Here is a 230686-nt window from a genome sequence, read left to right as displayed (position 1 = left end):
GGGATTGGGGTTCTGCAAATACAGAAGCTGCTCCTGCTTCATTGCTCGTGCACAAAACCAGCAGCATTAGTCCAAGCAGCCTGGCCATCCTCTTTTTCCATAAATAGCTTCTATTTGCGTTCATACTTCCACACTCCTCATTCGCTATCAACGCATCATCACTCATTCCCTTTCATTGTTTGTGAACTTGCGGCAAAATATGCTGCATGCTGGAAATTCAATTGCCGTTATTCTGCAACCTTTGTCACATATCGCCAAAATCGCCAATTCCATAGTAAAATAGCTAGGAAGGACGTTCACTATTCATTCATGGGGAGGCGATTCATTATGCTCGCTTTAAATAGCACGATTTGGTCGGAACTGGAAGGACCGTATGGCATCGCCGATTCCGTACCGGACATGCTGCAGCAGCTAGCGCAAAAATATGATTCAGAGGTCAAAGATGAGCTTTACTGGGAACAGCTTTATCATCAGAATACGATTTACGCTTGTACCTACGCGGCGGTGCCTTATTTGGCGGAAATCGCCTTGCACTCGAACGACCCGGAAGTGAAGCTGGATATTTACATCACCTGCGGCTTATTTGAAGCAAACAATACTTGCGAGGTAACGTCGGAAATGCCCGCAGTATTTGAGGAATTAGTCCCTGATATTGATGCAAAGGCACGGGCTGATATTTATCTTTCTTATTACGATGCCATTGGAAAGTTTCGTGAAATGTCCGACCAGATCGCCGACTACGCCCAGCCTAATAAAGATGATTCCGAGAAACGTTATATAGCAATCGCCGATGCTGCTTTTTACGGCGAACGAGCGGCTGCGAGCATGCTGCAAACCCACAGCATCGGTGATGAATATGTCGCAGCATGTCCTGCTTGCGAGCATGAAACCTTCATTTGGCCGGATGAAAGCGAGGAGAAGCTTGTCGCGTACAAGGCAGATCCCGTTTTTAACGATAAGGATACGCCTGGTACCATTACCCCTGCTGATCCTGCAAGCTCAGCGGAAGTCAGTCTTCGTTATGTGCATAGCCGGGCTGAGCGTTTGGGGGACGAGCAGCTTTCGGCACAGCTGCCTTATTTGGCTGGACACACGAATTGCCCTGCATGCGGCGAGAAATTTCCAATTTGGCAGCAGCTGCTGGCACTCTATCTATGAGGAGCCGAGAACGGAGATGGAAGTGGCTGCCGCCCCTTTATAGGATAATGATGACGCAGATGACTAATCTGATAATTTCAACTTCTTAAGCCAGCTTGACTTCCACCATGACAACATGCTAAATTATAAATGTAAATTTTGCATGTGCGGTCGTGGCGGAATTGGCAGACGCGCTAGATTCAGGTTCTAGTGGTGTAACAGCCGTGGAGGTTCGAGTCCTCTCGACCGCATTAATTTTTCAACTAACAGGTTCGTTGAATTGCTCACAAAGCGATTTAACGAACCTTTTTATAATGAAACAGCACACTCTCCACGATGCTTTCCATTATACAAATAAAAAGGTACTGTTCCCGTAATTTCGGGAAACAGCACCTTTTTTCATTTTTTAGTAACCTTCCTCTAACAAGCGAAGTTACTTGTGCTGTTCCTTGAAATAATAAGGTTATGCGCGATCGCGGCCGCGGTTTCTCATGCCCGCAAGTCCAAGTAAGCCAAGCAGACCAAGCCATCCCCAATCGAAACCATCGTCGTCTGCGGCATTGGCTCGATAATTGTTTGTGCTAACTGTATTCCCGTTGTCGATGCGATTCATGTCCGTACCCATCGTGCGGTTTGTTGCGTTAATTCCTTTATTGACTTCGTGACGCATTTCATCGCCTGGCGTATTGTCCATCCTTGTCATATTGTCTGCAAAAGCAGGAACAGTGAGGAACATCATTAAGCATACTGCAAGGCTTAAAATCGCTAACCACTTCTTCATCTTCGTACCCCTCTTCAAGTTAGAATACAAGCTCGCTTATTTTCTAACAAGAACGCACCGATTATTCACAAAAGGGCAAGAAACAATAATATAACATTTATGCTACGACTAAAAAGCTTTATAAATCGAAAATACCGCTCATTGTCTGGTAAGGTCGTGAGCTTTACTCCGTCTAACAAACAAATGAAATTCAAGATGACCGTATCTTTATAGAAAGCCAGGCTATGCGCTCTGGCTTGGTTTTTCACCTATGCTTAATAGCTTAAAAGCCTCTTTAGGAATTCCCAATTCCTGAGTCTTGTTCTTTTTAATCACCATGGCCTGTTGTAAACTAGTGGCTTGAAATTCAATCGTGGTCCCAGACGGATCCTCAAATGCATAGTAACTTTTTTTATTCGACATTAATTTAGCGCCTCCCCTATTTTATAGATAGATTTTGCTCCTGACATCATCTTTTTAGCATTTAACCGTTAGCTAAAAATATGATGTCCATACATCCTGTTCATATACACAAATTAGGAATTGCTATAGGTACTAAGTTGATTATTCTGTAGAAGAACCAAAATCAGTAATCGTCAACTTGACCTCAAAGGTTACGGGGACCTGACTAAATACTTCATCCCAATTATCTTTAACACTTTTCCATTTATTAGGATATTTTATAGAGAGCACTTTCCCAAATCCAGCTACCTCCACTTTGTATTTCGACTGCATTTTCCGCATGACATGATCAATCATTGTTGTTAATCTTTTTTCAAAAACCTTCTCTGCTCCCTCTAAATATTCTAGCTTGGAAGGGTTTTCTTGCGTATCCCAATTTTCAATTAATCTCCCGGTTGATTCAATCGCAACGTGAAAGGAAATCGCATCACCTTGTAATTTGGCATTCGTTTTACTGTGCATGGATTTAATCTCATAGGTAATGCCTTTATTTCTCCAATCATAACTTTTGATTACGCCTCCTTGACCTGTCCCTTGAATCCAGGATAGGCTTTCCACATTTTCTTGATTCAAATCGCCAATCCACTTGCTAGTAGCCCCCTTAACAATTCCAGCACCTGAAAATTCTATTTCCCCTTTTGAAGAGACGATATTTTGCAGCAAAAAGCTTTGTTTGGAACGAAGCAATCCATCGATCCGAGTTAGATTGACCTCTTTCATGACCTTATTGGTTCTGAAGCTATTATTGATCATCGAGTTTATCCGAAAAGCAGGAACCTCTTCTGGTTGACTACTGATAAAGGTATCGTAAGCCCTCCCCTTGCTAAAAAACACCCGACAGCTTGGACGTATATCATTATCACGCAGCACAAAGTCCATTAATTGGTCCATCTGATGCTGCCCGGCCAATTTTGTAGAAACTACAATGACTTTAAGATGATGCCCAATGACTGGGCGCTCCCTTCTAGTTGAGTATTGGCGCATAATTTCAAATACAGAATCCCCTGTCAGGCGCAAATTTGAATACTTCAACAATTGCTTCTCGCTCGACTTTTCTTGCCGTTCGAACGATTTTATCGGAACAATTTGTATCGTAGCTGTCAATAGATTTTTTTTATAGTACGTTGCGCCTTCTCTTTCCAGATTGCGTTCAAGCTCAGGCCGTTCACCTACATCTAGTGCCAGACCTGCATAAACACTTAAATCCTCAATTTCTTTACTGCTCCAGCAGCCTTGCGTTAAGAAAAGGGAGAATAAGAGAAGTAAGGCAAGCAAATTTTTAAATTTATACATGATGATTCAACACCTTCTTTCTAAAGAGCAATATGACAGTAAGCAGGACCGGCACGAGAAAAAATAAAAAGATCCCCATTTTGCCTATCGTATCCCCTAGCTTAAAAATATCATTTATTCGCTCAGGAAGCATCGTAGTGATAAAGATAACGGGGATTAATCCAAAGATCACCGGGTGAATCTTTAGATGAAAAACCTGTGAAATTCCTAAAGAAGCATTGAAGTAAAAACTGGTGAAATTGCAAAACAACTGCATCATCCAAATGACCAAAAACGGAAACTCAAAACGCTCAAATATTAATCCCGTAATTTCAAAGCTTCGCAGAAGGTCGATGGTAGGCCAGGTACTATTCATCACCGAATCCATCGACATTCCTCCTATAACGACGATTACAGTCATCAGATATAGCACAAAAGGAACGCCTATTCCTGCAAATGTCGCTTTGACTGCCCGCTCTGGATGCTGCATATGTGCAACGAGAGTCATGATCACTTCACATCCTGTAAATATAAGCACAGTTGATTTCAGTCCCTTAAATACGGGGAGAATACCTTCACCCAAAACAGGACGTAAATTGTTGATATCAAACAATCGAATACTCAGGAAATACGAAAGCACCAGTATTAGAATACTGATCGGGAAAATAAGTTGAAAAACCCGTGCGATAGAATTAATTCCTCCAAAGCAAATATAGGTGCCCACCCAAATAAAGGGAATGACAATAGCCCAAATAGGGGTTCCTTCCAGCAAATAGTACATCGTGATCTCTGCAAATATCCTTACCTCGAAACCGGCAATAATGATGTAATAACCAATCAAGCAAACACCTAAAATTCCGCCAGGTATCGTGCCTACAATTCGTTTAGAATATTGATACACCGTATGATTAGGAAATTGCTGGCTTAATTTCACCATGACCATCGTTACCAAAATAACAATAAAACCGCCTAATAGCACAGAAAGCCAGACATCCGGTGTTTTTGCAGCTTCGATTACACCTCGGGGCAAGGTCAAGATACCAGCCCCCAGCACTGAATCCGTAATAAAGATCGATGTTTGTGTTGTGGTGATTTTATCGTCGTTGCGAATAAACACGTTTGCCCCTCCTCTCTAAGCCATCACTATCTTCGCTTTTTGTCTTGCGTCTTCATCATGTCTGGTCGTTTATTCATAAAGGGTAGTGGGGCTCGCAGAAATAAATCCTTCCAGTCATTAAGGCGAAACGGTGAGATCGGGGTCACATAAGGAACTCCAAAGCTTTTCAGCTTGCTTAAATGACCGCAAATGAACAAAATGAACAAAATGGTGCCAAACATCCCTAGAACTGCCGCGCACAACATGCCTGCAAAACGTAAAATGCGCAAGGTAATGCCTGCGCTATATACAGGTATCGAGAAAGAAGATATAGCCGTCACAGCCACTACGATTACCAAAAACGGACTGACAATTCCTGCCTGGACCGCGGCCTCGCCAATAATTAAACCGCCCACAATGCCCATTGCCGGTCCAATAGGCTTGGGCAATCGAATGCCCGCCTCACGTAATATTTCAATTGATATTTCCAGGATCAACACTTCTATTAATGAAGGAAAAGGGACACCCTGCCTGGTTTCAATGATCGTTACTGCAAGCTCTGTCGGGATTAAGCCCGGATGAAAGGATATGAATGAAATATATAAAGCTGGCGCCAAAAGTGCCAAGAACGCGGCGAAAAATCTTAGCATACGCAATAGAGTCCCTGGCAGCCAGCGATCATAATAATCCTCAGGCGATTGCAGCAGCATGCTGAACGTTACTGGAACAATTAGAGCAAAAGGAGTGCCATCCAATAGAATGGCTATTCTTCCTTCCAATAATCCGGTAATGACCCGATCCGGACGCTCTGTATTATGAGCTTGCTGAAACGGGCTTAGGTAATCATCCTCAATGAGTTGTTCAACATAACCAGATTCAGCGATGAAATCCATATTGATTTTTCCAACTCGATCTCTTACCTCCTGAAGCAGATCCGGATTAACAATTTCCTTCATGTAAGCAATAACCAGTTTCCTTTTAATTCGAGTTCCTACCTCGTACATATTTATTTCCAGATCTTCACTGTAGCCTTGTCTGCGCAGCATCGATGTATTCTCACTTAGCACCTCGGTAAATCCGATACGAGGACCGCGAAGCAAAGCTTCAGAGCTTGGTTCATTGATTGCCCTGGTCTTCATGCCTGACGAGCCAATAAGCAGGGCGTGAGGCATGCCTTCTATAAGCAAGGCCGTAAAACCTATCAGGATGGATTGATTTAAACCATGAAGCTCTGCAGCTTCATAGGTCTCGCAAATAGGCAGTACTTTATTTTGAAAATAAGAGGAGAATTCCAATGGATTTAATAAAAGGCTTCTGTCAGCCCTATCCTGCTTAACATCTTCCATCAAAATTTTCATTACATACTTACTGATCATTTCTTCATTCTGCATCCCATCTACATAAATGAGCGTAGCCCGAGCATGAAGTTCTGCTACCTGAAATTCACGAAAATGGATATCGCTATTGCTGCTAATGGCTTGTTTGATTGCATGCAAATTTTCTTCATAATCGTCAGATAGATTCGATTGATCTGCAGGCTGCTCGCCCTTTCTTGCTTTTTGGGCAGGAGCATTTTTTTTCTCAACCAATGACCGAAAATATTTATTCAGATAATAAAGCACAAGAGCAATAATCAGGCTTAGAATAGCCTGTGCACAAACTTTCCAATCAGGGAGGTGCGTTATTATAACAGACCACACGCTAGTCCATCCTTTCTTCAATAAAGCTCAATTTTAACTTGTCCCAATATTTTCTTTTCATGCACCCTTTTTCAGAAAATCAAAAAGCCCGATTTAGATCGCAGTTGACGATCTTAATCGGGCTAGCGTTCATTTTTTTGCAAATTCAGACTAATGGTTGATATCACATTTGTTTAAGATGAACGAGATTTGATTTTCAAGTCGGTTGATCGATTCCTGTGTTTCTTTGTCTTCTGCTTGCTGTTCACGAAGCGATTCGAGCTCCTGCTTGAGTTGATGCAGATCATCTCCCGCATTTGCACAATCATAATTACTCTCGAGGCTATTGAGCATGTTTTATCCCCCAATCCATTGGTAAGTGTACTTGAGTATTATGAGGAATTTCCATTCATTTATTCATTCCCCTCAGATTACACTAATCATTGACTGCAATAAATTATTGCGTTTTGAAAAATTCTCTTGCCTTAGCTGCATATTTAATTTGTTGCTCAGACAAGTCTTCCTCGTAGTAGACCGCCTCAACCGGACAAGCCGCTTCGCAAGCGCCACAGTCAATACATATATCAGGATTTATGAAATAAATTTCAATTATCAGTTCAGTCACACTTTTTACGGTTTCCTTTGTAGGTTGCTGTTCTGAAGCTCGCGCCGCAGCCGCAGGAGGCTTTCGCATTAGGGTTGTAGATCGTAAATCCGCCAGTCATGCCTTGATTTTGGTAGTCAATTTTGATCCCTTCTAAAAATTCGATGCTCCGTTTATCCCATACGATATTGAAGGTTTCAGTCGGCAATACCTCATCTTCTTCCGTCAACAGGTCGTCTAGTTTAATATTGTAAGATAATCCGCTGCATCCGCCGTCTTCAATACCTACTCGAAGAAACAGATCAGCAATATTTTTGTCCAAGATCATTTGATGGATAGCCGATTTGGCCTTTTCACTGATTTCTATCATCTCAGTCACTCCTCACTAAGTATCGTGATAACGAAGCTTGAATGGTTTGCGCTCGTTCATAGATCAACATACCCGGGAGGTTAGGCGGGGGATCCCCGCCTTCCAACAATAAAGCCCGAGCAGCTGCGATATATTTCTTGGCCATTTTAATTTCAGCCATTCCACCAATTGAAGTGGCGGCTTCATCTGATTGCTTGCTGATGTTTTTTTCCATTTGCCCGATTTTTCTTTCAAAATCTCTTATAGCTCGCATATTCTTTTTCAGTCGCTTTTTTAGTTTGCGATCAGCACCCGCTATTGGTGTAGAGATATAGCGGTAATGGCAGTACTGGTAAGGTAAACCAGGAAACAAGCCTTCAAAGGCCAAGCGTATACTATACTGGCCATCAAACACGATACCTACAATAGGAAATCCTAGTTTAATGACTGGCAAAATGAGAGCTTGAAGTTCCACAACCGTTCCGCTTTCCATATTTTTTGCAGCAATTACCGTGCCGCTAAATACTTCATATATGATGTAGAGCGTTTCGTTCCCCTTTTTTTGCTGCACAGCATGCATCGACAAAACAATGCCGCCATTGAGCTCAATCGTCACATGAAGAGCTGCAGTGAGTTCCCTTACCGCCATATGTGGCGTAAAGCACAACTCTCCTGCAAGGCTTAGCACATCCCCACCATAGGATGACTGTTTCATACCGAGCATTTCGGCTTCCGCTGATTTGTAGAAGATGCCTTTGTGTGAGCAAATCATATTTTTGCATGTGTAGGCTATACTCCATACTTCAACGACACCGTTTAACGTCGTAATTTCTTTGTGCCAAACCGTATGGGCACGCTGTAATTTCTTCTCACAATGCGGGCAAAAAGTAAATTCGGATCGAAAATATATTTTGCGATTTTCCTCTTGTCGATTTTTCGAAAGCAAGGCGAACACTCCTCAAAAGCTCTACCCCCATTGCTCAGCAGTTTAATCCTGCTAAAAGAAAACTAAATTCCCGGGTCAATATTATGGTTTTTCCGGAAAAAGTTTGTCGGATCTTATTGCTTCTTGATGGCGAGCAGCCTCTGGTAATTAGCTGCATAGGCATCTTTCGTTATTTGCTCATCGGCTCGAACGGTATTCAAATAAGACGACTTGCGAAGCGAATAGGGCAATAACGCCTCATAAACGGCTTCTATCCAATCGGTACACTTCTCCGCTTCCTCCATGGGAAAGTCGACATCCAAACAGAGCAGGAACGATGCATCACGAACAGCAAATGCGGTAGCATCGGAAGGTATGCGATTCATCCGGCCGTGACAGCTCCAGAATTGTACCAGTAAAGACGATCTTGGAGGGTTTTCCAGTTTGCTGAGCAGCGTATCAATGATTTCATCGTTCAATTCTTTAACAAAAAGTGACGTTCCATAAACGGGAACATTTTTCGGAGCTGCTAGGTCAAACCTACTCTGTAATTCAGTATACCTTTCTTCTTTCGTCGTACCCTTGCTCTCCTAGTAAAATGAGATTTCCATCAATGTTAGCTTCTAAGATGTTAAACATTGTACATCTCTCCTACCGTTTATTTGTTTTTCAGGCCTAAAGTTTGCAGACTTGCTCTATTTGCTTTTGGTTGCTGGTGTAATCCGCGTGCTGGCCAATAAACTCATGACGATTAACAAGAGATGAAAACCCATTGTTACCGTTAATGCAGCTTGCATCGACATCCCGGCAGCTTGACACACGACAAGGATGGAACCGCCTATCCCGATAACGACGCCTGGTGTAAAAGAATCTGCAAATTGTAGATTTGCCGAGGTTTTTCCAACCCCTTCTTCACCTGTTTGGGAAAAGGCTACAACGCCGCTAATCGGATGCGCCAAGCCAATTCCGATTCCCGCTATGATTTGTCCAATCACCGCTACGGTAACTGTTACAACTGGCACCCAAAATACGAAGGCAATCCCAATTGCAAGCAGCAGCACACCTAGAATAATTCTTGTATGACGTCCACGCCCCTGGTCTGCCGAGTCCCAACGTCCCTGCAGATAAGCAATGACACACCAACTCAGTGCTGCGCTCGCTACAATTAATCCAGCTTGAGAAGGCGTAATACCCTTCACATTTATTAGAGCCAATACCAAGAAATTCTGTGTACTGGCATATGCAGCGAAGAACAGCCCACGTGATGCTAGAATAGCCGGCATTCCTCTTCTCATAGCAAGAGTTCCCTTAGGGAGCAGTTTGCGCAGCGGATATACCATTAGCACTAAGCCGATAATCGTTAAAACAAACCCTGTAATGGTCGGCAGCATGCTAAGACCCACTAAGAGAATCCCCGTACCGATCGTTAATAGCAACGCCATCCATGTAGCTGCAGCCCCGTTGTCCCCTTGTGTTCCCTGTGTTTTCAGCTTCCTAAAAGCAGGCAGACTAAGCAGTGCTGAAACAATCAGAATCGGTAATATTCCCCAGAAAACAAACCGCCAAGACCACTGGTCTGCGATAAGGCCGGCGACGTATGGACCGAGCATAGATGGAAGAACATAGGCAGTACCGAATGCTCCAAGTATTTTCGCACGCAATTCATCGGGGTAACTTAAAGATATTGCCGTGTAAACACAAGTCATCATTGCACCGGCACCTAGGCCCTGCATGGCTCGCGCCAAAATCATCATATACATATCGCTTGCTGTCGCGGCAGCGATCAGCCCGACGATAAACAAAATAAGGGCGTAAGTGAACGGTGCTGCCGGCCCTTTTCTATCAATGATACGACCAACGACCAAGGTGCCAATAATCTGCGCAAGCAGATACGTACTGAATATCCAGCCAAAAAGGTCAATGCCGTTTAAGTCGCCAGCGATGGAAGGAGCAATCGTCGTTACCGAGAGTCCTTCGAATCCAACCGCCATCACAGACAGGATAATACCTATAGTCAATGCAAAATAACGCGGGCTGAAAATACTTTGATGATTAGACATTAAAATGAACCTCCAAATAAAATAGTTATGTATACACCGTATCCGGATACTTAGTAAACATTTTTCTTTACAAAGTATACGGTACAGTTCACCTTTGACTTTGTCAACATTTATATTTAAAATGTAAGGAGCGATGTAGATCCAGTTGCTTAATAAGGAGGGCATCATGAGCCGAAATCAAACCAATAAAGATTCCTCAACCAGAACCCGAAGAGCGATCATTGATCTGCTAAAGCAGCAGGGCGGGATGGACGTGATGGCGCTAGCCTCCGAATTTTCGCTCTCTGGAATGGCGATTCGCCAGCACTTAAATGCCCTGAAAGAAGAAGGATTTGTTACTCATGAAGAACAAGCCCGCCCCATGGGCCGGCCGACCAAGCTATGGAGATTAACTCCCGAAGCTAATAAATTTTTTCCAAGCGGTTATTCGGAGTTGTCCGTCAGTTTGATCCATTCGATGAGAGAAGCCTTCGGAAACGAGGGGTTAGACAAGCTGCTTGCTGTCCGGGATAAGAAGATGCAAGTGCAATATCTTCAGCACATTGGTGACGCATCGAGCATACGGGGAAAACTAGAGAAACTGGCCGAGATTCGAACAAATGAAGGTTACATGGCTGAGATTCAGGATCAAGACGATGGAAGCTACCTGTTCATTGAGAAGCATTGTCCGATTTGTGAGGCTGCTGTTGTCTGTACCGGGTTATGTAAAAATGAGCTGCATTTATTTCGAGTTATTCTTGGGGAGCAGACGCTTATCGAACGGGTGGAGCATATTTTGGTGGGAGGCAGAAACTGTGTCTACAGGGTGAGGGAAGGCGTATAAGCCTAGTTCTGCCTATTGCCCTTTAGATCCCTTAAAAAATAAGACCCTTAAAGAGGGCCGCTTCACTCACCAAGCGGCCGTTCTTAAGGGTCTTTATTTCATATTCAAGCTATTTTTTTGAACGTTTCTTGGAAGCTGCTTTAGACTGCTTCGTGCGTCTCGCACTCGAAACCATAACATTTTTCTCCGTTTGCGTGAAATGCTGCTTATAAACTGGACAACAATGATGCTGCTTCACTGTTTCAATATTTTGAACGACATTCACGAGCTGTGGGTGATAGTAGTTCTCGTATTGTACAATGGGAGGATCATAGATCGTCTGCGTTGGACAATCGGGACAAAAGTTCATGTCATTCATACCGCCTACATTACCCATATTGCCTATAGTACCCATATTATAGTAATTATTTCTGTTCAAAATAATTATCCCCTTCCGGTTTTGGAATACACGTTATTGTATTCACAGGAAGGAAATGCGGCCTGTACGTTTGACATGGAAGGCAATGGCCCTCACTGTTTCCGCGGCTTGGAGGGCGGGATCACAGCCCAAAACTTGATTTGTTACGGCGCTCATAAGAAAAAACAATCATTGACACGCCTAAAATCGCGCAAAGCATATACATAACGGAATAAGAGAAAATATCCGCTACTGGCCCCATAATGACCCCACCGAGCGAAACGCCCAAATCCGCCGTAGCAATAAATAAGCCAATGAATACATTGCGATTCAATTGCGGCAAAACAAAAGTTAAATACGTCGTTAATGTTGGATAGAGCAGTGCTTGAGCGATCCCCATCAAGCCTGCGCCAGCATAGAAAAAGACGGCTCCGCCCATTGCAGAAAAGCTGACACATAACGCTGCTGCAGCTAGCATCAGCATAATGACCATGACAAAAGCAGAATGCCATTTGCCATCCGAAGGAATTTTCTTTCGTAATGCAAAGCGGGCCACTACTACGGCTCCCGCCTGCAGCATGAGATAAATCGCCGCATTTCCTCCTTCGATTTGTGCAGCATATAGCGGTATGAAGGTGGTCACCGCCCCAAATACAAGGGAAGCAATCAGCATCAGCACACTGCATTTGAACAAATGCGGGTTTTTGAATAACTGGCCAAACGACTCGGACATCGTACTGCCCTGCCCTTTCTGACCTGTATCAGCCTCGGCCGCTTGTTTGTCCATTTTGGCGCTGTAGCCTACAATCCCTGTAAGGATAGCAATCGCGATCATAGCCACTGTGAAATGGTTCATATTTCCTGCTTGCCAAATGCCTAAAGCCAATAAGGGACCGATTATACCCGGCATAGAAGCACATAAGGAATACATGGAAATCCCCTGTGAACGGTCCTTTTCTGGCAGTGCATCAATAATGCCCAATTGCAAAGCCATGGAGAAAAAGGCTGTACATACACCTTGCAGCATACGGGCGACGAAATACCCCGCGAGTCCCGTAAACGTGTATAGAATTAAAGCAAAGCCATTTATAATAAGAATCGTGCGCAGCACACGGATGGGGCCGTACTTTTGAATCATTTTGCCCGCCCATGGCCGAAAAAACATCGTTGTAAATAAATACGACCCCATAATGATACCGATCGTTGTATTGGTGGCGCCAAGCGATTCACCCTTTAAAGGAATAATGACATTTAGTATGGAGTTCGCGCTGAAATACAACAGGGTCAACATATATAAACGCATAAAAGGCCATGATAGAGCTCCTCTCACCTCTCCTGCTCCTCCCTCTATTCTCCTTGTGACCGTTTCCGAGACTGACTGACCTTGCTGGTATCGTTACGTAATGATCATCTGCAGCAATTTCCTTGCATACGCAGACTGGACGTCTTTTAAATGCTCGATTTTGACCATTTCTTCAATTTCGCCGTTTTTAATAATCAATACTCTATCGCAAATATAAGCGGCAGCCAGAATATCATGGGTGATGAAAATATAGGCCATATTGTAAATTTCCCTCAAGCTTTTTAACAATTCCAGCACCTGCATTTGCACGGAACCATCCAAAGAGCTGATTGCTTCGTCTAATAAAATACATTTTGGCTCTGTTGCAACCGCCCTTGCTATGCACACTCGTTGAGCCTCCCCGCCCGATAACTCATGCGGATATTTTTTTCGATAGGATGGACTGAGGCCCACCTGATGCAAGAGCAGATCAATCTTGCCTTGAGCCTCCTGATGATCTCTGCTTTGCTGCTTCAAAGGCTCCATCAGCGCCTGCTCTACTGTATAAAAGGGATTAATGGAGGAGGAATAGTCCTGAAATACAGCGCTAATCTGCCCCTGTCTTGCTTTTCGATCCTCTACTTTGTTGCCCTCAAATAAAATACTTCCGCTATCGGGCTTTTCAAGCCCCAATAATAATCGCCCCAATGTCGATTTGCCGCTCCCGCTTTCCCCGATTATGCCCAAGCATTCGCCCTGCCCGCATTCGAAGCTCATGTTTGTCAGCACCTGCTGTGTTTCTCTAGAAAACAAGCCGCCTTTTATGTAGGATTTATAAACACGGTCAACGCTGAGCAAGGCTAACGCCTCCCATCATTAATCGCTTGAAATGATCATTCAGCGCTTGCTTCGAGGATACTAAATATCGGGTATATTCGTGCGCAGATTCCGAGAAAATAGCCTGCTTCGTCCCTCGATCCACGATTTCCCCTTCTTTCATGACCAGAACGTCATCCGCTATTTTTCGAACGATGCCCAAATCATGAGAAATAAAAATCATCGAGCAGCCCATGTTCTCCCGCAATTGCATAAATTGTTCAACGACCTCATATTGCGAGATGGTATCTAGTGCCGTCGTCGGCTCATCAGCGATAACAATAGCTGGTTCTAGCACCAGAGTGAGCGCAATCATTATCCGCTGCAGCATGCCGCCAGACAGCTGGTGCGGATACATATTCATAACCGCGACCGGGTCTTTCAGCATTACGCTTTCCATAGAGCGTTTCATATTAGCCGTTATTTCTTCGCGGCCCCAACCGAAATGACAGGCCAGCGTTTCCCTTAAATGAACGCCGACCACGCAAGAAGGATCAAAGGCGCGCATGCCATTTTGCAAAATCACGCCTAGCTGCTTTCCTCGTTTTTTCCTCATTTCTTTTTCCGGAAGCTCGCTTAGATTGACTCCGTTAAACAAAATGTCCCCCGATTGGCGGATACCAGGCTTGTTTAATCTCATGATGGCTCTGCATGTCAGCGACTTCCCGCTTCCGCTTTCTCCGACTATGGCCAGGCAGCTGCCCTGTTTGACGTGAAAGGAACTACCAGGCACAATGACTTGACCCGTCTGACTGTCCCAAATTTTTAAATTCGTCACTTCCAAAATAGCCATAAAATCAAGCCACCTCCTTCCCTTGAAGCCTCGCAGCGGCAGCGGCTCCCTGTCCTTGCAGCTTATATTTGGAGGCCAATAATTTAGGATCTAAAGCAACCTGGAGCGCATCTGACAAAAAGTTAATCGCCGATACGACAACAATAATGGTTAAACCGGGCGCGAGCATAAACTCCGGCTTTGAGAACATAACTTCTCTTGCCTCATTCAACATCATGCCCCATTCCGCGTTCGGGGCTTGAATGCCTAAACCGAGAAACGAAAATCCTGATAATTGCAAAATCATGGAACCAAAGGAGCTGCTTGCTATAACCGCAATGTCCGGAAGCGCTACAGGAACCATATGCTTCGCTATAATTTTGATATCGCTAATACCGAGCACCTTGGAAAACTTCACATAGTCGGATTCCGCATATTGCATCACAGACGTTCTAATGATTCGAGCAAACCAAGCCCATTTCATCAATACGAAAGCGATCAAAATATTTTCAAGACCTACTCCCAAAATGCCGATCACAGCCAGTGTCATGACATATCCCGGGAAAGAGAGCATGACATCGCAAATTCTCATCACAATCGTATCGGTTATCCCTCTAAAGTAGCCCGCTATAAAGCCAAGAATCGCCCCAATCCCTACAGATACGGCAAGTGCAGCAAGCACCCAAAGGACGCTGGGACGGATTCCAAAAATTAATCTCGATAAAATGCAGCGGCCCAGATGGTCGTTTCCTAACAAATACTCCCACGAGGAAGCAGCATATCGCAGCTCCATATGCACTTCTTCGGGATCATGGGGCGCAAATAAAGGGGCGAATACTCCAGCAACAATGGTAACGACAAGAGTAGCTAAAGATGCAGCGGCCAGCTTATCACTCCATAGAAATTGTAATCTCTTCATTTAGTGGCCCTTCCTTAATTTAGGGTTCATCGCCGCATTCATAATGTCAGAAACGGTGTTGAACAGAACAAAAGCGATTGCGAGTACAAGGACATACGCCTGAATGATTGGAAAGTCCCTGCTAAGAATGGATTTAACACTCAGCGTTCCTAAACCCGGCCAGGCAAATATATTTTCCACGACGACCGTACTGCCTAAAATAATCGGGATCGCCATGCAAAATACAGAAATAGCCACCTGCAATGAATTTCTTAATATATGCAGCGTTATTTTCTGCTCTGGCAAGCCGCTCGCCCTGCCATACAGCACGTAGTCTTCATTCATATTGCTTAACATGGAGCTTCTAATCATTCGAAAATAAATGCCGGTATAGCTGATCGTGATGACAATGACCGGCAAAATATAGCTTTCGTACGAGTCCATCCCACTAGTCGGCAGCAAATCCAATTGCACGGAAAAATACCAAACCATAAGCGCCGCGAGCCAATAAGGCGGCATAGAGGTCAGAAAAAAGGAGACGCCTCTAATCGACTTGTCCGTCATTTTCCCTTCTCTACGTGCACTAATTACTCCTAAGCCAATGGACAGCGCAATAATGGCAGCCGCTGAAACCAACGTCAGCTTTAACGTATTTAGAAAAGCGGGAGCAAGCAAGGACCATACGGTTTTGCCAGTCACATAAGAGTTCCCGAAATCGAGCTGCAGGCATGATACGAGCCAGTGCAGATAACGAATGAGAAAGGGCCGATCCATCCCAAGCGCTGCCTTCGTTTCTGCTATTAATTCATCTGTAATGGTCGGCACGCCCTGCGCATGTAATATAACCTCGGCCGGATCTAAAGGAGAAAGATGGTTCAAGCCAAACGTTAAAAAGGATATGATCACAAGCAACGGAATCGAAAGGAGTGACCGTTTGATAATATAGCTGATCATAGCAAGCTCCTTGTTTTGATTATCTATTCAAAATACATTTGCTCAAAGGGCAGTTCAAATTGCGTTTGCTTAAATGAGATACCCTGCAGGTCTGTTGGAGCAACAATCGTAACGCTGCCATTGGTAAGAGGAATAAAGACCGCCTCATCATGGACAATGGTTAAAATGTCTGCATACAACGATTTCCGTTTTTCCTCATCCATCGTGATCATCACTTCATCGATTTTTTTGTACAATTCATCCGCTTTGGAAATGCCGCTTGTTGTGTGATAATAAGCAGACTCGGAAGTAAACGCAGAGATTGTGCTCTGTGGATCATAGGCGAGCCCCCATGTTTGATTGAACAGCAAATCATAGTCTCCCGTTGCTCTTCTATTGGCAATGGAAGAAGATTCTTCGCCGAAAAGCTCCAGCTGGACTCCTACCATTTTCAAGGTGCTTTGAATGAATTCGGCCTCGGTTTTTTGAGAAGAGGAGCTGACATCATAATAAAGCTTCATCGCGAGTGGCTTGCCGTCCTTCGTTCTGACCTCGCTGCCAGCGCCCAGCTTCCAACCTGCTTTCTCCAACAGCTGCTTCGCTGTATCCAAGTCAAAGCCACGCTGCTTTAGCTCGACATTGGCATAATTGACGTTGGGGGAAAATAACGTATTGGCTGCTGTTTCCGTGCCGCTAAAAATTTGCTTGCTGATCGTTTCTCTGTCAATCGAATACCAAATCGCTTCACGAACAGCCGTTTCATGGGCGGGACTATCCGATTTACTGCTATTGGCAACGATCATCTTCGTATTCATCGCTTTACTTCTAATAAGCTGAAAGTCGCCCGAATCCATCAACTGATTCATCGCATCAACATCAATGCTGTCGGAGCCGCGATCATCGGTAAATATAAAGTTGACCTCTCCCTTTTGCAGCGCCAAAAATGTCGTCTCCCCTGCCGGAAGCACTTTCGCGGTAATTTTATTCAGCTTTGGCGCGCCGCCCCAATAGTTTTCATTCGCTTCGAAGGTGGCATACTGATCGGTTTTCTGTTCCATTAGCTTATACGGCCCCGTGCCATTATGGCCACTAACACCATCTTTGGTTTCCCCATTAACGAAGTCCTTAGGAGAGATAAATACATAAGGCCTAGTCATCGATAATTCAAGCAAAGCCGGGTAATAGGGCTCTGACAGCACCAATTCAAACGTATGCTCATCAAGTACGTTAACACTCACAATTTTCGTTGAAAGCTTGATCCAGGCATGCTTGCCAGCGTTGCTTTGCACCGCTTCTATATTCTTCTTAACAGCCTCGGCGTTAAAGGGCTCGCCATCGTGGAACTTCACATCTTTTCTCAAATGAAAGGTGTAAACTTTGCCATCCTCAGATACGTCCCAGGATTCGGCAAGCAACGGCTTAATGCCCTCCTCCGTATTTTCAACTAATGATTCATACACCATCCCTTGCGCTGGCAATGAGCCTGGATACAGATGGGGGTTCATATCATTAATATCTTTTGCTGTGGCATACACCAGTTCCTTGCCTGCATCGGCTGCTCCTGTTTTCGCAGCATTTCCGCCACTGCAGCCTGCCAATAAAACAATTGAAACGATCAAAGCAGATAATAAAACAGCTATTTTTCTTGTCATGTCATATCCTCCTGTATAAGTGCGCACTACAGATCATCTTCAAATCCTCTTCAAAGCTTTGTACAACAAAGGCATCCGATATTTTCTCGCCCTTAAGTGCCTGTGCAGCTTCCGTGATTTTATTCTCGTAGGCCGTTATGAATGTATCAATGGTCGGGCAGCTTGAGCCTACAAATCTCGCAATGCCCTGGATGATTTTTATCCGATAATAATCCTCCTTGGGCATGCGTGGAATATCCCAATATTGCTCTTGGTTGATAAAGATTTGACGAATGGGGACGGCGGAGAAATCGAAATATTTCCCCTCTTGATCAGGCTCCGAGAATGGGTCGATCAACAGCGACGTGTAGCGTATGTACAATAAGTACTCTTGATGAATGGTCTCCAACTCATTAAAATGATCGATATCATGACGCGATAAGCTCTCTAATCTTACCGGATAATTGTCATCGGTCATGAACTTCAGCAGATTTACGCCCTGCAAATTCAGCTTTTCAATGACATTCGTCATCTCTTTCCACCCGGCCAGCATATCGCGAATTAAATATTGCGTTATAGGTCCTTCGGGAAACATTTTATAGACATATTTCTTAACAGCTGAATATTCAAATATGGCATTCAGTGAAAATGGATTCATAAACAACGGCGGATGGACATAGAGAGAAATATTTCTCGTTTCCGCCTCGATCGGACTGCCCATAACCTCCAGCATAATGCCCAATCGTTCAAATAAGGCACAGAGCCGCTCGACATTTGGCGACGTTTCGTTCGAGGAGCCAATAAACACCTTTTTCTTAACCGCTGTCGTCAAAACTTGGGTTGAAGGCTCGCCGTTCATCCACCGTGTATCGCCGAGATAGGTAGAAAAACTAATAATGTCCACATTTGGCTGTATACCGTTCATATAATGGCGTACTAGACTGTTTGAACCGAAGGTGGGAGAAATTAATAGAATGCACCTTGCTTGCTTGAGCAGTTGATCACTAAGCTGCTTCAAAACCTCCATATACGCATCGGTAGTGACAGACAAAATCAGCGTATCCCATTGCCTTGTTATGGCCCCATATCCCTGAAAAACATGATCGATTATACAATTGCCTTCCATCGGCCGATGCTTTTTATTTTGAACGTTGACCTCCACTTGATTCTGGCTTTGCTCAAGCGCCGTGAAAAAACGTTCGGAACGAACCGATTCTCTCCCCACAATGCCGATGCAGCTGTTCCAATTATTTTTCAGCAGGACAGCAAGTTGAATGGACGCTGGCCCCGTGCCTACGATTAAGACTCGTTTGAAATGACTCATATAAGCCTCCTTAATATTCACGCTTGTACAAAGCAATATCAAACACTTGCTTAGGACGCAATATCGTATCCACCAGCCTCCATTTTTCTTCATTCACCGCTTGCATGGGGTAATTGAATAAGGATTTCAGCTGATCGCCATATCTCATCGCCACGACCACTTGCTCATTCGTTAAGGCATGCAATTGCTCAAGCAGCTCATATTTATTGGAAACCGTTGAGCTGAAAATAATATGGGTCACATCCTTGATGATATCAAGCTGCTCCACAAACGCCTTCTCCAAGCGAATGTTTAATCCGCTTCCTAAACGATGTACCACCCTTCGTCCTAGCTCGATGGCCTCCTCATCAATATCAATGCCAACAACTTGGGCGCCCGTGCGCTTGGCGATAAATAAGGGCGTCATAGGAAACGAGCCTGAGCCAACCAACAATACGATGGAATCCGCAGTGACTTGAAAGCTTCCAAATTCTTGTTCAATACAGGACTCTATATTTTTAAAATAATCGGTTTTGTCCGTTTCCCCAGCAAGCAGCTTCAAGGCGCGATATTTTTCCATAATAGCGACGCATAACGAAGACATCTTCCTTAGGTTGTCGAGAAGCTGAGGAAGCTCGCTTCCGGCTTGCTGCGCCATGGTTTCCCACGATGCGTTGTTACTCTCATCTAGGATGAAAGCTGAATAGTCATCGATGACCCGCTCCAGCTCCGAGCTATTATGAGATGTGCCGTCATATCGCTTTACTAAATCGGTAAACCGATCTCGAAACAAGGTCAAGCTTTGTTCAAATGTTGTTAATTGATTCATTCGCTTCTCCCCCATACCCATTATTCGTTATACAGAAATAAATGCTTTGCCTTGTGCCACGATTCCAACAGACCCCTCAATCATCAAGCTTGTTACCTCATCCTTATAGCAATCAGCCGTTACTTGAATCGTGCCACCGGGCTGCTTAACCTGCGCAGCAATAGCGCCTTTATTTTTCCATGACAGGTATGCGCCAAGTGAAGCCGTGCCTGATCCGCAGCCTCTTTCCCAAATCATGCTGTCTAAGGGAGGCACATAAATGAGCGGCGCCATTTCATTAGACTCGGGCTTAAACAATAATATGCCGATCAAGCTCGATCCAAACGTGATGCCCAGCAGCTTGGCTAATGATTGTGCTCTTTCCTTCTCGGCACTATTGAATTGCTCTACTTCAATGACAATATGAAAAAAATCATCGTACCTTACAATGACAAGGTTTAAATCATTACCTTCATATACAACGGTCTGCTGCTCGATTTTTCGAGGCATTGGCATCGCTACTTGGCAAAAATACTCTTCCTTGCTTTTTTTCACTTGGCAGGTGACCAATTGATCGGTTCCCGAAGCTTCTAACACGATTTCCATTAAATCGTTCTGTTCGATCCCTTTCTCAGAAGCGATAAAAGCAGCCAGCGCCATACAAGCATTGCCGCAAAACTCACCTCCCGCCATTTGCAAATAGGCAGCCGCTTCGTGTTTTATCGGCTGTTCGATGAAGCCTACTTGTTCAGCATAAACACTGTCATAAGACATCATTTTTGAAGCAATGTGCTTGTACTCGGAAGCGGAATGATTGGTTTTCACAAGAATGGTCATATTTTGCGTGGGGTTTAACTTTACAAAATCGATTTCCCGTTTCATCACAACTACCCTCTAATTCAATTTTTTGATCCCGCGTTCCTTTTGCTTTGCCGCTATTTAATAGTAATGATTACTATTAATATTCGAGATCATCATAACCATAATTTGGAGCACTGTCAATGATGAAAATAGGCAGCTTGTGCTCGGACTAGCAGGCTTCCAAAAGAAACGATCAAAAAAACCCGCCAAAAGCCTTGATTTCACAAGGCCTTTGGCGGGCTTTTAAATTCTCAATGCTTCCTAGCCTTGCGGCACTATGACCTCTTTCCGCGTCCGATTGACCATGTAAATGCCAAGAGATACGAACAGCAGCGCCACGAGATTTTTAAACTCCATAATCTGTTCACCGAGAAACCATGCAGACAGCAATGTCCCGAACACGGGAATCAGAAAGTTGTAAACAGACACCTGTCCGACTTTGTTATACTTCAGCAGCAGATTCCATAGACAGAAAGCAGCCGAGGACAGCAGCGCCAAATAAATAAGATTGCCCGCCGAGTCCGGTGTAAAATGAGTTACACGGCCCCCAAGTACGAGTCCCAGCAAGGTTAGGGCCAGCCCGCCAATTAACAGGCTAAAGCCCGTGACCAGCAAAACATCAATGGTGGCGGTCAGCTTTTTGGCATAAATGGCAGTGATGGAGAAGATGAGGGCCGCCAGGATGACGAATCCCTCCCCTTTAAAGGCAAAGGAGAACTCCAGCAAATCTGTATGGAAATTCACAATGATAACACCGATAAACCCAAGCAGGCAGCCGAAAATTTTATTTTTGCCCAGCTTGTCATTTTTATAGAGATAATGCGCCAATATGACGCTGAAAAAGGTCGTCGTAGCATTCATAATGGAGCCTTTGACGCCTGTCGTATTGCCTACGCCCACATAAAAAAATAGATATTGGAGACCTGTCTGCATGAGGCCTAGAACAAGCAAACTTGTCATCTGTTTTTTGGATAAAGCCAGCACCTTCTTGCCCGTTGCCCGGAATAGCAATAGCAGCACCAGCCCTGCAAGCACAAAGCGATAGCCGGCAAATACATATTTTGAAGCAATGTCCTCTGGCATAATGTCAAAGGCGAGATAGCCCAGTTTAATAGACGGATAAGCACTCCCCCATAATAAGCAGCACAACGTTGCGATTAGCGCTACAAATTTCGGATCACTATACCGGCTTCGATTGTTTTGTTCCTTTTGTTCCACTTGTTCCATTTGTTCCTTCACAGTAAACCTTCTCCTCATCCTTCATATCCCAAGCGGCTGCTCCCGCAATCCTCCTTCAACGACCATATCATAATTCGACACTGCTTGTAACGAAAAAAACGAATAAGCCCGGAAAACCCCCTTGTAAAATCAAGGTTGTTTTCCGGGCTGTTCGCCGAATCGTTCTCCTTATTCCTAAAACAAAAGCAATTGTTTATTGGACTTCAAGCATGTCCTCTTATTTGGATGGCCAGTTTCCATACCATGCATAGCCTGTTCTTCTTTCTTGTTCGATGTCACTGAGCTTGTACTTCACAACACCATCACGCCCCACAAAGATCGGTTTGTTGGTGTTAATCTCGTAGAAACGTGCCCAGATTGGCGTTTTCACACTGGAATCGCTGATTACAACGACATCATTGCTCGTTTTCTCCACGCGGATTCCCGTAATCTGCACCGCCTTGAACCAGTCTTCAGCGCCTTTAATTGCTGCCGCGATTTTCGCAGTGGACGTTCTCGTCTTCAGAAACTTCACAATGTTTACGCTCTCTTGGGCAGTGAGGGACGGCACTTCATAAATTCTCGCCGCGGCCGGCTTCAATGTGCTGGAATCATGCTGCTGGCCCCATGCTGTCAATTTGCCGCTAACTGTAACCTGCGTGTTCAAAATGCAGTCTACCCCTTTATCCACCGCTTGCTTGCTTTTGCCAGCCAGAGTGCTGTCGATAAAGGAGAAATCGCCTTTTTTGCTTGCGACCTCATCTAGTAAAATCAACACATTAATCATCGCATTATCATTGTAGGTAATATGTTTATGATAGCCGGAGCTTTGATACACTTGCGGAAATCCGCCATTAGCATATTGCATATTGATCAGGAATTGAATGCCCTTGATTGCCGCTGCGGAATATTTGCTGTCCTTCGTTTTCTGATATTCGCTAGCGAGCCTTCGAATTTCCGAATAAGTTGCCTTATTGTCGATTGTAGACTTGGACCACTCGCCACTAGTTTCAGAGTAGTCCTTTCTCCAGCCTCCATCCGCTTGCTGGTTTTTCAAAACATTTGATAGGCTTGCTGTGGTACCCGAAGCATCTGCCGCCATAACCGTTGTAAGCGGTTGCAAGATTACGGCTGGAGCTGAGAGAAGCAAGGTAAAAGCTAAAGCTACGGATACTGTACTTTTTTTCATCGAACAAATTCCCCTTTCAAATTTTCAAATAGTTGTAAAATATGATGTATATTTACCTCTTCATTTTAATCAGTGTCCGGTTGTTTGTCAATAATGCCCTTGTAAAAAATTGTATCTTTATGTAGAAAGTTGTCTACCCCTGTCGTTTTTCTAAGTCGGTAAGCTGCGCAATTTAAAAGCAACACAAGCTGAACTGCGACAGTGAGCATAGCCGAGTCACTGCTCACTGTCACGGTTTTCTGAAATATGGAGCCCTCCATGCGGAGCGCTAAGAAAGGTTACAGTAAGTGAACATTTCCTTAGTCGATCTACTCTTTTGATGCAATGCCTTGAACTCTCACGTTTACAGTGTGGATGGACAATCCTGTAAGCGTTTCAATGGCTTCTCTTACATTTTGCTGCAAATCGCTGCATACATCCTGCATTTTGACACCGTAATGAACAATGATTTTCAAGTCGATTTCCAGCCTTGCTTCTACAATTTTGAGCTCAATGCCGTTTTGCAGGCTTTTCCCACTTACCTTTTTGGTGATGCCTTCTACCACACCTGTCGCCATGGCGGCGATACCGCTGGTGGCGCTTGCCGCTCTGCCAACTATTTTAGATATGGCATCATGGGATATATTAATTTTTCCTAGCACATTTTGAATGAACATTCCGTTCTCTCCTTTCTATATAAGCAAGCTTTTCAATATCCTGCCCTTCACGGCCTTGGATTGATAGGATTAAAAATAATATGATATAAAAATATATCACTTAATAACATTTTAAATCATTACAATTGAGATTTCAACTAATCTAGGTCGCATAGCTTAACTATACCGTCAAAGCCTACAAAAATTGGCTTGTTGCTGCTTGGATGTTCTCGTTTTCAAAAAATTCATGTAGAATAATGTCTATTGATGGCATCATAAGGCATTCGCTGATTAGAGGCTGTTTATCACTTGCACATTAAACCTTTAGCGCTTCCTCTATGCTTTCCTCCAGCATTTTTGTGGCAATGGTCAAAAAATCCGCCTGACTAATTTTAAGTTGTCCGAAGCGCAAGCTATACCCCCAGTTGCTCGTTCCACTAGTAAACGTCAAGTCCTCCAGCAGACCCGAGATCTTTACATTGTGGCAGGGCAGGAAGCAAACGTCCCTCCGAAAAGGAATGAATGTTTCCGACATTTGGTGCGAATACACCTGATTATCGATTAGCTGCCCTATTGCGGTAAACGCCTGCAGCGCTTCTCCTCCGTTCATCTCCGTACGCGGCGAATAATAAATGAGCCAATCTCCAGCGCGCATCCGCTTCAGCGCAGCTTCCTTGCCGTGGCAAAGCTGGGCGAAGCCCCCTTCCACACCAATTCGCACATGGGCCTCCGATACGACGCCAATCCAATAACGGCGCTGCTCCAGCGGACCGCACGCTCCTACGACTAAACCATCCTCCTCCATCGTTAACGCAAGCTGTGCTAGTCGCTCGCGGCGTCCACTTTCGGTCATTTCTTCGAGCTTCCTCATTATCGCCCTCGTATCGTATGCATCATTTCTTATCATACATGCTCTCTCTCCTTTGCACTTTGTAAAACTAACTATACAAAAACACTACTGACAACTTAATGTCAGTAGTGTTGATCGTCTTTTCAAACCCATCCCATTTCCGAAAAAGCTGCTGTCTTTCAAATATTCTGAAGCATTTCAGCTCTAAAACCCTGGAGCCTGAACATGTACGCTTGGAGCTCATTCGAAGAATCAATCAATTACAGGATATGTACAGCTAAAATTGAAATCTCGCATGACCGCCGTCTGCTATGCCTTCAATGCGCTCCAGCGCAAGCAGCCTGCGCTTCATCGCAAGTCCTCCGCGAAAGCCTGTCAGCTTGCGGTCAGCCCCGACAATTCGGTGGCAGGGCAGCAAAATCGGAATCGGGTTCGCGCCATTCGCAGCACCGACAGCCCGTACTGCCTGAGGCCTTCCGATGGCTGCTGCAATATCGCCATAGGTTCGCGTCTCGCCGTAAGGTACTTGACCAAGCGCCGTCCAAACTTGCTGCTGAAAGGTCGTCCCGATTAAATCGAGCGGTATTTCCGCAAACGAGCTGCGTTCCCCGGCAAAATAACGCTCCAGCCCATCCACAATGCCGATTCGTCTAATCGCCTCCGCATCTTCCCGCGACTCCTTGCCGGGCGCTGCTTTGTTCATCCAAACGCGCCAGCTTTCCAAATCCTCATGCGGAAATATAATTCGGCAGAGCCCAAGCTCTGTTGCAAGCAATATCCACCTTCGGCCCTCAAGCTCGAGTGCCATCCACATCATATCCGTTCTCACTAGCACGCTTCCTTTCCTATCCCTGTTATGAAAAAGAAACCCACAGCCTACACGCTTCTACTCCAAGCGTCCAGTCTATGGGCATCCGTCTATGCTAAGTGTACCTGCATTTTTTGAGCAAGCTCAAATATCGTTTGATTTCTTAGATGCTCCTCCATCTTCTCCTCGGCCGACACCATCACCTGTTGAATTAAACAAGCGGCATTATGATCCAGCGAGCAGTCAAACAAGGAGGCCGTGCCTTCAATGGCATGAATAATATCCAAAAACGATATTTGTTCCCAATTGCGTTTTAGCTTATATCCACCGTTAGCGCCTGAAGCAGATTCAATCATGCCTGCCTTAACCAGCTTGGTCAAGATTTTGGACAAATAGGTAGGCGATACCTGCTGCCGCTCCGCCAGTTGTTGAACACCCACTGGCTTATCCGGGCTGGTTGCCACAAGAAAGAGCATCGTATGAAGAGCATAGTTAGTAGCTTTTGAATATTTCATGCGGGTCATTCCCCTCAATACAAGACTTCATTTATCTATATTAGCTGTTGTCAGCCTGGCTAGTCAAGCTTGCCCAGTGGCTGACATTCCAGGTTTAACAGGAAAAAATAGCCGTGAATTTCACGCCCTGCTCGGTATTTTGAACCTGATACTCGCTTTCATGAAGCTCCAAAATCCTTTTCACAATAGAGAGCCCTAGTCCCGTGCCTCCCGTTCGCCGATTGCGTGAGCTTTCAACGCGGTAAAAACGCTGCCATATTTTCTCCAGCTTTTCCTCAGGAATCGTATCGCCAACATTTTCAATGGAGAAAAACAGCCTGCTCCCTCTCCCCTCGATCTGAATGGTAATGGCGCTGTTATCCTGTGCATGCTGAATCGCATTGCTTATAAAATTCGAGAGCACATGCTTCATCCATCTCATATCGGCATACATCGGAAGCTCGTTGCTCGTCATAACGGTAGCTTCAAGCTGCTTGTCTTGCAGCATATGGACATAGTTTCCCGTCACTTCCTCAAGCAGCTCGCTAAGCAAAAATGTGCTTTTTCGCAGCTTGAACGTATCGGATTGCAGTGTAGCCAAATTGAGCATATCCTCCACGAGCATTTCCATGTTCTGTGCTTCCTCTACAATCACTTTTAAATAATGATCCTTTTTTCCAGCACCTACGCCATCCTGCAGCCCTTCGCTGAAGCTTTTCACAATACTAAGCGGCGTTTTCAGCTCATGGGAGGCATTTGCGAAAAACTCCTGCTGAACCTGCTCCATCCTGTGCTTCTCCTCAATATCTTGTACAAGCTGCTGATTGGCCTTCTTTAGATCTCCTAAAGCGGTGTCCAAGCTGCGCGAAAGCGTATGCAGGCTGCTTGATAAGCTTCCCAGCTCATCGTTTTGCCGAATCGGCTCATGCACGCTAAAGTCGAGCTGTACCATCCTTTTGGCCGCATTATTCATCGAAATGAGCGGACGGGTAACCATTTTTGAAAAAAAGAACGATAAAATGACGATGAGGATAAATCCCCCTACGCCCAAATAGACATAAAACCACCGCAAAGCTTCATTCGTTTCGCCTATTTCCTGCAGCGAGGTGACCGAAAACAGCAAATCCACTTCTCCCGATTGCTGCTCTACGGGATAAATCATAACCGAATTGCGGACACCGGACCATGTTTGCGTCCACTTTTCCTCCACAACTTCCCTGCTTTCGAGCTTTTCCCTTCGCTCCTCACTGAGTGGAAACCAATCGCTGATGGCATCCAGCATAATGCCTTGCCGCGTCGTATACGTCCTTGAAACGGGTTGAATCAATTCGGTGACGACGCCGGTAACCTGTTTATACTCGCCCCCCAGCGCTTCATTGGAAGGGGAGCCTACACTCGGGTGGTCCGTTTTGTGGATGCGGAGCGGGTAAAGCACCTGATTCATCGATTCTATCCCCGACTCCATCTCCCCCTCCACCGTTACAACATTCCCCGTCTGAATGCCAGCTGCCCGAAATTCCGCCTCGAAGTTATTTAAGAACAAGGACAAGGGAATGACATACACATTTTGATCGTCCGCCTTCAATGTAATGTGATAAGGATCATCCATTCTCACTTTTCCATCCAATGTTAAAATGGCGAGCTGGATTTTATTTTGCAGCATAAAACGGGCAGCCTCATTCGACGTTTTGCTGGAGCTCCAGCCAGTCTGGGCATAGTTTTGGGCAAATTTCGCCAGCTGCTTTTCGTTGCGGCTTATTTTCTGATTTTCATAAAATTGGTCAAACAGCAGCAGCTGACAGAGGATAACCATGCCGTAAAAACAAAGAAAGAAGACAACAGTCATAATAAATAGTTTAAAAGTGACTCCGCGCCTCTTCATGACTCCTCCTCAAATTTGTATCCCGTGCCAATAACGGTGCGAATATGCCGAGCCTCAAAGCCCAGCTTGCTGCGAAGCTTCTTAATATGAGAATCAACGACACGGGAATCCCCTTCAAAATCCATTCCCCAAATTTGGTTCAAAATGACGTCCCTGCGCAAAACAATGCCATTATTTCGAACTAAAAATAACAGCAAATCGTATTCTTTGGGCGCAAGCACCACCTCGGCGCCGTTTACATCCAAGCGGTGCGCCGTCAAATTAAGCAGCGCAGCGCCAAACTTTAAACTATTCGGCTGCAGCACGACGCTGCCCTCCACCCGTTTCATTAAGGCGGATGCCCGTGCCAGCAGCACCTTAGGACTGAAGGGCTTCGTCACATAATCGTCGGCTCCTAATTCGAACCCCATAATTTTATCTTCATCGCTGGATTTAGCCGTCAATAAAATAATCGGAACAGCCAGGCGGCTCCGCACCTGCCGGCACACCTCGAAACCATCCAATTGCGGCATCATAATATCCAGAATGATCAGGTCGGGCTGCACGGTTTCGAGCCAAAGCAGCGCTTCCTTGCCATTTTCCGCCTCAAATACGCGCCAGTCGCTCATCTTGAAATAATCGGCTATCACTTCCCGAATCAAGCTTTCATCTTCCACTAGCAATAACGTCTTATTCATCATTTGAGTTCCTCTTCTATCCATATTGAATTTCACTTTAACAATCAGCTATGGCTTTTATGTGCCCATGCCACTCTGAGCAGGTCGTTCATATCTATTATACCCATTCTATTTTCAGGAGGTAGGGCTTGCAGCATAGCTGTATAGCAAAAAGAACGAAGCACAGCTGATCTTCCAAGAGGAAGAAACACCCTGCTCCGTTCTTATCAATCATATTTACCTGACCGTTAGTCAACCGGCCTTCTCATGAGTCGCTTTAGCCTTTCTTGGCCAGATCGTGTAGCTGAAGCTGATCACAAAATCAATGCCAAGCACCACTGTCCACCATTCAATAACCTGCTTTAAGCCCACAGTCTGGGCCCTCTCATTAACCAATACAATCATCCCATACAGTACTGCACATCCAATGGCCCAAGCGACAAGATGGCGAAACCAGCCTAGCCGCTCATTGCGGGCATGCTCTTCACCTATTTTCGCTTTCTTCTGTGGTGCCGGGCCTCCGGCAAAGCGATGGGCGAACCGCACATCTGCCCAGCGGATCATGGAATGGCCATATGCGATCGAACTGCCGATATATATGGCAGCAAGCCCGTGAATAAAGCTCGCCTCTGCTCCGCCACGAAGGTGAATAACTGTAGCGGCAAGCAGCACCAAATCGATAACAGGCGTGCAGAACAGCAGAAAGGCTCCCAGTTTAGGGGAACGCAGCATATAGCGACTGACTAGACCTGCCAGCACAAACACCCAGAACGCTATTTCACAGCCAATAATAAACACGGCCATTTGAATTCCCGCCTTTTTTAGTACAAATGTATTATTTAAAACTAGTGTCATTATAGCTCAATTGTATTAAAAAAACAACTGCGCTATAATACACTCATGCCTAAAATTGTCGATCACAACAAACGAAAAGAACAAATCGCCGAAGCCGTGTGGCGCATTATTGTCAGGGAAGGGCTGGACAGCGTCTCCGTACGCCGTGTCGCTGATGAGATGTCCATGTCGCTTGGCTCCATTAGACATTATTTTAATTCGCAGGATGAACTGCTGAGCTTTTCCATGCAGCTTGTTTCGCAGCGGGTAAATGAGCGTATACAAGCGCTGCCCTTTACCGGAATAGTCCGTCAGGATATGGAATTGGTCATTTGGCAGCTAATGCCTCTGGAGGAAGTAAGCATGCAAGAAGCGCAGATTTGGCTCGCCTTTGCAGGAAGGGCGTCCGTAAGCGAAGCGATACGAGCGATAAGCCTCAGCACCTATGAGGAAATATACAGCGGCTTAAGAAGATCGTTCGAGAGTCTTATCCAACAAGGAGTAACGATAGCAAATTTAGATGCCGAATACGAAACAGCAAGGCTTCACGCTTTGGTGGATGGTCTTGTCGTCCATGGCGTTACCTATCCAGAGCGATTCAGCAAGGAGCTGGTGAAAAGCATCGTTTCTCGGCATCTCGATACCTTGGTTATTCGCTGATTCGATTTACGTAATGGCTACCATAGGCATCGTGTGCTATGGGGCTAATGTTTCCCGCTTTATATTATATTTTTTCCATTTCCTTATTTTCGCACGGAATGATTTAAATGGAGCGGCCGAATTAATATGAATCCACCGGACCATTGGCCAGTTTTCCTTGCTGCCTGTCCAATGGCGGGTGCCTTGTATAAACAGCTCGTCCTCGGTTAATGCGTCAATCCATTCCAGCCAGCGCTGCTCCTCCTTCCGAAATAAGTCTCTAAGCTCAGTCAGCGAAAGGGCAGCGTACCGCTCGTAAAAGGACTGGTATAAGCTACCAAGCTGGTTCCATTTATGATTTGGAGTCGGCATCATGACCTGACGCCCTGCTTTCTCATCCATATCCCAGCCCATCACAATACCAAGCCAGCCTAGCTGGTAAGCGATTATTTCAGCAGGCGTTTTATCCACGTCCGGTATTCTATCATCCTTTTGATCATTGCTGATTTCATCAAACTCCTTGTCCAGCAGTAAATAATTGGAGTGGATGACTTCCAGCAATTCCTTTTTGGACGTATATTCATAGCTCGCCATAATATCACTCCTCTTTTTCATTTCAGTTATATCACATCTGTGTACAATTTTACATTATATTTCTAATCACTAGCGTTGCATTAAATCGTAGTGCTCTTCATGTCTAGACGGATCTGAAGCTAACATCACTTTGAACCATTGTTTTTTATTAGGTTATATGGTCAATCGTTCTATCGTTTAGCTGTTAACTATTTGGCGCGGCGACGAACATTTAATATTTGTTATAAATTACATATTTTTGTTATATGATATCGTTTTATTTGGGAATATAATCTAGTTGACCCGTTACTGATATCAACTTTCCACTTCTAAGTACCTTGCGCAGTAGCGGGTACTCATTGTACAGCAAAGGAGGTATGCCAAGCTCTCTTGTTCACGAAGATAAATAGAGACTTAGCGGATAGTTAGAGGGCAGCCAGATTGAACCTGAAGGAGGTAATCATAAATGAAAGCAAGACTTAATAATTTGGGCAAAAAAGGAATCATTCTCTTTACATTAATCATAAGCATGCTCATCGCCACGGTAGCTTATGCCGCATCATCGTCAACACCTTATGCCCAACTGTTCTGGGGTAATAATAAGTACTATGTGTTTAACAACACTTGGGGCAGTGGAACCGCCGGCTCGGGTTGGTGGGAGAGTATCTATTATAATAACAACTCTGACATGGGTTGGTCTTGGGACTGGAAAAATTCGAATCCCAATGATGTAAAGGCGTATCCTAGTATTATAACAGGCTGGCAATTCTCCAATAATATGACTTCCGGAAGCGGCTTGCCAACGCGAATTTGGGATGACAAAAATATTAATACCTCGGTTAATTATTCGCTAAGCGCCAATGGTAATTATAATGCGGCTTATGATGTATGGTTTCACTCTACTAATGCGCTTACAGGTACATCTACCCCTTCCGATGAGCTGATGGTCTGGCTGAATTCAACCAATGCGTGGCCGCTCGGTTCTTATGTGGAAACGGCTACGGTAGGAGGTACAACTTGGAAGCTGTATAGAGGCACACATCCATCTGGCTGGAATGTGTACTCCTTCGTCCGTACAAGCAACACATCAAGCAGCAGCCTTAACCTGAAGGACTTCATCAACCATGTCGTTTATTACAAAAACTGGATGAGCAATTCCAGATATGTTACAAGCGTTCAATTCGGAACTGAAATTTTTACTGGAAACGGGAGAATGCACATTCAAAACTATTCTGTAACGGTACAATAGCAGCTAGCGCGAGAAAGACACCCTGCCGGGTGTCTTTCTTACATTTGGCTCGCTTGTAAAGTTTTAAAATTCATACCCTTTGACCTTCGCATAGACACAAGCATTTGCAAGCTCGCCTGTCTGTTCGCGGGCAGACTTTCGCAAAACACCCTCCAACGTAAAGCCCGCTCGCTCCGCTACTCGCGCACTGGCGCGGTTCATCTCATTACAGTGAATTTCGATTCGGCTAGCCTTTAGCTCCTGAATCGCAAAGTCGGTAATTCCATTTACAGCCTCCGTCATCAAACCTTGGCCGAAGCGCGACGTTCTAAGCCAATAGCCGATTTCAAACCTCCGCACATCCCAGTCAAACCGGTGCAATCCGCTGCTGCCGACGAATTCACCCGAATGCTTATCGAACAAATGCAGCGGCAAATCGGTTCGCTCCAAAAAATTCAACCGGGCCTTCCGCACATAAGCTTCCGATTGCTCTACGGTAGGCGTCGTTTGTGCAAATGGCATCCACGGCTTTAACTGCTCCAAGCTTTCGACGATCGCCTCATTGCAAAAAATACCGTCCCCCCACTGCGGAGCCCGAATGAGCAAACGCTCTGTTTCAAATGATTCATTGAAAGAAATTAGAATTGGATTTTCGCTCATTTCATAGAGCACCTCCTGAAGGATAAATAGCCTCTCGGCATTTGCCGATGCTTGTGGAATAAGGTTTTACCCCAGTCAACAAATCGACTTCCCTCCTACTTTGTGGGGGGATTTTTGTTTTTGTTTTTTCTTAAATTGGAAATTATATTTTAAAATATGGTCGTATATAGCTCGAAACACTTGACTTTTTCAAAACACCACCATAATTTCGACGAAAGGGGCTCCATTTCCCTTATCTCTTCGCATTGAGGTGTTGGTTTTGAAACCTGTTATTATTCCGCATGTTTTGTATCAAGATTTCATTCTTCAACAGTTTCGTTCGTACTACGGTGCTAACTTTGTGATGGTAAACAAAGATTGGCCGCTTATTACTTAGTTTTGGGTTACGGATTTTTCACCCCTTACAACCATGCTTCAAGATCTTTATTCGAATCAAGGTCCCGTACCTCGCGATCCGGCTTCTATGCTTCGTTCCTATCTCATTTTTCTTATGACTAATCCGGAGAAAGGAATTACGGAATGGATCAATGTGATGAAGCGCACACCTATTTATGCAATTTTAAGTGGTTTTAACTTACATGATATTCCGGGTGTGGGAACCTTCTATGACTTCATTAAGCGTCTTTGGATAGCAAGTAGCATTCACTTGAAACCAAAGAAGCAAAAAAAACGAAAAGCAAAACCCAAGAAAGGGAAGACAGGAGAAAAAGCGCCTACCACTTCGCCTGGCAAGGTGAAACGTTTAGTTAAATGGACGATGCGTCATGCGTCTCATAAGATTGAATTACCAGCCGATCGACTCTTTCAATTCTTTCAATTCTTCCATTCACAAATCCTAAGCGTCTCGGCAAATCTAGGTTTACTTGGCGATCTCTCCGCACTGAGTACTGCGGGTGATGGTACACCGATTGTCACGGCTGCCTATACGCGAAATAAGTCAACTTGTACCTGTCATGCCCAAGGATTAACGGATTGCAATCATCCTCGTATTTACTCCCAGCCTGATTGCAACTCAGGCTGGGACAGCTCAAGAGAGATGTATTACAATGGTCATCATCTCTACATGATTTCAGCAGCTGATAGTAAGTACGACTTGCCTTTGTATCCGAAACTGCAGCCCGCTTCTAGGCATGATGCTGTCAGTCTCGTAATAAGTATGATTGAATTTAATCAACGTTTCAAGCTTGGGATTGTAGATAAAATGCTACTAGATGCTGCTCATGATGCGGAAGCCATTTATCTCCTACTCGATCACCAAAACATTGAACCCTTTATTGATCTCAACAACCGTAGTAAAAAGAATACAGCCACAAAAAGCGATATTCAGATTTCTCCAAAAGGTGTTCCCATTTGTCCGAATGGTAATCTCATGAAACCAAACGGATTTGATCAATCTCAGAATCGGCAAAAGTGGAGATGCTCCAAATCTTGTGGTTGTTCCAAAGCCAAATACGGTCGCACTTTCCACACGCACAGTGCAGATAATCTTCGCTTGTTTCCAAAAACCGTTCGCGGCTCTGATAAATGGAATCTCATTTACAAACGTCGCACTTCCATCGAACGTTCTAACAAGCGGGAAAAGGTGGACTATAAGCTTGAATCCGGTCGTCATCGTTCTTCCATGATGTGGTACATGCGCGTTTATGGAATAATGATTTGCCAACACATGGACGCTTGGTACCTCGATCAAAAGGAAGTATGGAAAGATCTGAAGCAACTCATTTTACCTTCAGCAGCTTAATTTAAAATTTTTTTATTAAGTGCTTCTAAAATTGGATAAGTCTTCCCATTTATTAAAATGAATTTCATCTACCATTTTTTCCATTTCAATTTTGTTGGTTTTCAGTGTTTATCCACTTCAATCCCTTTCGAATGCCGAGTGTTATAATCTATTCGCTATACTATTTACATTTTCACTCCAATTTATTAACAATTTAATTATATTCATGCTTTATCATGGGAATAATAGGGTTATATATAATCTAAGGAGAATAGTACACTATGAAATTCGAGCTAGGTCGATGCTTACTTAATGAACGATTGATTGAAGCAGGCATGAACATAGATGAACTTGCACAGCTCTTATTTTATAAGCCCGAGCGCATTACAGACTTTATTGATAAGAAGCGAATCATGCCTCTTAAAATCGCAATATCTATCGCCGACACAATTGGATGTAATGTGAACGCTCTGTATGAATTAATTTCAATTGAGCTAAGTTGAAGCTTAAATATATATGTCTGTTTCAACAATCAAAAAGGATATAGAGTCTTTTCTTAACTAAGAAAAGTTCTATATCCTTTAATATTTGTTCCGTGTATATTTAAAATTACATGTTCATGGAACCATCATCGTAACTAAACTGCCAAGTAATCCCGAATTTATCTGTTAAGCCACCGTATAATTTGGACCAAAAGGTTTCTTGAAGCTCCATGACTACAGTGCCGCCTACTTTAAGTTTATCGAATGCAGCTTTAATTCCATCCATGTCAGCATTAACTAAGGAAAGGCTTATATTATTTCCGGCAATAAATGGCGAACCTGGATAAACATCAGAGAACATTACATTGCTTCCATCAATATTAAGTCTTGAGAGCATAACTAAATTTTTGGCTTCTTCAGGAAGCGGATAGTCTGGATGAGGGGGGGTTTCTCCAAAGGTCATAAAATGGGTTTTTTCTATCCCAAAAACCTCTGCGTAAAACTCAACGGCTTCACGAGTATTCCCATTAAAAATAAGATTAACATCAACTGACATTCGTTTCACTCCTTAGATTTTTAATTAGATTATTTAAAAATAATGCCAATTAATATTGTATCAATTAAAATAAAATAATCAATACAAGCCCAAGCATCGGCGAATGCCGAGAGGCTATATAATGAAATAGATTTTTATTAGGGCGTGTCATTTATTTTTCTAGTCTATTCGCCACGACCTTCCCCTCTATTCCTTGAAGAGCCTATTAATCTATAAAACAATCAATTGTCTCGTTACAAATAATAGATTTGCTTCATATAGTATCTTATAAAGTCGAAAGGGGAAATGCACATGTCTAACATTGAAAACTCACACCGTACTGGCGGTAACCGCACTGGGGGTAACCGTACTGGCGGCAACCGCACTGGTGGCAACCGTACTGGCGGCAACCGTACTGGTGGCAACCGCACTGGCGGCAACCGCACTGGCGGCAACCGTACTGGCGGCAACCGCACTGGCGGCAACCGCACTGGCGGCAACCGCACTGGCGGCAACCGCACTGGCGGCATGCGTTAATAGCCGAACACTTTTGCTCCTTTGAGCAAAAGAAACACAAACAAGAGCTGAGCCTCCATGGGCCCAGCTCTTGTTTGTTTAAAATTTACTCGCGATGCTCTGTGTCACTTGCGACAGCCGTATGGATGCAAGCTTGTCTTCCATCGCCTGCTTCGCTTCAGCAAAAACCTCTTCCAGCGACGACTGGATGTTCCGTCCAGTTGGACAATCCGGATTCGGCTTATCATGAATCGCGAACAGCTCCTCTTGCGTCTGCGATTGTACAGCCCGGTAAATATCGAGCAGCGATATTTCGTCCAGCGGGCGGGTAATGCTCGCTCCAGCCACTCCCGGGCTCGTCTGCACAAGACCCGCTTTCGCCAGCATACCGATGATGCGGCGTATGACAACCGGATTTGTATTCACGCTGCCAGCAATATTGTCGGATGTTAAACGCTCATCCTTATCCAAATCCAGCAGACTCATGATGTGTATCGCTACTGCAAACCGATTGCTAGTCACTATAACCACCCTGCTTTCTATTCGACAAATGCAACCTGTCCGTTCGAAAGTGAAGCAATTCTTGCCAGCGACTCCACTCTATATCCCATCTCTATCAAGCGTTCTCTGCCCGGCTGGAAGGACTTCTCAATGACGATGCCGATTCCCGCAACTTTGGCTCCAGCTTGCTCAACGATACGTGCCATGCCAAGTGCGGCCTCTCCATTGGCCAGGAAATCATCGATGACAAGAAACACATCGTCCGCCTGTACAAACTTGCGGGCTACGCTAACCTCGCTCTCCTCCTGCTTCGTGAAGGAATATACCTTATGCGTATATAAATCATCTTTAAGCGTCAACGACTTGCGTTTCCGGGCAAAAATCAGCGGAACGTCCAGCTTCATTGCCGCCATGACGGCAGGAGCAATTCCTGATGATTCAATCGTTAAAACCTTCGTCACACCCGCTTCAGCAAACAAAGCTGCAAGATACTCGCCAATGGCAAACATCAATTTCGGATCAATCTGGTGATTCAGAAACGAATCTACTTTAAGCACCTGCTCCCCTAGCACGATGCCCTCATCTCTAATCTTCTGCTTCAAAAGCTCCATCTGTCATACTTCCCCTTCCAAAATGCTGCCGCGCTCCGAAGATGCCGGCTCATACAAATACGTTCTGCTCAGCTTGACGACCCGCCTGTTAGCTCTGCGAATGACGACGGAAGCATCATCCCAAGCTACGACGATGCCAATGACGTCATTCATCTCCAGCCCATCGCGCACAACGCGCACTTTCTCACCGCTTATGCGGAACTGATCCAGCAATTCCTCACTAACCATGCACGAACGCTCCTCCCCTTAAGCCGCACTCCCATATATGGTGAAAAAAAACCCCAATAAACTGTAGAACCGTTTATTGAGGCTGATATATGCTATTGATCTGCGTATGCCTTAGCCAACATGTTCCTTGGAATCATTTGTCTCATACCACTCATCGAGCACGCGCGAGGACATGACACGCTTGCCAATGTACTCGGCTTGACGCTCGCTAAACGGCTCACGCCATTCCAGATCCAGCTCTTCAAACAGCTTCACGATCGTAAGCAGCTCTGACCATGCTACATATCTTTTGTACCAGAAAAATTGCGGATGCTCAATCATATAAGGGTACAAATCATCAAATTCCGTATGTTTGCAATCTAATGCACGCTCAAAATGATTTTTCGCATCGGATAATTTGACATCCATGAATTCTGCTGACCAATTTCCCATTATTTCTGCCTCCCCTCGATCACTTACGTTTTATTATAAGCCAATTTCACTTGCGGGGAAAGAGCAATTGTTCTGGAACATCTTACTCAAATGTAATTTGACCGCCTTCAAGCGATGAGATGCTAACGAGCGATTCTACACGAACCCCTTGCTCCCGAAGCGTGCGCGCGCCTGCCTGAAACGATTTTTCAACGACAACACCCATGCCAACAAGCTTTGCGCCAGAGCGCTCAATAATTTTGAGAAGTCCTCGAGCAGCATCGCCATTGGCAATAATATCATCAATAAACAGCACCTTGTCGTCGCTTGTCAAATATTGTTTGGATACCATTATATCGGTAACCATTCCTTTCGTAAAGGAAGGGACTCGCTCACAATAAGCGTCATTATCAGCAATTAAAGTCTTTTTGCGTCTTGCAAAAACAAGCGGTACACCAAGCACATAAGCAGCTGCAAAAGCAGACGGGATGCCTGAAGACTCTATAGTGATGACCTTCGTAATTTGCTCTCCAGCGAAGCGGTTTGCAAATTCATGGCCCATTTCCATCGTTAATGCAGGATCGACCTGGTGGTTGATAATAGAATCCAGCCTAAGCACATCCGTTGACAGTACCGAAGCCTGTTCCAAAATTCGTTGTTTTAAAATATCCATCGTATGTCCTTCCCCCCACCAAAAATTCCTTTTGGATAACTTACCATAGGTATAGCCAGCAGCGCAATAAGAAACGCATAACTTGTCCTCTCGTTTCCGCCCATAGGAATTAATGGGTCGTTTGACCAATTTTTTTCGGTCTTAACAGAAACTTTTTCCCAGTAGCATCCGTTTTACCTTATAGTAGAATAAAAGCATCATCCATTGATGACAAGCGAGGAGCGCTGCAAAGTGACGAACATGAAGAAATCACCTTATCGACTTGCAAAATATGCGGCAGTTGTAGCCATTGCCATTGCAACAGCTGGCTGCCAAAGCATGGCTCGGCCGAGCGAAGCGGCTCAAAGCGCAAGTACTCCCTTAACGGCTGAGCAGCTGCTCAATCAATCGGGCAGCCCGCAAAAAACATATTTAGAAAACACTCTGGAGCAAAAGCAAAGCCCTCTGCAAAATCAGGCGGTAGAAGATCATGTAGATGCCAGTACCGAAGTGAATGCAGCAAACGGCTTATCGAGCAATAAATCTTCGCCAGCCAAGACAACGGAAGAAGGAAAATGGAATGCGGCCAAGCCGGCTTTGCTCGGCCTTGCGATCGGCGATTCCAAAGCGGCCATGACGAAGCTTTTCGGTGCCGCCCTCGATTCCTACACGCTGGAGGAGGAAAATCAGGTTAAAATTGAAGTCCACGAATATGACGGCTTCGCTATTGGCCTAAGTGACAAAAACACGATTCAATACATTGAAGTGTATGATAAAAAAGTAAAAACCGGACTGAGCGGCATTAAAATTGGCGACCATTCCAAAGCAGCCGTTAAGGCGCTTGGCAAACCGACGTCGCAGAGCGACTTTATTATCGCCTATGAGGGAACTAAGACACTGCTCAAGCTGGATCTTGATCCCGAATTAAGCGAAATCGTATCTATTAAGCTGCTCGCCCGCAGCTAATTTTAGTAATCTCCGGTCAGCCACAGCACTAGTAAAGCAATGAGCAAAATCGGAAACGTAAACAGCAATCCATATTTCGTATACTCCCGCCAGGACACCTTTACCCCTCCCTGACTCACTAGCTGCAGCCACAGCAGCGTAGCAAGCGAGCCGATGGGCGTTAGCTTCGCCCCAATCGCCGTTCCAAGCAGGCTGGCGTAAGGTAAATAATCAGGCCCGTTCACCTGGGTGATCGCAAGCGATGATATGAGAACCGCTGGCAGATTATTAATAGCCGCCGCCAGCAGGGCAAACAGCAGTCCTGACCCAAATATGCCGGCCATTGGCGAGCCGCTGGAAACCGCCGAAATAAAGTCCGGAAACCACGCTACAGCCCCATGCACATGCAAACTGTACACAACCAAATTCATCGCCAGCGCAAATACGATGATGAGCCACGGTGCGCGCAGTACCGTCTGTTTGGCATTCACCTGTTTATAAACAGCCGAAGCGGCCCATTGGATGCCAGCACAGCCAAGCGCAATAGCGCAGGCGGGAACGCCGAAGTGCTCCGACATCAAATAGCCGACCATCATCATGACGATAATGACCCAAGAAAGCCGGAACAGCGTGATATTGCCCAGCGCGGTCGCAGGCTGCGGAAATACCTTTGGCATCTCGCCCCTGCTCTCCTCATTTTTGATCATCCGCCCGAAAAAAGCCAGCGATACGGCAATGGTCGCGCCAATGGCCGCAATTCCCGGCAGCAGCATTTTCGAGGCGTAGAGATCAAAAGGAATATGAAAAAAATCAGCCGTCAAAATATTCGTCAAGTTGCTCATCATCAGGGGAGCGCTGGCCGTATCCGCCATCAACCCGATTCCAAGCAAATAGGCGAGCCTTCCCTTGCGGGACAGCTTGAGCAGCGCTGTTACTTCGAGCACAATCGGCACCATTATCAAGATCGTTCCATCGTTGTTGAAGAAAATCGTAATCACCGCAGCAAGCAGCGACAGCATCGTAAACAGCAGCAGCGGCCGATGGAAAAACCGATGCACAATATGCAGCGCCGCCCAGCGGAAAAAGCCATTTTGATCCAGCAGAGACGTAAAGATCATAATGCCAATCAAAGAAAACGTTGCATTCCACACAAATCCCCAGATGTATACGACATCCTCCAGCTTTAACAGCTGTAAAACAAATAAAATAATGGCTCCGGCAAGCGCAATAAAAGCCTCATTCATGCCTTTTGGCTTCACCAGTATAAGTGTCAATGTGATAATAAATACGATAATGGAAATAATCATAGTCATCGCCTGTGTGCCAACCTGCCTTCGCTCAGATGAACTTGCAGTCATGCCCGTCCCGTTTTGGACATACCTTCTATAAAGCATGTGCAGAAGAGTTCGGAAACGGGGGAAGGGCAAATCATGATAATGAAACGAACAGGTAAGGTGCTGCAAATAGCATCTACCTATATGGGTACTGTTGTTGGAGCCGGGTTTGCGACAGGGCAGGAAATTTTACAATTTTTCACCCGTTTCGGCTATTGGGGAACGTTTACGATCGCTTTAGCAACCGTCCTCTTCATCTGGCTTGGCACCAAAATGATGCTGATTGCCAGCGATATTCGCGCCAAATCGTATGAAGATCTGAATAAGGCGCTCTTTGGCGAACAATATGGCCGTTGGATCAGCCACTTTATGTTCGTTATTTTGCTCGGTGTCACCGCCGTTATGCTTGCGGGAGCCGGAACAATTTTTTATGAAAACTGGAATATTTCCTATCAAACCGGCCTGCTCATTACGATTGTCGGCTGTTATTTCCTGCTGCGCAAAGGGATGAAATCGATATTAATGGTCAATGCGATCGTCGTTCCCGTCATGCTGCTGTTTACCGTCCTCATTATTATCGATACATTCAACACGCCAGGCGCCGGGCGCTTTATCTCGCTTGCCAGCGATCATTCCATATGGGCAGCTTGGGCAGCGCCTTTCCTGTATGCTGCCTTCAACCTGTCCATGTCGCAGGCGGTGCTTGTCCCGCTCGGAGCCGAAATACGAGACCGTAAAGTGATCATCATCGGCTCTTGGCTCGGCGGTCTCGGCATTGGCTTCATGCTGCTTGCCGGCCATATTGCCCTGTCCGTACATATGCCTGGCATACAACAATATGCCATTCCAATGGGTGGCATCGCCAAGCAGCTCGGGCAAGGCGTGCAATTTATTTATGTATTCTTGATTTTCGCCGAAATTTTCACCACCCTGATCGCCGACATTTACGGCCTTACCCTCCAGCTGCAGGAGCGGCTAAAATGGTCGCGTTCGATCATCACAACGATTATTCTGCTGTTCTGCTATATGGCAAGCCAGATCGGATTTGGGCCGCTTCTATCTACTCTTTACCCGATATTCGGGCTGATCAGTCTCGGCTGGCTTTATTTAATTATCCGCAAGCGAATGGGCCGGAGCGAGGCTTAAGACAGCTTCTGCCCTTCGCCTTCTGTTCCAGCCCCATTCGATAGTGCAGCGTTAGATCATTCCGCTTGACGCAGCGTATTGACGTATACTTTTTTCAACTGCGCAATAACCCGTGTCAGCGAATAAACCTGCTTTGCTTTATCCCAGCCTGAACGCGCCAAATTGTAACGATACGAGGAATCCGTGACCAGCTTCTCCAGCGCCTCAGCAAGTGCAATCGGGTCCTCTGGCGGTACAAGCAGCCCATTGACCCCATCGTCAATTTGCTCCGAAATGCCCCCTACATTCGTTCCGACAAGGGCAAGCCAGCAGAGCGCTGCCTCGGCAAATACGGAACCGAACGCCTCCGCCCGCGAAGGCAGCACGAAAATATCAAAAAACGGCATAAATTCCTCGGGATGCAGCATATAACCGTAAAAAATAATATCGTCATATAAATCCAGCTCGACCGCGAGCTGCTCCAGCTCCGGACGGATTGGCCCATCTCCGATAATATGCAGCACGAATGGATGTCCTCTGCGCTTCAGCTCCGCACAGCCATGAAGAAGAATGTCAATGCCTTTAGCCGGCACAAGGCGGCATACGGTAATGAGCTGGGGAACTTCATTCTCATGGGCAATCGGCTTAAAGCGCTTCTCATCAAATCCGTTTGGAATAACCTTAATTGCCGCTGCATCTTTTATATAAGGAGAAATATAGGTGCGGAATGATTCCGACACCGTCAGCAGTTTATCAACACGAGCTTCCAGCTCGCCATAAATAGCGGTCAAAAATTGATGCACCTTGCTATTTTCTTCAATTTTGCCATTCAAAATCAGCTCGCGCTCGTAGCTGGAGTGAATCGTCATCATGACGGGCGTGTCTGGATACAGCTGCTTCATAACCAGCGCCGCAATCGGATGATGCGCGTGAATAATATCATAGCTCTTCTTCAGCCTAAGCTTCGTCCACCAGACGTAATCGCGGTACGTTTGAATATATTTATCGACAAGCGGATCTCCCTCAAAAGCATGGTAATCGAATGTTTCGAATACCACTTCCTCCTGCCCTTTTCCTCTTACTCGCTTCGGAATTGAGAATAGCTCCATCTCCCATCCCATCTGCTGAAAGCGATCCTGAATATAGGGAATCATGGAAGAAACGCCACCCGGCTGCTCCGGCGGGAAAAATAAAGCCTGTAAGATGTTCATAACTTAAATCTCCTCCAAATTTGCACTCAAAGCCTCTATTACCCGTATTCGGTTGAATACAACGGATTACACATTTTGGGCAATTATGCCGATACTACTTATATTGGCGTTGTTCATCTGCCATCAAACATGATATAGTAGAACATATGTTTCTGTAAAGAAGACGAATGTTGACAAGCGCAATTGTTTTTTATTTTTTATATTTTGAGCATATGGTGGTCTTACAATGACAATCCTTTCTTGGTTAGCAGGGCCGAGCGGTCAACTGCTCGCATCTTCATGCGTTATTCTCATCCTTATTCTTATGTTATTCATGTCTGTGCGCCTTAGCGCCAGCTACAAGAACAATCGAACTTATGGACTGCTCAATGCAACGCTGCCCTTCTTTATGATTCAACAGGCGCTGCTGGCTATGCTTGCTTATGCTGGCACCGCTATTCCGCCGTGGATTCATCTGCTAGCGACAACCTTGCAAATCGTTTCTTTTATCATTATAAACCTTGTTTTCATGAAATTATATACTCATCGGGGAACCCGCTTGAAAGTAACGCCTTTTGTCGTGATGCTCGTGCTGACTTTTGTAATCGCCGGGCTGCATATTACGTATATGTCCTTCGCTGGTACAGAAACTGGTGCAGGCAGGGCAGGCAACTTTATTGGGCTTGATTTTTATGCCTTGATCGTCACCTTTCTGATTTTGCTCGATACGAAGGGTATCGATATGAACACGAAATATTTTGCCAGCCTCGTCACCTATTTCGTCTACGAGCTCGCTCATTTGGCGGATGCCTACGCATTTCACGGCACGATGCCAGGAATGCAGATTTTCACCTACTTGCTGTCGGTCGTCTATTTTGTCCAGCTGTTTCTGCTATTGTTTGATTGGGTGATTGAGCGCCTTATTGCAACCTATCAATCGTCCATTACCGATGGTTTGACGGGGCTGTATAATCGCCGTACTTTCAATATGAAGGCAGCCCAGCTAATGAAGCGCGGCAAAGGCGTGGCCGTTATTTTCTGCGACATTGACAACTTCAAGCAGCTTAATGATACGCAGGGCCATCATAAGGCCGATATGGTGCTGAAGCAGGTTTCGGAAATTTTGAAAGAGGAATCGGTGGAAATTGGAACGGCCGGAAGATATGGCGGTGAAGAGCTGCTCGCCTGCATTACTCTTGACAAAGTGAAGCCGGAGCGGGTCGCTGAATCGATCCGCAAGCGCGTAGAGCTGGAGACGATTGTCACGATCAGCGTCGGCGTATGCATCGCGAAGAAGCACGCAGAAATTCAGGAGCTGGTGAAAGCTGCCGATGAAGCGATGTATACGTCCAAAAAAAGCGGCAAAAACCGCGTAACGATCGCCCCTACCTCTGCGGCCATGAAGCAATCGCTTTAGCAGCTAGCCTGCTGATCATAACGGCAATAACGGCAATTAATAACGGCGCAGTATCGAAAAGTTACTTTTTGATACTGCGTCTTTTTATGTGCAAAAATGCAAACTGTACAATCCATAAAAAATCATTACAATTGAGCCTATGTGATATATTTACGAAATAAGCAATGAAAAGGGTGTTACTTGATGACAGAAAGCAAACTGGATCCCAAGGTTGATGCATTTTTAAGCAAAGCTAAAAAGTGGAAGGAAGAATACGAGAAGCTGCGAACGATCGTTCTTGACTGTGAGCTTACCGAGGATTATAAGTGGATGCATCCTTGTTACACGCTTGATCATAAAAACATCGTTTTAATACATGGTTTTAAAGAATATTGTGCGCTTCTGTTTCACAAAGGAGCCTTGCTGCAGGATACCCACGGCATACTCATTCAACAGACGGAAAATGTACAGGCGGCTCGCCAAATTCGGTTCACCAATGCTCAACAAATCATTGAAATGGAAACCATTTTAAAAGCCTATATTTATGAAGCTATTGAAGTTGAAAAATCCGGTCTGGACGTGGCGTTTAAAAAGCATACAGAATACACCATTCCTGAAGAACTTCAAAATAAACTCGATGATATCCCTGCTTTGAAGACGGCTTTTGAAGCATTGACGCCCGGACGGCAAAGAGCGTACCTTTTTTATTTTTCTGAGCCCAAGCAATCCAAAACACGGCAGTCACGGGTTGAAAAATATATGCAGCACATTCTGAACGGAAAAGGATTAAAAGATTAAAGAATGGACAACCTTTACGAAATCATTGGTTATCTAGCACAGCACTATGCGGTGCTAGATAACCAATAAAAATGGATAATGGTTAGGATTGAATAGCAGCCTCTCCTCCGGGATACAGCGTCGAGCTGTACAGTCGTTTAGGCTGTGCAAGCGCTCCGCCTTGTCTCGGTGCCGGCTCAAGCTCCTTCGGCTTGCTTGCATAGATCGTCGCCAGCTCATCGTTATAAATAATAACCTGCTCCGTCCCGCTTCCTAGCAAATCCGCGTGCACCGCGTAGCCTTCCATAGGAAACTCTGCAACGACAGCTCCATAACCGTCATATAGGGCAGGGAATACACCGCCCCCACGGCGGTAGCCAAGAATATAGTCCGGCGCTTGCTCGCTCCAGCCGCTCACTGTCTCAATGATCGTCAGCCAGCCAGCCGTACTGCGATCCTCCTTCCACAGCTCTTGTCCTTTGGCATCAAGCAAGAACAGCGCGTCTTTCCCTTTAAGCCCCTTGCCGTCATCCTCGCGCACAAGCCGGTCGAGGCCGGCCACTTGCAGACCTGGCGAATCGCTGCGAAAACGCCCCAGTGCGATATGCTGCGATTCAATGGAGCCTTCATAACGCCATAGCTCCTCGCCACTGCGGCTATACATAACCGTAACGCTGCCGCCAATGACGAGCTCCGGCTCACCGTCGCCATTCACATCGCCGACCCAGATGCAGTCGGCATGATCGTCCAGATCCGCGCAGCTCCAGCGAAGCTTGCCCGCAGCATCCAGCAAATCATAGCCTGCCATTACCTCATCCTTGCCGTCACCGTCCAAATCGTACACCCATGGATAATGCCCCGGGTTGCCCTCATGCGTCCACAACAGCTCAAAATGCCGATTAAGCGCCCACAGCTTATGATAGCGGTCTTTCAAAATAATGTCGGATGCGTGCTCGCCGCCTGATAAGTTCGCAATGATGATGCAGTCATGGGCATGTGGATCAGGCAGTTCATAGCTTTCCTTAACCGTCCCAGTCGCGCCATCGAGCAGCAAAAATCGGTCCTGCATAATGCATAGCACCTCCAGCCTGCCATCCCCATCCAAATCATAAATTTGCGCGGGATAATCCGAGCCTTGTTTGCCTGCCTCTGGATCTGGTTTGCCATGCTGCCAGAGCAGCTTGCCCTGCAAATCATAGGCGGTCAGGCACTGCACCTGATGGGGAATATAGCGAACATCCTGCCGATTATCCGGCTGCACGAGCAGCAGCTCCATACGGCCATCCCCATCCAAATCGCCGATCAGCATTTTGCACCGCGGCCCTGCCTCTGAAATGTCGATGCTTCCAAGCGCATATACCGATTCCGTTTCTGACACCATCGTTATTCCTCCTTGCTTCCTATAAGGGATACGCGGCTGCCGCCTGCAACCTCGAGCTTTACACCGTCGACGCTAAGCCAGATGCTTTGCGCACTCGGATTTTCCACAAACGTTAAACCAGCTGAAAATTGCAGACGCTCATACGCTTTTATATAATCGACAATCTCCTTATTCGTTGCATACCAAATATCTTCCCGGCCCCCGATATATTCGCAAAACTGCTCCATCAGCTCCCAATTGCCTTGGTCATCAAACTCGTAGCTGTGACCCCATACGTACATGAGATACAAATATTGCGTTTTGTGCAGTTCCGCAAACGTCTGCGCATGTTCCATCAGATGATCATTATGGTGGCAGGTCGCCTTCCATTCATGCCAATCATCTGGCAGGCCAAAGTCTCCTGTCGTCTGTACAACCCGCGCATATTCAATGCCGAGTGAGGGCAGCATCGTCTTAATCGCTGGACTGAACGAACCATTCGGATAAGACATCCCTCTAACGGCATACCCGAACAAATGCTCCAGCCGTTTGCGATCCTCCATCACCTCATGCACAATCTGCTCAGCCGGGCACCGGGCAATCGTCGGATGGGTTAACGTATGAGCGGAAACCTCATGGCCGTCGTAAAGCTTCACCGCCTCCTGCTCCGTCAGCCTGCGCCCCGTGCCGAACAGCCCGCCATTAATATGGAAAGTGCCTTTAATACCATGCTGGTTAAAAATATTTACGAGGCGCTTATCAGCGTTCACGCCATCGTCATAGCTCATTGTCAATGCTTTATGCTTGCCCTGTGGAAAACAAAGCAGGATAGACGTCATCGTTATTCCTCCCCATATACTTTTAAATTGGCGTATTCCGCAACGAGCGGCGCCATTTGCCGAAATCCGATTTTGCCAGCCCCGAGCAGCGGGCCATAAGCTTCGCCGTCATCCTTCCATTCCAGAATAGGCAGCTCATTAATGGAAAAATAAATGCTGCCACCCCGCTTCACAAGCAGCATGCGATAGCTTTCAGCGCAGTCAGCCGTCCCCGGCAGCGGATCGGCACCTTGCGCCACGAGATGAAAACCGTAGCTTTTGCGCAAATTGCAAGTATGGAACTGCCGTTCCTCCGGCCAGCGTCTGCGAAAATAAGCCAAGTGCAGCGCATTTATATCGCCGTGATGATATTGCTCATAGGGGCCGTTTCGCGCAGCAAGCGCACAATCGAACAAATCCTCCCCGCTGCCCCCCTCCGCCGCAAAAAACAATATCGCCAGACCCGGCTCCGCTATCGGGCGAAAATCCCAAGCGATGGCCACATCAGCTGGAAAATGATGCGGGCACCACAATACAAAGTTTGCCTGCTGGCCTTCTGCCTCATCCCGGGCACTGGCTAGACGCAGCCGCTGCTGCGGAAAGGAAAGGAGCGCATCCCCCTCCGCGCGGAAACCGCTCATATCCTCCGCGGTGCGCAGCGGATTGTCATATATCAGCTTCCAGCTCGCTGGAATCATCGCCTGCTCAGCTCCTTCTCCATAGCAGGCAGCGCCTCTGGAATCAGCTCTAGGCTAATGATCGTATTCAGCGACCACTGGGCCGCCTCATTCGTATTAATCCAGTCGATTTCCATCATGCTGCGGATGTTTTGGACAAGAACGGCCTCTCCCAGCAAATCCGTGCGGGCAAAAGCATTGCCCAGCAGCGTCTGCCAGGCAAACGCCGCGGTTGCGGCATCTTGGCGGCGGAAAGCGCCATAGGCGGTAATGGCAATGCTAAGAACCGGATGCTCAAAGCGGCTGTCGCTTATTTCTCCGCCTGTCAGCTCATCCTTTTGCTCCTGCGTCCAGTTGTAATAAACGCCTAACTCGCCCATCATATCTTCCCATTCCGGGTCCTTCAGCATCATCGCCAGCTCAAACCACACCTGTGGCGCACCCATGCATATGGCCAAATGGCGGCCATAGTTGTCTTCGCCAAACGGCGTAAGCACATTAGTCGCTGGGTCATAGCCATACGTCGGCCCGGAGATGAGCCGGTATTTCGCCTGCTTGATGCTGTTAATGCCGGTTACTATTTTATCCCGGTATACCGTATCCTCGAAGCGCTCCCAGCGCGTCATCCAGTTTGAGCTGAACGCGGCCCAATCCGGCCCGACGCGAATATGAGTCCTATGCTCGTCCTTCGGAAAATAAGCGCGCATCGGGTCCAGCACCACCGTGCTGTAATCGGCGTCCTTCACCTCATCAAGCATATCGCCAATGCGCTCATCGGCGGTCAAATAATAGTAATAGCGGTGCAGCCCCGCCATCGCAATGCGCGCCTCCTTGCAGCCGCAGCCCCAATGGACCACGTTATGCCGCGAGCCAAGCCCGGCATATTCGCCAAAATGGTATACATCCACCTCGCTCGTATGCCGCGTCATCGCCTCAGCCAAACGAAAAACATCCTCGCGCCCGCTGCGCATGAACATGAGCCACAGCCACATATTCGGCACCAGCTCTGAATTTTGCCATGCACAGCCGCCAAGATCGTAGTTCCACACGTGACGGACCGGATCATAGCTGTGCATAAAATCGCCAAAATCCCAAAAGCCGTACCAACGGCGCTGCTCCACTTCAGCCTGATAAAAAGCAACAATGCCGTCCAGCCGCTCCTCCAGTTGTGCCTTTGCAGCGGTGCTGCGATCCGGCAGGCTCCAAATGCCGAAGGCGCGTGCCTCGTGCAAATACTCCGGCTCGCACACAAGCTGGGCAGGCGACTGATTTTCGGCCAGCCTATGCGCCAGTCCCTCTTCATCCGGCGTAGCCGCCGTGCACCAAAGCGTCAGCTCATTCGTATTGGCAATGCCGTATGGCGTAGCCCGAAGCTCCTCTGAGCCCTCATAAGCCGACTCCACGTACGTTTGTGTGTCATAATGCCGCAAATCCATCGCCGGCGCATCAGGCGACCAGAACCATACATTCAGCTCGGCCGATGACGCAGCCGTATGGCGAAGCTCCAGCGAGGCAGGATGCTTTTTCCAAAAATTCCGCATACCTGCAGCTAGGCCGCCGCCCTCGCTTCCGATGTAGGCAAGCCCTTCCGCACGGCTTCCCTCTCCCGCTTTCAACCAGCAGCACTCTGCCTTCGTGCGCTTCATCACCACATAGTGATCCGCTGAATGCTGCACCAGCTTGAAATCATCCCAGACCGCCGAATTTTCCAGCAGTCCTAGAAAATAAGCATCCTCTTCCGCATCAAAAGCAACGGCTTCCCCCGCCGCCTGCCGTTCAAACAGCTCGCGGTACTTCCCTTTCGTCCGCCGCGTATGCAGCGACTTCGGCGATTCCCGCAAAAAACCGCCATCATTGCCCGCCAGCCGGACATGCCGATTGTAAAGCGGACCACGCATCGGTACAGCGAGCGACAGTCCCAGCCCCTTTATGTAATCCGCATGTGGATTGCCGTCATAAAAAAACGTATGAACGAGGCGAATCGCGTCCAGCCCTGCATACAAATAAAAGCGCAGCGTGAACGGTATCCATTCACGGCTTGGGCTGACCCTGACTACGTTTTGCTGATTGGGCTTATTCGGGTCAGCACTTTGGCTCAAATTGTAGCTCGCGCGATGCTTGCCCGTCAGTTTAATAACCGACCTGACCGGTCCGTCCTGCTCGACAACCGCCGTATGAACAAAGCCGTGAAACGGCTCCTCCTGCAGCGTCAAAGCGCCATGCAGCTGATTGCGGCTTTCCTTCAAGCACACCAAATCGCCACCGCTGCACAGCTCCTGCTCCCCGCGCTTAATGCTGCGAATTACGCCCCTGCCGCTTCGCGGAAACGTACAAACGATAACTCCTGTATCTACGATGATCGACTCATCGGTTGTCACTACTTTTAGGATCGGCTGCTCGCCTTCCGCTGCCGCATCAAGCTCTTGCACCGATGCCGCTGCCTGCTTTGCCAATTCCAGCTGAAAGCTGCCAGAATCGCTGGAGCCAACCGCCGCATGGGCGGACCATTTGATGCTGCCATCCGGCCAAAAAGCGGTAGGCCAGCTTTGCACCCGCAGCGCAGAAGCGCTTGCCACATTTTCCATACCTGCAGCCTCGCTATACAGAACAAGCGAATCGCCGCGAAGCAGTTCGCCTTCCTTCCAAGGAACACCCCATGTTAAACCGACAGGCGCAGCCGCCTGTTTACCGAGCCATTTTAGCTTGACACTCATTGCCAGCACCTCTTTCCTCTAAGCTGCTTTCTATACTAGAAGGATGGTCGTTTGCGGGCAATGATACTTTTTTGCTCCGTGAGCATTATGCAATTTATGCCACTTAGCTGCCCCAATCAAATATCGACAGCGGCCCTTTTCAAAGCTTGCACTTTCTTGCAAAGGCTTGAACTTTATTGCTATAGCAACAGGCAGAGGCTAATGCCAGTTCCAGCATTGAGGCCTCTATCTAGGCTGCCTCCTACCTCTACCTGGCTACCTCTGCCCAGCTACTCCGCCTGACTCAGCTCGCGGTAGCGGCTTGGCGTCATGCCCTCCAGCTTTTTGAAAATACGGTTGAAATAGCTGTGCTGATAGCCGACCTGCTCGGCAACGTCATTGATTTTCAGCACCGATTCGCGCAGCAGCTCCTTCGCTTTATCCATCCGCAGCCCGGTTAAATAGTCGATAAAATTTTTCCCGGTCACCTGCTTAAACGACTTGCTTAGGAAAAAAGGATTCATGCCGATATGCTCCGCACAGCTGTCTAGAGAAATATCGCTCATATAATGCTGCTGCAAATACAGCATCGCATGCTCGATCTGCCGCTTCACCCCAGCATTCGTCCGCTCGCCCAGTTCCTTAAGAAACGGAGCGGCAATCATGCCGCGGAACCAATCCAGCAGCAGCTCCGGCTCGCGGATTTGCGACAGCTGCTCATAACGGTTTGCTCCCTTGAACAAGCGGTTCGGGGAGATGCCCGACACCATAATGGCATGCTGGACGGAACCGAGCAAATGCAGCATGCCCTGCTGCACATCCATTTCCTTCGCCTCTTCGCTGGACAATGCCTGCAGAAACTGCTCGAGCAGCTCATATGCCTCAGCTTCACGCCCCGTACGGAGCGCCTGTATAAACTCCCGCTCCAGCGTAAATGGATAGGCAGGCTCCGACGCTGCGCTGCCCTGCTCCTCCAGCTGCTCCATATCAATAATTTGATTTTCCTGATCGTAGCGCCGGAAGCTGACCGCATGCTTCGTCTCCTCGAACAGATGCGGAATCTCTGTTATGCTCGCTGTATCCGGGCTGATCGCGATCGTCGCCCGCATATTAAGAATTTGGTTGAACGCCTGCATCGCTGCTTCACTGAATGCATGCAGCTCCTCGCGATATGAGCGCCCTTCCGGCACAATAATAAGCAAGCCAGCTGCTAAATTATGAAAGTTGATCGTGTTGCTCTGCTCAAAATATTTTGCCGCCAGCTCCTCCATCATATTGACCGCCGCAAACGTCGCCAGCCCCTCATCGCCATATTTGAATTTGCCCTCCAAATTAGCAATTCCAGTCAGCTTCATATAAAGCACCATATAATGCGTGCCAGGCTCCACCCGCCATTTGTAACGCTCCATTCGGCGAAGCAGCTCCCCTTCGGAGTAATCCGCCAAATAGCCTTGCAGCAGCTGGTGCAGAAAGCTCTCCTTCACATGAGGCAGCTGCTCCGAAAGCTTCGCATGCAGCTCCTCGCTTTCCCGGTGCAAATGCTGCCACTGCCGCTCGATCCACGTAAATTCGCATTCCGGCTTGCCTGCTGGCGCGCTTCGCTCCCGCAGCACCGTCATCAAGCGATTGACCGGGGAATATATGCTGCGCGAGGCAAGCCACGCCAGAATGGCAGCAAGCAGCAAGGCGCCAAGGCTGGCCGCAACAATGCTTTTCGATACGACGATCACCGGCTCGGTAATGCCCGTAATCGGCGAAGCAGATACATAAGTCCAGTTGTCTGCAATCCGGGACAGCTTGCCATAGGAAACTGCATACGTCATGCCGCTCTCGCTGAACCGGAACAAAAAGGAGCCTTTATGCGAAACTTCAGCTGCAACCGCCTCATTTAAAGCGCTTACAAATTCAGAATCTCTGTCATTCCCGCTCGTTGACGCATACAGCTCTCCGTTATCCTGCATCAAATACGTTTCTCCGCCTTCACCTGGCGTCATCGTCCGCAGCATTTCGCTTACCTTGTCATTATCAAGTCTAATAAGCAGTGCTCCGAACGGATGCAGACTGCCTCCAGGAACGTAATGCACAAGTGTCAGCTCCTTATAGGACGGACGGTCCGTGTCAAAGGCAACCTGTGTCCAATAAGCTACTTTATCCGATTGAAGCAGGCCTTCATAGGCAGCCGCCTGTCCATCTCCTTGCAGCACGCCATATTCCGGCCCGAACAGCACATGCTGCTCCCCGCCAAGATACAGCCCGACCTGCTTGTTCATCGTATTGGAGCCCTGCATGACCAGCAGCGTCTTCGTAATGTCACGCGCCTTCTCGAACTGCTGCACATAGTCCCGATTGCCAAGCGTGTAATCGAACTTGGAATCGAATGCCCAATGCGACAGCATCAGCTCCAAATTCGTCAACTGCTCGTCAATGCTTTGCGCCCGCTGCTCAATTTGCTCATTATGCTGCTCCAGCAAGCGGTCCTCCAGTATGCCCCCAGCCAAAAAATAAACGAGCGCCCCGGTAATCAGTCCCGGAATGCTGCAAACGACGAGCAGCAAAATAAGATTTTTGCGATAAAATCTTCCTTTCGGACCCGCTGTCAGCCCCGCCCCCGGCATAAGCCTGGCTTTCATTCTTCTGATCATGAGCTCACCCACTAGCTGAAAATTAGGAGATTCCAACGAATCCCCTTTGTAAACGCATTCGCTAAGCAGGCTGAATTTCCTGCCAATCACGCTTCATTTTATTTAGCATATATACTGGAACCGACCCGAACAGGAAAAGACAGAAGACCGCTGCTATCCGCGGTTCCTCTGCCTATCGCCCTGCCCCAATCGGCCATCAGCCAGCTATTTACTTCCTGCAAACAGCTCGTTCATTTCCTTGCTCAGATCATCGCCGCCACTCGTTTTCCACAGCTGAATCGCGTCTTTAAAACCAGCCTCGTCGATTTGGCCGACGATAAACTTAATCCGGGCATCATTCATAATATTGTCCAGTTGGGCGCCCTTAAGCGTATAAACGTCAGAGATAAAAGGCTCTGCCGGGTTCATCACGATAAGCTGCTCATTTTCCTTCTGTACCTCCAACTGCTTAATACGCAGCGGTGTCTGCTTCACCTTCGTCGACTTGTCCTCTGGTATAAAGCTGAGCATCTGATTCAATCCCTCGACCTCGGATTCGAGCAGCGCTGGATCCTTGCTTGGCACAAGTGCGCCATCCACTATCGTATGATGCGTGTTCTCAATGCCGTAGCCTAGCAGCGTCTGCATTTCCGGCTCGCTCAATTGATCCATAAACTTGAGGATTTGCTTCAGCTCCTCCTCGTTTTTAATGGACGATTTCGGGAAAGCCAGCAAGCCAGCAAAGCCTGAAGTTGGCAAGGTCCGTACCTGTCCATCCGTTCCTTTCACTCCGCCAAACACATCCATATAATGCACATCCGGCTGGTCTTTGCCCGCTGCCGCAAGCGCAGCATGAATTTTATCATCAGCCCGCGCCGCGCCGTCCACGACGTCCACAATGACGCCAGCCTGATTATTAACAAGCGGATCATTCCATTTTGCTGAATCCATAATGGCAAAATCCTGATTAATCAGCTTTTCATCGTACAGCTTTTTCATGAATTTAAGCGCTTCCAAATATTCAGGCGTTTCATAATCAACAATGAGCTTGCCGTCCCGCTCGCCCCATTTGTTCGGTGACCCAAACCACAGCTTGATCGTATCGAAGCCGCTCGCCCACTGGCCCGTCCACTTGACCATGACCATGCCGTACGTATCATCCTTGCCGTTTTTATCCGGATCCTTCTCCTTGAACGCCTTCAGCATGTTGTAAAAATCATCAATCGTTTGCGGCGTTTGGAGGCCAACAGCATCGAGCCAATCCTTGCGGTAAAATACCCCATTGCGACCAAGCGGACGGCCGCGGTACAGCCCGTAGTTTTTGCCGTCAACAGAGGAGTTGTTTAAAATGACCGGGTTCGCCTGGCTCAAATTTTTATAATCCTTCAAATAAGGCCCGATTTCCCAAAACGCGCCGGATTTCGCGGCATTAACGAAGCTCGGGGACTTCACATCCGGCACATACATAATATCCGGCAGCTTGCCCGAGGCGAGCGTAATATTAAATTTATCCGTATAAGAAGCGTTCGGCACCCACTCAAAATGAATGTCGGTATTCGTCCGTTTCTCGATCTCTGCTGCTACCGGACTATCATCCTTCGGGAAATTCGTCTTAAAAATCGGCAGCATGATATTGAGCTGCAGCGCCTTTTCTGCCGCTGGGCTTCCCCCTGCTGTACCGGCTGGTGCAGCAGACGCACCTCCTGCGCTACCTTCCACATTTTCCCCCTGCTGCGAGCAGCCTGCAATTACCGCTCCCGCCATTGTCCCAACGAGCAGCATAGGCAGCAAACGCTTTCTCTTTCCTTCTTTCTTTCTCATCGCTGACGCCTCCCTTAATCATTTATCATATATGGTAAAATACCAAACCGCCAGCTGCTTGCTCGCTAAATCGGCTTGTTTGTGTTGCCTCATGGATACGGCCCTAAGCCGTGTATTCGCGATTAGCCCTTAATTGAGCCAATGAGCACGCCCTTGGCAAAATGCTTTTGCAAAAACGGATAGACGAGCAGAATCGGCACAGTGCCGACGACGATTACCGCCATCTTGATCGATTGGTCGGGCGGCTTGACGAAGGACGGGTCCATCGCATTGATGTCGCCTGCCGCTGCCTGAGACAGCAGGACAATTTGGCGCAGCAGCACTTGAAGCGGCCATTTTTGCGGATCATTAATATACAGCAGCGCCGTGAAAAAATCATTCCAGTGGCCCACTGCATAAAACAGGGCAAAGGTTGCAAGGACCGGCTTTGACAACGGCAAAACGATGCGCCACAGCAGACCCAGCTCCGTACAGCCGTCAATGCGCGCTGCTTCCTCCAGCCCCGGCGGCAGCTCCTGGAAAAAGTTTTTAATAATGATTAGGTTGAAGGCGCTAATCGCTCCCGGTATAATGAGCGCCCAGTAGGAATCGAGCATCCCTAGCTCGCGAATGACCAAATACGTCGGAATCATGCCGCCGCTGAACAGCATCGAGAAAATGACGAGATTCAGCACGACATTGCGGCCCATCAAATTGCGTCTTGCCAGTGGATAAGCCATCGTAACCGTGAAAAACAAGTTGACCAGCGTCCCGAATGAAGCGATAAACAGGGAAACGCCAATGCTTTTCATAATCGTATTCGTTGAAAAAATAAATTCATATGCCGCCAGCGAAAACGTCCTCGGTATGAGAAACACCGTACGCTGGGTCAGCTCCGCATCGGTTGCGAACGAGCCCGATATGACGAAAATAAATGGCAGCACCGCCGCCAGTGCACAGACGCTGAGCACGATATAATTCGCGGTATCAAACACTCGGCTGGATACCGTATTGTAATGCTTAGCCATTTTTCAAGGCCCCCTTCTTCCTTTTCATTGCGCCTCTCCTGTTTCACCATGCTTCTAGCTAGTACAGCCCCGACTGTCCGAAGCGCTTCGCCAAATAGTTCGCCCCGACGACAAGCACGACGCCGATGAGCGATTTGAACAGACCAACTGCGGTACTGTAGCTGAATGCGCCTTGAGTGATTCCCATCATGTACACATACGTATCAAACACTTCTGCCGCCTGCCTATTGAGCGGGTTCAGCATGAGATAAATTTGTTCGAAGCCATTTTCGAGAATGTTGCCCATTCGTAAAATAAGCAAAATCACTATCGTACTGCGCACTGCCGGCAGCGTAATATGCCAAATTTGCTTCCAGCGATTTGCGCCATCCATCGTAGCGGCCTCGTATTGCTCCATATCTACGCCTGCAAGCGCTGCGAGAAAAATGATCGTCCCCCAGCCGCATTCCTTCCAAATGGTTTGCATAATGATTAACGGCTTGAACCATTCGGGCGTGGCGAGAAATTCGATTTTGCGCCCGGTATACTGCTCCAGCATTTCGTTGACCGGGCCTCCGGCCGTCGTCAGAAACACATACGTCATACTCGCCACAATGACCATGGAGATGAAATGCGGTACATAAATCATCGTCTGCACGGTGCGTTTGAAAAGCGCGAAGCGTACTTCATTCATCAATATCGCCAGCACGATCGGTGCCGGGAAGAAAAACACTAAATTGTATAAGGAAAGCAGCAGCGTATTGCGCAGCAGCATGAAAAACTCGGGATTGGCAAAAAACAGTTGAAAATGCTCCAGTCCCACCCACTCGCTTTTCAAAAATCCGGTAAACGGTTGGAAATTTTTGAATGCCAGCAGCACGCCCCACATGGGCACATATTTAAATACGATAAAATAAAGCAAGCCTGGCAGCAGCAATATGTACAGCCATTTGTCTTTCCTCAGGCGCCCCAGCACGCTTGGACGATAGTCCCGGGACGGCTGCTTGCTAGCTTCCGGCATAGCCGCCATTTGTTTCATCCTCGCTCACCTCCAGCTTTCGTTCGTTTACTTTTAAGCTACCGCGTTTGCCCCACATGTCTCACTTGGCCTAAATCGCTTGCGGTGTAGCTTTAGTATGCGGGCAGCTCGCATTTTCCCGCAATTAGACATTCTTGAACCGCGCTGCTGCGGGGTTTTTGGCCGTTCCACCAAGAAAGTGCAAAGCGGTGCAAAAGGTTTCAAGCCCCAAAAATGGCCCTGTTAAAAAGTCCGATTGCCAGCCCAGCACAGCGCCTATTAAAGTACAAAGTAAAGCTTAACGGAAAGGCGTGAGTTTAGGGTGAAGGGACCACTCGAAGGGAAGCTGTATCATGGGGCGGCACTGTATCCTGAGCTTTGGGATGCTGACGTGCTTGCGGAGGATATTGCGTTAATGAAGCAAGCCGGCATTAATGTCGTGCGAATGGGCGAATTTATTTGGTCGAGGCTGGAGCCAGAGGAAAATCGAATTGACATCCGTTTTTTGGCTGAAATCATCCAGACGCTGCACGAAAATGAAATCGAGACGATCCTGTGCACACCGACGGCGACACCACCAATTTGGCTGTCGCATGGGCATCCGGAGCGGCTGTTCGTCAATGAGAAGGGCGAGACGCTGGGACATGGGTCGCGGCAGCATGCGTGCACGAACAACCCCTATTATCGCGGGCGATCAGCAATCATTATAGAACGGCTCGCTCAAGAGCTTGGTGGACTGCCGGGGTTGATTGGCTGGCAGCTCGATAATGAATTCAAGGCGCATGTAGCGGAATGCATGTGCGCAGCATGCTTGGAGCAGTGGCATAATTGGCTGGAGCAGCGGTATGAAACAATCGAGCAGTTAAATGAAGCTTGGGGCACTCATATATGGAGTGAATATTATAATCGCTTTGATCAAATTCCACAGCCGGGCGCAACGCCGTTTCTGCATCATGCCTCGCTGCAAACGATGTATCGGCTGTTCTCGATGGAGAAGCTTGCGGAATTTGCCGAGGAGCAGATCGCTGTCATCCGGCGCTACTCGGCGCTCCCGATTACTCACAACAGCAGCATCGCCTTCCATGTGGACATTGAGCGGCTGTTCCAGCAGCTTGATTTTGGCTCCTATGATACATATGCGTCCAGCATCAATTGGCCTGCCTACTTGATCAACTGCGACTTATGGCGCAACGTCAAGCGTGGCAAGCCGTTCTGGGTGATGGAGACGAGCGCCAGCTACAGCGGCTCGCTGGAAAGCTATGCAACCCCTCACCCGGCCGGTTATGTGAAGGTTGAAGCAGTCGCTGCTTATGCACTGGGCGCGGGAGGCTTCTGCTATTGGCCGTGGCGGCAGCAGCGGGCCGGCAGCGAGCAGCCGCATGGCTCGGTGGTAAGCGCTTGGGGCAAAAAGACGATTGGCTATGCCCATGTCATGCAGGTGGAGCAGGCGCGGCGAGAGCTGGAGGAAATCCTGTTAACAACCTCGCCCATGCAGGCTGAGCTAGCGATGACCTATTCTGATCGCGCCAAAGCCTATTTGCGCACCGAGCCGCTGCGCAAGCTGAACTATCGCGGGCTCGTGACCGATTTTTATGCCCGGCTGGTCGCACTCGGCATTCATCGCGATTTAATTACAGAGGGCAGCGGGCTCGGCGGGTACAAGCTGCTGCTGACGCCATTCGTGCCCTACTTGTCGCCGGACTACCTTGACCGTGCCCTCGCCTTCGTTCGGGATGGCGGCATCTGGATCGTCGGTCCGCTTACGGGTGGTAGGACTGAGCATCATACATGGCATACCGATGCTGCTTTAGGGAAGCTGGAGGAACGGGCTGGCGTAGAGACGACGTTCGTTTATCCAATGGATGGAACGGATGCGTACGGACAAGCCTTCGGCCTTCAGGCCCCGCTTGGTATGTGGAGCTCGGTGTTTGAGCCGCTAGACGGCAACGGCCTAGCTGGCGCATCCGCTGCTGACAGCGACCACCAAGCAACCGCAATCGGCTGCGTGCATAGCGGACTAACGCCCGGTGCCGCTTTTATTACCGAACGCCGCATCAGTCAGGGCAAGCTTGTGATGCTCGGGTCCATGCCGCAAGGCGATGATGGGGATGCGCTGCTGCGGCGCATGCTGCTGCATTATGCCGATGAAGCGGGTGTCACGCTGCGGTTTGAAGCAACTGAGGGTACCATTGTCGCGCCTAGGCAGGGGGATGGTTATGTCATCTGGGTCATTATTAATATGGATGGTGCCGGCGGTCATGTGACGCTGCCGCAAGATGGCGTTGACGCCCTGTCTGGAGCTGCTGTTCCTGCTGGTTCACTTCCTGTTGGACAGTATGAGTACAGGGTCGTTCGTTTTACAAAATAATTGATATATTCACAAAAAAACAGCAGCGGAGCAGGACATAAACTAGTGTCCTACTCCGCTGCTGCACTTATGCTTCAATGTATCGTACCAAAAAAACAGGTTCGTGCATAGTCTTGGCGGACACAGCATTCGCTATATCAACCGAATCAAGGATTATGGCAGCGCCGCGGACTCAGGAGACGCTAATGTGCTGCCAAACGGTGTTTTGACGGAATAATGAGAGGGATAACGGCTTGCCTGTCCGCGTACAGCCTCAAATCACCTCAAAAATCAGAATAGCGGAACCTCAGTCCTCTGAAATCTGTCGTTTGATTTATCCATTTATAATGGAGAGCAGCTCAGACAATCGTTGAATTTCAAAAGCCGGTTTAACCGCCGTCGTATTGCTCTTCCGGTGCGGATTAAACCAGCATGTATCAATGCCGCTGTTAATGCCGCCCTGCATATCGGAGGTCAAGGAATCGCCGATGATGATGATTTTGGACGGGTCAGTTACTCCCAGCTTCGCGAACGCATAGTCAAAAATGCCCTTATGCGGCTTCTGGTATCCCGTCTCCTCCGACACAATAATATGCTCAAAAAATTCATTCAGCCCCGCTTTGCCAATACGCGACAGCTGCACCTCGCGAATGCCGTTCGTAATAACCGCCATACGGCAATGCCCCTGCAGGCTGCTGCACAGCTCTACAGCGCCTTCGATCAGAAAGCTGCCCTCGCCTAAATAGTTTAAATAGCAGGTGCTAAATTCGTCTGCCGCGATGTGAGGGTTATTTTCAGCAAACAGCCGTCTAAACCGCTCCTCTCTAAGCTCCGCCAGCGTCACCTTTCCCTGCTCATAATCGTGCCAAAGCTGCTGGTTAATGCTGCGATAACGCGCCACGTAATCGCTGCCTGCAAGCGATATGGCATAATCCCGGCAGGAGCTTGTGAAGGCATGAGCCTCCGCCTGTCCATAATCGAGCAGCGTATCATCGATATCAAACAAAATAATGTCGTATTTCATATTCGCTTTGCTTATTTCCACTTGCATAAACACTCCTTCAGCCTATTTGCGAGAGCCTCCGCGCGGTGCGGAAACATTTTTCTCCAGCGCATACAGCTCGTCTTCCATCGCTTGCATTCGTTCGACCACTGTCGTTCTCGCATCCTGAATCGCCTGATTATAGACATGCGGGCCGAGCAGCGCAACCATATGGTCAATCAGCTGCTCCGCTGCAATGGTACCGATTTCCTCCGAGCGCTCCAGCTCAAAATAGTGCTGTACCTGCTCAATCAGCTGCTGCTTCTGCTCTCTTTGCCATTTTAGCTTCATCATCGGTTAAATCTCCTCCAGTTCACCGCGCATCATTAGAACGGCTTGTCCGCTCAATTGAACGCGATCCCATGTATTTTTCACCTTTACAAAACCGCCGCGAGCCGACGCCTGATAGCCTACCAGTTCGTCCCTTCGCAGCCGCTTCGCCCAGTAGGGCGCCAGCGCGCAATGGGCCGAGCCTGTCACCGGGTCCTCTTGCACGCCCCCTTTCGGATAAAAAGCCCGCGACACAAAGTCATAGGCTGCCTGGCCTTCGGCGCGAGCCGTCACAATGACACCCCGCCCACCTAGCAAGCTCAGCTGCGAGAAATCTGGCTTTAGCCCGCGCACCGTCTGCTCACTGTCCACTTCAACAACATAATCCATACGGTTGCGTCCCGTATAACGCGGAATGAGCCCAAGCCCCTCAATGAGCGCCTCGGGCGCTTTCGCCGGAGCTGGCGGCTCCGAAGGGAAGTCCATCGTTATCTCCGCCTCATCTTCCCCTAGCTCTACAGTCAGCACGCCGCTTTTCGTCCAAAAGGCTGCCGCCTGACTGAGCCCCAGCCGCTCCGTCTTCCACAATACGAAAGCAGCCGCGAGCGTAGCATGTCCACATAAATCCACCTCCTGCGTAGGCGTAAACCATCGCAGCTCATAACCGCCCTCGCGTGGTGCGACAAAAGCGGTCTCGGGCAAATTCATCTCCGCCGCTACTTTTTGCATCCATCCTTCATCACTCAGTGCCTCCAGCAGACATACCGCTGCCGGATTACCTCCAAACGCCTTGCTTGTAAACGCATCTACTATGTAAATAGGCACCATGCTGGCCTCAGTCCCCTTCCTGCTCATGTTTATCAACAAATAAAAAGGAGGCGTCCCGCTCAGGACTCCTCTCCTATTATAACGCTTCTAATTTGTCTGGCACAGCTGGTTCTAATCGGCAAGCGGAATAAGAAGCTCAACCGCTTCCTCCTCCAAATGCTGCTCCTGAATATAAAAAACTTCAAGCGCGACAGCGCTCTGATGCTTCTCAAGCTCCTGCTCGTTCATCCAGGCAAATAGCTGCTCGTAGGCTTCTCCAATTCGTTTGTTCGTCGATGCAACCATCGCATAACGATGGGTTGGGATGGTGAACTGCACCATGCCAACCGGCACTTCCTCTGACGGCGGCATTTCGTAGCAGGCCCAATAAGTGGCAAATACTTCGTTGCCAAAATACGGGCTGTACAGCAGCGGTGCCTTCGACGTGGTATTCAGCTCATGCTTGCGGGCTAGAAACTCGCTTTGCAGGCGAATCGCCTCATCCGGAAAAGTAGAATACGGACCGCAATAACTAATCCCTACTAAATGAAGCGTTGGCTTCGTAATAATTGAGCAGTTGTCCACGCGAATTCCCCCTTTTCATCGGTCAGAACAGTTGCGTTAGGATGAGCTTTCACCCGCCAATAGTGTAACATGATTGCCCCCTGAGCGGTAGCCCTTTATCCCGAAGCGGCAGCAAGGAATAAAAGCAAACTAGTTGCAGCTGCTTTTTCATTTTCGTTTAAGCAAGCTGGGATATGATAGGCTCGCATCCCATCTTCTATAAAAGGCGAGTGAACCGCATGGGCTCCGACGATTTGTTTTCCTCATTCCCTTTTCTGCATACGAAAAGATTAACACTACGCCAAATGGCTGTGCAGGACGCCGCAGACCTGCATGCTTTTTATTCGGATATGAAGGTGACTCGGCATTTGGACTGGCTTGGCCCAGACTCCATTGAAGCTTGCAAAATGCTGATTGAGTCTTGGAATGAGGCCTACGCGGAGCGCAGACTCATTCCATGGGGCATTACGCTGCAAGGCAGCGCACCTATTATGGGAACGGTTATGCTGATGCCGACAAGAGGCGAATTTGAGGTAGAGCCCCGTTATCCGCTTACGATCGGTTATGACCTTAAGCCGGATTATTGGAACAAAGGCATGATGTCCGAAGCGCTGCAGGCTGTGATGGATTTTAATGACAAGCATATTCATGCCCGCCGCATTCAAGCCGAGGTCCACCCTGAAAATATCGCTTCGCTCCATGTGCTCAAAAAGCTCGGCTTTCAGCAGGAAGGCGTGCTGCGGCAATATTTAATGCATGAAGCCACCAAAAATTTTCTTGATGTTATCATGCTCGCTCTATTATTTAGTTAGGAGATAATCAAATTATTCACAAAAAAAAGAAGCACTCGGCTAACCTAGCCGAATGCTTCTTTGTGTATAAGCAAGGTGGTGATATTAACCTCGCAAGGCTCTCTCCACCAAATTCATTCTATACTAAAAGTTAAAAACAAAATCATCATCGTTCAATTGCTCGACGTGAATCGTCCGTACGTAGCCATTGCCTTTTTTGGAGAAGAAATCATGCTGCTTTGTGTGTGTGCTGATGCCATTGAATACGATTGGATTGACCGGCTCATCGGGGAACACACCGTCAAAGCCAAGATTCATCAGCGCTTTATTCGCATTATAACGCACATACGTTTTTACTTCTTCCTCTAGGCCAAGCGGCGAATACAGCGAATCGGTATAAAGAACCTCATTCTCGTACAGGTCGTTAAGCAGTTGATCCAGCTCAGCCTTAAGCGAAGTCTGCTCCTCCGGCGTGAAGGTGTTAAACAGCTCCTGTGCCAGCACGCCAACGTACAAGCCGTGGATGCTCTCGTCACGCAAAATAAGGTCGATAATTTCGCCGCTGCTCGTCATTTTGCCTTGACCTGCCAAATAAAGCGGGTAGAAGAAGCCGCTGTAGAACAAGTAGCTTTCCAAAAATACGGAAGCTGCCATTGCTTTATACAGATCCTGCTTTGTGCTAATGCCTTCATACCATGAGGAAATAAGCTCCGCTTTTCGTTGCAGCTGCTCGTTTTTCTCTACCCATTGGAAAATCTCGTCGATCTCCTCTGTAGACGCGAGCGTCGTGAAAATGCTGCTGTACGATTTGGCATGAATTTGCTCCATCATCGACATAAAGGACAACACCGCTTTGCGCTGCAAGCCATCTACATGCTCCAAAATCTTTGGCATGCCAATACCGCCCTGAATCGTATCCAGCAGCGTCAATCCGCCAAGCACGTTTTTATATAAGCTGCGCTCGGCGTCGCTCATTTCCATCCAGTCCATTTTATCGTCGGATAGAGGGATTTCTTCGTCCGTCCAGAATTGCATGACGTTCTGCTGCCAGAACGTCAGCGTAAAATCATCATCCGGGCGGTTCCAGTTAACTGCCTTCATTATATATTAGGCTCCTTTGTAAAAGGCTGCGTGACGGCACCTAAAGCGGCCGCCCCACAACCTCATCTTTTTGCGCAAATCTATAATCTTGTTGTTAAACCGCGCAGCTTGTGCACTCTTCTACGGATAGACGTTTCGTTCTTGTGTAATAGAGCGACTTCAGTCCTTTGTGGGCTGCGTAAATGTAGAAGCGGGCAAGCTCCCGAGTCGTCACGTTGCTGTTTACGTGCAGAACCGTGGAGATACCTTGATCCACATGCTGCTGAATTTCTGCAATCAGGTCAATGAGCTTGAACTGATCGATATTGTAAGCCGATTTGTAGTAGAAGAAGTTGTCCTGCGACAAAAACGGCATTGGATAATAGGTTGTCGAGTTCGCATATGTCCGCGTCTCGATATGCTCAACGATCGGCATAACGCTCGATGTCGCATTTTGAATGTACGAGATGCTTTGCGTTGGCGCGATAGCCAGACGATAAGCGTGGTACAGGCCGTGCTGCTGTACTTTCGCCTTAAGCGCAGTCCAGTCCTCAGGGGATGGAATTTCCATGCCTTCGAACAAAGCTTTCACCGCAGCGCTGACCGGACGGTAATCCGTCTCTTCATAACGTGCAAAGTATGTGCCCTTCGCATATTCGGAACGGTCAAAATCCTTGAACGTTTCGCCGCGCTCTTTGGCAATTTCCATGCTTTGTTCTAGCGAATAATAGTTCATCATCATGAAGAACGTGCTAGCGAACTCCTTCGCCTCATCGCTTTCGTAAGCGATGTGGTTTTTCGCCAGATAGCCGTTCAGGTTCATCGCGCCAAGGCCGACGGAGTGAAGCTCCTCGTTCGCTTTGCGCACGCCTGGGGCGTTGTCGATATTTGAAAGATCGCTGACTGTTGTAAGCGCCTCGATACCAACATGAACCGATTCCTTGATTTTCTTAAGCTCCATGACGTTTACGATGTTCAGCGATGCCAGGTTGCAGCTAATATCGCGCTGAATCAGGTCATCCGTACCGTAGTCATTAATAACCGACGTCTCTTGCAGCTGGAAAATTTCCGTGCAAAGGTTCGACATCTTAACGCCGCCTACATCTTTAAGCGCATGAACGCGGTTCGCATTCGATTTATTCATAATGTAAGGATAGCCGGATTCCAGCTGGATCGAAGCGATTTTCGTCATCATGTCGCGTGCATTCATGACCACTTTCTTTTTCACCAAATCGTTCGCAAGCAGCTCCTCGTACATTTCATCCATATCCATATCGTCCAAATATTTGCCGTAGGCTTTATTGACGGAATGTGGTCCGAAGACGTACAACGGCTTGTTTTGCGCAGCCAGCTCATAAAATTTGTTCGGTATAATGAGGCCGATCGACAGCGTTTTGATCCGCGTTTTCTCATCGGCATTAATTTTTTTGCAATCGAGGAACTCAATAACGTCCCAGCCAAAAATATTATAATAACCTGCGCCAGAACCTTTGCGCTGTCCCATTTGATCGGCATAGGAGAATGCATCCTCCATCAGCTTAAGCACAGGCATAATGCCCTTCGCCGCACCCTCGACGCCTTTGATCGGCTCGCCGCGTCCGCGCAGCTTCGAGAGGTTGACCGCTACGCCGCCGCCGATTTTCGACAGCTGCATGCACGTGCCAATTACATAGTTGATGGAATTAAGCGAATCGTCCATTTCCAGCAGGAAGCAGGATACCATCTCGCCGCGGCGGCTTTTGCCCGCATTAAGGAAGGTTGGAGTTGCCGGCTGCAGCCGCTGCTCAATCATCGCCTCCGCGATGCGCAGTGCTCTTGCTGCGTCGCCTTCACCCAAATGCAGCGCAACAATCGCAACGCGATCCGGATATTGCTCCAAATATTGCAGCTTGTCATTCGTTTTCATGGCATAGTCTTTGTAAAACTTGGAAATGGCCATATACGACTGAAACTGGAAGCTGCTGTTTGCCGTTAAATCAAATACAGCCTCAACTTGCTCATATGTATAATGGTCAAAAACGTTGTCGTAGTAGTCATTGCCGATCAAGTAGTCAAGCTTCTCCTGGAGCGAGGCGAACTTCACGCTCTTCTGCTCAACTTCCTCCATAAATGCTGCTACTGCCTCTTTATCCTTGTCCAACTGGTAAAAGCCGTCAGCTCCGCGCTGCATCAGCTCATTATTCAACTCAATATGCTTCAATGGTTCGCACCCTTTCAACAAAGTTTTCCGTATCGTATTTCGTTCCGGACAACTCAAATTTAGAAATAACAGGGACATTGTATAGCTCGGCAATCGTATCTGCGCTTTTGGCAAAGCCCGTTCCCCAATTGCGGTTGCCGCTGGCGGATACGCCGCGAAGATGTTTGCTGTTGCGCTTCAGAAACGACATGACCCGTTCTGGCACCTGTCCAAAGCCTGTCGTATACGTGATGAGAACGAATGGCTCCTGAATCGCTTCCTGCTCTTCAATCGGAATAACGCGCATATTCAATTTGTTAATAAATCGTTTGACGTTGCCCGTCTTGGAATCATAGACAACCAGCATATATTTCTCTCTCCCCTACCGGATATCAGCAATAGAAAAGCGCTTCTGACCTTGAAAAAGCGTCAGTTGCGCTAGTAGACTTAAAGTGTCGTTTTCCGTGCTTCACAACAAGATGTAGTTGCTGAATTTGATTCTACATCAATATATAGGTGGAGTCAAATGAAAAAATACGCCTATCTATGAGTCCCGGTTTTAGGCCACTCGACTATTTTAACAGATACGGATATGATGTGGTAGAGTCATTTTTAATTGATACGGAGGTTAATATGAACAAAATTTTATCGCCTGAACAGCTCCGAGAGGCGCTGCATAAGCTATTTAAGGATGCCGGATATACGAATCCCGAGCTGCTTGAAAACATCGAATTATTAGCGGCAGAGAACGATCGCTTGAAGCAGGAAGTTAAAAAATGGCGGCTCGCTGCTGCACGTGGGGCAGCTGCAGGCACTTCCATGAACAGCCGCTTGAAGGACGCGCTTCGAGAATGATTTTGAACCAAGTAATTCAAAAAGCATACAACCTTCACATTGCATCGCAGGGTAATCCTGCTAAAATGATACAGGCACACATGGACTCAAGGTGAAACGGCTATCGCCGTCCTTTGGCCGCGCAGCACGTTTCAATCCGAGAAATATAAGCCTAATGATAAGTGCAAAACTTATAAATGCTTATATTTCAAGTGTAAGGGAGAATTAGGCCATATGGATAGAGGTTGGATTACGGTCATTATCGGCCCGATGTTCTCGGAAAAATCCGGCGAGCTCATAAGGCGCTGTCATAAATTGCTGCAATATGGCCGCAAAAAAGTCAGAGCGTATAAGCCTGCGGAGGATAATCGGTTCGGCAGCGAGGAAATTGTTAGCCGCATGGGCTACCGCCTGCCTGCCTTCAACATTCCGAAGGAGCTTACGCCCGAGATGGCGGAGCGCATTTTGCAGGATACCAAGCATGCCGACGTCGTCGCTTTCGACGAGGTGCAGTTTTTCTCCAAAAGCATCATCCCTCTTATAGAGGAGCTTGCCTATAACGGCAAACAAGTCATTGTAGACGGCCTTAATATGGACTACCGCGGCAAAGCCTTTGGCTATATTGGCGGGCTGCTCGCCATTGCCGACGAAATTGTGAAGCTGACTTCCTTCTGCGCCGTATGCGGCGACGCGAACGCGGCGTTCACGCAGCGCGTCATTAACGGCCAGCCAGCGACGCTGGGGCCAGTCATTTTAATCGGCGATACGGAGAGCTACGAGCCCCGCTGCCGCCGTCATTTCGTCCCTCCGCATAAAGCGGTGGAGGAAGCAGAGGAAGAGCATACAGACGCTGCTGCGCACCTCTGATTGCAGAGCAACATACTGTAGCGAAATTGCGACAGCAACCTCTCAAGCAACTTTAATATGAGCACAATAAAAGGCTTGCGCCGCCGCTCTGCTCCTGATGAGCATACGGCTGCGCAAGCCTTTTGGCGTTCTAGCAGAACGCCGTATTAAGATTTTACCGCCGCAAAAAACAGTCGCTCCGAGCGCTCGTCTTGGGGCTGCAGCTTGAAATCGGCAAAACGCTCGACCTTGCTGAACCCTGCCGCCTGCAATTGCTCCGAAATCCAGTCCGCCTCATAAGCCCGCTGCACATGCATTTCTTCAAAGCGGCGAAACCGCTCTCCGCTTTCATGCGCAAAGATTGTCAAATGATGCTCAATTTCGCAGCGCTCCTCGTCCAGCTCGCATGTCCAAATATAGGCCGCATTGTCCTCGTCCAGCACGAAGGGCTGCTCCTCCGCATAGCGAATGAGCTGTGCCTTCGGATGCACATCGAATAGAAATACACCGCCAAGGCGAAGCGCCGCGTATGCCGCCTCGAAAGCGGCAATCACATCCGCTTCCTCCGTCAAGTAATTGACGCAGTCGCAGAAGGAAATAACCGCGTCCACAGGCGTGCCCAGATCAAATTCCCTCATATCCTGCTGCACCCAGATGGCTGAGCCTGTACGTGCGCCATGGGCGGCAGAAAGCGCCTCATCCCATTTGCTGCGCGCCACGCTCAGCATATCCTCAGACAAATCAATGCCGTAAACCTGCATACCGGTCATAGCAAGCGGTATCGCGATAGAGCCTGTCCCACAGCCAAGATCGGCAATAACAGAAGGCTTGCCATAACGCTCCCAGCATTGCTCTGTGAACCAAAGCCATTCCTCATAAGGCATGTCGCTCATTAGCTCATCGTATACCGCAGCGAACTCGCCATATGACTCCACCTAGATAGCCCTCCTTAATCCTCAGATGAGCCTTCGGAAGCAGAGGCTTCGCTAGTGTTCGACTTAACAGCATCGCCTGCTGCTTCGCTGTCTCCAGCCGCTTCCACTAGATAGGTCCAACTGCCCTTCTGGGTAATCAGACGCTCGCGCATCAGCTTGCCAATCGCACGTTTAAATGCCGATTTGCTGATGCCGAATTTTTGCTTAATGATGCCCGCTTCCGTCTCATCGGAATAAGGCATGCCGCCGCCCGGACGCTCCTTCAAAAAGGCAAGCAGACGGTCGGCATCCTCTAGACGGCCCACTTCCTTCTGCTGGCCCATCGACAGATTCACCCGTCCATCCTCGCGGATAAAGGTAATGCGCGCCGATACCCGCTCGCCAAGACGAAGCGCGCGCACGCGATCCGGTGCCGGAATAAGACCATATGCGCCAAAGCCGACAACTCCGCCGTCAATCAGGACGAAAGAGCCCATTTGCAGGGACTTTGTTACCCAGCCATGGATCCACTGGTTGCGCCAGGAATCTGGTGCCGCAAATACGAGCGGCCCAAGCTCATCCTCGCCTGCAAGCCGGGCGATAAGTCTGCCGCTTTTGTCATGGCCCAGCACAATGTGAACCTCATCACCCGGCAGCGGACGATAATCGACATTTTCCGGCAGCTCCGAAAGCGGCAGCAGCAGCTGGCGGCCAAGCCCGATTTCGAGAAAACAGCCCAGCCGCGGATGCACATCCGCTACCTTTAGGCGAGCCAGCTCGCCGAGCTTCACCAGCGGACGCTTCATCGTTGCAGCCAGTCGATCCTCGGTATCAAAAAATATAAAGACTTCAACCTCATTGTTAACTTTGGGCTTGCTTCCGACCAGCTCCGTATAATGCATCAGCACCTCGGATTCGCCATCGGTCAAAAAATAGCCGTAGGGCGACACTTCGCGTGCCACCCTTAACGTTATTGTTGTACCGGCAATCAAGCTCATGCGAATTCCACAACTTTGGCGTCAGACCAAAGCTTTTCAATATTATAATAGTCACGCTCGTCGCGGTGGAATACGTGAACAACCACATCGCCAAGGTCAACCAGCACCCAGCGGGCCGAATCCATGCCTTCAATCCCGCGAACACGAACGCCGCGCTGCTCCGCCGATTTACGAATTTCCGTCACAATCGCCTGTACCTGTGTATCCGAATTACCCGAGCAGATTACGAAATAATCCGCTACCAGGGAAATTTCCTGCAAATTCAAAGCTACAATACGCATAGCCTTCTTATCTTCCGCTGCAGCAACCGTTGCTTGCAGAAGCTCCTCCGAATGTACCGTCATAACTCAGCCTCCTGTTTTTAACTCTTCTATTAAACCATTACGTGCTTCTATTGTCAGTGGAAAAATGGCCTTGCCTTTTTTGAGCAGCAGCAGAATCGTCGAATCAAATCCCGCCAGCAGCGCCTGCTCCAAGCTATCCTTGCTCAGCCTGCGGATGTCGTCGACACCGGGAAAATCGCGCCCAGGCTCCATATAATCCGCCAGACAAACAACCTTGTCCAGACGCGTCATCGCAAGGCGGCCCGAAGTATGGAAGCGAATGGCATTGAGCACCAGCGCATCTGTCACGCCATATTCATGCTCCGCCACCCAGGCGCCCACTTCGGCATGCCATAAATTTTTATCCTGTGCCAGCAATTCGGGAGCCAGCTGCTGATCGCGCAGCACCTTCTCCATGCGGTCGACTGGCCAATATTTCGCCACATCATGCAAAATTGCCGCCAGTTCAGCCTGCTCCGGGTTTTCACCGAACCTTACCGCTAGCGCAGCCGCCGTTGCCATCACGCCTTCGGTATGCTTCCAGCGTTTCTCGGGCATTTGCGCCTTCACCGACTCAATCATTTGATCGCGCTCCATAAAGGCCCCTCCTCGTAATGAAATGAAACACAGCCTCCGGTACGAGATAGCGGAAGCTGCCGCCAGCTTGAATCGCTTCGCGAATCGCCGTAGATGAAATGCCGATTGGCGGCATATCCACAAACGTCAGCCGCTGCTGCAAGGAATCCGGCAGCGCGCGGCCTATCGCCTCCGTGCCTTCCCGGTTAAGCCCGATGAAAGCAACTCGCTCTGCCAGTTCCTCAATCCGGTGCCACCCGGGTAAATCATTGACCCGGTCGGCTCCAATTATATAAGAGAAGGAATCCTGCGGATGCAAATGCCTCAGTTCCAGAACCGTATCGATGGAATAGCTGAGCCCGCCTCTTGCAAGCTCAATATCCAGTGCACGAAAATGGGGATTGCCGCTTATCGCTTCCTGCACCATCTGCAGCCGCAGCTCGCTGTGCTCGCCAGGCTCATGGCTTTTGAGCGGAGGCAAAAACGAGGGAATAAACCACACCTCATCCAGCCCGCAGCTTGTACGCGCTGTTTCTGCGGCAATGAGATGTCCGAGATGAATGGGATCGAACGTTCCGCCCATAATGCCGATTTTACGCATAGCCGCAGTCCTCCTTGTCTGTAAACTTCGCGCTTAGTCATTGCGGTGAAATAAATTCCGCTGCATACTTTGCCAGCAAAAGCGAGAACTCATTTCCTCGCGAGCCCTTAGCGTCCCGCTTTGACAGCTGGCAACTCGATTTTGCGGTTTTTCTCTTCCGATGCGCGTTTGTATAGCACAATCGTTTTGCCGATAACCTGTACCAGCTCGGCTTTAGCCGCTGCCGCTACTTCAACTCCGATTTCCTTCGGATCGTCCATGCAGTTGTTCAGCACGGATAGCTTGATCAGCTCGCGAAGTTCAATCGACTCATTAATATGACGAATAAGATGGTCATTCGTTCCACCTTTGCCGACCTGAAAAATCGGCTGTAAATGATGCGCCATCGCGCGCAAATAACGTTTTTGTTTCCCTGTAAGCATCGCTCTATGTTCCTTCTTTCAAATAGTAATAAGAAAAAGTTGCTAGCCCTGGAGGGCAGCGAGTACCGTTTCGCGCATCGCTTGAACAGGTGCAGGCTGCCCTGTCCAATATTCGAAAGCATATGCGCCTTGATAAATAAACATGCCCAGACCGCCATGGGTCCGGCAGCCATGAAGCGCAGCATCCTGCAAAAACTTCGTCTGCAGTGGATTGTATATTAAATCGCTGGCGACGCAGCCCTCTTTCAGCCACGAAGCATCAAGCGGACTTTCGCCCACATTCGGATACATGCCTAAAGATGTCGTATTGATCACGACGTCCGCGTCCGCGCATACCTTGCGCAGCTCGTCATTCGTGACCGCCGCGATATCAGCGCGGCGCTGCATCGCTGCAGCCAGTTCCTCAGCCTTGCCGAGCGAGCGGTTCGCGATTGTAATGCGCTCCGGCTGCTCGCCTGACAGCGCATAAACAATGCCGCGCGCAGCTCCGCCAGCGCCGATCACAACAATCTTTTTCCCAGCAAGCTCCGGCTCCGCCTCTTCCTTAAGGGAACGAACGTAGCCAATGCCGTCCGTGTTGTAGCCAATCAGGCGTCCGTTATCGTTGACAATGGTGTTCATCGCCCCTACCGCTCGCGCGCTTTCGTCGATTTCATCCATTTCCTTCATCATATCCAATTTATGAGGAATCGTCACATTCACTCCCCGAATACCCATCGCCCGAACGCCGCTAACGAAAGCGGACAGCTTGTCTGCCGTAATGTGGAAAGCCAAATAAACACCGTTAATGCCCGTTTCCTGAAAAGCGCGATTCAGCATAATAGGCGACTTGGAATGATGAATGGGGTCACCAATTACTCCGTAAAGCACCGTATGGCTGTCAATGCGCTGCATTGCTGTATGGATTTCTCCCGCACTCATTTCCGCCAATATCCCCTCTCAGCTGCCCATGAAGTGTAAGCATGATGACGAGCTTAACCCATCATAGCCGTTAAATCAATGAATCCCTTAGCAGCACCTTGATGCCTTTCGGGGCATATAAATCGAGCAAGGCGCCTGCATCGCCGTTCACCTGAATCCAGCCTAGGCCAGAGATGAATACATCCTTCCTTGCTCCCCGCGGCACGCGCAGCGAGTGGCGCGTCCATGCTGGCATCTCGGCAAGCTCTTCGCGAGAAGGTCCGCCGAGCAGTTCGCCCTGATGATCCTCATAAAGCGCATCCGCGCGCTCCATCTTCGTCCGGTGCACATTCAGCGCATTGGAAATGTACAGCGTAAACGATTGGCGTTCACCCTCTACAAAATCAAAACGGACCAAGCTGCCGATAAACAGCGTCTGCTGGTCATTAAGCTGGTACACAAGCGGCTTGATTGGCTTGTCCGGCAGCAGCGACTGCAGAAATCCACGCGGCACAATTTCCGTCATCCGCGTCGGATAGACGATGCCGGGCGTATCGATGATGAACCTGTCATCATCCAGCGGAATGTGTACAGCATCAAGCGTCGTTCCCGGATAGCGGGATGTCGTCAGCTCGCGCTCCAAATCGCTGTAATCTTTAATCAAGCGATTAATCAGCGTAGATTTGCCAACATTGGTTGCGCCGACCACATACACATCGCGCCCTTTACGATGACGATCAAGCGCCTCAATAACATGCTCGAAACCAATGTTGCGCTTGGCGCTGCACAGCACGATATCCAGCGTACGCAGCCCCTCGCTCTTCGCCTGCTGCTGCACCCAGTTGCGGAGACGGTTCAGGTTCATTGATTTTGGCAGCAAATCGACTTTGTTGACGACCAGCAGCACGGGATTGTTGCCTACAAAGCGCTGCAAGCCCGAAATCAAACTGCCCTCAAAATCATACAAATCGACAATATGCACAACGAGGCTGTCCGTTGTTGCTACGCTGCTGAGCAGCTTCAGAAACTCATTTTGGTCCACCGTCACCGACGATGCTTCATTATAATTGCGAATACGGAAACAACGCTGGCATATGGCCGGCTCCCTTACTACTGCCTGCTCTGGCACAAAGCCAGGAAGCTCTGCATTTTCCGTTTGCAGTTTTACGCCACAGCCCGCACAAGACTGTGCGGCCAGACTAAGCTGCTCTTCCTTCACTTCTTCTCCCCCTCATTCCATAACCCATTTTTGCCAAGGCTCGATTTGGCGATACGCTCAATTCGGCGGTTGACCCGGGTCATGATTCCTTCATCAGCAGGAGCAATTGGCGCTACAAGAATCGTATATAATCCCATTCGATTGCCGCCCAGCACATCCGTCAGCATCTGATCGCCAATGACTACCGTCTCTTCCGCTTTCAGCTCCAATACCTTTAGCCCTTTGCGAAACGACGTGTTAGCCGGCTTGCGCGCAGCATGAATAAACGGAATGTTCAAAGGCATTGCAAATTTGGACACTCTGGTTACATTATTATTCGATACGATAACGACTTTAAAGCCGCGCTCACGGACATCGTCCAGCCATTTGACCAGTTCGGGCGTTGCAAGCGGCACCCGCGCTCCCACAAGCGTATTATCCAGATCCGTAATAATGCCGCGAATTCCATTCTTATGCAGCTCATCTAATTGAATATCATAAACCGTATCCACACGCATATGTGGCAACAGTTTCTTGAACATAAGCGTTAAACCCCTTTGCTATTCTCCTGCTATCTTACGAAACTATAACATAAAAAACGATTTTGTTGCAAAAAAATACCGCTGTCCATTGCTTGGGCAGCGGCAGGCTGAATTTTTCCTTCTATATATAGTCGGATAAAAGCTATTCATTATAATAGCGAAATGACATGCTTTACTTTGTTCACAAACTGCTCCGCCTCTTCTGGCGTTGCCGCTGTGCCACTGTATTTGGCTCGTTCAAAATCATTCAGCAGCTGAGTGAGCTCGCTGCGAATATCTGTACGATGCTGCGCAAAGCGCTGCACGGCTTCCCGCAGCGTCTCATGCTCGGAGCGCTTTAGCCCCTTCCTCCGACAAACGCGGAGCAGGCGCTCCGTTTCCCATACGATGCGGTCATTCGCCGTATAGGAGCGGAACCGGAAGCGCAGCCACGCTGCCTTCAGCGCTTGACGGCGTACAATTAAGCTAACCGCCAGCAATAATACAAGCAGGGAAATACCTGCAATATAAAAACCTTTGTACGAAACATCTGTTTTTTCGGCAGTTGCCGCCTTGTCCGCCTCATCCGTGTCCTCTTCTACTTCTGGTGTAGGCGCTGCCGCATCTTCTCCGGCAATTGTATAAGGAAAAGCAAATCCTGCCGTCGGCTCAAAGGAAACCCAGCCATAACCTGCAAAATAGATTTCCACCCAAGAATGGGCATCGGAATTGCGAACCGTATACGTGCCTTCTCCTTGTAAAAACGTATCGATATCGAAGCGCTCCGCTGCATCAGCACCGAGGACAGGCAAGGCCCCTGGCGCAAATCCCTTCACCCAGCGCGTAGGCAGGTCGACGGAACGGGCCAGCACCGCCATAGCCGTAGAAAAATAATCGCAGTAGCCTTCCTTGATTTCAAACAGAAACTGGGCGACAAAATCGTCAGAATCACCCGTCAGCTTGCCCAGATCAGGCTCATTCGTATAGGCAAAATTCAAACGCAAATACGATTCCAGCATTTTTGCCCGATCATAGTCATTAGTCGCATTTTTAGTCAATTCCTCGGCAAGCTGCATGAGCTCGTCAGGCAATTGATCTGGAAGCTGTGTATAATGTTCCTGTTCACTAGAGCTATCTAAGCGCGCATCGGTACTGCGGAGCTTCACTTCATCCAGCACGGGAACAGTGGAAACGACAGAGTAGCTTTCCGGATATGGCTGCCTTCCCCTTCCCTGCAATGGAAAACGCAGCTCCTGATCGTCAGGAGCCCAGGTGAGCCGGTAGGACAAATTCGCTTCCGGATCATTGATCCAGTGAATTCGGTTAATCGGGGCGGCCGCAAATAAAACGGGATACTGGTCTTTACGTATCATCGTCACCGTCTGCTCCACTTCAATCGTATCTGCCAGCTTGCGGTCATACGGCAGGGAAAGCTCCTGCTCCTTTTTCAGCTGATTGACGTTGTTAGGCTCCGCTCCCTCATCCAGCTCCAGCCAGCCGCTGCCGGTATAAAACGATTTTGTTTCCCCTCTCCAATAGCTCCGATGGGAGCTTGCAACCGTCATGACTGGCGAATAATCGAAGTTAAAGCCGCCGCCAAGCTGGTCATCATCACGCCCGTAGCCGGAGCTTGTATCCAGCGTTACCCCTCCCGGATCCGAGCCTTTTTCGCCTAAAAAAACATTAACCTTCTCGCCCTTCGATTCTTTCCATATCGTATACGGGTCCCGCAGTACGGGCGAAATCGATGGCATAATCAGGCCTGCGGCCATCAGCAGCGCAAGCACCGCCGCGATAGGCATAAATAATTGCAAAGGATAATGCAGCAGCTCCTTCCAGCTTCCTGGATGGTGACGCTGAAAATGATGCAAATGCCCCGCTGCCAGCCATATGAGCCCCAGCAATACGACCCAAGCCACATTGTCCCAAAGCCAAATTGGGGTAAACGAATCGGCTACGGTCAAAACGAGCAAATTCGCCCCAATAAATCCGAATATGCGAATACGTGACGTCGTCCAGACACTGAACAGCCCATACATCGCAAGCATAACCAAGCTAAACCAAATATAGGGGTGGAATTGGAGCAGCAGGCTCCAAAGAATAGCGGCGATTTTCCGCACGCCTTCCTCTGAGCCGGAAAAGCTGGGAGATGCGCCTACCACTATCCATGTTGATACGACGATGAGTAACAGTTGGAGCGGCATCCGCAGCCTGCGCCTCATCGCAGGAAGCAAGACGTCAACTGCACCCGCAAGCAGCAGCGTCATATAAATACAGGTAAACGTAGATTTCCACCAATAGTTTTCAAAAACCGCAATCGAATTGATCAACGAAAAAATAATAATGATCCGCGATATTCGCCCATACCACTCGAATGCGGCATATTCTTTCAATCTATTCATTCCGCTTCTCATGCTCCGCCGCCTCCTTCAAGCACAGCCGGCAGCTCAGGCAGCTGCGTAAGTGTGAATACCGGCCAGCCTCGGGCGCGCAGCAGCTTCTGCCAGTCTTGGTTCATCGCTGCAGCTAGGCCGCCCACGTCCGCAATATGGAGCAGGCAAGGCTTTAGCCCTTTGCGTGCGAGCCATTCCAAGCTCGTGCTCGCCTCCTTGCCCGGTGCTGCGGAAATCACAAGCGCGATGGATCCCGAATCAAGCAGCGACTCCGACGCAAGCAGCGTCTGAAATAATGGCTGCTCCGCATCTGCATTCACCGCCGTTAAATGCTGCATAATCGCGCCCCGTTGGTCGGCACCCGACTTAGGCGGGAAGATGGCCCGCTGCGATCCGGCAGACAGCAGTCCCATAGCCGTGTCGCCTCGCCCGCCGCTTTCAATGAGCGAAGCGGCCGCTGATACCACGAGCTCAAAGCGCTCTGCCCGCGCTCCGCTGTACGCCTTGGCCTCGCGGTCGATAATAATGAGCGTTCGTGGCAGCGACTCCCGCTCAAACTCCTTGGACTTCCAATGTCCCGTGCGCGCCGTCGCATGCCAGTGAATCCGCGACAAGCGGTCGCCAGGCACATATTCGCGTACGCCATTGATTTGCGTCGTCTCCTTTGCCGAGCGTGAAGCGATAGCGTGGGAGTAAGGTCCGCGTGCGCCAAGCTGCAGACCTCGCTGCTGGCGCAGGGGGACGATTTGGGGCATGACGCTGAACACCGATTCCTCCATAAAGCTGCCCGAATGCTCAAACAGCCCGAATACGTCATGGGAGGAGCATGCGGTAGCTCCGAAGCGGTATTCACCGCGCTGCAGCGGAGGTGTCGTATACAGCACTTCGCCGGAGCGCTTCAAATTCGGCACGAAGGAGGATTCGAATTGCAGCGCTTGTCCATTGTTGCGCAGCAATTGATCACGGACCAGCACAAACGGTATCGGATAATAACCGGGCACCTTCACCGAAAGCTTGACCGTAAGACAGCTTCCGGCCGCCAGCGCGTAATCGCCATGGCCGCCATCCGATTTGCGCAAGCTTCGGGTGCCGCTTACTTGGCTTATGCCGCTAAAGCGCCCTAGCATCAAATAAAGCAGCAGCCCATTCATAATAACGAACAACATCACGGCCGTTTTGCCGCCTTGAAATAATAAATATAGCAGCGCTCCTCCATACAGGAACGCGCTTATGAGCAGTCGTCTGCGTTGCAGGCTGAGCGTCAGCATTTCCATATCAGCGCTCCAATCTCACCGGCACTCTTACCTGTTCCATGATTTGATCTACCAGCTCGCTCGCTTTGTGGCCGTTCATTCTAGCCTCCGTATGCAAGGAAAGCCGGTGAGACAGCACATGCGAAGCAAGCTTCTTCACATCATCAGGAGTAACAAAGCTGCGCTGATCCAAATAAGCAGCTGCTTTGGCTGCCCTGGCAAAGGAAAGCGCAGCACGCGGGCTAGCGCCAAGCTGAATGCCAGGATGCTCTCGCGTAGCTCTGACAATGCTGACCAAATATTTTGCCACGGCCTCATCCATATGGACCGCCTGCACCTGCTGCTGAATGCGGATCATATCGTCCACATCGGCAATTTGGGCAATCTGGCTTTCCGGAAGCAGCCGCACCTCGCTGCCCATAATCATCTTCTGCTCGTCTTCCTCGCTAGGATAGCCGAGCGAAAGCTTCATCATAAAACGGTCAAGCTGCGCTTCGGGCAGCAAATAAGTACCTTCAAACTCAATCGGATTTTGCGTGGCAAGCAGCATAAACGGATGCGGCAGGGCGTAGGTGTCGCCATCTACTGTCACATGGCCCTCCTCCATCGCCTCCAGCAGCGCGGATTGGGTTTTGGTCGTCGCCCGATTGATCTCGTCAGCCAGCAGCAAATTGGTCATGACTGGACCTGGCCTGAACAAAAACTCCTCCTGCTTCGGATGATAAATCGATACGCCGGTTATATCGGTGGGCAGCAAATCCGGATTGCACTGAATGCGCCTGAACTGGCCGCCGATTGAACGGGCCAGCGCCTTTACGAGCTGCGTCTTCCCCGTGCCGGGAACGTCCTCTAGCAGCACATGCCCGCCGCCGATCACGGCAATCATCAGCCTTTCGATTTGCTCTTGTTTTCCCAAAATACTATAATTTAGATTAGTAAGAATAGATGCGCATAATTGCATGTCAACCTGACGCGTTTCCATATGAATAACCTCCCGCAGCATATCAAGATGGATAAAGGCATATAGTTCCATTTTACAGCAGTCCAGCAAGTAAGTACAAATGCATCAATTTCCAAAAAAAACTGGAGGATCCCACAGGACCCTCCAGTTTTCCAATCTATTACCCCTTTGGCCGAATAACCAATGCCGCCAGGAACGAGAAGATAATCGCAGCCGAGATGCCCGAGCTCGTCACTTTAAATATGCCGGAAATAACGCCAATCCAGCCTTGGTCATGCAGCTCGGTCAAAGCCCCGTGCACCAGCGCATTGCCGAAGCTCGTAATCGGGACCGTCGCTCCTGCTCCGGCGAAGGCAACGAGCGGCTCGTATAAGCCGATGCCATCCACCACCGCCCCAATAACGACCAGTATTGCCATCGTATGCGCCGGGGTTAGCTTGAATACATCGAACATAATTTGCCCTAGGACGCAAATAGCGCCGCCAACTAGAAATGCCCATAAAAAAATCATCGCCTTACCCTTCCTTTCCGCAAATAGCGACAGCATGCGCAATGCCGGGAATGCTCTCGCCCTGCTGGAATGAAAGCGGCGACAGCAGCGCTCCCGTTGCAACGACCAATATGCGCTTCAGCTCGCCCCTTGCGAGCCGCTTTAGCAAATGGCCGTAGGTAACAACTGCCGAGCAGCCGCAACCGCTGCCGCCCGCCTGCACCTTCTGGCGGTTCACATCGTACACCATTAGGCCGCAATCGCCAAATACCGTGTCATTCATCGGCACGCCATTTTGCAGCAGCAGCTCATTGGCGAGCGGATGCCCTACACCAGCAAGGTCGCCTGTTACGATTAGGTCATAATCGCTCGGGGAACGGCCCGTATCATTAAAATGCGCTTGAATCGTATCGACGGCCGCTGGCGCCATCGCAGCGCCCATATTAAAGGGATCGGTGATGCCAAGATCGACGATTTTGCCGATCGTGGCACATTCGATGGTCGGACCGTCCCCCGAAGCGGCAACGAGTCCGGCTCCAGCGCCAGTGACGGTATACTGTGCCGTCGGCGGCTTCTGCGAGCCATATTCCGTCGGGTACCTGAACTGCTTCTCCGCTGTGCAGTTATGGCTGCATGTGCCCGCCAGCACGTAATCGGCAGAGCCGGAGTTGACGAGCATAGCGGCAATCGATAGCGATTCCATTGAGGTCGAGCAGGCGCCGAAGACGCCAAGATAAGGAATGCCCAGCGACCGTGCTGCAAAGCTGCTGCTTATAATTTGGTTCATTAAATCGCCGCCGACAAAAAACTGCACCATTTCCTTGTCTATTCGGGCATTCTGGAGCGCAAAGTCCGCAGCCTGCTCCAGCAGCAGCCGCTCGGCCTTCTCCCAGCTTTTCTGCTGCATATCCAGCTCGGGATGCACAAGGTCAAAATCCTCAGCCAGCGGGCCATCGCCTTCGTCTGGCCCTACTACCGTTGCCGCGCCGATAATGACAGGGCGCTTCTCGAACCACCAGGTCTGTTTGCCACGCAGCATATTATTGCCCTCCTGTGCCGAGAATGAGATGGACGATGCCGACGAAGAAGGCAGCTACGACGCCGAACACGATAACGGAGCCCGCCAGCTTGAACATATTCGCGCCAACGCCAAGGACCAGCCCTTCAGCACGATGCTCCAGCGCCGCCGAGCACATCGAATTGGCGAAGCCTGTGACGGGCACAGCTGTGCCCGCTCCTGCCCACTGGGCGATTTTATCGTACACGCCAATGCTCGTCAAAATAACCGAAATGATAATGAGCACAGCAACCGTTGGATTGCTCGCATCCTCCGCTTTCATATGGAGCAAATGCATGAACAGCTCCTGAATCACTTGTCCCACCACACAAATTCCGCCGCCAATAATAAAGGCTTTCAGACAGTTCGTTCCTATGGAGCGGGAAGGCTCCCGCGTTTTGGCAAAATTCTGGTATTCCTTTGATGACATCGCCATCTTTTTATATTTTCCTTTATCTGAGCTGCTTGCTGTCATAACTTGCCCCCCTTTCCGTTATGCCCTGCTGCACAAAGCTAAACCCGAGATGCGCGGACGCATCAGTTCAGGTTCATTATTTGCCATGGGAGGGGCTATTATGTATGCTGCATATCATTTTCCTTTAAAAAAAGAGCATTCGCCCGCTTTAGCCGCAGCTAAAACAGTCGAATGCTCCTTCTTATTTCTATCCTCCGAACTAGCACGGACATCCAGCTTAAAATAATAGTGAAATCAACAGCAGAACGAGCAGCACATACAGCGCCAGCACGAGCAAAATCAGCTCCAGCTGCTTGCGACTGCTTAATACATTTGCTTTCTTCATAGGCGGCCCTCCCTATAGCTATGCTTCTATACGTTCAGCATATGCGGGCAGGGGCAAATGCGGAGCTTGTCCGCTGCTGTTGTATTGGCTGCTGCCTAGCTTTCCAAAATCGCTACGCCCTTCGCCCCGATTGCAAGCGATCCGTTTACAGCTTCCCCGCTCAGCAGCTCTTTCGTGAACGTGCTAGGCAGCTCCGAAAGCTGCACCGCTTCGGCATTATGATTCAAAATGAAAGTAAAGGTGCTGCCGTTAATGGCCCGCTGCGACACTTCAACGCCGTCTGGAGTCACAAGCAGCGATTCAATGCCAGCGGCCTCGCATAAATGGGCCATGAAGCCTTGCAGGAACGTTTTGTCTGGGCTCGTTGCCATGTACCAGGCTTTGCCCTCGCCGAACGAATTAACCGTTACCGCAGGCATGCCTTTATAAAACTCGGAGCCATATTCAGCAACCACCTCAGCCCCTTCCGTATGAATCAAATCGCATAAAATACTGCCGGAGTATATCCCGCTATCAAGCGCTCCAAGCGGTTTATTTAGTACAATGTCATTATGCTGGCCCGGCAGCAGAGCATCGATTTCCTCCGCCCAAATGCCCAGCACCTTGCGCAGCTTGCCCGGATATCCGCCAAGCGTCACAATGTCATTTTCATTGACGATGCCGCTGAAAAACGTCGTGACGAAAGTGCCGCCGCGCGCAACGAAAGCTTCAACCTTTTCCGCAAAGCCCGGCTTCACCATATACATTACGGGAGCGATGACCAGATCGTAACGATCGAGCTGCTCCTCCACGCTGATCATATCCGTCTGAACATTCATTTGGAATAAGGCGTCATAATACTTATGCACCTCATCGAGATATTTAAGCGCAACAGTCGGGCCGCTTGACAGCTCAACCGCCCAACGATTTTCCCAATCGTAGACGATCGCTGCCTTGGAATTCACGCGCGAATCGAGAATGCGGCCAGACAGCTGCTGCAGCTGAGCGCCCAGCTCGGCGCATTCGCGGAATACGCGGGTATTCTCATGGCCGACATGCTCAATGAAAGCGCCATGGTATTTCTCACAAGCACCGACCGAGCGGCGCAGCTGGAAGAACAGCACCGTATCCGCACCGCGTGCCACCGCCTGATAGCTCCACAGCTTCATAACGCCTGGACGCTTAAGCGAGTTGTACGGCTGCCAGTTTTGCTGGCTCGGCGTCTGCTCCATCAGCATGAACGGCTGGCCGCTTTTGAGACCGCGCATGAGATCATGCGTCATCGCCGTCAAGCTGAACGGCGTATCCATCGACGGATAGTTGTCCCATGAGACGACGTCCATATATTTTGCCCATTCGAAATAGTCCAGCTCGGAATACGTACCCATTAAATTCGTCGTCACTTGCAGGTTAGGCGAATGCTGCTTAATCGCTTCATATTCCAGCTTGTAGCAAGCAAGCATGCTTGCCGACTGAAAACGGCGGTAATCAATGGAGATGCCCTGGAAGTTCGTGCGGTTATGTCCCCACTCCTCGCTAAGGGAGTTAGGAGCAACGATTTCGTCCCAATCGTAAAAAGTATGACCCCAAAACGCCGTATTCCACACCTTGTTCAGCTTCTCCAGCGTGCCATAACGCTGCTCCAGCCAAACGCGGAATGACGCCTCGCAGTTGTCACAGTAGCAATAGCCGCCGTATTCATTTGATACATGCCATACGAGTACAGTAGGGTGATCTTTATAGCGCTCGGCAATCGTGCCAGCCAGACGCTCGGACAGCTTGCGGTAAGTCGGACTGTTTGGACAGGAATTGTGGCGTCCGCCGAATTTGCGCTTGCGTCCGTCGTAATCGACACGCAGCACATCGGGGTGCTTTTTCGCCAGCCATGCCGGATGAGCACCTGTACTCGTCGCCAGACAGACATAAATACCGTCCTTGTACAGTCGATCAATGATGCGGTCCAGCCATTCGAGATCATAAGTATTCTCATCTGGCTGAATACGCGCCCACGAAAATACATTGACGGTCGCCACATCAATGCCCGCCAGCTTAAACATGCGAATATCCTCTTCCATAACAGATTCATCCCACTGCTCCGGATTATAGTCGCCACCGTACCAAATTTTTGGCAATTTTTCATTAATCAATGTAAAACAGCTCCTCTTCCATTTTGACTAGTCTTTTATTGACATAGCATGCCTGCTTACAGAAATGAAGGAGAGAACTCATTTAAGAGTCCTCCCCTCCACAGAAATCCCTTACTTTTGCGCCCAGAAATCAACGCGGTCTTTAACCATTTGCGTGAACTGTTCGTTCAGCTTGCTGGCACCTGCTTTGTCGAGATCTGCTATGAAGTCATCCCATACTTTGTCGAAGTTTTCCGGCTTCGCCAAAATCGCTTCTGGAACACGCTTCTTCATAATATCTTGTGTTTTTTGGAAAATAACATCAGCTTCCGAGCCTGTTTCAAAATTCAGGTTCCACGCTGCGCCGTAAGGACGCTCAGGGAACGCATCGTCGGCAGGCCAGAATTCTTTGTACATTTCCACTTTATATGCAGCAAGAGTCTTTTTGTCCGCTTCCGAATATTCTGCTTTAAACTGCTCAGGGAATTTCGTTGTGTAGTAGTTGCCTGTGGAATCCTTAACGCCATCGCCATAACGAGCCGATATCAAGTAATTTTCAATACCTGTCGTTTTCTTGAATTTATTTCCATCGTTTGTTTTGAGATCTTGAATTTCTGTTTTGAATACGCGTTTGCCATCCACAACCTCATAATGCTTGCCTTCAATTCCCCAGTTAACGAGAATTTGGCCTTCTTCAGAGGCAAGGTAATCCAGGAACTTGATTAGACGAACAGGATCTTTAGCCGATTTTGTAATCGCAATACCATGTCCTGCCATGTAGCCTGTGCCTTGGTAAGAATGATCTTGATAGCTTTCATCCAGTGTTACAGGGAAGCGCGCATAAGTCGCACCGAATTTGCCCTCTGCTTTCAGCGAGTTTTCCGCTTGTGCATAGTCCCACTTCTGGTCGATAATGCCGATTACGCGGCCCGTTGCAATTTTAGCTTTGTACTGGTCATATTTTTGAACGAAGCTTTCTTTATCCAGAAGACCGATATCGTTCATATGGTTCAGCCAGCGGAAGTATTCTCTTTCTTCCTCACGTTGGTAGTGCAGCTTCGTCTCGAATGTTTTCTCGTCAATAGCGAATTCGCCATTATCCGGCAATCCCGTTGCGTAGAATGCAGGGTTTGTAACGGAAATTAAAATTTGCCATTCGCCGCCGTTAAGCGACAAGCCGATTCTTTTTTGTCCATCCTCCGTTGTCGGGTTTTGCTCCATGTACGATTTAATGGCATTTTCATAATCCTTAACGGTTTTAATTTCAGGGTAGCCCAGCGCCTCAAGTGCCTGATGCTGAATTTCGAAGCCGCCTTCGGCATCAAAATAAGTTTGGCCTACACCAGAAGACGGTAGCTCATAAATAGCTGGATCATCTTTGCTATAACGAAGACGGTTCAAATATTCGCCGTATACTTTTTTAATATTAGGGGCGTGCTGTTCAATCAGATCCGTCAGGTCGAGAAGCGCGCCAGCGTCAACCAAGCTTTTTACGCTGCCCTTCGCCATAACCATGTCCGGATACTCTCCACTTGCTGCCATCAAAGCGAACATGTCGGTATCCGATCCGCCAACCGGGAACTCCTGCTGCAGCGTAATGCCTGTTTTTTCTTTCAGGAATTTACCGATGTCGCTTTCCATGTTATCCCAATCTGGGTTAAGGTCGCCAGCTACCAGTCTTACTGTAATTGGCTCTGTGGAATCCCCTTCCCCTGCATTGCCCGTATTGCCTGTACCTGCTTCATTATTGCTGCCAGAGCCGCATGCTGTGAAAGTCAAAGCCGTTGCAAGCAGCAAGACCATTAGAGCGGTTTTCTTTTTCTTCATCTTTGGTTGCCTCCCTTTTAATCGGTATTAAATATGAAGCGATAAGCTTGTATATAACAGGAAACCTGCTATTACCATATGGAAGTCCTAAGGCTCGCCCACTAGCTCTTGACGGAGCCGAGCGTCATCCCTTTGACAAAATATTTTTGCAGGAAAGGATAGACGACTAAAATAGGCAGCGTAACGACCATCGTAATGGCCATCCGGATCGACTCCGGCGATACTGCCGCAAGGTTCTGCTGCACACCGGCATCCCGATAATTGGCGCCCGACTGCGTCGATTGCAGCACCTTCATCAACTCGTATTGCAGTGTTGTAAACTGTGCGGCCTGCTGGTTGTACAAATACGTATCGAACCAGGAATTCCAGTGCTGCACTGCAATGAATAGCGCGATTGTCGCCAGAACAGGCTGGCACAGCGGCAAAATAACCCGCCAGAATATCGTAAAGTCATTGGCGCCATCGATTTTCGCCGACTCTTGCAGGGCGTATGGCAGCCCGTCAATGTAGGAGCGAACGACGAAAATATTCCAAACGCTCAGAATAAGCGGAATAATGTATACCCAAAAGCTGCTCATCAAACCAAGATTTTTAATCAGCATGTAGATGGGAATCATGCCGCCGGAGAAATACATCGTCATCGCGAAAAGCGGTGAAAACAGCTTGCGCGCCTGAAATTCGCGGCGGCTAAGCACAAACGCCATCATCGAAGCCGATAGCACGCCTACGACCGTACCGATAATGGTACGCAGCACCGAGTTTTGGAAACCGGTCAGCAAGGTTTTATACTGAAAAATCGTAATATAGTTTTGCAAGGTAAATTCTCTAGGCAGCACCGTAATGCCGCCCTTTACCGTGTCCATCGATTCATTGAATGAGATAGCAAGTACGTTCAAAAATGGATATATTGTTATTAGTCCAGCAAGACCCATCACAATGTAAATGATGACGTCTGTAATAATCTCTGATCTAGCTCTAATGGTTCCCTGCATGATTGCTTCCTCCTAAATAACCGATTCTTTCGTAATGCGTTTGTAGATGGCGTTAGCGCTAAACACGAGTATAATGCTGACGACGGAGTTGAATAAGCCGATCGCCGTACCGTAAGAGAAGCGGCTCATTTGAATGCCATACTTCAGCGCATATAAATCGAGTACCTCGGAATAATCGACAACGAGCGGGTTGCCGAGAAGGAATTGCTTTTCAAAGCCAATGCTGATCAAATGCCCGATGGACAAAATAAACAATACCATAAAGGTGGTACGAATACCGGGTAGTGTAATATTCCACATTTTACGGAATCTTCCTGCTCCGTCAACGGTCGCTGCTTCGTATTGCTCGGGATCAATGCCCGCCATAGCCGCCAGGAATATGATCGAGTTCCAGCCGGTTTCCTTCCACATATCGGACATCGTTACAATGCCCCAGAACCAGCTGCCTTTTGCCATAAATTGAATCGGCTCGTCTATAATATTCAGCCACATGAGCAGGTCGTTGACACCTCCGCTATCTGTGGACAACATTTTGCTAACAAGGCCAGCGACGACAACCCAGGATACAAAGTGGGGCAAATACGAAATCGTCTGGATGGAGCGTTTGAAAAATTGGCCTCTGATCTCATTGAGCATTAGGGCGAAAATAACAGGTACGGTAAAGGAGACGATTAGTCCCATAATACTCATGCCCAGCGTATTGCGCAGGACGAGATAAAAGCGTTCATCTCCAAACAACATAATGAAGTTGTCGAGGCCGACCCATTTTTGCGCAAAAAATCCTTTGGCCGGTTTATAGTTTTGGAAAGCCATCAGCCAGCCCCAAAGCGGTACATAGCTGAATACGAAAACCCAGATGACGAACGGAACGGACATAAAATACAAGTATTTCTGCTGCTTCATCCGGTCCCAGAAACGATTGGCTTTGCTTTTGTTCACATTAAGCGGGTGTTCTACGTTTGGTAACGATTTCATCTCTGCTCCTCCTAAAAACTTCACTTTCACACTACATATCCGTGAATTTCTCTCTTTATTATGTTCTCATCATAACCGATAGCGTTTTCGGCTCGGCACCCGACAAATTCCACCTAAAATCATATAAAAATACGTACAGGCTGCTTTTTATGTGATTTTGATATGATTTTTCTGCAAAAAAGGAGGGATTCCGGCTGGATCATTAGCTAAAAATGACGGATTTCGTAAAAAAATGCCCTCCGCTTGAAAGCAAGCAGAGGACATTTTTGGAAAATAAAATATGTAATTGGAAGTTTATTCATCTGCTTCGTTAGGACTCTACAATGGCAATCGCACGCACCGGCGCGCCATCGGCATTCCGAAATTTGAGCGGCAACGCACAAAAAGTAAATACCCCTTCGCCTATTTGATCCAAATGAATTAAATTTTCGACGATAACCATTTGCGATTGGGAGAAGATTTTGTTATGGATCGTTAAATTTGCATCCGAAATCGGGTCAACGCCAATGACGTCGAGGCCAACGCCTTTTTTACCGCTGTTGATTAAATAGTCGGCTACTTCCTCCGTCATATAGGGATAATCGCCAAAATACGCATCCGTTCCCCAATGCTTGGACCAGCCCGTATCAAAAAGCAGAAAGTCCACCGAATCGGCCAGCGGACGAGCCTGTTCAATATAACGCATCGTAATTTGCTCACCAGCCTGTAAATCGCTGCATGAGAGGACAAGCGCTGTCCCGACGAATTGCTGGGCAGGAATATGCTCCAGCGTCGTTCCATCCGCGAATATATGGGCAGGCGCATCCATATGTGTGCCGGTATGAGACGCAAGCGTCAGCAGCGTTTCTCTAAACCCGTCCTTCTCATACGTGCTCAGCGTTTCAAGCGTTGGCTGCGGCGTGCCGGGATAAACGGGCGTTTGTTCAAAAATGGTATGCGTCAAATCGATGATTTTCAATCCGTTTTCCCCCTTCACTTGACGTCTAGGACTCCTGCCGCTCGGCATCTGATTTTACCATGCCTTTGAACGAGGAAGGCGACAGCCCTTTATATTTTTTAAATTTAGCGTGAAAATAATCGACGTTCGCATAGCCGACCAGCTCGGATACTTGATGGACCTTGAGCCCCTGCTGCAGCAGCTCCACCGCATGGCGCAGCCGCACCTGATCGAGATAGGTATTGAAATGCTCGCCGGTGAAATTTTTAAACATTTTGCCCAGGTAGCCGCTATTGTAATTAAACAGCTCTGCCAGCGTTTCCAGCTTTAAATTTTCCGCATAATGGCGCTCAATAAAACCGGTAATTTGCTTAATGACCGATACATTGCTGGAATTTCCAAGACGGAACGCAAGCTGCGATAGGCGGTCCTCCAGCAGCATCATCATCTCGTCATAGTTCGTCTGCTTGTATAAATCCGTTACAATTCGCAGCTCGTCCTGAATGGCCAGCTGCACATGAACCGCCGTCAGCTTGTTCAGCACAATCGTCAGCATTTGCGCAAAGCTGGTTTTAATGCGCTGCTCGGAAAGCCGGCTCGTGCTCGCCAGCTCCCCTGCTTCCTGCAGCATCAGCCGCACGCCATCCTGGCTGCCGATGTCGAGCATATAATACAGCTTCTGGGCCAGCTCCTGCAGCCGTAATTGGAGCTGCTCCTCATCCGCCTCTGCGTGCACAGCCTGCTCCTCGCCACTAACAAGATGAAGCTCGCCGCTTGACAGCCGGAAGCTGTGCTTGATGGCCGCAAGCACGGCTTCATAGCTGCTCGGCAGCTGTACAAGCGCAGGCACTGCCTCGCCCACGACAGCGATATAACGCTGCTCCTGTGCCGCTTGCTGAACCCACTGCCGCAGCAGCTCGCCCGTGCCTTTCTGCACGACGTAATCTTTCAGCAGCACAGCGGTATACGCGCCTGAGCTAAATGTCCAGCCTGCCCGATTGCTCTGTACGACACTTGTCAATCTGCGCCTCGCCGCAATGCTTGCCGCCGACGTATGCTCCTCCGTTCTTGACCACTCGATGAGCAGCAGCTGGTAGCTCTTCGCCGAATCGCCCGTAAGCTGCTTCAGCTCCTTCCATATTTCCGGATAACTGGCCGCATCTCCCGATACAGCAAGCTGCAGGAGCTCCTCCCGGCGCAGCGTCTCCCGGTGGCCGAGACTTGCCGCCTCCTCAGAACGCTTATCGAGTACTCCCGCGATGCGTACAACGTTCTCATGCAGCTCTTCATCATCAACCGGCTTCAAAATATAAGCATCAATGCCGAACTGTATGGCCCGCTGCGCATAGCTGAAATCAGCATGCCCGCTCAAAACGAGAAAATGGCAGGAGCTGTCGATTTTGCGAATTTCCTCAATCACCTGCAGACCATCCATCCTCGGCATGCGTATATCCATTAAAATTAAATCGGGGGATAGCTGGCCGTGCTTAATAAGCGCCTCTGGGCCGCTAGCTGCTTCTCCTACCCATACAAATCCAAGGCTTTCCCAATCAATAATCGAGCGCAGCCCTGCGCGAATCATCGGCTCATCATCAACGATAAGCAGCTTATGCATCCTCTTGCCCTCCTTGCGCTTGCGGGATTTCAAACGAGATGGTCGTTCCGCCGTCTTCCCCGCCGCTCTTAATCTGCAAGCCGGAAGCTTGTCCATAGAGCAGCACCAGCCGCTGATGAACATTGCGCAGGCCAATGCGATATTCCTGCTCCTCGTCCATATCCCCCAGCGCCAGCATAATTTCATCCATTCGAGCTTCCTCAATACCAATGCCGTTGTCCGATACTTGCACATACAGCACCCGATCCTGAAGCAGCGTCGTCACGGTCACACAGCCACCCTCATCGATGTTTTCCAAGCCGTGAATGACCGCATTTTCGATCAACGGCTGAATGATCAGGGGCGGGATTTCCAATGACTGCGCACCCGGGTCCAGCTCCAAATTAAAGGTGAGGCGGTCATTGCCATAGCGGAACTTCTGTATTTCCAAATAGCAGCGAACAATTTCCAGCTCATCCTTCAGTCGTATTTTACCAGCGCCAATTTCCAAATTGCGGCGAATAAGCTTGCCCAGCATGTGCACAATCGAAGAAATTTCCGTCTCGCCGTTTACGTGGGCTTTCATGCGAATCGACTCCAGCGCATTAAATAAAAAATGGGGATTAATTTGGCTGGCCATCATTTTCAGCTTAATATCCTTCTGCCGCAGCTCCAGCTGATCCTGCTGCCGCTGCGACTCGGAAACCTCGTCCATCAGCCCCCTGATGCTGACCACCATATTATTGAACTGCCGCGAGAGCAGCCCAATCTCATCATTGCCGTCTACCGTAGACACCGTCGTCAAGTCGCCCATTGCTACTTTGTTAAGATTTTTGTGCAGCAGCAGCATACGGGAAGAAAGCAATCCCGAGAAAAAATAAATAAGCACAAACGCAATGGCCAGACTAATAGCCATAATCGTCAGCCCCAAAATACTAATGTGATTTGCTTCGCTGACGATGCTATCGATCGAGAAGACGGATACGATGCGCAAACCATTGCGGCTTGATTGTGGTGTGAGCTCCTCCATGACAAGCCGAGAACGCTTGCCTTCATAAAAAATTTCAAATGTGCCCGCCCCTTTCCCAGACAATTGGCTGGAGAAATCGAGCTTGGACAAATTCAGCCCCACCTGCTTTGGATTGCTGGCCGCCACAATATAGCCGGAATCATCAAAGATCATCGTATCGAAAGGCTCCTGGCTAAGCAGCGCATTCAGCTTCCCTTGATTAATGCCAATGACCAGCACGCCGCTTGAGCGAAAGGTAGGAAAAGGTATTTTTCGAACGAGGCTGAGATAATTGTTATTTTTCTTCGTCTCATCCTTCATGTACATCCAGTGGATGCCGTCTTCCCCCATCGCACTTTGGTACCAGGATGCCTCTTCAGTGGCTTTGCTTGTTTTGATGAATTCCCAGTTATCGAGAATCGTTTGGTTTGTCGTATAGAAGCGAATATTGTTGATTTCCGAATACAGCTGCATATAATCTTTAAACGCCCGAAACTCCCACAATGCGCTTACAGCCTCAAACGTAGATTCATAATTGGTGTTCACCGTGCTGCGTAGAGAGGTATCAAACAGCATCTTATCCGAAATCGTAATAGGCATGCGAATGATGTCATCCGTCTGCTTCTTGATCTTCTCAACGTTGTTCAGCGTCTGCTGCGTCGCCTGACTCAGCACATTTTGGCGAAAGGCCGCCGTTAATATAATACCGACTAGCAGCACCGGAATGCAGACAACGAGCAAAAATGAAATCATCAGCTTATGCTTAATGCGAACATCGTTCATTTTCCTGACGATTAAGGGTTGTTTCTTCACTTTAGCAAATGCCCCTTCTTCAGTTACTTCATATATTTCCAGCGTAAAACCGCGATGTACATGTAAGAAAGCGTTCTCGAAAGCCCCGCCTCTATTATAAAATGCAGCATCCCAGATGTACACCCTGCCCGCCGCTACTGGCAAGGTGAAACGGCTTCCGCCGCCCTCTAGCGGCGCGGCGCGTTTCATTCCGAGAAATATAGAGAAAGGATGGCGAAATCATATCCTTTTCTATATTTAAAAAAGACCGCAAGTTCATAAAGAGCCTGCGGCCTAACGATCCTTGATATGCTTTTAGGAAAAAATAAAGCGGCGGAATAATCATCGTAGTTTTCCGCGCGCGTCAGCTGCGTCAGCGTTCTTGGCGGAATGCTCTCGCCTTCGATGGACAGCTCTGCTGTCAAGCAGATATTTTTTCCTCCAGCGTCAGCCGCGATACGAGATCGCGCACACGCTCCTCTATGTCCAGCTTCCCGCCTAAAAATGGATACTGCTGTTCTGTCATGGTTTTCCACTTCTCCCTTATGCTAAATCTTCTATATATAGGCGTATGATTTAAGCTTACAACGCTACCTTAGGCACAACGGTGTATACAGCGCCAGCTGATGTTTCAAACGACTCGCCCTGCTTTGCTGCAACTGTGCCTTCGCCTTCCGTCCGCACCGCCAGCTCCAGATCGCCGCTGCGCACCATGCATGGCGAGCCTGAGAGCGACTCGATGCGGGCCGACGCAAGACGTCCATTTTTCCATTCCATATCGATAATGAAGCCGCCGCGTGCCCGCAGCCCTTGTACGGAGCCGTTCGGCCATGCTTTTGGCAGAGCTGGCAGCAGTGAAAGCTCCTGCGTATGGCTTTGGAGCAGCAGCTCAGCGATGCCCGCTGTCCCACCGAAATTCCCATCAATTTGGAACGGCGGATGATCGTCGAACAAATTCGGATGCGTCGAGCGGGAAAGCAGCGTCTCAATAAAATGATGCGCCTGCTCCGGCTCGCCCAGCCTTGCATACAAGTTAATGAGCCATGCGCAGCTCCAGCCCGTATGGCCGCCGCCGCTTGCAATCCGCTGTCTCAGCGATTCCCGTCCAGCCTCCAGCAATTCTGGCTCCTTCTCCGCATTAATCAGAAAACCCGGATACAGGCTAATTAAATGCGATACATGGCGATGTCCCGGCTCATGATCCTCAAATTCCTCAACCCATTCCATCAGCCTGCCATCTGAGCCAATCTGGAATGGCGGCAGCTTCTCCAGCGCTTCCTGCCACTCGCTGCGCAGCGCTTCATCCTCGCCTAGCAACTCAGCTGCATGCAGGCAAAGCGTGAATAGCTCTTTAATAAGCGAAATATCCATAGTCGTTGCCAAAGATACGCTGCTTGTTCCGCCGCTGCCATCAGGCAGCTTGTACATATTTTCCGGCGAAGTTGCCGGAACCGTTACAAGCACGCCATCCTCCGTCTCCTGCAGCCAGTCCAGACAGAACAGCGCAGCTTGCTTCATGACCGGATACGCACGTTCGCGCAAGTAGGCCAGATCTGGATTAAACGCATAATGCTCCCAGAGATGCAGGCAAAGCCAAATGCCGCCGAATGGCCAGAAGGCCCAGCTTGGATGCCCGCCCGAAGGAGTTGAAGCCCGCCATAGATCCACATTATGATGGGCGACCCAGCCGCGCGCATTATAATGAATAGATGCTGTACGGCTACCGGTCTGGCTAAGCTCGCCAATCATATCAATCAGCGGCTCATGGCATTCGCCCAGCCCACAAATTTCCGCATGCCAATAGTTCATTTGCGTATTGATGTTCGTCGTATAGTTGCTGTTCCATGGCGGCTGTACCCGGTCATTCCATATGCCCTGCAAGTTGGCTGGCTGCGTGCCGGGCCTTGAGCTCTGCATAAGCAAATACCGTCCATATTGAAAATATAGAGCCTCCAGCTGCGGATCAGCCTCTCCCCGCTTATAGCCTGCAAGCCGCTCATCTGTTGGAAGCAGCGCATTCGGGCTAGTACCGAGATCGATAGCTACCCGGCGGAAAAGCCGCTGATGCTCGGCAATATGCTGGCTGCGCAGCTCCTCATAGCCAAGCTCCGCTGCAATCGCAAGCGGCTGCTTGTTTTTAAGCGCCAATGCTGCGGAATCGTTAACCGGCATTACCTGATAGCCGGCAAAATTGGACGCGGCCGCCAGCAGCAGCGTAATCGTGCCATGCCCGCTTACAACAAGCGAACTGCTGGTACCATCTGCTCCATTGACGATATTGGCCGAGCCTGCACCGAGCACCTGCAGCCTTGCCTCGAAGGAAACACCGCGGCCCTGCTCATAAAGCACCGACCTCGGATGGTCCTGATGATAGTTGTCGGCAATATGAGATGGGCATGTCCCGCTCAGTACAAGCGCACCGCCGCTGCCTTCCGCCAGCTGCACCGGATGCGGCGACTCCAGCCCTGCCGCAAGGGAAATCTCTCCTCCGTCCAGCGCTTCATAGCGAATGCACAGGACTTGGTGAACAGCGCTTACGAATATTTCATGGCGATAGGATCGGCCTTCTACTGAATAGGCAGACGAAGCAATTCCTGTACCCAGGTCAAGCTCCCGGCGATAAGCAGACGTTTCGCTTCCGCTCCCTAGCTGGCGATGCTCCATATAAAGATCGCCCAGCGGCTGATAAGCCTCCGTGTTCATGCCTAGCATTTTATCCTGCACAAGCGTCTCGGCCTCGCCGTATTGCCCGGCGAAAATAAGCTCGCGCGATTTTTTCAAATACCGCAATGCTTCATAATTGTTCGTATCGCGTGGAAATCCAGACCATAACGTATCCTCGTTAAGCTGCACTCTCTCCTTGCGCGCATCTCCAAATACCATGCCGCCCAATCGGCCATTGCCGATCGGAAGCGCTTCCTCCCAACGGCTCGCTGGCTGCTTGTACCATAGCTTCCATGGCTGAATATTTTGCTGTTGCTGCGTTGTCACTGCGATGGTCACTCCCTTAAGTTTATGGTTCGTCGCTGTTGCAGCGCCGTGGCTCAAATCCGTCGCCAAGCTTATATATTCATCATAAGCCAGACCTCTTCCTTTGCAGTACCCTCAATATTAAGGACAAAGTCATATATAAATTAGTACCTTTTCCGTCAAAAAACGCTTAAAAACGACAGCAAACACGCCTGTTTCCCAGCGTTTGCTGCCTGCTGGGACACTGACGTGCCTGCTTGTCGCCCTCCATTAGCGGCTTATTTGAACACTTGAGACAACGCCGTCACATAATGCGGCACCGCCTTAATCTCATGAAACGCTGCGATTTCCACGCCTTCAAAGCGCTCCACGAACGCCTGATTCACAAACGTATGCGTTGTACCTTTTCGTATGGGAGTAATGGCGAGCTGCAGCTCATTATCCAGCAGTTCATTTTGGAAGCCCTTCAGCCCAATGGGCCATGCTTGGCCATAATGGATATGGTCCGTCAGCAGCTCATTATTCAAATACGCAGCGGCTACATCGCCATCGTATTCAATATGAAGAAACAAATCAGCTACTTGGTCTGGCCAAGCCGCATCGATTTGCACAGCCGCATGACGATTTGACGTCTTGTTGATGAGAAGCTGCGGTTCATAAGCTGCTACCTTCACCGTATAAAGCTGGAGCAAGCCTTCGGTTGCTGGAGAAAGACTGCCTTGGCTTGATTTAATATCCGCTGCGGCTGCCGGATACATGGCAACTTGCCATTCCGCCTTGCCAGGCGAGGTGCAAATAAGCTGCTCGCCGGATACATAGAGATGGCTGTCGCTGATTAGCAGGCGTTCCTCTCCCCACAAGCGGAGGCAATATGTGCCCAGCGCCTCTTCTCTAGAAAGGATAAGGATACGGACGACATTTCCGTCTTTAAGCCTTACTTCAGTTAAATGCTGTTTGCCTGCTGCCGGATGTACAATATAAACTCCGCTTTGCTGCTCCACTATACCGCCACCATCGCTCGTTACACCCGCGACCATTTCCTCGGAAATAACAAGCTCTGGGATCAGGCCCTCATGCGCATAAAAAACAAGCAGCAGGTTCTCTGTATTCGTAAGCTTCGTCAGTGGCTGAACGGTAGCGGAAACGATATGAATGCCTGCTGCTTCCAAGTGGAACGGCAGCACCGCGCTAATTCCTTGCTTTAATCGCAAGCTGCCCGTATGAGGAAATCTCGCCTGCCCTTTGGACGATTCCAACGTCACACTTACATCTTCCCGATCAGGCATGTCCACATGATCCTGAAAATTGTTCAGAAATAAGAAGCCTGAGCCATCCTTTTGCCGCAGGCAATAACGCAGTGTCTCCGTATTTTCAGGCTGCAGCTCCGCCTGTCCTTCCGGCAGTACCGTTCCCATTGGCGCCAAGCTTGCCCCGTAAGCTTCCATGAATAGGCTGAGCGTACGAATACGGTCATATGATTCGCCAATGCGTCCAAACTCGCCCAGCGGAGACTGGTAATCATACGTTATTTTCGGCAAGCCGTATTCATTGAGAAAACCATTTTCTCCGCGCGGATTTGAGCCTCCATGATACATGTAATAGCCGAGCAGATTGCTGCCGCTAGCCAGCTTCACAAGCGTCATCGCTTCCACACTGTCCGGGCTCACATGCGGCCGAGCCGTGTAGCTGACCTGCATACCTCCTGCCATCTCGCAATAGGCCACCGGATATTGTGCAGAAGGATAATTGACCTGCTCCATTGGCGATCCATGCAGATCGCGGAAAATATATTCGCCGCTCGGCGGCTGATTTGGAATCCATGGCGTATACGCATAGCCTGCAAGCATCGGGAGCGTGTCCGTCTCAGGCACCGCTGCTCCTCCCCATGCAGTAGCTGTAAAGAACAGCGGGCGAATGCCCGATTGTGCCGCAATCGCTTTGAGCTTGTCCAAATGCGCATTGCCGCCCGTGCCTGAAGACATGAATACGCCGTTTTTATAGCCCCATGAGTCCAGCGGAGCGCCGCAGTGCATAAATTCATTTTCGAGCTGAATCGCAATAACGGGGCCGCCGTCTTGAAACAGCGAGCCTTTCATCTGCCTTGCTATTTCGCGGTACAGACGTGCTGCGTATTTCAAATACAGCTCATCATTCGAGCGAATGATGAGCGGCTTTTCGAACACCCAATCCGGAATGCCGCCATTACGCACCTCGCCGTGGCAGAAAGGGCCGATTCGAAGCACGAGCGGCAGCTCAAGCTTCGCGCAAAGATCAATAAAATGGCGGAGATTGCGGTTGCCATTCCAATTAAAGCGCCCTTCCTTTTCCTCATGGTAATTCCAAAATATATAGGTTGCGATTATGTGCACACCGCCCGCCTTCATCTTGAGCAGCTCTTCCTCCCAATACAAATAAGAGAATCTGGAAAAATGAAACTCGCCGACAATCGGAATAAACGGCTCACCATTGCGCGTCATGTAAAAATTCGTAAAACCGAAGCTTTCCCCTTTCGGATTGCTTCCATTATTGCTCGACAATATGCCCGTCGTAATTTCCTTATTGTACTCATTCAGTTTTATAGCAAAATGATGCTTACTCATTACGCAGTTACCTCCTTTATCTTCCTCCACTGTACCGTGCCTGCGCCCGCCTTTCCATTGACAATTGTCTGTTCCTAATGGAGCATATTCTGATTTTGCGCGAATGCAGCGCTTGCGGCTGGAAACCCCCTCCGCTTACAATATAACCATAAGGAACGAGGAGGCTTGCTTCACCATGCTCAACAAAAAAACACAAGGCTTCGAGACGGAGAAGCTGATTGTTTTGCCCCCCTACCAGCTGGAGGAGATGACCAGCCATCCGATTATTCGCCAAGCCTATGTAACGGATATCGGCTATTTTCACCGGGCCAAGCATCATTATCGAGAGCGGCCTAAAGGCTGCGATTCTTATATTTTCATCTATTGCACGAATGGAGAGGGCTGGATTAAGCTCGGCAGCGGGGAGACGATTCAAGTAACGGAAAAAACCGTCTCCATCATTCCCGCCTTCACCCCTCATAGCTACGGAGCCAACACGGCGAACCCATGGAGCATCTACTGGTTTCACTTTCGCGGCGAGGAGCTGGTGCAGCTGCTGGAAAGCCTTAGCCTTGAGGCAGCGCTGCTTCACGTGTCGCTGCCGGAGGCAGAGAAAATCGTCGAGCTATTTAACCAATGCTACGAGCTGCTGTCGGCCAAATCCTATTCGGTTATTCATCAGCTGCATATTTCGCAAACGGTTCGTTATTTGCTGAGCTTCATTTCGCTCATTCCACGGCGCAAGCAGGATGAGAAAATGCTCGCCTATATTGAACAGGCTATACAATATATGAAGGAACAGCTGGAGGGCCATTTAACCTTAGAGGATTTGGTTACGCGAACACGCATTTCCAAGCAGCATCTTAATCATCTATTTAAGCAATCTACCGGCTATGCTCCAATTGACTATTATTTGCGGATGAAGATGCAGCGGGCCGGCCAGCTATTTGACCTTACCGACCAAAGCGTGAAGGCGGTCAGCCTGTCGCTCGGCTTTAAGGACCCGTATTATTTTTCCCGGCTGTTTAAGAAGATTATCGGCGTGTCCCCTACGGATTACCGCAGGCAGCTGAAAGGCTAGATCCCTCTAGTCCATTGACCATAACCGATATATTCACCAACTTTCGTTTGATAGATTAAGAGACTAGCACATCTCCGTGCCATTTTAATAGAATGTATAATCCGAAGCAGAAGGGGGATTGCATTTATGGAGCTTATCCGGGAGCTATTGCGTGCACATGCCGCTGCTTTGCTCTCCGCAAGCATCCAATCGGGTAACAATGAGGTAATATCGGGAATCAGGGCAAAACCGTTAGGCTGAATGGGAGACACCAGCGGGAAAAGCGCCTTGCCCTGTGTTATGCAGGCAAGGCGCTTTTGGTTTGGCTATTTGCTAACGCTTCACTCCTTGAAAAATTCCTTCCAGAGTGAAATTCCGTTCAAATTCCTATTTTTTCAAGCTTTTCAAAAACACCATCAACCCATACTTGGTCATCCCATAGTTTTGGATCATAAAGCTTTCTATCAGCGGGATGTCCTGTTGCAATCGTATCTACACCATCTTTGTTTCCAAAATACAAATCAACGATTTTTAATGCCTTTTTTTCAGCTTGAACCAACACTTGAAGATTCATTCCAGACCCTTGGTTTGAAAATGGTAAACTTACGTAGTAGAGATTTTCATCACGTTTCTTGAACTCTGCTTCCTTGAATTCATTTTCCAAGCCGAAATCACACGATTTACTCCCTTTAATAGTTTACTTTGCTCTAACTCTAACATCTTATTTGTATATTCAAGAAGATTCTCGTTAGATATGTAGTTTCTAAATGATACTGTTTCTTGTTCTGCAATGGCACCGGTATATAACAGATTCCCATTCAAATTGTCTCAGTATTTATCAATCTTGTACCAGAATATCGGTAGTGGAAACCATCCTGCGGGCGCAGTAACTGCCATATAACGACTGTGCTGTGTAAGCAGAAGCGCCTGAGCCTGCTGCTTAGTAAGGACAACTGCATCTTGCTTAGCAGAACGCTCGACAGTCACGCCGCTCGCATCCACTCGCGCAGTAATCGGTTGACCGTCCATGACTGCGGAGAACTCCCCCTGGACAATCCCTGTGGTCTTGAACTTAAGAGTCAGATAAGCCTTCAATACATTGGCAAAATCCAGAATATGATACATGTCGGATGTCTCGATAACATAGTCTTCAGCAAGGCTGCCCAGAGTCGAATTCAGATAAATGTCATATTCTGGCGTAAAAATAGAAATCCGCTCTGCTCTGCTATATTGCATATAAGCCTTGATAGTCCGCGAAATATCGTCCTTATTTTCCATCGCGAATTCAGATATTTCATCGCCTGCTTCGTTTACGATCAAGTACCCGATCAACTTACCATTATCCAGGACGCCCAGCGCATTTTGATGAAGAGTGTTGAAAATAAGTGGCAATTGCTGTACGTTCCGTTCAACATAAGCAAGCCGCGAGGTGTTCATGCTATGCGCAAAGGCTTCTGCTCCTTCAATCTCGAATAACGGGCAGAAGGATATTCCTGTGTCGTTCACCTGTCCTAAGGCATGGCGCACATTGGCCTCTCCCACGAAATACTTGAACTTTACACCGCCAAGAGTGAAGCCAAAATACTCATATCGTTGTCGTTGGCCATATAATACGACCATATCATACGTATCGCGCAGTTTTTCAAGCCACATGTTCATGAGCACCTTCATATGCCCCTCGCCACGCGCACGAGGATGGACCGATACGGTACCCAAATAGCAGGTTCGCAGCGTATAGTCGCATACCGTCATAGGCTCTGGAAAAACGGCCACCTGTGCGCGCAGCCTGCCTTTCTCATCCGCAGCAACCATATGCATCGCTGAAGAATCTACGCTTTTTTCATACGCTTTGGGCATCAGAGTTTCAAAATCTAAGCTAAAAGCATAGTTGGCTAAATCTATGTATTCATCACGCTCATTCGGAGCTGCCATTCTGTATTCAACCATTTTCTCCTACCCTTTCAGTCTAAAAATTGAACTACCTTCCTACAACTATAATTCTAGAAGCATATTCATTATCCTGCCGGGCAGCTCGGGCAGCTATAGTAGAGATCGACAAGGAACTGGCGACATCGAGAGCCCCCTTCACACCTTGCGAAAACTCATTTTATTGGGTACAATTACCATAAAAAATTTGTAGGAGGAAATCAAATGCATCCAAAAATAGTCCCCCGTTAAGCCCGAGGTCCTCCATCCATGTGTTAGTGAATATTCACCCAAATAAATCAAAGGGAGAGACACGCTAATGCACATGAATGGACCTGTAAATATTTCTCGAAACGAAAGACTTGAAACCTGCCACGAAATTGCTTCGAGATTACACGAGGTGTACGGAGAAAAAATCGTTGCCATTGGAGTATACGGTTCTGTTTCCAGAGGCACAGACGGCCCTTTCTCAGACATTGAGATGTTTTGCGTACTAAGTGAATCAAGCGAACCCGTAGATTTTAGCTATGAATGGTCGGCGGGGCCTTGGAAAGCAGAAGTCGGCATTTGTAGGGAGGACGTTCTCCTTAAAACCGCCTCTACTGTTGAAGGAAGTTGGCCATTGACGCATGGGCCATTCTTTTCTCAACTTAGCTTATATGATCCCAAAGGATTTTTCCCAAGATTGAAGGAAGCTGCCAAATCACCAGCAAGGGAAGATTTCCGGTGTTCAATCAACGAAGTCCTTGTAGGGGAAATGTACGAATTTGTTGGGAAACTTAGAAACGTCAGTATAACTGGCTCCTACACCTACTTGCCATACTTGGCAGTGGAGTTTGCCCAATACGGAGCTATGTTAGTCGGGTTACACAACCAAAAACTCTTCTCGACTGGCTCAATGGTTCTACTAGAGGCATTAGAACTGCCTTGTCGTCCAGAAGGATTTGACAATGTTGTGCGAATGGTTATGTCTGGTGAGTTATCAGAACCTCCAAAGATCATTTCAGCTTGTGAAAATTTCTGGAATGGCCTTGTGAAGTGGGCAGCGGAACATGACTACGTAATAAGTACAAAACGTATCCCATTTTGACCGGCAAATGCAACACTTACAATTTTCGCAGGCTGTTCAACTGAACAATAAAAAAAGACGCCAGACCGCCGCTGGCGAACCAGGCGTCTGACGTAAGCTAGATTGAATTGAATTGAATTGAATTAATGCAGTCCCTCAAGCCCCAATTCCTGCTTGCTCTTCTGCTCTTCTGCTCCAGCCTGTACTTTCACTCTGCGCAGGAACAAGCCGAGGAAAATGCCGACGATGGCAATGACTAGCATAATACCGAACGTATAGCCGAAGGCTTCCGGCGCTACAGCAAGCGTCGCTTTCTGTACTTCTGCAGGCGTAGTAAGCGGCAGCTGTTGATCTACAATAAGCGTCTTAACTCGTGACGAGAGCACCGTAACTAAAGTAGCAACCGCGAAGGAGCTAACAACTTGCTGCAAAGCACTTGTCAGCGATGTTACCCGGCTGACGAGGTCACGCGGCGCTTTTTGCAACAAATGCGAGTTGAGCGGCATCATCATAAGGCCCGAGCCCATGCCCGCCATAATGAGCGGAAGCAGCAAGTCGCTGCCCTCAGTCGTCAAATCAACCTGCGTATATTGAAATATCGCGCCGGATACGAGGCTGAGGCCGATAACGACAAGCCATCTTACCCCGATTTTATCAAATAAATAGCCGCCAATCGGCATCATAAATGCGGAAGCAAGCGCCTGTGGGAACAACGTAAGCCCCGTATCAAAGGCGCCGTAGCCGCGTGCCTGCTGTAAAAATTGCGGTAGCAGGAAAATCGCGCCGAAAAGTGAAAATTGCAGCAGCCACTGCACAAAAATGCTGAACGAGAAGTCGACCGAGCGGAACACGCGAAGCTCCAGCAGTGGCGTTTTTGACCGCAGCTCTACGATAATAAACGCGATGAGCGCGATACCGCCGATAACAAGCCCGCCAATCGTCTTATCGGACGACCAGCTTTCCGCGCCTTGCGTAACCCCATAAGATAAGGAAGCAAAAGCAAGCGGCCCTAAAATCATGCCCGGAATATCAATGCCGGTTACCTGCTTGCGCTCCGTCTTCGGCAGCTTCCAAAGGCCGAATATAAGGCTGAAAATGCCGACCGGAATGTTAATCAGAAATATCCAGTGCCAGGAATGATATTCCACGAGCCAGCCGGCCAAAATCGGACCAACCGCAGGCGCGAGCAAAATCGGCACGCCCATCATCCCCATAACTTGCCCCACCTTATTCGGCGGGCTTAGCCGAAATACATAAGCCATAGCAACCGGCATAACGAAGCCGCCGCCGAGGCCTTGAATAATCCGAAATACAATGAGCCACTCGGCGCTGCTAGGCAATGCGCATAGCAAGGATGCCAAGGTGAAGGCTACAACCGAGCCCAAAAATATATTTTTGGCCCCAAAACGATCCGAAAGCCAGCCCGAGAGCGGAATGACCGCCGCCGTCGCCAGCATGTAGCCCGTTACCGTCCACTGAATCGTTGGCAAATCGGTATTAAAATCAATGACGAGCCTGGACAACGCGACATTCATCGCTGTTGAATCCAAAATAACCATAAATATGCCTGAAATAATGGCGATCATCGGTACGATGATGCTTGCCAAGCGGAATTCAGGCTCTGCGCCGCCCTTCGATGCTGTTTGCGACATTTATTCTCCCCCTCTAGCCTATCAACACAAGATGACTTACATACTTATTTCCCAATGGACATCTGTCCCCTCACATATAATAAGGGCATTTTACCTTATTGTCAAATATTTTAGTTGTTAAGTATTTGTAGGTTAAGCATTTCGGTTACTTGACCTTATAAACCGTTTATAAACAGTTGCCCAGCCGTTTCCAAGCAGCACAAAAACCGCCATCCCGGCAGCACTTGCACCCGGATGGCGGTTTCCATTTTATATCCAAATGGCTTTATTTCTACTCGGTTACAGTTCCGTAGATCAAGACAGGAGCTTCGACTTTATCGCCGATACGGATATTGTCATATATTTTCGCGAGCACATCGTCCACATTTTCACGATTGGCATGAATGGTTACGAGCGATTCGCCGGCTTTGACGGTGTCGCCGACTTTTTTATTCAGCATCAGGCCTACTGCCAGATCGATTTCCGAGTCCTTCGTCGCGCGTCCTGCGCCCAGCAGCATCGCTGCTGTACCGATTTCGTCCGCAACAATCTCTGCTACGACACCATCCTGCTTCGCTGGAACTTCGATCAGATAAGCCGCTTGCGGCAGCTTCTCCGGATGGTCAACAACCGAAGGGTCGCCGCCCTGATTGGCAATAAACACTTTGAATTTCTCCAGCGCCTTGCCATTGCGAATAACTTCCTTCAGCATTTCCTCCGCCTCTTCCAGCGAGCTTGCTTTGTTCGCCAAATAGACCATTTGACGCCCTAACGCCAGACAAAGCTCCTCCAAATCTTTTGGACCTTTGCCTTGCAGCGTATCAATCGCTTCCTTTACTTCCAAAGCGTTGCCGATTGCAAAGCCCAGCGGCTGGCTCATGTCGGAAATGACCGCCATCGTTTTGCGTCCAACGTTGTTGCCGATGCTCACCATTGCGTGCGCAAGCTCCTTCGCATCGTCTACCGTTTTCATGAAGGCGCCTGCGCCTGTTTTCACGTCAAGCACGATAGCGTCGGAGCCGGCAGCGATTTTTTTGCTCATGATCGAGCTTGCGATTAGCGGAATGGAGTTGACGGTAGCTGTAACATCGCGCAGCGCATACAGCTTCTTATCAGCTGGCGTCAGGTTGCCGGATTGGCCGACGACCGCGATTTTATCCTTGTTCACGAGACGAACGAATTCTTCCTTCTCCAGTTCAACGTGAAAGCCAGCAATCGCTTCAAGCTTATCTGTCGTTCCGCCGGTGTGGCCGAGGCCGCGTCCCGACATTTTCGCAACTGGAATATCCAGCGCTGCAACGAGTGGGGCTAGAACGAGCGTCGTCGTATCGCCAACACCGCCAGTGGAGTGTTTGTCTACCTTCACGCCTTCAATGGCCGACAGATCGATCGTATCGCCGGAATTAACCATTGCCATTGTTAAATCAGCGCGCTCCTGCTCCGTCATATCCTTGAAGAAAATCGCCATTGCCATTGCGCTGGCCTGATAATCAGGAATTTCGCCTTTCGTATATCCTTGAATAAAAAAGTTAATTTCTTCAGCGCTCAGCACTGCACCATCGCGTTTTTTCTCAATTAGGTCTACCATTCTCATGCTGCATTCTCCTCACGATTTAAAATAATAGCTATAAGCCAGGCTACCTTGCCTATTACAGGGAAGTTACCGTTTCCAGCGCCACTTCCATCATGTCATTAAATGTGCTTTGTCTTTCAGCAGAAGTCGTTTCCTCGCCCGTCAGCAGGTGGTCGCTTACGGTCAAAATCGTCAGTGCATTGACGCCATATTTTGCAGCGAGCGTATAAAGCGCCGTCGTTTCCATCTCAACGCCAAGCACATTGTGCTCCATCAGCTTCTCGACAATGGACTTATCATCCCGATAGAAGCTGTCCGAGCAGAAAATATTGCCGACATGCAGCTTGAGGCCTTTGGCTACGCCGCGCTCGTAAGCCGCCTTTAGCAGCTCAAAGCTGGCAATTGGCGAGAAGTCATAGCCGCCGAATACGTGGCGATTCATGCTGGAATCTGTACAAGCCGCTTGCGCCAAAATAACCTCACGCACGTTTACGCTTTTTTGCATGGCGCCGCATGTGCCGACACGAACGAGATTTTTCACCCCATATTCACGAATGAGCTCATTGACATAAATGCTGATGGAAGGTACGCCCATGCCTGTTCCTTGCACGGAAATACGCTTGCCTTGGTACGTTCCTGTAAAGCCCAGCATACCGCGCACTTCGTTGTAGCATGTTACATTTTCCAAATACGTATCCGCAATATATTTCGCTCTTAGCGGGTCGCCTGGCAATAAAATCGTTTCGGCGATGTCGCCCTGCTGTGCATTAATATGAACGCTCATTGAAATATCTCCTCTGCTTCGTTAATTAGTTACTTAGTTGCTTCGTCTAAATGAAAATCCCTGCAATCGTCGCCGACAGCACGCTGACGAGCGTTGCGCCATAAAGCAGCTTCATGCCGAAGCGCGCAACAACATTGCCCTGCTTCTCATGCAAGCCTTTTACCGCGCCTGCAATGATGCCGATGGAGGAGAAATTCGCAAAAGAAACGAGAAACACCGATACGACGCCGACTCCTTTGGCCGAAAGATCAGGATATTTGCTAATTTCGAGCATCGCTACAAATTCATTCGATACCATTTTCGTGGCCATAATGCTTCCCGCATCAACGGCATCTTTCCACGGTACTCCCATAATAAAAGCGAAAGGAGCGAAAATAAATCCAAGGATTTGCTGAAAAGAAATACCGAGAATGCCAAGAAACAAACCATTGACCATGCCAATGAGGGCAATAAAACCGATCAGCATCGCGGCGACGATAATCGCAACCTTGAAGCCGTCCATAATATATTCACCCAGCATTTCGAAGAAGGTCTGCTTCTCCCCCTCCTCCTGTACTTGCAGCACGTCTTCGCCTTCCTCTACCGTATACGGATTAAGAATCGAAGCGATAATAAAGCCGCCGAACAGGTTGAGTACGAGCGCGGTCACGACATATTTCGGGTCCAAAATTTGCATATACGAGCCGACGATCGACATCGATACGGTGGACATCGCCGAGGCGCACAGCGTATACAGGCGATGCTTCGGCAGCAGGCCAATTTGCTTTTTGACCGAAATGAATACTTCCGATTGGCCTAAAATAGCTGAAGCAACCGCATTATAAGACTCCAGCTTGCCCATGCCATTCACTTTGCTTAACACAAATCCGATGCCCTTTACGATAAAAGGAAGGATTTTTAAGTATTGCAAAATGCCAATTAGCGCGGATATGAAGACGATGGGCAGCAGTACCGACAGGAAGAAGGAAAATTGTCCTTCATTTAAAATACCGCCAAATACAAAGTTGATTCCTTCCTGCGCGTAGGAAAGCAGCTGTTCAAATACGCCGGAAAAACCTTTAATCAAGGTCGCGCCCGCAATCGTATTTAATAGGACAAAGGCAAGAACCACCTGCAAAATGATCATGATGGCAATCGGCTTGAAACGAATATTTTTCTTATTGTTGCTGACGATATAGGACAATCCTAGCACAACCAGCAGGCCTAATAAAGCTACGATGTATTTCATAGTTGCCGCCTCCTATTTTTTCATGATTATGGAAGTTGACTGGCTGAATAGAGCGCTTACAAAGCTATGTTGATGCCTCCGCTCTTGTATTTACCGTGAAAAGCGGGCCGCCCCTTCGGAAAGGAGCAGCACCGTGTTCTATGGTTACTTCATTAATAAGCGGCGCTGGATTGCTCGCCCTGCATTATTTTTACACCAGAGCTTGCGCCAATGCGAGTTGCGCCTGCTTCGATCATTTTTTTCATATCCTCAAGTCCGCGTACGCCGCCCGATGCTTTCACTCCGAGCTTGCCTTGGACTGCTTTGTGCATGAGCGCTACATCTTCAGCTGTCGCTCCACCAGTGGAGAAGCCTGTCGAGGTTTTTACGAAATCAGCCCCGGCTTTCGCTGAACGCTCGCATGCACGAACCTTTTCTTCATCGGTGAGCAGGCTTGTCTCAATAATGACCTTCACAATCGCTTTGCCTGCAGCCGCATCAACAACTGCTTTAATGTCCTGCTCCACATAGTCATCGTTGCCATCTTTCAAGGCGCCAATATTGATGACCATATCAATTTCATCTGCACCATTTGCAATCGCGTTGCTCGTTTCAAAAACTTTAACGGCGCTCGTCGATGCCCCTAATGGAAAGCCGATAACCGTGCAAACTTTGGACTTGCTTCCGGCTAGCTGCTCAGCCGCAAAAGCGACCCAAGTCGGATTTACACAAACCGAAGCAAATTCATATTGTTTCGCTTCCTCCGTCAGCTTAGCGATCTCTGCTTTTGTCGCGTCGGCACGCAGCAGCGTATGATCAATCATTCCAGACAAATTTAACATGACCTGTTCCCCTTCCCCATATACGAATTCCTCAAATACAAACTTAGTTTAGCATGAATTTGATCATATGTAAATATACATATGGACTTATGTTCATTAATGAAGACAAGAAACACCGAATCCCACCTTTTCACCAACTATTTTAATATTTTACCCATTTACGCTGTCTATCACTCATCAAATAATGAACAAATGTAAAATTTAATTTTTAACAAAAAGAAAAACGTCTCCGCTCACACGGTTCCTGCAGCAGGAACCGTGTGAGCGGAGACGCGTTACGCTGCTCCTAATACTGTTTTTGTCAAACTACGTACGACAGTGCGTCCTTGTGGGCTTGTTAATCTTTGAATTAAATTCAAAGGGGCCCCTCGCTTCTGCGCTGATCGTTTAATTCATAATTCCTGCGATCATCGATTTCTGTCTCATGAATTTTTTCTTGCCAACCAGGCGTGATCCTTATCATTGTGGATCCTCCACAATCTCTTCGTCCCTGCCATGACGTTCAAATAATAAACCTCATAGCCCGGAGGGGCGTATACCGAGTGGTAGCCCCTTGGCACCAATACAGCAATATTGCCTGCGTGAATTAAAGGTTATTCAGATTGAACTGACCAACCGCGTATTGTCTGGCTAATGGTTCTTGCAGCGTCGCTTTCATCGATACCAGAGCCATGGGATTCACTCCTTCCCTCTCCAGTCGAGACTCCCGCTTACCAGCGGGCCGTTACCATTTTCTTGCGCGTATAGAATTCCACTCCGTCAGTACCATTGGCGTGCAGATCGCCATAAAACGATTTCTTCCAACCCGAGAACGGGAAGAACGCCATCGGCGCGGGTACGCCTAGATTAATGCCGAGCATTCCGGCATCAATGTTTTCGCGGAATTTCCGAACGTTGCTGCCGTCTTGGGTGAATAGACAAGCGCCGTTAGCAAAAACGGACCGATTGGAGAGTTCGATCGCTTCCTCCAATGTGTTAACTCGAGCAATCGATAGAACCGGAGCGAAGATTTCGTCTTTCCATATTTTCATTTCGCTCGTCACGTTATCGAAGATCGTCGGTCCGACAAAGTAACCGTCGCCGTTGACTACCGTATCGGTGCGGCCGTCGCGGAGCAATGAGGCCCCTTCGTTCTCGCCCGCTTCGATATAATCCAGCGCGCGATCCTTATGGGGACCGCGAATTACGGGACCCAGGAATACGTCTTTATCCATCCCGTTGCCAATCGTCAGTTTGTTGGCCTCATCAACCAGCCTCTCGATGAGCGGATCCGCAACCTCGCCAACGGCTACTACGACCGCGCAGGCCATGCATCGCTCGCCCGCCGATCCGAATGCAGCGTTTATGATTTGCTGCACCGTACCGTCCAAATCGGCGTCCGGCATGACGATACTGTGGTTTTTGGCGCCAGCGAGCGCCTGAACTCTTTTACCGTGAGCGGTCCCGGTTTTGTACACGTATTCCGCAACCGGTTGGGAGCCGACGAACGATATCGCTTTAACATCTGGATGCTCGAGGAGCCCGTTCACGACGTCGTTCGCTCCATGAACCACGTTAAGAACCCCGTCCGGCAAACCTGCTTCTTTGAATAGCTCAGCCAAGCGGTTTGCAAGCAACGGCGTGCGTTCGGATGGCTTGAGCACGAAGGTATTTCCGCAAGCGATGGCCAGCGGAAACATCCAGCAAGGAACCATCATCGGGAAGTTAAACGGCGTAATGCCTCCTATAACGCCGATTGGATAGCGAAACATGCCCGATTCAACGTTCGTGGCGATGTCGGAGAGCTGCTTCCCCATCATTAACGAAGGCGCTCCGGCCGCGAACTCCACGCACTCAATGCCGCGTTGGACTTCTCCGTAAGCTTCCGAGTAATTTTTGCCATTTTCCATGGTGATGATCCGGGCCAGCTCTTCCCAATTGTTGACTAGCAGCTGCTGGTACTTGAACAGGACTCGCGCTCTGCGCGGAACAGCCGTTCGACTCCATAAGGCAAAAGCTTCTTTGGAGTTCAGCACGGCTGCGTCAACATCCTCCCTAGAAGACAGGGGAACTTGGGCGATCGTTTCGCCGGTAGCCGGATTGAATACCGCATTGGTCATGCCCGAAGCGGAAGCAACCCATCGACCGCCGATGAAATTTGTGATCGCTACATGCGCGTTGGTTTGGGTCATATTGGGTATTCTCCTCTCAATTTAAGCTTCCTCAGATTCTCGCATAAATTCTTCTACTTGTATAAACGTCGGCATGGCATCCGAACAGCTGTGGCTGGATATGACGATGGAAGCGCACGCGCTGCCGAATTCCATACTGTGGCGGATGCTCCATCCCTTCATGAGTCCGAAAATAAAACCTGCGGCGTAAGAGTCGCCCGCTCCGAAAGTTTTGATGACCTTCGCGGGGAAAATCGAACCCCTGTGTGAGCTTCCGTCTCTGGCGTAAGCTATCGAGCCGTCCTTGCCGTGCTTGATGACGACGATTTCCGCATAGTGGTCGAACCATTGCGCGGCCGTCACTTCGTCGCTTCGTTCGGCCTTGCCGTCGAACTGCTCCAACATGTCGAACTCCTCGCGGGTTCCAATAATAATGTCGCTCTTCTCCGCAGCGGCGTGATAATAAATCGCCGTTTCCTGCGGGTTATGCCAAGTATAAGGTCGGTAGTCGATGTCGAATACGACCTTCGTGCCATGCTTGCGCGCATACCGGAGAGCCAGCAGCACCGCTTCCCGCGAAGGACTCTTCGCGAGAGCCGTTCCGGATACAAGAAGCACCTTGCTTGCGGCGATCAACGATTCGTCCACTTCGGCTGGCTCAAGCAACAGATCGGCTACGTTATCCCGGTACATAAGGATGCTGCAGTCCTCTGGACTTTTAATCTCCGTAAAAGCCAGGCCGGTCACGGCCCCGGTCCGATCCGTTATGATGTTTGACGTTCCGATGCCATTGTCGCGTAAATATTGGAGGATATAACGTCCCATTTGATCGTCGGCCACTTTACCGATAAAGGCCGACTTCATGTCCAAGCGGGACATGGCTATAGCGATATTGGCGGGGGAACCACCGACATATTTAGTGAAAGTCATCGTCTCTTCCATCGGACGATTGATTTCGTTCGCATTCAAATCGATGCATAGACGGCCGATCGCCACGAAATCGAGCGATTTGCCGGATGCGAATGTTACGGGCATCATCGAGATCCCTTCTTTCTTGTCCGTTAGTAAGGCCGTGCCGCTTGAATCCGCTTCTGCATCTCGGCATGCGCCTTTAATACCTTGTCATCCTTAGACACTTCCGGCACACCAACATTCCACCAAGAATCGTAGCCCCCAGTGTTCGTGCCTGGCAGTACCTTAATCTCGACTAGGACAGGCCCTTGCTCGGCTTTCGCCTGACTGAGCGCCTGTTCCAATTCCTCCGCATTGCGTGCGGTATAGGAAGCGGCACCCAAGCTGCGAGCATGGGCTGCGAAATCGATCGGCATATAATTGCCGTTCAAACGTTCCGTTTCCTTGGAACGGAAACGGAACTCGTTGCCAAAGCCGTCACTTCCGTGTCCGCGCTGGAGGTTATGAATGCATTGGAAGCCGTGGTTGTCGAACAACAGAACAGTAAACTTAACGCCTTCCTGAATGGCGGTCACGAGCTCCGAATGAAGCATTAGGTAGCTTCCGTCGCCTAAGACCGCGTAGACTTCACGCTCCGGCTCCGCGAGCGCTACGCCGAAAGCACCGCTGACCTCGTATCCCATACAGGAGAAGCCGTATTCCATATGATAAGTTTTCGATTCGGTCGTTCTCCACACCCGGTGCAGGTCGCCCGGTAAACTTCCTGCGGCCGCGACGATGACGTCTTTCGAACCGATGAACCCGTTGACGACGCCAAGAGCACGCGTCTGCGTGAAGCCTTTGGAGCTCTCCAGCGAATAAAGACGGTCGACCTCTCCGTCCCACTCAGCTTTGAGCCCCTTCACGTAACCTTCCTCGTATCCAGAACGATAACCGCTTTGCGACAGTTGCTCATGAAGGGCTAAGATCGATACCCTAGCATCCGCGGTCACAAACTCCGCTTGCATTTTGATCGAGTCGAACGCGCTTACGTTTAAGTTCAGGAAAGCGACGTTCGGGGAGCGGAAAGCGGATTTGGAAGCCGTCGTAAAATCGGAATAACGCGTGCCAACGCCGATAATCAAGTCGGCTTCCGCCGCAATCCGGTTCGCTGCCAAGGTGCCGGTAGTGCCAACCCCTCCAAGGCTGAGAGAGTGGTTCCAAGGAACCGCGCTTTTGCCTGCTTGCGTCTCTGCTATCGGAATGCCGAAAGCTTCAGCGAATGCCAGCAGTTCCTTTTCTGCTCCGGAATAATGAACACCGCCACCTGCGATAATGAGCGGTTTCTTCTTGCTTGCGATCAGTTCAACGGCTCGCTCAATAGCCTGAGGCGCAGCCGGACGGCGATCCAGTCTATGAACTCTCTTGTCGAAGAAGTCCATCGGATAATCATAAGCCTCCGCTTGAACATCTTGCGGCAGAGCCAACGTTACGGCGCCGGTATCCGCGGGATCGGTCAACACACGAATCGCCTGAAGCAGCGAGGACATCAACTTCTCCGGACGGACAATGCGGTCCCAGAACTTGCTAACCGACTTAAATGGGTCGTTCGCTGATATCGAATAGTCGCTGGGTACTTCTAATTGCTGTAAAACGGGATCTGGTTGACGGGAGGCGAAGTTGTCGCCCGGCAGAAGCAGAACCGGGATACGGTTTACCGTAGCGGTTGCAGCGCCGGTGATCATGTTCAGAGCACCGGGACCGATTGACGTCGTGCAAGCGAATATTTGCAGACGGTTCTTCTGCTTGGCATACGCCGTCGCGGCATGAACCATCCCTTGCTCGTTTTTGCCTTGCAGAAAAATCAGCTTGCCGGATTCCCGTTCGAGCGCTTCGCCAATTCCGATCACGTTGCCATGTCCAAATATACCCATGACTCCCCGGACGAATTTGGTTTCTTCTCCATCTACGGAAATGTACTGTTGATCCAGAAATTTAAGCAATGCCTGTGCCATTGTCAATCGAATGGTTTTCATTAGCAAAACCTCGGTTTATTATAAATTTGGATGATTCCCTATAATGGTGAATAAAGCGGAAGCCCGCAATTCCGTAGGGAACGTACGGGCTTCCGACTCGAATCTCATTTCCTTGCTCGAAAAATCAGACTTGGAGATGAACGATAAAGGTTTTGATTTCATAAGGCTTCAGCTCGAACTCAGCAACCGAAGACAAAGCCGCACCGAACGGCTTTTCCATGAGATCGCATTCCTGCAAGGAAACGATGCGGAAATCACTGTCCAACCGGACCATCGACCGAACGCCTGCGAATTCATGGATGCGCAGCACGAGATGATCCCCATCTTCCCCTTTTTTTACCGCATCCACCATTACGTTAGAGGCGGACAAGCGGAACAGCGAGAACGCGTCCCTAACGGGGGCTCCTTCATAAGCCGTCAATGAATTGTTGAGCGACCAAGCTTCCTGCACGGTACCGCCTGCATACCAATCTCCTACATGCGGGAAGAGAGCATACACGAACTCGTGTTCTCCAATATCGGCATCCGGGTCCGGGCTGATGGCCGATTTCAACAAGGACAGGCGGAGGACGTTATCCTTGATGTCATAGCCGTATTTGCAATCGTTCAGCAAGCTCACGCCGTAGCCGCGTTCGGACAAGTCGGCCCATTGGTGCCCGACCGTCTCGAAGCGTGCCCAATCCCAGCTCGTATTCCAATGCGTCGGACGCTTGACGTTCCCGAACTGAATATCGTAAGTGGCTTCCGTTGAACGGATGTCTACCGGGAAGGCGACTTTGAGAAGCTGCTGATGCTCCTGCCAATCGATATGCGTGCGGAAATCGATCCGTCTGCTGCTGGCGTAGACCATCATTTTCTGCGTGATCACGGACTTCGCGAAACGCCATTTGAACTCTACGACGGCCGCTAATGGTCCAGCATCAACAAGCTCCGCGGAAACCAATTCGGAAATTTCTCGCATTTTCTCTTGGTAGAAAATATCGATATCCCAAGCTTCGAAGTTAAGCGGCTTATCCTCGAACACCTGCAACACGTTGCCAAGGGAATGTTGTGCGAGTACGTGCCGACGATTGTCCAGATCGTAAATCCGGGATAGTTGTCCGGCTTCGTTCCACTCGATTTCATAATGAGGCGTCTTCAGCACGCGTCCTTCCTTTTGGAAAGGAATATCTGCTGAGGCAACGGACAATTGCGTCGATTCAGCCTTATAGTGTATGGCCGCGAATCCTAACGAAGGCACCTTGGACGCGGCCACAATCCAACGGCCATCGGAGTATTGGGATAATATGTCATTCCCCTCCACATCCGTCCAGACGCTTCCTGCAGGAACGTTGTCTACCTTGATGACAAGCAAATCGTTACGTTCCCAGGGAGAGCTATTGAGCACGGTAAACGTTCCTTCTGTTTTCCGGTCCCCTACGACGGCTGCCGCTTGGTACCAAACGTCCGTTGCGATGGACATCGCTTCGGCATACTCCTCGCGGCTGTCTTCATAAACTTCCTTAATCGAGGAACCTGGAATAATATCGTGGAACTGATTGCGTAGGATAATCGTCCAGCCCTGATTCAGCTTCTCTTGGCGGTACTCGCTCCAATTCCCTTTCAGAACGCCGGCCAATGCGCTTACCCATTCCGTCTCACGATAAAGAAGCTCCAGCTTCCGATTCATCCGTTTATTGTGAGCTTGGCTCGTGTAAGTTCCCCGATGGTACTCAAGGTACAACTCGCCGTCCCAGGTGTGAACGTAGCGATCCGTCTCCTTGAATGTTTGTTGCAGCCGCCCGAAGTATTCATCCGCGCGTCCCGTCTTCACGTTCGGCAGGCCTGGCATCTTATCCAGCCGCCGACGCATTTCGAGCATTTCTCGATTCACGCCTCCGCCGCCATCTCCGTAGCCATAGGAAAGGAGCAGTTCTTGGTTCACTTCTTTTTCCTGATAGCCATCCCAAGCCCCTTTAACCGTCTTGGCCGTGACCAATCCGTTGTACGTATAGAAGAAGGAGTTAGCTTCCTCCCAATCATCCGGCGTCGTGATGAAATGCGTGAGCACTTCCGATCCGTCGATTCCCCGCCATTTGAACGTATCGTGCGGCATTCTGTTGAATTGGTTCCAGCTGATTTTGGTAGTCATGAACGTATCGAAGCCGGATTTCCGCAAAATTTGCGGTAATGCCCAACTGTATCCGAATACGTCGGGAAGCCATAAATACGTGCTTTCCACGTCGAATTCCTCGCGGATGAATCGGGTTCCGAACAGAAATTGCCTGACCAATGATTCTCCAGAAGTCAGGTTGCAATCGGCTTCGAGCCACATACCTCCGCCAATTTCCCAACGCCCTTCACGCACGCGCTCGCGGATTTGCTCGTAAATCTCTGGGTAATCCTGCTTGATGTAGGCGTACAACTGTGGCTGCGTCTGCAAGAACACGTAATCCGGGAACCTTTCCATCAAGCGAAGAACGGTTGAGAACGAACGGGCGCATTTCTCGCGCGTATGCTTCAGTCTCCACAACCAAGCCACGTCGATATGGGTATGACCGATGGTTGTAACCGTAACGGGGTGATGCTTCTCGAAACGGTTCAGTTCCGCCAGTAATTGCTCGCGAGCTTCGTAAACGGATTCGCGATAGGTATCGGAACCCGGTTCGGACCAATCCACTACAAGAAAAGCACGGTCAAGCGCTTTAACGAGACCCACTCGATCGGGATGCGCGGGGCCAAGCGCTTGAATCGTTTCCAGCACAGCTCGGCCCGTATAGTAGAAATCGTCGATTTTTTCGTCCAACCAGCACAGCTCGGCCCGGCTCACCGTGTGCTTCATTTCGCGCGGCTTGCCTCCGCCATCCAGACCCGACCATAAGCGGATGTCCATTCTGCCAACCGCCCCGACAGCTTCATCCGGCAGGAATACTTCTTGATGGTTGGAATCGACGCCTTGGTATGGAGCGCCGTTCCAGTAAAGCAGCGACTCGAAGCCGTCGTTGTTTCCCCCGCCTGTCTCTCCGAAGTCGAAGCGTCCGAGAACGGTTTTTCCTAACCAATCCCTGGGAATCTCGACGTTACTAGATAACCAAATATAACGGTCGCGTCCCTTCCAAGTCTCGCCGGTTTTTAATTCAAACTCAGGTGATTGGGCAGGCGGCCGGGCTCCCGTTGCACCGGCCTCGTCTTCAACGGCAGAAAAGCTCTCCAAAGGCATAACGTCGCGATAACGGGTTTCGCTTAATTCGAAAAGCCTCGCTTCCAGCTTCTTTTCTGTGAACAACATGTTTATCCTCACCTTTTTCCCGGGATATTAAATCAAAGGACTTTCTCAAGCTTCAAGAGATGCTCCAAACTGGTAGCCAAGCTATCCATCGGATTGCCCGGACAATAGTCCTGCTCCACCGCAAACCATTCAACGCCGCTTTCCAGTCCCCATTTCAAAATCGGCGCAAAGTCAATGAGGCCACTTCCAATCTCGGAGAAATATTGCCGGCCGTCTGAGGTCATGTCTTTCAAATGAAGGATCGGCATACGGAAAGCATAATTCCGGATAAATGATAACGGATCATGGCCGGCCTTCAGAACCCAATAGGTATCGATTTCAGCATATATGGAAGTATCCTCCAATAAATATTCCAGTGCGAATTTCCCGTCGATCGTCGTGTGAAATTCAAAGTCATGATTATGGTAACCGACCCGATATCCCGTGCCGTCGACTTTGGCGGCAACAGCCAGTAAGTCTTTCTTTACGCTCGCGTACCCTTCGGGCGTTTGAAGACCGTCCGGCAGCGAGTGGCAGATGAAATCTTTCGTATCGAACAGGAGGGCTTCCTCCAGCACGGCATTCAGATCATGCTTCATCCGCTCCAAGCCGACATGCATGCCGGCGGTCTTCAAGCCTGCTTCCTTCATCACCGCAGCAATATCCCGGGCGGGGTATCCATGTAGACCATCGATTTGAACGGCCGCCCATCCCATTTTGCGTAAATCTTTAAGAACACCCTCGAAATCCTTCTTCACTTCGTTTCTTAAGGTGAATAGCTGGGCTGCAAGTTTATGTCTGATCATAATGCTATATCCCCCTTTTTCAGATCTAGCCATTCGACTTCCTGAGGGCTCAGCTCAAGATTCATTGATTCGATCGAGGATTGGAACTCATCCGGATTGCGCGGACCGATAATCGCACAAGTTGGAAATGGCTGGTAAAGAACGTACGATAGAGCAATCTGGATCGGAGTAACGCCCTTTTCTTCCGCCAGCTTCACGGCACGGCGGTACCGCTCCCAGTTATTGTCGCTGTAGTATACCCTGACCATTTCCTCGTCCGTCCGCTTATCCGGCGCGAAGTTCCCAGAGAAGAATCCACCCGCTTGTGCGGACCAAGCGAGCAACGGCAGTTGAGTCTTGGCGTGCCATTCGCACGTTTCCTCGTCCGCCGAGATGGCACCCTCCCACCTGGCTTCGAGAGGCTTGGCCAGGCTCAGATTCGGGCTGCTGAAGGAAAAGCCTGTCAAGTTGCGGTAAGCAGCGTATTCATTCGCTTCTTGAATTCTCTTGTAGGACCAGTTCGAGGCTCCAATTGCGCGTATTCTCTTCGCTTGAATATGCTCGTTCAACTCTTCGATAATCGGGCCGACCGCAACGGTCGGATCATCGCGGTGAAGCGCGTATAGATCGACATATTCAGTGCCTAGCCTCTCCAGGCTTTCCGTCAAGTCCTTCCGAATTGCCTGGGGATTCACGCGAGGTCCTGGGCTCCCGTCATCGTGATGAGCGCCTTTCGTTAAGATGACCATCCGTTCCCGAAGTCCCTTCTCAGCCAGCCATTGGCCGAGAACGAGCTCCCTACCTCGATATTGATGAGCGGTATCGAAGGCGTTGCCTCCAGCTTGGATATACGCATCCAGCATGATCTGTTGCGGTTCCTCCAGCTTCCTTAAATCCCCCGTCCCCATGAACAATCGGGAAATCTTCTTTTCGACGCCTTGGATTTGGATATATTTCACTCGTTAATTCCTCCTCGGAAGTTCCTCTATTCATCTTCTTTAAAAACGGGCATCAAGCATAGCTCATATTGGAATTCCTTTTCGTTCAGACGGTAAGGCTCGGCCAATTCCGGTCCGCAGGAATTCGATCCTACACCGCTCATCTTGTAATCGAGGTGTACTATCGTTTCCTTTCTCTTCTTCTTCGCGAGCTCCCAATCGTGCTTAGCTTCCGTCAGGTCCTCCGGTGAGAAATGGGATACGTTGAACGAGAAGCCATCTGGTGCGGAGAAGCGAAGGCCCATGCCCTGCGCGTTGGACACGACTGCCCATTCCGTACCATATCTGGAGCCGTTCTCTTGCGGCATGATGTAATTCTCGAACATCCCGTCAACCGTCGTAAGGAATTGGCCTCTCCTAACGCTTTGGCGTTTGTCTATATAACTCTCATGCGGTCCGAAGCCCGAATATTCCACCTCTTCCATTCCCGAAGGCATCGTCAAGCGAAGGCCGAACCGCGGAAGGTAAGGGTATGGCTGGCCTTCTTGAACCTTTACGTTCAAGTGAAGGCTCAGCTCCCCGGAAACGTTAACCTTCCAGCGCGCTTCACCTGCAAGGATCGATGCACGGCTGTCTGCCCCTAATGAAAACCGGCTTCTTAGCTCGATACCCCCGTCCTCGATTTTAATCCAATCGCAGTCGTACGTTTTCATGGCGGCACGGTCATAGCCTTCCGCGAGCCACTTCCCTTTCGCGTGCATGTCGTTATCCGTCGGCGCCCTCCAGATCGCAAACTCCGAAGACACGTCCAGCATGTTCACTCCGTTCCTCGAAATTTGACGTAAGGTTCCGAGCTCCATGTCGAACACATGGCGGAAATCAAAGCCTTCGACGGTCAGCCAGCGTCCCGTCTCCTCCGTTTGCAATGCGGGAGATGGCTTAACAGAGATGTGTCGAACGTCATCGTCGAACGCCAAACTCGGCTCATTGCAGCTCCATTCCATCTGCTCGAATGAAATCTCATGGCCGGCTTCGGCCCACCGAGTTTCCTCCTTCAGCACGATGGAGAAAGTAAGGACATAGCGTCCGTAGAACTTTTCAGGCAAAGTAAACGGCAGTGTCATAAGACGAGTGTTTTGCGGCATTATTCCGTCTACATCTAGCTGTCCCTGTTGCATCAGCCGACTGTCCAGCTCTACCTTCCAGATAACGCTCAAATGGGAAAGGTCGATAAAATCATAGAGGTTAGTCACCTTAATCTGACCAGCTTCTATATCGTGTCCCTCGATCCGAATAGGCGCGAGCACCTTCTTCAACTCTAGAAGGCCCGTATGCGGCTTGCGGTCCGGGGTAACTAGCCCGTCTATGCAGAAATTTCCATCGTTAGGCTTATCTCCGAAATCGCCTCCGTAAGCAAAGAAAGGCGTGCCGTCCTTCGTCTCCGTCGCAATACCATGGTCGTTCCATTCCCATACGCAGCCACCGATAAGCTTCGGATAACGGTATATGACGTCCCAATAGTCCTTCAAATCCCCAGGACCGTTGCCCATGGCATGACTGTATTCACATAAGAAAAGGGGCTTGATGTTGTTCTCGTCCTTGGCGTAGGCTTCAATTTCTTGAACCGATGCATACATCCGGCTTTCCAAGTCTAGGCACTCCACTCTCGGACTGCCTTTGTAGTGTGGAGCAGCGCCTTCGTAATGAACAGGAACGGATGGGTCTCGTTCTCTGATCCATTCAGCCATCGCGATGTGATTCGCTTCATATCCCGCCTCGTTACCCAATGACCACATGACGACGCACGGATGGTTCTTGTCCCTCTCTACCATTCGGGCCGCTCGATCGATGAAGGCCGCCTTCCAGTTGGGATCGCGGGATAGAGTGTGCGACGATCCTTCTATGTGGTCGTTTCCGATGCCGTGACATTCCAAATCGGCTTCATCCACAACGTAAAACCCGTACTCGTTGCATAAATCCATGAACCGTGTATCGTTCGGATAATGAGAGGTACGGATTGTATTCACGTTATGTTTTTTCATCAAAACAAGATCTTTGATCATATGGGTTACCGGAATCGTCTGTCCGAGCTCCGGATGGAAATCGTGCCTGTTGACGCCCTTGAGCTTAACGGCCTGTCCATTGATCCAGAACACGCCACCTTCGACAGTCACTTGCCTGAACCCGACTGGAAAGCGCAGTACCTCGGCGCCGCCGCGAACGTAAAGCTCATAGAGATAAGGCGCCTCGGCGCTCCACATATTCGGATAGTCCAACTCGAACCGAAGAGTCCCTTTACCTTCGACTACGGCTTTGGCCGAAGCTACGACTTTCCCAGCGGCATCCTTTAGGTCGGCGCATGCATTCAAGTGCCCATTCGTCTCGATTTCCGTCGTCAGAACGGCTTTCCGAAAACCATCTTCGAACTTTTGCTTATTGAACACGTCCCTTATGTGAACGCGATCGCGCGCAAGCATGTACACATCACGGAAAATACCTGAATAACGCCAGGAATCCTGATCTTCCAAATACGAGCCATCACACCATTTCAATACAATAACGGCAACCCTATTTTTCCCAGGCTTAAGAAAGGAAGAAACGTTAAATTCTGCTGGCATTCGGCTGCCTTGGCTGTAACCTGCAAATTGTCCGTTCAACCACAAGTAAAAACAGGAATTGACCCCTTCGAAGACAATGTACTTATCTTTGCCCTCCCAACAATCCGCAACATTGAAATCCCGAACGTAAAGCCCAGCCGGATTGTCATTGGGTACGAATGGGGGGTCGTTAGGAAAAGGATAATCGATGTTCGTATATTGAAGCTGATCATATCCGTTCACTTGCCAGCAGGACGGAACGATCAAGTCGTCCCATCCGCTTGTATCAGCCGTTTCCTTGTAGAATGGCTCATCCACGTTTAAGACGCTGCTATAGTATCGGAACTTCCAAGTCCCGTTTAAAGTTTGATAGAACGGGGATTTCCCTCGCTTTCCTGACTTCGCCGAAACGTCTCCCGCGTAGGGAATATAGGAAGCCCGCGGAGCCTCTCTGTTCACTTGAAGAACGGTTAAGTTCTCCCAATAACGATTCAAACGTATCATCGATTGTCCTCCATCCATAAAAAATCATTCCCTATTAAAAAAACTATTCTCATCAAACATTTAATGCGTTAGCATAGGGATTGATATGAATATAAACGATTTGGCGGTGAATTAAGCCCTCGATTCTTCATCCTTACTTCTCGCTTTTCCCGTCTGTCATGACTGGATGGATTGTTTGATATTTTGATGATCGCGAATAAATTGTTCGAGTTGATCGAAAGTCGGCGTATTCGTGCTCCCGCCAAATCCGCTGACAGAAAGTGCCCCACAGGCATTACCGTATCTCATGCTCGTTTCGACATCTTTGCCAGACAAGAATCCAAATAAATATCCCGCATTAAAAGAGTCTCCCGCTCCCGTCGTATCGACTGCTTCAACCACATAACCCGGAAGGCGTTTGATGATTCCGTTCTTAACGGAAATGGCCCCTTCTTTTCCCAACTTGACTACGACATGGCTGCAATATGCGCTCATATATCTCAGACTATCTCCTAGGTTTTCCATGCCTGTATAATGAAAACACTCAGTCTCATTCATCAAGAAAACGTCGAAATACTTCATTAATTCGAATACTCCTCCATCCCATTCGCCGGAATCATCCCAGCCCACATCGCAGGACAAAGTAACTCCATTGTCCTTAAGCGACTTTACCAACGTTATATATTGTTCATGATTTCGTTTCCCTTTATAACCAGTCAAGTGTACATGACTGCCTTGGACAATTTGCTCGATATCCAAGTTATCGAACCGAAGTTCTATATTGGATCCCCAATAAGTGATGAAGGATCGATCCGATCCGGGATTAAAGGCAATCGAGATGCCCGTATTATGCTCTTTGCTTGTTTGTACCATTCTGGTATCGATACCATATTCGGCAAAACGTTCCCTAATATATCGGCCATGGGTATCATTGCCCAATACGCCGTTAAATGCGACTCGAATTCCTAGTTTTGCAAGAGAGACCGCGAATAATGCAGCTCCCCCGCCTACGTGCATTGCAATATTATCGACTAAAATCTCCTGGCCGGGTTGAGGAACTTGATTGCACCCCGGCACGACTAAATCGATATTGGCATCGCCAATCACAACAGCATCGAACATTCTCAATTTATTCTCCCTCTTCCAGTCCCTATTATGTTTAATCCTCTCTGTTGACGTACTTCTTGCTGCTGTCGCGGACGACTAACATGTGCTTAAGAATAACGTCATCTATACGCTTCGCCTTGTTGCCTGATATTAAATCTAGAAGCGTGTCTACAGTTACTTTCCCCATCTCTAAGATAGGTTGCTCCATGGATGACAATCGCGGACGCACCTGCTCTGTTAATTGGCTACCGTCGAACCCGATAACGGATATATCATCAGGAACGGTTAACCCATAATCATTAATGCAGTTCATGGCTCCGACAGCCATATCGTCGCTTACCGCGAATATCGCCGTCGGGCGGGATCGGCAAGCTAAAATTTCCTTCATCATCTCGTATCCACTACGCGTTTTGTAATCGCCAAACCGAATGTGACCTTCTATTTGTTCGATTCCGAAGTCTGACAAGGCGTGAATATAACCGAAGTAGCGGTTCTGGCCCGATGTCACGTCGTTCATGTCGCCACCGATGAAACCGATGCGCGAATGCCCGAGATCGATTAAATGTCTCGTTGCATCGTATGCAGCCGAGTAATCGTCGATGATTACTGAAATGAAGGGTTGATCTGTTGGCTTTACGCTAGAGAAGATAATGGGTATCCCCAACTTGTCTAACAATTTGCGAATTTCTTCGTTTATTTTCTCATGCATAATAATAATGCCATCCACGCGCATTTCTTTGAACACTTGCAAATATTTAAGCTCTTTATCCGTATCTTCGATGATGTTGCAAACCAAAAGATTATAATCGTTTAGGCTCGCGGTTTTCTCGATCGTGCTAAGGATCGTGGAATAGAAGCTTGAAGTAACATCGGGGACAATCACTCCGATGAGATTCGTTTTCTTCCGTACGAGACTTCTTGCTATATGACTTGGCGAGTAACCAAGATCGTCTATCGCCTTTTGAACCCTGGCTTTCAGATCGTCCTTTACGTACTTTTCTCCGTTTAGTACCCTCGAGACCGTCGTAACGGAAACACCCGCGTACTTGGCGACATCCTTAATTTTCGGCGCCATCATCGTCACCCTGCTTTCGTAATTGCTGAAACGGTTGTTTTAAAAATCATTCCTAGCTTTTGACCGCCCCTTCCATGATCCCCTCGATAAATTGACGGCTTACAATAAGGAAGAAAGCGATTACCGGGATGGTGGCCAAAAGCGTTCCGGTCATTACCATCGAGTAGTCCCCGGTATGAACTGATTTTAATTGCTGCAACGTTAACATTAAAGTAAATTTTGATGTATCTGTCAACACAATTAACGGCCATAAATAATCTTCCCAAACCCCCATAAAGGTCGAGATGGCAAGGAATGCAAGCGCCGGCCGTAGAATCGGCAAAGCAATTCGCCAGTATAGCCCAAACTTGGTACACCCATCTATGCGGCCAGCTTCGAGCAAATCGTCATGAATGGCTAATGCGTATTGTCTAATCCAGAAAATCCCGAACGCGCTTGCCATGCCCGGAACGATCAAAGCTTTATAGCTTCCGAGCCATCCGATCTCTTTAATGATGATGAACTGCGGAACGAGCAGCATTTGAGCCGGAATCATCATCGTTGCCATCATCAGAAAGAAGAGCACCTTGGATCCCGGGAATTTGAATTTAGAGAAAGTAAATCCAGTCAATGAATTGAAAAACAATTGGAGCAGGCTGCTTACAATCGCAATAAAAAGGGTGTTGAAAAGCGCGCGATAAAAATTAATGTTATCCATGACGTGACGGTAATTCATCAAGAAATAGTCACCGAACACCAATTTCGGAGGAAATGCAAAAATCGCACTTGTTTCATTTGTTGACATAACCACGAGCCAATAAAAGGGGAATATCGAAAATATAACACCGATTAACAAAAAAGTATGCACGAATATTTTTTTTACTGTCACCTTTAACGCTCCTTTCCATCAATCATCAGACTTATTGAAAAGCTTCCAGTTCAACACGGATATAAGTCCAATTATGACAAACAAAACCCACGAGACGGCAGCCGCATATCCATAGTTCTGATAAACGAAACCTTCTCGGAACATGTAAAGTACGATCGTTTCCGATCCCGGATACGGAGATTGATTTCCCGCGAGCACCTGAGGTTCGGTAAAAATCTGGAATCCCCCGATCGTCGACATCATAACCGTAAACAATATGATCGAGCGAAGCATCGGAAGAGTTATCTTCGTGAAGGTCTGTACCATCGTCGCCCCATCGAGATTCGCCGCTTCATACAAATCCTTAGGAATTCTTTGCAATCCGGAGAGATAGATGATGGCATTATAGCCCAAATATCTCCAGGAAATCATTAGTGCGATGACAACCCGAACTCCTGTGCTGGAATTAAACCATGCCACTTTATCCAGCCCTAGCTTTTCCAGGAAGAAGTTGATCAGCCCGTACTCGTTCCCGAACATGGACTGAAATATAATGACAACCGCGACCATGGCAGTAATATTCGGAAGAAAAAAAGCGATTCTGAAAAACCCTTTGAATTTTACGATCGACAGATTAATCACGTATGCGATAATCAAGGCGCATGCAAGCATGGGACCGTTAGCCAACACCCAAATTGCTACGTTGTTGATCAAAGCTTGCCAGAAATTCGGATCCTGAAGCATATAAGTAAAATTATTAAAGCCTACCGATGTCATATTCCCGATCCCGTCCCATTTATGAAAGGAGAGATAGATCGAGAAGAAAATAGGAAACACCGAAAAGATCAGGAACAAGATATAAAATGGAGAAATAAACAGATAAAGCATTCTGCTCTTGTATATTTCCTTTAAAAGGCCTCCCATATTAGTCCTCCGATAATCCGATGCGGCAGGGGGCAAGGTACGCTTGCCCCCTGCCGCATCCTCTATTATATTACCTTATTGCGTAATTACCAATTAGCGCGAAAGCTGACGTTTAATTTGTTCTTGAGCTTCATTCCATGCTTGTTCCGGATCTATTTTCTGTGTGTCTACCGTGCCGAGCGCTTTCGTAATTTCGCTGAGTACCATGTCATCTCTCGTATCAGTATGCGCCACTTTAACATCCTTTGCGGCATCGGCGAACACAGTGCTCAGATCTTGATTCCCGAAGAAAGCATTTTCATTCACCATTTCCGGCTTTGTGTAAATTTCCGGAGTCGATGGATAGTTACCAAATTCCTTATAGCCTACTATTAAATTTTCGGGGCTTACGAGGAATTTGATGACTTCATATGCTTCTTTCGGGTATTTCGTTGATTTCAAGATACCCATGAACGAGCCGCCTTGATTGCCCACGCCACCCGGCGGATACGCGATATTCCACTTTCCTTTCGTATCCGGTGCTGCCGCGATTACGTCACCGACAGCCCATGATGCCCCCGAGAAGGAAGATATTTTACCGTTGTTCATTGCTGCGTTTTTCTCGGAATCGCTTGAGAAAGGGAACGTCAATCCATCTTGATAGGCTTTAACCGACGAATCCCAAGCGCTCTTGATATGCGCCTGATCTCCAATGTATTTTCCGTCCTGATCGAAGAATGCTTGGCTGCTTTGTCCGAAAAAGCTTCTGAAGATATCCACGATAGTCCCCGATTGCGATCCCGTCTTGTCTTTAACTTTCTTGAGAACATCAAAGTAATCATCCCACGTTTTCACTTGATTCTTGAATTCTTCAGGCGTACTTGCCACGCCGGCTTCCTTAAACAAATCGCTACGATAGTAAAGCACGACTGGAGCAACGTCGATAGGCAAGGCGATTAAATATTTGTCATCAGGAGTTGCGCCCATTTTCCATTTCCAATCCAAGTATTGAGGCTGGATGTTACGTGCTCCTTGATCGTATAAATTTATGAATTTGTCGTTATAGCTTAACATCGAGGAAATCCAACTATCCATTGTGACAATATCAGGACCGTTATCGCCGCCCGTAATTGTTGTTTTTAGTTTCGTTAAGAAGTCACCTCCGGATGGAAGCTTTTCCGCTTGAAGATCGATATTCGGAAACTTCGCCTTTGCAGCCTCAATCGTTGAATCCGAGATCGCCCCGTTCCAGTACCACATCTTTAATTTAACTTTCCCGTTTGCAGCATTGTCATTTCCATTGCCACTAGAGCCAGATTCGCTTGATTTTTGACTGCATGCTGTGACGGAAAGGATGACTAAAATGGCTAGCAAAGCAATTGTCAAGGACTTAATTCTCATGATTTTGTTCCCCCCGATAATGAATGTTTAGAGTACAGTTGTTTGCCAAACTCGCTACATTAATGCAGGCCCTTTTTCATTAAGTCATTCGCTTGAAGAATTCGCTTCTTACTATTGAGGTTAACCACCACCTTTACAGATGTTTATAAGCAGATCACTTGTCATTTTCTCGAGTGAAATCAATAATATGGAATCGATACCATATTTACAGACACATTTAGTTGTTTTCTCCGAGTTCGTAAAATCCGAAACACCATTTCCGATTGATGGATGCGGACTCACCCTCGAATTTCCAACCCTGTTCATTATGGAATCGATACCAGAAAATTGATTTTGATACCGCTTTCAATTGGATATGTGAAAAGTATAGTCTCAAAACATTCTTTTTACAATAGCCATTTATAATTTATTTGTATTACCAGAATTTAATCCAGTTCTATTTATCCGCAGATGGATATGGTTGTTTCAAGTCGTGGAAAAAGCAAAGCTTGCTAAGCCACATTCGCTGAGTGTAATACAAGGTTCTACCACGCGATCAAAATGAAGGATCGTATTCCTCTTGGCAGCGAGGGACGAATGAAAATGCGAACGGACTGCTAGACTTTCCCAAAGGCTATGATTTCGCAGCTACAACGAATAAAATAAGCCACCTTCTTACACGAAAAGTGTATAATGGTGGCTTATTCAAAAGGTATACACAGCTTTTATGCTTTTGCAAACAAAATCCTTGACTTGCAGCTATTTAGTATGTGATTTACCTTTAGCATGATGCCCGTTTGCTTGCTTGTATCCTGGATTGTTTCCTATTTGTGCTGCTGCTCGCTAAATCTAGCAGCATGAAAAGCTTTCACCTGCTGCCGAACTTCCTCAGCCGTATCGAGGTCAAGCACGTCGCTTAGCAGCTGCGCGCTATCCTGCGCATTTAGTCTGGACAGTGTAAACTTTTGCTTCGCGACAGAACCTGCATCCATGCTCCATTCATCGAGCTCCATGCCGAGCAGCAGCGGTGCTGCAAGCGGATCGCCCGCCATTTTCCCGCACATGCCGACCCATTTGCCTTCCTTGTGCGCCGCTTGGATGAGGCTGTGAATCGAACGGATAACCGCTGGATGGAAATAATCATATAAGTGCGCGACCTTCTCGTTCATGCGGTCAACAGCGAGTGTATACTGCACTAGATCGTTTGTGCCAATGCTGAAAAAGTCAACCTCTTTGGCGAAACGGTCCGCCAGTTGAATAACAGACGGAACCTCGGCCATAATGCCGATTTCCAGTTTTTCATCAAAGGTGATCCCCTGCTCCTTCAGCTCGTCCATGACTTCAAGCGTCAGCTGCTTGGCAGCGCGGAACTCCTGCATCGAGGAGATCATCGGAAACATAATTTTAACGGTACCGAAGGCACTGGCACGAACAATCGCCCGCAGTTGGGTGCGGAACAGCTCCCGCTCATTCAGGCAAAGGCGTATTGCACGATTTCCGAGAAATGGATTGTCCTCATGCGGCAAATCCCAATAGGACAGCTCCTTGTCCCCACCTATATCCAGCGTACGGATGACGATCGGCTTGCCTTGCCACGCTTCGGCTAGCTGCTTATACACAGCAAATTGCTTTTCTTCATCCGGAAAGCGGTCCGCATTCATGAACAGAAATTCCGTTCGGAACAAGCCGACCCCATGTGCCTCGTCCACAAGCCCTTCGCGCATTTCCTCCGGCATGCCGACGTTTACCGCGAGCTCAATCAGCTTGCCATCCTCCGTCTTTGCCGGCAGCAGCCTGTATTTCTCAAGCTTCCCGGCCGCCGATTGCTCCTCCTGCTGCCTTGCTTCATAATCCGAACGGGTAGCAGCATCGGCATTTAACACAATAACGCCGTCCGTACCGTCCAGAATTAGCTCATCACCGTGGCTCAGCTGCTCAAAAGCAGCGCCAATGCCAACAACCGCAGGAATGCCCAGCGAACGGGACAAAATTGCAGTATGCGTCGTTTCTCCGCCAACCCGTGTCACAAAGCCGAGCACAATGCTGCGGTCAAGCTGTACGGTAACGGAAGGCGTTAAATCTTCCGCTACTAATATAACGGGCTCTGTAATACTTGCCAGATCTGGATAAAATACTTGCTGCAAATGACTCATGAGCCGATCTGCAACATCCTTCACATCATGAATGCGTTCCTTTACGTATGCATTGTTCATCTTCTCAAACAACGCGGAAAGCTGGGCCATCACGGTTTGGACAGCTTGTTCAGCGGACGCCTGCTTGCGCTTAATTTGACCGCGAATATCGCCGTAAAAGGCGGGATCATCCAGAAAGCTCAGCTGCCCCTCGATAATTGCCGTTTTATCCTTCCCCAGCTTCGCCTCGGTTTTGGCGATGATCGCATTCAGCTCTGCTGCCGACTGGCGCTTCGCCTGCTCCAGACGTTCAAGCTCCGCCTCTACCTGCTCCGGCTCAATCCGCTGGGGATAAGCCGCCTCTACAGCAGGAGCGCCATAGATGAAGGCTTTCCCGAAGCGGATACCTTCCGAAACGCCAATTCCTTTAATGTGCTGCTCGCTCATTGCTCTCCGAAACCTTGCTCGAATAGTTCAGCAAGCTTGGCGACAGCCTGCTCCTCGTCTTCGCCATCCGCCGACAGCTTAACTTCAGCGCCTTTTTCCAATCCGAGCGCAATGATGCCGAGCACGCTTTTCGCATTAGCCTCTCCACCGCCAGCCACCTCTACGTAAATATCGGCTGCGAATTGTCCTGCTGCATTAGCCAGCACTTGGGCCGGACGCAAATGCAGCCCTTCTTCATTTATAATCGTCAATACACGTGTTTGCATCGCACGGTCTCCTCCTTTAGTCTCGCTGTGCTTACAGGGCGCTTTCCAATGTTTCCAAAATATCCGCGGCGCTTTGGCCATCCAGCAGCTCTTGGCGGAAGCTTTCGTGTATCAGCTTGCGCGATACCGAGGCCAAAATCCGCAAATGCTCCTTGCCCGCATCCGATTCCGGAATCGCCAGCAAAATAATCGAAGTGACCGGCTTGCCGTCAAGGGAACCCCACTCAATCGGCTGCGCTAGACGGGCAAATGCCAGACCAGGCTTGATGACACCAGAAGATTTGCCATGTGGAATCGCTACGCCAAAGCCAATGCCTGTTGAGGCATGCTGCTCACGCGCTTCAACCGAAGCTAGAAAAGCAGCCTCATCGTTCAAATAACCAGCCGATTGCAGACGCTCCGCAAGCTCTTTAATAACAGCCTGACGATCACCAGCAGTCGAATCAAGAATAATGGTTTCTATGTTTAATAAGGTTTGGGATGACATTGTAATAACCTCCATGTGATGGGATTTAAGCCGCTGCCGGCTTATTTTTCTTGAGCAAGGATACCGTTACAGCTGTTACAACTGAACCAATGACAATCGCTGCGGCATAAGCGCCGAGATGGGTCACTGCATTAGGAATGGCGAGTACGAATGCCCCTCCATGCGGCGCTTGAAGCGTCGCGCCAAATACCATGGACAGCGCTCCTGCTACAGCTGAGCCGAGGACTGTGCCTGGAATGACACGAAGCGGATCAGCAGCCGCGAATGGAATCGCTCCTTCGGTAATGAAGGCCAGCCCCATGACTCCCGCCACCTTTCCTGCATCGCGCTCTTCTTTGGAAAATTTGTTTTTGCGAATGACGGTAGCTAGCCAGAGGCCGAGCGGCGGAGTCATTCCCGCTGCCATAACCGCTGCCATCGGGCCATAGACGTGGCTTGCGAGCAAGCCTACAGCGAATGTATACGCTGCCTTATTAAGCGGACCGCCCATATCGAACGCCATCATTGCCCCAAGCAGCAAGCCGAGCAAAATCGCATTCGTTGAATTCAGCCCCGTCAGCCATGTGGTCAAAATATCCATCAGCGTCTTCACTGGCGTTCCGACAACATAAACCATCATCAGCCCGACGATGAGCGTTGACAGTACGGGAATAATCAAGATCGGCTTTATGCCTTCCAGTGATTTCGGCAGCTTGATCGCATGCCGCAACCATTTTGCCACATAGCCGGCAAGAAAGCCTGAAATAATACCGCCAAGGAAGCCGGCTCCCAGCTGGCTTGCCAGCATGCCGCCTACAAGCCCGGGCGCTAGACCAATCCGGTCTGCGATAGAGAAAGCAATAAAGCCGGACAAAATCGGAATCATTAAGGCGAATGCCGCCCCGCCACCAATGCTCATCAATGCAGCCGGAAGCGTACCTTCCTCTTGAAATGCTGTTATGCCAAAGATAAACGAAATGGCAATAATGATACCGCCTGCCACCACGAGCGGCAGCATGTTGGATACGCCTGTCATCAAGTGCTTGTAGGCACCGGTTCGAACGGAGCTGCTCTCTTTTTTCGTCTGCTCCTGCACGGGTGCAGCCGCCCCAGCCTGAGCCGCTTCTTTCGCAAGCGCCTGCTCGATCAGCCCTGCTGGATTACGGATGCCTTCGGCAACGCCAACCTTAATGATCGGCTTGCCTGCAAATCGCGATTCCAATACGTCGGTGTCCGCTGCCAAAATAATCGCATGCGCCTCGGCAATTTCCTCCGGTGTGAGCTCATCCTCTACCCCAAGCGCGCCGCGCTTCTCCACCTTCAGTGGAACGCCTTTCTCCTCTGCCATTTTAAGCAATGATTCCGCGGCCATATACGTATGGGCAATGCCAGTGGGGCAAGAAGTTACCGCCAGCAATTTCTTCATGTCAATTCCTCCCTTATGATGTCGCTATTCGCTTCGATATAATCACAATGCTTGAATATAAATATCTCCTGCCCGGCTGCGAATTTCCTCGAACTCGCATACTTGGGTGCCTGCTTTGGAAGCCGTTATCGTTCCTGCGGCCGTACTCCACCTCGCTACATCCTCAAGGCTGCTATTTTGCAAAAGCGCCTGCGCAAGCACGGCTACCATCGAATCGCCAGCGCCAACTGTGCTCAGCGCCTCAATAGGGAACGGCTTGGCCATATAGGCTTCTTCACCGCTCATGACGATGGCCCCATCTGCGCCCATCGAAATGATAACGAGCGTAATCCCCTGAGCAAGCAGCTGTTTTCCAGCCCGTACGATTTCTTCTTTCGTGTCCAGCTTGCGCTGTACAAGCTGCTCCAGTTCATACTGATTAGGCTTGACAGCAAATGGAATCGCTTTAATCCCGGTGACCAACGCCTCGCCATCCGCATCCAGAATCGTTCGTACGCCCAGCTTGCGCGCTTTTATAATAAAATGATGATACAGCTCAGGTGGTGCTCCCTTCGGCAAGCTGCCCCCAAGTACAAGGACAGACGCTTTCGGCAGCAGCTCATCAAGCAATTGGTTAAGCTCAGAAAGCTGGCTCTCACTTACCGTAAAGCCTGGCTCATTGACCTCGGTCGTCGTTCGCTGCTTCTGGTCCACAAGCTTCATATTCGTCCGCGTCTCGCCTGGCACTTCAACGAAAGCAGTATGAATGCCCGAACGGTCCAGCTCCCCTATAATTCGTTTGCCTATGCCGCCAGCGATGAATCCAGCGGCGGTGACGCTCGCTCCGAAGGTGTGAACGATTCGCGCCACATTGATGCCCTTACCGCCAGGGTCAAGACGGATGTCCTCTGCACGGTTGAGCCCTCCTACCTTCAGCTCCTGAAGCATAATCGTCTTGTCCATGGAAGGATTCAAGGTAAGTGTAATAACTTGCTGCTTGGACATGCTGTTATGCCTCCTTTCCTTCCGAGGTGCGATACACCTCTACGCCTCGCTCTTCCAGCTTCCGGGCAAAATCCTCCGGCATCTCCGAATCGGTAATGCATATATCAATATCGCTCCAATCAGCAAAGCGCGAGAAGCTGACCTGATTGACCTTGCTGCTGTCGCTGAGTAAAATAATGCGGTCAGCGCGCTTGATCATTTTGCGCTTGATGTCTCCCTCGACCACGTTCGGCGTGCTTAGCCCTTCCTCCAAGTCCATGCCGTTCGTCGCTATAAATGCCTTATCAACCTTAATGAAATCGAGGCTGCGCTCAGTTATCGGCCCCACCAATGACAATACGCCAGGCCGGTAAGCCCCGCCCAGTACAATGACATCGATGCCTGGCGGCAGCTCCAAATCCTGCGGCAGCATAAGCGAATTGGTAACAACCGTCAGCTTCGTAAACGCTGTCAATTGCTGCATCAAATAAAAAGTGGTCGTGCCTGAGTCAAGCAAAATCGTATCTCCATTGCTAATCCATTGAACCGCTTTCGCTGCAATCGCTTTCTTTTGCTGCGTTGATGTAATCTCCTTCTCGGAAAAGCTAGGTTCAAAGTTAACGCTGCGAATGGAGATCGCTCCGCCATGCGTGCGCTTAAGCAGTCCGGCTTCCTCCATCTCCCGCAAATCCCGGCGAATCGTCGACTCCGATACTTGAAATTTTTCACATAGAGCCTGCAAGTCAACACGTTTCTGTTCTTCCACTAAAGCTAAAATTAAATTTTTGCGTTCCTCGCCAAAAATGTTCCTCACCGCCTATTTGATCGTTTATGATATCACCCAGTCAATCAAATGAATGTTTATGAACGTTTTGTTTATAAATCGATTATATTCAGTCAATAGTGCGATGTCAAATGGTTTCTTTATCTATTATTTTCACAAACGGTCACATTCAGTCATTTCGTGAACGCTTTCAAAGAATATGTGCTGCTTATACCCATGACGATTCGCACATTGCTATTTAGAAGCTTAAGCCTATAAAATAAGATAAGACAAGCGTAAACGGCTTTGCCGTTCTCTGGCGGCAAAGCTTCGTTTCGCGACAAAATATAGAGGGAGGATGGGAAAATCATATCCTTTCCTATATTTCAAAAAAAAATCAATTATTGCGAGGTGTTTCCTTATGCAGCCAACACTAGAAACAGAACGATTGATTTTGAGAGCGTTTAACTTAGACGACGCAAGCAGAGTTCAGAAACTGGCCGGCAATATTGAAGTAGCAAGCACAACCTTGTCTATTCCTTACCCCTATCCTGATGGGGCAGCCGAGGATTGGATTAGCAACAATACAATTAGAGCAAGCAATGGAGAGGGATTCCCTTTCGCAGTGACCCGCAAAAAAGACGATGCCTTAATTGGCTGTATGAGCTTGAATTTGAGCAAGCCGGATCAACGAGGCGAGCTCTCCTACTGGTCGGGCAAGCCTTATTGGGGGCATGGCTATGCGACAGAAGCGGCGAAGCGTGTTATTCAATTCGGCTTTGAGCAGTTGGAGTTGAATAAAATAATGGCAGCAGCCATGGCTAAAAACCCTTCTTCCTCCAATGTCATGAAAAAGATTGGCATGAAATATGAAGGCGAATTCAAGCAGCATATTTTCAAATGGGGAGAATTTGAGGACTTGATCTTTTTCGGATTGACGAGAGCGGATTATGAGCAGTTAAATAAATAATCTATCAGGCAATGAAAGAAGAGGAAGGCAGCCGCCCTCCTCTTCTTTTGCATGTGAGCCTATTATTTGTGACGACTTTTAAAATTTCAATCTCTTCTTCAAGCTTCGCAATCATGTTCCGATGGGTATCGAGCCTATCAACGATTGTTGTTGTTACTACCTCAGTAATGCGGGCTGTCTGCTCAAAGGTTGCTTCAAGCTTTAATTCCATACGTTCCAATTTCTCATTCAGCTCTCTGAAACCTTCACGCTGACTTTCAGCAAGCATCCGGTGACTTTCAGAAAGTGCTTGATGACTACTAGGGCGTGTACGCAAACTGTACAATCTGTAGAAATTTAGTAAAATAAGGGATATGAGAAGAAGATACGAGTTAACGGATGAAGAATGGAATATCCTTGACGCCCTGTTGCCCCCGGCCCGAAAAAAACAAGGAGGACGCCCACCCAAAGATCGTCGCCAGATGCTGAACGCGGTGCTATGGGTGGCTCGAACGGGAGCGCCATGGCGAGATTTGCCCAGTCACTATGGGCCATGGTCCTCCGCCTACAGCTTTTTCTGGCGTCTACAAAAAGCAAATATTTGGGATGAAATTCTGAAGCATGTCGCTATCGAACCAGATTGGGAGCAAGTCATGGTCGATGCTACCATCGTCCGCGTCCATCAACATGGAGCGGGCGCAAAAGGGGGCAGGATCGGCAAGCCATCGGACGTTCGCGCGGAGGACTAACCACCAAAATTCATGCCATGGTGGACGCGCTGGGCTATCCGCTGCGATTCGAATTGACACCCGGACAAGAACACGATTCGATCACGGGCTACCGCCTTCTTCAGGAGCTAGACTTCTGCCCAGGTGAAGTGTTGGCGGACCGCGCCTACGACACCAATGCTATTATGGAGCTTTTGCAAGTTCGTGGAATTACTCCGGTGATCCCAAGCAAACGCAATCGGAAAGTAAAGCGTCCGTTAGATGCTGACATGTACAAAGAACGGCATCTCATCGAATGCTTTTTCAACAAAATTAAAAACTACCGTCGTTTGGCTACTCGCTATGAGAAAACAGCGAATATGTTCAAGGCTTTTTTGACGCTGCTTTCCATTCGTTTATGGCTCAAATAGGTTTGCGTACACGCCCTAGCAAGCGCTTGTTGCCCTTCAGCCAGCGCTTGTTGGCTTTCAGTCAGTACTTGCTGCCCTTCTTCCAATGTTCCGACCCGTTCATTGATGATTTTAACGACAGAAAGCAATTCCTTCAATGTTGATTCAATAATATTTTTATCCATTCAAGTGGACTGAAAAATAAAGTGTTAGACTCGGTTAATTATAGTAACGTAAATAGCGGATAGTTAGTTCATTATATGAGCTAATTTCCTCTATTTTTTGTTTAATAGAAATATTAACTCTGGCTTTAAATCTTAGTATAAATTATTCAATATATTGAGGATAAATGCTTTCGTTGGGAGTGTTGTTGTGAGAGTACAAGAAGTAATTATTAATGATAATAAAAAGAGATATTTGCTATTGGATGCGGTAGGTGTTCCAGTTGTTCCTGTGATGAAGTATTTGAAATACCTCGATCAGACAGGTAAAAGCAACAACACACTGAAGACTTATTGCTATGCACTAAAACAGTATTTCACTTATCTTGAAGAGCGGAATTCACTTAAACGTAAGGTGAAAAAGCTCGAAGATGAAAATAAAAAGTTGTGAGAACAACTTAAGTTTTCTTATACAGAGGTCTATAAAAGGATTATTTGAGAGAATGTCTGTTACCCTATTCAACTACCATGAAAATTCATCCTTTGTGTTGCAGGGCTGATTATCTCGCTGCACGAATGGCTAACGGACAGGCAGGCTAGCTCCAATATGTGGTATATTTGATTTAATGACATTCTTTAAGCGGAGGTGCTTATGAATCCTGCTTTTTACACTTATACCCAATCACTGGCTGGTCGGGACGTGACCATCATCGGCGCTGGCGTCAGCAACTCACCGCTGATCCGCATGCTGTGCTCAGCAGGGGCGCACGTCACCGTTCGCGACCGCAATCCGAACCTGCCCCGGGAGGAGTGGGACGATCTAGGCGTCGGGTTGCGCCTAGGGGAGAATTACCTGGATCGCGTTGGGGGCGATATTGTGTTCCGTACTCCGGGCATGCGCCCAGACCATCCGGCGCTGGACTCGGCCCGCGCTGGCGGCAGCCGTGTGACCAGTGAGATGGAGGAGTTCTTTGCGCTGTGTCCTTGTCCCATTTTCGGTGTGACCGGTTCGGACGGTAAGACCACCACCACGTCGTTAATTGCAGACATGCTGGCAAACGGGGGGCGTAAGGTGCATCTGGGCGGTAACATTGGTACGCCACTGCTGACGCGCGTGGGCGAAATGTCGCCGCTGGACGCGTGCGCGGTCGAGCTATCCAGCTTCCAACTGATGGACATGACGCGCTCTGCCCATGTGGCAGTCATTACCAACCTATCGCCTAATCACCTCGACTGGCACCGCGACATGGATGAATATACCGCCGCCAAGCGCCGCCTGCTGGATTTTCAGAGTGCTGACGACCTTGCCATCCTTAATAGCGACAACCCGGCGACCGCCACACTGCGCGGGCGGGGGCGGACCAAGTATTTCGGCGAGCACATGGTCCGCGATGGAGTGATCGACGGTCTGGTACCTATCAGTGACATTCGTTTGCCGGGGTGGTATAACGTGGAAAACGTTATGGCTGCCATGACCGCCGTGAGGGGTTTCGTGCCGGACGAGGCAATCCTGGAGACGGTACGCACCTTTGTCGGCGTGGAGCACCGAAACCAGTGGGTGGCAACAGTGGGCGGCGTACATTACTACAACAATTCAATCGGCTCTAGCCCCGCCCGTACCGTCGCCACGCTGCAAGCGCACATGGGCCGAGTTCTGCTGATCGCCGGCGGGAGAGATAAGAAGGTACCGTTTGACGAGATGGCCAGGTTACTGCCTGATCATGTCAAGGTGTTGCTGTTGATCGGCGAAGCTGCCAGTCAAATCGAGGCTGCAGCGCTCAGAGTGCCGAGTTGCCCGCCTATTTTCCGTTGCGAAGGCCTGGTCGAGGCCGTGGCGCAGGCGCACAAGCTGGCCGTACCGGGCGACACAGTGCTGCTGAGCCCTGCCTGCACTGCGTTTGACCAATACCGCAACTTTGAAGAGCGCGGGCACCACTTTGTAGAGCTGGTCGGGACGCTGCGTCGGTCGGAGGGAAAGGATTGAATAAGACAAGGGCATTTTCCGGGAAACCTTGATTGCCCGCATGTGTGTCTAACGGGGAAGACCGATAGTTAAACATTAAACGTAAAGGGGTTCACATATTAGTCATGTACAATATGTAGAACTCTTTATTTTATCTGATTTTCTTATATTTAGCTCTTGATAAACTCGGAAAATAAAGTGTTAGACTGTCGCGTCCTCATTGAAGCTAACTGGTAGATTAGTTCAAAAAAAAACTGTACATTACATGTACCATTTTAAGCCGTTCATGCTTTCCTGACAAGCTTTTGGAGCTGCTCCTTAACGTTATCCGTACTTAATCCTCCGTGATAACAAATAACCGATTTAATGTCGAAGTCTAAATATTTTTCTAGGGAACGGAAAGCTTTATTCATATCCAGCGTGGAATGCGGATGGGGCCCCCCCAAGATGCCTTCCACACTGAACATGGCATCACCAACAACAAGGGTTTTGCTTTGTTTCAAATAAAGACTAATACGTCCAGGCGTATGCCCAGGTGTAAAGATAATTTGAATTCCCCCGCAATACGGAAGCTCTTGTCTGTCAGTCAACGTTCTGTCAACTTTGGCCTTAGGAGAATTCTCCAACAAGTAGGCCACCACTTTAAACGTTCTTCTTCCGGAAGGGATTCTAATTGCCAAGCCATACTATCGAGATTCACTTTCATAAGAGGCAATTTTCCTTCAATATATGGTTTATCCATCTCATGAGCGTATACTTTAATATTTCCATCAGCTGCCTGCAGAATTTCAGGAAGACTGCCGATATGGTCAATATCTTGATGAGTCAAAATGATTGCTTTCAACTTGTCCATGGAGACTCCACACTCGTTCATGGCTGCACGTATTTGCTCCAATTGCCCGGGCGAGCCGGTATCGATTAAAATAGCCGTTTCATCATCCCAAATCAGGGTAGGATTCAATTCTTGACGACTGCCGAATACTTCAACCTGCAATTCCAGCATTTCTACTCCATTCGAAATTTTCATCATTTCTTCTCTCCTATTATATGAATTTGTACATGACTTGTACCGGTGGCCAGTTGTTAAACCAAGGCCTAGCTTCTTTCAGTTGGATTTCGCCCTAAACACTCTTCTTATTTGTCTCCGTTTTATATTTTTTATCTCTTTCAACATATAAACGAATCGGAGCTATTTAAAGATACGGGGAGCATTTTTCAATTTTTCCGAAGTTTGGATCAGCTTTATAATTTGTAGCAATAGGGAAATTTGGATAGTGTTTATTTACGTTCATTCTTTAAGCTAACTGGGAACGTTAGTTTAATAAAACAGCGGTAGTCTAAGAATATATTTTCTTCTGACAGATGCCGCAATAAAAGAAGAGGAGGGCAGCCGCCCTCCTCTTTTCCCCACTCTCGTTATACAGCCATTCAAGTGCAATTTGCTCTTTACTTCGACGTTTATACCCGGCTGATTAGAAACTCAAAAGCCAGCTCCTGATCCGCTTGGATCAAATATTCATCATGGACAGGCGCGCCCCAGCTGTCGTCACCGCCGACACCCATTTGTCTGCCTGCTACCGTTACAACCGTATAATGCACGTTCGGAAGCTCATGGTGATGCTGCGCGCTCTCCAGCTCAAATGCGGTATAAGGCGCAATATTGCATTCCACAGGCTGAGTCGCTGGTGCCAAAATGCGAAGGCCTCGTCCGAGATCATTCGTAATGCTTACGCGGCGGACGCCAGTACGATTGCCCGATTCTTGTGGTACAACATAACCGGATACATTATCTGCGGCAACGTTTTGGAACTCGCCAAGACGCGCCCCGAATGCACGGTCAATGTAGTTTTCATCTGGACCCATCGCATACCAGTCCAGCCTATGATAGTCCGCAGGCACCTTGAACGAAAGTGCGAAAATCGGCAGCTTCGGCAAATTCGCCGCTCCCTCATAACGCGATTTCACCTGCACGCTTCCGTCACCCAGCACGGTATAGGCCACTGTCACCAATACATCAGCGCTTATGCTAAGACGATATTGGAACGTTACCGTTGCTGTTCCCGCCTCTTCTGTCAAAACAACGCTCATACATTTGCGTGTCAAGCTCGCAGCAAACCACATGCCGGAATCAAAGCCAAGGGAAAATCCTTTGTCATTATCCGTCGTTGCCCGCCAGAACAGCGGAGCCGGAGGCAGTGCAATCATCTCTTTACCCGCATAATTGACCGAAGTCAACGTGCCGGCTTGCTTGGAGAACATGATGCTGAAATCGCGGCCATGCACACCAATGTTGACATCGCCTTCTACGACGCGCAGTTCTCCTGCTGGAAGAATCACTGTTTCCTTTTGCTCCACCAAAAATACGAATTGTCCGAATGACAGCTCATATCCTGCATCCGCCCAAAGCGTGCTTGCTTTCAGCTGCAAGGACGCGTGAACAACATACTCACCCGCTTGCTCTGCTGCCGGAAGCGCAACTGGAATGTAGGCTTCGCTTTGTGCAGCAACCTGAACCTCGCTTACGCTGCGGAAAACTTCCGCGCCTTCCAGATGAAGCTTAACAACCAGTTCATAAGCATCTGTTCCTTCGAACAGATTTTCATTGACGATTTTCACGCCTTCTTGGTCAGGAAGCAGCTTAATGTTCTGATAAAGGAACTTCACTTCCTGCATTTTCGGCGATACTTTGCGATCGGCATAGACGATGCCGTTCGTGCAGAAATTATAATCTGTCGCACGGTCGTCGAAATCGCCGCCATAAGCGAGGAACTCCTTGCCGAAGCGGTCTTTTTTCACAATAACCTGATCGATGTAATCCCAAATAAATCCGCCTTGGTACAACGCATATTTTTGCTCAAGCTCTGTATATTTGTGCATGCCGCCCACCGAGTTGCCCATTGCATGCATATACTCGCAGCTAATGTACGGCTTTTGCGGATTATCATTCAAATATAGCTCAATATCGGCAGGTTTCGCATACATGCGGCTCTCCATGTCGCTCGTAGCATCATAGTCGCGATTATGGAATACACCTTCATAATGAACGAGGCGGCTAGGGTCAGCGCTGCGGAAATAGTTCGATACGTTCAGCAGCACCTCGCCTGCGTATGCTTCATTGCCGACCGACCAGATTAAGATGGACGGGTGGTTTTTGTCGCGCTCAACCATTGAAATCGCCCGATCCATTACGATAGCCTCCCACTCCGGCTTATTAGCAGGAACGTTCCACGACGGCTCTACCGCGCCCATTTTTTGCCACGAGCCATGTGTTTCCAAATTCATCTCGTCAATGACATACAGTCCATATATATCACACAGCTCATACCATAACGATTGGTTCGGGTAATGGGAGGTGCGAACAGCATTTAGATTGTTTTGCTTCATCGTCTTAACATCCCACAGCATATCGTCTGCCGTAATGGCCCGTCCTCTGCGAGGGTTAAATTCATGACGGTTAACGCCTTTGAAAACAATGCGTTTGCCGTTGATATGCATCACTTTGTCGATCATTTCGAATTTGCGGAAGCCTACGAGCTGCGGAACCACTTCAATGAGTTCGCCTGCAGCATTATAAACCTCTACATACAGTTTATATAAATATGGATTTTCCGCATTCCACAGCGATACTGCTCCTGCATCAAGCGAAGCCGTCCACGTCCCCGCTTCAGCTGCTGCTGCAGCTCCAGATACAACGGTATGACCAGCTGCATCCTTCAGCACTAGCTTCATGCTTGCGCCTTCGAGCGTACCGCTCAGCTTCAAATCTACCAGCAGCGTACCTTGCTCATAAGCCGCATCAAGCTCTGTATTCACAAACAAATCACGAACATGGATAGCCGGAACGGTATACAAATAGACGTCGCGGAAAATGCCGGAAAAACGCCAAAAATCCTGATCCTCGAGCCAGCTTCCTGTGCTGCGCTGATAAACTTCAACTGCCAGCCTATTTTCACCCTCCTGCAAATAAGGAGTCAAATCAAATTCGGCCGGTGTAAAGCTGTCCTCGCTGTAGCCGACGAACTGTCCATTCAGCCAAACATAGAAAGCTGATTCTACGCCTTGAAAGGAAATATATACCGGCTTGCCCAGCATGTTCTGCGGAACGGAAAAATGCTTCACATAGCTTCCAACTGGGTTGTCATTTTCCGGAATTGCCGGCGGACGAAGCTCATGATGTCCATCCCATGGGTACATCGTATTCACATATTGCGGCTTGCCGAAGCCTTGAAGCTGAATATGGCCTGGCACCTCAATCGCTTCCCAAGTGTCGCTATTAAAGCTTTGCTCGTAAAAAGAGGCCGGACGATCCGCAGGTCTCACGGCATAGTTGAACTTCCAACTGCCATTCAGACTGTGGCGCAGAGGCATGCTGCCATTGCCTTCCGCCTCTGCTGCTGTTTCATAATAACGGTGATCCGAATGGGCAGGCAGGCGGTTAACAGCAAATACACTTACATCAGTTAGCCAGTCGAGGCTCGGTTTTGCAGTAGTCATAAAATAATTCCTCCATAACGTAGATGATAAGTCAGGCGGCTGCATGCTCGGCATGCAGCCGCCTATCCCTTGCTTTTAAGTTGATTATTTGACCGAACCGGTCATACCTGCTACAAAATGTCTTTGCATTAGGAAGAATACAAGCGCCGTTGGAATCGTTGAAATAACGATTGCCATCATGATCATCCCGTAATCCGGCGTGTAGCTGGAGCCGAGGTTGGAGATCAACATTGGAATGGTACGCTTGTCCGGCGATTGCAGCACGATAAGCGGCCACAAGTAGTTGTTCCAGCTGGACATAAACGTAATAATTCCCGCTGCCGCATACGTCGTTTTCATCGTAGGCACATAAATGCGGAAGAACAAGGCCAGCTCGTTCAAGCCGTCAATACGACCTGCTTCGAGCAGCTCTTTCGGAAACATTTTTGTGTTTTGACGGAAAAAGAAGATGAGAAACGCTGTCGTCATCGTTGGCAGCACGACGCCCGAAAGCGTATCAAGGCCTAGAAATGGAACGCTGCTCGAAATTCCTGCGAACATTTGATACAGCGGAACCATAATCGCCGCGAAAGGAATCATCATGGACAGCAGTAAAATCGTGAAGACGATGTCCTTTGCCTTGCTTTTATAAATTTCAAAGCCGTAACCTGCAAGCGAGGCAATCAGCATCGCCAGCAGTGTCGTCGAAATGGAAATTTTAGCCGAGTTCATAAGCGCCGGCACAATATCGACCGTGCTGAACAAATTATTAATATTGTCAAGCAGCTTGCTGCCTGGCAGCAGTCTGCCTTGCGTTACATCCGAGGAGCTGTTCGTCGCGCTGACGATCATCCACAGAAACGGGAAAATGGAAATGAACGCTGCGACGCTGAGAAAAATATAAACCGATACCCGTTTTAGCTTATCCATTTTTATCACCTGCCGCTTTAAACTGAACAAATGCCAAAATAATAATCATAATTACGATAGAATAAGACACCGTTGCTGCATATCCGAAATCTGCGGAATATTTGAAGGACAGATTGTAAATGTACTGGGAGATGGACATAGATGCATTGCCCGGTCCGCCCTTCGTAATGTTCACAACCTCGTCGAACAGCTGCAGTGTACCGATTGTCGATGTAATGGATGTAAATAAAATAATAGGTTTGAGCAAAGGCATTGTAATGCCGAAAAATTGTCTAGTCGAGGATGCGCCGTCGATCTTGGCAGCCTCATAAATTGAATGGTCAATATTTTGCAAAGCTGATAAGTAGAAAATCATGTTATAGCCTGTCCAACGCCACGTAATGGCAATAATAACCGTAATTTTGGCCCAAAATGGATCTGTGATCCATTGAATAGGCGTGCCAATCAGATGCAGCTTGAGCAGCAATTGGTTCACAAGGCCGTCGCCTGCAAATAAGTATTTGAAAATAACCGAATAGGCAACAAGAGATGTAACCGCCGGCAGGAAAATCGCTGTACGGAAAAAGCCCTTAAACTTCAGCTTGCTGTCATTCAGCAGCACAGAAATAAACATCGCCAGCACGATCATAACCGGCACTTGAATGATGAGATAAATAAATGTATTTTTTACTGCGACACGGAACGTCTGATCACTGAATAGACGAATGTAATTGTCAAAGCCTACATAGTGGAGGTTCATCCCTTTGCCGGATTTGAACGATAGAAGAAGCGCTTGAACCATTGGGTAGAAATAAAATGCCGCTATTAGTACGACAGCAATGATGACGAACAGCCATCCTGTAAAGCTTGCTCGATTACGAATTTTTATGCCAGGCTGCGCTGCTTTCACGATAGCCTAACCCCTTTCTTCACGGAAATAAAATCTCGGGGCAATCCGCCGCTCCCGCCAGTAACAGTGCGAACGATACTGACGGGGCTTTGATTGCCCAAGATTTTATTCATCTGCCGTATGGTCGAATTTATTTAACTTGTGTTTCAGCTTGAGCTTGAGCATCCGCCAATACTTTGTCGATTGCTTTGCCGCCCATGAAGTTTTGCATTTCTACAACAAGAATGTCCTCGATAGCATACGTATGCATACCGTAGTTAACTCTTGGAATTTCAGCAGTCCATTTTGCGAAATCAGCTACAGCTGTTTGTCCGCCGAAGAACTCATCAGCTGCTTTATAAGCTACGCCATCAGCTGCTGCTTTCAGCGTGCCAATTGCACCAATTTCTGTTGCAAGCTTTTGGTACAGGTCAACATCAGAACCAAAAGTTTCTTTCAAAAATTCTGCTGCTGCTTCTTTGCCATCAACGTTCATTACATACCACGAGCTGCCACCAAGGTTCGAAGCGTTAACGGAATCAGCGTTGTTCGTCAGTTTAGGGAATGGAACAATAGCCCATTTTCCAGATTGCGATGCTTCTGCTTTCACGGAAGCTGTAATCCAGTTTCCTGTTGGAACGCTTGCTACTTCGCCACTGTTAAAGCCGGCTACAAACTGGCTCCAGTCGGAATGAACTTTTACAATGTCCGCTTCCATCATCTTTTTGTAAGTTTCGAAAGCTTCTTTCAATGCTACGTTGCCAGCAATATCAGGTGTTACACCATCATCCTTCAGGTACCATGAGCCAGCGGACTGAATCATCATCCGGATAATACCCAGGTCATTAGGATCTAGAGAAAGCAATTGCTTGCCTGTTTTTTCTTTAACAGCTTTACCAATTTCAATGACTTGATCCCAGTTCAGATTCTGCAAATCAGCTACTTTGTAGCCAGCTTGCTCCAAATAGTCGGTTCTTACATAAAGTCCCGCTACGCCAGAATCGAAAGGTACGCCGTATTGTTTGCCATCAAGGCTTGTCGGTCCGATTTTGTAATCAGCAAAGTCAGCCGGTTTGATGTAATCCGAAAGGTCGAAAAATGCATCCGGGTAAGCTTGCAAGAAGCTTTGCGCACGGTAATCTTCGATCAAAATAATCGTTGGAAGACCTTTTGTTGTGCCCGAGTTAAGACCTGCATTCAGCTTTTGGATAATGTCAGCTTGTGCATTTTCAACAATGTTAAGTTTTACGCCGGAATCAGGATGCTTAGCAGCATAAGCCGCACCCGCACGCTCCATAGCGCCGATGTTAAACGTTTTGTCCCATGCCCAAACCGTAAGTTCTTTTGCAGTGTTTCCTGCAGCATTTCCGCTGCCTGTGTTTGTAGCATCGTCTGTTTTAGCTGAACATGCTGTGAGCAGCACGAAGCTGGCCAAAAGGATGGCAAGCATTTTTTTCACGAAACCCAACCCCTTTATAATTGTCTGCGTAACTGAAAGCGTTTGCCGGCTAACATCATTTATTATAACAATCTGTTTATTGTGTTCGATAGCAATATCTTTATAGGGATTTGTCATTCTTTTATTTCATAAACAGTAGTTATTTTTTGCCAATAGTAATTAATTTGCTTATTGGTAATATATTTAGACGGCAGTTGGAAATATCAAGGGTACTCTTCTAAGAACTGGATATATCTCGTCAATGAGGCTCATTGCCTATTACCAATTTCCTATTTTTTATGGTTGATCACCGTCCTTCGTCATGAAAAAGATGTATTTGAATTTTGTGCTTGTTGGGCTGCTATTATACTGTCTTCAATAATTTAAGGCTGCCAACTAAAAAAACAGCAGCTCATTTAGGATTTATCCTGCGAGCCGCTGCTTTAAAAATCGTTACTCAAATAACAAAGGAAGCTTGATTTTCACACGTGTTCCTTGACCTGGATCACTGACAATCGTCACTCCATAGCCTTCACCATAAAGCAGGGTCAAACGGTCATGCACGTTGCGTATGCCAATGCCCGAGAAGAAATGGCTTGCCGAATGCACCCCGCGTTCACCGTTTTCCCGGGTTGCTCCGTCAACCTCGGCGCCAGCTTCACCGTTACTCAGCCCGCTAATGCCGACCCCATTGTCTACGACTTCACAGATGAGCGAATCGCCCTCACGGGAGATAAGTACATAAATATATCCCTCCCTGCGCTCATGGAAAGCGTGGAAAAAAGCATTTTCCATAAACGGCTGGATAACCAGCTTCGGCAAATGGGCCCCCATGCAATCCTTGTCCGCAAAGTAGTTGACCCGAATCTGCTCCCCATACCGCACATGGTTAATAAATACGTAATTTTTAAGGTTGACGAGCTCCTGTGAGACCGGAATCGTCTCGCTTATATTGCTCACCGTATTTTGCAGCAGGGAAATCAGTGCGTTTATCGTTTCCGCAGCCTTATCCTTATTGCCCTGCTGGACCAAAATTTTAATCGATGCCAGCGTATTATATAAAAAATGGGGATTAATCTGCATCTGCAGCGCAGACAGCTCGGCGTTACGCTGGTCCTTCTGCGTCTGAATGAGCCGCTTAATATAATCGTTCAGCTCATCCAGCATGTAGTTGTAGGCATTGCCGAGCTGCTTGATTTCGTAGCTTCCCGTTACCGAAGTGTAATTATTGAAATCATTTTTCGTCACCCGTGAAATTTGCCGCGCCAGCAGCGTTAGCGATCTCGTCAGCCGCCTTGAAATCACAAAGACGATAATGAGAGCCAGCAGCACGATTGCCAGAGAGATAAGGACGACCAATTTGAAATCAACCATTTGGCTCATGACCTGCTGCTTATCAATTAAGTTCACCAAATAAAAATCATAGGTCGGCAAATATTTGGACAATACGAGGCTGCTCTTCCCCATTGCCGTTGTATCCATAACGTCCAGCTGCTGCTCTTCAATTTGCTTGGCATAGGTCAAAAGCTCTGGCACCGTCGTCCCTACAAGCTGGTCACGATTGCTGGAAACGATCATGCCTGCTTGATTCAAGATAACGACATCATTTCCACCGCTCGTGAAGCTCGTGTAAAATTTGCGAAAATCCTTTTCTCTTATTGCAATATAAAGCTGGCCATAAGGCTGGCCACTCGTTCGCTCCAGCAGTGTTTTCATGGCGACAACAACAGCATTCGAGTTGTTATCAGGCGTCATGCTATCCTGATCCAGCTCGTACAAAATACGCCGTGGCTCCTGCAGCGCCTGCTCCGTTAGCTTACTGCTGCGAAGCTTCTCGATTGATCGCGGCCAATAGGTGCTGTCGGATGAATGGCTGCGCCCGTTAATTCCCGTTATCGTCATATTCACCGGATAAGCGGAGACGCCCGATTGAATTCGCTTGATTTGTGTGTTGGCTTCATAATATCTTTTCAACGTCGGGACAGATCGTTCATCGGGGTCTGTAAGAAACGATTTGAGCGTTCCGCTTTGCTGAACATTATTGGTCGCTGTCACAATGGAATAGCTGAATGACTCGAAATTCGTCTGCACCTGATTAATGATTTTTCCATTCGTAATACTGAACGTATTCATGAATAGACGCTCCGACATTTGCATCATCACAAGCGTAGTCAGCAGAGAAACCGAAATGATGCTGACTAAGGTGACGGTAAACATTTTAATAAACAAGCCGTGATATTTAAATTTTTCCAAAAATGCCTTCATGCACTAGTCCCTTTTCTGATTGACATGTTGTTTGCGATAATGGCTAGGTGACAAGCCCGTTATCTTTTTGAACACTTTTGTAAAATAACTATGATCCGAGTACCCCACCATGCCGCTTATTTCTGAAATGGATGCCGTATCGGCTAGCAGCAGCTCTGCCGCCTTCTCCACCCGAATTTTGTTCAAATATTCACTAAAGCCTTCATTATTATGCGCACTGAAATACGTAGACAAATAAGAAGGGTTAAAATGAAAATGCTTCGCCAGCTCCGTCAGACTTAGCGGCTCAGCAAAATGCTCGCCAATATAAGCAAGCAGCATTGCCATATTCGGATTGCCTGCTCCCTGCTTGCGGGTTGACAGTACAGTCTCCGCTTCGCTCACGAATGCCTCCATTAACACGATGGCTTCGCTTATATGCGAGGCGTCGCCAATTTCCTTGAAATAGCGGTATTTCGCCTCTTCCAAATGCGCGGCATCCACCTCCAGGCGGCCCACTACAATCGTCATATTAAAAATAACATTGCTAAGGAATGATTTAAACTCAAATACATCCTTCTTATAAAAATGCGGGGCACCCTGCACATAAGCAAGCAGGTCGCTAAAAGCGCTCTCAAACTGCTGCTTGCTCAGCTGCTCGGAAAACCGCGGCAAATCAAACTTATCCTCTACAGGCGGCATATATGGCAGCTCCCCTGCAATAAGCACACGATCCGGGTCAGCCAGAAAAAAGCGGTAGTCGCTCATTTTCAGAAAGCTGAGCTTGAAATGGTCCCCCACCTCGGTATAATGGCTGAACGGCTCGCCCAGTGTCCATCGCGCTTCAAGCATTTGCTCGCCCGTCCACTCATCCAGTCTTCGTACGGCAGCGGCAAGCTGCGGGCTTTCCTGCTTGTTCAAATTAATGAGCAGCACGAAGCGCCCAGCTTCCGCCCTAAGCGAATAATGGACCGACTCTTCTAGCGAAACGACGAGCTCCGACTGTATCCTTTTTTTCAGAAGCTCAGCTACGGCTAGCATGGCCTTTTTATCTCCAGAAGGCTTGCATTCTGCACCAAGCATCCAGAAGCTGTCATAAGGGAACGCTTCTGCCCCCACCGCCTCCTCAAGCTCTACGCCGAAGCCATCCATCAGCATATCCAGCACTACCTGTACCGTTGTGTCTTTATCAGTTGGTGCATGCTCCAGCTTCAGTGAAGGAATCCGCTGCGCAGTGCGCTTTAATACTTCAAGCAGATGGGTCGCCTCCAGCTTAGGCTTCAATATATAATCGGCAACGCCGCTTTGAAATGTCGATCTCACATAATCAAATTCTCCAAAGCTGCTAAGCACAATCACTTCAATTTCCGGGAATCTCGCCTTTACAATTCTTGTCAGCTCCGCGCCATCCATGACAGGCATGACGATATCGGTTATTACGATATGCGGCTCCAGCTGCTGAATTTTCTCCAGCGCCTCCGTGCCGCTCGCCGCCTCGCCGACGATTTGAAAGCCTTCCTTTTCCCAATTCAATAAGTGCTTAATGCCTTGTCTGACTAATATTTCATCATCTACAATGAGCACACGACAATAAGGCGCCATTACGATCCCTCCTGTTTCATCCAGCTATTCCATTGAAGTGTTTGGGGGTTATTCATAATAGGTACGAATTCTTATATCTTGATTGTAATTGCCAAACCCCTTGCCGTACAAGGTTAATCCTCCCCTGCCCGGAACACTTTCCTCGGCGCTGATGCGAAGCGTCAGAAACGGGGTCTCCCAATCCAAATCATGAATCGTCAGCTCGGATATTTGCAAGCCATCAATGAAGGTGCCATTCGCATTGAGACGCAGCACCTTCAATAAGCCATATTGATTCACATCGCCCTGCCACCAATCCGGTGACAGCCGTCCACGCACACGTCCAAAGTCACCCGGACTCGTCCATTCGCCCAAATACAGGCCATTGATAAAAAAGCGAATATCCGACGGCCAATTTTCATTAATTTGTGGCGCTTCGGAGCCAATCTCCAGTGAAATTTCCAATTCCTGCACCCGTTGATCAACAAATAGATGATTGGGCACCTTATATTCGACATATCCTCTGGCAAACCATAAAATGCCGGCATTCATTCGCTCCGGGTCCAAAAAATATTTAGGATTATCATATTGTCCGATTAGCTTCTCCGCTGTTGCAATGCCGCAGGTTGGAAAGGCAGCTACATCGGTATAATGGCCGACCGGCAGCATCGTTTCCATATTTTTTCGCTTCTGGTCATTTGGCCTCGACAGCCTGATTTGCAAATATTCGGCCGAAAGTGAGCAGTATTTATACGTTCCGCCACCTACGCGCTTCATTTTGCTCGTCACAATACCCGCCTGCTGAAGCTTGCTCACATGGGTGCTGACAATCGCGCTGCTCAAATAAAGCTCCGCTGCCAGCTCCTTAATATGCCGTTCACGCTCATCCAGCAAATCAATAATTTGCAGGCGAACCTCGCTCGCCAGCGCTTCATATACACGAAGCGATTCTGCATTCGTCGTTAAGTACATTCTGTCACATCCTATTTGCAGGGTTAGTAATTTAGCTAATTCTTCATTATTACGACCCTTATTCATTGCTTGTATTTATTCATTATGTTAAAAATATAAGTAGTTAGCAAGTATATGAATTCAGTTTTTGGCTAATTCATCATTTTTTATAAGCAAGGCGAAAAAGGCAAGCGGAGTGAAAAGGTTGAGCTGGAGAAGCGTCAACGGTCGTAAACTAACCTTTTCACGCAGTGCAGATCTTTTTTCACTACACTTTTAAACAGGAGGTTTTACCATTATGTCATTGAAATCAACGATGCTCATTGATAAACATTTTAAAATTGCTGAGGTTGACCCGCGTCTATATGGATCATTCATCGAGCATCTAGGACGCGCCGTATACGGCGGCATTTATGAGCCGGGCCACCCGACGGCTGATGAGAACGGCTTCCGCCGCGATGCGCTCGAAGCGATTAAAGCGCTCAACGTTCCTATTATACGCTATCCTGGCGGAAATTTCGTCTCGGGCTACAATTGGGAGGACGGCGTTGGCCCGAAAGAAGAGCGCAAGCGTCTGCTTGAGCTGGCTTGGTGGACAACTGAAACAAATGAGGTTGGCACAAACGAATTTGCCGACTGGGCGAAGCTCGTTGGCTCCGAAGTCATGATGGCGGTCAATCTTGGCACGCGCGGCGTAGATGCAGCACGTAACCTCGTTGAATATTGCAATCATCCATCCGGCTCCTATTATAGCGATCTGCGCATTTCACACGGCTACAAAGAGCCGCATAAGTTCAAAACATGGTGCCTGGGCAATGAAATGGACGGCCCTTGGCAAATCGGCGCCAAAACAGCAGTTGAATACGGCAGACTGGCGAATGAAACGGCTAAAGTGATGCGCTGGGTCGATCCATCCATCGAGCTCGTTGCTTGCGGCAGCTCATCGAGCGGCATGAGCACCTTTGCCGATTGGGAAGCGACTGTACTGGATTTGACGTATGATCAGGTCGACTATCTATCGCTGCATACGTATTACAACAATAACGAAAACAACTCGGAAAACTTCCTCGCGAAATCGCTCGATATGGATCAATTCATCTACAGCGTAACGGCGATTGCGGATTACATGAAAGCGAAGAAGCGCAGCAAGAAGAAGCTCATGCTGTCGCTGGATGAGTGGAATGTTTGGAACTCCATTGGCACAAGCCGCGCCGAGGAACGTTGGCATATTGCGCCGCCAGAATTTGAGGATGTATATACGCTTGAGGATGCGCTTGCTGTCGGCTGCTTCGTCATTACACTGCTTAAGCACGCAGACCGGGTGAAAATCGCTTGCTTGGCCCAGCTCATTAACGTTATCGCTCCGATTATGACGGAAAATGGCGGTCCGCTGTGGCTGCAAACGACGTATTTCCCTTACAAGCACGCTTCCCTGTATGGACGGGGCACTGTGCTTCAACCGATTACTTCATCGCCAAAATACGATTCGAAGGACTTCACTGATGTGCCTTATCTGGAAGCGATTAGCGTTCATAATGAGGAGCAAGGTGAAATTACGATTTTCGCCGTCAACCGTCATTTGAAGGAATCGCTGGACCTTGATGTTGATGTTCGCAGCTTCGGCACTGTCAGCCTCATCGAGCATGTTGTTCTGGAGCATGACGATATTAAAGCTTGTAATACGAAAGCTCGTCCTAATCAAGTGCTGCCGCATAACAATGGCACAGCCAAAGTCGATGGCGGCCAAGTTAGCGCCGTACTAGGCAAAGCTTCGTGGAATATGATCCGCTTGAAAGTCGCTTCCAACTAAGCGCTTCAAGCCGGCTTAACTGAAACACCCTCCGAAATTCGCCTGTTTGGGAATTTCGGAGGGTGTTTTATTGCAGCTTGTAATGTGCGGCGCTTGCGCTCAAAGCTGTCTTGGTTCAATTGGATTGGATAGCATGACAGCTGCTGTTGTACGTGAAAAAGCGGGGAGCGGGCTGCTATAGCAGCTGCTTCTAGTTTATATGATTCCGAGCGAGGATGGCTGAGCAGCGAATTTGCTAAGCAAGGAATGCTTCATGACAGCTCGTTTTGTCTGCTGTTTTTGTTCAGGCTGTGGCTGCTTGAAAAATTGCTCATCCTGAAATAATTGCTTGAGAGCCTGCATGACTGCCTGCGCTGCCTGCGCTTCATTCTCCAGCACATAATAGGCGACCTGATAACCATAGACTTCAAATTGTTTGAGTACAGCGGCCTTGTGCTGCAGCTCCTTCTGCCTTGTCAAAGCTCTGTTCATGGTGTCAAGTCACCTTTCTGCCCCTGGCGAATATTCCTTATCTATAGCGAAATCGCTCACTAAAAGCCGATTATGAGGGTGCATCTTATAAATGCTTATATTGTTAAACAGCGGTATGTATGCTTGCTATATATGACTAACTTAACTATACAAGAGGAGGCTTAACCGCAATAGTACCATGTTTTTATAGTACCTTCGGAAAAGCAAAATTGGAGCGACTGAATGAAGCAGCATTGCTATTTTTAGCGAAAGCGGGCTATAATGTTGAGAAAAAGAATTCCATTATATGCTTTAGTGGACAGAGGATACTTTCATGATTGAAATTCGAACTTCCCAGCTCAGCAATGGCGAGCTGAACCGCGGCGTATTCGCCACCCAGGACATCGCCGAGGGCGCGCTTATTCACGAAGCACCGGTCCTTCCTTACGAGAACGAGGAGCATGTCCATCTTGAGAAAACGATTTTTGCCGACTACGCTTTTGAATATGGAGCAAACCATTCCGCTCTTTTGCTGGGCTACGGCATGCTGTTTAATCACTCGTATACGCCGAACACGTTCTATGAGCTTAATTTTGACAATTTAACGGTAGACTTTTTTGCCTTTACCGATATTAAGGCAGGCGAAGAACTGCTGATTAACTATAACGGCGAAGTCGATTGCGAAGACCCTCTTTGGTTTAATGAGGAACAAGGCGCGAATAAAGCAGATTAGCATAGCCAGGTGTGGAAGTATGAAAGCCCGGAAGATAGGCACTAGGAAATTAGTGCTCGTCCTTCGGGCTTTTTATGCATGGGCTGCTGCTTACGCTCCATGAGCAAGAGAATAATCGTAGGCTTATCTCCAAAAGGTCGGGTACTTTTTAGCCTTGTCCAAATTGTTTATTATGAGGGCCATTCCCACAATGACGATAGTGCCAAATCCGATCGCAAGCAAGACCTAGCCCCCGCTAATGTTCATTTATATCCTATGCAGCTGGAGAAAAGCAGCGAATTGCTTTTACAAGAGTTGGCCGTTAATCAATCGATTCGCTGAAAATATAGAGCGATTGGAAGAAAAAAAGAAGCAGCCCTTCAGCCGAGCAATCGGCCGATAGGCTGCTTCTTTTCTATGCTCCCCACTTCTACTATTTGCGACGCCGCATGAATACCACCCTCCTGCACGAGCCGGTAAGCCCGCGCGACCTCCTGCTCCGTCGGGCTCGGAATGCCCTCCAGCGGATATTCGCGGCCAAGCTGCTGCCACTTGTAAACTCCCATTCGGTGATAGGGCAAAATCTCGAATTTCTCAACCGATTGAAGCGCGCTGATATAAGCGCCTAGCGCGCGCAAATCGTCGCTGCCATCGGTCACCTGCGGAATGAGTACATGCCGAATCCACACTGGCTGCTTCCACGAGCTCAAAGCGGCTGCGAAACGCAATATCCGCTCGTTCGGACGACTAGTTAGCAGCTCATGCTTAGCGGAATCGATCATTTTCAAATCCAGAAGCACCAGATCAGTAACCGCCATAAGCGGCTCCGCATGATTCGGTTCACAAAACCCTGACGAATCAAGTGTCGTATGCAGCCCCCAGCGCTGCTTGCACGCTTTGAACAGCTCGGTTACGAATGGCGCCTGCAGCGTCGGCTCTCCTCCCGTAACCGTAATGCCGCCGCCAGAGCGGCGGTAATACGGCACATAGGGCTCTATTTCCCGCAAAATATCGTCGACCGTCACCTGTTTTCCTGCTCCAGTATCCCACGTATCCGGGTTGTGGCAAAACTGGCATTGCAAAGCGCAGCCCTGCATAAAAAGCACGAAACGAATGCCCGGTCCATCGACGGTTCCAAACGTATCAAAGGAATGGATTCTGCCTAACATGCTTAGGGCCTCCTTTCTATACCGCGCCGTGGAACGTGCGGTTAATGACATCGAGCTGCTGCTCGCGGGTCAATTTAATAAAATTAACGGCATAGCCTGATACACGAATCGTCAGCTGCGGGTAGTTTTCCGGATGCTCCATCGCATCCAGCAGCTGCTCCCGTTCAAATACGTTAACGTTTAAATGATGGCCGGAGCTATCCGCATAACCGTCAAGCAGCGAAACGAGATTGTTAATGCGCGTCAGCGGCTCCTTGCCGAGCGCCTTCGGAATAATCGAGAACGTATTGGAAATGCCGTCGAGACAATCCTCGTACGGAATTTTAGCAACGGATGCGAGCGAGGCAAGCGCACCCTTGCGGTCTCTGCCATGCATCGGATTAGCGCCGGGCGCAAAAGGTTCCCCTGCTTTTCTGCCATCCGGCGTGCTGCCCGTTTTTTTGCCATACACGACGTTCGATGTGATCGTCAGCACCGACATTGTTGGCAAAGCGCCGCGGTAGGTGCGATGCTTGCGCAGCTTATTCATAAACGTTTCCGTGAGCTGCACAGCGATCCAGTCTACCCGCTCGTCATTGTTGCCGTACATCGGATATTCGCCCTGAATGTCAAAATCGACAACGATGCCGTTTTCATTGCGAAGCGGAATAACAACCGCATGCTTGATTGCACTCAAGCTGTCCGCCACAACGGACAAGCCCGCAATGCCGCATGCCATCGTACGCAAAATCTCGCGGTCATGCAGCGCCATCTCCAGCCGCTCATATGCATATTTATCATGCATGTAATGGATGATGTTCAGCGTGTTCATGTATAGGCCAGCGAGCCATTCCAGCATAGCGTCATATTTGCCCATCACCTCTTGATAATCGAGGCGCAAATCGCTCGTGATCGGGGCAAATGCCGGCCCAACCTGCATACCGGATACCTCATCTACTCCACCATTGATGGCATAGAGCAGCGCTTTTGCCAGGTTCGCCCTAGCTCCGAAAAATTGCATCTGCTTGCCGATCCGCATCGCGGAGACGCAGCAGGCAATGCCGTAATCATCGCCGAACTGCGGGCGCATAATGTCATCATTTTCATATTGAATCGAGCTCGTTTCAATCGACACCTTGGCGCAATATTTTTTGAAGTCTTCCGGCAGGCTCGCTGACCACAGTACGGTCAAATTCGGCTCCGGTGCCGGACCTAAATTGTATAAAGTATGAAGAATACGGAAGGAGCTGCGCGTCACCCGCGTCTGGCCATTGACCGCCATGCCGCCAATCGACTCTGTCACCCAGGTCGGATCACCGCTGAACAGCTCATTATAGTCCGGTGTCCGCAAAAACTTCACGATCCGCAGCTTCATGACAAAATGATCCATCAGCTCCTGTGCCTGCTCCTCCGTCAGCCTTCCTTCCAGCCGATCGCGCTCGATATAAATATCGAGAAAGCTGGAAACGCGCCCAAGGCTCATCGCCGCGCCGTTCTGCTCCTTAATCGCCCCAAGATAAGCAAAATACAGCCATTGGAACGCTTCCTTCGCCGTAGCTGCCGGCCTAGATATGTTGCAGCCGTAGGCAAGGCTCATCTGCTTAAGCTCTTGCAGCGAACGGATTTGCTCGGATATTTCCTCTCGGTCGCGAATTGTCTCCTCCGTCATCGTGCCTGTTTCCAGCAGCAGCAGCTCCTGCTTTTTACCCACGATGAGACGATCGACCCCATACAAGGCTACCCGGCGGTAATCGCCAATAATTCGGCCGCGTCCATAAGCATCTGGCAGCCCCGTAATGATTCCTGCTTTGCGCGCTGCCCGCATTTCTGAGGTGTAGGCATCAAACACGCCTTGGTTATGGGTTTTGCGAACCTCGGTAAACATTTTGATCATTTCGGCGGGCAGCTCGAAGCCGTAAGCCTCGCAGGCATCAACGACCATTTTGATGCCGCCGAATGGCTGAATGGAGCGCTTCAATGGCGCGTCGGTTTGCAGCCCGACAATCTGCTCCTTCTTCTGGTCAATGTAACCGGGAGCGTGGGCGGTAATGCTCGAAACTGTATTTAGATCAATATCCAGTACACCTCCGTTTGCCCGCTCCTGCTTGACGAGGTGCTGGATTTTTTGCCAAAGCTCGACCGTTGCCTCAGTGGCTCCTGCCAAAAAGGCCTCATTGCCTGTATAAGGCTGCAGATTATGATCCAGAAAATCCTTTACATCAATGCGCTCCTGCCATTTTCCTGCTGCAAAGCCCCGCCAAGCGCCCGCAGATTCTGCCACTTTAATGCGATCGGTATGATTGACAGCCATCTTTTCCGCCTCCTATATCCTATATAGCTACAGTATAAAACTAGATCCCTTTTTATAATGTGAAAATTATCACAATCTATAAAATAAATAATGATTTTCCAGCCGGATATGCTCCAGCAGCTTTGCTTCCAGCTGCCTCAGCCTGCTGTACGTATAAGCGAAAGCTTCACACGCATCATCTGGCAGCATATAATGCGCCGAAGCCAGCCTAATATGCAGCAGCATATTGCCGATCCGCCTATGGTCGCCTTCAAGCTTCTCGACCATTTGCTTCGCCTGCCTAAATGCACTAGCAGAATTGCGCCGCTCATATTTCAGAATAAGCGGGAAAAAGCATTCTTCCTCGTCAATCAAATGCTGCTCCAGCAAAGCCTTTAAAGCATGGAAGCGCTGCTGCAGCTCAATCAGCTGGCGGTGCTGGCTGCCATGAACGCTCGTAATGAGCGCCGTCAATTCATGCAGCAACGGCAGCTCGGCTCTGAGAAACAGATGATAGCCAAACATGAGCTGCCGCACCATTCCGGCAATTGACTGCTCGCTCCAATCTGCCGCTTTCAGCTTCTCCGGCTGAATGCCGATGTCCTGCCGCTCCTTCTGCTCCAAAAGTGCATGCAGCAGGTGGTTGCCACTGCAGCACGCACACTCTCCGAAACCCTTCTTGCCTTGATCACCTTCTCTGTTAAGCGTCGCCGTATTCAATAGATAAACCTCCTTTGTTCATTTAAGATACTTGCCTCTATTATTCCAGTCCGAGCTGCCTTGCTTGCTCTAGCGTCAGTCCCATCTGTACGTTCTTGCCCTCCACCTTCAGTGGATAGGTTTGCACCAAGCCGGAATCAGGCGCCTGCACCTGCCCGCTATCCAGCGCAATCTTCCAATCATATAACGGGTCCAGCACAAAATGTCCCGATACCATGCCTTCCGCCAGCGGCCCTCCCCTGCGATGGGGACTGCGATTGTCCAGCGCATACAAGGTGCCGTCGGTTGTAAGAAACACAGCAATCTCCTTTTGTTTCAAGCGAATAACCCGCCCCATTCGTTCGCGAAAATCCTCGAGTGTGCCGATTTTAATATAGGTCAAATCTTGATTTACCTGGGTGGTCATTTGGACTCTCCTCGCCTTCTATCCTTTAAATTTTAGTAACTGCTCAGCCTACCCTGCATGCGCTTGCCTATTTCATTTGAATCGCATCAAACAGATAGCTGCTTTCCCGCTGCTCCTCAAGCGCTGTGCTCCAAGGCTCCTTCAGTTCGGCTAGCGCGGCTAAAATATCCTGATACAGCTCGCGGCGGCGATCCATATTGTCAACAACCTCCGCTTTAATCGCCTCTATGCCAACGCGCTCCACCCACTCCGAAGTGCGCTCCAAGTAATTCGCCGTCAAACGATAATATTGGGTAAAAGCACCCACCATCTGCACAAGCTCTTCATCCGTTTTTACTTTGCACAGCAGCTCGGCGATGCGCGGCTTGATTCCACCATTGCCGCCAACGAACATTTCCCAGCCGCCGTCATTGCCGACGATGCCAATATCCTTCGTACACGACTCGGCGCAGTTGCGCGGACAGCCATTCACGGCCATTTTGAACTTGGCGGGCATATCGATCCGCTCAAATGTTTTTTCCAGCCGAATGCCCATGCCGATCGAATCCTGTGTACCGAAGCGGCAAAATTGCTGGCCGACGCAGGTTTTCACTGTACGCAGCGCCTTCGCATAGGCATAGCCCGAGGGCATATCCAGCTCTTCCCATACGAGCGGCAAATCTTCTTTCGCAACCCCGATTAAATCAAGCCGCTGGCCTCCGGTCACTTTGACCATTTTTACATCATATTTCACGGCAACATCGGCAATTTTCTTCAAATCCTGCGGCGTCGTCACGCCGCCATACATCCGCGGCACAACCGTGTAGGTGCCATCCTTCTGAATGTTGGCGTTCATCCGTTCATTAACGAAGCGCGAATCCTTCTCGTCCTCATGCTCCTGCGGCCACAGCATGCCCAAGTAATAATTGACCGCTGGGCGACATTTCGAGCAGCCCTCCGGATTGTGCCACTCCAGTACATGCATAACCTCTTTCACAGTCGTCAGATGCTTCTCTTTAATCGTAGCTACGATTTCATCGCGGCTGAGGCTCGTGCAGCCGCAAATGCCCGTCTTCGTCTTCTGGCCGGCATATTCGTCTCCCAACACATATTGCAGCAAATGGCTAACCGTCGGCACACAGCCTCCGCACGAACGCCCAGCCCCTGTGCACGCCTTTACCTCATCGACCGAAGTAAGCGAATTGTCCTTGATCGCCTTTACGATGCTCCCCTTCGATACGCCATTGCAGCCGCATACGATTTCATCGTCGGCCATTTGCGCTACGCGGTCAGCAGCCGACAACGCGGTGCCAGCTGCTCCCATCAGCTCTGCATAAATAGCCTCCGTCATGGCAGCCCCTTCGCGTACCCATTGCTGAATCCGGCTCGAATCGCTGACATCGCCGTAAAGCACACCGCCAACAATTGTATTTTCCTTAAGCAGCAGCTTCTTGTACTGCTGTTTCCAGTCATCCTGCTTGCGAATGACCGTCAGCTCTGGCTGATCCAAGAAGACGCCCGTCGAAAATACATCTACGCCCGAAATTTTCAGCTTCGTCGACACTTGCGTTCCCTCGTAAGGCTTCGTCTGCACGCCGCATAGCTGCTTCGCCAGCACGGCCCCCTGCTCAAACAGCGGGGCTACCAAGCCGTAGCAAACGCCGCGGTGCTCGGCGCATTCGCCAACTGCGTACACGCCTTCCGCCGACGTTTGCATGTAATCATCGACGACGATGCCCCGCTTCACTTCAAGACCGCTCGCGCTGGCCAAAGCCGTATTAGGCCGTATGCCCGCTGCCATAACGATAAAATCCGATTCCAGCTTCGTTCCGTCGCTGAAGGTCAGCCCCTCAACACGCTCACCGCCATAAATTTCCGCCGTCTGCTTTTCCATGAGGAAATGCAGCCCCTGCCGCTCCAGCTCCGCCTTCAACATCGCCGAAGCGCTCGTGTCAAGCTGACGCTCCATTAAATCCGCCATTAAATGAATGACCGTCACATTCATGCCCAAATTGAGCAAGCCCTTGGCAGCTTCCAGACCGAGCAGCCCGCCGCCTATAACAGCTGCATTGCGATATTGCTTCGCTGTCTCCAGCATGACGCTGCAATCCGCAATGTCGCGGAAGCCTACGACACCCTGCTTCTGATGCCCGGGAACGGGCAGTATAATGGGATTCGAGCCCGTAGCAATAATTAGACGGTCATAGGCTGCGGTCAACCCATTGTCCGCAAACACGATTTTTTGCTGCGTATCAATAGCCGTTATCGTCGTTCCCGTATGCAGCGTAATATGATGCTCCTCGTACCAAGCCCAACTGTTCAAAATAATATCATCTATCGTCTTACTGCCTTCCAATACATAAGAAAGCATAATCCGGTTATAGTTTGGATGCGGCTCGCTGCCGAATACCGTGATGTCATATTGCTCCGGTGACAGCTTGAGGATATGCTCCAGCGTGTTTACTCCCGCCATCCCATTGCCAATCAGCACAAGCTTTTGCCGTATTGCTCCCATTGTAAACGCCTCCCTGTAAAGCTTTCATTGTTCTTACCATCAGTATAAACAACAACGAGCGGGAGTTATGTGATATTTTTCACAAAACCAAAAATTATAATAAAAATAACCCCTCCCGCCATATTTCTTTAGCGAAAGGGCCGCGCGAATATCGCAAGCTGTCCAACATATTTTAAGCAGCACTCCCTAGGATGTGTATGCAATCGTGAGCCCTTGCTGCTGCTTGCTTATTGCCAATTCAATGCCAATTCCTCTGACCATTCAAGACCGAAGGAACCACAGCATGCGATTGTTGCTGAAAACACAGTTGCAGAGAGCAATGTGGCTGACAATACGTAGTTTTGGAGACTATTTCCTTTTTTCACGGACTGAGGTTCCGCTATTCTGGCTTTCAATCCCATTTCAGGACTTAAGCGGACAGGAGATCCGCTATTGCCCTCATAATCCTCTGAAAATGACGATGGGCAGCGCATTAGCGATTCCTGAGTCCGCAGCCGGTGCCAAAACCAGTGATTCGGTTGAATTAGCGGCTGCTGTGTCCTCCAAGTTGTGCCCACGAAGTCCGTCTTTGTGTCTTTGTGTCTTTGTGCAGGGAGCCCCCCCTCCCCCCCGAAACTAGCACCATGCAGCTGCCTTTTGCATATAGGACCTAGTAAAACAAAAAAAGAGGACGCCTGATTAATCAGAAGTCATCTTTTAATGGATCTACATGCATATACATATCAAGCTCTGTTATGGCAGCGGAATCGCGACTAGGCAACCAATTCGATAGGCTGTTTTGGCTTCTGCCTTTTTCTTCTTTGCCGGTCGGAGCGTGCGATAGCCTAGCTGCTCGGCGGTTTCCCAAATTTTTTACGGGTCTCGTCGCTAATGGAGCGGTTGGCATCATTGTATTATATTTGACCAACAATGATTTGCAGCAAATATAATTTTATAGTCCAGCCCCAGGGAAGCTTGCTTTTTCCTGGCGTTTTTTGCGTCTTTTTAACCGTTTGCCTGCTTAAGCTCTGCCGTTACTCATCTGCTCCAATATTAACAGCTGTACCCTGTACACGCGGCTGCCCATCGATATCCAGCGTACCGATAAGGGCGGTATCCGTGTCGCCAGCATCCATAGCTGGGGACGTCGCTTGCAGATGGAAGTCGTTCAATAAGACATTTGCGAACTTAGGATCTGCAAATACGGAATGTGAATCGCTGCCGGAATTTGCTTTGTATGCCGCGTAGCCGTTATACTCAACATTTTTCCAAACCCAGTAGGCATCCGAGCTTCCGCCTGGCGTGAAATACATATTGTAATCGACGATATTGCCGACATTTTGCGTATATTCGTTATAGATGAGGACGCCTGTCGAGCTGGCCACCATAATATTGTTTTTGATCACATTATTTTTCGTGTCAAATTGAACGTACAGCTGGCCTGCGCCGTCACCGATTGTATCGTTTTTGTACAGCGTATTGTTGATGATTTTGCTGTCTGTTGTAGAGCCGCGCTGCTTATCATAGCCGCCCATTGCAATGCCCGTTAGACGGTTATTGTAAATAATATTGCTGCGAACTGTAATATTGCTCGTAGATTTCCCTTTATGCTCGGAAGCTATTTCAATGCCAATATCATTGTTGTAGCTGTAGTTATGCTCGATGATGCTGTCCTTGCCGCCATCGACATAAATGCCGCCAGCTGCATGGCTGTTGTTGGGAAGCTTCTTGCCATAAGAAGGGTTGTTATTGGATGTAATATTGTACACATGGTTCCCCTTCACTAGACCGTTGCGTACCTGATCATAGGCTGTATTCGGGGCGGTCCCCTCAAAGCCGATCAGGTCGATGCCAATATTGTCATTGTCATGGATCAGATTATTCGTTACTTCGAATGTATCGACATTGCCATTGAGCACAAGCGATTCGCTGGAACCAAGCACCAAATTGTACAGCTCATTGCCGTCAATCGTCAGATTGTTAAGCGAGGCTGGCGACTTCGTGCCATATACGGCAATGCCATGAGCGTCGCGGCCTTGCAAGCCGCTGCCTGTCGGTGTCACCGTATTTTTAATCGCATGAACTTTATTGTCCAGCAGGCTGATATAGCTTCCAGCTCCGCTTACATAGATGCCTATCGGCACCTTATTTTTCGAAGTGCTTGTAAAGTTGCGGATTTCCAAGCCCTTAATGGTCACATGGCTGACATCGGTCAAGCTAACGAGGCCTTCCGCACCACTCGCCGTCAGTCCCGTGCCGTCAATAACAGCCACCTCTTCTCCGTAATTCGTGAAGATAATAGGCCCTGCCGCAGCTGAGCCAGAACGGGTTACGTTCAGCTTCTGCTTGTACACGCCACCCCGAACGTAAACTGTGCTTCCAGCTGGTACCGTATCAGCTGCATGCTGCAGCGTTTTCCATGGCGCGGTTATCGTACCGGCATTGGAATCATTGCCCGTCGTTGCGACATAATAATCAGCCCCCTCTGCCGAAACATCCGGTACCGAAACACCGATAACAAGCAAGGTGAATATCGCCATGCCGAGCATGGCGGTTACGTATTTATTCATTTTCATAACGAACGATCATCTCCTTGAGGAATGTTCTACTTTCATAGCAGCAGCCATTATACTATAGACCTCTGCTTATTTTCTCAGATATCTACCTTCATGACTTCCTTCTCTATTATATCGGTATTCTATCTTCTGTAAATGATAGGGGCGAACATCATTGATTAGAGCAAACTGCTGCCACAAGGCCGTTCCTTTACAGACGAAACTAAGCGAACTCAGTCCGATGAAATTCAGGACCAAGGCCGCTTAACTGAGCTTACTTTAGTTTATCATTTCAGTTTTCAACAGAAGTCTAAGAATGACGGTCGCTGCTTCCGCCCGTGTTACAGCTTGCTTCGGCTGGAATTTTCCACCTGGCGTTCCTATAAGCAAGCCCTCCTGAACAGCCTTGCTGACATCTTGCTTCGCCCAATCTGCAACCTCATCAGCATCCATGAAATTAGCCGTTTTCACCTCTGCCTCTTCAGACAGCTGTTTGCCTGCAAGAGCCTTTGCTTTGTTTAAAATGCTTGCCATTTCTTGACGCGTTATCGTATCGTTCGGCCGGAAATTACCGTCCTTTCCTCCCTGCACCAATCCCAGCTCAACGGCTACACCGATAGAGTCTGCATACCATGCATCGGAGGAAATATCTTTGAACGACACTGTTCCTGATTCTGAGGAGTAACCTAATGCACGAACAATCATGGTCGCAAATTCAGCGCGAGATGTGGTTTTGTTCGGAGCAAACTCCGATTCTCCTACTCCGGTAAGAATCCATTTGGAGGTGAAACCATGGAAACGACTCAATCCTACATTGAAACCTTAATGTTAAAACGGCTGTCGAGGGTGCTCGACAGCCGTTTTTTTTGATTACAGGGATCTAAATAACGCAATATCTCTAAAGCTTTTCAAACAAGATTCACACTCTCGCAAGGAGAGCGACCACTACCAGTTGGGAAGCTCAAACCCATCTATATGTTTCAATCCACGCTCTCGCACGGAGAGCGACAGCATATCTCGTGAAGCCTTGCGCAGCAAGGGGAAAATGGAACATTTCCGCGAACCTCTTCATTCAACTGCATATCCTAGCACTCATGAAAATGAAAATCCGAGTTTTCCCTTATCTGGCGCAATGTGCGAAACTCCCCGGGTTTTCATGGGAGCTTAACGTTCGCGCGACACTTCTCTTTTATCCTAGCATCCAAACCTGCCACTTACAATCATTTCCTGTAAAATCCAGTCATACCCTCAAGGCTCAAACCCCGCCTGACTTATAAACAGCTGCTCCTCCGCAAATACCTCACGGAACTGCCGATAAACCGTCTCGTAAGCCGAAGGCTCATACCATTCCTCAGCTTCCTGCTGCGCATACAGTGTCTCAAGACCAAGTCGCCTCGTTCGTTTACCTCCGCTTCCATCACCCATAAAATAATCGTCTATGCACACCCGATTCACGAGCGTGGCAAGCTTGCCCGCAAATGCCTCGCTGCTCGGCAGCAATGGCGCAACCGCCGCCTGAGTCGGCACGCCAGCTTCTTTCAGTAATCGCAAAGCTTTCAATCGAGCTTGAATGGGCGGAGCCATCGGTGAAAAATGCTTCCGGATCGCCTCCAAATCCGTCTCTACCGTCATACTGACGCGCACCCGGCTTCCCAGGCGCAGCAGCAAGTCGATGTCGCGAGTAACGAGCGGGCTTCTCGTCTGAACAAGCAAAAACTCCGGCGGCTCCTCCACCATCGCCTCCAGCAAGGAGCGCGTCACCTGCTCCTTATATTCGGCTGGCTGATACGGGTCCGTGCTGGAGGACATAAAAATCGTAACGGGCCCCTTCGCCTTCGCTTTTCGCAGCTCTTTCTTAAGCAGCTCGGCGGCGCCAAGCTTAACATCAACCCAGCTTCCCCACTCCTGTCCACGGAAGATGGACACCGGCATGCCCCGCACATAGCAATAGGAGCAAGCGAAAGCGCAGCCCGTATAAGGATTGAGCGAATGGCTGTAGCCCGACAAAAAGCCGGTCCCTTTATTGAGCAGAGTCTTCGGATGCTTGTATAAAAGCTCGTTTTTCATCGTGCCCCCTCCGGCATTCTAAATAATAGGCATGCGCTGTATGCCATCTACTATACTTACTCTGCTTCATTTAGCTTTGCCTGATTAGCTCTTCACGACTTTCCGCTTCATGCTGCGGATAATCGCTTTCGTATCCGGATCGATGCGGTACGATTCGGTTATTTTCTGCAACGCTTTGTTATAAGTGAAAGTGTCAAGCGCATTATTTTTCAAATAGGCCATCGTCGGCTCTGGTTGCTTAATGTAGCAGATGGATACTGCCCATGCCACCGCCATTTTCACATAATAGGCTGGATGGTCAATCTGATCGAGCCGCTGAAGCACCCGCTCTATATATTCATCATTTACATAAAAATTAAGCAGCATAACCGCGGCAAAACGCAAATCATACTCCTGCTCCGAAGCAAAATACGGCTGGATAAAATCCCATATTTCCTGCGAATGTTTTTTGGTCACCTTCAGCCCCGCACAGAAGCTGTCGCAGACGGACCAATTATCGATTTTCGGCACAAAATCGGCGATATAGCGTTGAAGCTCCTGCATATCCGTCTTCACGAGGCCAATGACCATGCCTTGCAGCATGACTTCCTCGAAAAATTCATCGTCTGCCTCCGCCAAATAAGCGCGCCAGTCGCCCTTTACAATTTCTGCTGCAAGCTTACGCAGCTCCGGCAGCCGAACACCCATTACATTGCTGATATTCGGTATCAGCGACGCAGCAAACTTTTGATAATCCGCCTCCGCCCGCAAAAGCAGCTCTTCCCGTATCGTTTGTGCCATTTCTATCCCCCGCTATTCCATTCATTTCGTCTTATCCTTACTATACCTCAAGCCATCAAGACTGTAAGCCTCAGAGAATGAAAGAGCAAGATAACGAAATCTATCACCGCCTATTTCAACTCCTATAGCTTTCAATTTCATTACCTAGATAGGCTATCGTTTGGTAAAATAGAGCTGTACGCACGATCAGCTATTGCCTTATCATTCTATCCTTCAAAGGAGCGATTCCATTGATGAATCACGATTCATGCGTATTTTGCAGGCCAGAACTGGAGGCGCGGCAGCGAGCTATATTAAGCAATGAAAGCTGCATCTTTTACCAAATGCCTCAGGACATTTTGATTGGTTCTGGTTTAATTGTTCCGCGGCAGCACCGCGAAAATGTTTTTGAGCTGTCGGAGCAGGAGTGGGCCGATACGTATCAGCTTGTACATAAGGTGAAGGCGCATTTGGATGAGCTGCATCAGCCAGATGGCTATAATTTGCAGTGGAATACGCAAGGCGCAGCAGGACAGCATCTGTTTCACTCTCATTTGCATATCATACCGAGATTTGCCGACGAGCCGCTGGCAGGCAAGGATTTGCGCAGCTTTCTGGGTAAAGAGGATAATCGCAGGCCCAGCTTGGCGGCCAATGACTTCCAGCACGAAATTCCTCATAAATAGTTAAAAAATATAGCCCGACAGCTTCCTTACGCTGTTGGGCTATATTTACGCCGACCCTGTTTAACTCGGCAACGGTTCATTCCGGGTCTTTGGCGGACAGAGATTCCGCTATTTTCTTCAAACAACGCTTGATGGTGAGGTTCGCGGACTCAGAAGCAGCTATTGGCTGCGAATGCCCCATTTTCAAGCCGAAATTTCATGAATAAGGGCTCTCCTGTCCGCTCAAACGCTGAAATCAACAAAAAGCTTAAAATAGCGGATCGTCAGTCCGCAAGCTAACCGTCTCGGACTAACCCAACTGCAGCAGCTGCGATTCTCTAACAAAACTGCATTGCTGCTTCAGCTGAGCTGCTCTGCTGGGCTACACTAACCCAGCTTAACCATGCAGCTCTAACCCAGCTTCACCAAGCTGTAGCTTTTTTTACCTTTGCGAATAATGATGAACCGTCCGCCAATTGCATGCTCCGCTGTAACGGTAAATTCAAGCTCCGTCACCTTCTCGCCGTTCATGGAGATGGCGCCCTTCGTAATATCCTCGCGCGCTTGGCGCTTGGAAGGCTCAATGCCGAGATCGACGAGCCAGTCGACGATGTTTTTCGGCTCCCCGTCCGCTGTGAAGGTCGGCATTTCTTTAAAGCCCTGCTCGATTTCGTCCGCTGTCAGCGAGCGAATGTCGCCGCTGAACAACGCTGCTGTAATGCGCTTCGCCTGCTCCAGCAGCTCTTCGCTGTGCACGAATCTCGTCATTTCCTCTGCCAGCGCCTTCTGTGCTTCTCGTTTATGAGGCTCGGTTTGCACCTTCTCCTCAAGCGCTTCAATTTCCGCTTTGCTCAGGAACGTGAAGAATTTCAAGTATTTCACGACATCGCGGTCATCGGTATTCGCCCAGAACTGGTAAAACTCGAATGGCGTCGTTTTGTTCGGATCAAGCCAGATCGCGCCGCCCGCCGTTTTGCCGAATTTCGTGCCGTCGGCTTTCAGCATGAGCGGAATCGTCAGGCCGAACGCTTTCGCCTCTGAGCCTTCTTTTTTCCGAATCAGGTCAAGGCCGCTCGTAATATTGCCCCATTGATCGGAGCCACCGATTTGCAGCTGCACATCCTCGTTCTGGAACAGGTGTAGGTAGTCAAGCGACTGCAAAATTTGGTACGAAAACTCGGTGAACGAAATGCCGCTATCGAGTCTGCTAGAGACGATGTCTTTCGCCAGCATCGTATTGATGCTGAAGTTTTTACCGAAGTCGCGCAAAAACTCAATGACATTGATTTTGTGCGTCCAGTCGTAGTTATTGACCATGCGCACCTGGTTGTCGCCGTCGGTCATAAAAAGCTTTTTCAGCTGTGCACTTAACGCATCAACATTTGCCTGCACCTGCTCCAGCGTTTGCAGCGAGCGCTCAGTCTGGCGTCCGCTTGGATCACCAATCGTTCCGGTCGCTCCGCCAATCAGAATAACGGGGCGATGGCCCGCGAGTTGAAAACGTTTCAGCATCATAAACGGAATCAAGTGGCCGATATGCATGCTGTCGCCAGTCGGGTCAACGCCGCAGTACAGCGACACTGCCTTCGTATTCGTCAGCTCGCGAAGTCCCTCCGCATCCGTCTGCTGGTTAATGGCATCGCGCCATCCGAGTTCATCCATAATATTCAAAGCAAACAACCCCTTTTCCATTCGATAATAGTGGTCATGTTTTACGTTAATGAGCGCAATAACGCACTGAGCAAGGCTTTTTCAAAATATAAGAATTTATAAGTTTTTCACGTATAAATAAGCTTATATTTCTCCGACAAAGCTCTTCGCACGTCCCAGAAGGACGACGAAGTCGTTTTTGCTTGAAATATAAAAATTTATAAGTTTTGCACTTATAAATAGGCTTATATTCCACCCTCGAAACGGAAGCCTTGCCGCCAAAGGACGGCTATAGCCGTTTACGCTTGGGCAACAAAAAATCGCCCCTCGTCTACTGGAGACATAGGGACGATTGAATAACCGTGGTACCACCCAACTTGCACAAACAGCTTGAAAAATGCTGTTCATACCGCTTTTGACGAAATATCGTTCGCCCTGCCGCTTGGCATTACCCAAGATACTCCAGAGTGTAATTCGCAGCCCTTGTATGTGTCAGGTCTCATCAACCCCTGACTTTCTGCAACAGGGACAAAGCTGCTACTGCGCTCTATCAACGTATAACATGTATTAGATTATAGACAGTATAGCGGAACGTGAAAATCATTGCAAGCCTAAACGTCAGGCAAAAACGTATGGTGAAAAAGAAGCTGCGCTGCATGAAAAGATTGGCTTTCGATCGCCATTACCCTTGAAATTCTTTGAATCAGCCGCAATAGGTGAAATTTCAAGGGTTGCCTATTCCTTTACCGCCCCTATCGTCAGCCCTTGAACGAAGTAGCGCTGGAAAAAAGGATACGCCAGCACGATCGGTCCCGTCGCCAGCACGACCATTGCCATTCGCGATGTATCCTGCGGCATGTTCTGCAATATGCCGGTGCTAAGCGCCGCATTGGTCGAATTTTGCATAATGAACTGCATGCTCGTTTCAATTCGCATCAGCATCGATTGCAGCGGCACCAGATTGGGCGAATCAATATACAAGAGTGCATTAAACCAGTCATTCCAATAGCCGAGCGTATTGAATAAGCCAATCGTAGCAAGACCGGGAAGCGACAGCGGCAGCACGAGCCGAATAAACGTTTGCAGCTCGCTTGCCCCGTCTATTTTCCCCGATTCAATAATGGCGGTAGGCACCATCGTAATGAAAAACGTTCGCATAATGAGGATATAAAACGCATTGACGAGCATCGGCATAATGAGCGCCCATATCGTATCCTTCATATGCAGCAGCTGTGTAACGACGATAAAGGTCGGCACCATACCGCCGTTGAACAACATCGTAAAAATCGCAAAAAAGCTGAATAAGCGACGATATTTAAAGCTTCTCTGGGAAATAGCGTACGCATAAAGCGTAATGATGACAAGGCTCAATAGCGTACCGACGACCGTTACAAAAATCGTAACGCCATACGAGCGCAGCAGCGCCTCGCCTGTCCGGAATATATATTGGTACGCCTCCAGGCTCCATTCCTTCGGAATAATGCGGTAGCCGTTCGAGGCGAGCGATTTTTCATTTGTAAATGAAATGATGACGACGAACACAAAAGGAAAGACGCAAGCAATTGCAATAACACCTGTCAGCAGGCTCAGGAGAAAGTTGGCAGCAGGTGAGATTTGATCGAAACGCTTTGGTTTTTTTACGGGCACCTATAGCTCCTCCTTCGTTTAAAACAAGGCATTATCCTTATTTTTTCTTCTGACGATGTAGTTGGACAGCATAACAAGCAGAAATCCGATGAAGGACTGATAAAGCCCGGCAGCCGTACTCATGCCGATTTCGCCGTTTACTTTCAAGCCTCGGAACACATACGTATCAATGACGTTGGTCATCGAATACAGCAGCCCTGAATCCCTTGGCACCTGATAAAAGAGTCCAAAATCCGCGTAAAAGATTTTTCCGACAGCGAGCAGCGTCATAATCGATATGACCGGAGCGAGCAGCGGAATCGTAATATTCGTAATTTGCTTCCATTTGCCTGCACCGTCAATCATCGCAGCCTCATAAAGCGAGCGGTCAATTCCCATAATAGCCGCCAAATACACGACGCTGCTGTAGCCAACGCCTTTCCACAGGTTGACCAATACGAGAATAAACGGCCATTTGGAGGGCTCCGAATACCAATTAATTCGCTCCATGCCCATCCATTCGAGCGTTTTATTCATCAGCCCTTTATCAAAGCTGAGGAAGCTGAATACAAAATAGCCGACAATGACCCACGATAGAAAATAAGGCATAAACATTGCGGTTTGAAAAAGCTTGCTCAGCCGCCTATTCGTAAGTTCGACTAAAATAATCGCCATCGCAACGGCCAAGATAAGCCCTAAAATAATAAAGGCTGCATTATAAAGCACCGTATTGCGCGTAATGATATAAGCATCCGAGGTGCTGAACAAAAACTTAAAGTTGTCTAGACCCACCCACTTGCTATTCATGATGCTGGCAAAAAAGCCATCCTTGCTGTATCTGTACTGTTTAAAGGAAATAATCGTTCCCGCCATTGGCAGGTAGGAAAAAAGCAAAAACCAGAGGGCGCCTGGCAGCACCATCAAGAGCATCGCTCGATTGCGCAGGATGTCCCGTGAAAATATTTTCAGCTTGTCGAACATGTCGTTCATCTCCTTACACCGCCAACTTATCAATGCTCGTTATCGTTATAAAAAAAGAGAGGCAAATCCGAAAATTCGCCTCTCCCTATTCACGGATTATTTAGGATTCGCCGCTTTCCACGCATCAAGCTGGGTCTGTGCTTCCGCAATAACTTTATCCAGCCCTGCTGCTTTAAACTTCTCAATCGCCTTTGGCAAATATTCATTTGGATCAACCGTACCCGTCATTAGCGCCGACCAGAACTCGCCTTTGACGTTCTGAATCGATGCCAGCTCGGTCGTGACGCTCGTTGAGTCAAAGTTGAAGCCCAGCGTTGGAGCTACTTTGCCCGCTTCATTGAACACTTTGTATTCATCCCATTTGTTCTCAGGATCACCCGTATTGAGATACGTCAACGTCACATTGCCAAGCGAGAAGGTCGGCATATCATAATTTTTAGACTCATCCAAGTTCTCCATCGCATTGTCAGCCGTTTTCTTGTAATGGACGTTTTCGATGCCGGAATCGATCATATTGCGCAATACCGGATCGGTGTTCAGCAGGTTCAGAAATTCCATCGCTTTTTCTGGATGCTCCGAATTAGCCGAAATCGCCTGCATCGAGCCCATGACGGACCAGTTGAAAATCATTGATTCGCTCGCAGGCGTTGATACGACCGGATAACCATAGCTTGCACTCCACAGATTATCGGCGAAAGGCGTCGTCGCTGCGCGGTCAAGGAACCATTTGCCGGATTTTTGCGTATCGTCCAGCCCATTGGTCGTTGCCGCCTCTGGCGAAACGTAGCCCTTCTTGTAGTAGCTGTGCATCGTATCAAGCGCTGCCTTAAGCTCCGGCGTCTCCAGCACGTTTACGACTTTGTAGTCGCCTTTATCCAAGCTTACGACCATTGGCAGGTTGGAGATCAAATAATCGTACGGCAGCACGGGCATATAATCCTTCGTTATAGCGAATGGCGTAATATCCGGCTCGCTGTCTTTAATCGTTTTCAGCAGCGGCTCTATGCTTTCCAGCGTATAGATGCCATCCATGCTCAAATTGTATTTATCCAGCAGGGTTTTGTTAAAGCGCCATACTTCAAGCGCCGGAAGCTCTTTTTTCGCCGGAATGCCGTAGTTGTGACCATCTACCTTGGAGCCTTCAAGAAAGGCCGGATCAAGCGTCTCCACAATTCCTTTGCCCTGCTCCTTCAATAAATCATCGATTTCATAAAAGGCTCCTTTACGGGCATTTTGCACGTAATCGAATGCCCATGAAGAAGTAAACATGATGTCCATAGGCGTTCCTGATGAGGTAGCGATTTGCATTTTTTGCGTATAATCGCCCCAATCAATTTGGGTCATTTTGATCGTTACGCCAATTTTCTCGGCTGTATATTTGCTGACTTCCTCCATAACGCGGTTTACATCCTTTTGCGGGGTTCCGATTGTGTACCAGCTCAGCTCCACCGTTTCATCTTTAACTGTATTGCCACCGCTGCTGCCGCTCTCCGCCGTTGCACTCGTTTCTTTTGCCCCGCCGTTTGAGCTGCATGCCCCTAGCAGCATCGAGAATGAAAGCAGCACCGCGAGCAGCATCATCCAGCTTTTGTTTTGTCTCATCAATCGTTACCTCCCTTTGTTTGCATCCCCTTGACTATCGCTTAACGCTTACTTGTAGATTACCGGATGTAAGCACTTTCAAATAGAGAAGAAACTAAACAATCGCTGTTCAAAATAAACATATACAAGGCCTCTCTTTATGTATTTAAGTCATCGGGTTCGCCGCTTGCTGCAAATATCATGCTTTTATAATCGGCTGGCGTTACGCCAACATATTTTTTAAACTGTTTATGAAAATAGCCGCTGTCCCAATAGCCGACGTTTCGGGAAATTTCATGGACCTTCAGCGCGGTTGTTCGGAGCAGCAGCTTGGACTGCTCGATTCGGTGTTTGTTGACGTATTCCGTAAAGCTTTCCCCCGTTTCCTGCTGGAACAGCTTGCCTAAATAAACCGGATGAATATGGTATTTGTGCGCCAGCTGCTTAAGGGACAGATCGGTGGCAAAAAATTTCTCCACGTCATTCAGCACCAGCTTAACCGTGGGATTGGTCTTCTCTTTAATAAGCATCGTGGACATGCCACGGATCGTACCGGTCATAATGGCAAGCAGCTCCTCCCATTCGGACGCTTTCGCCGCCTTGTTAAAGGAAGCATTCATATGCTCCGCAATAATGGCATTAACCGTATTGGCTCCTCCCATCTCCTGATGCAGCCAGAGCAGCGTTTGCATCACCAACATGCGAAGCCTGCTAGGCGTCGCTGCGCTAGACGCTTGAATCGCCTGGAAGTCGTCTGTCAGCTCAGCGACAAGCGCCTCCGTATCCGCAGCGGAAACCTTCTTCCTGTAGCTGGCCCAGTTTAATGCTGCATCAGGGAGCTGCTCATCCCTTCTTGCCGCATAATCCTCATACAAAGCAATTTCTTCCTTATGCAGCAGCAAAAAATACTCCTGAGCCCGCAGCGCATGCTCATAGCTGAGCGCCTCCTGCGCTCCTCTAGCCTGCGGGGAGCCGATCGAAATCCGATAAGGACGCGCCTCCTCCCTCTGCCTTAGCTGCACGGCAAATTGCATAGCTTTGGCCGCGCAATCCGCTTCCTCCTCCGCCATAAACACAAGCACGGCATCGCCCTCCACATTTTGCAGAAACAGCCTGTCTCCGCTGGCATTTGCCGTTTGCCGCAGCTCTTGCAGGAGTCCATCCTCCCGCTCGCTGCCTCCTCTAAGCAGCATCGTGGAAATATAACGGCCGCTGAAAGAAATGTCCAGCATCGCTGCCCGCTCCTGCAATTGAACGGCATCGATCGCAGCGGTCAGCCAGCGATAAAGAATCGTGTCTTTCAAAATATCTACTTTCTCAGCTTCGAGCACGCTGCTTCTTCTCGTTTCATCCAGCTTCTTGACCGTATGGGCAAGCGTCGAGGTCAGCTCAGCGAAATTAAGCGGCTTCAGCAAATAGTTTTCAATGCCGAGCTGCATGCCTTCTTTTAAATATTCAAAATCATTGAACCCGCTCAAAATAATGACCTTCAGCTCCGGCCTGATTGCTCGCGCAGCCCGAATCAGCTCCAGCCCATTCATAATAGGCATGGAAATATCGGTAATGAGCAAATCAGCAGGAACCTGCTGCAGCAATTCGAGTGCCTTGCGGCCATTTTCCGCTTTTCCCGTCAGCTCCAGACCGTGGGCTGCCCAGTCTACTGCATCATATAGGCCCTCTAATATAAACGGCTCATCATCTACCAGAAATACGCGGTACATTTTCCATCTCTCCTTTCCTTAAAGCCGGGAAGCTGAAGGTAACCCTCGTCCCTTTTCCTTGGATGCTCTCGATGTCGAACCTTCCGTCTTTGCCATAAATCAATTCAAGCCTTTCTTTCACACTCCGCAGTCCAAGCGAATCATCCGGCTCCTGAACCGCATACCTGCCAAGAGAGCGTTTAATCTGCTCCAGCCGTTCCTTGCTAATGCCTGCTCCGTTATCCTCCGCTACGATCGTCACCCTTTCGTTTTCCAACGTGGCGCTCACTTTAATGAGGTTGTCCTCCTCCTCCGAGCGCAGGCCATGGACAATATAATTTTCCACAATCGGCTGCAGCGACATTTTGATCATCATGCGCTCCTTCAGCTCAGGATCACAACCAATGACGTAGGCAAAACGATCCTTGTAGCGAATGCGAAACAGCTCCAAATAAAGACGGCAATTTTCCAGCTCCTCCTCCATCGTCACGACGGTCTGCTGCTGGACAAAGCTCTTGAACAGCACCGCCAAGCTATAGATCATCTCGCTGACATCGGCGGCGCCATGGGAAAGGGCCCTCATCCGAATGACCTCAAGCGTATTGTAGAGAAAATGAGGATTAATCCTCGCCTGCAGCGCTGCAAACTCCGTATGCTTTTGCTTCAGCTCAGCCACATACACCCGGTCGATATGGCGCGAAAGCTCATCGAGCATTTTGTTGAAGCCTTGCGAGAGCTGCCCGATCTCATCCTCCTTCTCGTCGACAATTCGAATGGTCAAATCGCCAGTCTCTACCCGCCGCATCGAGCGGATAATCCGGTTCGTCCGGCGTGAAAAATTAAAGACGACAAAGGACGGAATGGAAATCGTAATCAAAATAAAAGCAAGGCTCGCTGCAATGACCGCATTTTTCATGGGCTCGTAGATCGCTTCCACTTCCCGCTTCGGCATAATGCCAAATACAGTGTAGCCGAGGCTGCTGGACGGGAGCATCGAAATATAGGATTCCTCCTCCAAAAAGGCAAGGCTGTCCACCGATTTTATTTTGTCCACATAGGGATAGAGCTTGCCGTAATAACGGTCCGAGGAGTCAAAAATGACCTGTCCATCTCCTGACAAAATCAAAATATAGCCCTGCCTGTCATGACCCTCACTCGCCAGCGCCGTTTTCAGTGCATCCGATTGAAAAAAGACGAGCAGCTGTCCGACATTGCTCAGCGTGCCTACCTCATTGATATGTACTCTGACGGAAAAAAGCTTGTTTTCCCATTGGCCAATCGTCCTGCGAACCCATGGATTTGGCGTAGCTACGATGCTGCTTTCCAGCGCCATCGCATCCGGAACATAGGATTTTGACGCCTGAGTCTGATACAGCTTCGTCAAATTGCTTTGCCCGAACATATAAAGAAACTGCTTCTCGGAGCTGAACAGCAGCATATTCGCAATATCTGCATCATTTTCAAGCATTTTTTTGAAAAAATCCAAATCATCGACACCGCTGCCTAAGTTATTGTAATAGCTGTCCATTTTGAAATTCATATATTCGGAAAAAGAATGCTTCAGCAAATAGGATAAGGAATAGGAAAAGGACGGGTCACGGTAAATGTCCTGCACCTGCTGCTGGACGACGTGAGCCTTGCCAGCAAGCTGCTGATGGACGCGCTCCATGGACATTTTCTGCTTCTCCAGCTCATTGTCAGCCACCGACTGGGACATATAATCGACTGTAAAATAAGCGAGAATCGCCGTAGCGCACACAATAATGACAGCAAAAACAAGCATAATTTTGACAAATAAATTATTTTTAATCGCATCTATATACAGCTTCTTCATCCCTTCCCCCTTGTCGCTTACTTCTTCATCGACATTAACAGGAAAAGGAAGACAGGGTGTCGCCCTGTCCTCCCGCTTTCACTAGTATAAGATGAAAAGATTGACAAATGAATCTATTTTTAGCTGCGAACATAAAGTGGCTGCGATTGATTGCCGGCGTAATCCTCCATTACAATATAAACGGTGGCAGCGGTCGATGTGAAGCTCAGGCTCGCCTTCGTCGTTCTGCCGCGAATGATTTTCGCAAAGCTGCCCGCGCTGCCGGAAATATACGTGACCGGGAACGATTTGGCTACACCATTTTCATAGACGTACATATAGCGCCAGTCCCGCGTATTTGGCATCGGCAGATTCAGCGTATTGCCGCTCCATGACCATTGCTCGCCATAAGGCTCCGCTATTTTGTCAATAAAATGGCCGCTTTTGCTCACGGAGCTTCCTCCCGCCGTCGTAACCGTTACGAGAAAATCATCGCCGTTAATCGGCATATTGCTGAAGGTCACGCTAGTTGCGCCTGCCACCGCCGTCTGCTGTTCGAGGATAGGCTGCGCCGTCGTAATCCAGTTCAGCGAACGCACGCTTACCGTCGTATTCCCCGCTGCACTCGGCGGATTCACCCAGCTTACTGACAGCTGCCCGTTCTGCTGAGAGTCTACGTTAATGCTAGATACCGACTCACTCAGATTAAAAGGCAGCGTAGCTGCAAAGCCCTCCAATCCGTCCGCACCAATTGGAACGACCTTCAGCGTGCCTGCTGTAGACGGAAGAGCCTTGATATAAAACACATCATCATATTTGCCGCCTACATAGACATCATTGATATAAATATCGTATTGCTTAACCTTCGAATAGTCGGTATCCATATTCCACTTGATATTCATTTCGCCCGTATCCACAAAGGCTTCCGAAATGGCAAGGCCAGTAGGCGCTGCGGGCTTAATCGCCGAGCCGTCGAAAATGCGAATTTGCCCCACATTGAGCTGGTAACCCGCAATCGCGCTTGACCCTGGAGCAACGACAAGTCCGAAAGCGGCAAGCGATTTGCCCGCATAGGCGCCCATCTCAAGCTGCTGCGTAACCCAGCCATTCGTCTTATTGCCGGCATTTGGAATGGCGACCTTGACGACCTGACTCGGATTATCTTTAAAAATAAGGCCGATATAAGCAGCCGATGCATCATTAGCCGATGGCTTATTATACGTGATCGACAGCTTGGAGCTTGCGTTTACGCTCAAATCGGTTTTGAACAGGCGCAGGAAATTTTCGGCGTTTAGATTGCCGTTCAGCACAAGCGAGCTGCCGCCATTATAGCCGCCAAGCTGGGCATATTGATAACGCTGCGTAGCCGTAATATCATATTTTGAGCCGTAGTCATAGTCCACCGTCAGACGATTGCCCGACGTATCCTGCCACCACTGCCAGGTAACTGGCACATCCTGCAGGCTCATATTGGACCACTCGCTGTTATTCGAGACAGCACCGTCCTTGTAATAGGAAAGGCCATGGCCCGTATTGAAATTCGTGTAAAAGTTCGTGCTGCCGATAACGGAGCGCTCCGCAATGACCGAGGCGATTCCCGGCCAATAGCGGTTGTCGGCATAGACGTCGGCTGCCGTGTTCGCAGCGGACACCGTCGTATTTTTCGGATTCAGATTGGGGCCTGACCACCAGAGCTGATCACGCACATTCGTCATCCATTGGTAGTTGTTTTCCGACCTGCGGCTTACCGGCCAGCTTTGCCCCATATCTTCATCCAAACCCGCATGGACAAAATCCGCACCAAGCGTAGCTAGACTTAGACGAGGCAGACCGCTGCTCAGCTTGCTCGAAAGAGCCGTCCCTTGTACAGACGCAAAACGGTCTCTTCCTGCCTCCAAACCGGCAAAGCCGATATCAAAAATCGTATAGGCTGTACCATTTGCGGCATTGTAGCTGGTCAAATAAGAGTTCGCGCTGTTAATTTGCGTATTGCCAACCCCGTAGTCAAAGAAAAAGGAATTTGTGACCGTTTGGTGATTCACTTTGTCATGCAGCATCGAAATATTGTTATTATTGAACGTTCGGGCAAACGTATTTGCCCCTGTCGCGGTATTAAGCGAGTCATACCATTGCACATAAAGGCCGCCGCTTTGCAGCACCTTCAGAAAGGCGATATACGCTGGAATGTCCGCTGTCGCAACGTTGGGCGACAATTCCTCCTGGTTCATAAAATAGCCGTCGTAGCCAAAATAATCGGCCATTTCAATCATTTTTTGGGCGACTGGAAAATTTCCGCTGCTGTCTTTGACAAGCATTTGCTTGTAGGTTTGCTGGCCGCGGTCATTGTTGGAGAAAAAAACGCCAGCGAGGGAGAGGACGCCGTTTTTGTGCGCGGCATCGGTATACGTTGGATTAGGAATGTTCAGCATGCCGAATTCAAACCATTTTTGCTGCCAGTTGGATTGGGCCAAATCATCATAATATTCGGGCGGCGTGTAAGCGCTTGCAGTTCCGTGCCAATAAGAATAATAATCGATGTATTGCCAGAAGTTGAAATGATACTGGGCAAACTTGTTGGTATAGGGCGCATTTTCGATAAAAGCATTGCCATAATCGCCTGCGACGTTCATCATCTTTACATTGGCATTCAGCGTGGGCTTTGCCTGTGTGCTGGCAAACGGCAAAATCCGGTTTTGCAGCGGCACCTTCGACCGCAGCTTCTCCGCATCCGGGTCTGTTGCCGGGCTCCAATTCGCAATTTGGCCACTCGTGTAGCCGTGGACGCTTGGCTGATTGCTGCCGTGTGCGCTTTCCCCCTTGAATGGCCATGTGTCGCCGGCATATGCAGCAAGCGGCATCATGGTGATGAGCATAGAAGCGGTTAAAGCAACGGCTGTCCATTTACGGAAAGCTGCTTTTTTTCCTCCTGTTACTGGCATCGTTTCATCTCTCCTCGCACGATTCGATTTACAATGTAACCATAACCGATGAAAGCTCTTTCCATAAGCAGATAAATTAAATATTAGCTGTTCAAAATAAAGAAAGCCCATTTTTCACAAGGTGAAACGGTGGACTAAAACCAAAAAAATGACCCCTGACCGATTCGTGTGTAGAAATTGATTGGTATTGATTGGTGGAAGCGCATAGTACCTTCCCTAACACAACAAAAAGGGCTCGATCAGGGATACCCCCGATCCAACCCTTTTGTTACCTGCTTACGGCTCAATCCCCCATACAAGCTGACCATTCATATAGCTGGTAACCTGTTCATTGTTTACGAACTGACTGCTGGATGCCTTGAATGAGTAATCGCCCACTTGGTTGTAATTGGACCAGTCGGCTTTGGAGAAGCGTGCTTGAATTTCTGCGCTCTGGCCGGGATTCAGCGTTCCAGCCGAAGTCGTGAAGCCAATTTCCAAAGCATAATCGGCACCCTCAACCGAAGTCGCCAGTTTGACGAATTTGCCGGTTACATTCGCATTTCCGATACTGGCCCAGTCGATCCAGAAACTCTGATCACTCTCCCCGTCAATCGTATAATAATACCGGAGCAGCACATCACTGAGCTGAATGGCTGCATCACCGGTGTTAATGACTTTGAATTTGGGTGAAATTCCGCTGGTGGAGGCACTCGTATTGCCGTTAAAGGCTTGGACCGTCAGGTCTCCCGTGGGTGCGGGAACATCGCTGTCCACAACATTAAGCGTTAATACAGCTTTATTTCCTCCGCTGAAATGAAAGGTTATGACATTCTGGCCCAGCGGCAGCGTGGAAAGATAAGCTTTGCTCAGAACGACACCAGCGCTTGATGCCGTATAATCCTGGCCCGATAGAAGTGTAGCATTTCCATTTGAGATACTTACAAGCTGGTGTCCGTTTAAGGTAAGGGCTACGATAATATCCTTCGCTAGAGCTGCCGCTTTATCAAATGCCGCGCTCACGGGTGCAATGGACGCGCTCGGTGTTGTATCAACAATTTTGACTTTTAATACGGGATCTTGTCCTTGATTAAAATCAAAAACAATCGAATGCTCGCCAATCGGCAGTGTCGCCAGGAATGCTTTTTTCAGCAGCAGCGTATTTCCGCTCAAGGTATAATCCTGAGTCGCTGACAAGACATTGGCGCCTGCCCGGAGAGCGATTAACGTATTGCCCTTTGAATTCACGGTTATAGCTGGGTCGGTTTGATTGGGTGCATACTTGTCAAAGTCGACGGTTGCAGGTGTGATAGACGCGTTTGGAGTGGGATTTTCAACCTTTAAATTGGGCAGCTCATCGAGCGTAATGACATAGTTGCTTTGGTACAGTGTTGTTAAGGTGGCTGGGTAATTGAAGGCAGAACTCATGAGATGTTCACCATACCAAGGGCAGAAGTAGAGCCATCCCGCTTTCTCCTCTGTCAGATTCATTACGCTTGGGACGGTGTCGTTCTCCGTCATGGCCACCATTTTCGTACCGCCCGTCAAATCAACAAGCTGATAAAAAATAGAGGTAATCGCATCTTCATTTGGGACACCGGACAAGCCGTCATAGCGGTTGTAAATGGTATTGTATTTATCGTATCCGATAATATCCACCTGATCGCCGCCGGGATACCATGCGGGAGAAGTGCTATACACATAACTGTTATAGGTCCAGATCAAGTTGTGCAGGTCGTATGTCTCTGTAAGCTCGGTATAGATCAGATCCCATAGCTGCTTATACACCTCTGCGCCTGCAGAAGCCCACCAGAACCATGCACCTTCCCCATTCAATCCGCCGTTGCCCTCCGCCTCATGGAAAGGTCTGAAGATCACCGGCACATCGTTATTTTGCAGAATCTCCAGTTGCTCTGCCAAATCCTCAATGGCCATCATCACGTATTGATATTCTTTCGTGCCGGGAATGACGGCACTCGCTGTATTGAAATTGGTTTCCGTCGGTTTGTAGGTGGCTTCTTTCCAATCCACAAACTCTCCGAGCTGATAGGCCGTGAAATTTCGAGGGACCGTGATATGCCAACTGCTTGTTGCGATCCCGCCCCGGTTGTTCACCCAATCGATCATCCGGGCGGTTGTCCCATCCTCCCAGCCGTAAAGCGGGTTATAGTTCAGAAAGTCGAACCCGCGAATGGCCGGATACTTTCCGGTTAAATTGTGAATCCAATCAAACTCCAGCTCGGAATTGCCATCATTTCCGCCTCCGTATATCTCCTGCTGGCCGGAGAGCATATGATTGCCGTAAACCTCCGTTAAATAATTCATCAGAAGTTGAGTTTCTGGTGTGGCCCCAGAGTCGGCGAGGACAGGCTCCACATTCAAAGGATCAAGAGCGGCATAATCCACAGTGAAGGTATCAAAATAAGCGAAGCCCCAACCAGCCTTCAACTGGATGGTGTTGCTTCCTTGATTCAGCTTGTGATAGCCAAAATCGAAATCCGACCAGTTGGTCGTATAGGGCAGCCTATACGAGCCCTTCGTAACACCGTTAACGGTTAAAGATTGCAGCCTGCCGTCAGGACTGAGCTCCTGCATATAGCGGGTGGAGATCGTATACATTCCGGTTTCAGGGACAGTCACTGTAAAGGTAATGGTGCCGGAATTCTGCATCCAGACAAATCCACTTCCGGAGTATCCGGGTTTCTGTTGTCCGTAAATTTGGGTCGTCACTTGAAGATCGGAGGTGAGCTGAGCGTTTTCGCTTTCAATTGTGAAAAGTGCGTTGTCTGCATGAACGGGCGGTGCTGTCATTAATCCAAGCAGCAGAGCAAATGCCAGCATAATTGCGCTTGCCTTCTTGAGTGAATTTTTCATCCTTGTCTTTCCTCCCATGTTAAGAATGGTAAATACAAGTTTAATATATCAACTCTTGGATGCGCTTTCATAGCAAACATAGCACAAACCCCATATTATGTAAATCCATCTTCATTGAAAATTTCTGCTCTTTGATGAGAAACCTTTCCATAAGCAGATAGATTAAACATTAGCTGTTCAAAATGAATAAACAGCCCCTTTTCACAAAAAAAGATGGACCGTCTAGCGTCCTTCGACGCCTTGACTGCATCCATCCCCTGTTAATCTTGATTGGAGCCGGTTAACGTTTGTTGCGGTGGAAACCTATGACGAGCAGCACAGCGGCAGAAAAAAAACGGATGGGCAGGGAGCATCTGCTGCTCTCTCTGCCCATCCGTTTGCAGCAATATCCAGTTGCAGCCACGCTCGGCACGGTCATTCCTTCTAAACGCTCGACGCTTCCACTGGTTTCGGCTTGCCTTCCTTGAGCACTTTGGCGATAAGACAGCCAATCAGCAAAGACCAGACTGGGGATGAAATGCCAAAAAAAGATACATTGGCAATGGCAATAATGAAAGCAAACAAGGTCGAAAACCGGTACATCGTTTCGGAAAATACAGCTTGCAGATTGCCAATCAGCACCCCAGCCAGCGAAAAGCCTGACAGCAGCACAATAAACGCTGATGGCAGCCTATTAATCAGCACGAGCATCGCTCCGGCGAACAGGCCGAAAACAATGACAAGCACACTGCATACGATCCCCGCCCAAATACGGCTTTTTCTTTCCCCAGCTTCGTCGCTGCTGCATAAGGCAGTCATCATCCCCCCGACGTTGACGGCATGTCCACCAAAGAAGCCAACGAGCAGCGTACCGAGACCCGAGAAGATAACCGTCTTATTAACAGGCGGATTATAGCCGTTTTTCTTTAAGGCAGCCAGCGATACTGCAATATCGTTGCTCAAAATCAATATTGCAATCGGAATGGATATCGAAATGAAGCTGCCCGTCGTAAAGGACGGACTAATCCAGTGCGGCATACTAAATTCAGCTGCCTCAGCCGCAGGAAAGTCATGCCAAATGAGCAAACCGATGACGCCAAATGCCAGCATGCCGAGCAAAGGCGGAATCGCTTTATTCAGCTTAGGAACGATAAGGAAGCCCAGAAAAGATAGGATTCCGATAATTGGAAGCTCTTTAATAGCCGGAATAATCGCCACAACATAATGCAGCACAATTCCCGCCAGCATCGCATCCAGCATCGGCTTTGGTATAAGTCCTAGAAGCTTGCCGAATAAGCCAGTGGCGCCAAGCACGGCAATAAGCGCACCCGCCATAATAAAGCTGCCCGCCAGCTCCTTTATCGGATAATGCAGCGCCGATGCGCTGAGAAAAGCGACAGCCGTTAGCGAATGGGCGCCAGCAAACGGTATTTTGTAGCGGAGAATGAGCCACAAATTCAGCGCCCCGCCAATCACATAAACCGCGAACAGCCAAGATAAGGCCTCCGCCCGGCTCAGCCCAAGCGCATCCGCTGCTTGTATAATCAGCACCGCGCCGCCTGTACAGGCCATAATCGCTGTCGCGAGCCCGCTTGATATATTTTTTGTGTTCAGCATGACTGTTTTATAAAGCTCCTTCCATCTCATGACGCATTCGCAAGCTGTAAAATAGCAGCCTAAAGCTAGGCCTAATCAGAGCCAGCTTCAAACCCCTTCTTATTCTAGTATTTCTTCTACGATTGTACAACCTTCAGCCCTGCTCTTATCCTGCGGGCCATGAGCCATTGAAAAAAGACCTAAGCTGGCGGGTAAAAGAAAAGATTACCTGCCCGGCTTAGGTCTTGACTGTGGTAATACCGCTTATTCCATTTGATTAAGCAAAATAAATTGGCCATCCGCTTCTTCCAAGCGAAAAATAACCGGCCGCTCCTGCGGGTGCTTATTAGGCGCATGAATCGTCAGGCATAGCTGGCCTTCAAACGTTCTGAACAGCATGCCATGTCCTCCGTCCTTCGCGAACAATGGCTCGGCATCCTGAATCCAAGGCCCCGCGATCTGCCCGGAAGCTGAGCGGGCAATGCCTATCGTATAACCTTCCTGACCAGACGTCGACCACATCATGACCAGCTCGCCATTTTCCATCCGATGCAGGAAAGGGCCGTCTGTGACATAATTTTGCTGATTATCGCCGCCGCCAACCGACCATACAGCATCCGAGGCTTTGAACAATAAAGTCGGCTCCCCGACCGCTTCCTTAAAATCACGTGTAATCCGAACCGCATACATTTCGCCATCCTGCACCTGCACCCACTCCTTGCAGAACACCATCCATGGCTCGCCATCGTTGTCGACGAACAGCGTGCCATCCAGGCATTCCCAATCCTGCGGAGTCAGCGACCTGCTCCACAGCTCGAACGGCCCTTGCGGCTGGTCTGCCGCCAGAACGCCCGTCACCCTCGGAATGCCGTCCGCTTTGAAGCTGGCGAACATATAGAAGCGGCCTTCCCACTCGTACACCTCCGGTGCCCAGTAATGATGATCCGACCAGAAATCGGGCTCAGGACGGAAGCAGGCAATAGGGCCGTTCCACTCAGCGAGATCCTCGCTCTCATAAACGTCAAAGCCAATCGCTTTGCCGCTCCATACATTTTGCCCGATGGAGCCGTACAAATAATATTTTTTGCGGCCTTGGTCCACTAGTATATACGGATCGCGAAAATGAATATCTCCCAGCTGTTTTTTGCTCACAATAAACGCCCCTCTGCACTAATTTAATCGTATCCACGAATGAATTAATAAAATTATTAATTAAAGAGCATATGAATTAACCTTCCCTCATCATATAATTTGAAGGGCCTGATCGCAATCTTTTTTTGAAGGAGGCTATGGTGTACTAAACGTGACCCAGCATGCAACAATTTCTGCGTATATTCGTCTGAAATGAAAATGCAGGAAAATAATTAATCGTTCATTTCACCAAGAGGAGTGCCAACATGAAAGCAAAACATATAACCGTTCAAGGCTGTATTTTATTCGGCCTCTTAATAGCAGGATGTACTTAAAACTGGCTCCTGAACAAATTTATTTTTATGACCGTGATGGACTGCCTATTGCTTCATTGAAAGCCGCGGCTGGCGATCATACAGCGATAGAAGTCATTCATAAAGTGAAAAAGCAGGTTGAAGCAGTCCCAGAAGCAGCACCGGGCAAGCAGTCAGCCGAAAGGGCGGAGGTGCGCATTTCCGAGGATGGGCGGACCCTTATTTATGAGCAAGGTTGAAAATAAGGCGCAATAAGCGGGCATTCTGCGGCAGCAGGACAGCCCCTCTATTCTTATAGAAAGCAAAAGACTGACGATGGCATGATGTCCATCGTCAGCCTATCGTTACTCACACCAACAAAATGCAGGTTTATACCGAAATTATTGGGCTGATTTAGATCCTTAGCTATGCACCGAGGGTGCTTCATCCAGCGCCTCCTGCTGCAAATCATTGCTGGCCTTTCCATCAATAAGCCCAATCAGCTTCTCAAGCGCTGAAATTTCCAAAGCTTTAATCGTTTCCACACTTTGCTTCATTTTGCCAATGAGGAGCAGATCCTCGCTAATTTCTAATTTGAAATATAGATTGCGCAATACAAGCGTCTTCTCGATTAATAGTGAAAATTCATCCGCTAAAGCAGCCGAAGGCTCTATGCTTCCCGTCTTAATCAAACAGTCATAAAGTAAGCGTATACATTTCTTATGCTCATACAAAATATGAAAAGGCAGGCTCGAGTGTACGGTGCTCTGTTGCTGGATTCGATCAAGAAACTGCTGCAAATCCGCATAAATAGCCATGCCGAATGCAGCCTGCTCCCTGGGCTTCGTAAATAACGGCATTCGCTCATATGAATTTCCAGCGTACAAATAGTCCTTCAGCAGCTTGCTCGCTAGCGATACATTAAATTCATAATGCTCGACTTGATTTAATTCAATGAGAACGATTTTGGAGCGATTCAGCGCCTGTCCACAAATCGCTTGCTTCGCAGCATGAACAAGCGCCGGAATAGAGATTGTGACAGCCCTGTACTGCGCATTGAAAAAATCCATCAACGTAAATTCATTTTTCTCCAAATCATAGCCCGTAATGAGCAATTGGCTTCTTCTATTAACCTTCCCATAAAAATTCGAATAAGGCACATAAAAGTAATCACAATTTATATAAACATATTGATTTTTGTCGATGCAGCTTATAATAAACTTATCTAATTCCATCCATTGATTAATTAGACTCAATTCTATTTCTTGGGTATAGACCCATGGGTTATTGTTGTGCCTCCACATGAGGGGCTCTCCTAAATAAAAGCTCAGCCAATGAATGTCCTTATCAAAGGGTTTATCCGTATACAGCTGTATAAAATGGTTCAATATCCAGTCAAGAGACTTCTCATCATTACTCATCACAGCCAAGAAATGAGAATATCTTTTGTACCCCACAACTATTGGTATCGTTACAGGCAGCATCTTTTTTGTCAAACGATCCTTCCTTTCTCATTATAATTGAGTGCCTGTCACAATTATTTCCTGAGAAACTCTAGATGAAACTGACGCATGAGATGATAAAATTGCAGCAGAACACCTTCTTGCATACTTATTTGTAATAATTATCCTATAATTGTAACGTATTAATTAACAGGGTGCAATCCTTTTTGAGCGATTAAACCGGATAGACTAAGAAATTGAAATTTCTACCGAGTAAAACAAAAATCCGTCAGGGGGACTCTAACAATGCGTACAAAAGAGGGTTACCCATTAGAGATACGACGTTTATATCATCTGGAACTACAGGAAATACGAGCGCTTATGCTTGAGGTAATTTCGCGGCTGCCGTTTCAGGATCTTTTTGCAATGAATGATGAAGATTACTTCCTCGAGCTTATTGATGGAATGGGTGAGATATACGGTGCTTTTAATAACGGGAAATTAGTTGCTTATTCCGTTTTGGCATTTCCCGGTGTAAGTGAGATTAACCTAGGAACTGAGTTTGGAGTGCCGGAAAAAGAATTGCCCTTTGTTGCAGTATTGGATTCAACTGTAGTCCATGAATCCGTTCGCGGGCTTGGTCTGCAAAGATTCTTTCATGAGCTGAGAGAAAAGCGTGCTAAGGAAAAAGAATGTCTGTACCTATATTCAACTGTTCATCCTCAGAACCATACAAGTATTAAAAATCTAGAAGCTGCGGGTTTTACTCTTCAGTTTACGCGACCAATGTACGGAGGCAAGAATAGACATTGCTACTCGAAACGACTAATTGGGCTAAAGAAGGACGATAGTTGAGTCAACAGGGGCACTCAACAAAGAGCGCCCCTTTCCATTACAATTTTATGCAATTACCTGCTGCCCGGCTGCTTTAATAAGCAAGTCCCGACTCTTCCTGAAATTTAAAATGAGAATTAGTCACATAACCTCTCGGCAAAGCAGGTATATTCGTAAAGGTCGATTGCAGAGCGATGTGCTGCTTCGTCTCGCCGCTTTTTACGATGCCGTGTAAAATCTCCAGTGCATGATAGCCCAGCTCCTTGCTTGCACGGTTTGCTCTGCCCTTGCGCATGGACCATGCCATCTCCGCGACGCCAAGTCCTCTGCTCTCCCCCGTGAAGCTATGGGATTGCCGCATCACCATCAGCTCCGTGTTCCCCTTTAATATAACCTTAACTTCCCCTCCAAAAAGGTTAGGATCTGACATATACATAATGCCATCCGTGCCGTACAGCACAAGCGTGGGCTTCTCTGGGACAATCAGTATCGAATTGGAGTCAAACAGCAGGCTGCCGACCGCCCCGCTCTCAAATTGCAGCGTGCCAGCCATCAGATTTCCACATGCTCCGCGAAGAGGGAAACATCCCTGCTTAAGGCGCAGTGAGCGGATGTTATCGTTCCGATCATCCCGCTTTCGACCACATATCTGGCGGTCTGAATGCTGGCTCTGAGGAATGTATCCGGGGCGATCCGAAGAGCGACGGCAAGCATTTTCGAGATCGGGCGCGCAGCTTTAACAATAAAGGCTTGCTGAACGAATATCGCAAGCCCAAACAAGCCTTCCGCGAGGTGCGGCGCATTTACCAATCTTGGAACGAACCTGCGGATCTGCATTCGCAACCTAACGATAATGTTCAAAGTCCTCCTGTAAAAAATAATTAATGAGAACACCCATCTTCTCGCTGACGCTGTTTAAGCCATTATACTGCCGCTTTGTGACAGCAGCCTAAACGTACTGCTTGCAGAGCTGAAAGCTCAAGTAATCGCTGCTCATACAAAAGCTAATCCAAACGAGAGTTACTAGTTTTAGATCTCATAAAATATGTACCGTGTGCACTTTGCTCATGAGGGTCTGCGAACAGTAAACGCCGAAGAATATCCTTGCTTGGCAGGGATTTCTTCGGCCTTTTTTGCAAAGCGGACTAATCAGCACGTTAGGTAAAAACCTTACCATTGCCCGTCTGTAAGCAACACGCAACGTTGTCAATCCGACGCGGCAAAATTGTCCACACGCTCCAAAAACAAAGTGGAGTTGATGACTAGTTTAGCGTCAGGCCAAGTTCGTGCGGCAACCCGCCAGCCCTGCATGTTCAGCTGCGATTCATCAATCGCTTCATACATAATTTGCCTCATGCCCTCAGCCGTCCGAACAGCTACAAGAGGACTCTGGGATGTACGACTTATTTGTCCAAGCACTGCCAGCTTATTTTGAACGAGGCTAGCCACAAAAATCCGGTTGTAAGGGCTGTAATCGAACTCTGCTCCGTTTTTCATAATGACACTCACTTTAGTCCTTAATCCCATTTTTTCGAGGACAGAGCAGGATGCCTCACAGGCCGCCGGGTCGATATCAAGGCAGATGACCTCCACGTTAGAAAATAAATGAAGAATAATTGGAGTTAGCGGTATCGGCCCACTGCCAACAAACACAACCGGCGAATTTTCCATCCGATCGTCTTGTCGAATAAACTGGCGAAACGTGGAAAGCTCCTCGCTAACCAAGGCTATGTATATCGTCCAGTAGGGCAAACGAGTGACGATATCCAAAGCGGAATCCTCCGCTCTAACAATATGCTTAGAATCAGCCAGCTCTGCTAAAAATTCAGCTTGTGACAACTTATCCTGCAGCATTCGCTGGTTCAATACCATATATTCATGGCTTAGAACGGCCTTGACTTCCTCAGGCGAATAGTAGGCACGTAATTGCTGTGAAAGGCGTCCAATCCTATTCGTCACCCGTCGATTAGCTGGAGAAAGATCATCTTCTTTTTGAAGAAATTCATTTATTTCACGGATAAAATCGATAAAGCCATCTACCTTTTGAATGCTCAGTGTGCTGCCTGTATGACTAGTGGTAGCGGTTGAAAAATCCTCCATTTGCCCAATTCCTCCTTCAATCTACATCCGCGTTCTCTCTACGAATATATTCGAATAGTCAAGAATGTAGACGAATGTTAGGACGGGGTTTGCCTAGGGAAGCTATGCCGCCCTACCCGCTTCCGAAAATGGATGCGGGGGGCGATTTGTTTCCAGCCACCATGATAAAGCTCAATTAGAGCCATCATCTCATTTCTCGACACATCCCATTATTGTGCTTATACGCTCTCCTGCTCAGCAAGCAGTCGTTTTTTATCCACCTTCCCATTTAAATTAAGCGGAAATTCCTGCATCTCCACGAACTGCTTAGGGATGATCGAGGGCGGCAGCAGCTGAAGTAAAAAACTTCGCAGTTCCGTTACCGATACCGTGACCGTTATCGAACCCGTCTGCTCCAGGCGATAATAAACAATCAGCTTACCTCCTTCAGCGTCCGGTAAAAAAATGACAACGGCAGCTTGAATCGCTGGATGAGCCTCAACCGCTTTACGAATCGTTTCAGGATGAACAAGTATGCCATTTATTTTCAATTGATCGTCGACTCTGCCCACATACTCGACAAGCCCCTCCGGCAGCCATTTTCCAAAGTCGCCAGTGCGGTATAGCAAAGCTCCTGGTTCGAATGGATTCGGAACAAACCTTTGCTTCGACAGCTCCTCGCGTTGCAGATACCCCATAGCCAAGCCTTCTCCGGCGATGCAGATTTCCCCAATCACACCAATCGGGCATGGCTGCATGTATGAATTAACGATGTAAAGGCTTGTATTTCCAATCGGTTTGCCAATCGTTACTGGCAAGCCTTCTTTCAGCTCGGCGGTTACGGACACAACCGTCGCCTCCGTCGGACCGTAGTGATTAAAAACCCGATATCCCTTGTGCAGAAGCCGTTCCTTCAACCCTTGCTCAAGGGCTTCTCCTCCAGAAATCACAATATGCACGCTAGCAAGCCGCTCTCCTTCCGACAGCAGACGATTCAGCAGCGTAGGGACGAGATGAATGACCTGTACCTGATGCTTGTCAATGAATTGCCGAAATGCACGCTGATGCATCAACAGCTCGGTTTGAATCATGACGACGCTGCCACCCCCTAGCAAGGTGCAAAAGATCGACTCTACCGATGCGTCAAACGTCAAATTGGCGGATAGAAGCACACGAAGTGGCTCCTCGGTTCCGTATTGAGCGTTAAACCAAGCTGCATAATTGATGACGCTCCGATGCCGAATCATAACTCCCTTAGGGGCTCCCGTCGTTCCCGATGTATAGATGACATACGCCAGCAGTTCTGAATCGTTCGACATGAGAGCGCTCATCTCAAACTCAGACTGCTCCGAGTAAGACGAGGCCTCATAGGGATTAAGCGTCTGAAGTCCCGGCATTCGCATGCGGGAGACTGCGATTTGAGCTCCGCAGTCCTCCAAAATGATGCGGTTATGCGCCTCCGGGGAGCGGTGATCAATGGGGATGTATGCGGCGCCTGCTTTCAAAATCGCCAATAAACCGATCAGCATTTCCGGCGTGCGGTCAGCCGTAATGGCAACCATTTGTCCCTTTCCTACCCCTCTCTTGCGCAGCGAGGCAGCCAGTCTGCTGGATTCTCTCTCCAGCTCCCCGTAGGACAAATTGCCAGAGTTCGAAACGATCGCTATACGTCCCGAATGCGACGCCGCGCGCTCTGAGAATAGTCCGTGTATCGTCTTCTCCCGTGGAAACGCAAGTGTTGTCTGGTTGAAGTCCCTTACGAGCTGAGTATATTCATCGGCTAGCAGCATGGGCACATCCCTAAGCAGCTGATTCCGCTTGTGAAGCAGCGCCTCCTCCAAGCTGGCCAGATGGGATTTGAAGCGTTCTATAGAAATATTTTTGTGCAAATGCCCATTCCATCTAACATCGTCATACACGATTTGCTCAAGCTCATCCCGCCATTCCGAGGAACATCGCTGCGGAGAAGCTCCGATAACCTCGTTCATTGAAGGAATGCCAAGCATTGTCTGAAACCGCTGCAGCCAGCTTTCAATGGTTTCCTCCACTGAGCAGCCTAGATTCAAATTAGTCCATTTGCCGCAGCTGGGAGCCTCGCCAGTTCGCTTGCAGCTCCACACTGGCGGATTACCTTGCTCATTCATGTGCAGCTGAAGCTGCCCGGGCTCATGGTATTTCGTCAGCAAGAGCCCCCAAGCCAGCCGTAAACTCGTTAATCGTACACGATCATACCTAGTAGTAAGCGTCATCGACATTTGCCCCTCCCTTATAGAAGGTTTTATCAGCTTAATCTTCTTCGTTGCTGAGCTTCCGAATGCAGCAGTTCAAGAAAACGAGCGGCTGCATTCGGAAGCAGCGCCTCACTTTCCAGATGGTGCTCAAGCCGCTTCTGGACTCGGTCCCACATCGGCTGCTCCGGCTGAAGCAGCACCCTCGTGGCGAGATTAACCGTAGCTCTCCAGCTGTCCACATACTGAATAATGCTTCTTCGCAGCTCCGACACGGCCTCTCCTTCTCCTGAAGGTAGCGGCGCAGCGTCTATCATTCGGATGAAGCCATACAGCCGATGATAAAAATGGCGCGTTCCCATCAGGATCAGACATTTGCGCAGCATCGTCTCCTCCGAGACCAGCAATCTCCGTGCAAAGTCGCTTAAGTAAAAGGAATCCGCCTTGAGCATGCGGGACACATAGCCAATTGCGCAAGCGTCCGTCACCTGAAGCATGCCTGGAAAAAACCTCTGATACGGCAAGCTGAGCGCATCATGGGCCGTCTTTAGTCCTCTCCGATCCATCACCCCGCAAAACGCGGGATGATCGTCGAAGATCAAGTAACTCCCGTCTTGCAGCAGCTCACGCACAATAATGAAGTGCCCTGCATGCTCTTTACCGTAAAACACCTTGGCATGCGGCATGTAGAACAGATCGCAAGGGAGCAGTACCAAATGCCCGCTTCGCAGTGCTTCATCGATCCAGTCGTTTTCATAACTCCGCTCAATGCCATAGTGTGTAAGAAGCTGTTCCTCCGTAGCCAGCACCCGGCTCAAATCCACCTCCTCGCCCTCCTCGTCCCATACCGGCTTGAACGCCCAGCGGTCTATCATTGCCGCATAAGGATGAATGCCTGGGAAGAGGGTAAGCAGCTTGTCGATCGAGCAATCAACCCACTCAAGATTCATGGCTGCAGCTTTCCGTAAATGGCTTCGACCATATCCTGCAAGGTGGCAAAATTTTCGAAAAGCAGCTCCTCGTCTTCAAAGACGATATTGAAGTTCGTTTCGAACGCTACAACAAGACTCATTGAAGCAAATGAGTCCATACCATAGCTTGCCAGCTCATCATCTGGCGCGACATCCTTCTCCAATTGAAGCTGCTCCTTGATCAGCGACAGCACATAACCCGCGATATGTTCCTTGGTCCATTCCGTACGATTCATGATGGAGCTCCTTTCCAGGCTTAGAATGTGATTAGCTTGTTCATGCCAAATCCTCAGGTTTCCTGCCGAACAGCGTTCCTCCTATAATATCTTTCCTGTAACGGCTCAAGATCCATCTCTCCGTGACACCAGCGGGCCGCTCCCCCCAAGACCGGAAATACAACATATAAAGCTGGATATGACGAAACATCATCCAATCGGGAATATGGCGCTGCAGCTCTGCTGAGACGGTCCGGCAAACCGAATATCCTTCCAAAAAACAGTGCAGGAATTTCTCAGGAGACCAACTGCTCTCACTTGCCCGGCTATGTTCCGCCAAACCGTAATACAATGCGACCGCAATGTCGCTCGCATAATGATGATGAGTCAATCCGTCAAAATCGAACATGACAATGCCTTCCCCGGTCCAATGAAAATTGCGAGGATGCATATCGTTGTGAATTAAACCAAATTCCCCCGTATGCTCAGGAATTCGCCTTACTTTGGTCATCCAGGTGTCAACCGCAGACCGAAGCTCCGGAAACGAGCTGCGGGCACATACGTCTAACGTTGGCAGCAGCTCCGATTCCTCCCAGCTGGGACGAATCCATTCGGGCAGCTTCGGCGCATACCGCTCGGAAAGGCTATGCAGCCGTCCCATGGCGGTCCCCCATACTTTGTAAAGTTTGGGCCCATAGTGGGCGGGGCCGACTCGCTCGCCCTCCGCCCACTCGAAAGCATACGCCCAGTATCCCGCGCTGCCTCCACTTCCTTCGCCGTCCACCATGCCCTCCATATCATCCATGCTACTGACGATATTTTCCACGTATTGACCGCTCCTTGAAGCGATGGGCCTAGCAACGGATACGCCATTAGAAGAGACAAATTGAACAAAATCGATTTCTCCCAGCAGCTGTTCCCGGGTCCGACGACTCTTCCGGGTTAGTTTTAGAATAAATTTGCGCCCTTCCATTTCCCATGCGTACACTTCACTCTCAAAGCTCTCCAGCGGAACGAATGCTACTCGTTCTAGAGCGAAGCGTCCGATGGCTTCTTGAACGATTCCATTGTCGTCTTGTACATGCAGGTTAGCTTTCATCGGCTGGCGGTTCCTTGTTCCTCGTCCACCGCGCTTAGCAGCGCAACCAGCAATTTGTCGTGCTCATCAAGCAGCAGAGTGAATCGGTCCTGCACAAGGCCGATCTTACCGCGCTGGACGGATAGTCCGACCTTGTACAACTGCATCAGCGCTTTGCGCCATTGCTCCCGCAATCCTTCCACGTGGTTTAGAAGCTCTTGACCCTCTTGCGGCCACCGCCCTTTATAGCGCCCTATATATACAGCGAGGTATTCAAGCTGATGAAGCATTCCCCCGACCCGGAAGCAATAATACACATTCCGGCACACAGCAGAGAAAGCCGGAGCGTCTAACGCAAGCAGCTTATTGTAATCCCTTACATACATACGGTAGGCAAGACTGCCTTGGTACCTTTGGTCAGGCAGCTCTAAGCCTTGATTAAATGTGCGGATGTTTTGGAGAACCGTATTAAATCGTCCAATTCCTGTGGACGGCTTCTGCTCCGCATCTGCCTTGAACCAAGCGTAGCCCCATAATCCCCTTCGCAGCGCATCAACCGTTAGCACTCCTTTATAGGTAGTGACGTGCCCCGCCTGATCGAGAAAAGAGCTGTCACCGATCAGAACCGAATCGTCGCCATCGTCCCAGCCAAGCAGAAGCACAAGGTGATTTCGTTCTTCTCCGTCTCTAAATACTTCATGATAGTCGAGCGATGTCGTACGTATAAACACCAGCGGCATGCGGCCTTGAAGCACAGCCTCCCGCAGTCGCAGCAGCGCGGCACCCGGATCAAGCTCCACCTCGAATGAGGCATGCAGCTGGAGTCCGTAAGTTCCGGCGAATCGTTCTACAATGTCCTCCTGAGACGCAAGCCAAACCCTGTTCAGATCTCCGTAGTACTCCAAATTCAGTCCGTTCGTCTCGAAATATATATCCGCTTCATCGCTCTCCGCTGCCGCCTCCGGCCGCTCTTGCTCAAGGATGTGGTACAAACCGGAGAACAAGCAGTGCAGGCCTGCACGTATGGCAAAAGGTTTCTTAGGCATAATGTCCATTTCCAAGGGATGAGGCCTCCTTTACCGCCGACGAAAATCCTTCGGATTCCTTATTTCCTCTTACATAGGGGAGAATATACTCGCCGATGCGCAGCTGTTCATCGGGCCCCGCGAGCCCACTCAGAATAAAATAGTCTACGCCTAGCTGCTGGAACTTCCGGATCGACTGCCGTACCTCCTCGTACGAGCCGACGATGGAAAAGCCGTTTGATGTATTCAGCTGCACGAGTCCTGCCCATAAGTGCTCGGATACTTTTGCCATCGGGTCTGCATAATGCGCCTTGTAGCTCTGAATACCAGCAGCATCGCAATTATTGCGGAACAGCCGGTTCGTGCGCTTCTCTAGAGCGCTAGCTTCGCCAAGAAAACGCTCCGCTGCGGCCCAAGCCGCTTCAGTCGTCTCTCTGGCGATAATATCGATCATAATGCCGCACTTGGCACGATCCAGACTTGTCTTCGGGATATATCCACGAAACGTTTCAAGCCGCTGGCTGACAACCGGGTAATCATGCCCATACGTTAAATAATGGTGCCCGCCAGCAGCCGCGATTTGCATCGCCTCGGGAGAGCTGCCGGATATAAACACGCTGCTATAGGAAGACGGCTTCGGATACAACTCTCCTTGATTCACCTCGAACCAGGAACCTCTAAAGTGAACGCTCCCGCCTTCTTGCAGGCGGTGAAACACTTCTACAAATTCCTTCGTCCGCTCGTAGCGCTGCTCGTGGCCAACCGCTTTCGTCATGCGCCCCATCTCAATGGCTGAGCTGCCAGTTACTACATTTATATCCGCTCGGCCGTTAGTCAGCAGGTTTAATGTGCTTAGCGCTTTCGCCGCTGCCGTTGGCAGAATATAGCTCGTATTTTGCGCGATCAGAAATCGCAGCTTCTCGGTTCGCTCGGCCAAATATGAGGCAGCAAGCCACGGGTCCATGTAATCGTTCGCATTGATCAACAGCACGGAATGAAAGCCGTCCCCTTCGGCGGCTATAGTCTGCTCCATGATCTGCTGAAGATCGCCCTGCGGAAGCATCCAGCAAAACGTCATTTCGCTCACTCCTTCGATGGCTGCATCTCTATATATTTCGAGATCAGCTCCCCGATTTTCCGCATCGTGGAGACATTTTCCGTCAATAAATCTTCATCATCGATCATCAGGCCAAAATATTGTTCCAGCTCAACTACAAGCTCCACCACAAGAACGGAGCTTAAATACTGCTCCGTTAAATCTGCGTCCTCACCAAGCCCCACAAGCAGCTCCGGCTCTAGATTCAGCAGCTTCGCCAATATATTCACGATGCTTTCCTTATTCTCCAGCATGAACAATCACCCCGCTTTGCGCTTCCGTGTACCTGCCGTCGATGACGAGCTTGCCCGAGAGCAAATGCCTTTTCTCTGCAAATTCCTCCCAGCTGGTAATCAGCGCGATAACTTCGCTCCCCGAAGCCAGCTCCTCCATCGTTTGTGCATATGAAATAGGCATTCCGTAAGCTAGATCGAACGCTTTCATCGCTAGCGGGTCATAGGCAGCAATGCTCAGATAGCCCATCCCGAGCAAATGACGAATGATTTCAAAGGAAACGGCGCCGCGTACATCGTCGCTGCCCGGCTTAAATGAAAGCCCAAGAATGCCAATCTTACGGCTCTTCTGGTCTCCGGCAGCAGCGGCAATCCGCTCCGCCATTCGCAGCTGCGCCTTTTGGTTCACGAGGGCCGCAGCCTGCAGCAGGCCGGCAGGCTCGCCAATGACAGAAGCGTGATGAATCATAGACGCGATGTCCTTAGGCAAGCAATATCCGCCGAAACCGCAGCCTGGATATACGTAATCCGTCATCTTGGCTGGCGTGCCGTGCCAGCGCTTGTCCTCGTGAAGCAAGCGAAACGCCTGAGGAATCTCAATGTCGCCAGTCTGCTCCGCAATCAGTGCCATCTCATTCGCGAAGCTGATTAGCGTGGCGAGCAGCGAATTGGACATATATTTAACAAATTCGGCAGTTGTGGCCGATACGCGGCGGACGGGAGCATCAAAGCCCAAGGCATACAGCTCGGCAAGCATCCGTCCTCCGACAGGCTCAGCCTCCCCAATGACGATTCGGTCCGGCTCCATCACATCGCGCCACGCCGAGCCTTCCCTTAGAAACTCCGGGTTTGTTGCGAGGCCGACATGCTCTCCAAGACGTAATCCCAGCTGCTTGAGCAGAGGAGCAATTACGCGCGAAGTCGTACCCGGCGGTACGGTGGACTTTATGATCAGCACGCGGAACCGGCCATCGCGCAACACCTCGCCGCTCTCCTTCAACCCATCCAGCAGGGCGTTCAGATCTGCGCTGCCATCGGCAAGAGCGGGAGTGCCTACGCAGTAAAAGATATATTCCGCATTACGCAAGGCTTCTTCGAGCGTATCGCAAACCACGAATCGGCTGCCCAGATAGCGCCCAAGCTGCTCTTGCAGCTCTGGCTCGTGAAACGGTATCCTTCCGGTTTGGTACAGCTCCCTTTTTTCCGGATCGCAATCGTATGCAAATAGGGTACAGCCGAGACGATGGGCAAGTCCAAGCCCAGTCGTCAGACCGACGAAGCCTAGTCCGATTACCGCGATCATACGGAGATCAACTCCTTCTGCAGAAACGTTAAATAACGTCTGACTCCTTCGGACACTTCAATCTCGGGCCGGTAACCGAGCACACCTCGGGCTTTTGAAAGGTCCGGACAGCGCCTAGACGGGTTATGCAGCAAATAATCCTTTTCTGGGGATGCAGTGTAGTGGATGTCGCCCGTGTAGCCTTGCAGCTCAGCGGCAGCCTCACGATATATGCCAGCCAACTGTTCAACGGACAGCTCTCCGCCGTCCATTCCGATATTAAAAAAGTCGAATTCGTCATGCAGAAGGACGCGGAGGTAGCCGTCAATCGCGTCGGCAATGTAGCAAAACGTCCGAGTCGGCTTGCCGTCCGAGTGAATGACAATCGGTTCATTCCGGATCACGGCTAGCGCGAAGTCAGCGGGCAGCCTTCGATCCGTGAGCGACATGCCGGGACCGAAATTGTTGAACGGCCGCACAACACGGACTGGCATGCCGAATGTCTGATGATAGACGTAGCACAGCGTCTCGCCCATTCGTTTCGACTCATCGTAGCATGCGCGCGGGCCGATGCTCGCCACATGTCCCCAGTACGACTCAGGGGTCGGTATGTAAGCCGGGTCCGGATCGCCGTATATTTCGCTGCTGGAAAAGAACAGAAGCCCCTTCAGCGGGCGATGCTTATAGAAGTCGAGCAGCCGCTGCAGCCCCATGACATTCGCTTCGATCGTTTCGACTGGAAACTGCCGATAAAACGTGGGCGAGGCGATGGAAGCCATATGAAAGACGTAATCAGCAGACACGGCGCCCTGCACAAGCTCAAGGCTGTCTCTGGCAATATCGAACGTGTGCGCCTCAATATCCTGATGTTCCTGGGTTAGGCGGGAAAGCCACTCCGGGATGCTGGAACGGAAGGTATCGAGCAGCAGCAGCTTGCCATAGGCATAGCCCTGCCGCTTCAGATGAACGAACAAGTGAGTCAGATAAAACCCGATAAAGCCGCCGCAGCCGGTAATCAAAATGTTCATCCCGACGAAGCAGGCGGGGTTGGCCATTTTTTCTTGGATATACGCCATATCTTCCTGTACGATCGAATTATTCATCACATCCATAGGTATTTCAGCACCTCCCTTAATCCTCGCGCCAGCGCTTCCAGGGGGCTTCCCCGGAAGCCCAAAGGCTTTCAAGATACTGCTTATCGCGCATCGTATCCATGCAGTCCCAGAACCCATCGTGTCTGTAAGCCATCAGTTGTCCCTCCTCAGCCAGCCGAGGAAGGACATCGCTCTCAAGCACATCCGTATCGTGAGCGATATAATCAAGCACGCCTGGCTCAAAGACAAAAAAACCGCCGTTAATCCAGCCTCCGGTATCAGCCTTTTCCTTGAAGCAGACGACCTGATCGCCCATTAGGTCCACCGTGCCGAAGCGGGCACGAGGCTTGACGAGCGTGACCGTCGCCAATTTGCCATGGGATTTGTGATAATCGAGCAAGCTCTTGACGTCGATGTCCCCCACTCCATCCCCATAGGTCGTCATGAATGTACCGCCGCAGAGCTGATCCCGAAGCCTGTGCAGTCGCCCGCCCGTCATGGTGCTCAATCCCGTATCGAGCAGATGCACCGTCCAATCCGGCTGCCTGTGCCTGACAATATCGACGGTCGCTTGGCTCATCTGGATGCAGAAATCGTTTTGCAAGTACATATAATTGAGAAAATATTGCTTGATCATTTCCTTCTTGTAGCCTAGAGCGATAATAAACTCATTAAAGCCGCAAGCATCGTAAATATTCATAATATGGCATAAAATCGGCATGCCTCCGATCTCTACCATCGGCTTCGGCCGCAGCATCGTTTCTTCACCCAGACGGGTACCGAAGCCGCCGGACAATAAGACAACCTTTGTTTTCCCCATCCCCGACGCTCCTCTGTTAAGAACTTCTATTTTCAATCGTCATGTGCTTGGCGTCCCGGTCTATGGTGCTTTTCAATCATGCGCAGCTTGTAAATGGGCATCCCCCGCTGGACTGGACTAGACTAGGCTCCGAATCGCCCCGCCTAGCTGCTTGCGCTGGAATAATTGCGGATGGCCACATTCCACAGCTTCCGCGAGAGAAATAAGAATAGCAGCGGGGCGATCAGGAACCAGACCATATGCGCCCAGCTCAGTCGGTCGAGCACGAACAGCGGCGGAAAATTAGTAATAACAAGCACCGGGAACAAAAATGTGCCTACATGCCTAACCGAGCGGCCGTATATATGCATTGGCACATGGTTCATATCCCATATCGCGGTAGACATTTGATTGACCGCCGCCGTCTGCACCGTCCAGAACGAGATCAAGGATGGCATCAGGAAAATCGCATATTTGAGCACGATGCCAAGGAAGATGAACAGCATGAACACCAATACCCGCGAAGGTGTGACCGGAATGCCCATGCGAGCCCAGGCAATAATAATCATCCCTGCTCCGGCCACTATGTTTGTAAACGAGAAGCCGAAGTCCACATTGCGCAGCGTCACAATAAACTGCAACGAAACCGGCTTAGTGATGAGCAAATCAAGCGTTCCGTTTCGAACGTGATTGCTCAAATTCATGAAGTTCGAATAAAAGAAAAGACAATAAAAGCCCGTCATCATCGTAAAGGACCCGACAAACATCATCATCATATCTGGCGTATAGCCGTTAATGACGACCCCGACGCGGAACGCAACCATTACATAAAGCAGCTTGATGAATAAATAAGCGATTTCAATCGTGTTAGCGAACAAAAAATTGATCCGGTATTCCATCTGGGCGATGAAGCAGTTTTTGACGATAACCTTGTAGATCAACGCATATCTTTTTAATGTCTTTAACAAGGCGGCTACCCTCCCACCGCAATATATTTCGTGAGACCCTGCCTCCACAGCAAGGTCGAGAGTGCGGCGAACACTCCGATCCAGATCAGCTGCATCATTGCCCCAGTAGCAATTTCCGGGCCGGTCAGCATGCCGCTGAGCAGACGGATAGGGAAATAAATCACGTAATTGAATGGAAGCGCCAATAGAATAGCCTTGGTAACCGGGCCGTAAATATCCAGCGGAAACAACCCTCCGCCAGCAATATTGGCAAGCAGCACAAACGTCCGAAATGCGCCATTCGCTTCCGTGAACCAGAAGGCGACAGCACTTAAGCTGTAATAGATGAAGAAGTTCAGCATTAAAGCGCTGGGCACAACGCATAGAAACAGCAAAATATAGGGCAGGTTGACCGGAAAATCGAGCCACGCGTCCAGCAGCAGCATGACAATCACTGAAAGGGCGAGCACAACGAGCATTTGCACGCTTTTTTCCCCAAGAAAGCAGAAAATCCGGTATGATAAATACCCGATCGGCTTGACAAGGTACTTATTCAATCCGCCGTCCTTTATGTCCCGGGCAATTTCGTATTGAAACGTGGTGCCGATCAGCTTAGACATCAAGACGGCCAGAATGGAATAGGCGATCATCTGGTTATACGAAAATCCGAATACCATTTGTTGGCCCGAGCTGGTAAACACCGCCCTCCAGTAGAAGTACTGAATTAAAATTGGAAATACTGCGCCAAACAGGTTCAGAAAGAAGTTCGTCCGGTATTCCAGCGAATTTTGCACGCCGAGTGAGAAGGTTTTCAAGTACATGCTATGCAGTCTCATGCTTCTCACCGCCACTTTGGTACAGCAGGGCGATGCCCTCCTCAATCGGAATATCCTCGATGGTGAAATCGATTACGGGCAGGTGATCAAGCACCCAGCGCGACATTTTTTTAATTTCCGACTGCTCGAACACGAACTTCACATGCGTATCCTTGAATTCCTTGACCTCCCCGACTTGATTCAGCACCCATTCTTCAACGGGCTCGGAAAGCACAAGCTTCATAATTTTTTTATGCCCGAGCCTTTCATTGACCTCACTCAGCCCTCCGTCAAATACGATCCTTCCGTGGTTGATGATAATAGACCGATCGCACAGCTCCTCAATATCGTTCATGTAATGGCTGGTCAGGACGATTGTCGTTTTTTTGTCGCGATTGTAATATTTGAAAAACTCCCTTATTTTGCGCTGCGAAATAATATCGAGACCGATGGTCGGCTCATCAAGAAGGAGAATTCTCGGCTTATGAATGAGAGCGGCAATCAGCTCCATCTTCATCCGTTCACCTAGCGACAATCTGCGTACCTGCACCTTAAGCAGCTCCTTCACGTCCAGCAGCTCGGTCAGCTCTCCCAGCGTACGCGCATACTCTGCATCGTCCACCTCGTAGATGCATTTGTTCAGGTATAGCGACTCATTCGCAGGCAAGTCCCACCACAGCTGATTTTTCTGTCCCATGACGATGGAAAATTGCCGTTTAAATTCGTTTTTCCGCTCCCATGGCGTGTAGCCGAACACCTTGGCGCTGCCGCTCGTCGGATGCAAAATGCCCGACAGCATCTTGAGCGTCGTCGTCTTGCCGGCACCATTCGGCCCGAGGAATCCGACGACCTCGCCCTCCTCGATGCTGAAGGAAATATCCGAAACCGCATGTTTGGTTTGCTGCTCGCGGCGGAACAAATTTTGGATCGAACTTTTAAGTCCCAGCTCTTTCTTATGGTAAGTGAAGGATTTGGATAAGCCGTCAACCTCAATGATCATGCCTGTTATCTCCTTTACTTCATACCTTCCTCGACATAGCGCTTGCGGTACACAGCGGCCGCAAGAATCCGCTCCTGGAGCCTAACTCGCTCCAGCGATTCACGAAGAAGCTCGCGACTTCCTTTGCCAGTCTCCGTCCAGACGCTGTCGCGGAAATACGCCAGCTGATTTTCGTAATAATGCATCGGCTCAAAGCTTTTGCTGCCAAGCGGGCGGCCGGTTCCCGGCTCCTCGATCTTGATCGTGATTTTATATCTGCCAACGTTGGCGCGAAAATAATCGTTTACTACAAGGACAGCATGCTCCAGCCTCAATACATGCCGCGTACGGTAAGGGCGTTCGAAGGAAGCCGACAGTTCCGCAACGAACCCGCTGGCATAGGCGAGCGAGGCGTCGAACGTCCAGTCGCAGCCCCTCGGACCGTCGAACGCTGATTCCGCCTTCAGCTTCGAGGGGTTGGTTGCCTCAATGCCCGGCAGCTGCTGCAGCATTTGCAGCCAGTAACAGCCAAGGTCGGCGAAGACGCCTCCTCCTCTGTCTGGATCGCAGCGGTAGCTCGTCATTGGCAAATCACGCATCGATATATGCAGCTCCGTCCGCATCTGCAGCAGCTTGCCATAACGCTGGCCTTGAATGAGCTCCCGCAAGTCGCTCTGCCACGGGTGATGCTGGATCATCAGCCCTTCCAGCACAACCACTGGCTCGCCTGCAAGCCGCTCCGCAAGCTGCGCACACTCCACCGCATTCATCGCAATCGGCTTTTCCACCAGCACATGCTTGCCCGCCCGGGCGGCGCGCAGCACCCATTCGGCATGAAGGTCATTGCTCAGCGCGATATACACGGCGTCCACATCCGGGCTTGCCAATACATCCTCAAGCCGCTCAAATACGTGCGGTACACCGAATTCCGCAGCCAGCGCCTCCGCCCGCGATCTTGTACGGTTAGCAATGCCCACCACGCTAATGCCTTCGACGAACGGAAGCGGCTGGAATATTGCCCTGCGAACGATGGACGCACAGCCGATGATGCCTAGAGCTAAAGTTCTCATGACAGCATCAGCTCCTATATGTGCTTTAGCGCCGAGACGCCATGCAGATACAGCACATTGCACTTGGAGCATGCCGGGGTCAAGCCGTTATTGATGGTCTCCCGTAGGCGATCGTATTCCACGGAATTCCATATTTCCTCGAGGCTTTTTTCCTTTAGATTGCCTACCGTGAATTCGGAGAAAAATTTACAGGCCGAAATGTTTCCCGTCGGCGTTACGTCAATGCGCGTAGCCAGCGCCAAACAATCGGTCGCACAGCGACTGGTCATGACCTCGCCTGTGACGAAACGCTCGATTTCGTCAAATTCGAGCCCCGGCTGGTAACGCAGACGGGTGTCCCAGACACGTTCGTTCATTTTGCGAAGCTGCTCCAGCAGGGAGGGAAGATGCTGCGGCTCAATCCGATACTTGAAGGCGTGCCAGCTGCTCTTCTCTCCCTCATCAATATGGCGCAGCCAGTCGAAGTGCTCGCGAAAATAATCGTCCATCGCAAGCGACGTATCCTGAGCGATGTACCAGGGGAACGTCAGCAGCACGAGATCAATTCCCCGCTGCTCGAAGCTCTCCATCAGATCGTATAAATAATAGATGTTTGCGTTATTGATGACGCAATGGACCGAAATCCGTCCATGAAACCGCCCCTCTGATCGAAGCGCCAGCAGCTGGTCGATGCCCTTCATCACCTTGCTGTAAGAACCTTTTCCCCGGATGAGATCGTGGTCCTTCTCGAACCCTTCCACGGCGATAAGCAGCTCAAGCTGCTCAGAAATACGCAGCATTTGCTCCATATATTGATCGAAAAGCAATCCGTTGGAGCAAATCGTGACCTCACGAGGGTCCTCCTCCAGCATCGTCAAAATCTCGCCGAATCGCCGGTGGAACATCGGCTCGCCGCCCCACAAATACAAGCGTGATTTCGCCTGCTTCGTATCCTCGAACAACCGTTTCACAATGGCTACGTCGATATCCAAATTTTGTTCAGCCACCTCCATCTGATGATGGTAGCCATCCTCGTTCCATTGGTAGCAATGCTTGCAGCGCAAATTGCAGCGGTTAGTCAGCTTAATGGCGACCACCTCGGGAAGCTCCGTCTTGTACTTCGGGTTTTCCCGCTTCTGCCTCATTGGGATCGCTGCGTTTCGGATCGTTCGCTTCAGAATCTCAAACGACTTCTCATCCATTCGGATATTTGTTTTAGGCTGCACGCTTACTTCCCTCCCCTTAAGCTCAGCATAAATTCCTAAGTGACGCGAGGCTCTGCCGCCTCTGGCTTTGGCAAGGCCGCTCAGCGCGGCTTCTCGTTATAATACAAGCAGCAGCCCGGGCAAATGGAAAATAGCTGCTTGCGCAAATAGTCCCTGTACTGCTTGTATTTCGTGCCGTTCCAAATCTCCTTTAAGCTGAGCTCATTGACGTTCCCGAGTGATAGATCGTAGAAATTGTGGCAGGAGGTTACCTCGCCTCTAGCACTCACCTCCGTGCTGATCCATGGAAAAACGCAGCGCTTCTTCATATTGGTAACCTTGGACCATTCCGCATTAAAATAATGGCGGATATTTTCCTCGCTGATTACCTTCGGATACGCATTAAAGTACATGCCGTGCTCCGCACAGTGGCGCTCAATCCGCTTCAACTGCCGGCACAGCTCCGCTGCATCGACTTCCGCGAACTGCGCAGGATCAGCGATGAAGCCTCTCGCAATCGGCGCGGCGGCAATATCGAAATGCTCCCGCAGCACGCCTGCGTAGTGATCGTAACGCTCTCGGGTGACATACTGCTGCAGCTCGACGCTAATACAATCCAGCATTGCAAGGTCTAAGCTTTCAAAGTAGAACCGCTCCAAATGCCTGTAATTCGTCGGCGTGACGGTTGTACTGATACCAATTTTCGGGTATTCACTACCCATTGCTTCCCGAAGCTCATAAAGCTTGCGGATGCCTTTCATGGCCTTGCGAAAGACGCCAGCTCCTCGCTGCGCGTCATTGATCTCCTCGGGACCGTCGAGTGACACCCAGATTCGTTCCGGAGGAAAGGCCATAATCATCTCCGCATGCCGCTCCAGCAAGGTACCGTTAGTGGGAAAATGCGCTTTGCTCCCCGTGGTGTGAATGAGCTCCAATACCTCGTCGATCCATGGGTAAAGCAGCGGCTCGCCACCGTAAAGCTCATAATAGGGGCGTGTCTCCTTGCATTCCTCAATAATCCGTTTCACCACACCAATATCGAGCTTCTTTAGCTCTGGCTTCTCCTTGTAAGAGCCGTTATCTCCCCACTCGAAGCACATTTTGCAGCGTAAATTGCACGATTCGATCAGCTGCAGAAAAATCCACTTGGGACTGTGCAGGTCTAATGCTTGCGCCACGATAGGCGCGGACTCCGTTTTAATCGCCATCATCTCGCCCTCCTCCCTAAGGATACCGTCCTTTACCTCAACCCATTCGTTCCAAATAGTCGTCCGTATACGATCTCGTAGCTGCTCGTTTCGCGAGCAGCCGTTCATGAATCGTCTCTAGCGCCTCCTCTGCAAACCCCGCGCGCTCCCATTCCTCATAGGTAATTCCAAGTCCGTGCTCCAGCCATACTTCCAAGTTTCTCTTCTCATGCTCGCCGAACGGCTCAAGCATAATGACCGGTGTGGCCGAGGCCAGCGAATCCATCAGCGTCCCCGCCCCGGGCTTGCTAATGATGCCCTTAGCCTGACGAATGACATCATAGAGACCATGATGGGATGGCAGATTGGAAAATGACGGTGCAGTATCCGGCCTAATCTCGCCGAACCTTGGAAATTCATGCTCCCCGGACTCCCCTTTAATCCATGCCATCCACCCGGGATCGTTCATGTAATAACGATTGCCCGGCTTCTGCCGCTCGGCCTCCGCTGGCTCATAAGCAACGACATCGAGGTCAAGACCCAGCTGCGCAAGCTCCGGTATTTTTCCTTGATACGTCCCCATCCCCCAGCCTCCGCCATGAATCACATACCGAGGCGCTCTGTCTGCGAAAGGCAGCGGTTCTCCGTCGCCGACAAGAATCTGAAGATGAATAGACAACGTTGACGACGCATACAGCCAAACCTCTCGGTAACGAGCAGGGTAATCGGGCCTATATCTTTTGAGGCTTTTCCAAGAGGGCGATAAATCCGAATCCACATAAAGCAGATCGACCTCCAGCTCGGCGGCATCGGCACCGAGCTTCTCTCTGTATAGTTCCAGGACGTACACCCAATGCCCAGACAAGGAAATAAACCTCCTTCTTCCCTCCGCCGCCCAGCTGTTTAGCAGGTCAAAGATTTGTTCCGGATCGAAGCTGTCCCGAATATCCTTGGGCAGCTTCGTGGCGATTTTCGCAAGCGCAAAATGATCATGATAAGCCTTCCTGCTGTCTACGATTTTTGCTTGCTTTTCCTTTTGCATGAACCCTTCGAATACGAGCACCTCGGTCGGTATGCCGCGCTGTCTTAATTGATAGCTCACGATTAAACCAGGGTTATAGAAGCCGAGCCCGAAGCCTGAGCAAAGAATTGTGGTGAAGCGATTGTCCCGATTAGCCCCATTGCCCATCTTATTTTCCTCCTCCTTCCCTTTAGGCGCTTAATTGGTTACGGCAATACCGCTTGTCTTCAGGAGGATGCGCATGCGGGCAAGCAGCTCGCTGCAGCGTTCTATCCGCCCCGCTGCAGCGGACAAATAAAGCCTTCCCTTGCGCTTTAATCCGTCCGCCTGATTGATCGTGAACGTACCCGCACTAAGCGGTAGAATTCCCTCTCCCCGATCAGGCCGGAAGAGCAGCCCTTCGCGCTCCATAGACGCAAGCAAATCTGCGTACTCCACGATTCCATTGCAGATGACGGACAAATAGGTAAGGTTCCCCTGAAGCGAAAATTCGGCCAAATAATCGTCCAGCCGTTTTTTAATCAGACTCATCGACTTGCGTGCGTTAATTTCAACGATCGGCACGAGACCGCCGTCCGCCAGCAGCATCGAATCTACACAGACGTGGCCGTAGTAACCGCTTTCATAAAGCAGATCGGCCGTTTTCTGCATGAGCTTAAAATAGTCTTCACGCTCCAGCTTTTCTATGAGCTCCTCGCTTGCACTGAACGTGCCCTGATAGGCAAATTCGGCGTTCATAACCTGCTGTACGGAAATCAGCTCATAGCCGCCGTCCGCATCAATATGGAATTGGCATGAAAAATCGATTTCCTTGTCCAGAAGTGGCTCGAGCAGAAATAAAGCTGACTTAGCCTTCTGCTCCTGGGCCGCAACATACCCGGCTATACGCTCCAGCGTCGCCAAGCTTTGGATCAGCAAATTCCCTTTTCCGGATACGCCAAACGTATCCTTAATAAGCACGGGACCGGCACCCAGCATCGCTTCGGCGGTGCGCCTCAGCTCCATATGATTCCTCACAATCCTCGTTGGCGGGCCATAGCCCAGACTTTCTCTGAGCTCTGTCGAATACAGCTTGGAATTCACATGCCTAATCGTATCCATATCTGGATAACGCCCACCTAGCCGATAAAGCGAAGATAGCTCCTGCAAGCCGTCCAGTACGGCAAACGGCTCTACAAAGCCGCCCGGCGGAAGCAGTTCCTTATACTTGTGCACTGCCCCCTTATTCAGCATTTGCTGGAAGGGATTTTCCTCCCGCGCTCCGCTGTTAGCCTCAAGAGGCTCGTCGCTCGTCCTAAACGTCAAGCCAATGCTGCTCAAATAGCGAAGCTGCGCCGGGGCCACGGGATTTCGGGTAAGCAGCACATCCGAGCTTTCGCAAAATAAAAATAACAGCTCGTCCATGGCGCCAACTATTGCCTTTGCCTGCGGATCAGGCAGGGAAGGCAGCTTCGCCAGCGTTTCATCCCGCCACAGCGTCTCCGCATCGAAGGCGCCGCAATGGATCTTCGTTACGCCCCCAGCCCGTCTCATGCGCTTTTTGCTTGAATAAAGTTGCAGAATATATCAATGGACTGCAGATGCTTCAAATCAAATTGGTCAAAATCGATTTCGATTTCGAATTCGTCTTCGATTCGGAGTATGAAATTAATCAGCTGCAGCGAGTCCAGCCCCGCATCATTCACCATATCGGAGGCTCCCGTCAGCGTAGCCGCCAGATCAGGCTCATTCTTGATTTCGGAAATAATCGTAATAATTTGCGTCTGCAGCATTACTTGTTCTCCCCTTCGTTTCGTTTTCGAATAACCGCCAAAATATCGGTTTGCGGGTATTTCAAATTATAATTGGTTAAATGCGGCTGCCGATTTTCCGTGATTGAAATGAGCTCCAATTCTCCAGGCAGTGAATTCAGCACATGTTCAATGAACGCTTGCTTCGTAAAACGCCAAATGACGCCGTCAATAGATGAATTGGCCATATAACCCGCGCTCATTTGTTTGCCTGAGCCCTGCTCCTCCAAAATAACAGGATCCAGAATCCACAATTCTCCACCTTTATTTAGCAGCCTTGCACACTCCTTAAACGCTTTTTTATGATGCCGAATGTGATGAAAGCACCTGGCGAAGACGATCTTGTCAAAGCTTTCGTCCGCCTTCTCCACCTGATAAATGCCAGAATGGAGGCAATTGTGCAGCCGGCCCTTCTTCATGCCGAATTGAAGGTATTTTTCATTAATATCGAGATTGCAAAACTCTACATCCCTCCAACGCTTCGCATGCTTGTTCAGAAGCCCCGTTCCACAGCCAACCTGCAGCACGCTTCCTTGTAATTCAGGCAAAAAACGATAAACCGCTGTCGGTTTTGGAAAGTTAAGCACAAACATCGACAGCTCATATAGCCGGGGATGCTTTTCTACCAAACGCACGAGCTTACTGACGTAGAAGGGATTTTTTTTCGTTTGCTTTTTAAAATCGCGTTTATTCCAGAAATAATAAGGCGGATACAACAAGACGTAATACATGAGGTAAATCAATCGCAGCAGCATAACGCCAAACGGACTTGTGTGTCGACTGACCTGATGCTGAATCGGTGAGGCTGTTAGCATTGTCTTCATTGCCAAGCGAGTAAACAACTCCTCTCATCTACAACATGGGTGATGTAGCCTGTGAGTCAATGGCCTACTTCAACTTTATAGACAGTGGTGTTCGCCGTGCAATAAGACTTTTTTGATGAACGGTTTCCTTGTTTGAATAAGCCTTATTTCCTTCTATTGCACTTTTTCAAAATATTTGCACTTTCTAGAAATCGTTAAGGAATAGCCAATTGATTCAAGCATTTTTCCAAAAACAACGCTTCACTACGTTTCAATTGCTGGGTGCAGCGAATGGCATTTACAAGGTTGCTTGGGTCCCTTCTGACCCGCTGCTTCACACACCATTGATGAACAATTACGGTTTGCCTAAGCACATCCTGCCCCATCGCAAGCAGGCCATTATCGGATATCAGCTTGTGAGCCTGTAAGTACTCGACTCTTTTCATCATCCATTGCTTATGATTGACGAGTGTCTGGAGCGCTTTCATATGAAGGAGTGGCTGGTCTGATTCCAGCTCCCTTTCAAGGAATTGCTCGAGCAGATCATACACGCGCAGGCCAAACCAGAAATGAATCCTTTGCGGATTTTTTTCAGTCAACGGCTTGGACAGCAAATACTCCTCCAGTGACCTTGCGATAAAATGAATGTCCAGCTCAAAAGCTTGCGTACTTAAATCCCGGTATGGATACTCGATAATCTCCAATGTCTGGCTGATACGCTGCTTGATAGGTCCTGCATGCCGAAGCGATTCTCGCAGCAGATCGAAGCTGACCGGTCTACCCGAGTCATAGACCGGCGGATTCGAAAAGTAGCCTGCAACATAGAACAGCTGCTGCGAAACATCGACGCCGTGAATAAGCAAATGATGCACCTGCTGCTTGGTTTGGTAAGAGGAAGTGCCGGGAATATAATATTCGTCTAGCGCGATAGCTAAATATTGATTTTTGTGCAAGCAATCGATGAAGAAGGTTAATGGGTCATCAAACCACGACCTCAATTGACTCGTATGCAGCTTTGACACAAATGTATAGGGCAGTTCGTGAAAAAAAGATGAGGACGCGAAATGAATAAAGTTGCCCTTATCAAATTCAGGAACGCCAAACAGGTGGATATAGTGGCTAAACAGCCAAGGCAGAGATAATGCTTCATTCGTCAGCACAATGGCCTGAGAAAAGGCGTGGTACGAATTGACCTCAATGATCGGCTTGCGAAGCGGAAGGATATGAGCGGTGTTTACAGCTTCCAATTAGATCGCCTCTTTTCAATGGGATAATTCCACCATAGGTTAATCTCTTTTTTCCTGCAATTGCACTTTTTTGAGCATGTTTCAAAAATGGAGATTGCCGACCGAATATATGGATATTTTCTTTCTTCATTCATTAACGAGCTTAAGCATATGATAGACTTATTCATTTTCGTCTACTAACGTCTTTTCGAATGTACATGCACGTATGGGCCCCTGCCTACATACAATGTAAAATTGATGTTCGTGCACGCTGAGGCTGATTAAGAGGCCCGGCAATACTTCATGGGGGTGTCCTGACGATGGGATTATTTGCTGCAATCGCTTTGTTTATTAAACAGCTAACGCTGCTCGTGTCGTATGTAAAAAACAACGCTTTTCCGCAGCCGCTGCGTGAAGAAGAGGAAGCGAAGCATCTTGCGCTAATGGCGGAAGGCAATACGCATTCCCGAAACCTACTTATTGAACATAATTTGCGCTTGGTCGCACATATCGTCAAAAAATTTGATAACACGGGAGAAGATCTTGAGGATTTGATTTCCATCGGCACAATCGGGCTAATTAAAGCCATTGAAAGCTTTCAGACAGGCAAAGGCACGAAGCTTGCGACATTCGCTGCTCGTTGTATCGAAAACGAAATACTTATGCATTTGCGATCCCTGAAGAAAACGCGCAAGGACGTTTCGCTGCACGACCCGATCGGCACCGACAAAGAAGGAAACGAAATCACGCTGGTCGATATTCTTGGTAGCGATCCAAATGAAATCGTCGAAACCGTCCAGCTTAAAATGGAAAAAAGTAAAATCTATAAAAATTTAGTCATACTTGATGAACGTGAAAAGGAAGTCATTATGGGCCGGTTCGGCTTGGAGCATGGCGGCGAAGAACGGACGCAGCGAGAAATTGCGAAGGAATTAGGAATTAGCCGCAGTTATGTGTCAAGGATTGAGAAACGGGCGCTGATGAAACTGTATCATGAGTTTTATAAGGTGAAGAGATAACGCCAAACGCCACCTTCGTAAAGGTGGCGTTTGTTCTATTGAAATCATAAAAGGCAACGGGCTAATTTGCGACCTTCAGTCCACTGTCTTTTTTATTTTGTAACACGACGTATTTACGCTTAGTTTCTTTTTTATTGAAGCAAAAAATGTTTTAGATTTTTATCTATAAATTCGGAATCTGGTTCATGTTGTCCAATGCCTGCACAATGCCCCCACTTCGATTCAATCGGTAGAAAGAGCGCATTTGGCATTTGCTGTGCTTCATATTTGTTATCCTGGGGAGGAAAAAAAAGGTCCGAACTTCCCGGCATAACCAGAGCCCGTGCTGTAATCCCGCTTAATGCAAGTTTAAAATCGCCGTCATACGTCGGATTAGCACTAATGTCACCGGTGATGCCGGTACGTAGCATGGTGATCAGGTCATTAGCGTCAAAGTCCAAAAACACTTGATCCCAGTAATCTACAAGATATTCCTCCAGTGTGTGGTAGCCCTCTTGCTGATAGAGCTGTTCTAGATAATAAGCCTGAGAGAAGCCCCAGGCTGCATAGATTCGACCCATAGCTGCCAATCCCGCTGTAGGTTTCTGCGTATAAAAGCCATTGCTCCAAGCAGAATCAGCCTGAAGGCCCGCAATCATTCCTTCAAACACTACCTTTGCATGTGGCCGGGTCATGGCAGTACCTCCGAATGGAGCGATTCGTTCTACCATATCGGGATAGCTTGCTCCCCACTGAAACGTCTGCACAGCTCCTAGTGACCAGCCTACAACGAGGGCAATTTTTGTAATGCCAAAATGTTGAGTAACCAGCTGATGCTGCAGTCGTACGTTATCATAAATCGAAATCAGTGGAAAATTAGCCTGATGATAAGGCGCTGGCGTATTGCTTGGCGAGGAGGATAGTCCATTACCCAACATATTCGGAACGATGATAAAATACTTTTCTGGATCCAGCGCCTTGCCATGTCCTATTAGCCATTCATTATCGGTATGTAGACCTGCAAACCAGGTGGGATATACAATCACATTATTTTTTTCCGCATTTAGCGTGCCGTAGGTTTTGTAGGCAAGAATGGCATTTGGCAAAGTGTCACCGGATTGCAGCAAAATATCCCCCAGTTCATAAATGTCATAATCTCTCATATAAAAATCTCCTTTTCTTAGCTAAGCTCGACTGTCTTCCTTGTCATCACTCTACGACGATGCTATTGTTAAGTCAAAGAAACGTTTTCGAATAGAACGTTCATTTTTTTTGAATCAAGGGGTGAAACTATGGAATTGCGCCAACTGAAAACCTTTCATATGCTGGCTTCCACGCTCAATTTTAGTCGCACTGCAGAAGTGCAAAACTATGTTCCTTCAACGGTTACGATGCAGATCAAGTCCTTGGAGGATGAACTGGGTGTCAAGCTCGTCGATCGATTGAATAAAAGAGTGACTCTGACCGATGCGGGGAGAAATTTTTTACGTTATGTAGATAACATATTGAGTACACTAGAAGAAGCCCAGCATGCCCTTAAGCAATCCGGCGAGGTGACGGGTACGGTGGTCATAAGTGCCGATGAAACGTTGTGTACATACTGGCTGCCGGCTATACTTCGCCGATTTCGCTTAAGTTATCCAGGAATTCGGCTGATATTCAGACCGCTGGCTAATCCGAACCTCAAACAGAGCTTGCGGGAAGGGGACGCAGACATTATTTTTATGCTGGATGAGAACAAAGAATCGGCTGGGTTTTGCGGAGAGAAAATGCTGGACGAGCCCTTTTATGTATTAGCAGCACCTGATCACCCTTTGGCTGCATATACAGCACTATCCATTGAAGATTTTCATGGCGAAACCTTTTTGTTGACGGAGAAGGGCTGCTCCTATCGCACTTTTTTTGAGCGAAGTCTTTCACAGAAGGGCATGGGGGGAATTACCGAATTGGAGTTCAACAGCGCTGAGGCCATTAAACAATGTGCAAAAATAGGAATGGGCATCGCCATCTTGCCTGAAATGGCCGTGATCGCAGAAGTGAATCGAGGTGAGCTGGTTCCATTACCTTGGGATTTGACCGCCACATCGTTTGCAATCCAAATGTTTTGGCATGAAGAAAAGTGGATCTCGCCAGCGATTGAAGCCTTTTTGAACTTGACCCGAGAACCATTTTTGAAAAAAAGCACCCCCTAAAAGGTTGGATGGTTCAAGGCCATGGAGAGCTTTCGGGCAGGCAAAGACATGAAGCCTGTGACCTTTGCCGCCCGCTTTATTAAAAATTCACCCCATGCTACTGCGTATCCTTTTTGATAAAAGGCAGCTCGCCTATCGCGATCAAAACATCATTAACCTCCGCCATAATTGGGCCAATGCCCGAATCCGACAGCAGGGGAATGCTCCAGTGCTGCTGCGCCGATATTTTAGAAATATGATTTTCGCCGCTGGCTTGAATAATCAGCTCCCATTTTATAACCGGAACGTTGGTGTGGCCCATAGACTTACGAAAAATCGTCAGCAGCTGCTGATTGATTTCATCCGTCATCGTTTGAAAATTTTCTGCTACCTCGAACTCGTACTGAATATGCAGCTGTGTACAAGGCTCATCCTCAGCGGCCTCAGCAGCGTTACGAGATATGCTGAGCACCGAAGACAACGGCTCCTCCTCCCGCTCACGCAGCGATTCCGCCGTCAGCACGCTGCTCCATTCAAAATACATATAGGCACTCGTCTGATACGGCTGCTGATGTGCCCTTGGCGTACAAAAAAACGAAAACTCGCGATCCAGCGACCTTGTTTCCAGCCGGTTTTTATTTTGATAAATATGCAGCCCCGCAGCCTGCGCCGCCGCAATGATTTCTCCCACGAACTGTTCATACGTTTTCATACGTTTCCCCTTCATCTCTATGCTATAATTTTGGTCTTCTTCGCATTGTCGGACGAGCGCTTAATGATGCCGCTAAGCGGGCGTTTGAGTACGAGGGCAATGAAAAGGCTAATGGCAATAAAGCCGAGCAGGAACAGCATATCCTTCAGCACCGTTTCCCATAAAATGCCGCCAACCGCTTCGCGCAGCAAGCTAATCGCATACGTAAATGGCATAAACGGATTCAGCGCCTGGAAAAAAGGCGACGTCATGCTGATCGGAAAGGTCCCGCCTGAGCTGGAAAATTGAAACACCATGAAAATAATTGCAATCCCCTTGCCCGCATTGCCGAACACAGACAGCAGCGTGTACGTAATGGTGACAAATACGATGCTGACGAGCATCGCGAATAAAACAAACCACAGCTTATCTGCGACGTATGCGCCTAAGATAAAAAAGTCTCCCAGCGTTACGCATAATGCCTGCAATAGTCCAATCGTTAAAAAGGTGCCGAGACGACCCAAATACAGCTGGTAGCCGCGATAGCTTCCACTGGGATTGTCTGCCTCCGAGCGCAGCATCGAGATGAGCAGCGTGGCTCCAACCCAAAGCGACAGCACACCGTAAAATGGCGACATCGCCGAGCCATAGTTAGGAATCGCATACAGCTGATTTTCCTTAATAAGCACGGGGCTGGCTAAAAACTCGCTTTCCTTCTCAATATCACCGCGCAGCAGCTTCGCAAGTTCGGCAAAGCTGTTATCAGCCTTCACTTCGCGCAGTTTATCTGCCGCTTTGCGAATCGCTTCCTCCAGCTGCGGCAAGTCGTTGCGAACAAGTCCGGCAACGCGCTTCACGCTGTCCGTAAGCTCCGGGAGCTGGTATTTGACGAAATCGGCCAGCTTTGCCAGCTCTTTTTCCGCCTCGGGCAAATCGTTCTGGACAAAAGCTGCGGCTGCGTCGATTTTTTTGCCGATGGCTGGCAAGTCATTGCGGATAAACGGCGCTGCCATGTTAATCGCGTTCACGAAGGCGTCCGTCTTGCTTTGTAAAGTCGTCGCTATTTCATGCACCTTCGTGCGGATTTCCGGCAGCTCTGCCTGAATGCGGGTCAGCTCCTGCTGCCCAAACGTCAGCCCTTCACGCGCAGCCTTAAGCAGCTCGGCGATATCCGGCAGCTTGCTTTTCGCCGCTTGCAGCACATCGGACGTTGCCGCTCCAAGCTGCTGCAATTTGCTCAAGCCTTCGGTAATCGCAGGCGCAATATCGCTGTCGTAATGCTCCAGCACATAGCCAAGATCGCTGCTCACCTGCTCGGTTACCGCATGCAGTCGCGCTACAATCTCCTCTGGCGGCGCGGTTCCCCGGTCCATCGCTTCCTTAATGATGCCAAGCAGCTGAATTTGCGTATTCAGCTTATCTCCGAGGCTGCTCAGCCGCCCAATGGTTCCGCTTAGCTGTCCATCCGGCAAATGGCTGTTAATCGTCTGCAGCACATTCGTCATGCTGCCGATTACGCCTGCCGCTGTACGGAGCCGACCCGAGAGCGCCTGCACTTCCGCTGCGGTCGGCAGCTTGCTAAGATCCGCTTCCTGCAGCCTTGCTGTCAGCAGCTCGGCAGCATCAGCGATTTGCTTGACCAGCAGCAAATTTTGCTTCAAAGTCGGGCTAATCGTCTGAAAGGCCTCCTGGCTCGACGCTAAAAAATCGCTCAGTCCGTCCGCGAAAGCGATCGCGTCTCCCCCCAGCGCCTCAAGCTTCGGCAGCTGCTCCTCAGCCATCGTCACAATGCCAAGCGCTGTATTCGTTTTATCCAGCGCCGTGTCGACCACCTCGCTCACGCGGTCGAAATTGGCATCGACCTCCTGAATGCGCTGCGCCGCCCTCTGAATTTCAGGCAGCTTCTCCTGAATGATAAGAACCTCGGAAGCAGCATCGCTGATTTTCGGCCAATATTGCTGCAGCTTTAGCACATATTGCGCGGCTTCATTGATTTCCGGCAGCTTCTGCTGAAGCTCGATTATTTTTTGCGCCTTCTCGTTAATTTCCGGCAGCTTGCTTTCGATATCCAGCACCTTCTGTCCAGCCGCTTCGATTTCAGGCAAATGGCTTTCCAGACTGAAAATACCGTTCTCGACTTTGCGAATGGTCGGCAGCTCCGCTTCAATTTCTACGCCCGCCGCTTTCAATTTCGTCAGCACTGCTTCGCTTACAGCTTCTGTGAAGCCTTCGTTAATTTGCTTCGTGATTGCGGAAACACCGGAGCCGGTTATTTTCGGCGCAATGGCATTCACCTTTTCATTGACCGTATAAATGACTTCCGGCCGCTCGATTTTGCCTTCGATAATGCCGGTTATTTTGGCAGAGAAGTCGGCTGGTATAAGCAGGCTTGCATAATAGGTGCCTTTTTCAACACCAGCCCTCGCTTCCTCCTCACCTACAAACGTCCAGCCCAGCTTCTCGTTTTTTTGCAGGCTTGCCACTAGCTCCTCGCCGATATTAACGGCCTTGCCTTGAACAGCCGCTCCCGCATCGAGGCTCGTGACTGCAATTTTTATACCTTGCGTGTTGCTGTAAGGGTCCCACACCGATTTAATATTGATCCAATCGTACAAGCCAGGGAGCAATATTATCGCTAAAATAAGAAAAATGCCGGTAGGCACTCGTAAAATATGGAGCCAATCTGTTTTATAAATATGCCAAATATTGCGCATGAGTAGACCGCCTTTGCTATGTCATAAGTTGTGGAGCGGCCTTTGCAACACCAGCTTGCCGCTAATCAGACCTTAGTTTAGCATTAACAGGGAAAAGAAGAAATATCATGGGCTTTTTTTCAGGAACTTTCATTCATTGTGGAGGGCTCTTAATTGACAGGAGTGAAAGTCCACTCTCTGGCACATACCATCCTCATAAATAGCTGCGTTATTTTGAAACGATTCAAAGCTGGTGAACCGCAGTATGCCATTGTTGCTGCGCCCCCTGCTGATGAAATCGTTGTTGATGTGAACCTTGTGGCTGAGACCAAGCAGCTCGGGAAGCTTCCTTCTTTTTTGGCGGACTGTGGTTCCGCTATTTTAGCTTTTAAACCGTTTTCGGGCCTCAAGCGGACAGGAAATCCGCTATTACCTGCCTCATCCTGTCAAAATAGCAATGGGTGGCGCATTAGCGGCTCCTGAGTCCGCCACTTGTACACAATCCGTGATTTTGTTGAAATAGCTGCTGCTGTGTCCACCAAGCTCTGTCCACCAAGTCATTCTTTCTGTCTTATGATAAAGAAACAATCTATTAGAAATAAGCCAATAGGAAAGAAGCAAAAACAGCCCACAATAACGATGTGGGCCTTTCTAATTCTTTAGGTAACACACCCTATCCCCTCACATCCGAAAATAATCCGAAGGGCTTTTGCCCGTGCTCATTTTGAACACTTGGCTGAAATAGGTTGGATTATTGAAGCCGACCATTTCGCTGACCTCGTACACCATATGATGGCCCGACTGCAAATAGTCGATAGCTTTATGAATACGGTAATCATTCAAATAATGCACAAAGTTTTGCCCTGTTACCCGCTTAAACAGCTGGCTTAAATATTTCGGGTGCACGAACAGCTCCTTGGCAATGGCCGCAAAGCTGATTTCCTGGCTGAAATTCGCCGCAACATACTGCTTCACGCTATCGACAAGCCGATTGCTTTTTCGGCCGGAAATTTCCTGCGCCGCGCTTCGCAGCCATTCCTCTACCAGCTCATTCATCCAGCGCGTTAGGGCACCAAGCGTCAAATGCTGCTGGATGCCCTGTAAAAATTGCGACAGCGTGCGCGGCGGCTGATGCTGGGTGAACGCCTCATTCCAGAAAAAAGTCAGCGAGCTGAACAAGCCGACACATATCGTCTGAATATCCGTGAGCGAACCGCTCGCTTCCTTTTGCAGCTGATTATGAATCGCTTCCCACTGGTGGGCTGCCCGCTCCAAATCCTTGCCTGTCAGCGCCTCATTCCACTGCTTAAGCAGCGGCGCATATTGGTCATACGTCGTATCCAGCTGTGCCCATTCGGCATAAGGATACACCTGGCTTGTACCCTGAAATTCCGCCGCCTCCAGCGCCACGCGGCTTTCCAAATACGAATCGATCAGCTCATGCAGGCTGCTTCGCACCGAACCAATGCCTGCGGTAGCCTCCAGCTTGAGCAGCGCCGTTATTTTCTCCGTCAAGCTGTAGGCGAGCTCCTCGCATGCCTGATACAGCTCGTCCTCCTGCGCCTGCTCCGACAGCAGGACCAGCACGAACAGCCGATCGGAGTAATCGATCGCGTAGCCGTAGATTTGAGTGCCAGCCAGTTTGCCTTCCAGCATTTCGCGAATGATGTTGTTCGCACCAAATTTGAGCAGCTGCCAGTCTCGCTCCTTCAGCTTCGTAAGCAGCGCGGGGCGCGTCAGCTGCAAGCTCACCGCGGCCACCTGCTTTGGAGAAGGAATGTTCAAATAAGCAAGCCGCTCCTCATGCAGCTCATGCGGCTGATAGCGCGTCGTCAGCAGCTCGGTGAACAAGCGCTCGCGCAAATACGGCAGCAGCCGGTCAAGCTCCAGCTTGTAATGCTCCTCCAGCCGCAGCTTCTCCGCCTGCAAATCCAGCTCGCCCATAATTTCAGCGAGCACGCCTTCGATTTCCGCCACAGCAGCGGGCTTCAGCAAAAAATGATGCACGCCCCAGCGCATCGCCTGCCGCGCATTTTCAAACTCATCGAAGCCGCTCAAAATAACGATCGGCAAGCTAGCATCCTCCTGCCGCAGCGCTTCGACAAGCGCAAGCCCGTTCATCTGCGGCATATTCACATCGGTAATGACGAGATCCGGTTTAAGCTCGCGGTAGCTCGCCAGCGCCTGCAAGCCATTCGCAGCCGTTCCAGCAATGCGCAGCCCCAGCTTCTCCCAGCCCACATGCCGCGTCAGCGCCGCAATAATATGCGGCTCATCGTCTACAAGAAGCACTGATTTCATCCTTTTTCACCGTCCAGCAACCGTTTTAATTGGTCTTCCGTTTCAATAATCGGCAGCTTCACTGTCACCTTCACGCCTCCCTGCTCACTATTTGCGAGCTGCAGGCCATATAAAGGTCCGCAGTAAAGCTGCAAGCGCGTATGCACATTGCGAATGCCGATGCCTGTCGCCTTGTCCATATGCCAATCATCGGGCAAGCCTCGTCCATTGTCAGTCAGGCTCATTTCCAAATAAGGCGCTTGCCCCGGCACCTGCTGCTCGCGAATATCCAGAGAGAGTGCCAGCTCCGACGTGTTGTCCGCAGGACAGCCATGAATGACTGCGTTCTCAATAAGCGGCTGCAAAATAATTTTCGGTATATAATAGCCGCGTATTTGCGGATCTAACACCCGCTCGGTATAAGCGATCGGGAACGTCATCCGCTCCTGCTGAATGCTGAGATAGCAGCGGGCATGCTCCAGCTCATCGCGCACGCGGATGAACAGCTTGCCTCCGCTCAGGCCAATGCGCAGCAGCTTGCCGAGCTGCGTAATCATAAAGCTGATATCCTCAGCTTTATAATCGAGCGCCCGCCAGTGGATCATATCGAGCGTATTATACAGAAAATGCGGCTTAATCTGCGCCTCCAGCAAGCTCGTCTGGGCATCGCGCTTCGCCTTGCTCTCCGTCTTCACATCGTCCATCGACTCTTTCAGGCGCGACACCATATGGTTAAAGCTGTAGGAAAGCTGCGCATATTCCTCGGTGAACGCGCTCGTCGCTTTCGCTTGGAAGTCGCCGCGCTCCAGCCGCTTCATCTCCGCCATCAATCGGCGCAGCGGCTTGATGATGCTTTTTACAAACCAATAGGTCAATATAGCGGACAGCAATAAGCTTAATATTCCGATGCCCAGCACATACCAGCCCGCCTCATAGGTAGTCGCCAGCAGCGTTCTGGTCGGAATCGTCTGTACTAGCCGCCACTGCACCGAGCTAGGCTTGGAGAACACGACCAAATACGATTGATCGTCTCTGCGCAGCAGCTCATATCCATCACTGAGCGTTTTCGAGCGGTCACCCAGCCATCCGGCATCGAGAATGACCTCCTCGCCCTCCACCTGCGAGTCGTTCACCTTCACAATAATGTTGCCCGCCGTATCCACGACGAGCACCTGCCCCTCCAGCACCATCGGCACATCGGCAAAATTGCGCAATACATCCTGCTGCGACATGCTGATGACCAGATAGCCCATCGTCCGCCCCTTGCTGTCGAACATATGCTGGGCATACCCAATCAACGACTTCGAGGAAGCGTTTTCTTCTTCCGGAATCCAAATAGCGTCCGCCTTCTCCAAAGCGGAAAACCATTTTTGATCGGCGAGCTTGCTCACCGGAAATACTAGATCCGTAGAATTATAGGGCACATCGTTAAAATTATCACTGTAAATTTCAATCGAGCTGATGCCGGGATTGACGACGAGTGTATGATGCAGCAAGTCGGAAATTTCCCGCCGTTTAATGAGCATGTCATATTTGGATTTGGCTCCCGCCTCCAGCTTGTCCTTCACCTCTTTATTGCTGACGACAGAATAAGCTGTATTCGTCATATTCGTCATAAAATCAAAGCCGCGATTCGTGCTTTCATTCAGCAGCGCCAGCCGCGCCTTGCTAATTTCGCTAAAGGTCACATTCGAGAAGGAGCGGTAGGACAGCCAAATAATCGCCAGCAAAAACAACAGGTTTAACAGCACGAAGCAAGCGACCATCAAAGTGGACAGCTTGCTTCTACGCAATATGGATTGCCGTAAAGAAAAATCGATCGTACGCATCGTTTGTCATCACCCTGACCGTTTGGAGTAAGTGAAGCTTACCCTTTAATGCCGGAGGTCGCAATACCTTCTACAAAGTATTTTTGACAGATGATGAAAATAATAAAGCAAGGCAGCAGCGACAGCACCGACATCGCAAACATCGGACCCCAGTCAGATTGCGAGCTGGAATCGAGGAACAGCCGCAGACCGAGCGGAACCGTGAACTTCGATACATCGCTCAAATAAATCAATTGGCTGAAAAAGTCATCCCATGTCCAAAGGAAGGTGAAAATCGTCGTCGTAATGAGCGCTGGTACCGCGAGCGGCAGAATGATGCGCCAGTAAATTTGAATGAGTCCGCAGCCGTCAATCGTCGCCGCTTCATCGAGCTCCTTGGGCAAGCCGCGAATAAACTGCACCGTTAGAAAAATAAAGAACCCATCGGTCGCCAGCCATTTTGGCGCGATCAGCGGCAGGAAGCTGTTGACCCAGCCGAGCTGATTGAACAATATATATTGCGGAATGAGCGTCACATGATGCGGCAGCATAATGGTCAGCAGCATCAGTCCGAAGGCGAGTGCCTTGAAGCGGAAGCTGAGACGGGAGAAGGCATACGCCGCCATAGAGCAGGACAGCACATTGCCGATTACCGCGCCGATGGACACAATCATCGAATTTCCAAGAAAATGTGAGAATGGATTGCCTTGAATCCCGTTCCAGCCTGCAAAATAATTGCCCCAAACCCATTCCTGCGGCCAAATGCCAATTTCAGAAAAAATAACATTGTTCGGCTTAAAGGAGCTTCCGACCAACCACAGCACCGGATACAGCATGACGAAGGCGATGAGCAAAATCGCCAAATGCCTGAGCCAAGCTGTTCTACGCAGCGTATCCACCATCGTCTATTTCCCCCCGTCCTCGTAATGCACCCAGCCTCTGCTGGAGCGGAATATGATAAAGGTGAAGCAGCCGATAATAAGCAGCAGCACCCAGGCCATCGCCGAAGCGTAGCCCATTTGGAAGAAAGCAAAGCCTTTTTTGTACAAATAAAGCGAATACATGAGCGTTGAATTCAGTGGACCGCCGGTGCCATTGCTGATGACGAAAGCCTGTGTAAACGATTGGAACGACGTAATGATTTGCATGACGAGATTAAAGAAAATGACCGGCGTCAAAATCGGCAGCGTAATGTTAAAAAACTGGCGAATTTTTCCCGCTCCATCCACGGATGAAGCTTCGTAATAATCGGACGGAATTTGCTTAAGCCCCGATAGGAAAATAATCATGGAGGAGCCAAACTGCCATACCGAGAGCAATACGATCGAATACAGTGCATATTTAGGGTTCGCGACCCAATCTGGTGCGTGAATGCCTACCTTCAGCAGCACCTGATTGAGGAGACCGTCGCCGCCGAGCATTTTCCGCCATAACATCGAAATCGCAATGCTGCCCCCGAGCAAGGAGGGAATATAATAGATGGTCCGATAAATGCCCAGACCCTTGATTCCTTTGTTAAGCAGCAGCGCAACGCCAAGAGCAAAAATCAGCTTGAGCGGCACCGATGCGAATACATATGTGAAAGTAACCTTAAGCGACGTTCCAAACAGCTTATCCGATGTGAGCATTTCCGTATAATTGCTGAGTCCCACCCAATTGGGGCTTGCCAGAATGCTGTAATCCGTTAGTGAAAAATACAGCGACGCCAGCACCGGGCCCAGCGTCAGGCAAATCAGGCCGATGAGCCATGGCGCTAGAAAAAGCAAGGCGGCGCGATTATGCTGGCTGGCTGCCGATCGTTTCGCCCGTTTGCTGCTTTTTGTCGGCTTCGTCATAGATGGTGCTGTCATCGCGGATTCCCCTCTTCCCTTAATTCCAGCGGAGCTGCCGCTTTTTGCAGGCAGCTCCGCTGGCTCTTATTCATTTTTTCTATTATTTGCTTTTGCTGAGCGCCGCATTGGCACTAGTCATAAATTCGTCGATGTTGCTGCCAAGCTCGCCTTGAGCGAACGCCATTTGCTCGCTGAGCGTTTTAAAGCTTTTGTCCACTTCCGAGTAGCCTTGCGGATACGGCGGATCAATGTCGCTTTTGTCTTTGGATACCGTGTCTACGAAGTTAAAAATCATTTTGTCGGTATCGGACAGCGTCGTTGCCATTTGCTCCCGAATTTCTGAATTTACCGGCACCCCGCGCTCCGAGCCAAGAATCGCTGTCGCTTCTGGATCATTGACGAGGAAATCGATAACCATTGCGACCTCTTTCGGATGGTCCGTCTTGGAATAGCCGGAGAGGAATTGGCCTGGCTTGAGGTATTCCCCGCTTTTTGCTTCACCTGCCGAATGCGGCAGCACTTGAATTTTAAGCTGGTCGGTTGAATCCTTCAGCGCTTTCTGGAAGGCAATAATTTGGTTGGACCAGATAAAGTCCATCGCTCCTGTGCCCAAAGCGAGCGGGCGTGTTTCGAGCGCATTCGTCATCGCAGCCGTTGCTTCTGGTGAAGTAATGCTGCCGCTGCCGCGCATATCCTGCCACAGCGTAAACCATTTCGTGAAGTCCTCTTTCGTCGCGCCAAGCTGCCCATCCTTGAACAAGCTGCGGCCGCTTTGGCGAACCATAATTTCAAAAATGTTGAACGTTCCGGAGTTGTCAGCCGAGCCGACAAAAGCATCTCCCTTCGCCTCTCTAATTTGTTTGGCGATTTTGGCGAAGTCCTCCCACGTCCAGCTTGTGTCCGGGTCTGCAATATTCAGCTCTTGGAACACCTTCGAGCTGTATACAACGCCAGGTGCATTCACCCCGAGCGTGATCGCATAAAGCTTGTCATTCACGGTACCCGCTTTGATCATGCTCGGATCATGCTTGTCAATTTTCAGGTCGCCGCTTTGCGTATACGTATCCAAATCAAGCAGTGCATCACGGTTTGCGTAGTCAGTAAGGAAGGCGTAATCCATTTGAATGAGGTCAGGCGCGTTTGCTCCAGCCACCTGTGTGGACAGCTTATCGAAATAACCGTCCCATCCAGAATATTCCGGCTTAATCACAATGTCAGGATGTTTTTGCTGGAACAGCTCAAGCGCTTTAATGGTCAGATCATGACGGGTTTGCGAGCCCCACCAGGTCATTCTCAATTCGACCTTTTTGGTGCTGCCGCTACCGCTGCTGCTATCTGTGCTTGCTTCAGCCCCCGGCTGGTTATTGCTTCCTTGTGCCGAGCATCCCCCAAAGATAAGCGACAGGGAAAGGAGCGTTACAATACCAATCTTGTTTTTAATCATGCTTGACCTCCTGTGACCATTCTTTTTTGTAAGTGCTTACAAAACCTATTGTAGACGATTTTTACGCAACAAAGAATTAACTATAGTAATCTAAATCATCAAAAAGGTAATGCCCCTTTCCCAGATATCCTGCTAGGACGTGTATGCAAAGGAAAACGAGCCTGCTCCAAATTGTGTATATACGTACTGAAAGGCAGCTTCATACTCTTCGTTTCAGAGCGGTGCTCACCGCGCAAAGATAGATTTCGTGGACACAGCAGCCGTTATTTCATCAAAATCACGGGTTATAGCACTAGTGGCGGACTCAGGTGCAGCTATTGTGCTGCCAAAAGCTGTTTTGATGGGATGAGGAGAATAATAAAGGATTTCCTGTCCGCGGACGGTCCGAAATCGAAGCAAGAGCCAAAATAGCGGAAGCTCAGTCCGTCAAAAAAGGAGAAGGACGCGACCCCAGCTGTGCAGCTTCAGCAGCAGGGTTATCTTCAACAGGGGCACAGCCACAATTGCGTGCTGCGGTTCCTTCAAGCCTGGCTATTTTTATGCATCTTTTCATTTATGCTAGAATAAGAATCATACGCAAATAAGGAGGATTTTACCTTGGCGACTATTTTTCATAATGATTGGGCGGAGCTGTTGAACGCCGAGCTTGCGGAGCCCTATTACCGGGAAATGCGCTCTCATCTCGCCCAGCAATACCGTACGACTATCATTTATCCCAATATGCATCATATTTATAATGCCCTTCATTATACATCGTTTGAAAATACGCGGGTCGTCATTTTGGGACAGGACCCCTATCATGGCGCTAACCAGGCGCATGGCCTCAGCTTCTCTGTCCAGCCGGGCGTGCGCATTCCTCCATCGCTGCAAAATATATATCAGGAGCTCGCCAGTGATCTTGGCTGCACGCCTCCCGCCCACGGCTATCTCGCTTCTTGGGCCAAGCAGGGAGTGCTGCTGCTCAATGCCGTGCTAACCGTAAGAGCGGGCAGCGCGGGCTCGCATCAAGGCATCGGCTGGGAGCGGTTTACCGACCGGATCATTGAAGCGCTGAACGAACGGGAGCAGCCCATCGTATTTATACTGTGGGGCAAGCATGCTCAAGATAAGGCATCCCGCATAGACCGCTCTCGGCATCACCTGATTGCTTCTCCCCATCCAAGCCCTTATTCAGCGGAGCGCGGATTTTTCGGGAGCAAGCCCTTTTCCCGCGCCAACGCCTTCCTTCACAGCATCGGCAGCGAGGCCATTGACTGGCAGCTGCCTATGACGGCGGAGCAGCTCGAACGTTAGCCTTTTTTCCAGCACAACGAACAACAGCATCAGGACCACCAACACCACCCCCCAAAAAAATAAGCCAAAAAACAACAAGCCAAAAAACACAAAACAGGCGCTCGTCCGGCCGTAAAGCGAGATGGAGCGCCTGCTTGCGATCATCCTACTATTTCTGCTTAGCATCAATAACCGCCTTCATATAGACAGCAAAATCAGCAGCGCAGCGCAAATTACCACTACCAGCAACAGCTGGGTTCCGCAGCCTACGTTCATCTCCCCATCCCCACCCCTTCAACCGATTTAAGCTATATAAGTTGAACTAAAGGAATTCATTTCCACACTGTCGAATATAAGAAACATAACTTAAAAGCGATGGTGAAATCATGGAAATGACACAAGCGTTAACTGAAATTGAATCCTTAATGAAAAAAGAAAAAGAGCGACGAATGTTTGAGCGTTATCAAGCTATTGTTCTGTATTTGAAAGGGAAGAATGCAAAAGAAATCGCAGAGATCATAGGCAGAACGGAACGAACGGTCTATAAATATATGCGTGCGTACCGCGAAGCAGGTGTAACTGGACTGCAAATCCACTATTCAACAGGAGCGCCAGAGCGGCTGACCAAAGAACAACAGGAGCAACTGAAAGCGACGATCGTCTCCTCGGTTCCACACGAAGTAGGCTTTGAAAGTAAATACAGCTGGACGCTCTACCTTATTGGCCAATATATCAAGCGGGAGTTCGGTCCGTCCTATTCGCTTCGTGGCATTTCCAAAATGGCACACCGCCTTGGGCTCAGCTACACCAAACCCACGTATACGTTAGCTGCTGCGGATGAAGCCAAGCAACAGGTCTTTACAGAAGAGACGTTTCCTGCTTTGAAAAAAGACTAATGAACGAAGACATTGCTCATTTACTCTTCGAAGACGAGTCCATGATCCGGGATTACCAAGCGCTTCAGCATACATGGTTTCTCAAAGGCAAGCAACGCAACATCCAGACCACAGGCAAACATCGCGGCGTCAAATTGTTGGCTGTACTGGATTATACGACGGGTCAAATTCTCTGGAAAGAAGATGAGCAGTATAACGCAGAGACATTTCTATCGTTTCTACAAATGGTGGTCGAAGCGTATCCCAAAGGAAAGATGGTTATGGTACTGGACAATGCTCGCATTCATCATGCGAAATTGCTTCAACCCTTTCTGGAAGATCACAAAGAGCGTCTTGAATTGGTTTTCTTACCACCGTATAGTCCGCAATTGAACCTGGTGGAGGGACTTTGGAAATGGCTGAAATCGGATGTTATTAACAACGTGTTTTTCCATACCGTCTCAGAGATCCGCAAAAAAGTTGCTGCGTTTATGCAAAACATAGCTCTCGATACTCAGACGATTATTGATCGTCTTTGTCTTCGTTTAGAAGACGATCAACTCACTGAATATATCTAGTTCAACTTATATAGTTTGAAAATAAAGAAAAAGGCTGCGCATCGCTACGCAGCCTCCTCTACTATTCTACAGTCCATTTCCGGTTTCCTGTTATTTCCTGTTAGCTGTCTGCTTAATTATTCGTCCCAAGCAGCGCGTTAATGACAACCGCCGCTTGTGCCCGCGTTGCATGGCTCTTCGGCTCGAAGCTGCCATTGCCTGTTCCTTTAATGATGCCTGCACTTTGCATCGCATCTACTGCCTGCTTCGCATAGCTGGATATCGCCGAGCTGTCTTTGAAATCACTTGGCTGTCCTTGTGCATACAGCTTCAGCTCAAGCTTCTGAATAACGCGATGGGCCATAACAGCCATATCCTCACGCGTAATTTCATCATTAAAGCCAAAAGTGCCATTTGCTTTGCCTTCAACAATGCCTAGCTCCTGCGCGCTGGCCACTGAGCTGTAATACCAGCTGCCTGGCTGCACATCGCTAAACGTGCTTGCTGCATCTGCCTGCTCCAAATCGAACGTTTGCAGCAGCATTTTCAGAAACTGGGCACGCGTGACTTGCTGATCCGGCTTAAAGGCTTGATTGCCCATGCCATTAATAATGCCTCTGGCAGCGAGCGATTCAATGCTGTCCTTCGCCCATGCTACACGTTCAATATCATTAAATTGAATATTGACGTGAGCTGCTGCATATTTGCTGAAATGCTCTGGTTTAAAGGTGACGTGCCCTGCTGCCGCCTCGTATTTTCCATTTTTCACAATTTGCATTTCGCCATTATCGTCAATGTAATAGACGACCACTTTATTCGGACTCTCTCCTGCTTGCAGACTGTAGTCCAATGCAACTTTAACACCACCTGCAAAAGAAGTAATCGCTTTGCCATCAATCGTCAATGTCAAATCATAAACTTTTGCATCCCCCAGTTGTGCTTTCGCCTCGGCGGAAAGCTTGCTTATATCGGCCTCAGCAGCGGATATTTCAAGCTTCCCAGCTCCTGCTTCAATTTGCCTCGAAAGCCAAGCCGTATCTAGCGTTATGCTCGCCAAACCCAAATTCAATTCCACTTGGCTTACCTGTTTGCCAGATGCCGCTTTCAGCGCCTGCGCTGGAAGCGTTACTTGAACGGAGCTTGCCGCACCCGTTGGCACAGCGGTGATCGCAAGCTTTTTGCCTGCTGCATCGTCCAGCCCTTTCGAGAGCTCAGCCGCAGTCATTTCAGCCGATGCTTTGCCGCCAGTGTCTACCGTAACGACCGGCTTAAGCACCACATTGGCAGGAGCCGGAGTTGACGTCGGGGGAGTCGTTGCACCCGTTCCGCTTGATCCCGAGCCCGCTCCGGGGTTCACAGTTCCAGCAGCAGAAATCGTCACGACGAGCTCGCCGCTCACGCCCGAACCGTCATTTGCTGTCGCTGTAACTTTTACTTTGCCTGCCGCGACTGCTGACAGCAAGCCATTTGCATTAATCGTTGCAAGCGTTGTTGGCGAGCCAGCTTCACCTGCAACGGCCCACGTTACGGCTTTGTTTGTTGCCGCCGCTGGCAAAAATACCGGGCTCAGTTGCAGCTGCTGCCCCGCCGTCACCTCTTGCGAAGGAGCGGAAATGCTAAGGCTCGTCGCTGCAATGGCATTTGTACGAATGTTCGGCCGTTCAGGCATTTCCATATCTGTCCCTAGATAGAAGCTCGTATGTGGCGGCTGGTTGTAGCCCGTATTTTGCCATGCGATGCCAAGTCTGTAGACAGGATCATGCATTAGCGTATGAATCCGATGCTCGGTGACAGCTGTCGTTGTATAAATGCGCAGCGCGCTGCTGTCTTCCGTCCGCAGCACCACCTCTTCGCGCCAGTCTCCGAATAGATCAGCCTGCAGGTTCGGATTGCCTTTCGTATCATTAATCGAATAAGTGCCTGAGAAGGTTTCCAAATTCACGAGTGCTTCGTTTTCATAATCCCACTTGTCAATTTTTGGAACGCCAACGCGCGGATCACCTAGCCAATTATGATCAAGCAGCTCGCGGCTGAGGTCGCCATCCCACCAAATGGCAAAGTTGGACGTTGGAATGCTCGCGGACAGCTTCTCACCCTTGGCGTTAAACAGCCCGCCTGTCGTACTGTTCCAGGCACCGTCGATTGCCCATGATTCCGCGCCTTTATGCCTTGGATCGATATCTGCCGACAAACCGCGTCCAGCATCAATGCCGAGCTGCAGCTGCCCCCATAAAACACGGCCTGTTCGTGCATCCTTCATATCGTAGGAATATTTAACGGCGGTATCCTCTTGCACCGCAAACAATTCCAGTCCCAGACGGTCCGGGTTCAGATTGCTCAGATGCATCGCATCGCCATGGCCGAGCTTAGAGCTCCACAGCCCGTCTCCGTTATCGTCAATAGCTGCCGCGCCTGTAATAATTTCATCCCGGCCATCATTATCCACATCAGCAACGCTAAGCTGGTGATTGCCTTGGCCGTAATAATCTTCATTGCCTGGCGTTTTGGAATCGAACGTCCACACCTTCGTCAGTTCGCCATCCCGATAGTTATAGGCGACAAGCACCATCCGCGTGTAATAGCCACGCTGCATCACGATGCTCGGACGCTCGCCGTCGAGATAGGCAATCGCCGCAAGGAAACGGTCAACGCGATTGCCGTAGGCATCGCCCCAATCCGCAACATTGCCCCGCTCCGGCTCATAAGCATCCGTTGCCAGCGCTTTGCCTGTCGCACCTTCAAACACCGTATGGAACTCCGGTCCGGTCAAAATATATCCGCTGGCGTTGCGGTGATCCGCATTGGCATCGCCAATGACGACGCCGCTTCCGTCAATCGTGCCATCCGCTGTGCGGAACGTCACCTCGGCTTTGCCGTCACCATCCAAATCGTAGACCATAATGTCGAGATAGTGGGCGCCTGCCCGCATATTTTTGCCTAAATCCATTCGCCACAGACGTGTGCCGTCGAGCTTGTAAGCATCAACATACACATTGCCCGTGTAGCCAGCCTGCGAGTTATCCTTCGCATTGCTTGGCATCCAGCTCATTATAATTTCGTATTGCCCGTCTCCGTCCAAATCGCCAACGGATGCGTCATTCGCCGAATACGTATAAGCTACGCCATCTGGGGTTACCCCGCCTTCCGGCTTCTCAAGCGGAATATTCAAGTAGTTTGTATCCCACACGTCAACCGTTTCCGATTGCGTCTGCTCCACTCCGCCGATAATGGCCCGCACATTATACGTTGAACTGCTGCTGCCGTTCACATCCGTATAGTTGGTGCTGCCTGTAATTGGCGTGCTGTTCAGCTTCACGCCGTCGCGGTACAGGTTGAATGCGATATCCTCCGCATCGGTGCCCAGCAGGCGCCAGCCTACGTACACATGATCGGTTTCCTTCACCGCAACGAGGCCGCGGTCCAGTGCTTCCATTTGGCGAGGAGCCAGCTTAATCGGCGTTTCACTAATTGCTATGCCGCTTGACTCGCTAACCGCTTCTCCCACATATTCATAAGCGCCTTTGACCACGAATGAATAGGTCGTTCCATTCGACAGCCCTGCTATAGTCGAAATGTATTTGCCCGCAGGCACCGTATCGACTCGTGTCAAGGAAGTGTCTTCATTTTTCAAATAAACGCGAGTTTCCTTAAAAGCTGGGTCCTGAGGCTGCTCCCAGCCGATTTTGACCGTTTCATCATGCGCTTCACTGACAACATACGTCACATTAGGTGACTTTTCCAGCTTATTGACTTTCACTTTGTACGTACGGCTAATATCCGTATAGGCGGACGAGGTTACCGATACGCCAAATTCCGTCTCGTCGCTCGTCAAAGGAATGGTACTCTTCTGTCCACTGGCAATCGCACCCGCATCCAATTTTAATCCAACCAATCCAGCGTTGCTTGCCGTTGGTGTTACATCCACCGATGCAGCTGAATACGGCACCTCTACCGAATAATCGTACACACCCGGATCAAACGGTGGATTAAGCACAGGAGCAAAGTCGCTTGAGCCTAGTACTAAGCCAGCCAGCTTCACGTCAAGCGCGGTTACACGCACATTCGCCACATTGATTTGGCCGCCATTCGGATTGACATAGAAGCCAAAGCTGCTGATCCGTTCCCGGTTGCTGTAAAAAGCGGACGGCCAGTTTACCGTCGCGTTCGTCGCCAAATCGGTAACGCTTACATTATACTGCTTGCTTGGCACATTAAATACCATTTTGAAACGGTACCAATGCGTCACATCATACGCAAGCTGCTTATCTACAGCTGCATTATGCTGCTTGATGACACCAGCATCAAGCTGGTAGCGGGCAGCGGCAGCATTGGTTGCGTTCACCTTGCCATCCATGACCCATAGCGAGCCGCCTTTACCCGTTGGCAGGTTGACATCAAATTCAACGATTAAGCCGCCGCTTTCACCGGCAAAACGTTGGCCGATATAAGAGGAGCCGGTCGATTCATTCGTAATCGCTCCATAAGTAGAACCTGTAACAGAATCCTGCTTGACTACAAAAGCTGGAGCAGCACCTTCCTTTGTCCAAGTGTTACCGCTTCCAATTGTTAGATCGCCAAGCGCATAGCTGCTGAAATCATCGGATACCAGCACCGAATCAGCTGCTGCTGCAGGCATAGAAAAGGCTGGGACTAAGAGAGTGAGTGCTAAAAGACATGACAGGAACTTCGACATTGCTGCAGTTCCTTTCCCCTTCTTGCGCATTCGCATTACCGTTATTACCTCCCTGAAATTAGGTTTGTACTCCGTCTTTCTCCTGAGGGTCCATCATCTCCCCCGCAGAAATAAAGCGCTTTCCAAAATAGGCAAATCTGCCAAGTGTAAACGACTGTCGCCATCCTCTGGCGGCAAAGCTACCGTTTCGAGGGTGAAATATAAGCCCATTATAAGGGTGATACTTATACATGCTTATATTTTAAAACACACTCGGTACTCCTGCCTGTATGGTGAATACTTCTCCAATTATAGGGAATTTTCCGAAATAAACCACGCCAAAAAACAGAGCTGTTTGATTAAAAACTAGACATTTTATCCAAACGTATAAACGTTTTTATCTGTATTGTACCCGTTTCAAACTCATTCTACGGTGTGTATGCATACGCAAGCGAGCTGGATTCCGATAGAAGTCAGCGTTCAAACGTCTTCCCTCTACTACAGGGAATGGCACAACTCATCTATACGGAAAATGTGAACCTGCTTACCAAACGGCAACTTCTTGATGCACTTTTCAGGGGCTTGCTCCTTGTACGAAGACACAAAGGTAGACTTGGTGGACACAGCTCGGAGGACGCAACTCGGAGGACGCAACTCGGAGGACACAGCAGCCGCTATTTCAACCAAATCACTGGTTTTGGCACAGGCTGCGGACTCAGGAGCCGCTAATGCGCTGCCCATCGTCATTTTGAGAGGATTATGAAGGCAATAGCGAATCTCCTGTCCGCTCAAGGTCCGAAATGGGATCAAAATCCAGAATAGCGGAACCTCAGTCCGCCAAAAAAGGAACGAGCTTCCAAGGCTGCGTGATCTCAGCAACAGTATTCTCAACAACAGTATTCTCAACAACAGTAGTGTCAGCCACATTGCTATCTGCAACTGTGTTCTCTGCATCTGTGTTCTCTGCATCTGTGTTCTCTGCATCTGTGTTCTCTGCAACACTCACATGCTGCAGCTCCTTAAGCCTTGAATGGTCAGAGGAGATTAGCCTACATTGGCTTAGAATAGGCACTAAGCATGGAGCAGCAGGAAGGGCCACACGTTTGCATGCACATCCTAGTACATCCTAGTATAAATTTCAAAAAAGCGGCCCAGCCGCTCAGCCATTCGC

General features: G+C 49.0%; 200 protein-coding genes, 1 tRNA gene, 4 pseudogenes and 1 other annotated feature (1 of these 206 running past the window's edge). Of the genes and pseudogenes, 35 read left to right on the top strand and 170 right to left on the bottom strand.

The window, feature by feature from the left end; translation table 11 throughout:
* Positions 1–124, bottom strand: the 5' end (the start) of a protein-coding gene (locus tag MHB80_RS10390; RefSeq protein WP_341282064.1) for a divergent polysaccharide deacetylase family protein. It extends 716 nt beyond the left edge of the window; the window shows 124 of its 840 coding nt (coding positions 1–124); it begins with the start codon at positions 122–124; its stop codon lies off the left edge, out of view.
* A 203-nt stretch (positions 125–327) separates the two neighbouring features.
* Here MHB80_RS10390 and MHB80_RS10385 point away from each other — a divergent pair, with 203 nt between their 5' ends.
* Together MHB80_RS10385 and MHB80_RS10380 are read left to right on the top strand one after the other, a co-directional pair.
* Positions 328–1158 carry a hypothetical protein gene (locus MHB80_RS10385; protein ID WP_341282063.1) on the top strand — a complete coding sequence of 277 codons (831 nt, stop codon included), beginning with the start codon at positions 328–330 and terminating at the stop codon, positions 1156–1158.
* 146 nt (positions 1159–1304) lie between these two features.
* Positions 1305–1388, top strand: a tRNA-Leu gene (locus tag MHB80_RS10380).
* A 212-nt stretch (positions 1389–1600) separates the two neighbouring features.
* Here MHB80_RS10380 and MHB80_RS10375 read toward each other — a convergent pair.
* The 11 genes from MHB80_RS10375 to MHB80_RS10325 form a co-directional block, all read right to left on the bottom strand.
* Positions 1601–1918, bottom strand: a complete 318-nt coding sequence (locus MHB80_RS10375; RefSeq protein ID WP_341282062.1) for a WGxxGxxG family protein — start codon at positions 1916–1918, stop codon at positions 1601–1603.
* Positions 1919–2140: 222 nt separating this feature from the next.
* Positions 2141–2320, bottom strand: coding sequence for a hypothetical protein (locus tag MHB80_RS10370; protein WP_341282061.1), 180 nt, complete (start codon positions 2318–2320; stop codon positions 2141–2143).
* A 141-nt stretch (positions 2321–2461) separates the two neighbouring features.
* Complete coding sequence (locus MHB80_RS10365; protein ID WP_341282060.1) at positions 2462–3652, bottom strand: Ger(x)C family spore germination protein; 1191 nt, start codon at positions 3650–3652, stop codon at positions 2462–2464.
* A complete protein-coding gene (locus tag MHB80_RS10360; protein ID WP_341282059.1) occupies positions 3645–4748 on the bottom strand; it encodes a GerAB/ArcD/ProY family transporter in 1104 nt (367 codons plus the stop codon). Before MHB80_RS10360 ends, MHB80_RS10365 begins: the two co-directional genes overlap by 8 nt.
* A gap of 26 nt (positions 4749–4774) precedes the next feature.
* Entirely contained in the window at positions 4775–6427 is a 1653-nt protein-coding gene (locus MHB80_RS10355; RefSeq protein WP_341282058.1) for a spore germination protein, read from the bottom strand.
* A gap of 150 nt (positions 6428–6577) precedes the next feature.
* Positions 6578–6760, bottom strand: coding sequence for a DUF2524 domain-containing protein (locus MHB80_RS10350; protein ID WP_341282057.1), 183 nt, complete (start codon positions 6758–6760; stop codon positions 6578–6580).
* Between the two features lie 103 nt (positions 6761–6863).
* The gene (locus MHB80_RS10345) at positions 6864–7100 is read right to left on the bottom strand and encodes a ferredoxin family protein (protein WP_341282056.1); all 237 of its coding nucleotides are present in this window, start codon (positions 7098–7100) and stop codon (positions 6864–6866) included.
* The gene (locus tag MHB80_RS10340; protein ID WP_341282055.1) at positions 7024–7380 is read right to left on the bottom strand and encodes an iron-sulfur cluster assembly accessory protein; all 357 of its coding nucleotides are present in this window, start codon (positions 7378–7380) and stop codon (positions 7024–7026) included. The genes MHB80_RS10345 and MHB80_RS10340 overlap by 77 nt, the downstream gene beginning before the upstream one ends.
* Position 7381: 1 nt before the next feature.
* On the bottom strand, positions 7382–8305 hold the full coding sequence (locus MHB80_RS10335; protein WP_341282054.1) for a transposase: 924 nt from the start codon (positions 8303–8305) through the stop codon (positions 7382–7384).
* A 113-nt stretch (positions 8306–8418) separates the two neighbouring features.
* Entirely contained in the window at positions 8419–8670 is a 252-nt protein-coding gene (locus MHB80_RS10330) for a hypothetical protein (RefSeq protein ID WP_341282053.1), read from the bottom strand.
* Positions 8671–8979: 309 nt separating this feature from the next.
* Positions 8980–10344, bottom strand: a complete 1365-nt coding sequence (locus MHB80_RS10325; RefSeq protein WP_341282052.1) for an MFS transporter — start codon at positions 10342–10344, stop codon at positions 8980–8982.
* Positions 10345–10510: 166 nt separating this feature from the next.
* On the opposite strand from MHB80_RS10325, the gene MHB80_RS10320 reads away from it, so the two are divergent.
* A complete protein-coding gene (locus MHB80_RS10320; RefSeq protein ID WP_341282051.1) occupies positions 10511–11167 on the top strand; it encodes a metalloregulator ArsR/SmtB family transcription factor in 657 nt (218 codons plus the stop codon).
* A 109-nt stretch (positions 11168–11276) separates the two neighbouring features.
* Here the strand turns inward: MHB80_RS10320 and MHB80_RS10315 are convergent, their stop codons facing one another.
* From MHB80_RS10315 to MHB80_RS10225, 19 genes are all read right to left on the bottom strand, one after another.
* Positions 11277–11585 carry a hypothetical protein gene (locus MHB80_RS10315; protein ID WP_341282050.1) on the bottom strand — a complete coding sequence of 103 codons (309 nt, stop codon included), beginning with the start codon at positions 11583–11585 and terminating at the stop codon, positions 11277–11279.
* Positions 11586–11706: 121 nt separating this feature from the next.
* Positions 11707–12894: an MFS transporter gene (locus tag MHB80_RS10310; protein WP_341282049.1), complete on the bottom strand. Its 1188-nt coding sequence runs from the start codon at positions 12892–12894 to the stop codon at positions 11707–11709.
* A gap of 66 nt (positions 12895–12960) precedes the next feature.
* Positions 12961–13704 carry an ABC transporter ATP-binding protein gene (locus MHB80_RS10305; protein WP_341282048.1) on the bottom strand — a complete coding sequence of 248 codons (744 nt, stop codon included), beginning with the start codon at positions 13702–13704 and terminating at the stop codon, positions 12961–12963.
* Complete coding sequence (locus MHB80_RS10300) at positions 13691–14515, bottom strand: ABC transporter ATP-binding protein (RefSeq protein ID WP_341282047.1); 825 nt, start codon at positions 14513–14515, stop codon at positions 13691–13693. The genes MHB80_RS10305 and MHB80_RS10300 overlap by 14 nt, the downstream gene beginning before the upstream one ends.
* A 4-nt stretch (positions 14516–14519) precedes the next feature.
* A complete protein-coding gene (gene opp1C, locus MHB80_RS10295) occupies positions 14520–15413 on the bottom strand; it encodes a nickel/cobalt ABC transporter permease (RefSeq protein WP_341282046.1) in 894 nt (297 codons plus the stop codon).
* Complete coding sequence (gene opp1B, locus MHB80_RS10290; RefSeq protein WP_341282045.1) at positions 15414–16346, bottom strand: nickel/cobalt ABC transporter permease; 933 nt, start codon at positions 16344–16346, stop codon at positions 15414–15416.
* Positions 16347–16369: 23 nt separating this feature from the next.
* Positions 16370–17977, bottom strand: coding sequence for a nickel ABC transporter substrate-binding protein (gene nikA, locus MHB80_RS10285; protein ID WP_341282044.1), 1608 nt, complete (start codon positions 17975–17977; stop codon positions 16370–16372).
* Position 17978: 1 nt separating this feature from the next.
* On the bottom strand, positions 17979–19280 hold the full coding sequence (locus tag MHB80_RS10280) for an opine metallophore biosynthesis dehydrogenase (RefSeq protein ID WP_341282043.1): 1302 nt from the start codon (positions 19278–19280) through the stop codon (positions 17979–17981).
* Positions 19281–19290: 10 nt separating this feature from the next.
* Positions 19291–20088 (bottom strand): methyltransferase domain-containing protein, encoded by a 798-nt coding sequence (locus MHB80_RS10275; protein WP_341282042.1) that lies wholly within the window; start codon positions 20086–20088, stop codon positions 19291–19293.
* Between the two features lie 27 nt (positions 20089–20115).
* The gene (locus MHB80_RS10270; RefSeq protein WP_341282041.1) at positions 20116–20949 is read right to left on the bottom strand and encodes a diaminopimelate epimerase; all 834 of its coding nucleotides are present in this window, start codon (positions 20947–20949) and stop codon (positions 20116–20118) included.
* 240 nt (positions 20950–21189) lie between these two features.
* Positions 21190–22167, bottom strand: coding sequence for a DMT family transporter (locus MHB80_RS10265; RefSeq protein ID WP_341282040.1), 978 nt, complete (start codon positions 22165–22167; stop codon positions 21190–21192).
* Between the two features lie 217 nt (positions 22168–22384).
* Entirely contained in the window at positions 22385–23335 is a 951-nt protein-coding gene (gene pelA, locus MHB80_RS10260; protein ID WP_341282039.1) for a pectate lyase, read from the bottom strand.
* Positions 23336–23643: 308 nt separating this feature from the next.
* Entirely contained in the window at positions 23644–23991 is a 348-nt protein-coding gene (locus tag MHB80_RS10255) for an Asp23/Gls24 family envelope stress response protein (RefSeq protein ID WP_341282038.1), read from the bottom strand.
* A gap of 295 nt (positions 23992–24286) precedes the next feature.
* A complete protein-coding gene (locus MHB80_RS10250) occupies positions 24287–24877 on the bottom strand; it encodes an EVE domain-containing protein (protein ID WP_341282037.1) in 591 nt (196 codons plus the stop codon).
* Between the two features lie 220 nt (positions 24878–25097).
* Positions 25098–25649: a methylated-DNA--[protein]-cysteine S-methyltransferase gene (locus MHB80_RS10245; protein WP_341282036.1), complete on the bottom strand. Its 552-nt coding sequence runs from the start codon at positions 25647–25649 to the stop codon at positions 25098–25100.
* Between the two features lie 89 nt (positions 25650–25738).
* Positions 25739–26143 (bottom strand): RrF2 family transcriptional regulator, encoded by a 405-nt coding sequence (locus MHB80_RS10240; RefSeq protein WP_341282035.1) that lies wholly within the window; start codon positions 26141–26143, stop codon positions 25739–25741.
* Between the two features lie 94 nt (positions 26144–26237).
* A complete protein-coding gene (locus tag MHB80_RS10235) occupies positions 26238–28004 on the bottom strand; it encodes a HAMP domain-containing sensor histidine kinase (RefSeq protein ID WP_341282034.1) in 1767 nt (588 codons plus the stop codon).
* Positions 28001–28681, bottom strand: a complete 681-nt coding sequence (locus MHB80_RS10230; protein ID WP_341282933.1) for a response regulator transcription factor — start codon at positions 28679–28681, stop codon at positions 28001–28003. The genes MHB80_RS10235 and MHB80_RS10230 overlap by 4 nt, the downstream gene beginning before the upstream one ends.
* 231 nt (positions 28682–28912) lie before the next feature.
* A complete protein-coding gene (locus tag MHB80_RS10225; protein ID WP_341282033.1) occupies positions 28913–29464 on the bottom strand; it encodes a hypothetical protein in 552 nt (183 codons plus the stop codon).
* 96 nt (positions 29465–29560) lie between these two features.
* On the opposite strand from MHB80_RS10225, the gene MHB80_RS10220 reads away from it, so the two are divergent.
* Entirely contained in the window at positions 29561–30154 is a 594-nt protein-coding gene (locus MHB80_RS10220; RefSeq protein ID WP_341282032.1) for a TetR family transcriptional regulator C-terminal domain-containing protein, read from the top strand.
* A 36-nt stretch (positions 30155–30190) separates the two neighbouring features.
* Here MHB80_RS10220 and MHB80_RS10215 read toward each other — a convergent pair whose 3' ends face one another.
* Positions 30191–30727, bottom strand: a complete 537-nt coding sequence (locus tag MHB80_RS10215) for a ClbS/DfsB family four-helix bundle protein (RefSeq protein ID WP_341282031.1) — start codon at positions 30725–30727, stop codon at positions 30191–30193.
* Positions 30728–31172: 445 nt separating this feature from the next.
* On the opposite strand from MHB80_RS10215, the gene MHB80_RS10210 reads away from it, so the two are divergent.
* Positions 31173–31955, top strand: coding sequence for a glycoside hydrolase (locus MHB80_RS10210; RefSeq protein WP_341282030.1), 783 nt, complete (start codon positions 31173–31175; stop codon positions 31953–31955).
* 63 nt (positions 31956–32018) lie between these two features.
* Here MHB80_RS10210 and MHB80_RS10205 read toward each other — a convergent pair whose 3' ends face one another.
* Entirely contained in the window at positions 32019–32594 is a 576-nt protein-coding gene (locus MHB80_RS10205) for a GNAT family N-acetyltransferase (RefSeq protein WP_341282029.1), read from the bottom strand.
* A 463-nt stretch (positions 32595–33057) separates the two neighbouring features.
* On the opposite strand from MHB80_RS10205, the gene MHB80_RS10200 reads away from it, so the two are divergent.
* Positions 33058–34335 carry a transposase gene (locus tag MHB80_RS10200; RefSeq protein ID WP_341282028.1) on the top strand — a complete coding sequence of 426 codons (1278 nt, stop codon included), beginning with the start codon at positions 33058–33060 and terminating at the stop codon, positions 34333–34335.
* A 260-nt stretch (positions 34336–34595) separates the two neighbouring features.
* Positions 34596–34817, top strand: a complete 222-nt coding sequence (locus tag MHB80_RS10195) for an XRE family transcriptional regulator (RefSeq protein ID WP_341282027.1) — start codon at positions 34596–34598, stop codon at positions 34815–34817.
* Between the two features lie 106 nt (positions 34818–34923).
* On the opposite strand, the gene MHB80_RS10190 is transcribed toward MHB80_RS10195, so the two are convergent.
* A complete protein-coding gene (locus MHB80_RS10190) occupies positions 34924–35352 on the bottom strand; it encodes a glyoxalase/bleomycin resistance/extradiol dioxygenase family protein (protein WP_341282026.1) in 429 nt (142 codons plus the stop codon).
* Between the two features lie 301 nt (positions 35353–35653).
* On the opposite strand from MHB80_RS10190, the gene MHB80_RS10185 reads away from it, so the two are divergent.
* On the top strand, positions 35654–35893 hold the full coding sequence (locus MHB80_RS10185; RefSeq protein ID WP_341282025.1) for a hypothetical protein: 240 nt from the start codon (positions 35654–35656) through the stop codon (positions 35891–35893).
* Positions 35894–35946: 53 nt separating this feature from the next.
* Here MHB80_RS10185 and MHB80_RS10180 read toward each other — a convergent pair whose 3' ends face one another.
* The 5 genes from MHB80_RS10180 to MHB80_RS10160 all read right to left on the bottom strand — a co-directional run bounded on the left by MHB80_RS10180 (position 35947) and on the right by MHB80_RS10160 (position 38271).
* Complete coding sequence (locus MHB80_RS10180; protein ID WP_341282932.1) at positions 35947–36372, bottom strand: Rrf2 family transcriptional regulator; 426 nt, start codon at positions 36370–36372, stop codon at positions 35947–35949.
* A gap of 14 nt (positions 36373–36386) precedes the next feature.
* The gene (locus tag MHB80_RS10175; protein WP_341282024.1) at positions 36387–36959 is read right to left on the bottom strand and encodes a xanthine phosphoribosyltransferase; all 573 of its coding nucleotides are present in this window, start codon (positions 36957–36959) and stop codon (positions 36387–36389) included.
* 3 nt (positions 36960–36962) lie between these two features.
* Complete coding sequence (locus tag MHB80_RS10170; protein ID WP_341282023.1) at positions 36963–37187, bottom strand: hypothetical protein; 225 nt, start codon at positions 37185–37187, stop codon at positions 36963–36965.
* A 111-nt stretch (positions 37188–37298) separates the two neighbouring features.
* Complete coding sequence (locus MHB80_RS10165; protein WP_046229684.1) at positions 37299–37619, bottom strand: hypothetical protein; 321 nt, start codon at positions 37617–37619, stop codon at positions 37299–37301.
* A gap of 82 nt (positions 37620–37701) precedes the next feature.
* The gene (locus MHB80_RS10160; protein WP_341282022.1) at positions 37702–38271 is read right to left on the bottom strand and encodes a xanthine phosphoribosyltransferase; all 570 of its coding nucleotides are present in this window, start codon (positions 38269–38271) and stop codon (positions 37702–37704) included.
* Positions 38272–38502: 231 nt separating this feature from the next.
* Here MHB80_RS10160 and MHB80_RS10155 point away from each other — a divergent pair, with 231 nt between their 5' ends.
* Positions 38503–39216, top strand: coding sequence for a hypothetical protein (locus MHB80_RS10155; RefSeq protein ID WP_341282021.1), 714 nt, complete (start codon positions 38503–38505; stop codon positions 39214–39216).
* Positions 39217–39218: 2 nt separating this feature from the next.
* On the opposite strand, the gene MHB80_RS10150 is transcribed toward MHB80_RS10155, so the two are convergent.
* A complete protein-coding gene (locus tag MHB80_RS10150) occupies positions 39219–40553 on the bottom strand; it encodes an ArsB/NhaD family transporter (protein ID WP_341282020.1) in 1335 nt (444 codons plus the stop codon).
* Between the two features lie 78 nt (positions 40554–40631).
* Here MHB80_RS10150 and MHB80_RS10145 point away from each other — a divergent pair, with 78 nt between their 5' ends.
* Positions 40632–41675 carry a hypothetical protein gene (locus tag MHB80_RS10145; RefSeq protein WP_341282931.1) on the top strand — a complete coding sequence of 348 codons (1044 nt, stop codon included), beginning with the start codon at positions 40632–40634 and terminating at the stop codon, positions 41673–41675.
* Positions 41676–41731: 56 nt separating this feature from the next.
* Here the strand turns inward: MHB80_RS10145 and MHB80_RS10140 are convergent, their stop codons facing one another.
* Entirely contained in the window at positions 41732–42865 is a 1134-nt protein-coding gene (locus tag MHB80_RS10140; protein ID WP_341282019.1) for a glycosyltransferase family 4 protein, read from the bottom strand.
* A gap of 226 nt (positions 42866–43091) precedes the next feature.
* Between MHB80_RS10140 and MHB80_RS10135 the strand changes: the two genes are divergently transcribed.
* Complete coding sequence (locus MHB80_RS10135) at positions 43092–44261, top strand: GGDEF domain-containing protein (protein ID WP_341282018.1); 1170 nt, start codon at positions 43092–43094, stop codon at positions 44259–44261.
* Between the two features lie 183 nt (positions 44262–44444).
* On the top strand, positions 44445–45038 hold the full coding sequence (locus MHB80_RS10130) for a YdeI family protein (protein ID WP_341282017.1): 594 nt from the start codon (positions 44445–44447) through the stop codon (positions 45036–45038).
* An 82-nt stretch (positions 45039–45120) separates the two neighbouring features.
* Here MHB80_RS10130 and MHB80_RS10125 read toward each other — a convergent pair whose 3' ends face one another.
* From MHB80_RS10125 to MHB80_RS10090, 8 genes are all read right to left on the bottom strand, one after another.
* Positions 45121–46398 (bottom strand): hypothetical protein, encoded by a 1278-nt coding sequence (locus MHB80_RS10125; RefSeq protein WP_341282016.1) that lies wholly within the window; start codon positions 46396–46398, stop codon positions 45121–45123.
* Positions 46399–46400: 2 nt separating this feature from the next.
* Positions 46401–47216: a polysaccharide deacetylase family protein gene (locus MHB80_RS10120; RefSeq protein WP_341282015.1), complete on the bottom strand. Its 816-nt coding sequence runs from the start codon at positions 47214–47216 to the stop codon at positions 46401–46403.
* Between the two features lie 2 nt (positions 47217–47218).
* Entirely contained in the window at positions 47219–47893 is a 675-nt protein-coding gene (locus tag MHB80_RS10115; RefSeq protein ID WP_341282014.1) for a DUF1961 family protein, read from the bottom strand.
* On the bottom strand, positions 47890–50586 hold the full coding sequence (locus MHB80_RS10110; protein WP_341282013.1) for a hypothetical protein: 2697 nt from the start codon (positions 50584–50586) through the stop codon (positions 47890–47892). Before MHB80_RS10110 ends, MHB80_RS10115 begins: the two co-directional genes overlap by 4 nt.
* Positions 50587–50855: 269 nt before the next feature.
* Entirely contained in the window at positions 50856–53207 is a 2352-nt protein-coding gene (locus tag MHB80_RS10105; protein WP_341282012.1) for an AraC family transcriptional regulator, read from the bottom strand.
* Between the two features lie 204 nt (positions 53208–53411).
* Positions 53412–55007, bottom strand: a complete 1596-nt coding sequence (locus tag MHB80_RS10100; RefSeq protein WP_341282011.1) for an extracellular solute-binding protein — start codon at positions 55005–55007, stop codon at positions 53412–53414.
* A 122-nt stretch (positions 55008–55129) separates the two neighbouring features.
* Entirely contained in the window at positions 55130–56014 is an 885-nt protein-coding gene (locus MHB80_RS10095; protein WP_341282010.1) for a carbohydrate ABC transporter permease, read from the bottom strand.
* A gap of 58 nt (positions 56015–56072) precedes the next feature.
* A complete protein-coding gene (locus MHB80_RS10090; RefSeq protein WP_341282930.1) occupies positions 56073–57014 on the bottom strand; it encodes an ABC transporter permease subunit in 942 nt (313 codons plus the stop codon).
* A gap of 319 nt (positions 57015–57333) precedes the next feature.
* On the opposite strand from MHB80_RS10090, the gene MHB80_RS10085 reads away from it, so the two are divergent.
* Positions 57334–59379, top strand: a complete 2046-nt coding sequence (locus MHB80_RS10085; protein ID WP_341282009.1) for a beta-galactosidase — start codon at positions 57334–57336, stop codon at positions 59377–59379.
* A gap of 313 nt (positions 59380–59692) precedes the next feature.
* Here MHB80_RS10085 and MHB80_RS10080 read toward each other — a convergent pair whose 3' ends face one another.
* From MHB80_RS10080 to MHB80_RS10065, 4 genes are all read right to left on the bottom strand, one after another.
* Positions 59693–60382: a YjjG family noncanonical pyrimidine nucleotidase gene (locus MHB80_RS10080; protein WP_341282929.1), complete on the bottom strand. Its 690-nt coding sequence runs from the start codon at positions 60380–60382 to the stop codon at positions 59693–59695.
* 42 nt (positions 60383–60424) lie between these two features.
* On the bottom strand, positions 60425–60694 hold the full coding sequence (locus MHB80_RS10075; protein ID WP_341282008.1) for a DUF2164 domain-containing protein: 270 nt from the start codon (positions 60692–60694) through the stop codon (positions 60425–60427).
* A 3-nt stretch (positions 60695–60697) separates the two neighbouring features.
* Positions 60698–61498 carry a PhzF family phenazine biosynthesis protein gene (locus MHB80_RS10070; RefSeq protein WP_341282007.1) on the bottom strand — a complete coding sequence of 267 codons (801 nt, stop codon included), beginning with the start codon at positions 61496–61498 and terminating at the stop codon, positions 60698–60700.
* Positions 61499–61609: 111 nt separating this feature from the next.
* Positions 61610–62062 (bottom strand): GyrI-like domain-containing protein, encoded by a 453-nt coding sequence (locus tag MHB80_RS10065; RefSeq protein ID WP_341282006.1) that lies wholly within the window; start codon positions 62060–62062, stop codon positions 61610–61612.
* 218 nt (positions 62063–62280) lie between these two features.
* Between MHB80_RS10065 and MHB80_RS10060 the strand changes: the two genes are divergently transcribed.
* Entirely contained in the window at positions 62281–62853 is a 573-nt protein-coding gene (locus MHB80_RS10060) for a GNAT family N-acetyltransferase (RefSeq protein ID WP_341282005.1), read from the top strand.
* Between the two features lie 123 nt (positions 62854–62976).
* On the opposite strand, the gene nrdF is transcribed toward MHB80_RS10060, so the two are convergent.
* From nrdF to nrdI, 3 genes are all read right to left on the bottom strand, one after another.
* On the bottom strand, positions 62977–63933 hold the full coding sequence (gene nrdF / locus MHB80_RS10055; RefSeq protein WP_341282004.1) for a class 1b ribonucleoside-diphosphate reductase subunit beta: 957 nt from the start codon (positions 63931–63933) through the stop codon (positions 62977–62979).
* A 94-nt stretch (positions 63934–64027) separates the two neighbouring features.
* On the bottom strand, positions 64028–66112 hold the full coding sequence (nrdE, locus tag MHB80_RS10050) for a class 1b ribonucleoside-diphosphate reductase subunit alpha (RefSeq protein ID WP_341282003.1): 2085 nt from the start codon (positions 66110–66112) through the stop codon (positions 64028–64030).
* Complete coding sequence (nrdI, locus tag MHB80_RS10045) at positions 66099–66458, bottom strand: class Ib ribonucleoside-diphosphate reductase assembly flavoprotein NrdI (protein ID WP_341282002.1); 360 nt, start codon at positions 66456–66458, stop codon at positions 66099–66101. The genes nrdE and nrdI overlap by 14 nt, the downstream gene beginning before the upstream one ends.
* Before the next feature lie 266 nt (positions 66459–66724).
* Between nrdI and MHB80_RS10040 the strand changes: the two genes are divergently transcribed.
* Positions 66725–66946 carry a hypothetical protein gene (locus MHB80_RS10040; RefSeq protein WP_341282001.1) on the top strand — a complete coding sequence of 74 codons (222 nt, stop codon included), beginning with the start codon at positions 66725–66727 and terminating at the stop codon, positions 66944–66946.
* 213 nt (positions 66947–67159) lie between these two features.
* A complete protein-coding gene (locus MHB80_RS10035) occupies positions 67160–67792 on the top strand; it encodes a thymidine kinase (protein ID WP_341282000.1) in 633 nt (210 codons plus the stop codon).
* Positions 67793–67938: 146 nt separating this feature from the next.
* Here the strand turns inward: MHB80_RS10035 and MHB80_RS10030 are convergent, their stop codons facing one another.
* The 24 genes from MHB80_RS10030 to MHB80_RS09915 all read right to left on the bottom strand — a co-directional run bounded on the left by MHB80_RS10030 (position 67939) and on the right by MHB80_RS09915 (position 96979).
* Entirely contained in the window at positions 67939–68706 is a 768-nt protein-coding gene (locus MHB80_RS10030; protein ID WP_341281999.1) for a class I SAM-dependent methyltransferase, read from the bottom strand.
* 14 nt (positions 68707–68720) lie between these two features.
* Complete coding sequence (locus MHB80_RS10025; protein WP_341281998.1) at positions 68721–69683, bottom strand: S1-like domain-containing RNA-binding protein; 963 nt, start codon at positions 69681–69683, stop codon at positions 68721–68723.
* On the bottom strand, positions 69680–70027 hold the full coding sequence (gene rsfS / locus MHB80_RS10020; protein ID WP_341281997.1) for a ribosome silencing factor: 348 nt from the start codon (positions 70025–70027) through the stop codon (positions 69680–69682). The genes MHB80_RS10025 and rsfS overlap by 4 nt, the downstream gene beginning before the upstream one ends.
* A 3-nt stretch (positions 70028–70030) precedes the next feature.
* Positions 70031–70603 (bottom strand): bis(5'-nucleosyl)-tetraphosphatase (symmetrical) YqeK, encoded by a 573-nt coding sequence (gene yqeK, locus MHB80_RS10015; RefSeq protein WP_341281996.1) that lies wholly within the window; start codon positions 70601–70603, stop codon positions 70031–70033.
* Positions 70581–71183, bottom strand: a complete 603-nt coding sequence (nadD, locus tag MHB80_RS10010; protein WP_341281995.1) for a nicotinate-nucleotide adenylyltransferase — start codon at positions 71181–71183, stop codon at positions 70581–70583. Before nadD ends, yqeK begins: the two co-directional genes overlap by 23 nt.
* Positions 71184–71290: 107 nt before the next feature.
* Positions 71291–71605: a ribosome assembly RNA-binding protein YhbY gene (gene yhbY, locus MHB80_RS10005; RefSeq protein ID WP_046229655.1), complete on the bottom strand. Its 315-nt coding sequence runs from the start codon at positions 71603–71605 to the stop codon at positions 71291–71293.
* 42 nt (positions 71606–71647) lie between these two features.
* On the bottom strand, positions 71648–72526 hold the full coding sequence (aroE, locus tag MHB80_RS10000; protein WP_341281994.1) for a shikimate dehydrogenase: 879 nt from the start codon (positions 72524–72526) through the stop codon (positions 71648–71650).
* A gap of 70 nt (positions 72527–72596) precedes the next feature.
* Positions 72597–73724, bottom strand: a complete 1128-nt coding sequence (yqeH, locus tag MHB80_RS09995; protein ID WP_341281993.1) for a ribosome biogenesis GTPase YqeH — start codon at positions 73722–73724, stop codon at positions 72597–72599.
* Positions 73721–74245: a YqeG family HAD IIIA-type phosphatase gene (locus tag MHB80_RS09990; RefSeq protein ID WP_341281992.1), complete on the bottom strand. Its 525-nt coding sequence runs from the start codon at positions 74243–74245 to the stop codon at positions 73721–73723. The genes yqeH and MHB80_RS09990 overlap by 4 nt, the downstream gene beginning before the upstream one ends.
* A 149-nt stretch (positions 74246–74394) precedes the next feature.
* Positions 74395–76638 carry a transglutaminase domain-containing protein gene (locus MHB80_RS09985; RefSeq protein WP_341281991.1) on the bottom strand — a complete coding sequence of 748 codons (2244 nt, stop codon included), beginning with the start codon at positions 76636–76638 and terminating at the stop codon, positions 74395–74397.
* Positions 76635–77891: a DUF58 domain-containing protein gene (locus MHB80_RS09980; protein ID WP_341281990.1), complete on the bottom strand. Its 1257-nt coding sequence runs from the start codon at positions 77889–77891 to the stop codon at positions 76635–76637. The genes MHB80_RS09985 and MHB80_RS09980 overlap by 4 nt, the downstream gene beginning before the upstream one ends.
* 1 nt (position 77892) lies before the next feature.
* Positions 77893–78852, bottom strand: coding sequence for a MoxR family ATPase (locus MHB80_RS09975; protein WP_341281989.1), 960 nt, complete (start codon positions 78850–78852; stop codon positions 77893–77895).
* A 139-nt stretch (positions 78853–78991) separates the two neighbouring features.
* The gene (spoVAE, locus tag MHB80_RS09970) at positions 78992–79342 is read right to left on the bottom strand and encodes a stage V sporulation protein AE (protein ID WP_341281988.1); all 351 of its coding nucleotides are present in this window, start codon (positions 79340–79342) and stop codon (positions 78992–78994) included.
* Between the two features lie 4 nt (positions 79343–79346).
* Positions 79347–80360: a stage V sporulation protein AD gene (gene spoVAD, locus MHB80_RS09965; RefSeq protein WP_341281987.1), complete on the bottom strand. Its 1014-nt coding sequence runs from the start codon at positions 80358–80360 to the stop codon at positions 79347–79349.
* Between the two features lies 1 nt (position 80361).
* The gene (gene spoVAC / locus MHB80_RS09960) at positions 80362–80853 is read right to left on the bottom strand and encodes a stage V sporulation protein AC (RefSeq protein WP_341281986.1); all 492 of its coding nucleotides are present in this window, start codon (positions 80851–80853) and stop codon (positions 80362–80364) included.
* A 420-nt stretch (positions 80854–81273) separates the two neighbouring features.
* Positions 81274–83304, bottom strand: coding sequence for a beta-galactosidase (locus MHB80_RS09955; RefSeq protein ID WP_341281985.1), 2031 nt, complete (start codon positions 83302–83304; stop codon positions 81274–81276).
* A gap of 111 nt (positions 83305–83415) precedes the next feature.
* On the bottom strand, positions 83416–85110 hold the full coding sequence (locus MHB80_RS09950) for an ABC transporter substrate-binding protein (protein ID WP_341281984.1): 1695 nt from the start codon (positions 85108–85110) through the stop codon (positions 83416–83418).
* Positions 85111–85211: 101 nt separating this feature from the next.
* On the bottom strand, positions 85212–86102 hold the full coding sequence (locus MHB80_RS09945; RefSeq protein ID WP_341281983.1) for a carbohydrate ABC transporter permease: 891 nt from the start codon (positions 86100–86102) through the stop codon (positions 85212–85214).
* A 12-nt stretch (positions 86103–86114) separates the two neighbouring features.
* Complete coding sequence (locus MHB80_RS09940; protein WP_341282928.1) at positions 86115–87005, bottom strand: ABC transporter permease subunit; 891 nt, start codon at positions 87003–87005, stop codon at positions 86115–86117.
* Between the two features lie 382 nt (positions 87006–87387).
* Positions 87388–88035: a cyclase family protein gene (locus tag MHB80_RS09935; RefSeq protein ID WP_341281982.1), complete on the bottom strand. Its 648-nt coding sequence runs from the start codon at positions 88033–88035 to the stop codon at positions 87388–87390.
* Positions 88036–88060: 25 nt separating this feature from the next.
* Positions 88061–89629 (bottom strand): response regulator transcription factor, encoded by a 1569-nt coding sequence (locus MHB80_RS09930; RefSeq protein ID WP_341281981.1) that lies wholly within the window; start codon positions 89627–89629, stop codon positions 88061–88063.
* Complete coding sequence (locus MHB80_RS09925) at positions 89622–91619, bottom strand: sensor histidine kinase (protein WP_341281980.1); 1998 nt, start codon at positions 91617–91619, stop codon at positions 89622–89624. The genes MHB80_RS09930 and MHB80_RS09925 overlap by 8 nt, the downstream gene beginning before the upstream one ends.
* Before the next feature lie 372 nt (positions 91620–91991).
* Positions 91992–94400 (bottom strand): glycoside hydrolase family 95 protein, encoded by a 2409-nt coding sequence (locus tag MHB80_RS09920; protein WP_341281979.1) that lies wholly within the window; start codon positions 94398–94400, stop codon positions 91992–91994.
* 257 nt (positions 94401–94657) lie between these two features.
* On the bottom strand, positions 94658–96979 hold the full coding sequence (locus MHB80_RS09915) for a beta-galactosidase (protein ID WP_341281978.1): 2322 nt from the start codon (positions 96977–96979) through the stop codon (positions 94658–94660).
* Positions 96980–97154: 175 nt separating this feature from the next.
* Between MHB80_RS09915 and MHB80_RS09910 the strand changes: the two genes are divergently transcribed.
* Positions 97155–98039: an AraC family transcriptional regulator gene (locus tag MHB80_RS09910; protein WP_341281977.1), complete on the top strand. Its 885-nt coding sequence runs from the start codon at positions 97155–97157 to the stop codon at positions 98037–98039.
* A 358-nt stretch (positions 98040–98397) separates the two neighbouring features.
* On the opposite strand, the gene MHB80_RS09905 is transcribed toward MHB80_RS09910, so the two are convergent.
* Together MHB80_RS09905 and MHB80_RS09900 are read right to left on the bottom strand one after the other, a co-directional pair.
* Positions 98398–98682: a hypothetical protein gene (locus tag MHB80_RS09905; protein ID WP_341281976.1), complete on the bottom strand. Its 285-nt coding sequence runs from the start codon at positions 98680–98682 to the stop codon at positions 98398–98400.
* 164 nt (positions 98683–98846) lie between these two features.
* The gene (locus MHB80_RS09900; RefSeq protein WP_341281975.1) at positions 98847–99965 is read right to left on the bottom strand and encodes a GNAT family N-acetyltransferase; all 1119 of its coding nucleotides are present in this window, start codon (positions 99963–99965) and stop codon (positions 98847–98849) included.
* Between the two features lie 298 nt (positions 99966–100263).
* Here MHB80_RS09900 and MHB80_RS09895 point away from each other — a divergent pair, with 298 nt between their 5' ends.
* The gene (locus tag MHB80_RS09895; RefSeq protein WP_341281974.1) at positions 100264–101034 is read left to right on the top strand and encodes an ANT(4')-I family aminoglycoside nucleotidyltransferase; all 771 of its coding nucleotides are present in this window, start codon (positions 100264–100266) and stop codon (positions 101032–101034) included.
* A gap of 122 nt (positions 101035–101156) precedes the next feature.
* On the opposite strand, the gene MHB80_RS09890 is transcribed toward MHB80_RS09895, so the two are convergent.
* The 18 genes and pseudogenes from MHB80_RS09890 to MHB80_RS09805 form a co-directional block, all read right to left on the bottom strand.
* Positions 101157–102665 (bottom strand): DHA2 family efflux MFS transporter permease subunit, encoded by a 1509-nt coding sequence (locus tag MHB80_RS09890; RefSeq protein WP_341281973.1) that lies wholly within the window; start codon positions 102663–102665, stop codon positions 101157–101159.
* 271 nt (positions 102666–102936) lie between these two features.
* Positions 102937–104238, bottom strand: a complete 1302-nt coding sequence (locus MHB80_RS09885) for a pyrimidine-nucleoside phosphorylase (protein WP_341281972.1) — start codon at positions 104236–104238, stop codon at positions 102937–102939.
* A gap of 55 nt (positions 104239–104293) precedes the next feature.
* Complete coding sequence (gene deoD / locus MHB80_RS09880) at positions 104294–105001, bottom strand: purine-nucleoside phosphorylase (RefSeq protein ID WP_338555475.1); 708 nt, start codon at positions 104999–105001, stop codon at positions 104294–104296.
* 46 nt (positions 105002–105047) lie between these two features.
* Complete coding sequence (locus tag MHB80_RS09875; protein ID WP_341281971.1) at positions 105048–106229, bottom strand: nucleoside transporter C-terminal domain-containing protein; 1182 nt, start codon at positions 106227–106229, stop codon at positions 105048–105050.
* A gap of 152 nt (positions 106230–106381) precedes the next feature.
* Positions 106382–107050 (bottom strand): deoxyribose-phosphate aldolase, encoded by a 669-nt coding sequence (gene deoC / locus MHB80_RS09870; RefSeq protein ID WP_341281970.1) that lies wholly within the window; start codon positions 107048–107050, stop codon positions 106382–106384.
* Positions 107051–107472: 422 nt separating this feature from the next.
* Positions 107473–107619, bottom strand: a pseudogene (locus tag MHB80_RS09865) (5-deoxy-glucuronate isomerase); the annotation flags it as partial.
* 141 nt (positions 107620–107760) lie between these two features.
* Positions 107761–109221, bottom strand: a complete 1461-nt coding sequence (locus MHB80_RS09860) for a CoA-acylating methylmalonate-semialdehyde dehydrogenase (RefSeq protein ID WP_341281969.1) — start codon at positions 109219–109221, stop codon at positions 107761–107763.
* A 21-nt stretch (positions 109222–109242) separates the two neighbouring features.
* Positions 109243–110238 carry a 5-dehydro-2-deoxygluconokinase gene (gene iolC / locus MHB80_RS09855; RefSeq protein ID WP_341281968.1) on the bottom strand — a complete coding sequence of 332 codons (996 nt, stop codon included), beginning with the start codon at positions 110236–110238 and terminating at the stop codon, positions 109243–109245.
* A 23-nt stretch (positions 110239–110261) separates the two neighbouring features.
* Positions 110262–112127, bottom strand: coding sequence for a 3D-(3,5/4)-trihydroxycyclohexane-1,2-dione acylhydrolase (decyclizing) (iolD, locus tag MHB80_RS09850; RefSeq protein ID WP_341281967.1), 1866 nt, complete (start codon positions 112125–112127; stop codon positions 110262–110264).
* 124 nt (positions 112128–112251) lie between these two features.
* Entirely contained in the window at positions 112252–115395 is a 3144-nt protein-coding gene (locus MHB80_RS09845; RefSeq protein ID WP_341281966.1) for an alpha-mannosidase, read from the bottom strand.
* A 32-nt stretch (positions 115396–115427) separates the two neighbouring features.
* Positions 115428–116180 (bottom strand): sugar phosphate isomerase/epimerase, encoded by a 753-nt coding sequence (locus tag MHB80_RS09840; RefSeq protein ID WP_341281965.1) that lies wholly within the window; start codon positions 116178–116180, stop codon positions 115428–115430.
* Positions 116177–117118, bottom strand: coding sequence for an aldo/keto reductase (locus MHB80_RS09835; RefSeq protein WP_341281964.1), 942 nt, complete (start codon positions 117116–117118; stop codon positions 116177–116179). Before MHB80_RS09835 ends, MHB80_RS09840 begins: the two co-directional genes overlap by 4 nt.
* Before the next feature lie 26 nt (positions 117119–117144).
* On the bottom strand, positions 117145–120198 hold the full coding sequence (locus MHB80_RS09830) for a glycoside hydrolase family 2 TIM barrel-domain containing protein (protein ID WP_341281963.1): 3054 nt from the start codon (positions 120196–120198) through the stop codon (positions 117145–117147).
* Positions 120199–120354: 156 nt separating this feature from the next.
* A complete protein-coding gene (locus MHB80_RS09825; RefSeq protein WP_341282927.1) occupies positions 120355–121299 on the bottom strand; it encodes a carbohydrate kinase family protein in 945 nt (314 codons plus the stop codon).
* Positions 121300–121336: 37 nt separating this feature from the next.
* Positions 121337–122362: a LacI family DNA-binding transcriptional regulator gene (locus tag MHB80_RS09820; RefSeq protein WP_341281962.1), complete on the bottom strand. Its 1026-nt coding sequence runs from the start codon at positions 122360–122362 to the stop codon at positions 121337–121339.
* 49 nt (positions 122363–122411) lie between these two features.
* Positions 122412–123227, bottom strand: a complete 816-nt coding sequence (locus tag MHB80_RS09815; protein ID WP_341281961.1) for a carbohydrate ABC transporter permease — start codon at positions 123225–123227, stop codon at positions 122412–122414.
* 18 nt (positions 123228–123245) lie between these two features.
* Complete coding sequence (locus MHB80_RS09810; protein WP_341281960.1) at positions 123246–124130, bottom strand: sugar ABC transporter permease; 885 nt, start codon at positions 124128–124130, stop codon at positions 123246–123248.
* A gap of 93 nt (positions 124131–124223) precedes the next feature.
* Positions 124224–125495, bottom strand: a complete 1272-nt coding sequence (locus tag MHB80_RS09805) for an extracellular solute-binding protein (protein WP_341281959.1) — start codon at positions 125493–125495, stop codon at positions 124224–124226.
* A 566-nt stretch (positions 125496–126061) separates the two neighbouring features.
* On the opposite strand from MHB80_RS09805, the pseudogene MHB80_RS09800 reads away from it, so the two are divergent.
* Positions 126062–126241: pseudogene (locus MHB80_RS09800) on the top strand (hypothetical protein); the annotation flags it as partial.
* Positions 126242–126313: 72 nt separating this feature from the next.
* Here the strand turns inward: MHB80_RS09800 and ptsP are convergent.
* The 6 genes from ptsP to MHB80_RS09770 are packed head-to-tail and all read right to left on the bottom strand — an operon-like array spanning position 126314 to position 132003.
* Positions 126314–128068, bottom strand: coding sequence for a phosphoenolpyruvate--protein phosphotransferase (gene ptsP / locus MHB80_RS09795; protein WP_341281958.1), 1755 nt, complete (start codon positions 128066–128068; stop codon positions 126314–126316).
* Complete coding sequence (locus MHB80_RS09790) at positions 128065–128334, bottom strand: HPr family phosphocarrier protein (protein WP_341281957.1); 270 nt, start codon at positions 128332–128334, stop codon at positions 128065–128067. Before MHB80_RS09790 ends, ptsP begins: the two co-directional genes overlap by 4 nt.
* Positions 128335–128365: 31 nt before the next feature.
* Complete coding sequence (locus tag MHB80_RS09785; RefSeq protein ID WP_341281956.1) at positions 128366–128821, bottom strand: fructose PTS transporter subunit IIA; 456 nt, start codon at positions 128819–128821, stop codon at positions 128366–128368.
* Positions 128822–128846: 25 nt separating this feature from the next.
* Positions 128847–130226, bottom strand: coding sequence for a fructose-specific PTS transporter subunit EIIC (locus tag MHB80_RS09780; RefSeq protein ID WP_341281955.1), 1380 nt, complete (start codon positions 130224–130226; stop codon positions 128847–128849).
* A 42-nt stretch (positions 130227–130268) separates the two neighbouring features.
* Complete coding sequence (pfkB, locus tag MHB80_RS09775; protein WP_341281954.1) at positions 130269–131210, bottom strand: 1-phosphofructokinase; 942 nt, start codon at positions 131208–131210, stop codon at positions 130269–130271.
* Between the two features lie 4 nt (positions 131211–131214).
* Complete coding sequence (locus MHB80_RS09770) at positions 131215–132003, bottom strand: DeoR/GlpR family DNA-binding transcription regulator (RefSeq protein WP_341281953.1); 789 nt, start codon at positions 132001–132003, stop codon at positions 131215–131217.
* Positions 132004–132373: 370 nt separating this feature from the next.
* On the opposite strand from MHB80_RS09770, the gene MHB80_RS09765 reads away from it, so the two are divergent.
* On the top strand, positions 132374–132922 hold the full coding sequence (locus MHB80_RS09765) for a GNAT family N-acetyltransferase (RefSeq protein WP_341281952.1): 549 nt from the start codon (positions 132374–132376) through the stop codon (positions 132920–132922).
* A 4-nt stretch (positions 132923–132926) separates the two neighbouring features.
* On the opposite strand, the gene MHB80_RS09760 is transcribed toward MHB80_RS09765, so the two are convergent.
* Positions 132927–133133, bottom strand: a complete 207-nt coding sequence (locus tag MHB80_RS09760) for a hypothetical protein (protein WP_341281951.1) — start codon at positions 133131–133133, stop codon at positions 132927–132929.
* A 142-nt stretch (positions 133134–133275) separates the two neighbouring features.
* On the opposite strand from MHB80_RS09760, the gene MHB80_RS09755 reads away from it, so the two are divergent.
* The 3 genes and pseudogenes from MHB80_RS09755 to murD all read left to right on the top strand — a co-directional run bounded on the left by MHB80_RS09755 (position 133276) and on the right by murD (position 136163).
* Positions 133276–134039, top strand: a protein-coding gene (locus MHB80_RS09755; RefSeq protein ID WP_341281950.1) for an IS5 family transposase whose coding sequence is annotated in 2 segments (ribosomal slippage) — positions 133276–133612 and positions 133612–134039 — 765 coding nt in all. Because the reading frame shifts where the segments join, the coding sequence is not laid out codon by codon here.
* Positions 134040–134390: 351 nt separating this feature from the next.
* Positions 134391–134579: pseudogene (locus MHB80_RS09750) on the top strand (transposase); the annotation flags it as partial.
* Positions 134580–134831: 252 nt separating this feature from the next.
* Positions 134832–136163, top strand: coding sequence for a UDP-N-acetylmuramoyl-L-alanine--D-glutamate ligase (murD, locus tag MHB80_RS09745; RefSeq protein ID WP_341281949.1), 1332 nt, complete (start codon positions 134832–134834; stop codon positions 136161–136163).
* A 263-nt stretch (positions 136164–136426) separates the two neighbouring features.
* Here murD and MHB80_RS09740 read toward each other — a convergent pair.
* The 8 genes and pseudogenes from MHB80_RS09740 to MHB80_RS09705 all read right to left on the bottom strand — a co-directional run bounded on the left by MHB80_RS09740 (position 136427) and on the right by MHB80_RS09705 (position 148648).
* Positions 136427–137169, bottom strand: a pseudogene (locus MHB80_RS09740) (MBL fold metallo-hydrolase).
* 431 nt (positions 137170–137600) lie between these two features.
* Positions 137601–140636 (bottom strand): glycoside hydrolase family 2 TIM barrel-domain containing protein, encoded by a 3036-nt coding sequence (locus MHB80_RS09735; RefSeq protein WP_341281948.1) that lies wholly within the window; start codon positions 140634–140636, stop codon positions 137601–137603.
* An 84-nt stretch (positions 140637–140720) separates the two neighbouring features.
* Entirely contained in the window at positions 140721–141545 is an 825-nt protein-coding gene (locus MHB80_RS09730; RefSeq protein ID WP_341281947.1) for a carbohydrate ABC transporter permease, read from the bottom strand.
* The gene (locus tag MHB80_RS09725) at positions 141538–142434 is read right to left on the bottom strand and encodes a sugar ABC transporter permease (protein WP_341281946.1); all 897 of its coding nucleotides are present in this window, start codon (positions 142432–142434) and stop codon (positions 141538–141540) included. Before MHB80_RS09725 ends, MHB80_RS09730 begins: the two co-directional genes overlap by 8 nt.
* A gap of 130 nt (positions 142435–142564) precedes the next feature.
* Positions 142565–143872 carry an extracellular solute-binding protein gene (locus MHB80_RS09720; RefSeq protein ID WP_341282926.1) on the bottom strand — a complete coding sequence of 436 codons (1308 nt, stop codon included), beginning with the start codon at positions 143870–143872 and terminating at the stop codon, positions 142565–142567.
* 432 nt (positions 143873–144304) lie between these two features.
* Positions 144305–146116 (bottom strand): sensor histidine kinase, encoded by a 1812-nt coding sequence (locus tag MHB80_RS09715; RefSeq protein ID WP_341281945.1) that lies wholly within the window; start codon positions 146114–146116, stop codon positions 144305–144307.
* Between the two features lie 3 nt (positions 146117–146119).
* Positions 146120–147697, bottom strand: coding sequence for a response regulator transcription factor (locus MHB80_RS09710; RefSeq protein ID WP_341281944.1), 1578 nt, complete (start codon positions 147695–147697; stop codon positions 146120–146122).
* Positions 147698–147745: 48 nt separating this feature from the next.
* Complete coding sequence (locus tag MHB80_RS09705) at positions 147746–148648, bottom strand: ArsR family transcriptional regulator (RefSeq protein WP_341281943.1); 903 nt, start codon at positions 148646–148648, stop codon at positions 147746–147748.
* Positions 148649–148925: 277 nt separating this feature from the next.
* On the opposite strand from MHB80_RS09705, the gene MHB80_RS09700 reads away from it, so the two are divergent.
* Entirely contained in the window at positions 148926–150437 is a 1512-nt protein-coding gene (locus tag MHB80_RS09700; protein WP_341281942.1) for an alpha-N-arabinofuranosidase, read from the top strand.
* Positions 150438–150632: 195 nt separating this feature from the next.
* On the opposite strand, the gene MHB80_RS09695 is transcribed toward MHB80_RS09700, so the two are convergent.
* Positions 150633–150908, bottom strand: coding sequence for a hypothetical protein (locus MHB80_RS09695; protein WP_341281941.1), 276 nt, complete (start codon positions 150906–150908; stop codon positions 150633–150635).
* 313 nt (positions 150909–151221) lie between these two features.
* Here MHB80_RS09695 and MHB80_RS09690 point away from each other — a divergent pair, with 313 nt between their 5' ends.
* Positions 151222–151620, top strand: a complete 399-nt coding sequence (locus MHB80_RS09690; RefSeq protein WP_341281940.1) for an SET domain-containing protein — start codon at positions 151222–151224, stop codon at positions 151618–151620.
* A gap of 359 nt (positions 151621–151979) precedes the next feature.
* Here the strand turns inward: MHB80_RS09690 and pflA are convergent, their stop codons facing one another.
* The 9 genes from pflA to MHB80_RS09645 all read right to left on the bottom strand — a co-directional run bounded on the left by pflA (position 151980) and on the right by MHB80_RS09645 (position 164038).
* A complete protein-coding gene (gene pflA / locus MHB80_RS09685; RefSeq protein ID WP_341281939.1) occupies positions 151980–152768 on the bottom strand; it encodes a pyruvate formate-lyase-activating protein in 789 nt (262 codons plus the stop codon).
* A 16-nt stretch (positions 152769–152784) separates the two neighbouring features.
* Entirely contained in the window at positions 152785–155058 is a 2274-nt protein-coding gene (gene pflB / locus MHB80_RS09680) for a formate C-acetyltransferase (protein ID WP_341281938.1), read from the bottom strand.
* A 69-nt stretch (positions 155059–155127) separates the two neighbouring features.
* Positions 155128–155757, bottom strand: a complete 630-nt coding sequence (locus MHB80_RS09675) for a hemerythrin domain-containing protein (protein ID WP_341281937.1) — start codon at positions 155755–155757, stop codon at positions 155128–155130.
* 40 nt (positions 155758–155797) lie between these two features.
* Positions 155798–156163 (bottom strand): nitrite reductase small subunit NirD, encoded by a 366-nt coding sequence (gene nirD / locus MHB80_RS09670; protein ID WP_341281936.1) that lies wholly within the window; start codon positions 156161–156163, stop codon positions 155798–155800.
* A gap of 67 nt (positions 156164–156230) precedes the next feature.
* Complete coding sequence (gene nirB / locus MHB80_RS09665) at positions 156231–158657, bottom strand: nitrite reductase large subunit NirB (RefSeq protein ID WP_341281935.1); 2427 nt, start codon at positions 158655–158657, stop codon at positions 156231–156233.
* A gap of 1013 nt (positions 158658–159670) precedes the next feature.
* Entirely contained in the window at positions 159671–161206 is a 1536-nt protein-coding gene (locus MHB80_RS09660; protein ID WP_341282925.1) for a right-handed parallel beta-helix repeat-containing protein, read from the bottom strand.
* Positions 161207–161470: 264 nt separating this feature from the next.
* Positions 161471–161998, bottom strand: a complete 528-nt coding sequence (locus MHB80_RS09655; RefSeq protein WP_341281934.1) for an S-layer homology domain-containing protein — start codon at positions 161996–161998, stop codon at positions 161471–161473.
* Between the two features lie 441 nt (positions 161999–162439).
* Positions 162440–163258 (bottom strand): radical SAM protein, encoded by an 819-nt coding sequence (locus MHB80_RS09650; protein WP_341281933.1) that lies wholly within the window; start codon positions 163256–163258, stop codon positions 162440–162442.
* 84 nt (positions 163259–163342) lie between these two features.
* A complete protein-coding gene (locus MHB80_RS09645) occupies positions 163343–164038 on the bottom strand; it encodes a DNA alkylation repair protein (RefSeq protein ID WP_341281932.1) in 696 nt (231 codons plus the stop codon).
* Between the two features lie 233 nt (positions 164039–164271).
* Between MHB80_RS09645 and MHB80_RS09640 the strand changes: the two genes are divergently transcribed.
* On the top strand, positions 164272–164703 hold the full coding sequence (locus tag MHB80_RS09640; protein WP_341281931.1) for an HIT domain-containing protein: 432 nt from the start codon (positions 164272–164274) through the stop codon (positions 164701–164703).
* 390 nt (positions 164704–165093) lie between these two features.
* Here MHB80_RS09640 and tyrS read toward each other — a convergent pair whose 3' ends face one another.
* From tyrS to MHB80_RS09600, 8 genes are all read right to left on the bottom strand, one after another.
* Complete coding sequence (gene tyrS / locus MHB80_RS09635) at positions 165094–166353, bottom strand: tyrosine--tRNA ligase (RefSeq protein WP_341281930.1); 1260 nt, start codon at positions 166351–166353, stop codon at positions 165094–165096.
* A gap of 320 nt (positions 166354–166673) precedes the next feature.
* Positions 166674–166895, bottom strand: a binding site (T-box leader).
* A gap of 172 nt (positions 166896–167067) precedes the next feature.
* The gene (locus MHB80_RS09630) at positions 167068–167979 is read right to left on the bottom strand and encodes a carbohydrate ABC transporter permease (RefSeq protein ID WP_341281929.1); all 912 of its coding nucleotides are present in this window, start codon (positions 167977–167979) and stop codon (positions 167068–167070) included.
* A gap of 18 nt (positions 167980–167997) precedes the next feature.
* Positions 167998–168927, bottom strand: coding sequence for an ABC transporter permease subunit (locus MHB80_RS09625; RefSeq protein WP_341282924.1), 930 nt, complete (start codon positions 168925–168927; stop codon positions 167998–168000).
* A gap of 108 nt (positions 168928–169035) precedes the next feature.
* Positions 169036–170544 (bottom strand): ABC transporter substrate-binding protein, encoded by a 1509-nt coding sequence (locus MHB80_RS09620; protein ID WP_341281928.1) that lies wholly within the window; start codon positions 170542–170544, stop codon positions 169036–169038.
* A gap of 134 nt (positions 170545–170678) precedes the next feature.
* Positions 170679–172241, bottom strand: a complete 1563-nt coding sequence (locus MHB80_RS09615) for a response regulator transcription factor (RefSeq protein ID WP_341281927.1) — start codon at positions 172239–172241, stop codon at positions 170679–170681.
* The gene (locus tag MHB80_RS09610; protein WP_341281926.1) at positions 172216–174054 is read right to left on the bottom strand and encodes a sensor histidine kinase; all 1839 of its coding nucleotides are present in this window, start codon (positions 174052–174054) and stop codon (positions 172216–172218) included. Before MHB80_RS09610 ends, MHB80_RS09615 begins: the two co-directional genes overlap by 26 nt.
* 119 nt (positions 174055–174173) lie before the next feature.
* Positions 174174–176972 carry a hypothetical protein gene (locus MHB80_RS09605; RefSeq protein WP_341281925.1) on the bottom strand — a complete coding sequence of 933 codons (2799 nt, stop codon included), beginning with the start codon at positions 176970–176972 and terminating at the stop codon, positions 174174–174176.
* A gap of 276 nt (positions 176973–177248) precedes the next feature.
* Positions 177249–179825, bottom strand: a complete 2577-nt coding sequence (locus MHB80_RS09600) for a glycosyl hydrolase (protein ID WP_341281924.1) — start codon at positions 179823–179825, stop codon at positions 177249–177251.
* A gap of 305 nt (positions 179826–180130) precedes the next feature.
* On the opposite strand from MHB80_RS09600, the gene MHB80_RS09595 reads away from it, so the two are divergent.
* Positions 180131–180292 carry a hypothetical protein gene (locus MHB80_RS09595; protein ID WP_341281923.1) on the top strand — a complete coding sequence of 54 codons (162 nt, stop codon included), beginning with the start codon at positions 180131–180133 and terminating at the stop codon, positions 180290–180292.
* On the opposite strand, the gene MHB80_RS09590 is transcribed toward MHB80_RS09595, so the two are convergent.
* Both MHB80_RS09590 and MHB80_RS09585 read right to left on the bottom strand, forming a co-directional pair.
* A complete protein-coding gene (locus tag MHB80_RS09590) occupies positions 180249–181421 on the bottom strand; it encodes a benzoate/H(+) symporter BenE family transporter (protein WP_341281922.1) in 1173 nt (390 codons plus the stop codon). The genes MHB80_RS09595 and MHB80_RS09590 overlap by 44 nt on opposite strands.
* Positions 181422–181664: 243 nt before the next feature.
* Positions 181665–182552: a glycoside hydrolase family 43 protein gene (locus MHB80_RS09585; protein ID WP_341281921.1), complete on the bottom strand. Its 888-nt coding sequence runs from the start codon at positions 182550–182552 to the stop codon at positions 181665–181667.
* 304 nt (positions 182553–182856) lie between these two features.
* On the opposite strand from MHB80_RS09585, the gene MHB80_RS09580 reads away from it, so the two are divergent.
* Positions 182857–183084, top strand: coding sequence for a hypothetical protein (locus tag MHB80_RS09580; protein WP_341281920.1), 228 nt, complete (start codon positions 182857–182859; stop codon positions 183082–183084).
* A 162-nt stretch (positions 183085–183246) separates the two neighbouring features.
* Here MHB80_RS09580 and MHB80_RS09575 read toward each other — a convergent pair whose 3' ends face one another.
* The gene (locus MHB80_RS09575) at positions 183247–184128 is read right to left on the bottom strand and encodes a hypothetical protein (RefSeq protein WP_341281919.1); all 882 of its coding nucleotides are present in this window, start codon (positions 184126–184128) and stop codon (positions 183247–183249) included.
* Positions 184129–184572: 444 nt separating this feature from the next.
* On the opposite strand from MHB80_RS09575, the gene MHB80_RS09570 reads away from it, so the two are divergent.
* On the top strand, positions 184573–185121 hold the full coding sequence (locus MHB80_RS09570) for a GNAT family N-acetyltransferase (protein ID WP_341281918.1): 549 nt from the start codon (positions 184573–184575) through the stop codon (positions 185119–185121).
* Positions 185122–185194: 73 nt separating this feature from the next.
* Here the strand turns inward: MHB80_RS09570 and MHB80_RS09565 are convergent, their stop codons facing one another.
* The 24 genes from MHB80_RS09565 to MHB80_RS09450 all read right to left on the bottom strand — a co-directional run bounded on the left by MHB80_RS09565 (position 185195) and on the right by MHB80_RS09450 (position 208243).
* Positions 185195–185653, bottom strand: a complete 459-nt coding sequence (locus tag MHB80_RS09565; RefSeq protein ID WP_341281917.1) for a hypothetical protein — start codon at positions 185651–185653, stop codon at positions 185195–185197.
* The gene (locus tag MHB80_RS09560; RefSeq protein ID WP_341281916.1) at positions 185653–185961 is read right to left on the bottom strand and encodes a hypothetical protein; all 309 of its coding nucleotides are present in this window, start codon (positions 185959–185961) and stop codon (positions 185653–185655) included. The genes MHB80_RS09565 and MHB80_RS09560 overlap by 1 nt, the downstream gene beginning before the upstream one ends.
* A 345-nt stretch (positions 185962–186306) precedes the next feature.
* On the bottom strand, positions 186307–187200 hold the full coding sequence (locus MHB80_RS09555; protein ID WP_341281915.1) for a nicotianamine synthase family protein: 894 nt from the start codon (positions 187198–187200) through the stop codon (positions 186307–186309).
* A gap of 218 nt (positions 187201–187418) precedes the next feature.
* Complete coding sequence (locus tag MHB80_RS09550) at positions 187419–189428, bottom strand: amino acid adenylation domain-containing protein (protein ID WP_341281914.1); 2010 nt, start codon at positions 189426–189428, stop codon at positions 187419–187421.
* A 32-nt stretch (positions 189429–189460) separates the two neighbouring features.
* The gene (locus MHB80_RS09545; RefSeq protein ID WP_341281913.1) at positions 189461–190357 is read right to left on the bottom strand and encodes a hypothetical protein; all 897 of its coding nucleotides are present in this window, start codon (positions 190355–190357) and stop codon (positions 189461–189463) included.
* The gene (locus MHB80_RS09540; RefSeq protein WP_341281912.1) at positions 190354–190614 is read right to left on the bottom strand and encodes an acyl carrier protein; all 261 of its coding nucleotides are present in this window, start codon (positions 190612–190614) and stop codon (positions 190354–190356) included. The genes MHB80_RS09545 and MHB80_RS09540 overlap by 4 nt, the downstream gene beginning before the upstream one ends.
* Before the next feature lie 40 nt (positions 190615–190654).
* Positions 190655–191692 (bottom strand): phosphotransferase, encoded by a 1038-nt coding sequence (locus tag MHB80_RS09535; protein ID WP_341281911.1) that lies wholly within the window; start codon positions 191690–191692, stop codon positions 190655–190657.
* Entirely contained in the window at positions 191689–192732 is a 1044-nt protein-coding gene (locus tag MHB80_RS09530) for a hypothetical protein (protein ID WP_341281910.1), read from the bottom strand. The genes MHB80_RS09535 and MHB80_RS09530 overlap by 4 nt, the downstream gene beginning before the upstream one ends.
* On the bottom strand, positions 192710–193774 hold the full coding sequence (locus tag MHB80_RS09525) for an LLM class flavin-dependent oxidoreductase (RefSeq protein ID WP_341281909.1): 1065 nt from the start codon (positions 193772–193774) through the stop codon (positions 192710–192712). Before MHB80_RS09525 ends, MHB80_RS09530 begins: the two co-directional genes overlap by 23 nt.
* Positions 193775–193779: 5 nt before the next feature.
* Complete coding sequence (locus MHB80_RS09520) at positions 193780–194046, bottom strand: phosphopantetheine-binding protein (protein ID WP_341281908.1); 267 nt, start codon at positions 194044–194046, stop codon at positions 193780–193782.
* Positions 194033–195328 carry a nucleotide sugar dehydrogenase gene (locus MHB80_RS09515; protein WP_341281907.1) on the bottom strand — a complete coding sequence of 432 codons (1296 nt, stop codon included), beginning with the start codon at positions 195326–195328 and terminating at the stop codon, positions 194033–194035. The genes MHB80_RS09520 and MHB80_RS09515 overlap by 14 nt, the downstream gene beginning before the upstream one ends.
* Positions 195325–196419: an NAD-dependent epimerase/dehydratase family protein gene (locus MHB80_RS09510; RefSeq protein ID WP_341281906.1), complete on the bottom strand. Its 1095-nt coding sequence runs from the start codon at positions 196417–196419 to the stop codon at positions 195325–195327. The genes MHB80_RS09515 and MHB80_RS09510 overlap by 4 nt, the downstream gene beginning before the upstream one ends.
* A 19-nt stretch (positions 196420–196438) precedes the next feature.
* Positions 196439–197221, bottom strand: coding sequence for a glucose-1-phosphate cytidylyltransferase (rfbF, locus tag MHB80_RS09505; protein ID WP_341281905.1), 783 nt, complete (start codon positions 197219–197221; stop codon positions 196439–196441).
* A 143-nt stretch (positions 197222–197364) separates the two neighbouring features.
* A complete protein-coding gene (locus tag MHB80_RS09500) occupies positions 197365–198168 on the bottom strand; it encodes an ABC-2 family transporter protein (RefSeq protein ID WP_341281904.1) in 804 nt (267 codons plus the stop codon).
* A gap of 5 nt (positions 198169–198173) precedes the next feature.
* Positions 198174–198983, bottom strand: a complete 810-nt coding sequence (locus MHB80_RS09495) for an ABC-2 family transporter protein (protein WP_341281903.1) — start codon at positions 198981–198983, stop codon at positions 198174–198176.
* On the bottom strand, positions 198970–199962 hold the full coding sequence (locus MHB80_RS09490) for an ABC transporter ATP-binding protein (RefSeq protein WP_341281902.1): 993 nt from the start codon (positions 199960–199962) through the stop codon (positions 198970–198972). Before MHB80_RS09490 ends, MHB80_RS09495 begins: the two co-directional genes overlap by 14 nt.
* A gap of 14 nt (positions 199963–199976) precedes the next feature.
* Positions 199977–201011 (bottom strand): Gfo/Idh/MocA family oxidoreductase, encoded by a 1035-nt coding sequence (locus MHB80_RS09485; RefSeq protein ID WP_341281901.1) that lies wholly within the window; start codon positions 201009–201011, stop codon positions 199977–199979.
* 14 nt (positions 201012–201025) lie between these two features.
* Positions 201026–202216 carry a radical SAM protein gene (locus MHB80_RS09480; RefSeq protein WP_341281900.1) on the bottom strand — a complete coding sequence of 397 codons (1191 nt, stop codon included), beginning with the start codon at positions 202214–202216 and terminating at the stop codon, positions 201026–201028.
* A gap of 80 nt (positions 202217–202296) precedes the next feature.
* Positions 202297–203406 carry an SPASM domain-containing protein gene (locus MHB80_RS09475; protein ID WP_341281899.1) on the bottom strand — a complete coding sequence of 370 codons (1110 nt, stop codon included), beginning with the start codon at positions 203404–203406 and terminating at the stop codon, positions 202297–202299.
* 34 nt (positions 203407–203440) lie between these two features.
* Complete coding sequence (locus MHB80_RS09470) at positions 203441–204571, bottom strand: UDP-glucuronosyltransferase (RefSeq protein WP_341281898.1); 1131 nt, start codon at positions 204569–204571, stop codon at positions 203441–203443.
* Between the two features lie 30 nt (positions 204572–204601).
* Positions 204602–205936 carry a hypothetical protein gene (locus tag MHB80_RS09465; RefSeq protein WP_341281897.1) on the bottom strand — a complete coding sequence of 445 codons (1335 nt, stop codon included), beginning with the start codon at positions 205934–205936 and terminating at the stop codon, positions 204602–204604.
* Positions 205933–206172: a phosphopantetheine-binding protein gene (locus MHB80_RS09460; RefSeq protein WP_341282923.1), complete on the bottom strand. Its 240-nt coding sequence runs from the start codon at positions 206170–206172 to the stop codon at positions 205933–205935. The genes MHB80_RS09465 and MHB80_RS09460 overlap by 4 nt, the downstream gene beginning before the upstream one ends.
* A 2-nt stretch (positions 206173–206174) precedes the next feature.
* On the bottom strand, positions 206175–207017 hold the full coding sequence (locus MHB80_RS09455; RefSeq protein ID WP_341282922.1) for a class I SAM-dependent methyltransferase: 843 nt from the start codon (positions 207015–207017) through the stop codon (positions 206175–206177).
* A gap of 194 nt (positions 207018–207211) precedes the next feature.
* The gene (locus MHB80_RS09450) at positions 207212–208243 is read right to left on the bottom strand and encodes a hypothetical protein (RefSeq protein ID WP_341281896.1); all 1032 of its coding nucleotides are present in this window, start codon (positions 208241–208243) and stop codon (positions 207212–207214) included.
* 299 nt (positions 208244–208542) lie between these two features.
* Here MHB80_RS09450 and sigK point away from each other — a divergent pair, with 299 nt between their 5' ends.
* Positions 208543–209241 (top strand): RNA polymerase sporulation sigma factor SigK, encoded by a 699-nt coding sequence (sigK, locus tag MHB80_RS09445; protein WP_341281895.1) that lies wholly within the window; start codon positions 208543–208545, stop codon positions 209239–209241.
* A 131-nt stretch (positions 209242–209372) separates the two neighbouring features.
* Here the strand turns inward: sigK and MHB80_RS09440 are convergent, their stop codons facing one another.
* Positions 209373–210383 carry an alpha/beta fold hydrolase gene (locus MHB80_RS09440; RefSeq protein WP_341281894.1) on the bottom strand — a complete coding sequence of 337 codons (1011 nt, stop codon included), beginning with the start codon at positions 210381–210383 and terminating at the stop codon, positions 209373–209375.
* 129 nt (positions 210384–210512) lie between these two features.
* Here MHB80_RS09440 and MHB80_RS09435 point away from each other — a divergent pair, with 129 nt between their 5' ends.
* Positions 210513–211412 (top strand): LysR family transcriptional regulator, encoded by a 900-nt coding sequence (locus tag MHB80_RS09435; protein WP_341281893.1) that lies wholly within the window; start codon positions 210513–210515, stop codon positions 211410–211412.
* Positions 211413–211509: 97 nt separating this feature from the next.
* Here MHB80_RS09435 and MHB80_RS09430 read toward each other — a convergent pair whose 3' ends face one another.
* Positions 211510–212103, bottom strand: coding sequence for a hypothetical protein (locus tag MHB80_RS09430; RefSeq protein WP_341281892.1), 594 nt, complete (start codon positions 212101–212103; stop codon positions 211510–211512).
* Positions 212104–212120: 17 nt separating this feature from the next.
* A complete protein-coding gene (locus MHB80_RS09425) occupies positions 212121–214796 on the bottom strand; it encodes a YhgE/Pip domain-containing protein (RefSeq protein WP_341281891.1) in 2676 nt (891 codons plus the stop codon).
* A 153-nt stretch (positions 214797–214949) separates the two neighbouring features.
* On the opposite strand from MHB80_RS09425, the gene MHB80_RS09420 reads away from it, so the two are divergent.
* Entirely contained in the window at positions 214950–215258 is a 309-nt protein-coding gene (locus MHB80_RS09420; protein ID WP_341281890.1) for a hypothetical protein, read from the top strand.
* A gap of 198 nt (positions 215259–215456) precedes the next feature.
* Here the strand turns inward: MHB80_RS09420 and MHB80_RS09415 are convergent, their stop codons facing one another.
* The 5 genes from MHB80_RS09415 to MHB80_RS09395 form a co-directional block, all read right to left on the bottom strand.
* Positions 215457–217076 carry a response regulator gene (locus MHB80_RS09415; protein WP_341281889.1) on the bottom strand — a complete coding sequence of 540 codons (1620 nt, stop codon included), beginning with the start codon at positions 217074–217076 and terminating at the stop codon, positions 215457–215459.
* The gene (locus MHB80_RS09410) at positions 217073–218884 is read right to left on the bottom strand and encodes a sensor histidine kinase (protein ID WP_341281888.1); all 1812 of its coding nucleotides are present in this window, start codon (positions 218882–218884) and stop codon (positions 217073–217075) included. Before MHB80_RS09410 ends, MHB80_RS09415 begins: the two co-directional genes overlap by 4 nt.
* Before the next feature lie 38 nt (positions 218885–218922).
* Positions 218923–219765, bottom strand: a complete 843-nt coding sequence (locus tag MHB80_RS09405) for a carbohydrate ABC transporter permease (RefSeq protein ID WP_341281887.1) — start codon at positions 219763–219765, stop codon at positions 218923–218925.
* 3 nt (positions 219766–219768) lie between these two features.
* On the bottom strand, positions 219769–220698 hold the full coding sequence (locus tag MHB80_RS09400; protein WP_341282921.1) for a sugar ABC transporter permease: 930 nt from the start codon (positions 220696–220698) through the stop codon (positions 219769–219771).
* A 97-nt stretch (positions 220699–220795) separates the two neighbouring features.
* The gene (locus MHB80_RS09395; RefSeq protein WP_341281886.1) at positions 220796–222139 is read right to left on the bottom strand and encodes an extracellular solute-binding protein; all 1344 of its coding nucleotides are present in this window, start codon (positions 222137–222139) and stop codon (positions 220796–220798) included.
* A gap of 597 nt (positions 222140–222736) precedes the next feature.
* Here MHB80_RS09395 and MHB80_RS09390 point away from each other — a divergent pair.
* Positions 222737–223432 (top strand): uracil-DNA glycosylase, encoded by a 696-nt coding sequence (locus MHB80_RS09390; protein ID WP_341281885.1) that lies wholly within the window; start codon positions 222737–222739, stop codon positions 223430–223432.
* A gap of 371 nt (positions 223433–223803) precedes the next feature.
* Positions 223804–224864, top strand: a protein-coding gene (locus MHB80_RS09385; RefSeq protein WP_341282878.1) for an IS630 family transposase whose coding sequence is annotated in 2 segments (ribosomal slippage) — positions 223804–224301 and positions 224304–224864 — 1059 coding nt in all. Because the reading frame shifts where the segments join, the coding sequence is not laid out codon by codon here.
* Between the two features lie 112 nt (positions 224865–224976).
* On the opposite strand, the gene MHB80_RS09380 is transcribed toward MHB80_RS09385, so the two are convergent.
* The gene (locus MHB80_RS09380) at positions 224977–229572 is read right to left on the bottom strand and encodes an S-layer homology domain-containing protein (protein WP_341281884.1); all 4596 of its coding nucleotides are present in this window, start codon (positions 229570–229572) and stop codon (positions 224977–224979) included.
* 532 nt (positions 229573–230104) lie between these two features.
* On the opposite strand from MHB80_RS09380, the gene MHB80_RS09375 reads away from it, so the two are divergent.
* Positions 230105–230278, top strand: coding sequence for a hypothetical protein (locus MHB80_RS09375; protein ID WP_341281883.1), 174 nt, complete (start codon positions 230105–230107; stop codon positions 230276–230278).
* Between the two features lie 66 nt (positions 230279–230344).
* Here the strand turns inward: MHB80_RS09375 and MHB80_RS09370 are convergent, their stop codons facing one another.
* Entirely contained in the window at positions 230345–230521 is a 177-nt protein-coding gene (locus MHB80_RS09370) for a hypothetical protein (protein ID WP_341281882.1), read from the bottom strand.
* Between the last annotated feature and the right edge of the window lie 165 nt (positions 230522–230686).

The organism is Paenibacillus sp. FSL H8-0537 (assembly GCF_038051995.1).
Classification (GTDB): domain Bacteria; phylum Bacillota; class Bacilli; order Paenibacillales; family Paenibacillaceae; genus Pristimantibacillus.
This window is presented reverse-complemented; position numbering and strand designations above follow the sequence as displayed.

What these genes read in the sequence shown, in the direction of transcription:
- MHB80_RS10345 (WP_341282056.1), bottom strand. Translation starts at nt 7,100, where the DNA reads ATGCGAAAGCCTCCTGCGGCTGCGGCGCGAGCTTCAGAACAGCAACCT.
- MHB80_RS09705 (WP_341281943.1), bottom strand. Translation starts at nt 148,648, where the DNA reads ATGTACTTAACGACGAATGCAGAATCGCTTCGTGTATATGAAGCGCTG.
- nikA (WP_341282044.1), bottom strand. Translation starts at nt 17,977, where the DNA reads ATGACAAGAAAAATAGCTGTTTTATTATCTGCTTTGATCGTTTCAATT.
- MHB80_RS09890 (WP_341281973.1), bottom strand. Translation starts at nt 102,665, where the DNA reads ATGTCGCAAACAGCATCGAAGGGCGGCGCAGAGCCTGAATTCCGCTTG.
- MHB80_RS09470 (WP_341281898.1), bottom strand. Translation starts at nt 204,571, where the DNA reads ATGGGCAATGGGGCTAATCGGGACAATCGCTTCACCACAATTCTTTGC.
- MHB80_RS09825 (WP_341282927.1), bottom strand. Translation starts at nt 121,299, where the DNA reads ATGTTCGATGCTGTTGTGATTGGCGATGCCAATATCGATTTAGTCGTG.
- spoVAE (WP_341281988.1), bottom strand. Translation starts at nt 79,342, where the DNA reads ATGATTTTTTTATGGGCATTTCTAGTTGGCGGCGCTATTTGCGTCCTA.
- MHB80_RS10210 (WP_341282030.1), top strand. Translation starts at nt 31,173, where the DNA reads ATGAAAGCAAGACTTAATAATTTGGGCAAAAAAGGAATCATTCTCTTT.
- MHB80_RS09895 (WP_341281974.1), top strand. Translation starts at nt 100,264, where the DNA reads ATGCACATGAATGGACCTGTAAATATTTCTCGAAACGAAAGACTTGAA.
- pflA (WP_341281939.1), bottom strand. Translation starts at nt 152,768, where the DNA reads ATGTTAGGCAGAATCCATTCCTTTGATACGTTTGGAACCGTCGATGGA.
- MHB80_RS09660 (WP_341282925.1), bottom strand. Translation starts at nt 161,206, where the DNA reads ATGAATAAATACGTAACCGCCATGCTCGGCATGGCGATATTCACCTTG.
- MHB80_RS09785 (WP_341281956.1), bottom strand. Translation starts at nt 128,821, where the DNA reads ATGTCATCCCAAACCTTATTAAACATAGAAACCATTATTCTTGATTCG.
- MHB80_RS09405 (WP_341281887.1), bottom strand. Translation starts at nt 219,765, where the DNA reads ATGGTGGATACGCTGCGTAGAACAGCTTGGCTCAGGCATTTGGCGATT.
- MHB80_RS10165 (WP_046229684.1), bottom strand. Translation starts at nt 37,619, where the DNA reads ATGGGAAATTGGTCAGCAGAATTCATGGATGTCAAATTATCCGATGCG.
- MHB80_RS09690 (WP_341281940.1), top strand. Translation starts at nt 151,222, where the DNA reads ATGATTGAAATTCGAACTTCCCAGCTCAGCAATGGCGAGCTGAACCGC.
- MHB80_RS09535 (WP_341281911.1), bottom strand. Translation starts at nt 191,692, where the DNA reads ATGAAAGCTAACCTGCATGTACAAGACGACAATGGAATCGTTCAAGAA.
- MHB80_RS09860 (WP_341281969.1), bottom strand. Translation starts at nt 109,221, where the DNA reads ATGACCCAAACCAACGCGCATGTAGCGATCACAAATTTCATCGGCGGT.
- iolC (WP_341281968.1), bottom strand. Translation starts at nt 110,238, where the DNA reads ATGATGCCCGTAACATTCGCATCCGGCAAATCGCTCGATTTCGTGGCG.
- MHB80_RS09710 (WP_341281944.1), bottom strand. Translation starts at nt 147,697, where the DNA reads ATGGCGCCTTATTGTCGTGTGCTCATTGTAGATGATGAAATATTAGTC.
- MHB80_RS10170 (WP_341282023.1), bottom strand. Translation starts at nt 37,187, where the DNA reads ATGGTTAGTGAGGAATTGCTGGATCAGTTCCGCATAAGCGGTGAGAAA.
- MHB80_RS10135 (WP_341282018.1), top strand. Translation starts at nt 43,092, where the DNA reads ATGACAATCCTTTCTTGGTTAGCAGGGCCGAGCGGTCAACTGCTCGCA.
- MHB80_RS09875 (WP_341281971.1), bottom strand. Translation starts at nt 106,229, where the DNA reads ATGAAATACATCGTAGCTTTATTAGGCCTGCTGGTTGTGCTAGGATTG.
- spoVAD (WP_341281987.1), bottom strand. Translation starts at nt 80,360, where the DNA reads ATGCTGCGTGGCAAACAGACCTGGTGGTTCGAGAAGCGCCCTGTCATT.
- MHB80_RS10230 (WP_341282933.1), bottom strand. Translation starts at nt 28,681, where the DNA reads ATGAATAAGACGTTATTGCTAGTGGAAGATGAAAGCTTGATTCGGGAA.
- MHB80_RS09640 (WP_341281931.1), top strand. Translation starts at nt 164,272, where the DNA reads ATGAATCACGATTCATGCGTATTTTGCAGGCCAGAACTGGAGGCGCGG.
- MHB80_RS10340 (WP_341282055.1), bottom strand. Translation starts at nt 7,380, where the DNA reads ATGATAGAAATCAGTGAAAAGGCCAAATCGGCTATCCATCAAATGATC.
- MHB80_RS09510 (WP_341281906.1), bottom strand. Translation starts at nt 196,419, where the DNA reads ATGGATGTGATGAATAATTCGATCGTACAGGAAGATATGGCGTATATC.
- MHB80_RS09515 (WP_341281907.1), bottom strand. Translation starts at nt 195,328, where the DNA reads ATGATCGCGGTAATCGGACTAGGCTTCGTCGGTCTGACGACTGGGCTT.
- ptsP (WP_341281958.1), bottom strand. Translation starts at nt 128,068, where the DNA reads ATGAGCGAGCAGCACATTAAAGGAATTGGCGTTTCGGAAGGTATCCGC.
- MHB80_RS10300 (WP_341282047.1), bottom strand. Translation starts at nt 14,515, where the DNA reads ATGGCTATTTTGGAAGTGACGAATTTAAAAATTTGGGACAGTCAGACG.
- MHB80_RS09980 (WP_341281990.1), bottom strand. Translation starts at nt 77,891, where the DNA reads ATGGAAATGCTGACGCTCAGCCTGCAACGCAGACGACTGCTCATAAGC.
- deoC (WP_341281970.1), bottom strand. Translation starts at nt 107,050, where the DNA reads ATGTTAAATTTGTCTGGAATGATTGATCATACGCTGCTGCGTGCCGAC.
- MHB80_RS09440 (WP_341281894.1), bottom strand. Translation starts at nt 210,383, where the DNA reads ATGAGAGATTATGACATTTATGAACTGGGGGATATTTTGCTGCAATCC.
- MHB80_RS09760 (WP_341281951.1), bottom strand. Translation starts at nt 133,133, where the DNA reads ATGGAATTAAAGCTTGAAGCAACCTTTGAGCAGACAGCCCGCATTACT.
- nrdF (WP_341282004.1), bottom strand. Translation starts at nt 63,933, where the DNA reads ATGAAGGCAGTTAACTGGAACCGCCCGGATGATGATTTTACGCTGACG.
- MHB80_RS10215 (WP_341282031.1), bottom strand. Translation starts at nt 30,727, where the DNA reads ATGGCGAGCTATGAATATACGTCCAAAAAGGAATTGCTGGAAGTCATC.
- MHB80_RS09410 (WP_341281888.1), bottom strand. Translation starts at nt 218,884, where the DNA reads ATGCGTACGATCGATTTTTCTTTACGGCAATCCATATTGCGTAGAAGC.
- MHB80_RS09520 (WP_341281908.1), bottom strand. Translation starts at nt 194,046, where the DNA reads ATGCTGGAGAATAAGGAAAGCATCGTGAATATATTGGCGAAGCTGCTG.
- MHB80_RS09540 (WP_341281912.1), bottom strand. Translation starts at nt 190,614, where the DNA reads ATGAATCGTACGGAATGGACCAAGGAACATATCGCGGGTTATGTGCTG.
- MHB80_RS09595 (WP_341281923.1), top strand. Translation starts at nt 180,131, where the DNA reads ATGACGAGCAGCACAGCGGCAGAAAAAAAACGGATGGGCAGGGAGCAT.
- MHB80_RS09735 (WP_341281948.1), bottom strand. Translation starts at nt 140,636, where the DNA reads ATGACTACTGCAAAACCGAGCCTCGACTGGCTAACTGATGTAAGTGTA.
- MHB80_RS09645 (WP_341281932.1), bottom strand. Translation starts at nt 164,038, where the DNA reads ATGGCACAAACGATACGGGAAGAGCTGCTTTTGCGGGCGGAGGCGGAT.
- MHB80_RS10100 (WP_341282011.1), bottom strand. Translation starts at nt 55,007, where the DNA reads ATGAGAAAGAAAGAAGGAAAGAGAAAGCGTTTGCTGCCTATGCTGCTC.
- pflB (WP_341281938.1), bottom strand. Translation starts at nt 155,058, where the DNA reads ATGGCTGTCAATCATACCGATCGCATTAAAGTGGCAGAATCTGCGGGC.
- MHB80_RS10330 (WP_341282053.1), bottom strand. Translation starts at nt 8,670, where the DNA reads ATGAATCGCATACCTTCCGATGCTACCGCATTTGCTGTTCGTGATGCA.
- MHB80_RS10350 (WP_341282057.1), bottom strand. Translation starts at nt 6,760, where the DNA reads ATGCTCAATAGCCTCGAGAGTAATTATGATTGTGCAAATGCGGGAGAT.
- MHB80_RS10365 (WP_341282060.1), bottom strand. Translation starts at nt 3,652, where the DNA reads ATGTATAAATTTAAAAATTTGCTTGCCTTACTTCTCTTATTCTCCCTT.
- MHB80_RS10320 (WP_341282051.1), top strand. Translation starts at nt 10,511, where the DNA reads ATGAGCCGAAATCAAACCAATAAAGATTCCTCAACCAGAACCCGAAGA.
- MHB80_RS09425 (WP_341281891.1), bottom strand. Translation starts at nt 214,796, where the DNA reads ATGCGCAATATTTGGCATATTTATAAAACAGATTGGCTCCATATTTTA.
- MHB80_RS09590 (WP_341281922.1), bottom strand. Translation starts at nt 181,421, where the DNA reads ATGCTGAACACAAAAAATATATCAAGCGGGCTCGCGACAGCGATTATG.
- MHB80_RS09695 (WP_341281941.1), bottom strand. Translation starts at nt 150,908, where the DNA reads ATGAACAGAGCTTTGACAAGGCAGAAGGAGCTGCAGCACAAGGCCGCT.
- MHB80_RS10115 (WP_341282014.1), bottom strand. Translation starts at nt 47,893, where the DNA reads ATGATTCCAGCGAGCTGGAAGCTGATATATGACAATCCGCTGCGCACC.
- yqeK (WP_341281996.1), bottom strand. Translation starts at nt 70,603, where the DNA reads ATGGAGCGCGATCAAATGATTGAGTCGGTGAAGGCGCAAATGCCCGAG.
- murD (WP_341281949.1), top strand. Translation starts at nt 134,832, where the DNA reads ATGAATCCTGCTTTTTACACTTATACCCAATCACTGGCTGGTCGGGAC.
- MHB80_RS09700 (WP_341281942.1), top strand. Translation starts at nt 148,926, where the DNA reads ATGTCATTGAAATCAACGATGCTCATTGATAAACATTTTAAAATTGCT.
- spoVAC (WP_341281986.1), bottom strand. Translation starts at nt 80,853, where the DNA reads ATGACAGCAAGCAGCTCAGATAAAGGAAAATATAAAAAGATGGCGATG.
- MHB80_RS09580 (WP_341281920.1), top strand. Translation starts at nt 182,857, where the DNA reads ATGTACTTAAAACTGGCTCCTGAACAAATTTATTTTTATGACCGTGAT.
- MHB80_RS09930 (WP_341281981.1), bottom strand. Translation starts at nt 89,629, where the DNA reads ATGCATAAGCTGCTTATCGTTGATGATGAGCCGATGATTCGCGCAGGG.
- pelA (WP_341282039.1), bottom strand. Translation starts at nt 23,335, where the DNA reads ATGAAAAAAAGTACAGTATCCGTAGCTTTAGCTTTTACCTTGCTTCTC.
- MHB80_RS10275 (WP_341282042.1), bottom strand. Translation starts at nt 20,088, where the DNA reads ATGAATCAATTAACAACATTTGAACAAAGCTTGACCTTGTTTCGAGAT.
- nrdI (WP_341282002.1), bottom strand. Translation starts at nt 66,458, where the DNA reads ATGCTGGTTGTCTATGATTCCAAGACGGGCAACGTCAAACGATTTATT.
- MHB80_RS09485 (WP_341281901.1), bottom strand. Translation starts at nt 201,011, where the DNA reads ATGAGAACTTTAGCTCTAGGCATCATCGGCTGTGCGTCCATCGTTCGC.
- opp1B (WP_341282045.1), bottom strand. Translation starts at nt 16,346, where the DNA reads ATGATCAGCTATATTATCAAACGGTCACTCCTTTCGATTCCGTTGCTT.
- yhbY (WP_046229655.1), bottom strand. Translation starts at nt 71,605, where the DNA reads ATGCTTACAGGGAAACAAAAACGTTATTTGCGCGCGATGGCGCATCAT.
- aroE (WP_341281994.1), bottom strand. Translation starts at nt 72,526, where the DNA reads ATGAGTGCGGGAGAAATCCATACAGCAATGCAGCGCATTGACAGCCAT.
- MHB80_RS09830 (WP_341281963.1), bottom strand. Translation starts at nt 120,198, where the DNA reads ATGATACGTTTGAATCGTTATTGGGAGAACTTAACCGTTCTTCAAGTG.
- MHB80_RS10120 (WP_341282015.1), bottom strand. Translation starts at nt 47,216, where the DNA reads ATGACGTCTATCCTGCTTTGTTTTCCACAGGGCAAGCATAAAGCATTG.
- nirD (WP_341281936.1), bottom strand. Translation starts at nt 156,163, where the DNA reads ATGACCACCCAGGTAAATCAAGATTTGACCTATATTAAAATCGGCACA.
- MHB80_RS10160 (WP_341282022.1), bottom strand. Translation starts at nt 38,271, where the DNA reads ATGGATATTTTAAAACAACGAATTTTGGAACAGGCTTCGGTACTGTCA.
- MHB80_RS09380 (WP_341281884.1), bottom strand. Translation starts at nt 229,572, where the DNA reads ATGCGAATGCGCAAGAAGGGGAAAGGAACTGCAGCAATGTCGAAGTTC.
- MHB80_RS10070 (WP_341282007.1), bottom strand. Translation starts at nt 61,498, where the DNA reads ATGGTGCCTATTTACATAGTAGATGCGTTTACAAGCAAGGCGTTTGGA.
- MHB80_RS10270 (WP_341282041.1), bottom strand. Translation starts at nt 20,949, where the DNA reads ATGAAACGGGAAATCGATTTTGTAAAGTTAAACCCCACGCAAAATATG.
- MHB80_RS09765 (WP_341281952.1), top strand. Translation starts at nt 132,374, where the DNA reads ATGCAGCCAACACTAGAAACAGAACGATTGATTTTGAGAGCGTTTAAC.
- MHB80_RS09915 (WP_341281978.1), bottom strand. Translation starts at nt 96,979, where the DNA reads ATGAGTAAGCATCATTTTGCTATAAAACTGAATGAGTACAATAAGGAA.
- MHB80_RS10370 (WP_341282061.1), bottom strand. Translation starts at nt 2,320, where the DNA reads ATGTCGAATAAAAAAAGTTACTATGCATTTGAGGATCCGTCTGGGACC.
- MHB80_RS10375 (WP_341282062.1), bottom strand. Translation starts at nt 1,918, where the DNA reads ATGAAGAAGTGGTTAGCGATTTTAAGCCTTGCAGTATGCTTAATGATG.
- MHB80_RS10190 (WP_341282026.1), bottom strand. Translation starts at nt 35,352, where the DNA reads ATGTCAGTTGATGTTAATCTTATTTTTAATGGGAATACTCGTGAAGCC.
- MHB80_RS10075 (WP_341282008.1), bottom strand. Translation starts at nt 60,694, where the DNA reads ATGATGAAGCTAAAATGGCAAAGAGAGCAGAAGCAGCAGCTGATTGAG.
- MHB80_RS09950 (WP_341281984.1), bottom strand. Translation starts at nt 85,110, where the DNA reads ATGAAGAAAAAGAAAACCGCTCTAATGGTCTTGCTGCTTGCAACGGCT.
- MHB80_RS10105 (WP_341282012.1), bottom strand. Translation starts at nt 53,207, where the DNA reads ATGATCAGAAGAATGAAAGCCAGGCTTATGCCGGGGGCGGGGCTGACA.
- rsfS (WP_341281997.1), bottom strand. Translation starts at nt 70,027, where the DNA reads ATGACGGTACATTCGGAGGAGCTTCTGCAAGCAACGGTTGCTGCAGCG.
- MHB80_RS09455 (WP_341282922.1), bottom strand. Translation starts at nt 207,017, where the DNA reads ATGAAGACAATGCTAACAGCCTCACCGATTCAGCATCAGGTCAGTCGA.
- MHB80_RS10235 (WP_341282034.1), bottom strand. Translation starts at nt 28,004, where the DNA reads ATGAAGAGGCGCGGAGTCACTTTTAAACTATTTATTATGACTGTTGTC.
- MHB80_RS09925 (WP_341281980.1), bottom strand. Translation starts at nt 91,619, where the DNA reads ATGAAACGCGCCGCGCCGCTAGAGGGCGGCGGAAGCCGTTTCACCTTG.
- MHB80_RS09910 (WP_341281977.1), top strand. Translation starts at nt 97,155, where the DNA reads ATGCTCAACAAAAAAACACAAGGCTTCGAGACGGAGAAGCTGATTGTT.
- deoD (WP_338555475.1), bottom strand. Translation starts at nt 105,001, where the DNA reads ATGAGCGTTCATATTAATGCACAGCAGGGCGACATCGCCGAAACGATT.
- MHB80_RS10195 (WP_341282027.1), top strand. Translation starts at nt 34,596, where the DNA reads ATGAAATTCGAGCTAGGTCGATGCTTACTTAATGAACGATTGATTGAA.
- MHB80_RS10095 (WP_341282010.1), bottom strand. Translation starts at nt 56,014, where the DNA reads ATGGCTAAGCATTACAATACGGTATCCAGCCGAGTGTTTGATACCGCG.
- MHB80_RS09600 (WP_341281924.1), bottom strand. Translation starts at nt 179,825, where the DNA reads ATGAAAAATTCACTCAAGAAGGCAAGCGCAATTATGCTGGCATTTGCT.
- MHB80_RS09525 (WP_341281909.1), bottom strand. Translation starts at nt 193,774, where the DNA reads ATGACGTTTTGCTGGATGCTTCCGCAGGGCGATCTTCAGCAGATCATG.
- MHB80_RS09975 (WP_341281989.1), bottom strand. Translation starts at nt 78,852, where the DNA reads ATGGAAACGCGTCAGGTTGACATGCAATTATGCGCATCTATTCTTACT.
- MHB80_RS09465 (WP_341281897.1), bottom strand. Translation starts at nt 205,936, where the DNA reads ATGAGACGGGCTGGGGGCGTAACGAAGATCCATTGCGGCGCCTTCGAT.
- MHB80_RS09790 (WP_341281957.1), bottom strand. Translation starts at nt 128,334, where the DNA reads ATGCAAACACGTGTATTGACGATTATAAATGAAGAAGGGCTGCATTTG.
- MHB80_RS09400 (WP_341282921.1), bottom strand. Translation starts at nt 220,698, where the DNA reads ATGACGAAGCCGACAAAAAGCAGCAAACGGGCGAAACGATCGGCAGCC.
- MHB80_RS09495 (WP_341281903.1), bottom strand. Translation starts at nt 198,983, where the DNA reads ATGAGACTGCATAGCATGTACTTGAAAACCTTCTCACTCGGCGTGCAA.
- MHB80_RS09845 (WP_341281966.1), bottom strand. Translation starts at nt 115,395, where the DNA reads ATGTTGTTCACAGAAAAGAAGCTGGAAGCGAGGCTTTTCGAATTAAGC.
- MHB80_RS09555 (WP_341281915.1), bottom strand. Translation starts at nt 187,200, where the DNA reads ATGGAGGATTTTTCAACCGCTACCACTAGTCATACAGGCAGCACACTG.
- MHB80_RS10060 (WP_341282005.1), top strand. Translation starts at nt 62,281, where the DNA reads ATGGGCTCCGACGATTTGTTTTCCTCATTCCCTTTTCTGCATACGAAA.
- MHB80_RS10220 (WP_341282032.1), top strand. Translation starts at nt 29,561, where the DNA reads ATGCCTAAAATTGTCGATCACAACAAACGAAAAGAACAAATCGCCGAA.
- MHB80_RS10255 (WP_341282038.1), bottom strand. Translation starts at nt 23,991, where the DNA reads ATGTTCATTCAAAATGTGCTAGGAAAAATTAATATATCCCATGATGCC.
- MHB80_RS10040 (WP_341282001.1), top strand. Translation starts at nt 66,725, where the DNA reads ATGAACAAAATTTTATCGCCTGAACAGCTCCGAGAGGCGCTGCATAAG.
- MHB80_RS09940 (WP_341282928.1), bottom strand. Translation starts at nt 87,005, where the DNA reads ATGAAGCAGCAGAAATACTTGTATTTTATGTCCGTTCCGTTCGTCATC.
- MHB80_RS10080 (WP_341282929.1), bottom strand. Translation starts at nt 60,382, where the DNA reads ATGAAATACGACATTATTTTGTTTGATATCGATGATACGCTGCTCGAT.
- MHB80_RS09490 (WP_341281902.1), bottom strand. Translation starts at nt 199,962, where the DNA reads ATGATCATTGAGGTTGACGGCTTATCCAAATCCTTCACTTACCATAAG.
- MHB80_RS10130 (WP_341282017.1), top strand. Translation starts at nt 44,445, where the DNA reads ATGACAGAAAGCAAACTGGATCCCAAGGTTGATGCATTTTTAAGCAAA.
- MHB80_RS09430 (WP_341281892.1), bottom strand. Translation starts at nt 212,103, where the DNA reads ATGAAAACGTATGAACAGTTCGTGGGAGAAATCATTGCGGCGGCGCAG.
- MHB80_RS09605 (WP_341281925.1), bottom strand. Translation starts at nt 176,972, where the DNA reads ATGCCAGTAACAGGAGGAAAAAAAGCAGCTTTCCGTAAATGGACAGCC.
- MHB80_RS10325 (WP_341282052.1), bottom strand. Translation starts at nt 10,344, where the DNA reads ATGTCTAATCATCAAAGTATTTTCAGCCCGCGTTATTTTGCATTGACT.
- MHB80_RS09545 (WP_341281913.1), bottom strand. Translation starts at nt 190,357, where the DNA reads ATGAATCTTGAGTGGGTTGATTGCTCGATCGACAAGCTGCTTACCCTC.
- nadD (WP_341281995.1), bottom strand. Translation starts at nt 71,183, where the DNA reads ATGCGTAAAATCGGCATTATGGGCGGAACGTTCGATCCCATTCATCTC.
- MHB80_RS09565 (WP_341281917.1), bottom strand. Translation starts at nt 185,653, where the DNA reads ATGGCTGGCACGCTGCAATTTGAGAGCGGGGCGGTCGGCAGCCTGCTG.
- MHB80_RS10175 (WP_341282024.1), bottom strand. Translation starts at nt 36,959, where the DNA reads ATGGAGCTTTTGAAGCAGAAGATTAGAGATGAGGGCATCGTGCTAGGG.
- MHB80_RS10240 (WP_341282035.1), bottom strand. Translation starts at nt 26,143, where the DNA reads ATGAAATATTCAAAAGCTACTAACTATGCTCTTCATACGATGCTCTTT.
- MHB80_RS10150 (WP_341282020.1), bottom strand. Translation starts at nt 40,553, where the DNA reads ATGACTGCAAGTTCATCTGAGCGAAGGCAGGTTGGCACACAGGCGATG.
- MHB80_RS10200 (WP_341282028.1), top strand. Translation starts at nt 33,058, where the DNA reads ATGCTTCGTTCCTATCTCATTTTTCTTATGACTAATCCGGAGAAAGGA.
- MHB80_RS09945 (WP_341281983.1), bottom strand. Translation starts at nt 86,102, where the DNA reads ATGCAGGGAACCATTAGAGCTAGATCAGAGATTATTACAGACGTCATC.
- MHB80_RS09615 (WP_341281927.1), bottom strand. Translation starts at nt 172,241, where the DNA reads ATGTACCGCGTATTTCTGGTAGATGATGAGCCGTTTATATTAGAGGGC.
- MHB80_RS09810 (WP_341281960.1), bottom strand. Translation starts at nt 124,130, where the DNA reads ATGGGAGGCCTTTTAAAGGAAATATACAAGAGCAGAATGCTTTATCTG.
- MHB80_RS10205 (WP_341282029.1), bottom strand. Translation starts at nt 32,594, where the DNA reads ATGAGCGAAAATCCAATTCTAATTTCTTTCAATGAATCATTTGAAACA.
- iolD (WP_341281967.1), bottom strand. Translation starts at nt 112,127, where the DNA reads ATGAAAACCATTCGATTGACAATGGCACAGGCATTGCTTAAATTTCTG.
- opp1C (WP_341282046.1), bottom strand. Translation starts at nt 15,413, where the DNA reads ATGAAGAGATTACAATTTCTATGGAGTGATAAGCTGGCCGCTGCATCT.
- MHB80_RS09395 (WP_341281886.1), bottom strand. Translation starts at nt 222,139, where the DNA reads ATGATTAAAAACAAGATTGGTATTGTAACGCTCCTTTCCCTGTCGCTT.
- MHB80_RS09475 (WP_341281899.1), bottom strand. Translation starts at nt 203,406, where the DNA reads ATGATGGCGATTAAAACGGAGTCCGCGCCTATCGTGGCGCAAGCATTA.
- MHB80_RS09985 (WP_341281991.1), bottom strand. Translation starts at nt 76,638, where the DNA reads ATGAGAAGCGGAATGAATAGATTGAAAGAATATGCCGCATTCGAGTGG.
- MHB80_RS10145 (WP_341282931.1), top strand. Translation starts at nt 40,632, where the DNA reads ATGAAACGAACAGGTAAGGTGCTGCAAATAGCATCTACCTATATGGGT.
- MHB80_RS09820 (WP_341281962.1), bottom strand. Translation starts at nt 122,362, where the DNA reads ATGATGGCGCCGAAAATTAAGGATGTCGCCAAGTACGCGGGTGTTTCC.
- MHB80_RS10250 (WP_341282037.1), bottom strand. Translation starts at nt 24,877, where the DNA reads ATGATAAGAAATGATGCATACGATACGAGGGCGATAATGAGGAAGCTC.
- MHB80_RS10140 (WP_341282019.1), bottom strand. Translation starts at nt 42,865, where the DNA reads ATGAACATCTTACAGGCTTTATTTTTCCCGCCGGAGCAGCCGGGTGGC.
- MHB80_RS09610 (WP_341281926.1), bottom strand. Translation starts at nt 174,054, where the DNA reads ATGAAGAAGCTGTATATAGATGCGATTAAAAATAATTTATTTGTCAAA.
- MHB80_RS10125 (WP_341282016.1), bottom strand. Translation starts at nt 46,398, where the DNA reads ATGGTGTCAGAAACGGAATCGGTATATGCGCTTGGAAGCATCGACATT.
- MHB80_RS10385 (WP_341282063.1), top strand. Translation starts at nt 328, where the DNA reads ATGCTCGCTTTAAATAGCACGATTTGGTCGGAACTGGAAGGACCGTAT.
- MHB80_RS09900 (WP_341281975.1), bottom strand. Translation starts at nt 99,965, where the DNA reads ATGGTTGAATACAGAATGGCAGCTCCGAATGAGCGTGATGAATACATA.
- MHB80_RS10035 (WP_341282000.1), top strand. Translation starts at nt 67,160, where the DNA reads ATGGATAGAGGTTGGATTACGGTCATTATCGGCCCGATGTTCTCGGAA.
- MHB80_RS10280 (WP_341282043.1), bottom strand. Translation starts at nt 19,280, where the DNA reads ATGAGTCATTTCAAACGAGTCTTAATCGTAGGCACGGGGCCAGCGTCC.
- MHB80_RS09415 (WP_341281889.1), bottom strand. Translation starts at nt 217,076, where the DNA reads ATGAAATCAGTGCTTCTTGTAGACGATGAGCCGCATATTATTGCGGCG.
- MHB80_RS09730 (WP_341281947.1), bottom strand. Translation starts at nt 141,545, where the DNA reads ATGGATAAGCTAAAACGGGTATCGGTTTATATTTTTCTCAGCGTCGCA.
- sigK (WP_341281895.1), top strand. Translation starts at nt 208,543, where the DNA reads ATGGGATTATTTGCTGCAATCGCTTTGTTTATTAAACAGCTAACGCTG.
- MHB80_RS09550 (WP_341281914.1), bottom strand. Translation starts at nt 189,428, where the DNA reads ATGACGCTTACTACTAGGTATGATCGTGTACGATTAACGAGTTTACGG.
- MHB80_RS10110 (WP_341282013.1), bottom strand. Translation starts at nt 50,586, where the DNA reads ATGAGTGTCAAGCTAAAATGGCTCGGTAAACAGGCGGCTGCGCCTGTC.
- pfkB (WP_341281954.1), bottom strand. Translation starts at nt 131,210, where the DNA reads ATGTCCAAGCAGCAAGTTATTACACTTACCTTGAATCCTTCCATGGAC.
- MHB80_RS09990 (WP_341281992.1), bottom strand. Translation starts at nt 74,245, where the DNA reads ATGTTCAAGAAACTGTTGCCACATATGCGTGTGGATACGGTTTATGAT.
- MHB80_RS09650 (WP_341281933.1), bottom strand. Translation starts at nt 163,258, where the DNA reads ATGAAAAACGAGCTTTTATACAAGCATCCGAAGACTCTGCTCAATAAA.
- MHB80_RS09570 (WP_341281918.1), top strand. Translation starts at nt 184,573, where the DNA reads ATGCGTACAAAAGAGGGTTACCCATTAGAGATACGACGTTTATATCAT.
- MHB80_RS09885 (WP_341281972.1), bottom strand. Translation starts at nt 104,238, where the DNA reads ATGAGAATGGTAGACCTAATTGAGAAAAAACGCGATGGTGCAGTGCTG.
- MHB80_RS09435 (WP_341281893.1), top strand. Translation starts at nt 210,513, where the DNA reads ATGGAATTGCGCCAACTGAAAACCTTTCATATGCTGGCTTCCACGCTC.
- rfbF (WP_341281905.1), bottom strand. Translation starts at nt 197,221, where the DNA reads ATGGGGAAAACAAAGGTTGTCTTATTGTCCGGCGGCTTCGGTACCCGT.
- nirB (WP_341281935.1), bottom strand. Translation starts at nt 158,657, where the DNA reads ATGGGAGCAATACGGCAAAAGCTTGTGCTGATTGGCAATGGGATGGCG.
- MHB80_RS10090 (WP_341282930.1), bottom strand. Translation starts at nt 57,014, where the DNA reads ATGCCGGAAGCTAGCAAGCAGCCGTCCCGGGACTATCGTCCAAGCGTG.
- MHB80_RS09780 (WP_341281955.1), bottom strand. Translation starts at nt 130,226, where the DNA reads ATGAAGAAATTGCTGGCGGTAACTTCTTGCCCCACTGGCATTGCCCAT.
- MHB80_RS10025 (WP_341281998.1), bottom strand. Translation starts at nt 69,683, where the DNA reads ATGAGCTTGATTGCCGGTACAACAATAACGTTAAGGGTGGCACGCGAA.
- MHB80_RS09715 (WP_341281945.1), bottom strand. Translation starts at nt 146,116, where the DNA reads ATGAAGGCATTTTTGGAAAAATTTAAATATCACGGCTTGTTTATTAAA.
- MHB80_RS10225 (WP_341282033.1), bottom strand. Translation starts at nt 29,464, where the DNA reads ATGGCCGTGTTTATTATTGGCTGTGAAATAGCGTTCTGGGTGTTTGTG.
- MHB80_RS09575 (WP_341281919.1), bottom strand. Translation starts at nt 184,128, where the DNA reads ATGTGGAGGCACAACAATAACCCATGGGTCTATACCCAAGAAATAGAA.
- MHB80_RS09840 (WP_341281965.1), bottom strand. Translation starts at nt 116,180, where the DNA reads ATGATCAGACATAAACTTGCAGCCCAGCTATTCACCTTAAGAAACGAA.